A 226,306-nucleotide genomic window follows, 5' to 3' on the forward strand; every position below is an offset into this window, starting at 1 on the left:
ACGCCTCGCAGGCCGTGCTGATCTCGGCCAAGACCGGGCTTGGCATTCCCGACGTGCTCGAAGCGATCGTCCACCAGCTGCCGCCGCCGAAAAGCGAGCTCGGCGAAAAGGGCCCGCTCAAGGCGCTCTTGGTCGACAGCTGGTACGACACCTATCTCGGCGTCATGGTTCTGGTGCGCATCATCGATGGCGTGCTCGCCAAGGGCCAGACCATCCGCATGATGGGTACCGACGCCAAGTACCAGGTCGAGCGCGTCGGCGTGCTCACCCCGAAGATGCTGGCCGTCGATAGCCTCGGCCCCGGCGAGATCGGTTTCTTCACCGGTTCGATCAAGGAAGTGGCCGATACCCGCGTTGGTGATACGATTACCGAAGACAAGCGCCCGACCGCCAAGGCGCTGCCGGGCTTCAAGCCGGCCCAGCCGGTGGTGTTCTGCGGCCTCTTCCCCGTCGATGCGGCCGACTTCGAGGACCTGCGCGCCGCGATGGGCAAGCTGCGCCTCAACGACGCCTCCTTCTCGTTTGAAATGGAAAGCTCGGCGGCGCTTGGCTTCGGCTTCCGCTGCGGTTTCCTCGGCCTGCTGCATCTGGAAATCATCCAGGAACGCCTGGAGCGCGAATTCGACCTCGACCTCATCGCCACGGCGCCTTCGGTCGTCTACCAGCTGACGATGACCGACGGCACCGAGCGCGAACTGCATAATCCGGCCGACATGCCCGACGTGGTCAAGATCGAGGAAATCCGCGAGCCGTGGATCAAGGCGACGATCCTGACCCCGGACGACTATCTCGGCGGCATCCTGAAGCTTTGCCAGGATCGGCGCGGCATCCAGACCGAGCTGACCTATGTCGGCAAGCGCGCCATGCTCACCTACGAGCTGCCGCTCAACGAAGTGGTGTTCGATTTCTACGACCGCCTCAAGTCGATCTCCAAGGGCTATGCCTCGTTCGACTACCATCTGCACGGCTATCGCGAGGGCAACCTTGTGAAGATGTCGATCATGGTCAATGGCGAGCCGGTCGATGCGCTGTCCATGCTCGTCCATCGTTCTGCGGCGGAGAAGCGCGGCCGCGACATGTGCGAGAAGCTGAAGGACCTGATCCCGCGGCACATGTTCAAGATCCCCATCCAGGCGGCGATCGGCGGCAACGTGATTGCCCGCGAAACGATCTCGGCCATGCGCAAGGACGTGACCGCCAAATGCTACGGCGGCGACGCCACCCGCAAGCGCAAACTTCTGGACAAGCAGAAGGAAGGCAAGAAGCGCATGCGCCAGTTCGGCAAGGTCGACATCCCGCAGGAAGCGTTCATCGCGGCCTTGAAGATGAAGGACGATTGAGCTTTCTCTCCAGAGTTCATGCGCATATCATTTTCGCATCAACTCTGGAGAGAGCCACTCCCGTCCACTCGAAAATCAACTCGGCTTTTGGTGGACAGCGATCTTGTTTTAGAGGCTCGTGCGCTGAAGATAGATATGTCGCGCGAGCGACTTTGGCAGCCGAAGCAATCCGGTTTGGCAATGAATATGGCGAGAAACACGGCTTGCCGCTTGCGAAGTAACGCCAGTTCTGACGGCATGGTTTGGTCCTTATTGGTTGGGGGTGTGCCAGACCGCCAACCCCGCCGTCCCCACAAAAAATCCGCCAATCATTAAAACCTTAATAAATCCTGCAAATGCTTTGAAATCTCGCTCCTGCACAGTGATTGCAGGTGATGAGTTCGTGCGCCCACGCGGCGACGGCTCGAAGGCATGATGCCGATCTTCACTGCCTGAGCCCGTAACGTGTCCTTCCCACCTGCGAGACGCTTCATGAGCAGCATTTCTTATAATCCGTCGGCCGCCGCTGCCCTGCTGTTGCTGACCGGCTCCGCCAAGGCGCTGGAGCGCAACACTGTCCAGGTGGCAACCGGGCGCAACGTCAATACGGCGTCCGACAACGCCGCCTATTGGTCGATCGCCACCTCCATGCGTTCTACGGGCACGTCCCTCTCGGCAGTGGATGACGCCTCCGGTCTTGCCGCCGCGATGACGGACACGGCTTCGCTCAGCATCGAGGCCGCAACCGGCCTGGTCTCCGAGATCAAGGCGAAACTCATCCTGACACGGTCGCCGGGCGTGGACCGCGACGCCATCAACGCCGAAATCACCCAGCTCAAGGATCAGCTGGGCACGGTCGCCGAATCCTCGTCCTTCAACGGAGAAAACTGGCTGAGTTCCGCCGGGGCACCGGGCGTCAAGTCGCTGCTTGCGTCCGCGTCGACCAACCCCGACGGCAGCACGGCCCTTAACACGATCGATTTCGATACCGCTTCGACGACGCTGACCAGCAGCGGCGATGCCGCCAATGGCCTTCTGACCAAGGCTTATTCCGGCACCACCGCCAACGGCACTGCCTACGAATATTACCTGCTCGATACGGGATCCCAGGCCTCGGCAACCGCTGGCGAAATCAAGATCTCGAACGCGACGACCGAAGACGAACTGGACGGCATGATCTCCGCCACCGACAGCATGCTTTCGAGCCTCACCTCCGCCGGCGCCAAGCTCGGTTCGACGTCGAGCCGCATCAATGCCAATACGGAGTTCCTCTCCAAGCTGCATGATGCGATCGACCGTGGTGTCGGGCGTCTCGTCGATGCCAACATGGAAGAGAGCGCCGTCAGGCTCAATGCCGCGAAAGTGCAGCAGCAGCTCCAGACGATCGGTCTGAGCATCGTCAACGAGCAGTCGAAGCGCATTCTCGACCTTTTCCGCTGATACCTCCCGGCTTATCCGGCCCTTGAGCATGCTCGGGGGCCGGATACCGCCCTTTCCTCACGCTCCCCCGCGGCCGACAAGCGGCACGGATCCCGGTGCATGCCAGTCCTTTTTGCTCCGCAGTGCCGGGATTAGCTCAGCTAGTGCCGAGCAGGATGCTGGGGGCGCGGCATATCGGCAGGCGTGATCCAGACGCGGCCATCGAACGCCACGTCACCGACATCAAGCTTGCGGCTGGCGATCTCCTCGATGAGAGAGAGCTTCGAGCTCACATCGCCGATCTTGCCGTCGTTGAGGACGCAGACCGCCTGACAGATGGCGCCGTCTCGCATCACCAGAAGCGTATGATGGCTGTTTCTCAGAATCTTGTTTGGCAACGTCACGAGCGTCATGCTCTTCTCCCTGCTGTAACCGGCCTACACACGTGATGTGTGGGAAGCAAGGCTCGGAAAATATGGTCAACAAAAGGTTAACAGCGGGCGATTGCGATACACGGCATGTCCGGCGACGGAGTAGGAGAGGCCTCGATAGTGCCGGATTCCGGGAGGAAAAGACATGAAGGGGGAGACAAAATGCCCACCTATAAAAATTCCGGGCGGACGCTGAAAACGCTGTTCGCGGCGATCACCATATCCGCAATGACCACGGGAGCCGCCATGTCCGAGAACGGGGAAAGCCGGTTGATCGAAGCGGCGGAGCGCGGTGACGTGCGGACAATCGGTTCTCTGCTTTCCGGCGGCGTCAAGATCGATGCCCGCAACGCGCGCGGCGAGACGGCGCTTCTCGCGGCAACCCATGCCAATAATATCGAGGCGGCAAAGCGGCTCATCGAGGCCGGTGCCGACGTCAATGCCAGGGACAATATTCAGGACAGTCCCTATCTTTATGCCGGTGCCCGCGGCCAGCTGGAAATCCTGCGCCTGACGCTTGCGCATGGCGCGGATCTCAAGAGCACCAACCGCTATGGCGGAACGGCCCTGATCCCGGCCTCGGAGCGCGGCCATGTCGAGACGGTGAAAACCTTGATCGAGGCCGGTGTCGATGTGGACCACGTCAACAATCTCGGATGGACGGCCTTGCTCGAAGCGATCATCCTCGGCGACGGCGGAGCCCGCCATGTGCAGATCGTCCGGCTGCTCGTCGAAGCCGGCGCCGCTACCGGCATCCCCGACAAGGACGGCGTGACGGCGCTGCAGCATGCCAGATCACGCGGCTTTACCGAGATCGCAGCCATTTTGGAAACCGCAAAACGGCAGTGACAAGCGACCGCCGAAAGCGGGTTAGGTGGCCAGCTTCCCTTTAGCCGTATCCGACGTTTCGCGCAGTGGCGCCCGGCTCAGTTCATTGCCGGCGGCGATCGCCTTGCGCAGAAGCCGCAGAAGCTCATCCGCCTCCTCTGCCGTCAGGCCGCGCACCATCAGCTCCTGCGCCGCCTCCACCGCCGGCGCTATTCCGTCGAGGGTTTTTCGGCCCTCGTCAGTGATCTGCAACTCGCGGGCACGCCTGTCCTTGGTGCTGGCATTGCGCACCAGCAGGCCCTTCTGCACCAGCCGATCGACCACCCCGGTAATCGTGGTGCGGTCGTAGGCGATGAGCCCGGCCAGGGTGATCTGATCGACCCCGGGATTGGTGCTGATCGCGGCGAGCGCCGCGTATTGAACGGGTGTCAGATCGTAACCGGCTTCATCGACCTCGGCATGGAAGACCGCCACGGCGATCTGCTGGAACCGGCGGGCCAGATGCCCCGGCATGTCATTGTTGTCTTTCACCAAACTCTCCAAAGCCGTCGCAATCTTGACACGTATACTGATAATCAGCATACTGATCAATATTGGATCCGCCGAATCCGTTCCGCGGACGCCCTCAAGAAACATGCGGAGGAAACCGGTTCCATGCAATTCCATCTGAACGGGTTCGAGCCCGGCGACCCGGAAATCTTTCATCCGGAGGATCGATACACGGCCCCCGCCGACACGAAGGCGCTTCCCACGGAAGTCGATGTCCTGACCGTCGGCTGCGGCCCGGCGGGCCTGACGCTTGCCGCGCAGCTTTCCGCCTTTCCCGACATCAGGACCTGCATCGTCGACCAGAGACCCGGCCCGCTGCTGCGCGGCCAGGCCGACGGCATTGCCTGCCGCACGATGGAAATGTTCCACGCCTTCGGTTTCGCCGAGCGGGTGCTGAAGGAATCCTACTGGGTCAACGAGACCTCGTTCTGGAAACCTGAAGAGCCAGGGCGGGAAAACATTATCCGCAGCGGCAAGATCGACGATACCGAGGAGGGGCTTTCCGAATTCCCGCATGTCATCCTCAACCAGGCGCGGGTGCAGGATTTCTTCCTGGATGTGATGCGCAAATCACCGGCCCGGCTCGAACCGCATTATTCGCGGCGCCTGATCGATCTTGAGATCGACCCCTCGGCCACCGACTATCCGGTGACGGCAAGGCTTGAGCGCCTCGATCCCTCCCACGAAGGCGAGGTCGAGACCGTCAAGGCCCGCTATGTCGTCGGCTGCGACGGCGCACGCAGCACGGTGCGTAAGTCGATCGGCCGGGCACTGCACGGCGATTCCGCCAACCACGCCTGGGGCGTCATGGACGTGCTCGCGGTCACCGATTTTCCCGATATTCGCCTGAAGGCGCTGATCCAATCCGCCGAGGAGGGCAGTATCGTGCTGATCCCGCGCGAAGGCGGCTACATGGTCCGCATCTATGTGGAGATGGACAAGCTCAACGAAAACGAGCGGGTGGCAAGCCGGAACATCACCGTCGACAAGCTGATCGCGGCCGTGCAGCGGATCCTGCATCCCCACACATTCGAGGTGAAGGAGGTTGCCTGGTGGTCGGTCTACGAGATCGGCCAGCGCCTCACCGACAAGTTCGACGACGTGCCGGAAGACGCTCCGGAGGACCGCCTTCCGCATGTCTTCATCGCCGGCGACGCCTGCCATACGCATAGCCCGAAAGCCGGCCAGGGCATGAACGTCTCGATGCAGGACGGGTTCAACCTCGGCTGGAAGCTGGCGGCCGTTCTGCAGGGGCTGTGCAGGCCTGAGGTACTGCACAGCTATTCCGCCGAACGCCAGACCATCGCCAAGGAGTTGATCGACTTCGACCGCGAATGGTCGGCCATGCTGAGCGCGCCGCTGAAATCGCCGGATCATCCCGACGGTATCGAACCGGCGGAAGTCCAGAAATACTTCGTGCGGTCCGGACGTTATACAGCAGGCACGGCGACCCGTTACACGCCGTCGGTGCTGACCGGCGAGGCGACCCATCAGCATCTCGCCAAGGGGCTGACGATCGGTACGCGGTTCCATTCGGCGCCGGTAATCCGGCTGGCCGATGCCAGGCCGATGCAGCTTGGCCATGCCGCGAAGGCTGACGGCCGCTGGCGCATCTATGCCTTTGCCGGAGCGGAGGACCGCGCCCAGCCCTCCTCGCGGCTTCGGGCGCTTTGCGATTTTCTGGCGCATGACCCTCACTCGCCGGTGAAAAGACATACGCCCGCCGGTCAGGACATCGACTCGGTGATCGACTTCCGCGCCGTTTTCCAACAGGCCCACCGGACGCTCGCCGTCGACGCGATGCCTGCCCTCCTTCTGCCGAGCAAAGGCCGTTACGGGCTCCGCGACTACGAGAAAATGTTCTGCCCCGACTTCAAGAACGCCCAGGACATTTTCGACATGCGCGGTATCGACCGCGAACAGGGCTGCATGGTCATCGTCCGGCCCGACCAATATGTCGCGCATGTGCTGCCGCTCGATGGCCAAGCGGAGCTGTCGGCCTTTTTCGACGGGTTCATGGCGCGTCGGAACCAGCCGCTTCAGGCCGAGAGATCGGAGACCAAGCGCCAATTTTGACCGGGATCACCTTCATCTTTCGTGGCGCCGTTTTCTGTTGACGCCTAATTTGTACAACTGTACAAATTAGGCGGACAATTGACTATGGATTCTCATGCGCCCGAACCTGAGGGAAGCCTTGCTTCGAAACGCCGTGACCCTGTTTTCCCGCAGCGGCTACAATGCCGTTTCGCTGCGCGACATTGCCAAGGCATCCGGAGCCAATGTCGGCAGCCTCACCTACCATTTCGGCTCGAAGGCGAAATTGCTGCGGGAGGTCTATGAGCGCCACACGGTGCCGATGAACGCCCGCCGCCGCGAACTCTTGGGCGAAGCCCTTCGGATCAGCGATGCGGACCAGCGGCTGATGGCGATCCTGCGGGCCTATGTCGTTCCGGCCTTCGTCTCGTCCTCGGAAGGCGACGGCGGTGGCGCGGAATTCACCCGGATGCGCGCCGTCCTTTCGGCGGAAGGAAATCCCGACGCGCAGGCGATCATTGCGGACGCCTTCGACGAAACGAGCCGTGCCTTCATCAAGGCTCTTTCTGATTGCGTGCCGGGCGCGCCGCTCGCGGGGCTCGTCTGGCGCAGCCAGTTCCTGCTCGGCTCGCTCTACTACGCGCTGATCAATCCGGAGCGCGTGACGCGTCTTTCAGGCGGCACGGTCGATGGAAACGATCGGGAGGCCGCCGTGAACCAGATCGTCGAGGCGAGCTATGCCAGCTTTCGAAGCCTCGCCCTCGAAACCAGGCGATCGGAGCGTGCCTGACTTACATGAAGGAAGAGACATGAACGAACCTCGCCAGGAGAGCGGTCACGGGGCCGGCGGCGCACGGCGGAAACCGAACTTCCTGCTGCCTGCCGGCAGTTGCGACGCCCATTGCCACGTGTTCGGTCCGGGACACGTTTTCCCCTACGCGCCCAACCGCAGCTATACGCCGGAGGATGCACCGAAAGAGGCGCTGGCGAAACTCCACGACCGGCTTGGCATCGAGCGCGCCGTCATCGTTCAGGCGAGCTGCCATGGGACAGACAACCGCGCCATGCTCGACGCGATCGCCTGGCGTCCGGATCGTTACCGCGGCGTCGCCATCGTCGACGACAGTTTCGACGACCGGGCCTACCAGACGCTCGACGACGGCGGCGTGCGTGGCGTGCGGTTCAACTTCGTCCGCCATCTCGGCGGGGCGCCGGACATGGATGTCTTCAACCGGGTGATCGACCGCATCAAGGGCCGCGGCTGGCATGTGGTGCTGCATCTCGATGCCGCCGACATTGTTCCGCTTTCCGACATGATCGCCCGCCTGCCGGTCCCGTTCGTCATCGATCACATGGGCCGTGTCGACACCAGCCTCGGCACCGACCAGCCGGCGTTTCAGGCGCTGCTGGAACTGGTGGGCCAAGAAAACTGCTGGATCAAGGTCTGCGGGTCGGAGCGGATTTCGCGTTTTCCGTTCGATACGGCCGTGCCTTTTGCGAAGGCGCTGATCGAAGCGAGCCCCGAGCGAAGCCTGTGGGGCACCGATTTTCCGCACCCGAACCTCAAGGAGCCGGTCGACGAAGCCGATCTCGTGGATCTCGTGCCCAGGTTCGCACTGACGGAGGGCGATCGGCAACGGCTGCTCGTCGACAATCCAGCACGTTTATACGATTTCGCCGCCTGAGCGGCCTTATAAGGAGGAGGAAAGAATGGATTGCACAACTACGGGGAGCTCGGCGGGCCGGCTTCGACGGCCGTCGCGATGGATGAAGTCCCTGGCGGTCGCCCTGACCCTGATGCTGCCGACCGGCGCCATTGCGCAGGACGCCTATCCTTCGAGGGACATCACGCTGGTCCTGCCTTTCGGCCCCGGCGGGATCGCCGATATCACCGCACGCCTGGTTGCCGAGTCGCTCGGCAAGAAGCTCGGCCGGCAGATCGTGATCATGAACCAGCCGGGTGCCGGCGGCTCCGTTGCGGCGCGGGCGGCGCTGAACGCTCCGGCGGACGGTTACACGCTGGCGCTGCTCTCGAACGGAACCGCGATCAGCGTGCCGCTGTTCAAGAACCTGCAATTCGATCCGGTCGCCGATTTCGTGCCGGTCTCCAGCCTTGCCTATTTCGATTTCGTGTTCGTCACCAAGTCGGGTGGCAAATTCAAATCCCTCAAGGATGTTCTGGACGCCGCCAAGGCCAAGCCCGGGGCGCTGAACGTCGGAACCATCAATGTCGGCAGCAGCCAGAACCTTGCCGCGGAACTTTTCAAATCGACTTCCGGGATCGATTTCACCATCGTGCCCTACAAGGCCACGCCGGATCTTCAGGTTGCCCTGCTCGGCGGCGAGCTCGACGTCATCATCGACAGCCAGACCGCGCTGAAAGCCGCCCTGCAGCAGAACCAGGCGATCGCCATCGCTTCATCCGGCCCGACGCGCTCCACCCTCTCGCCGAATGTCCCGACCGCCGCTGAAGAAGGCGTCAAGGGTTTCGACGTCACCTCCTGGAATGCCATCTTCGCGCCCAAGGGCACGCCGCCGGAAGCGGTCAAGAAGCTGAACGCCACGCTGATCGAAGTGCTGGCCGATCCTGCTCTCCAGAAGCGGTTTGCGGATCTCGGTGTCGAAGCCCGATCCAGCACGCCGGAAGAGATCGGCGGCCGCCTGAAAGCCGACATCCAGAAATGGTCGGACGTGATCCAGAAGGCCGGAATCCCCAAACAGTAATATCCGGCTCAACACCCGACATGGCCCGGCTAATCCTTGCCTGCCTTGGGCGCCGCCCAAGGCATCGGCCGGCGGTTCAGGAAGGCATCGATGCCGGCATGGCCTTCGGCACTTTCCCAACGATCGGCAAGCAGACCGGTGCTATACGCGACCGGGTCTTCGATCGTCTGGCGGGCAAGGCTCTGAACAAGGCTCTTGGCGCTGGCGACGGCGCCCGGAGCGCAGTCGAGGAAAGCGGCAACTTCTTCCTCGACCGCCAAGTCGAGCTCGTCGGCCGGGCGGACGACTGAAACAAGGCCTATTTCGCGAGCCGCGCCAGCATCGAGGCGGCGGGCATTGAGGAACAGGCGGCGAGCATGGCCCTCGCCAATGCGTCGTACGACATAGGATCCGATCGTCGCGGGAATAAGCCCCAGCCGAGTTTCGGTAAGCGCGAACCGGGCACTTTCGACCGCGACGACGATGTCGCAGACGGACATCAGGCCGATGCCGCCGCCAAAGGCATTGCCCTGCACCCGGCCGATCAGCGGCTTCGGCAGATCGTCCAGCGCTTTCAGCATCAGGGCGAGCTCCGTGGCCCCCTCGATCTTGCCGGCCCGATCCCTCGCCGCCTGATCCCGCATCCACTGCAGGTCGCCGCCGGCGCAGAAGGTGGGGCCGGCAGATGCGAGAACCACGACACGGACAGCCTCGTCGGCCGCAAGCCTGCCGGCCGCGTCCGTCAGGTCGGCAATCATCTGCGCATTCATGGCATTATGCTTTTCGGGCCGAGCAAGCGACAGCGTCACTACCCCGCGAACGTCGCGTTCCAAGGTCAGCGTCTCGTAAGCGCCCATCAGCGCGCTCCTCTCAAACCTCGGGCGAAGGCCTCGGCCTCGTCCAGCCGGTCGCGATCGATACGGGTCTCGAAACCCAGCGCATGCAGATGATCGACGGTCTTGCCGGTTGCGACATTGCCCTCCGCGCCCGGCGCATAGGGGCAACCGCCGAGGCCGCCGGCGGCGGCATCGAACACACGTAGTCCCTTTTCGAGCGAGACCGTGATGTTGTCGAGCGCCCGGCCGTTGGTGTCGTGAAAATGCCCGGCGAGAGAGGCGGCCGACATACGCTCCAGCACCGCATCGAGCATGGCCGCGACCCGATCCGGCGTGCCGGTGCCGATCGTATCGGCCAGTGCGACCTCCCCGCATCCGAGCGCATGGAGTTGCGCCGCCACCCTTGCCACCTGGACCGGCGGCGTCGGACCGTCGAAGGGACAATCGATGGCACAAGAGACATAGGCGCGGACCGGAATGCCGTCGCGGCGGGCGCTATCGACCAGCGGCGCAAAACGCTCAAAGCTCTCCGCGATGCTGCAATTGATATTGCGATGGCTGAAACCTTCGGAGGCAGAGGCAAAGACGGCAACCTCATCCGCGCTCGCCGCGACGGCCGCCTCATAACCGCGCATGTTTGGGGTCAGCACCGTATAGAGCGTGCCTGGCCGGCGCGCGATGCCCGCCATGACCTCGGCACCGTCGGCCATCTGCGGCACCCAGTCGGCACGCACGAAGCTCGTCACCTCGATCTTTTCGAAACCGCAGGCGGAAAGCAGATCGACGAGCCGGATCTTGTCGACGGTCGGGATGATGCGTTTCTCGTTCTGCAGGCCGTCGCGAGGTCCCATTTCGTGGATGCGGACGAAGTCAGCCATCTTCCGGCTCCCCGTATTCCGGCTCCCCATCTTCCGGCTCCAGCGTCAGCAGCATGGCTCCCTCGACCACTTGTTCGCCTTGAGCAACCAGGACCTCGGCAATCGTCCCGTCGCGGGGGGCGGCAAGCGTCAGCTCCATCTTCATCGCCTCCATGATCGCCAGGGTCTCGCCTTTCGCAACCGCCGCTCCGGGCACCGCGCGCAGGAGTTTGACCAGGCCCGGCATCGGCGCGACTATGCGGTCGCCGCCGTCGGCGGCCTCATCCTCGCCGGCGAGCGGGTCGAGGAGGCCAAAGTGCCAGTTTTCGCCATCGCCGAAGATCGTCACGTCACGTTGGCCGGACACCAGATGAACGCGACGTTTGCTGCCCTCGACCTCCAGGAGACAGGCGCCGTCGCCTGATCGGGAAAGGCTGAAATCAACCCGCTTGCCGTCGACCGTGGCGGCATAGGCCCCCTCTCCGGTCGATGCGAACGAGACCGGCACATGGTGGCCGCGGTCATCCAGTTCGACGAAATCGGACGCTTGCGACCACAACCGGAACCCGGACAAGCCGCCCCAGGGATCGTTCGCGGTCTTCGGCTGGAGCGTGCCGGAAAGCTCCAGTGCGGCAAGCGCCATGGCCTCGCGAGACGGAGCCCTGTGAAATGTGAGTTCCGACAGATGCCGGTCGATGAGGCCGGTATCGGGCTTGCCCTCGACGAAGTCGGTCTGCATCGTTAGCCGGCGAAGGAATGTTGCATTGGTGGTGACGCCGGTGGCGCGAACCTCGGACAGCGCGGACGAAAGAAGCGAGAGCGCCGTCTGCCGATCCGGCCCGCGGGTGATGATCTTGGCAATCATCGGATCGTAGAAAGGTGAAATGCGGTCGCCGGCGCGCACGCCGCTGTCCACGCGGGCAAGCTCCTCCGGCAGATCGAGATGGACCAGCTGGCCGGTGGCCGGCAGAAACCCCCGCTCGGCATCCTCCGCATAAAGCCGGGCCTCGAAAGCCCAGCCGCTGATAAAAAGCTCGTCCTGCAGGCGCGGCAGAGGCTCGCCGGACGCGACGCGCAACTGCCATTCGACGAGATCGACGCCGGTGATCGCCTCGGTCACGGGATGCTCCACCTGCAGGCGGGTGTTCATCTCCATGAACCAGAAACGGTCGGGTTTCAGCCCTTCGGAAGCGTCGGCGATAAACTCGATCGTGCCGGCGCCGGAATAGGAAATCGCCATCGCCGCCTTGACGGCCGCTTCGCCCATCGCGCGGCGCATGTCCTCCGGCATGCCCGGGGCCGGCGCCTCCTCGATGACCTTCTGGTGGCGGCGCTGCAGCGAGCAGTCGCGTTCGAAGAGGTGCACGACATTGCCGTGATCGTCGCCAAACACCTGGATCTCGATATGGCGCGGGTGGGCGATGTACTTTTCGATCAGACATGACGCATCGCCGAATGCGGCCGAGGCTTCGCGTTGCGCAGAGGCGAGCGCTTCCCTGAAAGCCTCGGCATTCTCGACCCGCCGCATGCCCTTGCCGCCGCCGCCCGCACGCGCCTTGATAAGCACCGGGAAACCGATGCGCTCGGCCTCATCCAGCAGGAAATCCGGGTCTTGTTCGGCGCCGTGATAACCCGGGACGACGGGCACGCCGGCTTTTTCCATCAGCGCCTTGGCGGCGTCCTTGAGGCCCATGGCACGGATGGCATCGGAGGACGGGCCGATGAAGCGGAGACCGGCGGATGTTACCGCCCAGGCAAAATCCGGGTTTTCCGAGAGAAAACCGTAGCCGGGATGGATGGCATCGGCGCCTGCCCGCAATGCTGCGTCGATGATCGCGTCGCCGCGCAGGTAACTTTCGGCCGCGGGGGACGGGCCGACATGGACCGCCTCGCCGGCCAGCGACACATGCAGAGCGTCCCGATCGGCATCGGAATAGACGGCAACGGTGGCGACGCCCAGCCTGTGACAGGTGCGGATGATACGGCAGGCGATCTCGCCGCGATTGGCGATGAGGACTTTTCTTAGCATGGGGCAGCCCCGAGATACCAGGAAGAGTAGGCCCCTCCCCAACCCCTCCCCACAAGGGGGAGGGGCTCACCCCGCCGCACTGGTCGCGGATTGGAAGCGAGGCCGTGCCGCGAGTCTTCTCCCCCCTTGTGGGGGAGATGGCCGGCAGGCCAGAGGGGGCTTTTGGATGTGCTCGGCTGCATCATGCCAACCTCACATCCTGAACACGCCGAAGCGTGTGTCTTCAATCGGGGCGTTGAGGGCAGCGGAAAGGCTGAGGGCGAGGACCTGGCGGGTGCTGGCCGGGTGGATGACGCCGTCGTCCCACAGGCGGGCGGAGGCATAAAGCGGATGGCTCTGTTCCTCGAACTGATCGAGTATCGGCTGCTTGAAGGCCGCCTCCTCGGCGGTACCCCAAGTCTTGCCGCCGCGTTCGATCGCGTCGCGCCGGACGGTTGCAAGCACGCCGGCCGCCTGCGGGCCGCCCATCACCGAGATGCGGCTGTTCGGCCAGGTCCACAGGAAACGCGGTGAATAGGCGCGGCCGGCCATGCCGTAATTGCCGGCGCCGAAGGAACCGCCGACCAATATCGTAACCTTGGGCACCGAGGTGGTGGCAACCGCCGTCACCAGCTTGGCGCCGTGCTTGGCGATACCTTCCGCCTCGTATTTGCGGCCGACCATGAAGCCGGTGATGTTCTGCAGGAAGACCAGCGGGATCTTGCGCTGCGAGCAGAGTTCGATGAAATGCGCCCCCTTCTGGGCGCTTTCGGAAAACAGCACGCCGTTGTTGGCGATGATGCCGACGGGAATGCCGAAGACATGGGCGAAACCGCAGACCAGCGTCACCCCGAAGCGGGCCTTGAATTCGTCGAACCGCGAGCCATCGACCACGCGGGCGATCACTTCGCGGATATCGTAGGGCGTGCTGAGCGAGGAAGGGACGATCGCGGCGATCTCTTGCGGATCGTAAAGCGGCTCTTCGGGTGTCGCCAGCGTGACCGTTTCGGGCTTGCGGGTGTTCAAGCCGGCGACGGCGCGGCGAACCAGAGCCAGGGCATGGGCATCGTCGCGGGCAAGATGATCGGCGACGCCGGAAAGTCTTGTATGGACATCGCCGCCGCCGAGATCCTCGGCCGAGACTTCCTCGCCTGTCGCGGCCTTCACCAGCGGCGGCCCGGCGAGGAAAATGGTGCCCTGATCCTTGACGATGATAGCCTCGTCGGACATGGCCGGCACATAGGCGCCGCCCGCCGTGCAGGAGCCCATGACGGCGGCGATCTGGGCGATGCCCTTGGCGGACATGCGCGCCTGGTTGAAGAAGATGCGGCCGAAATGGTCGCGGTCGGGAAATACCTCGTCCTGGTTCGGCAGGTTGGCGCCGCCGGAATCGACCAGATAAACACAAGGCAGGCGGTTTTCCTCGGCGATCTCCTGGGCACGCAGGTGTTTCTTGACCGTCATCGGGTAATAGGTGCCGCCTTTGACGGTTGCATCATTGGCGACGATCATCACCTCGCGACCTTCGACCCGGCCGATGCCGGTGACGATGCCGGCAGACGGGCTCGCGCCGCCGTAAAGCCCGTGGGCAGCGGTGGCGCCGACTTCGAGAAAGGGCGAGCCGTGATCGAGCAGCCGGGCGATGCGCTCGCGCGGAAGCAGCTTGCCACGCTTCACATGCCGCGCCCGTGCCTCCTCTCCGCCGCCGGCCTCGGCCAGCGCCACGGCCGCCTCGACCTCGGCGATCTTCGCCTGCATGGCGGCCCGGTTGGCTTCGGCGGCTTCGCTTCGGAGATTGACCTGCGACCGGATGACAGCCATCAGGCGGTTTCCTTGAAGAGCTCGCGGCCGATCAGCATGCGGCGGATTTCCGAGGTTCCGGCGCCGATCTCCATCAGCTTGGCGTCGCGCAGCAGCCGGCCGGTCGGATTGTCGTTGATATAACCATTGCCGCCGAGGATCTGGATCGCCTGCAGCGCCTGCTGGGTCGCCTGTTCGGAGGCGTAGAGGCAGCAGGCGGCGGCATCCTGTCTTGTCACCGCGCCGCGATCACAGGCGGCGGCCACCGCATAGACATAGGCGCGGGCCGAATTCATCGCCGTGTACATGTCGGCGACCTTGGCCTGGATGAGCTGGAACTCGCCGATCGGCTGGCCGAACTGTTTTCGCTCATGGACATACGGCATGACCACATCGAGGCAGGCGTGCATGATTCCGATCCCGATCGCGGAAAGTACCACGCGCTCGTAATCAAGGCCGGACATCAGCACGCGCACGCCGCCACCCTCGGCACCCATGACGTTTTCGGCCGGCACCTCGCAATCTTCGAATACCAGTTCGCAGGTATTGGAGCCGCGCATGCCGAGCTTGTCGAGCTTTTGGGCGGTCGAGAAACCCTTGAAACCCTTTTCGATCAGGAAGGCGGTGATGCCTTTCGGGCCTGCTGTCGGATCGGTCTTGGCATATACTACCAGGACATCGGCATCCGGGCCGTTGGTGATCCACATCTTGTTGCCGTTAAGGATATAGCGATCTCCGCGCTTCTCTGCGCGGAGCTTCATCGACACGACGTCGGAACCCGCACCCGGCTCGGACATGGCGAGCGCGCCGACATGCTCGCCGGAGCAGAGTTTCGGCAGGTAGCGCGCCTTCTGCTCGGCGTTGCCGTTGCGGTTGATCTGGTTGACGCAGAGATTGGAATGCGCGCCGTAGCTGAGTGAGGTCGAGGCCGAAGCGCGGGCCAGTTCCTCGACGGCAACCACATGGGCGAGGTAACCGAGGCCGGAGCCGCCGAAATCCGGATCGGCGGTGATGCCGAGCAGGCCGAGCGCGCCCAGTTCCGGCCAGAGATCGCGGGCAAATTCGTTGCTGCGGTCGATCTCCTCGGCACGGGGGCCCAGTTTTTCCTGCGCGAAACGGTGGACCGTGTCGCGAACGGCTTCGACCTCCTCGCCGAGCGCGAAATTCATGCTTGCGTGGAACACCTTCTATCCTCCCGGTGCGCCAAGATTTGTATATCAGAAAGTAGTGGGGCAGCGGCGGCAGGTCGTCAATGGGCGGAAGCGCTCTTGCGCCACATCGCAAGATAAGGTCTTCGGGTGCGCCGCGTTTGTACGATGATTACCCTATTCGGGCAGGTGACGCGGGTTAAGGCCCGGCACCCATTCGTTGTTGGGCATGCGGGTGCCGGTATAGGTCACGCCGCTTTGCGTCTTGCAGCGATAGATCCGGGTCGGCATGACGTCGCCATAAAGAATGTCGAAGCCGCCCCGGGCTCGATAGACATTCTCGATATCGGTCGTGCAGTCATAGGCCTGTTTCTTCGCCTGTTCCTCCTGCGGCACGACGCCGGGCAGGTTACGGAAATAGGTCTGCGTATCCTGCGGGAAGGCCTGCCGCTCGGCAGCGAACACCTCGACCGGAACGAGCGCGGCGACAAGCAGCGCCACGAGCATAACGGCCGGCAGTATCCATGCACCTTTGAGCATCAATCGACTCCTCATCCACGACACCTGCGGACGGATAAAAGATATGGACGGCAGGGTTCCCGATCCATGGGGCAAGGACCACGTTTGCGTGATCATCGGCGGTTATCCAGGCGACGATAGCCGGTGGGCTGCTGGTAGAGCCAGCCGATCCGTTCGACGGCCGCCGCGAAATTTTCGCGGGCGACGCTCATCGTATGGCCGTTGGCGTGGAGAAGCGTCTCGGCATTCTCCATGATGCCGACATGTCCTTCCCAGAAAACGAGATCGCCGCGGCGAAGTTCCATGCGGGTGATCTCTTTGCCGAGCGAGGCCTGCATGTCGGAATCACGCGGCGCGGACTGCCCGGTCATCATCAGGGCCAGCTGCACCAGCGACGAGCAATCCAGGCCGAACCCGGAGCGGCCGCCCCAGAGATAGGGCGTCTCGATGAATTTTCCGGCGACCGCGACATAGTCGTCGCCGAGCGTCTCGGCGATGGGCAGGCAGTGGCGTGCGATCACTGCCCCGCCATTCGCCAGGATGAAATAGCGGGTGCCGCGGGTTTCCGCCTCGCCGACGACGGTGATGCGGCTGCCCATGGACAGGGCGGCGACCGGCGGCTTGCGGAGCTCGGCTTCCGGATAAAGGAAGGTACGCGGCACGGCGATGCGATGGGTCGGCTCGTCCGGGCCTGCGAGCATCGTTTCCGGCAGATAGCCGACATAGCCGTCCTGATCGGCCTGCACCCAGGCAAAACCATCGGCGCGGTCGAAAACCCGGACGGTTTCACCCCAAAGCAGTTCGGTATCGACGCCGCGGGCAAGATCCGGCGCCGGGCGCAGCTGAGCGACGGATACCGCAATGCGCGCCGGCTCGCCACGGACGAACTGGCCTGCCTCGACACTGCCCTTCAGCGTTTCGTCGGCGAGATCGGGGCGGAAAGCATGCAGGCGTCTGTCGAGCGGCTTGGTCATCAGTTAATCCCTTCAGGCGTCCTATCGCCAACCCATCACTGGCGGCCTTCCCGGATGATCAGGTCGCCCAGCTTTTCCAGATAGAGCGCGCCGGCCACCGTACGCTTGATCACCACGTTGCGGCGGTCGCGCTCGTCGCGCTCGCGGTCCACCAGACCCATCTCGCCCATCGTATCGAGCGCGCGGGTGATGACCGGCTTGGTGACGCCAAGCGTAGCGGCCAGCCCGCGCACCGTGTGCGGTGGCGGCACGAGGTAAATATGCAGCAGAATGGACATCTGGCGCAATGTCAGATCGCGGCCGTCGCGCCGGACCTGCTCAAGCGACACGCGGTGCCAGAGGCCCAGCGCTTCCGTGGCGGTCAGTTCAACCGGCATCACGACCCTCGGTTCAAAATCGGCCTTGGTTCAATACCGGGCGGATTTTAAGCCGAAGGTCTTACCGGTTTGTTTCGGAACCGTTTTATTTCTCAGTCCAGTTATTTCACCGCCATGTCGCGGATAGTGCGGTAGAGCGCGCGGATGGCGAAGGCCTCGCCCCCGACCGGCGCATGCGGCTTGTCGGCCGCGACCCAGGCATAGATATCGAAATGTACCCAGCTTTTGGTGGCGGTAACGAAACGCTTGAGGAAAAGCGCCGCGGTGATTGCGCCGGCCATGCCGCCCGAGGGCGAATTGGTGATGTCGGCTGCGCGGGAGCGGATGTCCTTGTCATAGCCCATCCAGAGCGGCAGGCGCCACATCGGATCGGCTTCCGCGCGGCCCGCTTCCATCAGCTTGCCGGCAAGCCCTTCGTCATCGGTGAAATAGGGGGCGAGTTCGGTGCCGAGCGCGACGCGGGCAGCCCCCGTCAGCGTCGACATATCGATCATCAGGTCCGGCGGGTTTTCGTCCGCATAGGCGAGCGCATCCGCAAGGACCAGCCGGCCTTCCGCATCGGTATTGTCAATCTGGACGGTGATGCCCTTGCGGCTCCTGTAAATGTCGCCCGGCCGGAAGGCATTGCCGGAAATCGAGTTCTCGACGGCCGGTACCAGAACCTGCAGGTCCACCTTGAGGCCCGCATCCATGATCATCAGGGCAAGGCCCATGACATTGGCGGCACCACCCATATCCTTCTTCATCAGCGCCATGTTGGCGGCGCCCTTGATGTCGAGGCCGCCGGTATCGAAGCAGACGCCCTTGCCGACCAGGGTGACGCGCGGATGGCCCTTCTCGCCCCAGCGCATTTCGAGCAGCCGCGGCGCCGAAACGCTGGCGCGGCCGACCGTGTGGACGAGCGGAAAGTTTTGGCGGAGCAGGTCCTCGCCGACGATCGACGTGACCGTCGCGCCGTAATGTTCGCCGAGCGCCCGGAAAGCCGCTTCGAGCTCGACCGGTCCCATCTCGTTGGTCGGGATGTTCACCAGGTCGCGCGCCAGGAAGACGCCGGCAAGCTGGCGCTCGACATCGGCGGCATCGGCCGCGCCCGGGAACGAAAGCCGGACATCCTTCGGCTTTTCGGACTTGTAGCGGCTGAAGCCATAGGTGCCGAGGCCGTAACCGAGGGCGAGATGCGCGTGGCCGAGCGCCGAGGTCTCGACATGCCAGTCGCCGGCGGGCAGGAGCTTCGAGAGCTTTCCGGCGATGAAGGGCGCTTCGGCGGGATCATTGCCGAGGCCGAACAGGGCGCTGCCCACCTCACCACCTGCCGCTGGCACCAGAAGCAGCGCGCCGGCTTCCGCCTTGAAGCCCGCCGCCTTCGCCCAGGCGAGCGCGGCCGCATCGAGCTTGCCCGCATCGAGGTCGGCAGGCGTCACGGCATGGACCGGCCTGGTCGCCGCCCCTTTCGCGCCGAATGGAGAGGGACGTTCGATATACTGATAGGGGGTCATGGGCGGGCCTTCGGAAGCTGCTGGAATCGTTCGTCTTAACGATCTGTTAGGGTTAACAGTTTATTGCTGGAGTGGAAATGCGCTATCTGCCCGCTCCCTATTCGCAAGGCGCGGCACCGGACCGAACGAGACCGCACCCCATGACCGCTTCCGCAGCCCTGACGCCTCGCAAGACCCGCCTCGCCCAGACCGCCGCCTTCGCGCTTCTTGCCGCACTCTCGGTCACCGGCTGCGCGACCAAGCGCGATGTCGCGACGACGGGCTCGATCCCGAGGACCTCGGCCGCCTCCATGGACGGCATGAACGCGGGCGACCTCGCGAGCACCGAGAAATCGGTCGGCGACAGCTATGCCCGCGATCCCAAGAACAAGGAAATCGGGCTGCGCTATGCAACCGTGCTCGGCATGACGGGCAAGAACGCGCAGGCACTTGCGGTGATGCAGCAGGTGGCGATCGCCCATCCCGCCGACCGCGACGTGCTGGCGGCCTATGGCAAGGCGCAGGCAGGCGCAGGCCAGCTCGAACAGGCGCTTGCCACGATCAACCGCGCCCAGACACCTGACCATCCCGACTGGCGGCTTTATTCCGCCGAAGGCGCCGTGCTCGATCAGCTCGGCCGTTCGGCCGAGGCCCGCCAGAAATATCGCATGGCGCTCGATGCCCAGCCGAACGAACCGAGCGTGATGTCCAATCTCGGAATGTCCTACGTGCTTTCCGGTGATCTGAAGACGGCGGAAACCTACATGCGCAATGCCGCCGGGCAGCCGGCCGCCGACAGCCGCGTCCGGCAGAACCTCGCTCTCGTGGTCGGCCTGCAGGGCCGTTTCGCGGAAGCCGAGCAGATCGCCCGCCGGGAACTCTCGCAGCAGCAGGCGGACGCCAACGTCACCTATCTTCGCTCGATGCTGTCCCAGCAGAACTCCTGGGCAAAGCTCGCCGACAAGGATGGCAAGGGCAAGCCCGGCAACACGAACTGATCGGCGCTCCCGTCATTCCAACAAAAAACCGGCCATGCGCCGGTTTTCCTGTTTCCGGGACTGTCCTTTCGATGCCTTTAAATCAGGCGCGAAACGACGGTGATGATGCCACCGATCAGGACGAGATTTATGCAAAGCCGTGTCAGCACCCTATGATCCTCCGAATATGTTTCGCTCGCCGGCCGGTTCGTCTTGAAAGGGCGGTCGTCCGAGCTGATGGAGAGGATATTGCGCAGGTCACGCTGAACCCCGTCTGAAACGGGAGTTCATGTCACGTTCAACAATCGGCACAGGTCCCGGTTCCATCCGAAGCCGGGCGTCGGCGAGACGTCGTCCTAGTGGAACTTGTCGGCGACCTGGATGCCGGCCGGGCCGAGAATGACGGCGATCAGCACCGGCAGAAAGAACAGGATCATCGGCACGGTCAGCTTCGGCGGCAGGGCGGCGGCTTTCTTCTCCGCCTCGTTCATCCGCTCGTCCCGGCCTTCCTGGGCGAGCACGCGCAAGGCCGAGGCGATCGGAGTACCGTAGCGCTCCGCCTGGATCAGCGCCTGGGTGACGGCCCGGACGATTTCGAGCTGGGTGCGGATGCCGAGATTTTCGAGTGCGGTGCGGCGGTCCTGCAGGAAGGAGAGCTCGGCCGTCGTCAGCACCATTTCTTCGGCGAGCGGCGGCGAGGCCTGCGCCATTTCCTCGGCAACGCGGCGCATCGCCGCTTCCATGGAAATCCCCGATTCGACGCAGATCAGCATCAGGTCGAGCGCATCGGGCCAGGCCCGCTTGATCGAAGCCTGGCGCTTTTTCACGAGGTTCGAAACGTAGATATTGGGCGCGTAGAAACCGATATAGGCGACGACGATCGCCGCCAGCATCCGGATCGGAAACGGCCGCGTGGCAAGGTTGCCGAGCACGAAGATCCAGACGATGGCGGCCGCGAGGAAAACGAAAGGCAGCAGGAAACGCGCCAGCAGGAACATGTTGAGGGCGTTCTGCGACCTCAAGCCCGCGGCCCGCAGCCTGTTGACGGTATTGTCGTCCACCAGGGCCTTGCGCAGATTGAACCGCTCGACGATCTGGCGGACCGACTGGTTGTTCTGCGCACGCAGCGACGTCTTCGACTGTTCGGAGTTCATGCGGGCACGTTCGCGGGCGCGGATCTGTTCGCGCTCGGTGGAGACGGCCTTCATTCGCTTGTCGAGATCCCCCTTTTCAAGGAAAGGGCTCGCCAGCGTGTAGAGGGTGGCAAAAACCGCCACTGCCACCAGGATGGCAAGAAGCGTGGTCGGATCGGTCAGCGTTGTTGCCAGTCCCATCGCTCTATCCCCTCAGATATCGAAATTGATCATGTTGCGCATGACGAAGATGCCGATCGACATCCAGACGCCGGAAATCAGAAGGATCAGATGTCCGCGCGGATCGGTGAAGATTATCGAGATATATTGGGGGGACGTGAGGTAGACGAGCAGCGAAACAATGAAGGGCAGCGCCCCGATGATCGCGGCCGAGGCTTTTGCTTCCATCGAGAGAGCGCTCACCTTGGCCTTCATCTTCTTGCGCTCGCGCAGCACTTTGGAAAGGTTGCCGATTGCCTCGGACAGATTGCCGCCGGCCTGGCCCTGAATGGTGATCACGATCGCGAAGAAATTCACTTCCGGCAGCGGCATGGTCATCATCATGCGCGTGCAGGCCTCCGGAATGCTCAGGCCGACCTGCTGCGATTCGATCACCCGGCGGAATTCGGTCTTTACCGGCTCCTGTCCGTCGGAAGCAATCAGGCGCATCGCATCGTTGAGCGGCAGACCGGATTTGATCGAGCGAACCATGACGTCGAGCGCGTTCGGAAATTCCTCCAGGAACTTCTTCTGCCGGCGCTTGACCAGGAAACCGACAATCCAGCGCGGCAGGCCGACCGCGCTGACGAAGGCGGCGCCAACGGCCGCCAAGAGCGGCAGACCGGCGATCAAGGTCACGAGGAAGACGAAGACACCGAAGAGGATGCTGAACATGGAGAAGCGGCTCATCGTCAGGGACAGGCCGGTCTGGGCAAGCTTGGACTTCAAGCTGCCGTCGCCCATCTTCCTGTTCTTCTCTTCCTGCTTCTTCTCCAGGTCCTTGATGGAGTCCTGCATGGACTTGCGGCGCTTGGAGAGCTCCTGCACGCGGTCGCGGGCCGCCTTGACCTTGTTCAGGTCGGTTTCGGCCGACTTGACCCGGCTCAGCCGACTATCGGCCTTCTTTTCGACTTCCATGCGGGAGAACAACAGCCCGTAGCAGACCGCAGCCGCGGCGACCGCCACGAGGGCGATGATCGCCACGACATTGATATCCAGCCCGAACATGGAACCCTGCTCCTCAGTCCTTGGTTTTTTCCATCGCGTCGAGGGCGGCGGAAAGGCGCTTTTCCTCGTTGTAATACCGGGCGCGATCCCAGAAATACGGCTTCACGATGCCGGTCGACATGTGCCTGCCGATCAGGCGGCCATTCGCATCCTCGCCGTCGATCTCGTAGCGCATCAGGTCCTGGGTGACGATCACGTCGCCTTCCATGCCGACGACTTCGGTGATCTGGGTGATGCGGCGCGAACCGTCGCGCAGGCGGGCCGCCTGGATGATGACGTCGATCGAGCCGGTGATGATCTCGCGCACCGTCTTGGCCGGTAGCGAATAACCGCCCATGGCGATCATCGATTCCATACGGCTCAGGCATTCGCGCGGCGTGTTGGCGTGGATCGTCCCCATCGAGCCGTCGTGGCCGGTGTTCATCGCCTGCAGAAGGTCGAAGACCTCAGGTCCGCGCACTTCGCCGACGATGATGCGTTCAGGGCGCATACGCAGGCAGTTCTTGACGAGATCGCGCATGGTGATCTCGCCTTCGCCTTCGATGTTGGGAGGGCGGGTTTCAAGGCGGACCACATGCGGCTGCTGCAGCTGCAGTTCGGCGGTATCCTCGCAGGTGATGACCCGCTCTTCCTTGTCGATATAGTTGGTCAGGCAGTTCAGAAGCGTCGTCTTGCCCGAGCCGGTACCGCCCGAGATGACGATGTTGCAACGGACGCGGCCGATGATCTGCAGGAGCGTCGCCCCTTCCGGGGTGATCGCACCGAACTTGACGAGCTGGTCGAGGTTCAGCTTGTCCTTCTTGAACTTACGAATGGTCAGTGCCGGCCCGTCGATCGCAAGCGGCGGCGCGATGACGTTGACACGCGAACCGTCGGGCAGGCGCGCGTCGCAGATCGGCGAGGATTCATCGACGCGGCGACCGACCTGGCTGACGATGCGCTGGCAGACCGACAGGAGCTGGGCATTGTCGCGGAAGCGGATATCGGATTCGATCGTCTTGCCGCCGACTTCGATGAAGGTTTGGCCGGCGCCGTTGACCATGATGTCGGCGATGTCGTCACGCGCGAGCAGCGGCTCCAGCGGACCGTAGCCCAGAACGTCGTTGCAGATATCCTCGAGCAGTTCCTCCTGCTCGGAGATCGACATCGCGAAGTTCTTGATGGTGATGATATCGTTGACGATATCGCGGATTTCCTCGCGCGCGCTCTCGGCATCGAGCTTGGCGAGCTGGGACAGGTCGATCGTGTCGATCAGCGCCGAGAAGACCTGGCTCTTGGTATCGTAATAGAGTTCCGTGCGCGCCGGCCGCTTGCGGGCCGGTGACTGCGGCGCGAGCGGCGGCGGCGAAGCGACCTGCTGGCGCTGGGTGGCGGGATCGCGCATCGGCTCGGCAAGGATTTCCGGAGCGGCCGGCCGCGCCACGACAGGCGCCGCCGAAGCGGACGCAGCAGCCGGCGGCGGCGAAGCCAAGCCGCCGCTCTTCCCAAATCCCTCGTTTCCGCGTTTTCCAAACATGCCGGTTTCCTGGTGTTATGCCTTCTTGCGCCCGAGCATGCCGAGCACCTTGCCGAGACCACCCTTCTTCACTTTCTTCATGGCGACGCGCCCGGTGACGACATGGGCGATCTGCGAGAAAGTTTCGGCGGCCGGCGACTTGGCATCGATTTCGGAAATCATCCGGCCGCTATTGGCGGCATTGCCGAACAGCTGCACGTCGAAGGGCAGGATGGCGATCGGCTCGATCTCCAACGGCTCGATGAAATCGTTCGGGGCGATCTCCGGACGCTTCGGCATCCCGACCTGGTTAAGGATCAGGTGTGGTGCGCGGTCGTTCGGCCGGAGCTTCTTCAACGCGTCGATGATGTTCTTGGTGTTGCGCAGGTTGGCTAGATCGGGGACCGCGCAGATCACCACCTCGTCGACCTCAGACAGAACCGCGCGCGTCCATTCCGTCCAGCCATGCGGGACATCGAGGACCGCCATCGGCGCGCTGCGCTGCAGGAGCTCGATGATCGGCGTGAATGCGCTGCGATCGAAGTCATAGGCGCGGTCAAGCAGCGAGGGAGCGGCCAGCAGCGACAGATGCTCGGAACACTTGGTCAGAAGGCGGTCGAGGAAGACCTCGTCCAGACGTTCCGGCGCAAAAACGGCTTCCGCGATGCCCTGGGCCGGATCCTGATCGAAATCGATATTGGCCGTGCCGAAGGGAAGATCGAGGTCGGCGAGGATGGTCTCGGTCGAGAACAGGCTGGAAATGCCGAATGCGCAGTTATGCGCAATGGTCGAGGAACCGACGCCGCCCTTGGCACCGATGAAGGCCACCGATTTGCCGAGCGGTTCCGCTTCGGGATCCACGAAGATCGACGAAATCGACGCCAGCATGTCCGGCATCTGCACGGGGCCGACGAGATATTCGGAAATACCGTTGCGGATCAGCTCGCGATAGAGCGAGATATCGTTATAGCGGCCGACGACGATGACCCTGGTCGAGGGATCGCAGACTTCCGCAAGCGGCGTGAGCTCATCGAGAAGGTTCTTCGGTTCGGCATCCGTTTCCAGGATGATCAGGTTCGGTGTCGGCGTGGAGGAGAACATGTTGGCGGCAGCGCTGGTGCCGCCGATCGTCACACGCAGGTTGACCTTGGCCATACGGCGATCGCGCGCCATGCGGTCCATCATGCGCTGCATCGCCTCGCTTTCGCAGAAAGCGTGGATCGAGATGCGCGGCAACGGGCGCAGCGCATCGAAATCGCCCGGACGATCGACGTCCTCGGCGAAACCTTCACCCTGGCCGGGAGTGCGGATTTCGTAGTTGATCGCGCTCATTGTCTGGCCCCGTTAATTGTTGTTGATCGTGATCGTCGTGCCGGTACCGCTGCTCTCGCCGCGGTAGTCGCTGATGACCTTGGCGCGCTGCGCCGCATCGATCGGCGTGACCGCGCGCGGTGCGATGAGATCGGTGGGATTGGCGACCTGGGCTGCAAGATTGTTCTGGCTGGCACAGCCGAAATTGTACCAGTTCTTGTTCCCGAACGTGTTGTCCGAGAGGTCTGCCGGCCATTCGCCGCACTGGCCGGTCATCGCCTTGGTCGTCACGTAGGAAAGCCGGATCGGCGCTGCGTCACCGTTCGGCGAGGCGGCGTAGCTGCTCATCAGGATCCGCTGCGGCCTGATGCCGGACCGGGTCAGTTCGCGGCGGATATCACCCGCCAGATGTTGGGCGGCACCGGAATTGTAGGAGCCGTAAGGCACCTGGATCTGTATCACGCCGGCCGGCGATGCCATGAAATTCTGGGCAAAACCCTTGACCGTATCCTTCATGCCCGTCGTCAGGCGGACATCACCCGAGGCGACCGGAATATCGAGCGTCGACTGACCTTCCGCGAGTACGATCGGATGACGGGTGCGATAGTCGTCGGGGATGGAGCCGGTCGTGAGCTGGCTGTTGCCGCAGGCCGACAGGAGCAGGCCGGGTGCCACGAGGGCCAAGGCCGCGACCATCCTGCTACGACGGGACCTGGTTTTTCCCTCGGTCATGGCATCCTGTCCTTCGGCGGTGGTTTTCTTGGTTTCAATGTCCATGACCGCTCACTTGTAGATAAAGCCGACGGCGCCGTGATACTGGCCCGCCGCGACGGGCTCCTTGCGGCCGTAGATCTTGTTGACGCGGTTCAGAAAGAAGGTTGCGGCATCGTTTTCCGGGTTGAAGTTGTCGTCCGGCCGCGCGATCTCGTTGCGAGCAACGGGACGGACCAGATAAGGCGTCGCGATGATCACCAGTTCGGTTTCGTTGCGGACGAAGTCCTTGCTGCGGAAAAGCGTCCCAAACACCGGTACCTTCGAAATTCCCGGAAGGCCGGACATCGCCTGACGGACATTGTCCTGTACCAGGCCGGCGATGACGATCGAGCCGCCGGAGGGCAATTCGACCGTGGTCGAGGCCTCACGCTTGCGGATCGCCATGTAGGTATTGCCGGGGATCCGCAACGACGCACCATTGCCGGTCGCGGCCGATCCCTCGTAGGTCGGCTCCGACACATTGGTTTCGATCACCAGGCTGATGCGCCCGGGAGACAAAACAACGGGCTTGAAATTCAGTTCGATGCCGTAATCGACCGTATCGATCGACTGCGTAACGGTGCCTTTCTCGCCATCCACTTCCTGCTGTCCCGGCAGGCGGAATGTGCCGCCGACATAAAATTTCGCCTGCTGGCCGGAAATGGCGGTCAGGCTGGGTTCGGCGAGCGTGCGCATGACGCCAGCCTGTTCCATGGCGTTCATATACGTCGAAAGACCGACATTGCCGATATTGCCGGACATGATGCCTTGGGCCGCCAGGCCGACGGCATTCCCCAGATTGGCGGGATTGGCAAAGGAGATCGAGCCTTTGGGACCGGCGACGGAGCCATTGAACCCGAGCTGCTTCAATACCTGCCTGCTGACTTCCGCAACAGTTACCTTCAGCGTGACCTGGTCCTCGCCCTCGATGGTCAGGAGATTGACGATCTGAGACTTCTGCCGGTTTTCGGCGAAGATGTCCGCATCGCCGTTATTGCCCTGGGCGGTAATATTGCGGGTGGTCGCCTCACCGCCCTTCAGGAAGGCCGTGGTGAGCTTTTCCGCCTGCGCCGAATCCTGCGGCGTCCGCACGCTGCCGGACAGTACGATGTTGTCGGAGATGATCTCGACCTTGATGTTCGAATCCGGCAGGAACCGACGAAGGTTCTGCTCGAGACCGGAAATATCACGCTCGATGGCCACGTCGAGGCTGACGATCTCCTCGCCGTTCGGTCCGAAGACGAAGATGTTGGTCTGGCCGACGGTCTTGCCGAAAAGATAGATGCGGCGGGAGGTGCGCGTCACCGCGTCAGCCATGCTCGGGTCGGCGACAAGAATGTCATGGGCGTCGGAAGGCAGGTCGACAACCAGAGCCTTGTTGAGGCCGAGCTGCAGCCGCTTGCGGACGCCGGGCCCCCCGTCGGTGATGCGCACCACGCTGTTGTCGGCCGCCAGGGCCTGTGCCGGCGTCAGGCTGATCGGGGCGATATTCAGGGAAACGCCGGAAAAGGCGAGGCAAAAAGCCATGCCTGCCGCTGCCGAGCTACGAATCTTGTGTTTCAGACTGCTCACTTGAACGCTCCGTTCATTTCGCCTGCACCGCCGCCGTGCTCTTGACGATCGCCCCCGATTTGATGACCTGGATATCCGTCTTGCCATCGCCCCCGTGCAGCAAATAGTCCGGGGCTACCGTGTCGGCCTCCTGAGAGTCCGCGACGGAGCGCAGCGCAAGCGTCAGCCGCTGGGCCATCTGCTGGGCGACGGCAATGACCTTCGCCTGGTCCGGCGTCAGTTCCAGCGTCGCCGTCGTGCCGACGACGGATTTCTTGCCGTCCTCGCTTTCCTGGACCTGCTGGTCGATTGCGAGGACGCGAACGTTGCTGAGGATGGTTTCGGTGATGTAGTTGCCGCTGTCCTTGTTCTCCCGCACCATGATGATGTCGACGCGATCGTTCGGCAGCACGAAGCCGCCAGCGCCCGTTGCAACGGAGATCTCGGTGGCAACCGCCCGTTTTCCTGACGGCAGCAGCGAGGACATGATCCGGCTGGAGGAGTCGGCGATCTTCTCGGCCCGCATCGGCTCGCCCTTGAACATCGGCATGCGGACCACGACACCCTGAAGCTCGGTGATGGCGTTCGGCCGCGTCGAATCGGTGATGAACCCATCGACGATGCCGCTCGACGGCCAGGACATCCACTGCATCGACTTGTCGTTCAGGCGGCTGCCCACGGGCAGGTTCTCGGCCGAAACCAGCACCTTGACCGTCGGCTCCTTCTGGATGACGGTTTCCACCAGTTCAGGCGCTTTCGTGCCGGAAAGGCGGACCGCGAGCATGCCGGCAAGGCCCGCCGCCACCACGGCAACCGCGAGAATAATGATACGGGTGGGCTTCATGGCCATTCCTTGAGGGAACACTAATTCCCCCGGAGAATGGCCTCCAATGGTGTAATTATAGTTAATGAGACGCTTACAATTCTGGTTAACGCGATCTTTCCATCGCGAGAACCCTTATTGAAACGCCTTCATGGCCAGGAGATGGATCGGTGCTTGCTCGAAGGTCAGGAAGCCGGCAATCGCAATGGCGATTCCATAAGGTATCTTCTTGGCATTGACGAGTGACGACGGGAGCGGAATGCCCATGGCCATGACCGAGTTCGCCTGCGACCGCAGAAGCAGGAAAACGAGCGTCACGGCACCGCCGACATAACCGACGGTAACCAGCAAAACGAGAAGCGAGTGATTGAAGCCGAACCAGATTGCCGCCACCGTCAGGAGCTTTGCATCGCCGCCGCCCATGACGTTCAAGGCAAAAAGAGCGAAGCAAACGCTAAATACGGCAAAACCCGCGACAAGGCTCATGCCGATCTCGGGCCAAGGTAGCCCGGCGAGCGGAGCCAGGGCCAGAAAAGCGAGGACTCCAACCGCAGAAATGCGATTGGGAATGGTCATCGTGAAAAGGTCGCTGACGGCGGCAAGGGCCAGAGCGAGCGGAAATACCGTTAGAATTAGTATGGCGATCGCCATATCAGCCATGGTTTATCCGATCTAGCAGCCAGTACAACCAACGAACTGCGAGAGCCGCCGATGGGCGACTCTCGCATAAATCATAGGGCTGAAGCGATACGACTAAGCTACAGCCGCCGCAGTATCAGCACGCGGTAGTGCCGTTGCCGCAGTTCAGCTTCTTCGAGATGTTGGTGAACTGGGTGTTCAGCGAATTGCCGAGCGTGGTAGCACCGGCGATCAGAGCCACGGAGATGAGAGCTGCGATAAGACCATACTCGATGGCGGTCGCACCAGACTCATCTTTCATAAAACGAGCGAAAATCTTCGACATGGAACTCTCCTACTCCAAATATTGTTGTTCAGCACTTCCCGACAACTGTTTCCGTTGTTCGGCTGACTGCAACCTACAGCCGGACGATTGCTATCGGCTTAAAGAACATCGTTACCGAGCTGTTAATGGAGGATTGCAGGTTGCGTGGTAAACGAATGGGTAAGAAAAATCGTGGCTTTCGACCGATCGCCATCTCCCTCTCATAATCCTCTAATCTACGTTTTTTTACAGCACGTTAATTTACGTGAGCCCATGTGCGAACTCATCCTGCCTCAGGCATTTCCGGTTGACCGGCAATGGTTAAGACGGGATCAAGAACGGCCTTTCGTGCCGCTTAACCCTTCGTTCACCAATCACATCCATCCTTGGTGGATAACAAACCGCACCTAAGGTCGCCCTCAATGCTGTTCCGTCGCGTCATGATCCGGCTCCTGGCCATCTGCGGTGTCGTCTTCACCGGCGCAGGACAGCTGGCCGCGCAGGATCGGCCGGATCTTCTGCGCGTATTCATGAATCACGCGCGCGTGCTGAAACTCGACAGGCCGGTCAGCAAGGTCATCGTGGGCAATTCGAGCGTGGCCGACGCAACTGTCGCGGATCCCACAACGATCGTCCTCACGGGCCGCAGTTTCGGCACGACCAATCTCGTGCTGCTGGACGCCCAGGGCAATGCGATTGCCGACGAACGGGTCCTCGTTTCCATTGACGAAGGGAACACGGTGCGCGTCTTCCGGCAAACGGAACGTTCCATTCTGTCCTGCACGCCAAATTGCGAACAGCACGCCGAGTTCAAGAACACTGGTACGGGTGCCGCAACGCCCTGATCGGGGACAGATGGTTAAACTGCAGGCGATCGCAGCAACGGAATCTCAATAATCGAACCCTAGGATCGGCCGCTCAAACCGGCTGTCGGACGGGAACCATGTGCCAGGATCATGACGAGACGAAAAGCGGTGCCCCTGTACCCGCGAGAGGTAAAGGGGCATGGCGACGGATCATCCGATCCAAGGACGGAGCAGCCGCGATCGAATTCGCGCTGCTGGCCATTCCCTACTTCATGATTGTCTTCGCCATCATCGAAACATTCATCGCCTATACCGGCGAGCAGCTTGTCGCCAACGCCGTCGATACCATGGCCCGCAAGCTGAGGACCGGCAACATTACCTATGGGCTCAATCGCAGCACCGACAAGACCCAGGCGGAATTTCGCCGCGCCTTCTGCGACGAAGTGTCGATCCTGATCACCTGCAGCGAGGACGAAATCGCGACACCGAACAAGCTTCTGCTCGACGTTCGCTCGTTTGCGACCTTCGCGCTGATCCCGACGACGATCCCGACCTCCGGCGGCGCTTTCGGGGAGCTCGATACGTCCTCATTCGCCTACGCGCCGGGTCCCGCAAAAAGCATCAACATGCTGCGCGCCTATTATCGCTGGGATATCGTCACCGATCTGATCCGGCCTTATATCAGCAACGTCCGGCCCGCGGACGGCGGGCGCCCGAGCTATTTCCTGATCGTCGAAACATCCGCCTTCCGAGCCGAGGACTATCCGTGATGGAAGAGCAAACACCCCAGCCGCAGAACCGGTCCGTCGGCCTGCTTAACCGCATCAAGCAATTCGTTACCGACACGCGCGGCGTCGGCGCTGTCGAATTCGCGCTGATCGCGCCGCTGCTTCTCAGCCTCTACATCACGTCGTTCGAAATCACCATCGGCCTCAGTGTCTCCAAGCGCGTGACGCGCAGCGCCAGCACGATCGCCGACCTCGTGACCCGGGAGACGAGCGTCGACAAGACATTGCTCGCGACGATGAAGGACGTGACCGCAAGTCTCTTTGCGCCCTACACGCCCAATACGCTCAGCATCAAGGTCACCGGAGTAACGCTCGATGCCACCGGCAGCCCGACCGTCGCCTGGTCGTGGGATCAGAACAACGGCAGGCCCTATGTTGTCGGTTCTTCCGTCCAGGTGCCGGCCGACATGCATACCGCCAATTCATTTCTTGTCCGGGCCGAAGTATCGGTGCATCACGAACTCCTGATGTTCATGCCCGGTCTTTTGCCGAGCAGCGTCCAAGACCTCACCATCGCGCGGGAATATTTCTACCGCCAGCGTCTCGGAAACAGCGTCAGCTGTACCAATTGCTGAAGCGCGCCGACCGTTATCCCCTTTGCTAATACATGCCCACGGCTATATGAATCTCGATTCGGGCCGGCTAAGAGAGCTGCCGGGCGGGCAATATTCAAATTTCCGGGTGACCGATGGCGCGTGCCTTCCTGTTCGTTCTTGATTCCTTCGGCGTGGGCGGTGCCCCGGATGCGGACGAGTATGGTGATCTGGGGGCCAACACGCTCGGGCATATCGCGGAATTCTGCGCCGCCGGCGTCGGCGACCGGGCTGGACTGAGGGAAGGTCCGTTGCATCTGCCGAACATGTCGTCGCTCGGGCTTCTGGAAATTGCCAAACTCGCCAGCGGCGACTATCCCGTCGGCATGCCGATGCCGGAGCGAATCTTCGGCCTGCACGGCGCAGCCAACGAGATTTCCCGCGGCAAGGATACTCCGTCCGGGCATTGGGAAATCGCCGGCACGCCGATCTTGTTCGATTGGGGTTATTTCCCGGCAGAAGGCGACGCGTTCCCTCCCGAGCTGGTGGAAGCGATCTGCCGCGAAGGCGGCGTCCCCGGCATTCTCGGCAATTGTCACGCATCCGGAACCGAGATCATCGCCCGGCTCGGGGAAGAGCATATCCGCACCGGAAAACCGATCTGCTATACATCCACCGACTCGGTCTTCCAGATCGCCGCCCACGAAACCTTTTTCGGCCTCGACCGGCTGCTCAGGCTCTGCGAAACCGTCCGGGTGCTGCTTGATCCGATGAATATCGGCCGGGTGATCGCAAGGCCCTTCGTGGGCGAAACCGCGGACACGTTCCAGCGCACCGGCAATCGCCGCGACTTCTCCGTGCCGCCCCCCGAGGCGACATTGCTCGACCGGCTGATCCGGGGCGGCAGGTCGGTGCATGCGATCGGCAAGATCGGCGACATCTTCGCGCATCAGGGCGTCTCGCGCGTCATCAAGGCGAACGGCAATGCGGCGCTGATGGAAGCGACGCTCGCGGCCATGGATGAGGCGACCGTCGGCGATCTCGTCTTCACCAATTTCGTCGATTTCGACATGCTTTATGGCCATCGCCGCGACGTGCCGGGTTATGCGGCGGCGCTCGAAGCCTTCGACCGCGCCCTGCCGGACGTCCACCGGCGGCTGCAGCCCGGCGACCTCGTCATCCTGACCGCCGACCACGGCTGCGATCCGACCTGGCGCGGCACCGACCACACGCGTGAGCGGGTGCCGGTCATGGCGTTCGGACCGGGCATCCGCTCCCGTTCGATCGGGATCAGATCGACCTATTCGGACATTGCCGAAACCATTGCCGCGCATCTGTCGATCCCGCCCGGCCCCAACGGATGGAGCTTCCTTTGACCAGACACCTCCTCAAGGCGGAGATCCACTGCCATATCGAAGGTGCCACGCCGCCGGCGCTGGCGGCAATTCAGGCGGAAAAATACGGTATCGATACGGGAAAGGTGCTGCGCGACGGCGCCTATGTCTGGTCCGACTTTTCCGAATTCATCGTCTGCTACGATGCGGTCGCCTCGCTGTTCAAAACCGCCGGCGACTATGCGCTGCTGACTGAAACCTACCTTCTGGAACTTGCGGCCGCCAACACGATCTACAGCGAGATCATCGTCTCGCCGGATCATGGTGACCGGATCGGGCTCGGGGCCGATGCCTATCTCGCCGGCATCTGCGACGGCATTCACGCGGCGCGCGAAAAGACCGGTATCGAAGCGCGCATCATCGTGACCGGCGAACGGCATTTCGGGCCGGACCGGGTGGTCTCGGTCGCCGAATATGCGGCGCGGGCGAAAAATCCGCTGGTGACCGGCTTCAACATGGCCGGCGAGGAACGCATGGGCCGGGTCGCCGACTATGCCCGTGCCTTCGATATCGCCCGCGACGCGGGGCTGGGCCTTACAATCCACGCCGGCGAGGTCTGCGGCGCTTTCAGCGTTTCCGACGCGCTCGATCTGGTGAAGCCGTCCCGGATCGGCCACGGCGTGCGTGCGATCGAGGATCCGGCCCTCGTCGAGCGGCTTGCCGAACTCGGCACCGTGCTGGAGGTCTGCCCGGGTTCGAACATCGCGCTGAACGTGTTTCCGGATTTCGACAGCCATCCGCTGAAACGCCTCAAGGCCGCCGGCGTGCGCGTCTGCATCAATTCCGACGACCCGCCGTTCTTCCACACTTCGCTTGCGCGCGAATACGACATCGCGTCGGTGATCATGGGGATGCCCGACGACGCGATCGACGCGATGACGCGCACGGCGATCGAGGCGGCCTTCGTGGACGAAGCAACGCGCGCAAGGCTCATCGCCCGGCTTGACGCGCAGAGCATCCAGCCAAGCCGATCAGAGACTGGGGATGAGGCGGCAAGCCGCGCCTGACGGGTTGCGGAACCAGCCTTTTTCCTGAAAGAAGAGACAGGCAAACAACAAGGGGAAGCTCCATGGACGGCGTCACTGTCATCGATCATCCGCTGGTGCAGCACAAGCTGACGATCATGCGCAAGAAGGAAACCTCAACGGCCGGCTTCCGGCGGCTGCTGCGGGAAATCTCGATGCTGCTCTGCTACGAGGTGACCCGCGACCTCGAACTGACCATGGAAACGATCGAGACGCCGCTTGTCGAAATGCAGGCGCCGGTCGTCGAAGGCAAAAAGCTGGTCTTCGCCTCGATCCTGCGGGCCGGCAACGGGCTGCTCGAAGGCATGCTGGAACTGGTGCCTTCGGCCCGCGTCTCGCATATCGGCGTCTACCGCGACCACGAGACGCTGCAGCCGGTCGAATATTACTTCAAGGCGCCGGACGACATCGCCGAACGGCTGATCATCGTCGTCGACCCGATGCTGGCGACCGGCAACTCCTCGATCGCCGCCGTGGACAAGCTCAAGGAACGGGGCGCCCACAATATCCGCTTCCTCTGCCTGCTTGCGGCCCCCGAGGGCATCGCAAACTTCCGCGCGGCGCATCCGGACGTGAAGATCTACACGGCCTCGATCGACAGCCATCTCAACGAGAAGGGTTATATCGTGCCCGGTCTCGGCGATGCCGGCGACCGCATGTACGGCACCAAGTAAGTAATTTAGAATTCGCTTACCAATCTTTGAAATGAACGGCCTGCGGAGATTTCACAGGCCGTTTTCTTATGATTTCTCCGCTATGCAGGAAGCGGATATCCGGTTCATGCCGAGAGGGTTTTGCATGCTCCTGCGCACCGTCATTTTTGCTGCAGTTACGGCGCTCGTGGCGACACAGATCCCCGCGCTGATCCAGCGTGCCGATCATCCGTCTGCGGCGGCGGTGGCGGTCGAGGCGCCGGCCAAGGCGACGCCCGTTTCGGTGGCGTCGGGCAGCGTGACGCTGGAAGCCGATGGGCGCGGACACTTCAACGGCACGTTCCGGATGAACGGCAAACCCGTCGACGGCCTCGTCGATACGGGTGCGTCGCTGGTGGCGATCAACGAGAGCACGGCCCGCAAGCTGGGCTACAGCGCCAACAGCCTGGATTTCCGCTACACGGTCAATACCGCCAATGGCGGCACCGAGGCTGCCCACGTGGTTCTGGACCGCATCGAGATCGGCGGCGTGCGGGTAAAGGACGTCGATGCCTTCGTGTTGCGCGACAAGGCGCTGGCCGGCACGCTGGTCGGCATGAGTTTCCTGAAGAAACTGAAATCCTTCCAGGTGGAAGGCGGCAACCTGAAACTCGTGCAGTGAGCGGCCAGTCTGACCGATCAGCCGATGCGCTTCAGCACGACCGGAGGAAGTTTCGGCGCTTCGTCGGCGATCGTGTAGAAACCCGCGATATCGTGGGCCATGCGTTCGGCTGCGCCGTAAGTTGCGGCATTTACAATGGCGATAGGCTCACCTTCTTCGACGAAGGTGCCGAGTGGCAGAAGCCCTTCGATGCCGACACGATGATCTATGGCATCCGAAGCCCGTTTGCGGCCGCCGCCGAGTTCGACGACGGCAAGGCCGATGGCGCGGGTCTCGCAGGCTGCAAGGTAGCCGGCTCTCGGCGCATGTGCTCGCACCCGCTCCGGCGCTTTTGCCAGGTAAACATTTGGCCGCTCGCAAAAGTCCACAGGTCCGCCCAACTCATGAACCATGCGGGCAAATCGCTCCATTGCCTCGCCAGAATACAAGGCTAGTGAAGCACGGTCCTGAGCTTCAACAATATCCTGCTCGATGCCGGCCAATACAAGCATCTCGGCCGCTTCGGCAAGAACTGCGGTCTCCAATCTCGTCCACCTCTTTGCCCCAGCCAGAAAATCGAGGCAGTTGACGATTTCGAGCGCATTGCCGGCTGCGGCCGCAAGCGGCTGGTTCATGTCGGTGAGAAGTGCCGCGGTCCTGACGCCCGCCCCATTCGCCACCTCTACCAGCGAGCGGGCCAGCGTCTCGGCTTCATCGAGGCTTTCCATGAAGGCGCCGTTGCCGACCTTCACGTCGAGCACGAGGCTTCCGAGCCCGGCCGCAAGCTTCTTCGAAAGGATCGAGGCAGTGATCAACGGCACGGATTCGACGGTGGCCGTCACGTCGCGGACGCCGTAGAGGCGGCGGTCGGCCGGGGCGAGATCGCTCGTCTGTCCGATAATGGCACAACCGACCTCGTCGACCACTTTCCGGAACAGTGCCTCATCCGGCATCACGTTGTAGCCGGGGATCGACTGCAGCTTGTCCAGCGTGCCGCCGGTATGGCCGAGGCCGCGGCCGGAAATCATCGGGACCGCAAGCCCGCAGGCTGCCACGATGGGTGCCAACATCAGCGAGACATTATCGCCGACGCCGCCGGTCGAGTGCTTGTCGGCAATCGGCCGGGCAAGGCTGTCCCAATTCAGCACAGTCCCAGAATCGCGCATCGCAAGGGTGAGCGCCACCGTCTCATCGCGGGACATGCCCCGAAAAAAGACAGCCATCGCGAAGGCAGCCACCTGTCCCTCGGAGATTTCCTCTTTTGCCAGGGCCGCAATGAAGGTTGCGATCTCTTCGCCGGCGAGAACCTTTCCGTCGCGTTTGCGGCGGATGATTTCCTGCGGGATCATCGTATCAATAGCCGCTCGACGCGCGGACAGCGGTGCTGCCGCTCAACACGCCGAGGATATCGTCGAGCAGGCCCGAGGCGCCGAAACGGAAGGTGGAGGGCATGATCCAGTTGGGAGCCATGATCGTTTCCGCGAGCCGGAAGTAAAGATCGGCATCCGCAACGGTCGAGATCCCGCCGGCAGGCTTGAAGCCGACCCGCTTCTTCGAATCCCGGATCGCCTGAAGCATGATGTCGGCAGCTTCGAGCGTCGCATTCACGGCGACCTTGCCGGTCGAGGTCTTGATGAAATCGGCGCCGGCGACGATCGCCAGCTCGGAGGCGCGGCGGATCAGTGCGCTGTCCTTGAGTTCGCCCGTCTCCAGGATCACCTTCAGACAGGCATCCGGGCAGGCGGCGCGGACCGCCTCGACCATTTCGGTCACGGATGCCTCGTCGCCGGCAAGCAGCTTGCGATAGGGAATGACCATGTCGATCTCGTCGGCACCGTCCTCAATCGCTTTACGCGTCTCCTCGATCACCGTGGCAACGGCCAGATCTCCGGATGGGAAATTCACGACGGTGGCGATGCGAACCGGATGCTCGGAGCCCAAGATCTGGCGGGCATGGGCGACGAAACGCGGCCAGATGCAGATCGCCGCCGTATTGCCATAGGGCGTCTGCGCCCGCAGGCACAGTTTCTCGATAGCGGCATCGTCGCAGTCGTCACGCAGGTTCGTCAGGTCGAGAAGCGATAGCGCGAAGGCTGCCGCCTCACGCGGGTTCAGGAGTTCCATATCGAGTGCCTCCCCGGCTTGCTTACCGCACCGTGCGCCAGTGGCGCGCCGGGGACGCGGTAAATTCAAAGGCGACGCAGGTCCGGTCGAAATCTGTTCGATTTCTGGGTCATGCGCACGCCCATATTTATCGTTCAAACGATTAGATGCAAGCCACACCGGGGCGGCGCATGCGCCAACGGGACTTATCCGGTTGAAATATATCGTGTAATCAGGCCAACATTTCTTTCAGGATAGCCGCCAAGCGCTGCCCGCCTATCGGAGCCATGTCCTTGGTTTCCGCGTGGCTGAGCTCCGCACCGGTCATGCCCGCGCCAAAATTGGTGATCACCGAGGCCGCCGCGACCTTGAGCCCGAAATAGCGCGCGAGGATGACTTCGGGCACGGTCGACATGCCGACCGCATCGGCGCCCAGGGTTCGCGCCATGCGGATCTCCGCCGGCGTCTCGAAGCTCGGGCCGGAGAACCACATATAGACGCCCGAGAACAGCGGGACGCCGCAACGGATTGCCGCGTTGCGCATGTCGAGCGCGAGGTCCGCATCATAGGCGGTGGTCATGCCGACGAAACGCCGGTCACCCTCCTCGCCGATCAGCGGGTTCATGCCGGAATAGTTGATGTGGTCGGAAATCTGCATCACCGAGCCCGGCGGCATGTCTTCCCTGAGCGATCCGGCGGAATTCGTCAGGATCAGCGACTGGACGCCAAGGCCCTTCATCACCTCGATCGGAAAGCGCATCACCTTGGCATCGCCGTGCTCGTAATAGTGCGCGCGGCCGGAAAGCATGATGACCGGCTCCGCTCCAAGATAACCGGCGACGATCTCGCCCGCATGGCCGGTGACGCCGCTTACCGGAAAGCCCTCCAGCGCGCCATAAGGGATACGGACAGCCTCCGTCACCTCGTTCACCAGCGAACCAAGGCCGGAGCCGAGCACGATCGCGTGGCGCGGCACAAGGCCATCAAGGCGGTTGACGAGCAGATCGATGACTTGCCTCATGTCCGTCACCTCAGCCGATCACATCCGTTTCGAAAGCGTATGGAAGAAGCTCCGCCATGGTGACGGTCTTCTGCACCCCTGTTTCGTCGCAGAGATAGACGCGCGTATCGGCGGAGGCGAATTCCGCGATCTTCTGCCGGCAGCCGCCGCAGGGCGAGCAGAGCGCCAGTTTTTCGGCGATGACGGCCAGTTCAACGATCTTCCTGCCCCCGCCCATCACCATCGCGCCGATCGCCGTCGGCTCGGCGCACCAGCCCTGGGGGAAGGAGATGTTCTCGATATTGGCGCCGAGATAGACCTTGCCGTCATCGGCGCGGATCGCCACGCCCACCGGAAACTTGGAGTAAGGGGCATGTGCCCTGGCCATCGCGTCGCGGGCGGCTTCGAAAAGGTCGTGAGACATCGGTCAGCGCTCCTTTGTATAGGGCACGCCGCCGGCCTTGGGCGGACGGGCGATGCCGATGAAGCCGGCGAGCAATACGCAGGTGAGGATATAGGGCAGCGCCTGGAAGATCTGTACCGGCACTTCGCCGATCAGCGGCAATGATTTGCCCTGCATGAAGTTCGCGAATGCATCGAGGAAACCGAAGAGCAGGCAGGCCAGCATGACCGGCACCGGCTTCCACTTGGCGAAGATCAGTGCCGCCAGCGCGATATATCCCTTGCCGGCCGACATGTTGTTGATGAAGGCGGCAGACTGGGCGATCGAGAGATAGGTGCCTGCAAAACCGCAGAGGAAACCGGCGACGATCAGCGCGCGATAACGCATCCAGGCGACCGAAATGCCGGCCGTGTCGACCGCACCCGGATTTTCGCCGACGGCGCGCAGGCGCAGGCCGAAACGGGTGCGATAAAGAACCCACCAGGAGATCGGCACCATCAGGAAGGCGATATAGGTGAGGATGTTATTGCCGGAGATGACATTGGCATAAAGCGGACCGATGATCGGCACATCGCGCATCATGTCGGCGCCCGGCAGGGTGATGGAGGAGAACCGGCCCTCAGGCGGCACCTGGCCGGTGCGCCCACCCTGCCGGAACCAGGCCTGGCCGAGCACGATCGTCAGGCCGGCGGCGACGAAATTGAGCGCCACGCCGGACACGATCTGGTTGCCGCGATTGGTGATCGAGGCAAAGCCGTGCACGAAGGAAAAGGCGATCGACACGCCGATGCCGCCGATGAGGCCGAACCAGGCATTGCCGGTCCAGTAAGCGACGCAGGCTGCGGCAAAGGCGGATGCCAGCATCTTGCCTTCCAGCCCGATATCGAAAATGCCGGCGCGCTCCGAAAACAATCCGGCAAGCGCGGTGAACAGCAGCGGGATCGAAAGGCGGATCGCCGAGCCGAGAATGCTGATGAGAATATCGAAATAATCCATGAGCCTATTTCCCGGTGAGCTGCTGGTAAAGCCGGACGACAGCCGGGCGGAGCATGTATTCCAGGGCACCCGCAAACAGGATGACCATGCCCTGGATAACAACGATCATGTCGCGGGTGATGCTCGGCATGTCGAAGGAGAGTTCCGCCCCTCCCTGATAGAGAATACCGAAAAGCAGCGCCGCCAGAACGATGCCGGCCGGATGGTTGCGGCCCATCAGCGAGACGGCGATACCGACGAAGCCGGCGCCGCCGACGAATTCGATCTGCAGGCGGGCGGAAGCCCCCATGACGGGGTTCAGCGCCATCATGCCGGCGAGGCCGCCCGAGATCAGCATGGTTATCATGACGATCTTCGAATAGCGGATGCCGGCGTAGCTCGCAGCCGTCGGGCTGATGCCGAGCGTGCGCATCTCGTATCCGAGCTTGGTGCGCCAGATCAGCACCCAGACCAGGAAACACATGATCAGCGCGATCAGGAAGGAGAAGTTGAGCGGAGCGGCCCCGATCTTGCCGCCGAACATGGCGATCAGCCAGTCAAGCTTGGGGAGCTGCCCGCCGGGCAGGAAGGTGCGGGTTTCGGGCGCCATCTTGCCGGGCACGATCAGCACGCGCACCAGCACGTAATTCATCAGCGACGAGACGATGAAGTTGAACATGATGGTGGTGATGACGATATGGCTGCCGCGCTTGGCCTGCAGCCAGGCGGGAATGGCGGCACAGGCCGCGCCGAACAGGGCCGCGCCGATGACCGCAAACGGCATGGTGACGTACCAGGGCACGTAACTGTCCATCGCCAATGCAACAAGCGCGGCACCAAGGCCGCCAAGATAAGCCTGGCCTTCCGAGCCGATGTTGAACAGGCCGGCATGGATGGCGACCGCCACTGACAGGCCGGTGAAGATGAAGCTCGTCGTGTAGAACAGCGTGAAGCCGATGCCTTCGCCCCGGCCGAGCGCGCCGATCAGCAGCAGTTGCAGCGCCTCGAACGGGTTCTCGCCGATCCCCCAGACGACAAGGCCGGAAAAGAAGAAGGCCAGGATGAGGTTGAGCAGCGGGATGAGGCCGTAATTGATCCAGGCCGGAAGCGGTACGGATACGGTGCTCATGCCCCTGCCCTCGTCCGCCCTGCCGCCGCAGCAAGCTTAATCATTCCATGCTCCAGATGGGTCATTGCTTCAAGCATCGTTGCTGTCAGCGTCATGCGGCGATCCCGGCCATCATCAGGCCCAGCGTCTGTTCGCCCGCCTCGCCCGATTTCTCGCCGACGACCTTGCCGGCGAACATCACCAGAATACGGTCGGAGAGCGAGCGGATCTCATCCAGTTCCACCGAGACCAGTAGCACCGCCTTGCCGGCATCGCGCATCTCTATGATCCGCTTGTGGATGAATTCGATCGCGCCGATATCGACGCCGCGGGTCGGCTGGCCGATGATCAGCATTTTGGGGTCACGCTCGATCTCGCGCGCCACGACGATCTTCTGCTGGTTGCCGCCGGAGAAATTGGCGGTGCGCAGCCGCGGGTTCGGCGGGCGGATATCGTATTTGGCGATCTTCTCCTCGGCATCCTTGCGCATCGCGTCGAGATCCAGAAACGGACCGCGGCCGTATTTCGCATCGTGGTGATAACCGAGGATCGAGTTCTCGTATTCCTCGAACTTCAGGACCAGCCCCATGTGGTGGCGGTCTTCCGGGATATGTGCAAGCCCGAGATCACGCAGGCCAGCCGGATCGAGGCCCGCGACCGGCTTGCCGTCTATGAGGATCTCGCCGGACGAAGGCTTGCGGATGCCAGCGATCGCCTCGAGAAGCTCCGACTGGCCGTTGCCCGCGACGCCCGCGATGCCGACGATCTCGCCGGCGCGCACGTCGAAGGAGACATTGTCGACCATGGTGACGCCGCGGCTGTCCTTGACCGTCAGGTTGCGGACCGACATCAGCACGGCGCCCGGATTGGCGGCACCCTTTTCGACGCGCAGCAGGACGCGGCGGCCGACCATGAGTTCGGCCAGCTCTTCGACGGTGGTTTCGGCGGTCTTGCGGGTCGCGACCATTTCGCCGCGGCGCATGACCGAGACCGTATCGGTGATCGCCATGATCTCGCGCAGCTTGTGGGTGATGAGGATAATGGTCTTGCCCTGATCGCGCAGGACGCGCAGGACCTTGAAAAGATGGTCGGCTTCCGCCGGCGTCAGCACCCCGGTCGGCTCGTCGAGGATGAGGATTTCGGCGCCGCGATAGAGCGCCTTCAGGATTTCGACGCGCTGCTGATTGCCGACCGGCAGTTCCTCGATGACCGCGTCCGGATCGACCTCGAGGCCGTAATCGTCCTCCAGCCGCTTCAGTTCCTTGCGGGCGCTCGCGACGCCCTTGGCGAGAAGCTGGCCGCCCTCCGCGCCAAGCATGACGTTTTCCAGAACGGTGAAATTCTCGACCAGCATGAAGTGCTGGTGCACCATGCCGATGCCCGCGGCGATCGCCGTCTGGCTGTCGCGGATCGTCACCGGCTTACCCGAAATGCGGATCTCGCCGTGGTCGGCCTGGTAGAAGCCGTAGAGGATCGACATCAGTGTCGATTTGCCGGCGCCGTTTTCCCCGATGATACCGTGGATCGAGCCTTTGGCGACCGTCAGATTGATGTTCTTGTTCGCGTGTACCGTGCCGAACTTCTTGTCGATGCCGACAAGCTCGATCGCGGGCTCCTTCGGAGAATCGAGGCTCAATGGTCCGCCCTTCCGCCTGATATGCAAAAAGGGCGCATGGCGATCATCGTCGCCCTGCGCCCCCTCAAAACCCGCCTTACTTGTTGCAGGCGTTGTCCGACATGTAGTCGTGCACCTTGACGGTGCCGGCGATGATGTCGGCCTTGGCCTTTTCGACGGCAGTCTTCATTTCAGGCGTGATCAGCGCCTTGTTGTTGTCGTCGAGCGCATAGGCAACGCCGTCTTCCTTGACGCCGAGGGCAAGGATGCCGGCCGTGAACTTGTCTTCCTTGGTGTCCTTGAAGGCGTTGTAGACGGCCAGATCGACGCGCTTGACCATGGAGGTCAGCACCGAGCCCGGATGCAGGTGGTTCTGGTTGGAATCGACGCCGATCGACAGTTTCTTGTTGTCGGCGGCGGTCTGCAACACGCCGAGACCGGTCGCGCCGGCAGCCGCGTAAACGACGTCGGCGCCCTGGTCGATCTGGTTCTTGGTGAGCTCGCCGCCGCGAACCGGGTCGTTCCAGGCAGCACCGGTCGTGCCGGTCATGTTCTGGAAGACCTGCGCATCAGCCTTGGCCGCCTTGACGCCCTGCACATATCCGCAGGCGAACTTGCGGATCAGCGGGATGTCCATGCCGCCGACGAAGCCGACCTTGCCGGTCTTCGACGCCATGCCGGCGAGAACACCGACGAGGTAGGAACCTTCCTCTTCCTTGTAGAGGACGGAGCGGACGTTCTTCAGCTTGACGACCGAATCGACGATCACGAACTTGGTGTCGGGGAATTCAGCCGCGACCTTTTCCATGGCCGAGGTCCAGGCAAACGATACTGCGACAACCGGGTTGAAACCGCGGCTCGCGAAGTTGCGGATGGCCTGCTCGCCCTGGGTGTCGTTGGTGGGCTCGAAATCCCGGAATTCGATCCCCGTTTCCTTCTTGAACTTTTCGGCGCCGTTGGCGGCGGCCTCATTGAAGGATTTGTCGAACTTGCCGCCCGTGCCATAGACCAGCGCCGGCTTGATGTCCGCGGCAAGCGCGGTTGCCGACATGGCAGCCATGGCAATGAGGCTCAAAAGGGTTTTCTTCATCGTTCAGCCCTGTTTTTAGCTGTTAGGTCCTCCCGCAATCCCCGTTCCCCGGGCATGTCTGCGGCCACCTGCCCTTTTTCTTCAAGGGTCTGGCTTCGGGCACTCTTGCACGGGTTTCGGAAAAATTCACGAGATTTTTTTCAACTGGTAAAAAACATCCAGGCTGCCGAAAACTTCGACAATGCTGTGGAAAAGCTGCTTAAAAGGAGAGCTTGGAACACGATTCTGCCCGCAAGCTGAGCAGGTGTGGAGCGCCTGCGTCGTGCAATCCGCGATGGCGGCGAAGTTGCCCGACGATACGACCGGCAGTGGTCTTCAGGGCAAAACCCCAAGCCCGAAAGATTCGGCTGGCTCAGGCTGAAAACCGCCCGGCGAAATGCGGCCTGCTATATCCAGCCATCCAGAAGATCAGGGCAATCGCCAGAAACACCGCGAATGCAGGCTGTGCCAGCACCGGGGCCACGAAAGGCCGCCAGATCTCCTGGCTGACATAGGTGCTGACGGCGAATTCCGCGAGCGTCAGGCTTTCGGGATCGAGATTGAGCCAGGCATTGCCCAGGCTGGTCAGCACTACCGACGAGGCGGAGACGGACTGGATCGAATCCAGAGTGCCGGCAATGATCGCAGCAACCAGCGCAAGCCCGCTGAGCAGATGGAAAACGAACCGTATGACTGCCATTCCGAACAAGCCCCGCGTCGTTGATCGCGGCCGCGCCGCCTCCAGCACGACGGCCTTTGTGGCGGAAGAAATAGCCCTGGCGCCAGGGCTTGGCAACGCGCCCGTGGAGGTTTTCCCGCCCACTGTCAAAAAACGTTCAGATTCGGGTTGATCCCGGCGAGTTGATCGGTATATATCGCGGCCGTTCCAACGTTTTGCTTCTCAGACGACGCAAAGCAACCAAGGACAGGTGGCCGAGTGGTTTAAGGCGCACGCCTGGAACGCGTGTGTACGTGAAAGCGTACCGTGGGTTCGAATCCCACCTTGTCCGCCATTCCCAGGCTTCGGTCAGACAATCAGCAATGGTGCCGTGTAAACTGGGCTACGGGGTTCGTGCCGATTCGGATCAGCCCTGCTTCGTTAACCATGTACCTTAGCACACACTTAAGCTTTGAGCGGTGTACTCCGTGCCGGGGGCAAAGGAGGAAACGCCAATGCCATACGGATTGCTGTTGATTGCCGGTCTCGTGGCATGCGTTCTGAGCATTGCTGTCATGGATGACGATGCCACGGACGAGCCGCTCGTCAGAGATACCCATGTCGACGCGCCTTCCGTTCCGTGAACGCAAGCCTGCTCGCGAACACCGTCCGTCAGGCCCTGTTCATTGCCGGATATGAACACAGCTGTCAGCGTTCGTTCATTTTCCATCGCCTAACCTCGCAGAAACCGCCAATCCAGCGGCCAATCTGAAGGAGGATAAGATGAAGAAGTTCATTGCCGCCTGCATCATCGGGCTTGGATGTCTCACCACGACCGCGGCACCGACCCTTGCTGACAGTTTCAGCGTGACCATCGGCGATCGAGGTTATCGTCCGTCCGGACATTATTATCGGCCGGGTTACCATCGTTACCATCGCCCCTACTACCGGCAATATTCCAGACACCACTACCGCCCTCACTGCAGGGTCAGAAGCGTCCAGTACCGCCATCACGGGCGGTGGGTCACCAGGACCACGCGCGTCTGCCGATAACCGATCTCAAGGCGACCAGACCCCGACATCGCTGACGGGGTCGATTGGTCCGCGGCGCGTACCATAGGTCATTGCGAGGTGGAAAAGCTGACCTGCTGCCAGCGGTGCAGCTGCGGATCGAACGCGACCACAAGTTCGAAATCCCTGCGATCAAGGCCTTTGCCGGTGTTGACGTCGGCATAACCGCCCATGGAAAACCGGCAATCGGCGATCCAGCGGAAGTCGCTCCAGGCGACATCGACGATATCGGGGCGCCCTTCGACGAGCTGGCGGGATTTTTCGAAGGCGAGGCTTCCCGGGCATGTTTCATCCTCGGTCGGCTCGCCCATGGCCATAAGGAGCGCCAGACCGGCGATGGGCACCACGAAGGCGATGCTCTTGACGATATTCGCTCCCATGACGGCTCTCCCAAACTTCGAACCCGAAGCAGCCGATAACCTATCGACATCAGAATACCCGGCCATTTCGGACGAGGGCTGACTGTCAAAGAGGATACCATCAATCCGCCCGAATGGCCAAGCTTTGCGACAAGCGGGACCTTGCCACCACCAAAGACCATACCAGCGGAGAACGAACGACCGCCGATTTGGGGTATTGCCAGTTTCAGCTTTATTTTCATAGGAAATGAACTAGGACGATCAGGGCTGGAATCTCCTGGTGGGTATCGCATGAAATTCGGAACGAGCGGTCTTCGGGGCCTTGTGACAGACCTGGAGGGGCGGGCTTCGTCGCTCTACACCCGGGCCTTTGCCCGACACCTCCTGGAAACGGGCGCAGCCAAGCCCGGCGATGCGGTGCTCGTCGGCCGCGATTTCCGTCCGTCGAGCCCCGGCATTGCCGCGACCTGCATCGGTGCGCTCAGGCAAGCCGGCCTTTCCCCCGTCGATTGCGGCGCGCTGCCGACACCGGCGCTCGCGCTCTACGGGCTTCAGCTCAAGGCCGCATCGCTGATGATCACCGGCTCGCATATCCCGGCGGACCGCAACGGCATCAAGTTCTACCGGCCCGACGGCGAGATCGACAAGCAGGACGAAACGCGGATCACGGCGATCGCCGCCGAACTCGACCGAGGCGAGATCGATGCGACGCCCGGCGAGGCGCCGGATCATTCCACAACAACCGAAGCGCTGTTCCTCGCCCGCAATGCGGCAATGCTGCCTGAGGGGGCTCTCGCCGGCCTCAAGGTCGGCGTCTACCAGCATTCGACGGTCGCCCGCGATCTGATGGTGCGGGTTCTGGAGGGTTATGGCGCAGATGTCGTGCCGCTCGGCCGCTCCGGCGATTTCATTCCGGTCGATACCGAAGCGGTCTCGACAGAGACGATCCGCCTTCTCAAGGGCTGGGCGCGAGAACACAGGCTCGACGCCATCGTCTCCGCCGATGGCGACGGCGACCGGCCGCTGGTTTCCGACGAGACCGGGGAGCCGTTGCGCGGCGACCTTCTGGGCCTGATCGCGGCAAAGTTTCTGGAAGCGCAGGTCGTCGTGACGCCGGTCACCTCCAATTCGGGCATCGAGACGGCCGGGGATTTCGAAGTCGTCCGCACCAAGGTCGGGTCGCCTTTCGTGATCGCCGGCATGCTCGCGGCACTCGAAGCCGGCAAGACGGGCGTCGTCGGCTTCGAGGCGAATGGCGGTTTTCTGACCGCTTCGCCTTTCGACACCGGGACAGGCGTCCTCTTGCCACTTCCGACCCGCGACAGCTTCCTGCCAGTGCTGGCGACGCTGGTGCTCGCTGCCCGGGAAAAGAAGTCCCTGTCCCAGGTCGCCGCCGGCTTCCGCCTGCCGTTTGCGGCGGCCGACCGGCTGGAGAATTTCCCGGTCGAAACCAGCGCCGCGCTGATGGCGCATCTCAGGCAATCCGACGCCAATCTTGCAGCCTTCCTCGCGCCGATTTCGACAGTTGCCGCCAAAAGCGATATCGATGGCCTGCGGGTGACGCTTGAAGACCGGCGAATCGTGCATTTCCGGCCATCGGGCAACGCACCGGAAATGCGCTGTTACGTCGAGGCCGGGACGGAAGACGAGGCGACGGCCCTGCTGCAAGCGGGGCTCGGCCTCATTCGCGCCTGGGCGGCAAAGCCTGAATGATTAAACTGGACGAGAAATGCCGGAGATATTGGAATGAATAGCAGGATCATCCCCGTCATCATGGCCGGCGGCAAGGGAACGCGGCTGTGGCCGCTGTCGCGCGCCAGCGCGCCAAAACAGTTCATCCAGTTCATCGGCGACAAGACGCTGTTCCAGGCGACGCTGTCACGCGTTTCCGACGCCAAGCTCTACGAGGCTCCGGTCGTCATCACCAACGAGGATTTCCGGTTCCTGGTGGCCGAGCAGGCCCGCGAGCTCGGCATCAAGCTTTCCGGCATCCTGCTCGAGCCCGTCGCCCGCAACACCGCCCCGGCGGTTGCCGCGGCGGCCGCCTTCGTGGAAGGCCGTTTCGGCGAGGACGCCATCCTGCAGGTGCTCGCCTCGGATCATGAGATCACCGCCGATGCCGGTTATTTCGATGCGATCCGCATCGCCAGGGAGACCGCCCTGTCCGGCAAGCTGGTCACCTTCGGCATCGCGCCGACCGAGCCCGCCACCGGTTATGGTTATATCGAGATCGGCGATGCGCTGCCTTCCGGCGCCTGCAAGGTCAAGCGTTTCGTCGAGAAGCCGGTCCTGGCCGAGGCAGAGAAGATGCTTGTCGCCGGCGGCTTTGCCTGGAACTCCGGCATCTTCATGTTCAAGGCCGGCCAGGTGCTGAGCGAACTCGGCACCTTCGCGCCCGAGGTCGAGGCGGCTGCCCGCGCGGCGCTTGCCAAGGCGTCGAGCGATCTCGACTTCACCCGCCTCGATGCACAGGAATTTGCCGCAAGCCCGGATATCTCGGTCGACTACGCGCTGATGGAGAAGACCTCCAACGCGGCGGTCGTGCCCTCCTCGTTCACCTGGTCCGATCTCGGAAGCTGGGATGCCGTCTGGAAGCTCGGCACACGCGACGAGGCCGGCAATGTCGCTTCGGGCAATGCGACGCTGATCAACACGAAAAATTCGCTCGTCATGTCGCGCACCAGCCACCTCGCCGTGCAGGGGCTGGATGGCGTCGCCGTCATCGCCAGCGAGGATGCGGTCTATATCGGCCGGCTGGAAGACAGCCAGGATGTCGGCAAGATCGTCAAGCAGCTGGCCGCCGCCAAGGCGACCGCGGCGCTGACCGAAACCCATCCGACCTCATACCGGCCCTGGGGCGGCTATACGTCGGTGCTCAACGGCGACCGTTTCCAGGTCAAGCGGCTGTTCGTGACGCCCGGCAAGAAGCTTTCGCTGCAGAAACATCACCACCGTTCGGAGCACTGGATCTGCGTCAAGGGCACCGCAGAAGTGACGGTCGGCGAGGAAACCCGGGTCGTCAGGGAAAACGAGTCCGTCTATATCCCGCAGGGCGAGGTGCATCGGCTCGCCAATCCCGGCAAGATCATGCTCGAGATGATCGAGGTGCAGACCGGATCCTATCTCGGTGAGGACGATATCATCCGCATCGTCGACGAGTTCGGGCGCGGCTGAGGCGCCAGGCGCACTCAGTCGATCTCGTGGCGGTGGTCGAGATACCATTGGACGAAGGCCTTGACGCCTTCCTCCAGGCCGATCTCCGGCTTGCGGCCGGTCAGCGCCACGAGAAGATCGGGGCTGGCGAAGGTGCGCGGCACATCGCCCTTCTGCATCGGCAGCATCTTGCGCCTGGCCGGTTTTCCCATGATCCGTTCGATGGTCTCCACGAAATCGATGAGCCCCGACGGCTGGCCGCCGCCGATATTGACGACGCGGAACGGTGCCTGGTGGGAGAGCGTATCGATGCCGGCGACGCGGTTGTCCTCGCCGGGATAGACCTTGGAGAGGTCGATGATCGAGTTCACCAGGTCGTCGATATAGGTGAAGTCGCGGCTCATCTTACCTTCGCCGTAGATCTCGATCTCGCGATCCTCGATCATCGCCTTGACGAACTTGAAAAGCGCCATGTCCGGCCGGCCCCAGGGGCCGTAAACCGTGAAGAAGCGGAAGCCGGTGATCGGCAGCTTGTAGAGATGCGAATAGCTGTGCGCCATCAGTTCCATGGCCTTCTTGCTCGCGGCATAAAAGGTCAGCGGCTCGTCGGCCCGGTCGGTTTCCCGGAAGGGGATATCCGGGTTGGCGCCGTAGACCGACGATGTCGACGCGAGCATCAGATGGCCGACGCCGTAGTTACGGGCGATCTCGAGGATATTCCAGGAGCCGATGAGATTGGAGTCCAGATAGGCCTTGGGATTCTCGAGACTGTAGCGGACGCCTGCCTGGGCGGCGAGGTGGATCATGACATCAGGCTTGAAGTCCTCGACGGACTTGTCGAGCAGAGACTTATCCTCCAGCATGCCGATGACGGGACGGAAGGCCGGGAACTGCGCAAGCGCGGCGTTGCGAGCCTCCTTGAGGCGCAGGCTGTAATAGGGCGTCATCCCGTCGAAGCCGAGAACCTCCTGGCCATCCTCCAACAGGCGCCGTGCCAGGTGGAAACCAATGAAGCCTGCCGTTCCGGTGATGAAATAACGCATGTATGACCCGCTGTCGCTCTGGGGCCGATCCCATAGCGCGGATATCCGGCCCTGTCATCCAAGGTCGGAAGTTATTTCAGCGGTGAGATGCGGACCGCTTCAATGGAAGAGCCGCAACCGTGCCGGCGGCGTGCCCGGCCGGCCATTCTTGCGGTCGACGGCAAATTGGATGAGGTCCATCGATGCCTGGTCGGTCATCGGCTTGGCCATCACACCCAAGACGCCAGAGACGCCGGCTGCCACCAGCCCCGGATTGCCGGTGATCATGATCACCACGATGCCGTATTCCGCCAGGGTCTTGGCGATTTCGGGGCCGGTCTCGCCATCGGCAAGGCGCACGTCCACAAAGGCGATATCCGTATCGCGCGTATAATTCAGCGCCACCGTCATGTCCGGCGCTATACCGACGACGTCGTGGCCGCTCCGATGGATGGCGTCCTCGATATCCATCGCGACCAGCAGGCTGTCTTCGACGATCAGGAAACGATATTCCAAAGGTAGATCCTCCCAGACTGAAGAAGGCAAATAGACTCCGATCGCGACTTGGCAATAGGATCCGAGGCCGGTTATCGATTTTTTGATCTAGACCGGCCATCGCTCGAAGCCGCGAGGCGCAGGATCGGACCGGACACGTGCTCCGGTGAGCCTCGAACGTCGCGACCGGTTGCCCCGTTTTCTCCCCGATACTTCCTCGCCCAAGATTTCAGCCGCTTACGAAAGGTGACTGGCAGCCAGGAACCAGTCGGAAATTGAAAGGTTGTCCGTCGGGAAGTCCAACGAAAAGGAGAAGACCCATGAAGAAGATCATCCTGGCGTCCTGCGCCATTCTCGCCGCTTCCTTCGCAACCCAGGCCGGCGCACAGCAAGGCACCGTCAACGGCGCTGCCGGCGGCGCGGTGACCGGCGCGATCGTCGGCGGCCCGGTCGGCGCTGCAGTGGGTGGTGTCGTCGGCGCCGTTGCCGGCACCGCCATCGATCCGCCGCCGCGCGAGGTCGTCACCTATGTTCAGGAACAGCCTGCCCCGACCACATCCGTGGTGGTCGAACAGCCGATCGCGGTCGGCAAGCCGATCCCGCAGGGTGTTGTCGTGACCCCTGTTCCGAGCAATCCGAAATACGCCTATACGGTGGTCAACAATCAGCGCGTGATCGTCGATCCGCAGACCCATACCGTGGTCCAGGTCATCCGATAAGCCACGGATCAGCGGCCAGCCAACCAACAACAGCAGGTTCCGCCGGATTCCGGCGGGGCCTGTTGCCGTTAGAGCGTTTCAATCAGACCAGGACGACCTGATCGACGCGGTCTTCCTGACCGAAAAATTTCAGGTAACGTTCGACCTCGGCCGGCTCGCCGGTCGCCTTGCGCGGATTGTCCGAGAGTTTCACCGCCGGACGGCCGTTCGCCTCGCTCACCTTGCAGACGATCGAGATCGGCATCAGCCCGGCAATCTCATGCGGCGCACAGCCGGCGAAATCGTTGGTGAGGTTGGTGCCCCAGCCGAAGCTCATCCGCACGCGGCCTTCGAAATGCCGGTAGGTATCGATGATCGCATCGACATCGAGCCCGTCTGAAAAGATCAGCAGCTTTTCCCTGGGGTTGCGGCCCATCTTCTTCCACCAGGCAATGATCTTTTCACCGCCTTCGATCGGCGGGGCGCTGTCGGGACGGAAACCGGTCCAGTCGGCCACCCAGTCCGGCGCATCGCGCAGGAAGGCCGCAGTACCGAAGGCGTCCGGCAGGACGATCAGCAGGTTGCCGCCGTAGAGCCGGTTCCAGTCCTTCAGGACCTGATAGGGCGAAGCGCGCAGCTGCTCGTCGGTTTCGGCGAGCGCGGCCGCCACCATCGGCAGTTCGTGGGCATTGGTCCCCACGGCTTCGAGATCGGAGTCCATCGCCAGCAGAACGTTGCTGGTACCGGTGAAGGCCGGGCCGATGCCCTCCTTCAGCGCCTCGACGCACCAGCGCTGCCACAGGAAACTATGACGGCGCCGCGTTCCGAAATCGGAGATACGCAGGCCCGGCAAGGCCTGCAGGCGCTCGACCTTTTCCCACATCTTGGCCTTGGCCCGCGCATAAAGAACGTCCAGCGTGAAGAAGCCGAGCGAGCGCATGGCGGAACGGGAGCGCAGTTCGTTGATGATCGCGAGTGCCGGAATTTCCCAAAGCGTCGTTTCCATCCACTTGCCGTGGAAGGTCAGCTCGTACTGGCCGTCACGCTTCGAAAGCTCGTATTCCGGCAGTTTGTAGGTGGACAGCCAGTTCAAAAATTCCGGCTCGAAGATCTGCTTGCGGCCATAGAACGTATTACCCGCGAGCCAGATCATCTCCTTCTTGGAGAGACCGACGGTGCGGGCATGATCGAGCTGTTCCCGAAGCGCACCCTCGTCGATCTCCTCCGCCAGCTTGACGCTGGTCGTGCGGTTGATCAGCGAGAAGGTGGCGTCGACATCCGGATAAAGCTTCCAGATCATCTGCAGCATCAGGAGCTTGTAGAAATCCGTATCGATCAGACTGCGGATGATCGGGTCGAGCTTCCAGGTGTGGTTATAAACCCTGCTGGCGATATCGGTCTTTGTCATGCCTGCCCCTGCCCGGCCCTCCCGGGTCGGCTCCGCCGATTCGATGCATATGGAGGCAGCGGCTGATCAACCTCCGGGCATTTTTATCGAAAAAAATGCAGAACAAGTCCAGACGCAATTCGGCCGCGAAAGGTCGCGGCCGAAGAAATCAGGGATGCCGGTTAGTTGCCGGTCTGGGAATTGGTTGCCGGCGGAGTGGCAGCAGGCGGTGTGGAGGGATTGGCGGTCGGCGGCGCATTCGGGTTCTGGGGCGCCGTGCTGCCGGCCGGCGGTGTCGCCGTCCGCTCCGCCGGAGGTGCGGTGCTTTCACCCCACCACTCGGCGCCGGCCCAGGCGATCATCGCAAGGATGAGACCTGCGACCAGCACCTTCAGCACCGGCGCTCCCCAGCTTCCCTGACGGGCTTCCGTGGCGGTCTCCACCACGGGCGGCGGCCCGACCGGGTCCGGCTGACGGGGTTCGGCTCCCTTGGGATCGAAATGGGTGTTCATTGATTTCGCTCCTTGTTCGGGCCGGAATACCCCGGCGCATGGACAAGAAACCGTCAGCAGATATGAATGTTCCCGCTGCGATCAATAGCCGGCCTTGCGGTCCACGACATGCTGCAGAGGCGCACCGGCTTCGTAACGGTCCATCTGAGCTTCCGCGTTGCGAAACAGCGCCCGGACATCGGACGCCGAAGCCGCATGCGGCGTGATGATGACGTTGTCCATCGCCCAAAGCGGACTATCCGCGGCCAGTGGCTCCTTCTCGAAGACATCCAGCGAGGCCCCGCCGAGAATGCCTTTATCGAGCGCGGCAACGAGATCGGCCTCCACCTGGCTGCCGCCACGTCCGGCATTGATGAAGATCGGCTTGCCCAGGGCACCGCCCCGGCGAAGTTTGGCAAACAGCGAGGCATCGAAGATACCGCGCGTATCCGGCGTCAGCGGCAGGAGGCCGACCAGAATGTCCGTGCGGGCGAGGAAAGCACCGAGCTCGCCGCCATCGAAGGTTTCGACGCCTTCGATCGTCTTTTTGCTGCGCGACCAGCCGATCACATCGAAGCCCATGATCTTTAGCTTCCTGACCGAATCCAGGCCGAGCACGCCAAGGCCCATGACGCCGACCGTCAGGTCCTTTGCTTCCGGCTGGGAGAGTTCGCGCCACTGGCGTTCGCGCTGCTGCTTCAGATAGGCGGGCGCCTGCCGCAGATGGCTCAAGGCCTGCAGCACCACCCATTCGCTCATCCGCGTGGTCAGGCTTTCGTCGACGAAACGGACAATCGGAATGTCAGGCACGCCGGACATGGTGAGGATGTAATCGACGCCTGCGCCGCCGGAAAACAGGACCTCCAGCTTCGGCGCCCGCTGGAACAGGTTCGGATCCGGCTTCCAGATCACCGCGTATCGGGCTTGTGAAAGATCGACACCCGGATCGGACGCATGCAGCACCTTTCGACCGGCAAAAGCATTGGCGAGCGCGGCATCGACCTCGCGGCGTTCGAACTTGAGGTCGATGACGACCGGATGTTTGGCGGGCATGGACTGACGAACCTTGATTGTCGGGACTACTGATTGAGGGCTTCGGTTTCGACCGTTTCTAGATGGAAGGCCGCCGCCATCAGCGCGCGGGTATAATCCTCTCTCGGCGCCTGGAAGATCTGGTCGGCGGGACCTTCTTCCACCACCTTGCCGAGCCGCATGACGATGACATGGTTGGCGAGCGCCTTCACGACCTTCAGATCGTGGCTGATGAAGAGATAGGCGAGATCGTGCTTCTTCTGCAGGTCGCGCAGGAGATCGACGACCTGCGCCTGCACCGTCATGTCGAGCGCCGAGGTCGGCTCGTCGAGCATCACGAAACGCGGTTTCAGCACCATGGCGCGGGCGATGGCTATGCGCTGCCGCTGGCCGCCGGAGAATTCGTGCGGATAACGCCAGCGCGTCGCCGGGTCGAGGCCAACTTCCTCCAGCGCCCAGGCGACGCGCTCGTCGCGCCCGTCGGCGGAGAGCGACCGCTCATGCACCCTCAACCCCTCGGCGACGATATCGCCGACCGACATGCGGGGGCTGAGCGATCCGTAGGGATCCTGGAAGACGACCTGAAGACGGTCGCGGAACGGGCGCATCTCCTTGAAGGAAAACTTGTCTATGTCCTTGCCGATGAAGGCGATGCGGCCCTGGGAGGAAATGAGCCGGGCAAGCGCCAGACCGAGCGTCGTCTTGCCGGAGCCGGATTCGCCGACGACGCCAAGCGTCTCGCCGGCCCGCAGCTTGAGATCGACGCCATCGACCGCTTTTACGTGATCGACCACCTTGCGCAGAAAACCCGCCTTGATCGGGAACCAGACGCGGATGTCCCTGCCCTCCATGACCACCGGCTTGGAGGGATCGGCGAGCGGCGGCTCCCCTCGCGGCTCGGAGGCGAGCAGGTGGCGCGTATAGGCATGCTGCGGATTGGTGAAGACGTCTTCCACCGTGCCGGTCTCGACGATCTTGCCCTTGGTCATGACGCAGACGCGATCGGCGAATTTGCGGACGATGCCGAGGTCATGAGTGATGAACAGCATGGACATGCCGTGCTCGCCCTTGAGGCTGCGCAGGAGATCCAGAATCTGCGCCTGCACCGTGACGTCGAGCGCCGTGGTCGGCTCGTCGGCGATCAGCAGCTTCGGGCGGTTGGCGAGTGCCATGGCGATCATCACGCGCTGGCGCTGGCCGCCGGAAAGCTCGTGCGGATAGGCCTTCAGCCGCTTTTCCGGCTCGCGGATGCCGACCTGGTTCAGGAGTTCGAGCGTGCGGGTTCGCACGGCCTGACCGTTTATTCCGTGATGAAGCTCGAGGATCTCGCCGATCTGCGTTTCGATCGAATGAAGCGGATTGAGCGAGGTCATCGGCTCCTGGAAGATCATCGTGACATCGTTGCCGCGCACATGGCGCAGCTCCGGCTCCGACGCCTTCAACATGTCCTTGCCGTCGAACAGGATCTGGCCCGACGGATGGCTGGCGGAGGGATAGGGCAACAGCTTGAGGATGGAATTGGCCGTCACCGACTTGCCGGAACCGGATTCCCCCACCAGCGCCATCACCTCGCCTGGCATGATGTCGAAAGAAACCCTGTCGACGGCGATCGAGGTGTCGCGGCCCTGGTGGAAGGCGACGGAGAGATCGCGGACGGAAAGAAGCGGCTCTGTCATCGGCTCACCCGAACGTCTTTCTGGGATCGAAGGCATCGCGCACCGCTTCGCCGATGAAGATCAGCAGCGACAGCATGATCGACATGGTGAAGAAGGCGGTGAAGCCCAGCCATGGCGCCTGCAGGTTGTTCTTGCCCTGCGAGATCATCTCGCCGAGCGACGGCGAGCCCGGCGGCAGGCCGAAGCCGAGGAAGTCCAGCGAGGTCAGCGTCGCGATCGAGCCCGACAGGATGAAGGGCAGGAAGGTCAGCGTCGCGACCATGGCGTTCGGCAGGAGGTGCCGGGACATGATCGTCCAGTTGCCGACACCGAGGGCGCGGGCGGCCCGGACATATTCGAAATTGCGGGCCCGCAGGAATTCGGCGCGCACCACGCCGACGAAGCCGACCCAGGAGAACAGCAGGAGGATTCCGAGGAGGACGAAGAAGCCCGGAGGCAGGATCGAGGCGATGATCAGGAGGATGTAGAGAACCGGCATGGACGACCAGATCTCGATGAAACGCTGCATCAGCAGATCCGTCCAGCCGCCGAAATAACCCTGCACCGCGCCGGCCGTCACGCCGATCACCGCCGAACAGATCGTCAGCACCAGGCCGAACAGGACCGAGATGCGGAAGCCGTAGATCATACGGGCGACGACGTCGCGCGCCTGATCGTCGGTGCCGAGCCAGTTGAGGTTGCCGAGGATGCAATTGGGGTCCTGGTCCTTCTGCGGATAGGCGGCGCAGCGATCGGCCTTTTCCATCAGCCAGAAGGGCTCGGTCGGGGCCGAATGCGGGATGTTGGAATTGACCGTCTGGTAGGAATAGCGGATCGGCGGCCAGATCATCCAGCCGTTCGCCTCGATTTCCTGCTGGATGTAGTCGGAGCGATAATCTGTCGTCGCCAGGAAGCCGCCGAACTTTTCCTCCGGGTAATCGACCAGGACCGGGTAGAGGATCTCCCCCTTGTAGGAGGCGACGATCGGACGGTCGTTCGCGATGAATTCGGCAAACAGGCTGAGCACGAACAGAACCATGAACAGCCAGAAGGACCAGTAACCGCGCCGGTTGGCACGGAAATTGGCGAGCCTGCGACGGTTGGTCGGCGAGATCCACGGCCGCTTCCGCGCCGGCGCCGGCTGCACGGCAGTCTTTGCGGCGGTCGCCTCCATCAGACATCCCTCCGCTCGAAATCGATGCGCGGATCGATCCAGGTATAGATCAGGTCGGAAATCAGGCTGACGAACAGCCCCATCAGCGAGAAGATGTAGAGCGTGCCGAAAACGATCGGATAGTCGCGGTTGACGATCGAGAGGTAACCGAGGCGTCCCAGCCCATCCAGCGAGAAGATGTTCTCGATCAGCAGCGAGCCGGTGAAGAAGGCGGAGATGAAGGCGCCCGGGAAACCGGCGATGACGATCAGCATGGCGTTGCGGAAGACGTGGCCATAGAGAACCTGCCGCTCATTGAGGCCCTTGGCGCGCGCCGTCGTCACATACTGCTTCTTGATCTCGTCGATGAACGAGTTCTTGGTCAAAAGCGTGGTGGTGGCGAAGGCGGAAAGCGACATGGCGATCAGCGGTAATGTCAGGTGCCAGAAATAATCGACGATCTTCTGCCACCAGGGGAGCTCGGAGAAATTGTCGGAGACGAGGCCGCGCAGCGGGAACCAGTCGAAAAATGAGCCGCCTGCAAAAAGCACGATCAGCAGGATGCCGAACAGGAAGCTCGGCACCGCATAACCGATGACGATCGCCCCCGACGTCCAGACGTCGAAGGTCGATCCGTCCTTGACCGCCTTGCGGATGCCCAGTGGAATCGAGATCAGGTAGGAGACGATCAGGATCCAGAAGCCGAGCGAGATCGACACCGGCATCTTGTCGATGATGAGGTCCAGAACCGGCGTATTGCGAAAGAAGCTCTCGCCGAAATCGAAGCGGATGTAATTCCACATCATGTCGAGGAAGCGGGTCAGCGGCGGCTTGTCGAAACCGAACTGCTTCTCAAGCTTCTTGATGAATTCCGGATCCAGCCCCTGGGCACCGCGATAGCGGCTTTCCTCGCCGCCCCCCCGCTGCAACGTGTCGCCGCCCCCGCCGGAAAGCCGGTCGCCGGTATCCTGACCCTGGATCTGGGCGATCACCTGCTCGACAGGGCCGCCCGGCGCGAACTGTACCACGAGGAATGAAATCGCCATGATGCCGACGATCGTCGGTATCATCAGCAGGAGACGGCGGAGAATATAGGCGCCCATCAGAGCTTCCTGCCTGCCGGGCCGGCGTTTGTCTCAGCGCATATCCCGATGCCGATCAAATGGCTCTTTCCTCTTTTCCGGTGCGAATCATGTGGGTCCATTTGGAACAGCTGCCGGTCGGCGGCGCAAGTCCGCGCTCGATGCTTCACTTCGCGGGGCTTTTGGCCGACCAGGTGTCGGGGAAACCGAGGCTGTATTCCGGCAGTCTCTGCGGATGCGTGATGCGGTTCCAGTAGGCGATCCTCGCTTCGCCGGAATAAAACATCGGAACGACGTAATGATTGGCGAGCAGCACGCGGTCCATCGCCTTGATGGCCGCCACCTGATCCTCCCGGTTCGAGGCGAAGGTGATCATGTTGATCAGCTGATCCACGGCCGGATCCGCGATGCCGGCATAGTTGCGCGATCCGGGCCGGTTGACGGAGGCCGATCCCCAATAGTCCCCCTGCTCATTGCCGGGGTTCATCGTCTGCGCCCAGACCCCATACATCATGTCGTAGTCGAAGCTGCGGATGCGATTGATATATTGCGATGCGTCGACGATCCGGAGCCTGGCATCGATGCCGATTTTCTTGAGGCTCGTCACATAGGGCATCACGGTGCGCTCCTGCGACTGGCTGTTCAGGAGAATTTCGAAGCTCAAGGGCTGCCCGGTCTTGGCATTGACCATCCGGTTACCCTTCAGCTCCCAGCCTGCGTCCTTCAGCAGGCTGACGGCCGTGCGCAAGTTGTCACGCACCTTGTTCGGGTCGCCGCCGACAGGGTTGGTGTAGGGGGTGGTAAAGACCCGCGCCGGCACCTTGTCCTTCAATCCGTTGAGGATTTCCAATTCCTTTCCCTGCGGCAGGCCGGACGAAGCAAGTTCGGTGCCCCAGAAGAAGCTGTCGACCCGCTTGAGGCCACCATAGGCAAGGTTCTTGTTGAGATCCTCGAAGTCGTAAGCGTAGTTCAGGGCTTCGCGGACCCGTGCATCCTTGAACATGTCGCGTCGCATGTTCGGCACGAAAGCCTGCATGATGCCGGTTGCCTTGAACGGATTGGTCAGCGCTTCCTTGGTTACCCGCCCATCCTTCACCGCGTCGAAATCGTACCGCGTAATCCAGCGGCTCGAGCTGTTCTCCTGGCGGTAATCGATCGTACCGGCCCGGAACGCTTCGAATTCGACGTCGGCATCCGCGAAATAGGTATAGCTGATCGTCCGGAAGTTATACTGGCCGAGATTGATCGGCAGGGCCTTGCCCCAATAATCGTCACGCAATTCGTAACGGATCGTGGAGCCGGGCTGAACGGCGCCGATCTTATAGGGACCGGACCCCATCGGCGGCTCCAGCGTGGTGCGGGAAATGTCCCGCTGCTTGCCCTGCGCATCCTTGCCTTCCCACCAGTGCTTCGGCAGGACCGGAAAATCGCCGACGATCGAGGGCAGTTCGCGATTGTTCTTCTCGTCGAAGCGGAAGGTCACGTCGCGATCGCCGGTCTTTTCGGCACCCGTGACGTGGCGGTAATAGCCGGAATAGAGGGCACTGTGTTCCTTGAGCTTTTCCAGACTGAAGATCACGTCCTCCGGGGTGACCGGCTGACCGTCCGCCCATCTCGCCTCCGGCCTCAACCGGAAGGTCACCGAAGACATGTCGTCGGGATAAGATACGGCTTCGGCCAAGAGGCCGTAGGTGCCGAAAACCTCGTCCTCAGACCGCTTCATGAGCGTGTCATAGATAATACCGGCACCCGCGGCTACGGTGCCCCTGTCGATCACCGGATTGAGATTGTCAAACGTGCCCTCCTCGCCGAGACGCAGCTCGCCGGCCTTCGGCGCGTTCACATCGACATAAGGGAGCTGCTTGAAATCCTCCGGCAGCTTCAGGTCACCGACGACGGCCATGCCGTGCCGCCATTTCGGCTCCTGGGCGGTCGCCGTCGATACCGCCAGGGACGTTCCAGTGAGCGCGATCACGAAGGCTATCTTCAGCCGGGCCAAGAGCATGCATTACCCCATTTCGAGTTTCTTTGTTGCAATGAAGCATAAGGCAAAAGGCGGCGAAAAACAGGAGTTCCCCGCTCACATCCGTTTTATCCGGCGTTATCTTCCGGAAATCGGCCAGCCTCCCACCATCTCCATTTCACCAAAATCCTGTTTCACGGTAGTTTGGAAGCGATCAGGTGATTTGCGGCGGATAGGCATGAGATCGATTTCGGCTACAATTCTGCGACTGACGATGGCCGCGGTCCTATGCGGCAGCTTCACTGCCTCGGCGGCGGCCCAGGAAGGCACGCCGGCGAAACAGCTTTTCGGGGGCATGAAGCTCCCGAGCAAGGCGGAGGCGGAACCGCTCGGTTTCTATGCCAAGGGCTGCATGTCGGGTGCCGTGGCGCTGCCGACCGACGGGCCGACCTGGCAGGCGATGCGCCTTTCGCGCAACCGCCGCTGGGGCAATCCGGAGATGATCGCGCTGCTCGAACGGTTCTCCGGCGATGCCGCAAGGCTCGGCTGGGGTTCCGGCATTCTCGTCGGCGACATCTCGCAGCCGCGCGGCGGCCCGATGATCAACGGCCATTCCTCGCACCAGATCGGCCTCGATGCGGATGTCTGGTTCACCCCGAAGCCCGCCCAGCCGTTGACGGTGCAGCAGCGCGAAAGCCTGCCGTTCACCTCCATGCTCGACAAGAGCAAGTTCCTCACCGTCGATTCAAGCCGCTGGACCAGCACCCACGCCAAGCTGATCATGCAGGCGGCGAGCTATCCGCAGGTGGAGCGCGTCTTCGTCAACCCGGCCATCAAGAAGAAGCTCTGCGAGACCTGGACCGGCGACCGCAACCTGCTCGGCAAGGTACGACCGATCTATGGCCATGACGAACATTTCCATATCCGCATCTCCTGCCCGCCGGGTTCCACGACCTGCCAGAAACAGGCCGCGGTGCCGGCCGGGGACGACTGCAACAGCAAGGGGTTTGCCTGGTGGTTCACCAAGGAACCGTGGGCGCCACCGCCCAAGCCTGATCCGAACAAGAAGCCGGTCAAGCCGCGCCAGGTGATGCTCTCCGACCTGCCGAAAGCCTGCGCGGCCGTGATCGCCGCGCCCGCACGCTCCGAAGAAGACGCGACTTACGGGGGCAGCGCGATGGCCTACACGGCGCAGCCGGCGGCATCGGCGCCGGCCAGGAATATCGACGCGATCATCAACGATCCGCCGCCCGCATCCGACGACGTGCCGGTTCCGACGCCCCGCCCGCTGCAATAGTTTCGAATAAGGCCGGCAATCGAAATGACCGGCCGCCTCGCGACCTTCCCAAGACCGAAGCGGCACGCTAGAACGCATCACAAATCGATTGAAAAACGTTCTGGCGAGGACAACCCCATCATGTCGGCCAAGCCCTGCATCGCGTTGATCGCGCACGACCAGAAGAAGAATGACATGGCGGATTTCGCCCGCCATCACCAGGCTGCGCTATCGCGCTTCCGGATCGTCGCCACGGGTACGACCGGCGGCCGCGTCCAGGATGCCTGTCCGGGCCTTGAGGTGACGCGGCTGAAAAGCGGGCCGCTCGGCGGTGACCAGCAGATCGGCGCGATGATCGCCACCGGCGAGGTCCATATGCTGGTTTTCTTCATCGACCCGTTGAGCGCGCTTCCCCATGACGTCGACGTCAAGGCGCTGACCCGTCTCGCGACCGTCTACGACATTCCGATGGCGCTCAACCGCGCCACAGCCGAAAAACTCATCGACTTTCAGAAGGACTAAGCTTCCCGATGGCCGATACCATGAAGACCGACAAGCTGCCCTTTCCGATCCTGATCGGCGATATCGGGGGCACCAATGCCCGCTTCTCCATTCTTCTCGACGCCTATGCGGAACCGAAACCGTTCCCGAACGTGCGTACCGCGGACTATCCGACCATCGACGATGCGATCCAGAAGATCGTGCTCGATACGAGTTCGGTACAGCCGCGCTCGGCTATCCTCGCCATCGCCGGGCCGATCGACGGCGACGAGATCGACCTCACCAATTGCGACTGGGTGGTGCGCCCCAAAGGCATGATCGCCGATCTCGGCTTCGAGGACGTGCTGGTCGTCAACGATTTCGAAGCGCAGGCGCTGGCGGTGGCGGCTCTCTCGGACGAATACCGCGAGGCGCTCGGCACCAGTAACGAACCGCATATGGCGTCACGCGTCGTGCTCGGCCCTGGAACCGGGCTCGGCGTCGCCGGCCTCGTCTATGCGCGGCACATGTGGTTTCCGGTTCCCGGCGAAGGCGGACATGTGGATGTCGGCCCGCGCTCGGAGCGGGATTTCCAGATTTTTCCGCATCTCAAGCGCATCGAGGGACGCGTTTCCGCAGAAGAGATCCTGAGCGGGCGCGGCGTCGTCAATATCTACCAGGCCGTCTGCACGGCCGACGGCGTTCAGCCTGCGTTTTCCGATCCGGCGGATATCACCGCCCACGGGCTGAACGGCACGAATTCCCAGGCCGTCGAAACGCTTTCGCTGTTTGCTACCTATCTCGGCCGGGTCGCCGGCGACATGGCACTGATCTTCATGGCGCGCGGCGGCGTCTATCTCGCCGGCGGCATTTCGCAGAAGATCATTCCGGCGCTGAAAGGCCCCGAGTTCCGCGCAGCCTTCGAGGACAAGGCACCGCATACGGAACTGATGGGCACGATCCCCACCTTCGTGGTGACCCATCCGCAGGCGGCGCTGGCCGGACTGGCGAGCTTTGCCCGCACCCCTTCGGCCTATGGAATTTCAACCGACGGCCGCCGCTGGCGCGGTTAGGCTCTTGCGCTTTTTCAATTCCTGATGGAAATAGGGCCCTCATTGAGTGAGGGGCATATTTTCATGTTTTCTAATATTTTCCGTGGCTTAGCGATTTCCGCGCTCTGCGTTGGCCTGACAGGCTGCCTGACGGAGGACAATTATGAAGCGGCAGCCGAAGCATTGAAGGGAAGTGCGTCTCTCCGCGAGAAGTTTGTCGTGAAATGCGTCGGATAAGGCCACGACTGGAACGCCCGATCGCGTGAAGCCTTCTCTTGGTATGTCAGCACAGCAGACGCCAAAAATCCTCGCCTGCTTTGCCAGCGCATCGTCAATTCAATCGCTTCCGGCAAGCTGAAGTACAAGGATTGGCAGTCTTTCAATGAAGACGAACTCACCAAGGGTGCCATCGCAGCCTTGCGAGGTAAGTAAACTTGGCCCGCCGCATATCAATCGGAATCGAACCATGCTGATCCTTTCTTATCGGATGCTGGCGGTCGCCATCGTCGCGTCGGCGCTTGCAAGCTGTGCGACGCAGGCGACGCCTGAGAGATACAAGGCCGCCTCCACCGCACTCGAAGGTAGCGCCGCCTTGCGTGCCAAGACTATAGCCCATTGCGTCCAGCATAAGTGGCGCAAGGAGACGATCGAAAACCTGGCGCTTCTGCTGGACGTTTCCGAAAGCAAGGCCCCGGCTCTTGGCTGCCAGCGCGTGATCAATGGAGTGGCGTCAGGCAGATTGACCTATGAGGACTTCGAAAAGACGCGACGGGGCGATATTACCGCGAAAGTCGTCAAGGTTCTGCAGGGGCGCTGATACGACACCGGGAAGCGTCTTCCTGCATCACGCGGCAAGCCGGGAAGGCGTGGCTCCGCATTGGAGGCCATATTCCGGCTAGCGGTTCGGCAAAAATACGTCCCATTCTCGGTACTTGCACTGGATCGTGACGGGCTCTAGGTTCGTCGCGAAATTCGCAACCGCCGACAGACATTCCAAACAGCCAAGGACTGCGCCGCCCATGACCACAAATGACATGAAACTCGTGGTGGTCGGCGCAGCGGGTCGCATGGGTCAGGCCCTGATCCGGGTCATCCACGAAACCGAAGGCGTGACGCTGCACGCGGCCGTCCAGCGCGAGGGTTCGCCGTTCATTGGCAAGGATGCGGGCGAACTCGCGGGTGTCGGAACGCTCGGCATTCCAGTAACCGCCGATCCGCTGCAGGCCTTTCTCGATGCCGAGGGCGTGCTCGATTTCACGACGCCGGCGACGAGCGTCACCTTCTCGGTGCTCGCCGCGCAGGCACGGATCGTCCATGTGATCGGCACCACGGGATGCTCGGTCGAGGACGAGGAGAAGTTCAAGGCAGCCGGCCGGCATGCGCGCGTCGTCAAATCCGGCAATATGAGCCTTGGCGTCAACCTGCTCGGCGTGCTCGTCGCGCAGGCTGCGAAGGCGCTTCCCGCAGCGGGCTGGGATATCGAGGTTGTCGAAATGCATCACAAGCACAAGGTCGATGCGCCTTCGGGCACGGCGCTGCTGCTCGGTGAAGCGGCCGCGCAAGGCCGCGGCATCGATCTCGCAAGCCAGTCCGTCCGTGTGCGCGATGGCCATACGGGAGCGCGACCGACCGGCACGATCGGGTTCGCGACGCTGCGCGGCGGTTCGGTCGTCGGCGACCATTCGGTCATCCTTGCCGGCGAAGGCGAACTCGTGACGCTCTCGCACAGCGCGCGCGACCGCTCGATCTTCGCGCGCGGCGCGGTTGCCGCAGCGCTCTGGGCGCGCGACAAGAAGCCCGGCCACTATTCCATGCTCGACGTGCTCGGGCTTTCCTGAAAATCTCCCCGGAAGGAAATCATCTCATGAGCGGTACTCTCGTCCTCGTTCGCCACGGTCAGAGCGAATGGAACCTCAAGAACCTGTTCACCGGCTGGCGCGATCCCGACCTCACCCCGCTCGGCATCCAGGAAGCCGAGACCGGCGGCGTGGCGCTGGCCGAGACCGGCATCAAGTTCGACATCGCCTTCACCTCGGACCTGAAGCGCGCCCAGAACACGCTGAAGATCGTCCTCGACAAGGTCGGTCAGCCGGATCTGGAAACGATCCGCAACCTTGCGCTCAACGAGCGCGATTACGGCGACCTCTCCGGCCTCAACAAGGACGATGCCCGTGCCAAGTGGGGCGAGGAGCAGGTGCATATCTGGCGCCGTTCCTATGACGTGCCGCCGCCGGGCGGTGAATCGCTGCGCGACACCGGCGCCCGCGTCTGGCCCTATTACATGACGGAAATCCTGCCCCGCGTGCTGCGCGGCGAAAAGGTGCTGGTCGCCGCCCACGGCAATTCGCTGCGTGCGCTGGTGATGGTGCTCGACCGGCTGAGCCAGGAAGAGATCCTCAAGCTCAACCTCGCGACCGGCGTGCCGATGGTCTACACGCTGAAGGCAGACTCGACCGTGGCATCCAAGGACATCCTCGGCGACATGTCCGGCGCGCACTGAGCGCCGAGCACAATCAGGTCCGTTTCTGGGATTTCAGCGACGCCAGCATTTCGCGACGTAGAATGGCGTTCATGCGGGCCTGATACCCTTTGCCTTGAGACTTGAGCCAGTCAACTACATCGGCATCCACTCTGGCCGTGATCTGCTGTTTCAAGGGGCGATAAAATCGCCCCCTTCCTGCATTCTGAAGCTGCTCTTCGCTCAGGCCCGGAATGTCGCTGAAATCTATCTGCTCGTCCGGAAGCTCCGACAGAGCCGCCAGCTCGGCTTTCTGCTTGTCGGTCAGAGGCGGCAGACTATCCTTGTCGACCTCGTATCGAACGATATCAGCGCTCTTCTTCATAACGTCGTCTTTCCTTCGGATCGGCCTTTCGTGCGGAAATGATGCGGATCACTTCGGAGGTCTGACCGTCATCCTCCTCGTCATCATAGACGGTGTGAGCCACGAGCAGGATGGCGAGACCATCAACAGAACCCAGTGCCTGCCAACGCTGCTCTCCACCTTCGATGCGATCCTGCTCAATCAGGACGAAAGGGTCGGCAAAAACACGAGCAGCGGTCTCGAAGCTGATGCCGTGCTTCTTGACGTTCGTCGCCGCCTTTGCGCGATCCCATTCAAAACGCATCAGGTTCATTGCAAAAATATAATTATATTTTCGCAACTACACAAGTAGATCTCGATACTCAATTCTCGATCGTGAACTGCACCATGTCGGCTGGAAACCGGCTGATTGCATATTGCACCGGCACGCCGTCCGGATCGGTGTTGAGCGCGCGGGCGACGAGGATGATGGCTCCGGGCGATAGCTGCAGGTCGGCGAGATCCGCCCCGTCCGCATGGATCGCCGTCACTTCCGTGGAAACGCGCAGATAGTCCGCAAGCCCAAGCGTCCGGAACGCCGCCGTGATCGAGCCGGTCTTTTCGTAAGCTTCCTCGATGCCGCCGAAACGCTCGGCCGGAAACCAGGTGGTCGAACGGGAGACCGGGCGACGGTCGGCCTTCCTCAGCGTTTCCAGCCGGATTACCGGCGCACCTTCAGCAATGTGGAGGCGGGCCGAAAGATCGGCTGACGCCGGCTCCCGCGCCGAATGGAGCAGCAGGCCTTCCTTTTCGCGGGCCTGATCGCCGATGCCTTCGCTGAACCGGGTGCGCCGGCTGATCGGGAAGTTCAGCCGCTCCTTGCGCTCGATCAGCGTGCCGCGCCCCTGCACCGAACGGACGATTCCTTCCTGGGCGAGCGCCGCAAGCGCGCTTCTGACCGTATGGCGATTGACGCCGAACTGCGCGGCGAGCGTGAATTCCGGGGGCACCTTGCCGCTCGCGTCATAATCGCCGTTGGCGATCGAAGCGCGGATCCGGTCGGCGATCTGCCGCCAGAGCGCCACGCCGTTTTGCCGGTGAACGTTTGCCTGCCCCGTATCCATGTCACACGCTTGTTATATCGAGAAGTTAGGAGTACATATGATTTGTATGGTTGTCTATATTAATAGACATTTAGGAACTTGGCAATGGACCCGGCAAAACAAATCGCACCGAATGCAGAACTCGCTACGCGCCGCCGTGCTGCCGGCCTGCTCGCGCGGGCGACGGCGAACGAACTGCGTGTCGCCTGGGACGGGCTTCCAGAAAAACCCGAGGTAAAGCCCGTGCGCGGGCCGGAGACCGGGCTGGTGATGGTCCGCGGCCGCATCGGCGGCGGCGGCGCGCCCTTCAATCTCGGCGAGGCGACCGTGACGCGGGCGACCGTGCTCTTGGCCTCGGGCACTGCCGGCCATGCGCAGGCGCTCGGCACGTCCAAGGACAATGTCCGGATTGCGGCCATTTTCGACGCACTGTGGCAGGAGGCGGCCACGCGCGATTTCGTGGAGACCACGTTGCTTGGGCCGATCGAGGCCCGCATCGCGGCGGAGGACAGACAAAAGGCGGAGGAGACGGCAGCGACCCGCGTCGATTTCTTCACCATGGTTCGGGGAGAGGACTGATGAACATCAAGGCGCAAGCGCTTTCCGGCGGGTTCGGCGAGCCGGTTTTCGAATCCCAGGGCGTGTTCCGCATGCTCATGGACGGCATGGCCCGTCCGGGAACGATCGGCACCGTCGGACCGGATGTCGGTCAGCCCGAGCCGCTTGGGGGAGCGGCGGGTGCGATCGCCATCACCCTGTGCGACCATGAAACGCCCGTCTGGCTGAGCGCCGGCCTTTTCAAATCGGCCACCGGTGAATGGATCGGCTTCTATACCGGAGCGCCGATCACCCGCGAAAAGGCAGAGGCCCGTTTCGCCTTCGTGGAGGCCGGCGCGACGCTTGCCTCGTTCGGCCTGTTTTCGGCCGGCACCCAGGAATATCCGGACCGTTCGACGACGCTGGTGATCGAGGTCGCGGCGCTTGGCGAAGGCCAGCCGCTGACGCTGACCGGCCCCGGCATTCCGCATGCGACGACCGTGATGGTGAAGGGGCTGCCGGAAGTCTTCCCGCGGCTCTGGGCCGACAATCGGGCGCTCTTTCCGCGCGGCGTCGATGTCATCCTGACGGCGGGCAAGAACCTGTTGTGCCTGCCGCGGACGGCGCGGATCGCAACGCAATGAACCGATGCCTGACTTTTACCCTTTGGGCAGAGTGACCAACCCTTCCCGCATCTTCGATGGGATGCCGGTGATGGCCAGGAGAATGAACCATGTATGTTGCCGTCAAGGGTGGCGAGGCCGCCATCAACAACGCCCACAGGCTGCTGGCCGACCGGCGTCGGGGTGATCGTTCGCTTCCTTCCGTTACCATCGAGCAGATCGTCGAGCAGCTCGGCCTTGCCGTCGATCGCGTGATGGCCGAGGCCTCGCTCTATGACCGGGCGCTGGCGGCACTCGCCGTCCGCCAGGCGCGCGGCGACATGATCGAAGCGATCTTCCTGCTTCGCGCCTATCGCACCACGCTGCCGCGCTTCGGCTCTTCCGTCCCGGTCGATACGGCGGCGATGAAGGTCGAGCGGCGGGTTTCGGCGACCTACAAGGACCTGCCGGGCGGCCAGCTTCTCGGCCCGACCTTCGACTATACCCACCGCCTGCTGGACCCTTCGCTGCTGACCGACGAACCGGTCGATGAACCGGAACGCCGCGACACGCCGCAAGAGCACATCATGCAGGTCTCCGACATTCTCGCTCATGAGGGCCTGATCGAGGCGGACGGCGAATTTTCGGAGGATCATCAGGCCGGAGACCTGACCCGCGAGCCGATGGAATTCCCGATGAGCCGCGATTTGCGCCTGCAGGCGCTTGCCCGCGGCGACGAGGGTTTCCTCCTGGCACTCGGGTATTCCACCCAGCGCGGTTACGGCCGCAACCATCCCTTCGTCGGCGAGGTCCGGATCGGCGAGGTGGAGGTCGAGCTGGAGGTGCCTGAGCTCGGCTTCGCCGTCTCGCTCGGCCGCATCCGCGTCACCGAATGCCAGATGGTCAACCAGTTCAAGGGTTCGTCCAAGGCGCCGCCGCAGTTTACCCGCGGTTACGGCCTGGTGTTCGGCCAGAGCGAACGCAAGGCGATGTCGATGTCGCTGGTCGACAGGGCGCTGCGCGCCGAAGAACTTGGCGAGGACATTACCGCGCCGGCGCAGGACGAGGAATTCGTGATCTCGCATTCGGACAACGTGCAGGCGACCGGTTTCGTCGAGCATCTGAAGCTGCCGCATTACGTCGATTTCCAGGCCGAGCTTGCGCTGGTGCGCAGGATGCGTTCGGATATCGAGACGGCGCGCAATGGCGTCAAGGGCGGCCTGCAGGAGGCCGCCGAATGACTGCGATGCCGGCCCGGCCGCAGTTCAGGGGCGGATCAATCGCCCCCGCCGCCTCCCCCGTCACCACCACCGCCGCCATCGCAGGCGCCGCCCGCGCTGCCGCTGTCGCAGCTGCCTACCGAGCCGCCGGTCCAGCCGCCGTCGCCGCTGCCATTGGCAACCCTGGCATCCTTTGGCGGCTTGATGAGATAAAAGGGAATGATGATCCCGCAGGCGATAAAGGCCGCGAAGACGGCCACGCCCAGCAATCCGTTCGAAGTGATGGCGTCCATGACAGCCTTTCCTTCTAGTTGGTTCATGCAGTCACAGGATACTCCAAGATGACGGACCTCGCCACCTACAACTTCGGCTATCTCGACGAGCAGACGAAGCGGATGATCCGCCGCGCGATCCTGAAAGCGATCGCCATCCCCGGCTACCAGGTGCCGTTCGCCTCCCGCGAAATGCCGATGCCCTATGGCTGGGGCACCGGCGGCGTGCAGGTGACGGCGGCGATCATCGGCCCGCAGGACGTATTGAAGGTGATCGACCAGGGCGCCGATGACACCACCAATGCGGTCTCGATCCGCGCCTTCTTCCAGAAGGTCGCCAATGTCGCCGTCACCACCCATACCAAGGACGCGACGATCATCCAGACCCGCCACCGCATTCCCGAGCACAAGCTCGCCGAGGGCCAGATCCTCGTCTACCAGGTGCCGATCCCGGAACCGCTGCGCTTCCTCGAACCGCGCGAGACCGAGACCCGCAAGATGCATGCGCTGGAAGAATACGGCCTGATGCATGTGAAGCTCTACGAGGACATCGCCCATAACGGCCGCATCTCGAAGACCTATGCCTATCCGGTGAAGGTCGCCGGCCGTTACGTGATGGACCCGTCGCCGACGCCGAAATTCGACAATCCGAAAATGCACCGGTCCGAAGCGCTGCAGCTATTCGGTGCCGGCCGCGAAAAGCGCATCTATGCGGTGCCGCCCTATACGGATGTCGTCAGCCTCGATTTCGAGGACTACCCGTTCGAGATCCAGACCTTCGACAAGCCCTGCGCGCTCTGCGGCGCCGAGAATGTCTATCTCGACGAGGTGGTGCTCGACGACAGGGGCGGCCGCATGTTCGTCTGCTCCGACACCGACAATTGCGAGGACCGCCGCGAACACGGCCATGCCGGCGAAATGCTGGCGCCGACCAAGGAAGCTGCGGAATGAACCGAGAGGTCGCATACCCCCCTCTGTCCTGCCGGACATCTCCCCCTCAAGGGGGGAGATCGGATGGGCGCACCCGCTCGATCCATCTCAAAGACACCGCTTGCCGAACTTTCCGATTCCATTTGGGGCGAAGGCCTCTCGGCTTGCCGATCTCCCCCCTTGAGGGGGAGATGTCCGGCAGGACAGAGGGGGGTGACCCACGCGCACTGACATCCAAGGACATTACGCCATGACCGACACCCCTCTTCTCAAAGTCAGCGGCGTCTCGAAATTCTACGGCAGCCGGATCGGCTGCAAGGACGTGTCCTTCGAGCTGTGGCCGGGCGAGGTGCTCGCCATCGTCGGCGAATCCGGCTCCGGCAAGACGACGCTGCTCAACTGCCTCTCGACCCGGCTGATGCCGACGACCGGCAGCGTCGAATACCGGATGCGCGACGGCAATTTCCGCGACCTCTACCATATGAGCGAGGCCGAGCGGCGCTTCCTGATGCGCACCGACTGGGGCTTCGTGCACCAGAATCCCGCCGACGGGCTGCGCATGACGGTTTCTGCCGGCGCCAATGTCGGCGAACGGCTGATGGCCGTCGGCGACCGGCATTACGGCAAGATCCGCGAGACGGCGAGCGACTGGCTGACCCGCGTCGAGATCGGTACCGACCGTATCGACGACCAGCCGCGTGCCTTTTCCGGCGGCATGCGCCAGCGCCTGCAGATCGCCCGCAACCTAGTCACCGGCCCGCGCCTCGTCTTCATGGACGAGCCGACCGGCGGTCTCGACGTCTCGGTCCAGGCCCGCCTGCTCGACCTGGTGCGCGGGCTCGTCAACGATCTCGGCCTGTCAGCGATCGTCGTCACCCACGACCTCGCGGTCGCCCGCCTCCTGTCCCACCGGATGATGGTGATGAAGGACGGCCATGTGATCGAACACGGGCTGACCGACCGGGTGCTCGACGACCCTCGCGAGCCCTATACCCAGTTGCTCGTCTCATCCATTCTTCAGGTCTGAGGAGATACCGATGGCCACTCCCCTCGTCGTTTCCGAAGTCTTCAAGAGCTTCACCATGCACCTGCGCGACGGCATCAAGCTGCCGGTCGTCAACGATGTGAATTTCTCGGTCGCCAGCGGCGAATGCGTCGTGCTCGGCGGCCCGTCGGGCATCGGCAAGAGCTCGATCCTCAAGATGCTCTACGGCAACTACGCCGTCGATGCCGGGCAGATCCTCATCGATCACAAGGACCGGCTCGTCGATATCGCCCGCGCCGATCCGCGCACGGTGCTCGATGTGCGCCGCCATACGCTCGGTTACGTCAGCCAGTTCCTGCGCACCGTGCCACGTGTCTCCGCGCTCGACGTGGTCGCCGAACCGCTTGTCGCACGCGGCATCGCGGCCCCGGAAGCGCGTGAGAAGGCGGCCGAACTGCTGACCAAGCTCAATCTGCCGCAGGAACTCTGGACCCTGCCGCCCGCCACGTTTTCGGGTGGCGAACAGCAGCGCGTCAACATCGCCCGCGGTTTCATCACCAGCCACCGCATCCTGCTCCTCGACGAGCCGACCGCCTCGCTCGACGCGACCAACCGGCGCGTCGTGGTGGATATGATCGCGGACAAGAAACGAGAGGGCGTCGCGCTTCTCGGCATCTTCCACGATGAGGAAGTGCGCGAGGCGGTTGCCGACCGCATTCTCGACGTATCGCAGTTTTCCCCCCGAAAGGCAGTTGCAGCATGAGCGTCAAGGTCGGGCTCGAGCCCGCAATCCACGAAACGGCGAACGTCAGCAATTCGACGCTCGGGCCCTATACGGAAGTCTCCGAGCGCTGCCGCATCAGCGAGGCCGAGATCGGCGCCTATTCCTATATCATGCAGGACGGCTCGATCTGGTGTGCGACGATCGGCAAGTTCGTCAACATGGCGGCCTCGGTGCGCATCAACGCCACCAACCACCCTACCTGGCGGGCGACGCTGCACCACTTCACCTATCGGGCGGCCAACTACTGGGACGATGCCGAAGATGAGCAAAGCTTCTTCGAATGGCGCCGCGACAATCGCGTCACGATCGGCCACGACGTGTGGATCGGCCATGGTGCTACCGTTTTGCCGGGCGTCACCGTCGGCAACGGCGCGGTGATCGGCGCGGGCGCGGTCGTCTCCAAGGACGTGGCACCCTATACGATCGTCGGCGGCGTGCCGGCCAAGCTCATCCGCGAGCGTTTCACGAAAGAGGTCGGCGAAGCGATGGACCGGCTTGCCTGGTGGGACTGGGACCACCTGAAACTGAGGGCTGCCCTCGATGATTTCAGGGCGCTTTCGGCGGAGGAATTCGTGTCGCGTTATGCCGTGTAACGAAAGCGTGACAGGCGCTTTCCGAATGTAATGAAACCTACACAAAAGCGACATTCAGACTTCATCAACCATCGCTATCGAGCTCTCAGAAAAAAGCTGCATTGGCGAGAGAGCATGAAGTTCGAGTTGAGGGACATCACCCGCCGTTTCGGCGACCGTATCGCGGTGAACGCCGTGAACGTCGAGATTCCCCAAGGCCAGATGGTCGGCATCATCGGGCGCTCCGGCGCCGGCAAGTCGACCCTGCTGCGGATGATCAACCGCCTGCAGGAGCCGAGCTCCGGCTCCATCCATTTCAACGGCGCGGAAGTCTCGTCCCTGAAGGGCCGGGCGTTGCGCAACTGGCAGCGCGACTGCGCGATGATCTTCCAGCAGTTCAACCTGGTGCCACGCCTCGACGTGATGACCAACGTGCTGCTCGGCCGTCTCAACCATCGTTCGACGACGATGAGCCTCCTGAAAATCTTCAGCCGCGACGAGCGCGTTTTGGCGATGGCGGCCCTTGAGCGGCTCGGCATCGAACAGACGGCGCTGCAGCCGGCCGGAACGCTGTCGGGTGGCCAGCAGCAACGCGTCGCGATCGCCCGCGCCCTGGTGCAGGCTCCGAAAATGATGCTCGCCGACGAGCCGATCGCCTCGCTCGATCCGCTCAACGCCAAGATCGTCATGGATGCGCTGCGCGACATCAACGAGCGCGAAGGCATCACGGTCATCACCAATCTGCACACGCTCGATACCGCCCGCAGCTATTGCGAGCGGATCATCGGCATGGCGGGCGGCCGTGTCGTTTTCGACGGCCCGCCGCAGGAGCTCAATGCCAATGCTGTGCGCGAAATCTACGGCTCGGACAAGGACGGCGCCGGGATCGATGAGTCCATGACATCGACCAGCCTTGCCTCCACCCGCCGCAACGAGGCGCCGGTCGCCATCGACATATCCGGCATGACGGCCGAAGCCGCCGCCATGCGCTGAACCATTTCCGGCAGCCGCGATGCGGCCGGAAGACTGACGCCCTTTTCCGGGTTGACCATCCCATCACCAAAGGAGACTTCCATGTCTGCATTCCGCAAGATCCTGATGGCGACGATCGCCATTGCAGCCGTCGCCGGCCAGGCCCACGCCCAGAGCGCACCCGTTCTGCGCATCGGCCTCGATGGTGGCGAAAACGAAGCCGACCAGGTTCGCCGTACCGAATGCGTCAAGCCGGGCCTGATCGCCGCGACCGGCGCTTCGGACGTCAAGCTCTTCCCGTCGCCGAACTATAACGGCGTCATCCAGGGCCTGCTCGGCGGCACGATCGACCTCGCCGTCATGGGTGCTGCTTCCTACGCCGCGATCTACATCAAGGACCCGAACGCCGTTACCCCGGTTCTGACCACCAAGCAGGCCGACGGTTCGACCGGCTATTACTCGATCATGGTTGCCCGCAAGGATTCGGGCATCAAGACGCTCGCCGACGCCAAGGGCAAGAAGATCGGCTTCGCCGATCCGGACTCGACCTCGGGCTATCTCGTTCCGAACGTCGCCCTGCCGAAGGACGTCGGCATGCCGGTGAAGCAGTACTTCTCCGAAACCGGCTTCGGCGGCGGCCATGAGAACCTCGTTCTCGGCGTTCTCGACAAGAAGTTCGACGTCGGCACCACCTTCGGTTCGGCTCAGGGCGACTGGGCCCAGGGGTATACCTCGGGCAACCTGCATCAGATGGTCGCCAAGGGTCTGCTCGACATGGACGACGTCGTTCAGGTCTGGAAATCGCCGCTCATCCCGAACGGCCCGCTGATGGTTTCCAACAAGCTCTCCGACGACATGAAGAAGAAGGTGACCGCCTACTTCGCCGAGCTGCCGAAGAAGGACAAGGCCTGCTTCGACTCGTTCACGGGCGGCGGTTACGTCGACTGGTCGCCGGTCGACCAGTCCTTCTACCAGACCATCATCGATGCCCGTAAGGCCGTCATCGGCGGCTGATACTGCCCGAACATTCTTCCTGCGGCGGCGCCATGACGGTGCCGCCGTTTGCTCAAAAAGGATGCCCTGAATGGCGCACGTGGCCGGTCCCCCTCAGTTCAATGGGCTGCAGGATAGCTCCCGCACCATCCTCGACCATTACCAGAGCCAGGTGCGGACGCGGCGGATCTATACCGTCGCCTCGATCGTCGTTTTCCTGGTCGTCCTGGCGGCATCGCTCGATTTCGCCAACAACGCCAATTCCGGCAAGTTCTTCGAACGCCTTCCCTATTTCTTCGATTTCATCAAAAGCTTCGTGCCGAACAGCCCGCTGGAGATTTTTCGCGCGATGTTCGATCTGCCGTCGCCCTATGCGGACGGGTCGATCAAGTTCGATTACACCAGCGACCGCGTCTGGATCACCGACAGCTTCTACATCCCGAATTTCTTCTACCAGCTGGCGATCACCCTCAATATCGCGATCGTCTCGACCATTCTCGGTTCGACCGGCGCCTTCCTCCTCTGCTTCTTCGCCTCCACCAATCTCGTCGGCGCGGGCATCGTGCGCTGGGTGGTACGGCGGATCATGGAGATCCTGCGTGCCTTTCCGGAAATCGTCATCGCCGGCCTGCTCGCCGCGATCCTGTCGATCGGGCCGATCGCGGCAATCATCGCGGTTTCGGTGCATACGATCGGGGCGCTCGGAAAGCTGTTTTTCGAAGTGGTCGAGAATGCCGACATGAAGCCGGACGAGGGCCTGCGCGCCTCCGGCGCCAACTGGCTGGAGCGCGTTCGTTTCGCGATCCTGCCGCAGGTCCTGCCGAATTTCGTTTCCTACACGCTGCTGCGCACGGAGATCAACGTACGCGCCTCGACCATCATCGGTGCGGTCGGCGGCGGCGGCATCGGCGAGGTGTTCAGCCTGTCGATCGGCCGCGACCATGCCGCCAAGACCTATGCGATCATCATCCTGCTCTTGATCACCGTCATCTGCGTCGACCAGTTTTCCGCCTGGCTGCGCCGCCGGCTGATCGGCAAGCAATCCTTCGAATTCGGCCGGGGAGCAGCCTGATGTCCTCTGTTCTGACCGTCAACGCCGCCGACCGCGAACGCCTGCTCGCCGCCTATCCGGAAGTTTTTCACCGCAGTTTCATGCAGCGCTGGGGCCTGGCGGTCGCCGCCGTCGCAGTCACCGTCTATCTCGCCTTCTGCTTTTCCTTCTTCAACGTCATTCCGACCTTCGTGAACGGCAACTGGGACCGCGCGGCGATCTATATCCAGGACTGGTATTCCTGGCGCGCCCAACCGCGCCTGCGCTTCCAGAACGGCCAGGTCGTGCCGCAATGGACGAGCCGCCGGCAATATCCCGAGGGTGCCACGATCGACTGGCTGAAGCCGACTTCAAACGGCGGCTACACGGTGCTCTTCGGCGGCGACAACCGTCTCGAGGTGACCCCGAGCCAGGTCGACGTCTATATCGACGGCAAACTCTATCCGGTGGCGATCACCGGTGACCGGGCATCTCTGCCGGCCGGTGCGCCGGCGCGGATGGTGCAGGACGACAACAAGGTCAATGTCCGGTTCGGTTTCGCCGGCCAGGCGGAAATCCGCACGGGGCAAGTCTATATCCAGCGGCGCTTCCTCGGCTGGGCGAATTTCTTCTTCGATACCCAGTCACCGTTCTGGGGCCGCAGCCTCACCAATGTCCTCGGCCTGATGGTGTCGGGCGAGCGGCTCGACCCGGCTCAGTCCAATGCCTCGCTGGCGCTCGACAATTTCCTGAACAACGCGAGCTGGCAGCACGGCGATATTCTCTCAAAGCTGATGCAGACGCTGGTCATGGCCTTCGTCGGCACGCTGTTTGCCACCCTCGTCGCCTTCCCGCTCGCCTTCATCGCTGCCCGCAACATCACCACCAGCCGGCCGGTCAACTGGGGCATGAAGCGCTTTTTCGACTTCCTGCGCTCGATCGACATGCTGATCTGGGCCCTGTTCTTCACCCGCGCCTTCGGCCCGGGACCGCTGCCCGGCATCGCCGCGATTTTCTTCACGGATACCGGCGCGCTCGGCAAGGTCTATTCGGAAGCCCTGGAGAATGTCGACGACAAGCAGCGCGAGGGCGTCAAGTCGGTGGGTGCCGCACCGGTCATCGTGCAGCGCTACGGCGTCGTGCCGCAGGTCCTGCCGATCTTCATCTCGCAATCGCTGTATTTCTGGGAATCCAACACCCGTTCGGCGACCGTGATCGGCGCCGTCGGCGCGGGCGGCATCGGCCTCAAGCTGCTCGAATCCATGAAGACCAATGCCGACTGGGACAAGGTCGCCTACATGGTGCTGCTCATCCTTCTGGTGGTCTTCGTCTTCGACAACCTCTCGAACGCGCTGCGTTCGCGCGTCATGGGCAAAAAGGGTCACTGACAGGCGGAATTATCATCATTCTGTCATGGAAATCTTTTAGCCGGGGGTCCTGTTTCGCAGGCCGGCGGGCAGCTAAAGTCGGCCGGCCTTCTCCTGATTCCGGATATCCGTCTTGCGCTACGCTCTCTATTTTTCGCCCGCCGAAAACCATCCGCTGACGAAGGCCGCAGCCCGTTGGCTCGGCCGTGACGCATTTACGGCCGAGACGTTTCCGACGCCCGATGTCGAAGGCCTGTCTCGCGACACCGTCCACGAACTGACCGCCGATCCGCGCCGCTACGCTTTTCACGCGACGCTCAAGGCGCCGTTCGAACTGCATCCCGACCGGACGGAAGCCCAGCTGATCCATGCCGCCGAACGGTTTGCGGAAGAGACACCGGTCTTCGACATCCCGAACGTGATCGTCGGCCAGCTGGGGCGGTTCTTCGCTCTCGTCCCCGACACGATCTACCCCGAGCTCCAGCATTTCGCCGGACGCGTCGTCGAAGAGTTCGAACATTTTCGCGCACCTCTGTCGGAGGCCGATATCGCCCGGCGCAAGCCCGACACGCTGAGTTCGGCCCAGCGTGCCAATCTCGAGCGCTGGGGTTATCCTTATGTCATGGACGAATTCCGCTTCCACATGACGCTGACGGGGCAGGTCCCGAGCGAAGAGGCACCGGTCATGCGCCGCGAGCTGGACCGCCGTTTCGCCGAGTTCGCCAATACGCCGCTGACGATCGATGGTCTCGCCATCTTCGTCGAGCCCGAGCGCGGCGCCCCTTTCATTGCCCATCGCTGGCTTCCGCTGGCCTCCGCCTTCGAAAACAGAAAGACCGCATCATGACCGCCGAACTCGTGCTCACCAATGCCCGCATCGTGCTCGAGGACAGCGTGATCTCCGGTTCCGTCCAGATCCGGAACGGCAAGATCACCGATATCTCGGAAGGCAATGTCCATGCCGGCGAGGATTTCGAGGGCGACTATCTGATCCCCGGCCTGGTCGAGCTTCACACCGACCATCTGGAGCAGCATTATTCGCCGCGTCCGGGCGTGCGCTGGAACACCACGGCGGCGATCCAGGCCCACGATGCGCAGATCGCCACGTCCGGCATCACCACCGTGTTCGACTGCCTGCGCATGGGTGCCGACGAGGATGGCGGCTTTGCGCATGGCGAGATGCGCGCCATGGCCGATGCGATCGCCGCCGCCGGCGCCTATGGCCGCCTGCGCGCCGAACATTTCCTCCACCTGCGCTGCGAAGTCTCAGCAGACAATTGCATGGAGCATTTCGTCGATTTCGAGAACGATCCGCATGTCCGGCTTGTTTCGCTGATGGACCATGCACCGGGCCAGCGGCAGTTCCAGACGATGGACCAGTACACGCTCTATTATCAGAAGAAGCGCGGCCTCAGCGACGAGGCCTTTGCCGCTTTCGTGGCCAAGCGCCAGGGAGAATCGGCACGCAACGCGACGCCTCATCGCACGGCGATCTCGAAGGTCTGCGCCGAGCGCGGCATCACCGTCGCAAGTCATGACGATGCGACGCTCTCCCATGTGGACGAGGCGATCGACAACGGCGTCCGGCTGGCGGAATTCCCGACCAGTTTCGACGCGGCGAAGGCCTCGCATGAAGCCGGCATGAGCGTGCTGATGGGTGCGCCGAACATCGTTCGCGGCAAGTCCCATTCCGGCAATATCGCCGCCCGCGATCTTGCCGAACGCGGCGTGCTCGACGTTCTATCTTCCGACTACGTACCCCTCAGCCTGCTGCATGCGCCCTTCGTGCTTGCCGCCGAGGTCGAAGGCATATCGCTGCCGAAGGCGCTCGCCATGGTAACCTCGACGCCTGCCCGCACCGTCAGCCTCGACGATCGCGGCCGGATCGCCACGGGCCTTCGCGCCGATATCGTCCGTGTCCATCATGAAGAAGGTGTTCCGGTATCCCGCGCCGTCTGGCGGGAAGGCCGGCGGGTCGCCTGATGGACGTCACGCCGACAGCAGCGGAACAGGACCGAAACGGCTGCATGGTCGCAGTCGTCGGCCCCAGCGGTGCCGGCAAGGACACGCTGATGGCCTATGCCGCCAAGCTCTTCGAGAGCTGCGAAGACATCATCTTCGCAAGGCGGGTGATCACCCGCGACGCTGCAGCCGGCGGTGAGGACCATGACGGCGTTTCCGAAGCCGAATTCGAGGCCCTGGAACGGGCGGGCCGTTTTGCGGTCTCCTGGAATGCGCATGGCCTGCGATACGGCATTCCGATCGAGACCAGACAAGCGGTGGCGCAGGGGAAACTGGTCATCGCCAACGGCTCGCGTTCCGCGCTGGCCCGTTTCAGGCAAGCCTATCCGTCGCTGGTGGTCGTCAACATCACGGCCAGCCTGGACGTGCTCGCGGCACGCCTCGAAGCACGCGGACGGGAGACGCGCGAAGAAATCCTCGGCCGGCTCGAACGCAGTTCGCTTGCCGTCACCGGCGACTATCACGTGGTGACGATCGACAACAGCGGATCGCTTGAGGATTCCGGCAGGGCCCTGGTCGAGGCGCTCAACAGCTGTCTTGCCGGCTGAAGACAATTTTATCGAAAAACTTGCGATCGACGCTTTAAAGTCCCCGATCAGGCTCTATGTGCTTTCCTTATATTAGAAAAGGAAAAACTATGGGTCAGAGCAAACCGCGCGAAGGGCAACGTCCCGAGGGGGCAGCCGCCATCGATCTGGAAGCGCGCGTCGTCGTTCTGGAAATCGTCTCTATGACGGCGCTCGCGCTCGCCATGGACACGTCCGAAAACGCGGATGTCGAACATGCCCGCGGGATCAGCAACCTGATCATCGAAACCGTGCGTCAGCGCTGCCACGAGATGAATATGCATGAGGATGCGCGACTTACCGCCTGCACCTATGCCGACGAACTGCTTTCGACCGCGCTTCTGTCTCTTTACCCGCAGGAGCACTGAGCCTTAATGGGCTTCGTCCCAATTGCTGGCGGCGCGTGCATCCACCTTCAGTGGCACCCGCATCGAGATCGCAGGCATGGAAGCGTGCTCCATGGTCGAGATGATTACCGGCAGGGTCCTGTCGATTTCCTCGTCTTCAACCTCGAAGATCAGTTCGTCATGCACCTGAAGCAGCATGCGGGCGCTTCCGTTCAGCCCAGCCGCTTCGAGCGCCGGCTCCATCTTCGCCATCGCGCGGCGGATGATGTCGGCTGCCGAACCCTGGATCGGCGCGTTGATCGAGGCCCGTTCGTTGAAGGCGCGCACCGACGGATTTGAGGACTTGATATCCGGATAATGCGCCCGCCGGCCGAAGATCGTTTCAACATAGCCGTTCTCGCGGGCAAACGTCTTGGTGCTTTCCATATAGTCGCGGATGCCCGGGAAACGCTCGAAGTACTTCTTGATGTAGTCGCCCGCTTCCGAGCGCTCGATCGACAGCTGGTTGGCAAGCCCGAAGGCGGAAATGCCGTAGATGATGCCGAAGTTGATCGCCTTGGCGCGGCGGCGCACCTCGCTCGGCATGCCCTCGACCGGCACGCCGAACATCTCCGACGCCGTCATCGCATGAATATCGATCCCGTCGGCAAAAGCCTGCCGCAGCTGCGGAATATCGGCCACATGGGCGAGCACGCGCAGTTCGATCTGGCTGTAGTCGGCGGAAACCAGCTTGTGGCCGGGCGTCGAGATGAAGGCGGTGCGGATCTTGCGGCCTTCCGCCGTGCGCACCGGAATGTTCTGCAGGTTCGGCTCGGAGGAGGACAGGCGCCCGGTCGTCGTCGAGGCGAGCGAATAGGAGGTATGAACCCGCTTCGTCTCGGGATGGACGTAACCCGGCAGGGCATCCGTATAGGTGGATTTCAGCTTGGTGAGCTGGCGCCAGTCGACGATCTTGCGCGGCAGGGGATGACCTTCCGCCGCCAGATCTTCCAACACGCTGGCCGAGGTCGACCACTGGCCGGTCTTGGTCTTGGCGCCGCCCGGCAGGCCCATCTTGCCGAACAGGATATCGCCGAGCTGCTTCGGCGAGCCGATGGTGAACTTCTCGCCGGCCAGTTCGTAGATCTCGTCCTCGAAGGCGGCCGCCCGCTGGGCGAGCTCGCCGGAAAGCCTGGAAAGGATCTGGCGGTCGATGGTGACGCCGCGCTCTTCCATGCGGGCGAGCACGGAAACCAGCGGCCGCTCCAGCCGCTCGTAGATGCGTGTCAGGCCGGCTGCGGCCAGCTGCGGCTTCAGCACCATCCACAGGCGCAGCGTGACGTCGGCGTCTTCCGCGGCATAGGCGGTCGCCTTGTCGATATCGACGAAGTCGAAGGTCACGCCGGCCTTGCCGCTGCCGGCGACTTCCTTGAAGGTGATCGGCTTGTGGTTCAGCCAGCGCTCCGACAACGCATCCATGCCGTGGCCCGCCTTGCCGGCCTCCAGCACGTAGGACATCAACATCGTATCGTCGTACCCCTCGACGGTGATGCCGTGGCGCCGCATCACGAGATAGTCGTATTTCAAGTTCTGCGCCACTTTCAGGACCGACGGGTCCTCCAGCAGCGGCTTCAGGCGCGCCAGCGCCTCGCGTGTCGGGATCTGGTTTTCCGCCATCCCGCCGCCGAGCAGATCGCCGACGCCGGTCTTGTGGATGAGCGGCACATAGGCAGCGCGGACTTCGAGACCCGAAGGATCGGCCGTATTGTCGGCAAGCGCCAGCGAAAAGCCAACCAGTTCCGCCTGCATCGGATCGAGCGAGGTGGTTTCCGTATCGAAGGCGACGAGGCCGGTCTCCTGCGCCGCCCGGATCCAGTCGTCCAGAACCGTCAGGTCGCGAATGGTCACGTAGCAGCCCGGATCGAGCTTGGCCTTGCCAAAGGCTTCGATGCGGGCCTCGGCGAATGCCGCAGGCGTTGCCCCCTCCGTGCCCTTGGCGACCGGCGCCTTGGCCGGATTGGCGGGCGCTTCGGCCGCCGCCTCGCCCGTATCGACCGCCGCCGCGCCGCCGGCATCGAGGTCCGGGCCGCGGGCGGCCTGACCCCATTCGACAGTCACGACGGCAGGTTCAACGGCATCGGCATCGCAATTGCAGGCTGCCGCGACGCGGCGCGTCAGCGTGCCGAATTCCATGGTCTTCAGGAAACCGACCAGTTTCGGGCCGTCCTGCGGCTCCAGCACCAGGGCGTCAAGATCGAGGTCCAGAGGCACGTCGAGCCGAAGCGAGACGAGCCGGCGCGAAAGCCGCGCCAGATCGGCATTGGCGACGATGTTCTCGCGGCGCTTCACCTGCTTAATTTCGCCGGCGCGGGCAAGCAGCGTGTCGAGATCGCCGAACTCTTCAAGAAGCTGGGCTGCCGTCTTCGGGCCGATGCCCGGAATGCCCGGCACATTGTCGACCGAATCGCCGACCATCGCCTGCAGGTCGATCATCTTTTCCGGCGGCACGCCCCATTTCTCGATGACATCGGGAATGCCGATCTGCTTGTCCTTCATGCTGTCGTACATGTGGACACTAGGCGTCACGAGCTGCATCAGGTCCTTGTCGGACGAGACGATCGTGACATCGGCGCCGGTCGCTTCCGCCTGGCGGGCGTAGGTGGCGATGATGTCGTCGGCCTCGAAACCTTCGGTCTCGATGCAGGGCAGGTTGAAGGCGCGGGTCGCCTGGCGGATCAGGCCGAATTGCGGGACCAGCTCTTCCGGCGGTGCCGAACGGTTGGCCTTGTAGGCGTCGTAGAGATCCTTGCGGAAGGTCTTTGCCGAATAGTCGAAGATGACCGCGAAATGGCTGGGCGTCACGCCGACCGAAGTGTCGCGCGCATCGGTCAGCAGCTTCCACAGCATATTGCAGAAGCCGGAGACGGCGCCGACCGGCAGGCCGTCGGATTTGCGGGTGAGCGGCGGCAGCGCGTGGAAGGCGCGAAAAATGAAGCCGGAACCGTCGATAAGGAAAAGATGATCGCCTTTTTTCATGGCGCAAGGAATAGCGTGGGGCACTTGATCCGTCCACGAAAACTTCGCCGCCGCAGCGCCTCCCGCCTCTCACCGGAACGTTACCGATTTGTAATATGCATCTCCCTTGAAAAGCCCGGTTCGCCCCCACATTTCATAATCACCGGCGATTGATCACGCCGCAGTCTGGCAGCCGGCCTGTCCCCCGCCGAACCAGACCGGACAAAGGCCTATCCCCCTCTCCGGGCCTTTGTCCTTCCATCAGAACCGCCACGGCCGTCCCCTCCCTGCCGTGGCGGTTTTTTATTGCCCTTCCGCAGGAAAGACTTGTCATTTTCCCCATCTTCGCACAGGCTTGGCAAAAGCATGGCGTGCGATATATCCAGCGGATAACGCTCGCAAACGGGCTCGTTCAGGGAGGGATGAAGACCAAGCCATGGGATTCGACCGCTCGCATTCGGCGACATACCTAGCGGGCCAGCTCGCCAAGGGCTTTGCGCGCTCCTTGCAGAAGCGAGCCACGGTGCTTGGTTTTTCTCCCGGTCAGTTTCCTGTCCTGCTCGAACTCTGGCAGGAAGACGGCCTGACGCAGAAGCAGCTCCTCGACAAGCTGGAAGTCGAACAGGCGACGCTCGCCAACACGCTCGCCCGCATGGAGCGCGACGGGCTGATCCAGCGCACGCCCCACCCGAACGACCGTCGCGCGCAGATCATCACGCTCACTCCGCTCGGCCGCGAGCTGGAAATCCAGGCGGTCGAAGCGGCCGCCGAAGCGGATGCCGCGCTTTTTTCGGGCTTCCGCCGCTTCGAGCGGGAGCTGATGATCGAATACATGCGGATGATCGTCGAGAACGCGCGCAAGATCTAAACGCGCATTCCCGCCGACCTTGAATCATCACGGGCAGCAGGCACCGGCTGCGGCGGACGGTCCGCAGCAGGAAGCCGTCTTGCGGTTTTCCTCCGCCAGCCAGCGATCGCGCGGCTTGCAGCTTGCCGGGCGGGCGGCGAGTTCCACATGCAATGCGCCGTTGCGAAGGACAGGCGTCGACGCGCAATAGAGCTGCATCGGCCGGATCCCGTCGCTGACTTCGAACGTCAGTTTTGCCGAACCGTCGATATTCACATGCTCGGACACCTTGCGGATGATCGCCGAGAATTTGCCCGCCGTCATATGGTTGCGGTCGACCTCCTCGATATCCCAGAGCTGCACGAAAATCTCCGACCAGGCTTCGGGATTGGCGCCGCAATCCAGAGCGGAAAACTGGCCCGCCTTGACTTCGGTGACATGATAACCCGGCCTTACCGGTCGCCCGTCGTAGTAGAATACCAGGGGCTGATCGCTGGCACCCGCCAAAGTATCGAGCAGGAAGCCCAGGCTGATATCGTCCTGCAGAACCGGCTTGTCTATCGCGTTCATTTGGGTTACTCCATATTTCAATGATTCAAGGATTGTTGAAATATGGATGAACGTCAAGCCCTCGCGTCATTCGGCGCACTCTCGCAGGAAACCCGCCTGCAGATCGTCCGGATGCTGGTCGTGGCCGGACCGGCCGGCATGGCGGCGGGGACGATCGCCGAGAAGCTGGACGTATCGCCCTCGAACGTGTCCTTTCACCTCAAGGAGCTGGACCGGGCCGGCCTCATCTCCCAGCAGCGGGAATCCCGCTCGATCATCTATTCCGCCAATTTCGAAGCGCTCGGCGGCCTCGTCCGCTTCCTGATGGAAGACTGCTGCGCCGGGCATCCGGAGATCTGCGCGCCGGCCGCCGAGGTGGCCGCCTGCTGCGCCCCTGCACCCAAGGAGAACCTGCAATGACCGCCGATCGCGTTTACAATGTTCTTTTTCTCTGCACCGGCAACTCCGCCCGCTCAATCATCGCCGAAGCGATCCTCAACCGGCTCGGCACGGGCAAATTCAAGGCCTATTCGGCCGGCTCCCAGCCGAAGGGCGAAGTGCATCCCTATACGATCGACCTGCTGAAGGGTCTGAACTACCGGACGGAGTTTGCCCGCTCGAAGAACTGGGATGAGTTTGCCGCGCCGGGCGCGCCGCAGATGGATTTCGTCTTCACCGTCTGCGACAACGCCGCCAGCGAGTCTTGCCCGGTCTGGCCGGGCCAGCCGATGACGGGCATTGGGGCGTACCGGATCCGGCCGCTGCCGAGGGGGAAGAAGCCGAGCGACGGTTTGCATTCGCGGAAACATACCGCATGCTGCACAACCGCATTTCCATATTCACCAGCCTGCCCATGACCACGCTCGACAAGCTCGCGCTGCAGAAACATCTCGACGAAATCGGCCGCGATTTGCCGAAGGCAGGTTGATCCCCATGTTCGACCTGTCCCGCCGACTGACGACCGAAGCCCTCGGCACCGCCATGCTGGTCGCGACCGTGGTCGGCTCCGGCATCATGGCCGACCGGCTGTCGGCGGATGTGGCGATTTCGCTGCTCGGCAACACCATCCCCACCGGCGCCATGCTCGTCGTGCTGATCACGCTGCTCGGTCCGATTTCAGGAGCGCATTTCAATCCGGCGGTCACGATGGTGTTTGCGCTGAGGCGGGAGATACCCGTCCGCGTGGCATGTTTCTACATTGCCGTGCAATTTGCAGGCGGTGTCGCCGGGACTATTCTGGCGCATGCGATGTTCGATCTGCCGCTCTGGCAGGTATCCGCCACGATCCGGACCGGACCGGGCCAGTGGCTCGCCGAGGTGGTTGCCACTTTCGGCCTCGTCCTCACGATCCTCGCCGGCCTGCGCTTCCGCTCCGACGCTATTCCGTGGCTGGTCGGCCTCTATATCACCGCCGCCTACTGGTTCACCGCCTCGACCTCGTTTGCCAATCCGGCCGTCGCCATGGCACGGTCGCTCACCGATACCTTTGCCGGCATCCGGCCCGGCGACCTTCCGGGCTTCATCCTTGCCGAGATCGCAGGCGCTTCGGTGGCGTTGCTGCTCACCGGCTGGTTGCTGGCGGAGAGCAAACCCCTTACCCAACCGCTCGCACATATGAAGGGCGCAGAATGACCATGGACGTCACCATCTACCACAATCCCGATTGCGGCACTTCGCGCAACACGCTTTCCATGATCCGCAATGCCGGCATCGAGCCGACCGTGATCGAATATCTGAAGACACCGCCGACGCGCGGTGAGCTCATCCAGATGATCGCGGATGCGGGGCTCACCGTGCGGCAGGCGATCCGCGAGAAGGGCACGCCCTATGCGGAGCTTGGCCTCGACGACCAGGCGCTTTCCGATGATCAATTGCTCGACGCGATGCTGAAGGATCCGATCCTGATCAACCGCCCATTCGTCATTACGCCGCTCGGCACCCGCCTGGCGCGGCCGTCCGAGGCGGTCCTGGACATTCTGCCGGATACCCACAAGGGTCCCTTCGCCAAGGAGGACGGCGAGCAGGTGCTCGACGCCGAAGGCAAACGCATTGTCTGAACGCATGCCCGTTGCCGCCGTTTTGGCGCTCGGCGTCACGCAGATCATCGGGTATGGCACCCTCTATTACAGTTTCAGCATCCTTGCGCCGGACATGGCGGCATATTTCTCGTGGTCCGGCGAGTGGATATTTGGGGCGTTTTCAGTCGCGCTTCTGATCGGCGGGCTCGCCGCACCGTGGCTCGGGGCGCTGTCCGACCGGATCGGCGCCGGCCGGGTGATGACCATCGGCTCGGCCACTGCCGCCGCGGCATTGGTCGCCTGCGCCATGGCCCCCGGCAAGGCCACGTTCGTCATGGCGCTGATTGCGATCGAGGTCGCCGCCAATCTCGTCCAATATGGCGCTGCTTTCGCCCTTCTGGTGCAGCTTCGGCCGCAGGTTGCGCTGCGCAGCATCACCTATCTCACCCTGATCGCCGGTTTCGCCTCGACGATCTTCTGGCCGATTACCGCCACCCTGCACGCCTATCTTTCCTGGCAGGATGTCTACCTCGTGTTCGCGGCGCTCAACCTGCTGGTCTGCCTGCCGCTGCATGCCTGGCTGTCGCGCGGTGAGGCGCTGCGAAAGGCCGCGTCCCCGGACGCACCCGTCCGAACCGAGGGCATTCTGTCGCCTGAGCTTCGGTTCATGGGCTTTATGCTGATGGTCGCCGGCTTTTCGCTGCAGTCGCTGGTGAGCTCCGCCGTGCTCGTCCACATGGTACCGCTGCTTTCGGGCCTCGGTCTCGGCACGAGTGCGGCTCTTGTCGGCACATTGTTCGGCCCTTCCCAAGTGATTAGCCGGCTTATCAATATGACTTTCGGCCGAAACTTGCAGCCGCTTCGCCTCGCGCTGATCGGGGCAACGCTGCTTCCGGTCGGCGTTCTGGTCCTGGTCCTGACGGCGCCGTCGGTGCCCGGAGCGATGCTGTTTTCCGTCATCTTCGGCATGGGTAACGGGCTTTTGAGCATCGTCACCGGAACCCTTCCGCTGACGCTGTTCGGCAGCGAAGGTTACGGCAAATTGCAGGGCAAGATGATGTCGGCCCGATTGATCGCCTCGGCCATCGCCCCGTTCGTCCTGGCATTCTCCATGCAATGGCTGGGTTTCATCTGGTCGCTTTCGATCACGGCGGCGCTTGGCGCTCTTGCTGTCCTCGCCTTCCACGCCATCGACGGGCTCGGCTGCGGGGCGAGGCGTTTGGGCTAGGACGCTCGCCCCTCACGCGCTTTACCATTGTCTCTTGCGCCCCGGACTTGCTAACAAGGTCGGGCATTCGAAACGTTGGACCGCTTCCGGCCTCCTGGGCTCGGGGTCTCGCACTTCAAAGACAGGATTCCGCATGACCGATCTTTCCTCCGTCCTCGACCGCGCCGACCAGAACCTTCCTGCAAGTCTCGAGCGCCTGTTCGGCCTCGTCCGCATCAAGTCGATCTCCACCGACCCGGCCTTCGAGGCCGATTGCCGGAAGGCGGCCGAATGGCTGGCGGCTGAACTGAAGGATCTCGGCTTCGAGGCGTCGGTTCGGGATACGACCGGCCATCCGATGGTCGTCGGCCATCACCCGGGCGCCAGCGAGGATGCGCCTCATGTGCTGTTTTACGGCCATTACGACGTTCAGCCGATCGACCCTATCGAACTCTGGGAAGACGATCCCTTCGATCCCAAGGTCAAGGAGCTGGGCCCCGGCCGCAAGGTGCTGACCGGCCGCGGCGTTGCCGACGACAAGGGCCAGTTGATGACCTTCGTCGAGGCCTGCCGTGCCTATAAGGATGTGCATGGCTCGCTGCCGGTGCGCGTCACCATTCTCTTCGAAGGCGAAGAAGAATCCGGCTCGCCGTCGCTGACGCCCTTCCTGGAAGCCAACGCCGCCGAACTGAAGGCCGATTACGCGCTGGTCTGCGATACCGGCATGTGGGACACGGATACGCCGGCGATCACCGCATCGCTGCGCGGTCTGGTCGGCGAGGAAGTCATCGTCACCGCCGCCAATCGCGACCTTCATTCCGGCATGTATGGCGGGGCGGCCGCAAACCCGATCCAGATCCTGTCGAAAATCCTCGCCGGCCTGCATGACGATACCGGCCGTGTGACGCTCGAAGGTTTTTACGACGGCGTCGAGGAGACCCCGTCCAACATCAAGGCGGCCTGGGAGAGCCTGGTCAGCGGACGCGGCGATTTCCTCGGCGAGGTGGGCCTGTCGGAACTGGCCGGCGAAAAGGGCCGCTCGCTGCTCGAACTGCTCTGGGCGCGGCCGACCTGCGAATTCAACGGCATCAGCGGCGGATACGAGGGGCAGGGTTTCAAGACCGTGATCGCCTCGAAGGCTTCGGCAAAAGTGTCCTGCCGTCTCGTCGGCGGCCAGGACCCGGAAAAGATCCGCGAGAGTTTTCGCGCCTATGTGCGCTCGAAGATCCCTGCCGATTGTTCGGTGGAGTTCCTGAAGCATGGCGGTTCGCCGGCGATCCAGCTCGGTTATGATTCCCCGCTGCTCACCAAGGCGAAAACTGCGCTTTCGGAGGAATGGCCGAAGCCTGCTCTGGTCGTCGGCGTCGGCGGTTCGATCCCGATCGTCGGCGATTTCCAGAAGATGCTCGGCATGGAATCGCTGCTGGTCGGATTCGGCCTCAGCGACGACCGCATCCATTCGCCGAACGAAAAATACGACCTGCGCTCCTTCCACAAGGGCATCCGCTCCTGGGCGCGCATCATCGCAGCACTCGCTGCCTGAGCTTGAAACGCAAAAGGGCTGACGTGTCTCCACGCCAGCCCAAAAAACAAAAAGGCCGGGCAAGCCCGACCTTTCCACTCCCACTCATTGGTGCCAGTACATCCGTGGTCACTCTAGATGGGACAAGCATTTCCGGCGCGGCCACTTTCGACCTTTTCAGATCACCGCGGCTCTAGCGGTCATCGTCTCTCTGCGAGGTAAACATTCCGTTAACGCGGATATGGAAACTGCTTCGAGACGGCACGGTCGCCCGTATTTGCCCTGACACGCATGATCGCTGAAGCTTTGTGAAGCCCGACCACGCGGTGCGCCGGAAACGCTATTGATCCCCAGATGGGAACGGTGCTCTGCCTTTACAAGAGGTTAAACTTAGAATTTCTCTAAACAATGGAATGCGGCATTTCCAAAACGCAGAAAGGCCGGACGAGCCGGCCTTTCCAATCTCAAGACCTTGGTCTTCAGCAGATCATGCGCCCTGGAGGCGGTCTGCAGAAACCTTGCCCGAACGCTTGTCGCTGACGAGTTCGTAGGAGATCTTCTGACCGTCCTTGAGCTGGCCGAGGCCGGCGCGCTCAACGGCTGAGATGTGAACGAAGACGTCCTGCGAACCGTCGTCAGGCTGGATGAAGCCGTAGCCCTTGGTTGCGTTGAACCACTTTACAGTACCGGTAGCCATAACGATGCCTTTCCCTTGCAAATATGACCGACTATTCCACGCTCGCGCCTGGAACGTTGAAGTTTCGTATTTGAAGAGAGATCGTCGCAAACGCCGCAAGGCGCTTAGTGCTGGCTATCAAACAAATATCGATGGCGAACCAAATAGGGTCTTCGCGCAAAAAGGTCAAGATCGGGAAATTTAAGCGCTGCTTTCAAAAGCGAAATCGTCAACGTTTTCAAGGCGCATAAAACAGAAAACCCGGCGCGGGAGGAGGTGCGCCGGGTTTCCGATACTGACCAACAACTGGGAGGAGGAGGTGTTGTCGGTCCCATCGGAGGCGCTGGGAGGAGGAGTGCGCCCGCCGATGATTTGAATATAGAGAATCCAAGCTTAAAAAACAGTCACGATATCGCAGTGCAGCATTGCAATTCTCGCATGGCTTCACTGGCCACTTGCCGCGGGCGGCAACCTGCGCCAATTTCGCAAGCATGAGCCTCGAATCCGTCCGCGCCTTTTTCGCCGTCCACGCCCCCGACATCGACGTCATCATCACCGAGCAAAGTTCGGCGACGGTGCCGCTGGCCGCAGCCGCCCATGGGGTGGCACCCGAGCAGATTGCCAAGACCATCTGCGTGCGGGCCGGTGACGTGACAGCGCTTGTTGTGATGTCCGGAACCAGCCGTTTGGACAATCGTAAGTTCCGGGATCATTTCGGCGCCAAGCCGCGCATGCTGGGCGGCGATGACGTGGCTGAGATCACCAGCCATCCGGTCGGCGGCGTGTGCCCCTTCGGGCTGCCTTCGCCGATCCCCATCTATTGCGATGTGTCGCTGAGGAAGTTTTCGGAAGTGGTTCCCGCGGCCGGCGCCATCAATGCCGCGGTGCGCATCAGCCCTGAACGCATGGCGGACCTGACCGCAGCGACCTGGGTCGATGTCGGTCAGGATCCTGTTTCGGACGGTGATGGGGTCTCCTAGAAACGACCGTTCAGATAGCGATCGTACCAGGCGTGCTTGCTTTCCGCCGAAGCCGTCGCAACCACATAACCGATGGCAAAGCCTATGGCGCCGATCAGGGTGAACAGCGTCGTCGTGGCGGCTGGATGTTCGCGGATCGTGCCGGCAACCGAACTCGCTTCACTCTGGACATAGCTCGCGGCGCTGCCTGCACGCTCGGCGACCTTGTCATATGCGGCGCCGGTCTTTTCAGCCAGCATCTCACGCAGGCTGGCGATCTCCGAGCGAAGTGTCGCAATTTCCGTCTTGAAGTTTTCGCTGGGTTCGTGATCGAAGGAGGGCGTCTCCGACTTCACGGTTGTATTCAGGTTTCTGATTGGCTCTGCCATACCGGCCTCCTTGGTTGAGCGAGAGATCGGTCAACTGTCGAAGGCCCGATAGGTTCCTCCTCCGGGCAATAAGCCTAACGGCTTTTGGCAAGCGCCTCCGCAAGCGCTGCGAGCTTTTCCTTGTCGTCCGAACCCTTTTGAAGGGAGTTCACGAGGATCAGCGCCAGCGCCTCCGCATCGGGGCTCGCCTTATCGATTTCATGTTCGGCGCAGGCCTGATCAAAGACCTGCTGCAGCAGACTGAGCTGCTCGGGATTGACAGGATTTCGGACCATTTGCGTAGGCATCTAACCCTCCCGATCATAAAGCCCCCACCGGCGGCCCCTCCCGCCGCGCCCTGTTCTGCAACGGGGCCGGAGGAAATTACCAGCGGCCTTCTATTGCGACGGCCTTGCGCCGGCCTTATCGGCAGCGGGGACCAAAGGTCTACAAGCCACAGGAGCCCGGATTTTGAGCCTTGGCTAATAAATTGACAATAACAATAATCGACGGGTGCAATATAAGGGTGGACCCGTAGGGAATACTACCTATCCGGGTCCATTGAGGGTATCCGCGGTCGCGGCGACGAAGCTGAAGGGTGGGTTATGCCATGCCGGCGGGATCGCCAATCGGCAGAAGGGCTGGATCGAGCGTCGGATCCTGGGGGTTCCTGCTGTCGCCCGGATCCTGCGCCGGGGTCAGCGGTGGTTTTTCCTGGACGCGGTCCGGAACCCCGTCTGTCGGCGTCGGGCCGCGCGGGGTTTCAGGGCTGGGCGTCGGGATAGGGTTTCGGTTCGGCATGATGGCCTCCTTTTCCTGTCGAAGAGCCAACGGCTGAACTGCCACACGGTTCCGAGGCGTCAGTTCCGTGGCCAGAAAAACCAATCACCCTAACGATACCAGCGCCGGTCGCGGGAAGCCGACGACACGCCGAGCATATAGCCGACCGCCAGACCGAGCAGGCCGACGACTGCGACTGCCGAGCCTGTGGCTGCAGGATGATCGACGGCATGAGCCGCCACCATGCCCGCTTCGTCCCTGACATGGTCAACGGCGGATTTCGTGCGGGCGGTTACGCCGGTCTCTTTAGCGACATCACCGGTAAAGCCGGCGGTGAGGTTCTTCTTGGCCATGGACGTCTCCTTTTCCGGAAACAACACACAAGCAGAACAGGAGGTTCCGTCTTCGGCGTCCGTTCCGAAAAGGAGGGATCTCGCCCGACGAGAAACGAAGCCCGCGCCAAGGGAGACCGGCGCGGGCAAAACGACTATTCGGTGACTTTAGCCTGCCCTTCGGACTGCTTCAGCACGGCGGCTTCCTCGCGGGGGTCCATTTTCGGAGCCGCGATGCTTGCCGTGGTGACTTCCTTGTCCACCTTGGCGGACGCCGTGACGTCGTGGCCGGCGCATTCCGCAAGGGCTGCGGTGGACGACAGGCCGAGCACGGCGGCGATGACGAGAACTGTCTTCATGCCATTCTCCTTTCGCTGTGGTTGCAAAAACAAAGGTAACCCGCAACGCAATGAACCCGAAATCACGAATTCGCGTTTCGGGCTGCCATCCTATTATCTGTTTGTCGTCGCCCGGAGGCGATCACATCAGCTTTGAAAGGGTCTCGCGGTTGACGAAAATATCCGTCTTTCCAGCTTCATAAGCGGGATGGCTGAATTCCAGCATCCCCTTTTCAGGTATTTCCAGCGCCTGCTTGACGGTGACCAGCCCGACCGGAACACGCTGGTCGCCGTTGCGGACAACGGCCTCAACGATTTTGTGCATATCCTCCCCTCCTCCAAGGCGGAATCCGTCATAACGCGGATCTTGCCTCCTTGTTCCATCAGGAATCAGATTTTTTTAAGGTCGGATATGTTCTGGGTCAGCTTTTGTGACATAGACGAACACCCTGCATTGCAGGGCGTTGCGGCATTTCAATGAAGGTCCAGCGGCAGCTGGATGCCTTTGGGAATATTCGGGCGTCGCTGGTTGGCGATCTGGATCTTCTGGAACGTCTCGCGCCGGCGCTGGGCTTCAGCCTCACGCAGGGCCTTCGATGCCGCGACTGCGGCCATTGCGCGTTCGATCACCTGTTCGGTTCTGCTCATCAGCACCCTCCAAATGTTCTCTATTTGTTCTCATAAATAGAAATGGAAGTCAAGCGATTCAAGAAGTACCGGGCGATAAACCATTCCTTTACGCCTCCTTAAATCGCCGCATTTAGAGTCCAGCGAAAGCTTGGGCGATCAGACATTCGAGTAACAGCCTGTTTTGACAGGCGCGTAACGGGGGTATGCCGGCTCACCATGGCAGCCAGAGGCAGATCAGACAAACGCGTTGAGCCATCCTTCGAAGGTTCGCGGCCGAGCGACGATTTCCGTCTCGACGCTGACGAACGGGTCGTGGGCAACGGCCGGCCCGGCAGGCGCCCATCGAGAGCCGAAAGCGAGGATCGCGACGAGCGCCCGGAACGCAACCGCCCCTCCCGCAACAAAAAAGCTCCACCTCGTCGCCAGGGCGGCGGCTTTTTCGCGCCGTTGCGCAGACTGGTCTACTGGTGTTTCGTGCTCGGCATCTGGGCCGGCATCGGCGTCGGAGGGCTTGTGCTTTATTACGGCGCCAGAATGCCGGCCGCCAGCACCTGGTCTATTCCGGACCGTCCGCCGAACATGAAGATCACCGCCGTCGACGGCTCGGTCGTCGCCAATCGCGGCTCGACCGGCGGCGAAGCCCTGGCGCTCGAGGAAATGTCGCCCTACCTGCCGCAGGCGGTCATCGCCATCGAGGACCGCCGCTTCTATTCCCATTTCGGCGTCGATCCGCTGGGCCTGGCGCGCGCCTTCGTCAACAACCTGACCGGCCAGCCGATCCAGGGCGGTTCGACCATCACCCAGCAGCTCGCCAAGAACCTGTTCCTCTCGCCCGACCGCACGTTCGAACGCAAGATCCAGGAAGTACTCCTGTCCTTCTGGCTGGAGCACAAGTTCACCAAGGACCAGATTCTGGCCATGTATCTGAACCGGGTGTTCTTCGGTTCGAACGCCTATGGCGTGGAGGCGGCCTCCCGGCGCTATTTCAACAAGTCCGCCCGCGACGTGAATCTCGGCGAGGCGGCGACGCTTGCCGGCCTGCTGAAGGCCCCCTCCCGCCTGTCACCCGCCCGCGATCCGAAGGCGGCCGAAGCCCGCGCCCAGGTCGTGCTGGGCACCATGCGCGAGGAAGGCTACGTTACCGACAGCGACCTCAAGACCGCCATGTCGCAGCCGCCGACCAAGGCCAAGAGCTACTGGACCGGCGCCCAGCATTATGCCGCCGACATGGTTGTCGACGAGGTGAAAAGCCTGATCGGCGAGCCGAAGGTCGATGTGACCGTCGAAACGACGCTCGACATGCGCCTTGAGGCCGCCGCCGAAAAGTCGCTGAACGACGTGCTCAAGAAGGAGGGCGGCAAGCTCAACGCCTCGCAGGCGGCCCTCGTCTCAGTCGATGCGACCGGCGCGATCCGGGCGCTGGTCGGCGGCCGCGATTATGCGACGAGCCAGTTCAACCGCGCCGTCAAGGCAAAACGGCAGCCGGGTTCCGCCTTCAAGCCCTTCGTTTATGCCGCCGCGCTCGAAGCCGGCGCCCGGCCGGACTCGATCGTCAACGACGCGCCGGTGAAGATCGGTAACTGGTCTCCGGAGAATTTTGACGAGAAATACCGCGGTCCGGTGACTTTGGCCTCCGCCTTCGCGCAGTCGCTCAATACGATCGCGGCGCAGCTCGTCATGCAGGTCGGGCCGGACAAGGTGGTGAGCCTCGCCCACCGGCTCGGCGTCGATTCCGACATCCAGTCGAATGCCTCGATCGCGCTCGGCACCTCGGAAGTCTCGCTGGTCGAGCTGACTTCGGCCTACGCGTCGTTCATGAACGGCGGCTACAAGGCGACGCCGCATATCGTCAAGCGCATCACCGACCCGGATGGCAAGGTGCTTTACGAGGCCGACTACGCCAATCCGCCGCGCGTCTTGAGCGAACCGGTCGCCGCGACGATGAATGGCATGATGAACCGCGTCATCAACGAGGGCACCGGCAAGGCCGCGAGGATCGACGGCTGGCAGGCGGCCGGCAAGTCGGGCACGACCCAGTCGTTCCGGGATGCGCTTTTTGTCGGTTACACCAGCATCATGACGACCGGCATCTGGTTCGGCAACGACGACGGCGCCTTCATGAAAAAGGTGACGGGCGGCGGCCTGCCGGCAAAGGCCTGGAAGGAATATATGACGGCAGCGATGAAGGGTTACACGCCGACGCCGCTGTTCGGCACCGGCCGCGGCCTCGATCTGCCCCCTGCCGCACCCCAGCCGGATTCGCCCTCGACCACGATCGGCGACATCATTTCCGGCATCCTGCCCGGCAGCCGCCGCACCCAGGAGGAATTGCCCACAGATTATCCGCCGGCGCCGCGCCCTCCTGCCCAGGATTCCGCCTCGATCGAACGGGAGCCGGCCCGCGTGCGGCCCGTCTATGGCGACAATCAGGGTTATGACAACCGGGACGGCCGGCAAATCTACGACAACCGGCCGGTCTATGGCGACCGCGGCCGCCATAGTGACGTGATACCGCCCGGCGAAGTCCCGGTCCGCGACTATCGGCAGTATCGCGGCCCCTACGATTCGCCCGCTCCAATGCCGCCGGGCGCGATCGGCGGCGGCCCCGTTCCGCCCGGCGAGGTCGGTGTTGCGGGCCCCAGGGGCCAGCCGAGGCAGACCACGCTTTTCGACGTGATCATGGGCCAGTGAAGCGTATTCCCAGTATTGCTCGGCAAACTGTTCTTTTTGCTCGGATCCGGGCGATTTCTCGCCTTGCAGTCCTAAAAACCCGTCCTTATATACGCCGCATGACCGCAGCCGATGCTGCGAAACCATCCCAGTCGAGGAATCGTCAGTGGAATGCCTTAAAGGGGTTCCGACGGTTCGCTTAAAGGAGAGAGAAGAAATGGCAAAAGTAATTGGCATCGACCTCGGAACCACCAACTCCTGCGTCGCCATCATGGACGGCAAAGATGCTAAGGTGATCGAGAACGCCGAAGGCGCGCGTACCACGCCCTCCATGGTCGCATTTTCCGATGACGGCGAACGCCTCGTCGGCCAGCCGGCCAAGCGCCAGGCGGTGACCAACCCCACCAACACCCTCTTCGCCGTCAAGCGCCTGATCGGCCGCCGCTACGAAGATCCGACCGTTGAAAAGGACAAGGGCCTCGTTCCCTTCGACATCACCAAGGGTGACAACGGTGACGCCTGGGTCAAGGCACAGGGCAAGGCTTATTCTCCCGCCCAGATTTCCGCGATGATCCTTCAGAAGATGAAGGAAACCGCCGAATCCTATCTCGGTGAAAAGGTCGAGAAGGCCGTCATCACCGTTCCGGCATACTTCAACGACGCGCAGCGCCAGGCCACCAAGGACGCGGGCCGCATCGCAGGTCTTGAAGTTCTCCGCATCATCAACGAGCCGACCGCTGCCGCTCTCGCCTATGGCCTCGACAAGAAGGACGGCAAGACGATCGCCGTCTACGACCTTGGCGGCGGCACGTTCGACATCTCGGTTCTCGAAATCGGCGACGGCGTCTTCGAAGTGAAGTCCACCAACGGCGATACCTTCCTCGGCGGTGAAGACTTCGACATGCGCCTCGTCGAATATCTCGCAGCCGAGTTCAAGAAGGACAACGGCATCGACCTGAAGAACGACAAGCTCGCCCTTCAGCGCCTCAAGGAAGCTGCCGAAAAGGCCAAGATCGAACTCTCCTCCTCGCAGCAGACCGAAATCAACCTGCCGTTCATCACGGCAGACGCTTCCGGCCCGAAGCACCTGACGCTGAAGCTGACCCGCGCCAAGTTCGAAAGCCTGGTCGACGATCTCGTCCAGCGCACCATCGCACCGTGCAAGGCAGCCCTCAAGGATGCCGGCGTCACCGCGGCTGAAATCGATGAAGTGGTTCTCGTCGGCGGCATGAGCCGCATGCCGAAGGTCCAGGAAGTCGTCAAGCAGCTGTTCGGCAAGGAGCCGCACAAGGGCGTCAACCCGGATGAAGTGGTCGCGCTCGGCGCTGCCATCCAGGCCGGCGTTCTGCAGGGCGACGTCAAGGACGTTCTGCTGCTCGACGTGACCCCGCTGTCGCTCGGCATCGAAACGCTCGGTGGCGTCTTCACCCGCCTGATCGACCGCAACACGACGATCCCGACCAAGAAGAGCCAGACCTTCTCGACCGCCGAGGACAACCAGCAGGCCGTGACGATCCGCGTCAGCCAGGGCGAACGCGAAATGGCCGCCGACAACAAGCTGCTCGGCCAGTTCGACCTGGTCGGCCTGCCGCCGTCGCCGCGCGGCATGCCGCAGATCGAAGTCACCTTCGACATCGACGCCAACGGCATCGTCCAGGTTTCGGCCAAGGACAAGGGCACCGGCAAGGAACAGCAGATCCGCATCCAGGCCTCCGGTGGCCTCTCCGACGCCGAGATCGAGAAGATGGTCAAGGACGCCGAGGCCAATGCCGAAGCCGACAAGAAGCGCCGTGCCGGCGTCGAAGCCAAGAACCAGGCCGAAAGCCTCGTTCACTCGACCGAAAAGTCGGTGAAGGAATATGGCGACAAGGTTTCCGAGACCGACCGCAAGGCGATCGATGATGCCATCGCTTCGCTGAAGACCGCCATCGAAGCCTCCGAGCCGGATGCCGATGACATCCAGGCGAAGACGCAGACCCTGATGGAAGTGTCGATGAAGCTTGGTCAGGCCATCTACGAGGCCCAGCAGGCCGAAGGCGGCGCAGGTTCCGAAGGTGGCAAGGACGATATCGTCGATGCCGACTACGAAGAAGTCAAGGACGACAAGAAGTCCGCCTGATCCGCCGGTTGCCTGATGATCAGACCTCGACCATAGTTGCCTTCTAGTATCCGGCTGCCTTCGTGCAGCCGGAATCCTTTCCGGAGCCGGTTACCTCCATGGCAAAAGCAGACTTTTACGAAACGCTGGGTGTCGGCAAGACCGCCGACGAGAAGGAGCTGAAAAGCGCCTTCCGCAAGCTCGCGATGAAATATCATCCCGACAAGAATCCGGGCGACGCAGAAGCCGAAAAGAAGTTCAAGGAGATCGGCGAGGCCTACGAGACCTTGAAGGATCCCCAGAAGCGCGCGGCCTATGACCGCTTCGGCCATGCCGCCTTCGAACACGGCGGAATGGGCGGCGGTGGCGGCGGCTTCTCCGGCGCAGGCGCCGGTGGCTTCTCCGACATCTTCGAAGACATCTTTGGCGAGATGATGGGCGGCGGACGCGCTCGGCGTTCGTCCGGCGGCCGCGAACGCGGCGCCGATCTTCGCTACAATATGGAAATCACGCTGGAAGAAGCGTTTGCCGGCAAGACGGCGCAGATCCGGGTTCCGACCTCGATCACCTGCGACGTCTGTTCCGGCTCGGGCGCCAAGCCCGGCACCCAGCCGAAGACCTGCGGCACCTGCCAGGGCTCCGGCCGCGTGCGCGCAAGCCAGGGCTTCTTCTCGGTGGAACGCACCTGCCCGACCTGCCACGGCCGCGGCCAGACGATCACCGACCCCTGTGGCAAGTGCCACGGCCAGGGCCGCGTCACCGAAGAACGTTCGCTGTCGGTCAACATCCCGGCCGGCATCGAGGACGGCACCCGCATCCGCCTGCAGGGCGAAGGCGAGGCCGGCACGCGCGGCGGACCTGCAGGAGACCTCTACATCTTCCTGTCGGTAAAACCGCACCAGTTCTTCCAGCGCGACGGCGCCGACCTCTATTGCGCCGTGCCGATCTCCATGACGACGGCTGCACTTGGCGGTACGTTCGACGTGGCGACCCTCGACGGAACCAAATCCCGCGTGACGGTGCCCGAAGGCACCCAGCCGGGTAAACAGTTCCGCCTGAAGGCCAAGGGCATGCCGGTGTTGAGATCCAGCCAGACGGGCGATCTCTACATCCAGATCCAGATCGAGACGCCGCAGAAGCTCACCAAGCGGCAGCGCGAGCTGCTGCAGGAATTCGAGGAACTGTCCTCGAAGGAGAACAATCCGGAATCGACGGGCTTCTTCGCCCGTATGAAGGAATTCTTCGAAGGCTGAGGTTTCGCGAAACCAATTTTGAAGCCGCCCGCGACAGGCCGTTGCGGGCGGCTTTTTCATGGGGCGCGTTCTGGCTTGCGGGCCTTTCGGACTGCTGAAGGTGGCTCTGGCTGGCGACCGGTCCAGGGTGACGCTTTATCGTGCCGAGCGGGGACGGATGGACCTCGAACAGGCGGCGTCCGTCCTCGTATTGCGCTCAGCCGAGTTCCTGCGCGAGCCCGATGAGCAACCCTTCGGGCCCGCGGATGTAGCAAAGCCGGTACGCGTCTTCATACCGGACGACCTCGCCGACGAGCTGCGCGCCGCGCCTGCGCAGCCTTTCAAGCGTGTCGTCGATATCATCCACGGCGAACATCACGCGGAGGTAGCCCAGAGCGTTGACCGGGGCGTTCCGGTGGTCTGCGACCACTGCGGGCCTGAGGAAGCGGGAGAGCTCGATCCGGCTGTGGCCGTCCGGCGTGCGCATCATGGCAATCTCCACGTGCTGGTCGCCGAGTCCAGTGATACGTCCCGCCCATTCTCCTTCGATCATGGCCCGTCCTTCGAACTCGAGGCCGAGTTCGCGAAAGAAATCGATCGCCCCTTCGAGGTCTTCGACGACGATTCCAACGTTATCCATCCGCTTGAGCGCCATGTTTCGTTCTCCGGTTTGTCTGTCCGATCGATAAGGCGTTGGCCTCTTCCAACAAAGGACGGCCGAGGCGCCCCGACGCCGACAACCCTCAACGCCCAAAATTCGCGTCTGTTCAGATCATCCCGGAGTCGGCGATTTCGGCCGGCCTGTTTTCAGGCCGGCGACTGGATCGACGCGCCGGCGAGGATCATGGCGAAGAGGAAGAGGCAGGCGGCGGCGGTGCGGCGCACGATGATCGGTCTGACCTCGAAACGTTCGGTCCTCCGCATCAGGCTGCCGAAGGCGATCCAGCCATTGGCGGCCAACAGCACCAGCATGGCAAACAGCCCGAGCCAGGGCAGCAGGGCCGAAAGGCCGCCATGCGGCATGATGACGAGCGCGATGATCAGCGCCTTGGGATTCAAAACCGTGGTGACGAAAACCTGCCGGAGGGACACTTCCACCGTTTCCTTCGCCTGCTTTCCGGACGCCCACAGGCGAAAACCGAGGTAAAGCACCCAGGCGCCGGCCGTAAGCTTCACCCAGACCGAAGCCTGGGGGTAGGCATCGAAGAAAGGGGTGGCAAGCGCCGCGACCGGCACGATCACCAGCAGATAACCGCCGATTTCACCGGCGATCAGCGGCAGGCTCTTCGTCCAGCCCTGCGCATATCCCCCAAGCGCCATCAGCGTATTGGTCGGCCCCGGCGTGCAGAGAAGCAGGAAGATGGCGAGGGTAAATTCCGTGGGGGTCATTGCGCTGCCTGTTGACGTGCCGGCATGGCCCGGCGGCTTCCCTCTAGCAGGATTTTCGGCGCGCCGGTTGACACCCGTCAAATCATCTTACTTTACCCGGGGGCGGCATGCGGGCCACAAACCAGCCGAAATATTTCTGGATCGCCGGCGCCACGACAAATACGATCGACAGAACCATGATCGGGGCGATCAGGATCGTTCGATGCCATACCGCCCAGCCCTCGGTGAGCGGCGCAAGGATATAGAGAAGCGTCGTGATCAGCGGATAGACGGCGAGGATCATGACGAGCGAAAGGCGCGCCTTCGAGGGATTGACGCGGGTGGGCGTGGGTTGCAATTGGGCCTCCTCAGGCTTGGTGCGTGCAAGGGATTGAGGGCGAACGTTATTGTGGTTATCGTGACCTTGATAGAAACGATCCGTTTCGATTGCGCTCATATAACGAAACGGTCCGTTTCGTTCAAGAGGATTTGTGCCATGGCGATTGAAATTTTTCCCGGAAGATCTTCATGACGGGAAAAAAGGCGCCGCCGGCCCGCCGCACCTCGATCGGTGCGCAACGCAACCCCGACAGCCAGGATGCTATTCTTCGCGCTGCGGAGGACATCCTCGTCGAGGGGGGGCTCGGAGCGTTTTCGATCGAAGCCGTCGCCCGGCGGGCCCATGCGGGAAAGCCGACCATCTACCGATGGTGGCCCACGCGCGCGACCCTGCTCCTGGATGTCTACCACCGCCAGAAATACGTCGACATCGCGCCGGATACCGGCACGATCGAGACCGATATCTTCCAGCTCCTGAACGGTTTGCTCGAGTTTTGGAACACCGGTCACGGGGGGGCGGTTTTCCGTTCCGTCATCGCCGAAGCCCAGACCGACCCGGCGGCCAGCAAGGCGCTCGCCGCCTACATGGCCGACCGATACCAGCAGGGGGGCGAGATATTCCGCCGGGCAAAGGCCCGAGGCGAAGTGGCCGACTGGGTGGTGCCCGAGCTCGCCATGGAGATCATTACGAGCTTTGTGTGGAAGAGACTGCTCACCGACCGGCTGGATATTACGCCTGACGAGCTGCGTCTCGTGGTCCGCCACCTCGTCCATGGCCTGAGGGCCCCGTAGGTCCCCGAACCTCGTCCGGTCAACCCCGACCCTTCGGGGAGATCGCGCGCTCCGGCGCGGCGCATGCGCGGCGCTGCCGAGCGGCGAGCATGATCAATAATGCGGCGGCCTGGTGATCGCCGGCGCTTCCAGCGAGGATTCCTCGAGCGTCAGAAACCGCTCGGTCAGCCGGTCGAGCTTGGCGCGCGTCTGCTCCATCACCTTCCACTGCTCGGCGAGCTGGTCGGACAATTCCTCGATCACCTTGGCCTGATGGGCGGCCAGCTCCTCAAGCTTGACCAGTCTTTCCTCGTCACTCACCGCCGCTTTCCTTTGCTGCTTTCTCGGCCTTCCAGGCCCTGACCCTGTCCGGCATGCCGTCATGCGGGCCCAGTGGCCGTTCCGGCGCGTCGTCCCACCAGTCCGGACGGCGCTGCTTCATGTCGAGATGTCTGGGATAATAAATACGATTGTCCGGCTTGTTCGGTTCGCCGACCACGAGCAGGCGGACCTCGGCATCCGTGTTGTTGATGAACGTATGCGCGAGCCCGGTGCCGGCGGGAAACCCGACGGAATCGCCGGGTTTCAGGCGATGGAGCGCGCCATCCAGCCAGACATCGGGCGTGCCTTCGATGACATGGACGAACTCTTCCTCGGCGCTTTCCGCATGCGGGAAGGACGTGCGGCGGCCGGGTGGCAATCGCTCGTGGTGGATGCCGAGCCGCGTCAGCCCGAAATGCCGGCCAAGCGCCGCGCCCACCGACATCAGCTCGTCGTCGCCACGATAGGTGCGCGTATCGGGCCTTTCGATATCGCTCCAGTGGGTAATGCAGGAAGGGCGGTCCTGGTCGGTCATAGGCTGCTCCTCTGAAAGCGGGGCAACACTAGCCGACCGGAACCGCCCGGTCCATGTTCCGGGTTGAAGATCAGGCGCGAAGGCGCTGGCGCTCGACGCGGGTCTCCCGCACGGCCCTCGTCTTGAAACGGTCGAGCAGCGAAGCCAGCCGGCCGCTGATGCCGACCAGGCTCTGGGTCGAGGCGTTGGTCTCTTCCATCAGCGCGGCGTTCTGCTGGGTGATCTGGTCCATGCTGCGGATCGCCGAATTGATCTCCTCGATGCCGGAAGCCTGTTCCTGCGCCGAGCGGGCGATCGAGCCGATATGGTCGTCGATCGACTTGACGCGATCGCCGATGCCGACCAGCGCCTGTCCCGTCTTGTTGACGAGTTCGACGCCGCGATGGACGTCCGTCGAAGACTGGTCGATCAGTTCCTTGATTTCCTTGGCGGCCGCAGCGGACCGCTGCGCCAGTTCACGGACTTCCTGCGCGACGACGGCGAAGCCTTTGCCCTGTTCGCCGGCGCGGGCCGCTTCCACGCCTGCATTCAGCGCCAGAAGATTGGTCTGGAAGGCGATTTCGTCGATCGCGCCGATGATCTGGGTCATCTTCTGGGAGGATTGCTCGATATCGCCCATCGCGGCGATCGCCTCTTCGACCACCTTGCCGGAGCGCACCGTTTCCGAGGCGGATTCGCGCACGATCACCTGCACTTCGCGGGTCCGCTGCGCGGCCTGGCCGGAAATCGTGGTGATCTCCTCGAGTGCCGCGGCCGTCTGCTCGAGCGCTGAGGCCTGCTGTTCCGTGCGCTTGGCCATGTTTTCGGCGGCCGACGAAATGCCGCCCGCCTCGGCGCGCACCTGCTCAACCGAGGTGCTGATCTCGCGCATCGCCGCGTCGAGAGCGCCGACGGAGGAATTGTAGTTCTTCTGCAGCTGGGCGAAATTCGGCGCCAATTCCTGCCAGAGTTCCGATGTCAGATCACCGCCGGACAGGCTCTTCAGCGCCCCATCGAGCGCGCCGAGCGCCGCGTCCTGCTCGGTCTTGGCCTTCTCCCGTTCGGCTTCGGCGCGCTGGCGCTCGTCGCTCAGCACCTGAAGATAGACGGAGATGGCGTAATCCATGTCCAGCAGCGCTGCCTTGACCACCGCCGAGAGATGCTCGGACAGCACCTTGGCCTTCTTGTCCTGGAAAAAGCCGGTAATCTCACGAGCCACCACGGCACGGATGATGCCATCGAGGATCAGCGCGTAGCCACCGATATACCAGCGCGGTTCGAGACCGAGACGGGCATGCGTGCGGCCGATCGTGGAAACCCCTTCCACATATTCGGCCTCGTATTTGCCGGATGCTATGCCCTCCCAATGGGCCGCCTGGCGGCTCTTGGCATGGGCGATATGCGCATCGCTGGAGAAAAATTTCGCGGTCTGAGGATTGCTCTTGGCCTTGCGGTAGAAGGCGTCGAGCGCGGCGCCGATCGTATCCTTGATGATCGGCTGTATCTCGGCCAGAGACCGCCGCTGCTCCTGGCCGAGGCCCACAAATTCGAGGCGTTCGGCAAGATCGGCTTGATGGTTCTGGTTTTTCATGGAGGTCTCCGGAGATTGAAAGCGCCTACGCTGCCATTCGGATAAGGGATGCGTATGCGTGCTGGCTATTTCTAGGGACGAAGTTTTAACGTGTTGTTAGCCATACCCCCTAGTTTATCAGCACTCACAAATTAGAGTTGCCTTGATAAAGAAGGTTCCAGAAAGTGCGCTCGGTCATGGTCCAGTGCAGTCGGCCATCCTGTTGGAAGAGCTTCGGTGAGCGGGACCACAATCTTCCCCGAAGCAAAGCTTGCCATCCGGGCCCGGAGTCCTTAGCTCCTGTTCGATGACAACCCAAGATTCCCGATGGCGCAGAAGACCTCCCTTTCCCGGCTGAAGCTCACCGATTTCCGCAATTATGCGGAAGCGGCGCTGGCGCTCGACGGACGGCATGTGGTGCTGACGGGCGAGAACGGCGCAGGCAAGACCAATCTGCTGGAAGCCGTCTCCTTCCTGTCGCCGGGCCGAGGACTGCGCCGGGCCGTGCTCTCCGACGTAACCCGCGTCGCCGCCGCCGGCGGGTTCACGATCTTTGCGGATGTCGATGGCATGGACGGCGAGGTCTCGATCGGCACCGGCATCGAGCCGGGCGAAAGCGAAAGCGTCACCCGCAAGCTCAGGATCAACGGCACGCCGGCGAAATCGACCGAGGAGCTCACCGACCACCTGAGCGTCCTGTGGCTGACGCCGGCGATGGACGGGCTGTTCACCGGCGGATCCTCCGACCGCCGCCGTTTCCTCGATCGGCTCGTCCTGTCGCTCGATCCTGCCCACGGCCGCCGGGCGAGCGATTTCGAGCGCGCCATGAGGAGCCGCAACCGGCTGCTGTCGGAAGGCCGCTTCGACCCTTCCTGGCTGTCCGCCATCGAGGCGCAGATGGCGGGCCTCGGCATCGCCATGGCCGCCGCACGACAAGAAATGCTGGGGCTTTTGAGGAGGCTGTCGGCCAATTCCGGCGAGACGCCGTTCCCGACACCGGTCCTGACGCTCGAAGGCTTCATGGACGCCGCGATGGACCGCCCGGCCGCCGATCTCGAGGAGGACTATCTCGACATGCTGCGCAACGGCCGCGGCCGCGACGCCGCCGCCGGCCGGACGCTCGACGGCCCGCACCGTTCCGACCTTCTGGTGCGCCACCGCGAGAAGGATATGGAAGCGGCGCGCTGTTCGACCGGCGAACAGAAGGCGCTGCTGATCGGCCTCGTGCTTGCCCATGCACGGCTGACCGCCGACATGACCGGCTACGCGCCGATCCTGCTGCTCGACGAGATCGCCGCCCATCTCGACGAAGGAAGGCGGGCGGCTCTCTTCGATCTCGTCCACGGCCTCGGCGGCCAGTCCTTCATGACCGGCACCGACCGGAGCATGTTTTCCGCGCTTGCCGACCGCGCGCAGTTCTTTGACGTCGCGCATGGCGGTATCGGCGGATGAAATCCATCTTACGCGGTCCGGCAACCGGTGGTACGATCCCACCATGGAAAACCCGACCCCGGAAAAACTGAGCCAAGACGAGATCGAGCGGTATCGCCGCCATATCCTGCTGCCGGAAATCGGCGGCGCAGGGCAGCAGAAGATGAAGAACGCCCGCGTGCTGGTGATCGGCGCCGGCGGGCTCGGCGCGCCCATCCTCGAATATCTGGCGGCGGCGGGCATCGGCACGCTCGGGATCATCGACGACGACGTGGTTTCCCTCTCCAACCTGCAGCGGCAGGTCATCCACGATACCGGCACGATCGGCGAGCTGAAGACGCGGAGCGCCCGCGCGGCGATCGCCCGCCTCAACCCGCATGTCCGCGTCGTCGATTTCGAGGAACGCTTTTCCGCAGAATGGGCGGCGCGCAAGCTCGCCCTGTTCGACCTTCTGATCGACGGTTCGGACAATTTCGACACCCGCTACGCAGCCGCCGATGCCGCGGAACACACCCGGATACCGCTGGTGACAGGGGCGGTCGGCCGCTTCGACGGATCGGTCACGGTGATGAAACCCTATGAGGCTGGCCCGGACGGCGTGTTCAATCCCGGCTATCGCGACCTCTTTCCGGAAAAGCCGCCGGCGGGGTTGATCCCCTCCTGCGCGGAGACCGGGGTCATCGGCGCGCTGACCGGGGTGATCGGCACGCTGATGGCGATGGAGGCGATCAAGCTCGTCACCGGCATCGGCGAACCGCTGGTCGGACGGCTGATGCTCTACGATTCGCTGTCGGCCCGTTTCGACACGATCAAATACAAGCGCCGCACGACCAAGGCTGCCGCCGAGTGACCGAGCCGGCAGCTATCGAACTTCTCCGAATCGGTGAAAACTTCAGACGCTGGGACGAGCTGCTGGCGCTCATCCTCTCGTCCTTCGCCTATATGGACGGCACAATCGACCCGCCCTCCTCCGCCCATCGCCTGACGCTCGCCTCGCTCGCCCAGAAGGCCCGTGACGAGATCGCGTTCGCGGCGATCGAAAAAGGAAGGCTCATCGGCTGCGTTTTCCTGAAGCCGGAGCCAGGCTCCCTCTATATCGGCAAGCTCGCCATCGCCCCGGCCAGCCAGGGCAAGGGCATCGGCCGCCGGCTGCTGACGATCGCGGAAGAGATCGCGAGAGAGAAGGGCCTGCCCGCACTGCGGCTCGAAACCCGCATCGAACTCGCCGGCAACCACGCGACCTTCGCAGGATGGGGTTTTGTCAGGACGGCGGAGAACTCCCATCCCGGCTTTACCCGCATCACCTCCATCGAGATGCAGAAGCGCCTCGACTGATCAGTTGCGGCCCGGAAGCACCCGGTTCGGTGGACGGTGGCCGTCGAAGAAGGTGCGGATGTTGATGATCACCTTGTCGCCCATGTCGATCCGGCCCTCGATCGTCGCCGAGCCCATATGCGGCAAAAGCACGACCCGGCCCTGATGAGCGAGCTTGACGAGCTTCGGGTTCACCGCCGGCTCGTTCTGGTAGACATCGAGCCCGGCGCCGGCGATCTTGTTGTCGCGCAAAAGCTGGATCATCGCCGCCTCGTCGATGATGTCGCCGCGGGCGGTGTTGACGATGATCGAGCTCGGCTGCATCAGCGCCAGCCGCCGCGCCGAGAGAAGATGGAAGGTCGCCGGCGTCGAGGGGCAATTGACAGAGACGATATCCACGCGGGCGAGCATCTGGTCGAGGCTGTCCCAATAGGTCGCCTCCAGCTCCTCCTCGGTGGTCGGGCTGACGCGCTTGCGGTTGTGGTAATGGATCGACAGGCCAAAGGCCTTGGCGCGGCGGGCGACCGCGGTGCCGATGCGGCCCATGCCGACGATGCCGATGCGCTTGCCCCAGGTCCGCCGGCCGAGCATCCAGGTGGGGCTCCAGCCGCTCCACTCGCCGGGCTTGTCGGTGAGGATGCGCGACCCTTCCGCGAGCCGCCGGTTGACGGCGAGGATCAGCGCCACGGTCATGTCGGCCGTGTCCTCGGTCAGCACGTTCGGCGTGTTGGTGACGGTGATGCCCTTTTTGGCGGCGGCATCGACATCGATATGGTCGATGCCGTTGGAGAAGCTGGCGATCAGCTTCAGCTGCGGGCCGGCCTCTTCGATCAGCGCCTCGTCGATCCGGTCCGTCACGGTCGGCACCAGCACGTCGGCGGATTTCATCGCGGCGGCCAGCTCGTCGCGCGAACGGGGCGTGTCGTCGATATTGAGTTCGGCCTCGAAGAGCTCGCGCATGCGGGTTTCCACCGCGTCCGGCAGCTTACGGGTGATATAGACCTTGGGTTTCTTCTTCGCCGTCATGAAACTCTCTGCCTGACGCCTTCACGCACGAAAACCTGATCATATTCAGGCCCTCCGCTTCAAGCTTTTGTTCGACGCATGTCGCTATCCCGGAACCGGTATCCGATTTCGGGCGACACTGCTTTAGGAGGTCCTTAACCAAGTCGCGCGATATTCAGTTCATCCAGGGCGTTTTCTACCAGACCCGTCAGCGAAGACAAACAAAACCTCGCGAGGTTCCCGAAAGCCCGAGATCGCTCAGCCGGAACCAAACACATGCGTCGCGCCATTCTTTCCTCCTTCCTCGCTCTTTCCTTCGGGCTTGCCGCCTGCCTGTCCGCACCCGTCCCGAGCTATGCTCAGGGTGCCGCCAAGGGTCCGAGCGGCCTGCCGCTGCCGCGTTTCGTCAGCCTCAAGTCGAGGAAGGTCAATATCCGCATCGGCCCGAGCACGGATTATGCGGTGTCCTGGATGTACATGAAGTCCGGCACGCCGATGGAAATCATCCAGGAATACGAAAACTGGCGACGGGTTCGCGATGCCGAGGGCACCGAGGGCTGGGTGAACCAGGCCCTGCTCTCCGGTGAGCGGACCGCTATCGCCGCTCCGTGGATGCGCGGCAAGGGCAAGGACATATACGTCAACATGCGCCGCGATCCGCAGGGTACCGCTGCCATCCTTGCCAAGCTGGAACCGGGCGTCGTGCTTCAGATCAAGGAATGCAACGGCGACTGGTGCCGCGCGGAAACAAACGGGGCCGAGGGCTGGATCGCCCAGGCCGAAATCTGGGGCGCCTATCCCGGCGAGGCCTTCAAATAAGGCCTTCCGGGAGAGGCATCTTGCAAGCAGGCCTCAAAGAAGGCCTCCCGGCGAGGCCTCAGATGAGGCCTTCGCGCTTTGCGGCTTCAGTGAGCGACGCCATCGGGCGCGGGCCGATCTGCTGGATGGTGATCGCGGCCGCAAGGCAGCCGAGCTTGCCGCAATCCTCGAGCGAACGATCCTTTGTGTAACCGTACAGGAACCCGGCGGCGAACAGATCGCCGGCGCCGGTCGTATCGACCAGTTCCCCGATCGGATAGGCCGCGACCTTCACCCGCTCGTTGCCGCGCACGATGATCGCGCCTTCTTCGCTGAGCGTCACCGCCGCCAACTTGCAATCCTCGGAAATCCTGGTCAGCGCCAGCTCGAAATCTTCGGTCTCGTAGAGCGACAGCGCTTCCTGCTTGTTGGCGAACACGATGTCGACCGTGCCGGAGCGCATCAGGTCGAGGAACTCGGCGCGGTAGCGGCCGACGCAGAAGGGATCGGACAGCGTCATCGACACTTCGCGGCCATGCGCATGGGCGATGCGGGCCGATTCGCGGATCGCTTCCTTGGCGCGCGGCGGATCCCAGAGATAACCTTCGAAATAGGTGACCTTGGCCTCGGCGACGACATCCTCTTCGACATGTTCCGGGCCGAGATCGACGCAGGCGCCGAGATAGGTGTTCATCGAACGCTCGCCATCCGGCGTCACGAAGATCATCGAACGGGCGGTCGGCGGATTGTTTCCTTCCGGCCTGGTCCGGTAATGAACGCCCTGGGCGCGGATGTCGTGCTGGAAGATGTTGCCGAGCTGGTCTTCGGCGACCTTGCCGAAATAGGCTGCCTTGCCGCCGAAACCGGCAATGCCGGCCGCCGTGTTGCCGGCCGAACCGCCGGACGCTTCCACGGCGGGCCCCATCTTCGAATAGAGAAGTTCGGCACGCTCGGCATCGATCAGGTTCATCGCACCCTTGGTGATCGCATTGTCGGTGAGGAAATCGTCGTCACAGCGGGCGAGAATATCCACGATGGCATTGCCGATGGTGAGCACGTCGAACTTGGGCATCCGGTCTTGATCCTCTCGGGAAACGGTTTGTCGCGAAAACCGGTATTCGGGTTTTCACCCGATTGGAAGGAAAAATAACCGCAATGCCGGTTATCGGAGGCGTTTTGCTCCGTCACTCTGTTGTCACGATCACAGGGTATACAATCGTCGATCCGGTTGTGTTGCCGACCACGGATGAACTGGCGGCCGACCACCGGATGTCCTGGACGAGACCAGGAGGGAAAGCGGGGAATTGCCCCGCTTTTTTGTTGTGCGCCTGCCGCCACGCGCCCTTTGAACGACCTCCCTGCATCAAACGCATTTGTCGCAGGAAGCGATATGCGCTAGACGCATAAAAACGCCTCCACAGAAAGCCTTCCCCTTGTCCTCCGTGTTTTTGAATGTCGTGCCGCTTTTCATCCTGATCCTGATCGGCTGGATGACCGCGAAAACCGGAATTTTGAAGGAGGAGACCGGCGACGCCCTCGGAGAGTTCGTCTTCAAGATCGCCGTGCCGATGCTGATCTTCAGGACGCTGGCGGATGCACATTTCGAGGGGGCCTCGCCCTTCCGGCTGTGGACCGCCTATTTCCTCGGCGTCGCCATGACCTGGACGATCGGCCATATCCTGACCACCCGCATTTTCGGCCGGGACGCAAAGGTCGGCGTGATCGCCGGCATGTCGGGTTCCTTCGCCAACAATGTCTTCATCGGCTTGCCGCTGGTGGCGCATGTGGTCGGCAAGGAGGGTCTGGTGGCGATTTCCATCCTGCTTGCCATTCACCTGCCGCTGATGATGGTGATCGGCACGATCCTGATGGAAGGCGCGGCCGCCAAGGTGGATGGCGGAGCAAAACGCGGCGTTGCCGACGTCCTGAAACAGGTGGGATCCAACCTCGCCCGCAACCCGCTGGTGATCGCGCTTATCATCGGCGTCACCTTCAATTTCCTCGGCCTTCACCTGCCGGCGGCGGTCGCCATCGTCGTCGACCAGATTTCCGCCGCCGCAAGCCCGGTCGCCCTGATCTCGATCGGCATGGCGCTGACGAAATATCCGATCCGCGGCGATATCGGCCTTTCGGGCACCGCGGCGGCGCTGAAGCTGCTGGTCCTGCCGGCATCCGTCTTCCTGATGAGCCACCTGCTTGCCCTGCCCAAGGACTGGTCGACGGCGCTGGTGCTGACCGCGTCGGTGCCGACCGGCATCAACGCCTGGCTGATCGCCCAGCGCTTCCGCTCCGGCCACAGCCTTGCGGCCTCGGTGATCAGCATGACCACGGCGTTCGGGGTCTTCACCGTCGGCTTCTGGGCGTGGCTGCTCGGCTGAAGCAAATCCATCCGGCCGGGTGCCGGAAACGAAAATGCCCGGCCGAAGCCGGGCATTTGATCTGGATTCCGACGTCCGTCGATCAGTTGGTGGCGGGTGCCGGAGCGGCCGCGTTCGGGTCCGGAAGCGCAACCGGCGAATCAGACAGGGTGCGCAGGTAAGCGATCAGATTGGCGCGCTCGCCATCGTTCTTGAGGCCCGCGAAGCCCATCGCCGTACCCTTCACGAAAGCCTTCGGAGCAGTCAGGAAGTGGTTGAGGTTGTCGAAGGTCCAGTGCTCGGCGCCGGCCTTCGAGAAGTCCTTCATGCCGGCCGAATAGGAGAAGCCTTCATGTCCGGCGATCGGGCGGTCTACGATGCCCCAGAGATCGGGGCCGACCTTGTTCGGTCCGCCCTTCTCCCCGGAATGACAGCTCTGACACTTCTTGAACACCGCTTCACCGGCCTTGGCATCGGCCTTGACCAGGAGCTGGGCGATCGGAACTGCGGAGGCAGCCGGGGCTGCGGCTTCGCCGGCTGCGGGCTCTTCGGCGGCAACGATGGCAAAACCCGGCTTTTCGGGAACCTCCGAATGGAAAATGCCTTCCGAGGCAATGGACACCGACATCATGACGAAGACCGTAGCAAGCAGGGCGCCTGCCGCCATGTTGACATAGGAATTCATCCGCATCCGCTCCTTCGCAACCGCCTGTCACGAGGCGGGCCATCTTGAAATTGCGCGGAACCTATGTCTTTTGCATTGCTGTTGCAACACGATAATCGTTCCGCGCGTGAGACTTTTTGACACTGTTCGCGCGGGATTAGAAGGGGTCTTTCCATGAAGAATTCGGCTTTTGACCGGACGCTGGTGCTGATCCCGGCACGAATGGCCTCGACGCGCCTGCCGGGAAAACCCCTGGCTGATATTGCCGGCCTGCCGATGATCGTCCAGGTAGCAAAGCGGGCCGAGGAAGCGCAGGCCGGGCGAATCATCGTCGCCGTCGATCACCAGGATGTCTACGACGCCGTTGCCGCAGCCGGCTTCGACGTGGTGATGACCCGGCAGGACCATCAATCCGGTTCCGACCGCATCTTCGAAGCGGTGCAGAAGGCCGATCCCGACTCGAAAATGGATTTCGTGATCAACGTTCAGGGCGACCTGCCGACAATCGAGCCGGAGGCGGTGCGCGCCTCGCTTCGGCCGCTCGACAATCCCTCGACCGACATCGCCACGCTCACCGTCGAGATCACCGACGAGCACGAAAAGACCAATCCGAACGTCGTGAAGATCGTCGGTTCGCCGCTTTCCGCCACCCGTCTGAAGGCGCTCTATTTCACCCGTGCCACCGCCCCCTATGGCAACGGGCCGCTCTATCATCATATCGGCCTCTATGCCTATCGCCGCGCCGCACTCGAAAAATTCGTGTCGCTCGGGCCGTCCGTGCTCGAAAAGCGCGAATCGCTGGAACAGCTGAGGGCGCTCGAAGCCGGCATGCGCATCGATGCCGAGATCGTTGACTCGGTTCCATTGGGCGTCGATACTCCCGCCGACCTTGAAAAGGCCCGTGCGATCCTTTCCGGCCGCCTGGCCGCGCGTGCCTCCTCGTAACGGATAACCCCATGAACGCACTTACCAATCGCATCGCCTTCCAGGGTGATTTCGGCGCCAATTCCGACATGGCCTGCCGCGACATGTTCCCGACCATGGAGCCGCTCCCCTGCCCGACATTCGAGGACGCGTTCCAGGCGCTCGAAAACGGCGATGCGGATCTGGCGATGATCCCGATCGAGAACACGATTGCCGGCCGCGTGGCCGACATCCATCACCTCCTGCCGGAATCGCGGCTGCACATCATCGGCGAATATTTCATGCCGATCCGCTTCCAGCTGATGGTGCTGCCCGGCGTGACCCGCGAGGAGATCCGCACCGTCCATAGCCATATCCATGCGCTCGGACAATGCCGCAAGATCATCCGCTCGAACGGCTGGAAGGCCGTGGTCGCCGGCGACACGGCGGGTTCCGCCAAGATGGTGGCCGAAAAGGGCGACCGCACGATGGCGGCGCTCGCGCCGCGGCTGGCGGCCGATCTCTACGGGCTTGAGATCCTTGCCGAAAATGTCGAGGACCGGGACGACAACGTCACCCGCTTCGTGGTGCTCTCGCGCGACGAAAAATGGGTGCAGCGGAACAATGCCGACGAGGTGCTGGTCACCACTTTCGTGTTCAACGTCCGCAACATTCCGGCCGCTCTCTACAAGGCGATGGGCGGTTTCGCGACCAACGGCATCAACATGACCAAGCTCGAAAGCTACCAGCTCGGCGGCAAGTTCGTGGCGACGCAGTTCTATGCGGATATCGAAGGCCATCCGGACGACGCGCCCGTGCGCCGGGCTCTGGAAGAGCTGCGGTTCTTCTCGGAGAAGGTCAGGGTTCTGGGGACGTATAGGGGCCACCCGATGCGCGGGGCGCTGCAGAAGAACTGACGGATAACCTCGATAACGATCGCCGGAACGGGACACACTACCCCCTTGGTGCTACGCGCGGCTTTTTGAGTTTCGGCCGGGACACGTCGTGTGCCTCGATTGAAATTTTAATGGTGACACGCGACGTGTCCCGTTCGGTGTATTTATCCGCGCAACTCCGGTCCCTCTGCGGCGGTATGGAATTTAACTCCGTGGAAATGAGCACGGATGCCATACCGGGTTGTGTGCGACACACGCACGCCCCGCCCGAAGGCGAGAGGGGGACCATTTTCTGCGCAGCCCCTGACGACCCGCCTGCATGAAGGCAGACCACCAGGGCACCGGTCCCGCCTCGCCGGTCATGCGGGCCGGTGTAGCCGAAGCGGGACGGGTGGATTGTAGGCACGGGGTTGAGGGGCGGGGATGAAAGGGGGTGTATTTTTATGCTTTTGTTTCCCAAGTTACTGTTTTGCCTAAGCAAGCCCCCCTCTGCCCTGCCGGGCATCTCCCCCTCAGGTGGGGAGATCACAAGTGGCGCGACCGTCGCTTCGCGATAAGCGTCGTGCGGCCAGACAGCGCAGAACCAGACAGCGCAGAAGCAGACGTGGGATAGGAGGCGGTGAGCGGGCTCCCAACCGATCTCCCCCCCTTGAGGGGGAGATGCCCGGCAGGGCAGAGGGGGGCACGCCCGCCGCCGCCGAACGCCTTCGCGCCTACGCGGCATTCATCGCATAGACCCGCAGTCTATGCCCGTCCGGATCGGTGACGACGAACGTGTAGCCGAAATCCATTTCCACCGGGGTCTGCAGCACGCGCAGGCCGCGGCTCGTCCATTCGGCATAGGTCTTGTCCACACCGGCGGCATTATCATGCTTGATGCAGATCTCCGAAGCGCCGCTGCCGGCCGTTACCGCGGGCTCGGCGGTGTGGCGCGACCAGAGGCCAAGCTTCATGCCGGTGCTCAGCACGAAGAGGGCAAAGGTCGGGGACCTTTCCACTGGTTCGGCGCCGAAGAGCGACTTGTAGAAATCCGCGCTGGCAAGCGGATTATCGACGAAGAGGATGGTGAAATCGGGGTGGATCATGTCAGTTCTCCTTGTGATGCAATTGCCTTCGCGGAATTGCTCTTGGTTGGGACTGACTGGAGATTATCGCATCCTACTGTCAGATAATGGCAGCAGCGATCACGGCTGGGCGGGAATTCCTTCCTTTTCCCGCCACGCCTTCAGGAGCACGGGACGGCGGCGCGGATACCGTTTTTCCGTCCAGACCGCGGAGGCGATACGGTCGGTGCGGAAATGCCGGAAGTCCTTTCTGAGTTCGCACCAGGCAATCATGACCCTGACGCTGTCGAAGAAGCCGAGTGCGAACGGCCAGACGTTGCGATGGGTCAGGGCTGCCTTTTCGTCCTCGTAAGCGAGTTCGAGGATGTGTTCGGCGCGGATCGCCCTGCGGATCAGGGCAAGATCGACTCCGCCGTCGTTTCGCCGCGGCGTGCCGACGAGCAGTGTCGAATTGTCGAGTTCCTCTTTCAGATCCGGCGGCAGGACGGCGGCGATCTTGGCGAGCGCATCGACGGCGCCGGCGGCAAGGCGTGGATCCGCGGTCCTCGCCACCCAGCGGGAGCCGAGCACCAGCGCCTCGATCTCTTCTTCCGAAAACATCATCGGCGGCAGCATGAAGCCGGGTCGCAGCACATAACCAAGACCCGCCTCGCCTTCGATGAAGGCACCCTGCGCCTGAAGGCTGGCGATATCGCGGTAAAGCGTGCGCAGGCTGACGCCTGTCTCGGCGGCGAGTTTGGCGCCGCTGACCGGCTGACGATAGCGCCGGAGCGTCTGGAGAAGCGCCAGCAGGCGCTCGGAGCGGGCAACGGTCATGAAATTGTGCCCCTTGTCTTTGTCATTCGGCGGCCTGAGGCATTGCGGCTCTGCCTTTGCTTGCGCCCTGGCGTTTGTCCTGAGGGGTAATTACCGGGTCATTGCGTCGAGCTTGCCTGACCGCCAGGCCCTCCGCTTGCACTCCGGGCGTTGCTCACTGCAATCGATTCGCTGGATCGATTGCTCAAGCTTTGCTTGACCGTTCGTCACCCCACTCGATCCAGTCGCGGAGCAGGCGGTGGGCGATTGCGCCCTTGACCGGGGCGAAAAGCGGGGCGTCCGGCCCGGCATCGAGCATGGCGGCGACTTCGGCCCGCTCGAACCAGCGCACATCGGCCATTTCCTGCGGGTCGATCCTGATCTCGGTGGATTTCGACTCGGCATAACAGCCGATCATCAGCGAATGCGGCATCGGCCAGGGCTGCGAGGCGTGGTAGCGCACCCGCCCGGTCTCGATGCCGGATTCCTCGAAGGTCTCGCGGCGCACCGCATCCTCGATCGTCTCGCCCGGCTCCACGAAACCGGCAAGGCAGGAATACATGCCCTCCTGGAAATGGTGGCTGCGACCGAGCAGGCAGCGGTCGCGCTCGGTATCGATGGTGAGCATGATCACCACCGGGTCGGTGCGCGGAAAGGTCATGTGCTGGCACTGGGTGCAGACTCGCTTGTAACCGCCGATCCTGGTGTCGGTCGGCGAGCCGCATTTGCCGCAGAACCTATTGGCGGCATTCCAGTTGAGCAGTGCAACCGCCTGGGCGATCTCGCCCTGCAGTTCGCCTTCGATCAGCTGGTCGCGGAAAAGCGCCCGGGCTTCCGTCGGCTTGTAGTGGCCTGCCAGTTCCTCGGCCGGGATCAGCACCGGGACCGCGATACGCGGCTCGCCGGTCTCGTGATAACCGAGCAGCACGGCATTGTCGAAATCCGGCTTCAGTTCCGCAAGCTCGTAGGGCGAAAACAGCGGATCGAGGATCTGGCTGTCGTGCTTGAGGATGACCCGGCTGCCGGTGAAGGCGAGGATATGGGCGCCTTCCACCGCAAGCGCCTTTTCGACGCAGTCGTCCTCTCTGTATTCGGCCCGGCGATCCAGCTTGTTGCCGGAAAAAGCCGTCAGCGTGCTCGGTTCGGGATGGGGTGCGTCGGTGTCGAAAAGGGTCACGGTCATGAAAGGGCTTCAACCAGTTTGTTGAGGAAATCTTGTTTCTGCGATTCGGCATAGGGCGCCGCCTGGCCAAAACCCCAGATCGGGCCGGGCCAGTTCGAATCGCCCTCGAACCGGGCAATGACGTGCACATGCAGCTGGCGGACGATATTGCCGAGCGCGCCGACATTGATCTTGGTTGCGCCGGTCACGGTCTTCAGGGCGCCGGCCACCCTGTTGACCTCGGCGGAGAGCTGAACCTGTTCCCCCGGCGAAAGCTCGAAGATCTCGGTCATGCCCGGACGCTCAGGCACCATGACCAGCCAGGGCCAGCGGCTGTCGTTCTGGATGCGGAGCTGGCAGAGGCCGAGCACGCTCACAAGATCGGAATCGCGGGCTATCCTGCCGTCCAGTTCGAATTCGCTCAAACTTTCCTCCCTTGTTTTTCTGTTCGATAGCAGTTTTTTACAGGGTTGGCTTGCATTTGGAAGCGTTATTGACGATATGGACGGTGGGAGGTTGGTGGTGGACGAGCCACTCGCCAACCGGGTCAGGTCCGGAAGGAAGCAGCCCTAACGAGCCAGGCACGGGTCGCCGTGCCAGCCTCCCACCCTTTTACTTGTACTACCATCTTGGTCAGCTTCCGGCCCGGTCAAGACCGTGCTCAGGATTGGCCCGCGCAGGCTGGCAGGACTGAATGAGCGATACCGGGCCTACATCTCCAAGCACTCCCGCGGCGAATGCCACGACCGGCAGCGGATACCGGGTGCTCGCCCGCAAATACCGCCCCAAGGATTTCTCCGACCTGATGGTCGGCCAGGAACCGATGGTCAGAACCCTGACCAATGCGTTCGAGACCGGCCGCATCGCCCAGGCCTATATGCTGACCGGCGTTCGCGGGGTCGGCAAGACGACGACCGCCCGCATTCTCGCCCGTGCGCTGAACTACAAGACGCCCGAGATCGACAAACCGACCATCGACCTGCGTATCCCCGGCGAACATTGCCAGGCGATCATGGAAGGCCGGCATGTCGACGTGATCGAGATGGACGCCGCCTCGCATACCGGCATCGACGATATCAGAGAGATCATCGAGCAGGTGCGCTACCGGCCGGTTTCGGCGCGCTACAAGGTCTATATCATCGACGAAGTGCACATGCTCTCGACGCAGGCCTTCAACGGCCTGTTGAAGACGCTCGAAGAGCCGCCGGAACATGTGAAGTTCATCTTCGCGACGACCGAAATCCGAAAAGTTCCGATCACCGTGCTGTCGCGCTGCCAGCGCTTCGACCTGCGCCGCATCAGCGCCGCCGATCTGGTCGGCCTGTTCACGACGATCCTCGAGAAGGAAGGCATTCCGGCCGAACCGGAGGCGCTTGCGATGGTCGCGCGCGCGGCGGAAGGTTCGGCCCGCGATGGCCTGTCGCTGCTCGACCAGGCAATCGCCCATGGCGGCGGCCAGGTGATCGCGGAGACCGTGCGCGGCATGCTGGGGCTCGCCGACCGGGCCCGTATCGTCGATCTGTTCGAGCATATCGTTCGCGGCGACGTGACGGCGGCGCTTTCGGAATTTGCGGCGCAATACGAGGCCGGCGCCAATCCGGTCGTGGTTTTGACCGACCTTGCCGATTTCACCCACCTGACCACCCGTTTCAAATACATCCCCGACGCCGCCAACGATCCTTCGCTGAGCGAGGTGGAGCGCCTGCGCGGCCGTGAATTTGCCGAGGGCGTCGCGGTCAGCACGCTGTCGCGGATCTGGCAGATGCTGCTCAAGGGCATTCCGGAAGTGGAAAATTCCTCGCGGTCTGCGGGGGCTGCCGAAATGGTGTTGATCCGGTTGACGCATGCGGCCCATCTGCCCTCCCCGGAAGATGCCGCCCGCCGTCTGGTGGATTTTTCCAATGGCGACGGCCAGCGGGCGCCGGTTTCGAACGGCAATAGCGCCAGTGGGGGTGGAAGCCGGCCGGTTTCACCGCCGCAATCGCCGGTCAATGCGCGCGGCACGGAAATGTCCGCTCCGCGCATTCCGGCCGGCGGGCCGACCGCCATGCTGCAGGCCGTGCCGAACACCATGCCGCGGGACATGCCCCTCGGCCGCACGCAGGAGCAGCCCGCCGAAAAGCCGGAGCCCAGAGTGCCGGTCAGGTCGCTTCAGGACATCGTCGAACTCTGCACCCAGAACCGCGATCCGAAGCTGAAGGCTCTCATCCGCAATTTCGTGCGGCTGGTGAAGCTCGAGCCCGGCCGGCTCGACATGCGGATGACCGATGGCGGACCGGGCACGCTGCCCGGCGAACTCGGCGTCAAGCTCAAGGAATGGACCGGCATCCACTGGGTCGTCAGCCTCAGCAAGGAAGAGGGCGAGCCGACGCTCGTGGAAGCCGACAACAATGCCCGCGAGGCGCGGCTGACAGATGCCCGCGCCGACCCGGACGTGGCGGCGATCCTCGCCCAGTTCCCCGGCGCCAGGATCACCGACGTGCGCATCCGGGTCACGGAAGAGGATGAAAACGAGACCGAGGACCTGCCGGCGCCGGCGACCGCCGAATCCGAAGAGGGCGACATCCTGCCCGGCGACGATATCGAACTATAAGAGAAGAGGACGAGAGAGATGCGCGACATCATGGGCATGATGGGCAAGGTCAAGGAAATGCAGGCCAAGATGGAAAAGATGCAGGCGGATATCGCCACTCTTGAAGTCGAAGGCACGTCCGGCGGCGGGCTGGTGACCGTGCGCCTCAACGGCAAGGGCGAGATGCTGGCCTTGAAGATCGATCCGTCGCTGTTCAAGGAAGACGATGTCGAGATCCTCGAGGACCTGATCGTTGCCGCCCACAAGGCCGCCAAGGAGCGCGCCGAGACGATCACCGCCGAAAAGACCAAGGAACTGACCGCCGGCCTGCCGATCCCGCCCGGCTTCAAGATGCCGTTCTGATCCGGCCGGATGCAGGGACAGAGATGATAGTCGGCTAGATTTGCCCCTCACCCTAACCCTCTCCCCGTTCTGACGGGGAGAGGGGACTTGCCCCGCTCGGCGTTGGCGATCGAGGCAGGCCGGTGCGCCATATCCCCTTCTCCCCGCGTGCGGGGAGAAGGTCCCGGCAGGGGGATGAGGGGCACGAACCAGCAGGGAGGTTTCGATGACATTCACATCCATGATCGTCTTTGCCGGCGCGCTGTTCATCGCGGCCGGCACGCCCGGGCCGAGCATCGCGGCGCTTGTCGCGCGGGTGATCTCGAAAGGCACGCGCGGCGTGTTTCCGTTCCTGTTCGGGATGTGGGTCGGGGATGCGGTGTGGCTGACGGTGGCAGTCGCGGGTCTTTCGGCGATCGCCGAGACGTTCAACCACGTCTTCATCGCCATCAAGTGGCTCGGCGTCGTCTATCTTCTTTACCTCGCCTGGAAAATGTGGACGGCCTCGCCGGATACGTCGGAAGCGCAGCTGCCGGAGGCGCGGTCCAGCCTGAAGCTGTTTCTCGCGGCGCTTTCGGTGGCGCTCGGCAATCCGAAGATCATGATGTTCTACATCGCGCTCCTGCCGTCGATCATCGACATCCATGCGATCACCACGCTCGGCTGGGTGGAGCTCGTCGCCTGCCAGTTCCTGGTGCTGATGACCGTCAATATTTCCTGGATGCTGCTTGCCGGAAAGGCGCGCGGCTTCCTGAAGAGCCGCCGTGCGGTCAGGATCGCCAACCGGGTCTCGGCCGGCGCGATGGCGAGTGCCGCGGCGGCGATCGCGACCCGTTAGTTCTCGAAGACCGGCCGCCAGCGGCTGCCGATGGGGGCCGCAAGGAAGCGGGCTCTTTCCGCGTCGGACAGGCTTTTGCCGACGGCGGCCAGCATTTCCGCGATCGTCACCCGCTCGCCCGCATAGTGTTCGTGACGGACGGGATCGCCGGGCGAGACCATGCCCGCCCTGACGACCCGGCAATAAATGCCGGGACGGCCGCCGTTCTTGTAGGTCTTCACGAATGTCGGGTCACCCATCTTCACCGCGAACGTGTTGCAGGGAGAGCGGGCACAGCTTGCTTCGAGGACGACCTCGCCAATGTAAAAACGATCGCCGGCGGCGACATCGCGGTTGTCGAGGCCTTCGACGATCAGGTTTTCGCCGAACGTGCCGGGCGGAAGGTCCCGGCCGAGCTTTCCGGCCCACCAGTCTAGCGTCAGCGACCCTTCGAGCAGGATCGCCTGGTCCTCGCCGCCATGGTGTTTCGTATTGCAGACCGCATCGCCGACGAGGCCGAGCCTGTCGATCATGACGGCGGCGTTGACCGACGACTTGTAGATGCCGGTCCTGAAACTCTTGCCCGGCAGCTTTTCCGGGCGGCCGAGGCAGATGGCGAGAAGTTTCATCGGCGGTCCTTCCGCGATTCCGTTTTTCAAGCATATGGGCTAAAGGGAGAACATGGCAAAACGAGTCACCGGCCCCGAAATCGAAAAACTCATCCAGCTTCTGGCAAAAGTCCCGGGGCTTGGGCCACGCTCGGCGCGCCGGGCGGCGCTGCACCTGATCAAGAAGAAGGAACAGCTGCTTGGGCCGCTTTCGAGCGCCATGGGCGAGGCCTATGACAAGGTGAAGATCTGCTCGCGCTGCGGCAATGTCGACACCGCCGATCCCTGCACCGTCTGCACCGACGTCCGCCGCGACCAGACGATGCTGATCGTCTGCGAGGACGTGTCCGACCTGTGGGCGCTGGAGCGCGCCGGCGCGATGAACGCCGCCTATCACGTGCTCGGCGGCACGCTGTCGCCGCTCGACGGCGTTGGGCCGGACGACCTCAACATCCGCGGGCTGATCGACCGGGTCAACGAGGGCGTCATCCGCGAGATCATCATCGCCGTCAATGCCACGGTCGAGGGGCAGACGACGGCCCATTACATTACCGACCAGCTTTCGGGGATCGACGTGAAGATCACGCGGCTGGCGCATGGGGTGCCGGTGGGCGGGGAACTCGATTATCTCGACGAAGGAACGCTGACGGCGGCGCTTCGGGCGCGGACGGCGATTTAGGCCCGGGAGGCTTGAGCATGTGGAAACTTATCCCTTCCGGTTTGTCTGCTGGAATGAGGAGGATGGCTTTGAGCCAGCTCACCCCCCTCTGCCCTGCCGGGCATCTCCCCCTCAAGGGGGGAGATCGGCCAGAGGCCGGCTCTTCGCTCCCTGTTGCACTCCCGGCGCCCACCTCCATCAAGAGACATGTTCTGCGTCGCTTCCAATCGCTTGCTTTGATTTGGGCAGGGAGCCCACCTCATCCGATCTCCCCCCTTGACGGGGAGATGTCCGGCAGGACAGAGGGGGGTGCCTCCAAGCGAGCGGTCGCGTTGGTTTTCGCTGCAATCACGGCCCTCCTCCCCCTCCCTGCGCTCGCCCAGAACCGGCCCGATGTCGAAAAGCAGTTCCAGCGATGGATCGCGAGCGATCTGGGCCCGGCGGCGAAAAAGGCCGGGATTTCGGAAAAGACGCTGAAGGCGGCCTTCCAGGGCGTGGTGCTCAACTGGGACCTGCCGGACCTGGTGCCGCCGGGATCGACGCCGCCGAAACAGCAGGACCAGAGCCAGGCGGAATTCTCCTCCCCCGGTGCCTATTTTTCGGAAAAGCGGTTGCAGGGGCTCGCCGAGACCGGCCGGGGGCTGACCTCCACCTATTCGGCGACCTTGAAGAAGATCGAGGCGGCCTATGGGGTGCCGGGCGAGATCGTCGTCGCCATCTGGGGCCGGGAATCCGGCTTCGGCAAGGCGCGGCTTCCCTATTCCGCCGTGCAGGTTCTGGCGACCAAGGCCTTCATGTCGACCCGCAAGGACATGTTCCGCGAGGAGCTGATCGCGGCCTTGAAGATGATCGAGCGGGGCGATGTGGATCCGGCGACGATGAAGGGGTCCTGGGCCGGCGCGCTCGGCCAGCCACAGTTCATGCCGTCGAGCTACCTCAAGTATGCCGTCGATTTCGATGGTGACGGCCGTCCCGACATCTGGAATTCGGTGCCGGACGCGCTCGCCTCGATTGCCCATTACCTGCAGAAGGAAGGCTGGCAGCGCGGCCGCGACTGGGGCTTCGAAGTGACGATCCCGGCAAAGGTCTCCTGCGCGCAGGAGGGCCCCGATCTCGCCAAGCCGATCTCGGCCTGGGCGGCGACCGGCATCACCCGCATTTCCGGCAAGGCCTTTCCCGCAGCCGACCTCAAGGCGGACGGGATGATGCTCGTGCCGGCGGGGCGCAGCGGGCCGGAATTCGTGGTGACCCCGAATTTCTACGTGATCAAGGAATATAACAACTCGGATCTCTATGCGCTGTTCATCGGCAATCTCGCCGACCGGATCGCTGCGGGCGCAGGCCCCTTCCAGGCAGCTTGGGGCGATGTCGGCAAGATGCTGCGCTCGGACGTGCTCGCCATGCAGAAGGCGCTTGTCGCCAAAGGCTACGATGTCGGCAATGTCGACGGGCTGCCGGGCTACAAGACCCGCCGTTCGCTCGGCGACTGGCAGTCGAAGAACGGCATAATCCCGACCTGTTTTCCCGATGCGTCGCTGAAAGGCAAGATCAGGTAATCAATGGTGCAGGTCGGGGGGCGACTTGTGGAAAATGTCGTCGCTCGGCGGGATCGCCTGGCGCTCGATCATCCGGTGGACGCGCGGGCCCTCCTCGCCCCGATGAAGATTGCGGATCGCATCCCAGGCCTCCGCATCGGCCTGGGTGCGGCGCTGGTTGTGGCGCACGTAATCCGCCCAGGTGGCGGTGTGATAGGTCTCGGTCCAGATTTCCGGATGTTCCAGGTCGCGCATCAGCGCCCATTGCCGGGCGCCGTCACGGATGCGGATGCGGCGCCGGTTCGACATCAGCGACAGGAACTCCGGAACGTCCTCGTCGGCGATGATGTAGTCGACCATGTTGACGATCGGTCCGCTGCGCGGCTGCAGGTCGAGGCCTAATAGCGGCACGTTGAACCGGTTGAGCGGATCGAGATTGGCGTCGCTGAACTGAGGCAGCGGCAGGCGCATGCCGATCACGGCGCCGAGCAGCATGACAAGGCTGGACAGCGTCAGAGCGATCGAAACGCCGAACGTATCGGACAGGACACCCCACACCCAGCTTCCGCCGGCAATGCCGCCGAACGTCGCCGTCTGATAGAAGGAAAGCGCCCGGGCGACCACCCAGCGCGGCGTCGAAAGCTGCACCGTCGTATTGAACAGCGACAGGGCCAGCACCCAGCAGGCACCGGGCACCAGGAGGACGAACGCGGTGAGCACCGTACTCGAACTCATGCCGATGACCGCCGCGCTTGCGGAGAAACCGAGGAAGGACAGCCGGACGATCGATTCGCTCGACAGCTTTTCGCGCAGCCGCGAATTGGCCATCGCGCCGCCGATCGCTCCGACCCCGAAGGCTCCGAGCATGACGCCGTAGGTCAACGGGCCGCCGGAGACGAGGTCGCGCGCGACGATCGGCAGAAGCGCCAGGACGGCGCTTGCCGAAAGGCCGAAGACAAGGCCACGGAACAGGACGTTGAGGATGTTCGGCGACATGAGGACGTAACCGAGACCGGCCGAAAGCGCCCGCAGAAGCGTCTCGCGCGGCAGCGCGCTGTCGCGGCTTTCCGGTTTCCATCGGATCAAGGCGTAGATCAGGGCGAAATAGCTTACCGAATTGGCGGCGAACGCGGCGGCGGCACCTGCCGCCGCAACGATCGCGCCGCCGATCGCGGGGCCGACGCTGCGGGTGATGTTGAAGCCGACGCTGTTGATCGTGACTGCCGCCGGCAGCACCTCGCGGGGCACCATATCGCCGACGGAAGCCTGCCAGGCCGGGTTGTTGAGCGCCACGCCGCAGCCGAGCAGGAAGGTGAAGGTCAGAAGCAGCCAGGGCGTCAGAAAATCGAGGTAGGCAAACAGCGTCAGGGTGATCGAGACGATCAGCATGAAGAACTGGGCCGTCAGCATCAGGCTCCGGCGGTTGACGTTGTCGGCAAGCGCGCCGGCAATCAGCGAAAAGAGCATGATCGGCAGCGCCGTCGAGGCCTGGACCAGTGCGACCATGTCTTCGGAATCGGTGATCGACGTCATCATCCAGGCCGCGCCGACGGCCTGGATGAGACTGCCGAAATTGGAGGCGAGGCTGGCGATCCAGATGGTTCTGAAGGTCGGGTGCCTGAAGGGAGCCAGGGTCGATATCCGATCGGGCACTTTGTCCTCGTTCTTTCGTGCGTCGTTCCAAACGGTTATAGACCCGGCAGAACCAAATTCCAGCCGCCAGGCCCCCAGAATATGCGACTCTTGCAATCGGGGGGCTGAAAGCGTATATGCAGCCCATATTCTTGATCGTCCGATGAAGAGTGGGCCCCACCGGACCCGCTCTTTTTTGTTAGGCGATCACTGTAACCCAGACATTGGGCCCAGCTATGGGGCAATGATTGCCGGAGAGCTTATGCCGCAAACCGAATACGAGCCGCGGCTCATCATCGAGACCGGGCTGGACCTGAGGGTCGCCGAAATCATCGAACCTGTCCTGACCGCCATGGACTATCGCCTGGTGCGCGTCCGGATGCTGAACCAGAACGGCGCGACGCTGCAGATCATGGCCGAGCGCAACGACGGGACCATGGATGTGGACGGCTGCGAAGCGGTGTCCGTGGCGATTTCGCCGGTTCTGGATGTGGAAGATCCGATCGATCGGGAGTATCATCTGGAAGTGTCCTCGCCGGGCATCGACCGCCCGATGGTGCGCAAGTCGGATTTTACCCGCTGGCTCAACCATCTGGTCAAATGCGAAACGTCGATCATGATCGACAATCGCAAGCGGTTCCGCGGCAAGATTACGGAAAGCGATACGGACGGTTTCACGATCGAGCGGGACCAGGTCGCCTATGGCGAGGAACCGCGGGTGACGATCCCGTTTTCGGCACTGGCCGAAGCAAAGCTCATCCTGACCGACGATCTGATCCGCGACGCGCTTCGGGCCGACAAGCTCGCCAAGGCACAGGCCGCGAACCAGAACGGCGAAGACGACGACGAAGAATAACCGAACCAACCCGGTGCCGAGAAGCACCCCCTCGCAAGCATGCGAATGACGGAGACCAACGACAATGGCAGTGAGCGCAAACCGGCTTGAACTTCTGCAGATCGCAGATGCTGTAGCCCGCGAAAAGGTCATCGACCGCGAGATCGTGCTGGCTGCGATGGCCGACGCCATCCAGAAGGCTGCCCGCTCCCGCTACGGTTCGGAAACCAACATCCGCGCCGACATCAATTCCAAGACCGGCGAAATCCGCCTCCAGCGCCTGCTTGAGGTCGTCGAGCACGCCGAGGATTACGGCACGCAGATCCCGCTGGCGCTGGCGCTCGACCGCAATGTCGACGCCAAGATCGGCGACTTCATCGCCGACCCGCTGCCGCCGATGGATTTCGGCCGTATCGCCGCCCAGTCGGCCAAGCAGGTCATCGTCCAGAAGGTGCGCGAAGCCGAGCGCGACCGCCAGTTCGACGAGTTCAAGGACCGCGTCGGCGAAATCGTCAACGGTACCGTCAAGCGCGTCGAATACGGCAACGTCATCGTCGACCTCGGCCGTGGCGAAGGCATCATCCGCCGCGACGAGATGATCCCGCGCGAAAACATGCGCTACGGCGATCGTGTCCGTGCCTATGTCTACGACGTCCGTCGCGAGCAGCGCGGCCCGCAGATCTTCCTGTCGCGTACCCATCCGCAGTTCATGGTGAAGCTGTTCACGATGGAAGTGCCGGAAATCTACGACGGCATCATCCAGATCAAGTCGGTCGCACGCGATCCGGGTTCGCGTGCCAAGATCGCCGTCATTTCGAACGATAGCTCGATCGATCCGGTCGGCGCCTGCGTCGGTATGCGCGGTTCCAGAGTCCAGGCCGTCGTCGGCGAATTGCAGGGCGAAAAGATCGACATCATTCCGTGGTCCCAGGATCCGGCATCGTTCATCGTCAACGCGCTGCAGCCGGCCGAAGTCGCCAAGGTGGTTCTCGACGAGGATGCCGAGCGGATCGAAGTGGTGGTTCCGGACGAGCAGCTGTCGCTCGCCATCGGCCGCCGCGGCCAGAACGTACGCCTCGCGTCGCAGCTGACCGGCTGGGACATCGACATCATGACGGAAGCCGAAGAGTCGGAGCGCCGCCAGAAGGAATTCAACGAGCGCACCAACCTCTTCATGGACGCGCTCGACGTCGACGAGATGGTCGGCCAGGTGCTGGCTTCGGAAGGTTTCGCGCAGGTCGAGGAACTGGCCTACGTCGATCTCGACGAAATCTCCTCGATCGACGGTTTCGACGAAGACACCGCGACCGAAATCCAGACACGCGCCCGCGAATATCTCGAGCGGATCGAAGCCGAGATGGACGCCAAGCGCAAGGAACTCGGCGTCGAGGACGAGTTGCGCCAGATCGACGGCCTGAACGGCCAGATGCTCGTCGCGCTCGGCGAGGACGGCATCAAGACGATCGAGGACTTTGCCGGCTGCGCCGCCGACGACCTCGTCGGCTGGAGCGAACGCAAGGACGGCGTCACGAAGAAGTTCGAAGGCCTGTTCTCGAAATTCGACGTTTCCCGCGTCGAGGCAGAAAACATGATCGTCCAGGCCCGCCTGGCTGCCGGCTGGATCACCGAGGAAGATCTCGCCAAGGATGCCGAGCCGGAAGCGGACGCGGAGGAGGCGGACGCCGCAGAGCAGGAATGATCCCGCTCGCCAATGAGCCGGATGCAACCGAAAACGGACCTGCCGATGATGACCTGGACGAGATCGTCGTGAACGACCGTACCTGCATCGTCACCCGCGAGACCGGATCGCCGGAAACGCTGATCCGCTTCGTGGCCGGGCCGAACGGCCAGGTCGTGCCCGATCTGAAGCGCCAGCTTCCGGGCCGCGGCTGCTGGATCAAGGCTGAACGGTCGCTCGTCGACCGTGCGGTCGCCAGGAAGCTTTTCGCCCGGGCTCTCAAGACCGAGGCGAAGGCGGATGCGGATCTCGGCGCGCTGGTGGACCGCCTGCTCGCCGCCGATCTCGTCGGCATGATGAACATGGCGCGCAAGGCGAGCCAGTTCGTCACCGGCGCCATGAAGGTGGATGCCGCCGTCCGCTCGGGCGCGGCGCTTGCAGTGTTCCATGCGACCGACGCGGCCGCCGATGGAGTGAGGAAAATAGACCAGGCCCGCAAGGCCTGGAAGCTCGGCTCGAATGCCGAGGAAGACATTCCGTCCTTTTCGCTCTTCACCGGAGCGGAATTGGACGAAGTGATGGGCCAGAATGCTTTTATCCATGCTTGCGCGCTTGCAGGGCAGGCGGGTGAGGGTGTAGTGAAGCGCGCAACCATGCTCGAAAGGTACCGAGATGTCGGTCAATCCGGAGCAGATGGCGGCGCTGGCCAGCGAAAACTATGACGCGGTCACCGGCGAATGCCGGCCGCCATTTTGGATGTACGGATTAAACGACAGGTTCTGATGGCTTCCATCCGTTCCTGTCCGAAGGAACAGGAACGGAATGACCGACAACAAAGACGACAAGACACTCGGCGTAAAGAAGACCCTTACACTGAAGCCATCGGGGATGAGCCAGGGTACCGTCCGTCAGGACATGGGTCGCGGTCGCACCAAGGCGGTCGTCGTCGAAACAGTGAAGCGGCGGCCGACCCGGCCGATCGACGAAAAGCCGGCAATCACGCCCGCAGCCGCGCCTGCGCCCGCGCCGCGGGTGGTAGAGGCCGTTGCGCAGCCGGTCGCGCCCCAGCGCCCGCCGCAGCCGCAGGCGGCTGCTCCCGCGCCGCGCATCCACCAGCCGGGTGCCCCGAACCAGCGGCCGCAACAGCCGCAGCATGGCCAGCGCCCGCCGCAATCCGGCCAGCCGCAGCGCCCGCAGCAGTCCGGCCAGCCGCAGCGTCCGCAATCCAGCCAGCCGCAGCGTCCGCAGCAGCGTCAGGGCGCCGTATTGCACGACCTCTCCGCAGGCGAGATGGAAGCCCGTCGCCGTGCGCTGATGGAAGCGCAGGCACGTGAAGTCATCGAAGCCAAGCAGCGGGCCGAGGACGAGGCACGCCGCAAGGTCGAGGAAGAACGCCGCAAGGCCGAGGAAGCAGCCGAGGCTGCCCGCCGTGCCGCCGAACCCAAGGTCGAGCCGGCCCCCGCCGAGGCGCAGGCGCCAGCCGCCGCCCCCGCGGTTGCCGAAAAGCCGGCCGAACGTGCCGCGGGGGCTCCCGCCGGGCGTCCGGCCGACGCACGTCCGCAGGCTCCGCGGCCAGCAGCACCCGGCGCCGCACCTGCGGCAGTGCCGGCCGTCGGCCGCCGCAAGGGCGCCGACGAAGAAGACGACGATCGCGGCCCGCCGCGTGGGGCGCCTGGCCGTGGCCGGGTCGCCGCTCCGGCGCCCGCCAAGGTTCCTGCCCGTCCGAAGACCGAGGACGAACGCCGTCGCGGCAAGCTGACGGTGACCACGGTCAGCACGGACGAGGACGGCAATGCCCGTGGCCGTTCGATGGCCGCGACCCGCCGCCGGCAGGAGAAGTTCCGCCGCAGCCAGATGCAGGAAACGCGCGAAAAGGTCATGCGCGAAGTCATCCTGCCGGAAACCATCACCATTCAGGAACTGTCGCAGCGCATGTCCGAACGCGCCGTCGACGTCATCAAGTACCTGATGAAGGAAGGCCAGATGATGAAGCCGGGCGACGTCATCGACGCCGACCTTGCCGAACTCATCGCCGGCGAATTCGGCCATACGGTCAAGCGCGTTTCGGAATCCGACGTTGAAGAAGGCATCTTCAACAAGACGGACGACGAAGGCGAGATGGTTGCCCGCCCGCCGGTCGTCACCATCATGGGCCATGTCGATCACGGCAAGACCTCGCTGCTCGACGCCATCCGCCATGCCAACGTGGTCTCCGGCGAAGCCGGCGGCATCACCCAGCATATCGGCGCCTACCAGGTCGAGCAGAACGGCCAGAAGATCACCTTCATCGACACCCCCGGCCACGCCGCCTTCACGGCCATGCGTGCCCGTGGTGCACAGGCGACGGATATCGCGATCCTGGTGGTCGCGGCCGACGACAGCGTGATGCCGCAGACGATCGAGTCCATCAACCACGCCAAGGCGGCCGGTGTTCCGATCATCGTGGCGATCAACAAGATCGACAAGCACGAAGCCAAGCCGGACAAGGTCCGCCAGCAGCTTCTGCAGCACGAAGTCTTCGTTGAATCGCTCGGCGGTGAAGTGCTCGACGTCGAGGTTTCGGCCAAGAACAAGACCAACCTCGACAAGCTGCTCGAAGCCGTGCTGCTGCAGGCCGAAATCCTCGACCTGAAGGCCGACCCGAGCCGTACGGCGGAAGGTACCGTCATCGAAGCCCAGCTCGACCGCGGCCGCGGTGCGGTTGCGACCGTTCTGGTCCAGAAGGGTACGTTGAAGCCGGGCCAGATCATCGTTGCCGGCGATCAGTGGGGCCGCGTGCGCGCGCTCGTCACCGACAAGGGCGACCACGTCAAGGAAGCTGGCCCGGCGATGCCGGTCGAAGTGCTCGGTCTTTCCGGCACGCCGGCTGCCGGCGACAAGTTCGCCGTCGTCGAAAACGAAAGCCGTGCTCGCGAGATTTCCGAATATCGCCAGCGTCTTGCCCGCGACAAGGCGGCTGCCCGCCAGTCCGGTCAGCGCGGTTCGCTCGAACAGATGATGAGCAAGCTGCAGGATACCGGCTTCAAGGAGTTCCCGCTGGTCATCAAGGGTGACGTGCAGGGTTCTATCGAAGCGATCATCGCCTCGCTCGACAAGCTCGGCACCGACGAAGTTCGTGCCCGCATCGTTCATTCGGGCGCCGGCGCCATCACGGAATCGGATATCTCGCTGGCCGAGGCTTCCAACGCCGCGATCATCGGCTTCAACGTCCGTGCCAACGCCCAGGCGCGCACGGCCGCAGAGCGCAACGGCATCGAGATCCGCTACTACAACATCATCTACGATCTGGTGGATGACGTGAAGTCGGCGATGTCGGGCCTGCTCTCGCCGGAACGCCGCGAAACCTTCATCGGCAATGCCGAGATCCTGGAAGTGTTCAACATTACCAAGGTCGGCAAGGTCGCAGGTTGCCGTGTCGTCGAAGGCAAGGTCGAGCGTGGAGCGGGCGTGCGCCTTATCCGCGACAACGTCGTCGTCCACGAAGGCAAGCTCAAGACGCTCAAGCGCTTCAAGGACGAAGTCAGCGAAGTGCCGATGGGCCAGGAGTGCGGTATGGCGTTCGAGAACTACGAGGACATGCGCGTCGGCGATACGATCGAATGCTTCCGCGTGGAGCATATCACGCGCACGCTGTGATCTCCGGCGAACAGCCACATCGATTTCAGGAGCCGTCCGTGACCTTCACGGGCGGCTCCTGGCATTTTGGGTATTCGGTTTCCCGGGAAGAACTGGCGGCGGGGACCGAACTCCTGGCCCAATACCGGGAAAGCCGACAGCGGCGGCCGCGGCGCCTCGCCAGGGCGCTCCTTACCTCGAGCCTGCTGTTCGTGCCGTTCCTCGTCTTCGTCGCGATGACCTATCTCGACGACTTCCTGAGATGGCTCTCGGACGAGTGGCGGGCGAGCCTGACGGACGGCGTCATGCCTTCGCTCGCCGCCATTGCCGGCCTCGTCCTCCTGATCCTGCTGATGACGAAACCCCGCGAAGCGGCGCTTCCGGTATCGACGATCCGGCACGAGGAGCGCGACGTCTATCATGTGCGGGCAACGGCCGACACAACGACGCTTAGCGCTCATGCCGACGGCATGGCCGTGGAGCTGGATGTAAGGGGCCTTCAGGAAATCGTCGAACTCGACGGCTGGCTTCTGCTTCTCCACGCCGACGGACCGGTCCTGCTGCCGCGACGCATCTTTCCCGACGACGAGACGGCGAACAGCTTCATTACGTTTGTCCGCGATCTGATCCGCCGTCCATGGCGCCTCCACCGGGGCGCCATGCGTCCGGGCGGGCGCACGAAGGATGCTGCGGATCCTTGAATCCAACCCTCGATCGGCGCCTGTCCGACCATGGCAAAAATTTTCAGCTTCTACCGGAGAGCTCGCAACGGTAAGCATCTATCCGCATTTCAGTTTCAGAGGAGGACAACATGGCTGTTTCATTCGACCTGACGGGCAAGACCGCGATCGTCACCGGCGCCAATACAGGCCTCGGCCAGGCGATATCGGTAGCGCTGGCGCAGGCCGGCGCGGATGTGGCGCTGGTCGGCCGCTCCTCCATGGCCGACACGGAAGCCGCGGTCAGCGCGGCCGGCGGACGCAGCCTGTCGATCCAGGCGGATCTTTCGACGCTCGAACCGGTCGATCGGATCATCAGCGAAACGGTCGCATGGACCGGACGTGCCGATATCCTCGTCAACAATGCCGGGATCATCCGCCGGGCGGACGCGATCGACTTCACCGAGGCCGACTGGGACGCGGTGATGGACGTGAACCTGAAGACCGTGTTCTTCCTCTCCCAGGCGTTTGCGCGCCGGCTGATCGGCGAGGGCAAGGGTGGCAAGATCGTCAACATCGCCTCGCTGCTTTCCTTCCAGGGCGGCATCCGCATTCCTTCCTATACCGCCTCGAAGAGCGGCCTCGCCGGCCTGACCCGGCTTCTCGCCTGCGAATGGGCAGCCAAGGGCATCAACGTCAACGCCATCGCGCCGGGCTATTTCTCGACCAACAACACCGAGGCGCTGCGCAACGATCCGGACCGCAACTCGGCAATCCTGGGGCGCATTCCGGCCGGGCACTGGGGCCAGCCGGAGGAGCTTGGCGGCGCCGCCGTATTCCTCGCCTCGCCGGCCGCGGACTATATCCACGGCATCGTGCTGCCGGTCGATGGTGGCTGGCTGGCGCGGTAAGCGCCCGCCGCCTCATTTTTCGGCAAAGGCCAGGCCATCCAGGCGCGAACCAAGTCGCGATCGCCGATCTGCGTGAATTTGATCGGCATCCTCAAGATTTATTAGTTGCCATTTCTACTCATGTTTATTATCCGGTAGCTGCAACATCGCGAACCCGGCGGCAATGCCGGCGGCGTTCCGATGTCCCGTTTCCGCCATTGCAGATCGGCGTTCAAGCGTCATCCGCCATGCCGAACTGTCCGGAGTATCGCCTGCCATGCCCGCTGCCCTGAAGCCCGCTTTTTCGATGCGCCAGCCGATCAGGAGCCGGTTACCGATCGCTCTCGCGGCGCTTGCAATGGCAGCTTCGACGGCGATGGCGCAGGCGCCGGACGCTTCAACGCAAGCCCCGCCGCAGCCTCAGGCGACGTCGCCTTCCGGGGCGCACGCAAACCCCGCCGCTCCTGCTACGCAGGCAGCGCCGACAACTTCCCGCACGACACCGAGCGAACCGGCGGCATCTCCGACTGCAATATCGCCCGCGGCTCCCGCCGCCGCACAGCCGACCAACCCCGTCGCCCCACAACCGAGCGCTTCCGCGCCGCAGCCGGCCGCACCGGCCGAAACACCGGCCAACAACACCGCCCAGCCCGCACCCGCCCAGGCCCCGGCTGCCCGCCAGCCGATCGACATGTTCACGCAGTTCCTGGAGCCGGGCCAGCGTTCGGACCTGCCGCACAACCTCTCCCCCTGGGGCATGTTCATGGCGGCAGACTGGGTGGTCAAAGGTGTGATGATCGGGCTTGCCTTCGCCTCGCTGATCACCTGGACGGTCTGGCTCGCGAAGACGCTGGAACTCGCGGGCGCCCGCGCCCGTGCCGCACGGACGCTGAAAATCATCCGCAGCTCCCGCACGCTTTCGGAAGCCGTCGGCGCCGCCGGTGGCCGAGGCGGCCCCGCCGCGCTGATGCTGCGGTCCGCGGCCGAAGAAATGCAGCTCTCCGAAGCAGCCCTCGACCATGCCCATGGCGACGGGCTGAAGGAGCGGGTCGGCTCGGCGCTTTCCCGCATCGAGGCTTATGCCGGCCGGCGGATGTCGCGCGGCACCGGCGTGCTCGCGACGATCGGTTCCACCGCACCGTTCGTCGGCCTGTTCGGCACCGTCTGGGGCATAATGAACGCCTTTATCGGCATTTCGGAATCGCAGACCACCAATCTCGCCGTCGTCGCGCCGGGCATCGCGGAAGCGCTGCTGGCCACCGCGATCGGCCTCGTTGCGGCCATTCCGGCAGTCGTCATCTACAACGTCTTTGCCCGCTCGATCACCGGCTATCGCCAGCTGCTGGCGGATGCGGCAGCCGGCGTGGAACGGCTGGTGAGCCGCGACCTCGATTTCCGCAAGGTGCCCCCGGGCAGCCGCAAGGCGCCGGTCTCGCTGGTGGCGGGAGGCTGATCGACCATGGCCGGCGGCATCCGCGAACAGCACGGCGACGAGCTTTCCGAAAACCACGAGATCAACGTGACGCCGTTCATCGACGTCATGCTGGTGCTGCTGATCATCTTCATGGTTGCGGCGCCGCTGGCGACCGTCGATATCAATGTCGACCTTCCCGCCTCGACCGCCAAGCCTGCCGAACGGCCGGACGAGCCGCTCTACCTGACGGTCAAGGAAGATCTGAGCCTCAATATCGGCAATGACGCCGTGGCACGCGATCAGCTCGCCGCGACCCTCGACCGCGTCACGGAGGGCAAGAAGGATACGCGCGTGTTCCTGCGGGCCGACAAGGCGGTCGGTTACGGCCAGTTCATGGAGGTCATGAACCTCCTGCGCGATTCCGGCTACCTCAAGATCGCGCTTGTCGGCCTCGAGACACTGCCCGCTCCGGCCGCGCCGGCGGCAGCACCGGCCGGTGCCGCTCCGGTCGTGCCGCCCGTCCCTCCGGCAGCCGGAGGCAACCCATGAGCCTTGTCGTCTCGCAGACAGGTCCGGGCGGACGCGTCGGCGAGCTGGCGCTGTGGGGCGCTGCCGGGCTGGTGATGCTGACCGTGCATTTCGGCGCGGCTGCTTATCTGATGCGCGAACAGCCAGAGGTGCTCGCCGACAACTCACCGCCGGCAGCGATCATGATCGAGCTGGCGCCGGAGCCGGAATCCGCCAATACCGAGGAAGAACAGATCTCTCCTGATATGCAGGAGCAGGAACAGGTGATGAGCGAGCAGGCCCAACCGGTCGAGGAACCGCAGCCGGAGCCCGTCGAGAAGCCGCAGCCCGAACCCGAGCCGATGCCGGAGCCCGTTGCCGAACCCGTCGAGCAGCCGGTCGAGCCGCCGCCGCAGGAAGTCGCCGAACCGGTGGAGCCCGAACCGGTGCAGCCGCCGGTCGCCGAACCATTGCCGGAACCCCAGGTCACCGAAACCATCCCCCAGCCGCTGCCGGAACCGATCGAGGAGATCAAGCCGGTCGACGAACAGATGACGGCGGCACTGGACAATGTCGAAGTTCCTCTGCCGGCAGTGCGGCCTGAGCCGCCCCCGGTCGCCGAAAAGCAACCGGAACGGCCGAAAAAGCCGGAACCCAAAAAGGAGCCGGTGAAGAAGGTCCAGAAGCCGAAGCAGCAACAGCAGCAGCAGGCCCAGCCGGATATGGCCGAGGCGAAGATCCAGGCCAAGCAATCGGACCGCACCGCGGCCAGCCAGAATTCCACGAGCCTCTTCTCTTCGTCGGTCTCGCCGCAGCAGTGGAAAAACCGCGTAAGTGCGAAGCTTGCCAGAAATGTTCGCAAGTGCCCTAGTAACGGCACCGGCACGGCGACCGTCCGCTTCAACTTCGACGGCGGTGGCAACGTGACCAATGTCTTGCTGGCGCGGTCATCGGGCGATCCGAAGATCGACGACTATATCGTCTCTGCAGTGCGGCGGGCCTCGCCCATCCCTACTCCTCCTTCCGGCGTTGCAAATTATCTCGACCAGCCGCTAAAGTGCGAGTGACCGTGAGGTCGCCTACGGGACTTATGTCCCTCAACTGATCCGGATATTTTTCATGCATATGACCCTTATCGAAGCCGAAACGCTCGTGGAGAGCGTTTTCGAAGCCAATGGCGTTCTGTCCGAAACCGCCCGATCCGTCGCCCGCGCGCTCGTGCATGCGGAAGCTGCCGGGCAATACGGCCACGGGCTCCGGCGGGTTCCCGCCTATATCGGCCAGGCGCGCTCCGGCAAGGTGGATGGCAGGGCCAAGGCCGTCGCCACCCGGCCGCGGCCGGCGGTGCTTCTCGTCGATGCGGCGTTCGGCTACGCCTATCCGGCCTTCGACATCGCGGTCGCCGAACTGCCGGCAATCGCACGGGAACAGGGTATCGCACTCGGCGCCGTCCATCGTTCGCACCATGCGGGCGTCATGGCGCTGACCGTGGAGCGGTTTGCCGAGCAGGGCCTGATGGCGCTGATGTTTGCCAATGCGCCGGCCTCCATGGCGGCCTGGGGCGGCAGGAAGCGGCTGTTCGGCACCAACCCGATCGCGTTCGCGACGCCGGTCGCCGGCGAGGATCCGCTGGTCATCGATCTGGCGCTATCGACCGTCGCGGCCGGCAAGATCATGGCCGCGCGCCAGAGGGGCGAGAGCATTCCCGAAGGCTGGGCCTTCGACGCCAATGGCAAGCCGACGACCGACCCGCACGAGGCCCACAGGGGCCTGATGGCACCCTCCGGCGGTGCCAAGGGTGCCGCGCTGGCGCTGATGGTGGAAGTCCTCTCGGCGGGCCTGACCGGCTCGAGTTTTTCCTATGAGGCGAGCTCGTTCATGGACGAGAAAGGCCCGCCGCCCTCGGTCGGCCAGACGCTTGTCGTCATCGATCCTTCCGCGAGCGCTGCCTCGGCTGCCGAACGGATCGCCGGACTGGCGACGGAAATGGCCTCGGAAGAAGGCGTACGCCTGCCCGGCCGGCGCGGCCAGAACGCGCGACGGGCGGCGATCGAGCAGGGGCTGGACGTCGAGGACGACGTGATCGCCGCGATCAGGGCGCTGGCCTAGGCCCGGATCAAGCCCGGAGCGCTGCGGCCGGCGACTGGCGGTAGGCGAGGACCGCCGGCACGGCGGACAGGGCTGCCGACGCGGAAAGCAGGATCAGCGCCATGCGCAGGTCCTCGCCGGTAAAACCGACCGGCAGGATGATGCCGCTCTTGACGGTAAACGCATTGGCGATCATCTGCGCGGCGGCAAGGCCGGTCATGAAACCGAGGCCGATGCCGAGCGCGACCAGCAGGAAAAGCTCGAGCCAGACGATCGCAAACACCGAGAGCCGGGGCGCGCCAAAAGCCCGCAGCGCGCCGATCTGGCGCCGCCGCTGGCCGATATGGGTGACGGTAACGAGAACCAGCGCGGCCGCCACCAGCCCTTGAGAGCCGGCCGCGACGGCGCTCAGAACCATCTTGGCATCGCCGAGCGTCGCATAGAGGCTGGTCAGCACCTCGCCCGGGAAAACCGCAAGCGTATTGCCTTTGCGATATTCCTGACGGAGCTTGTAGGCATCGGCAATCGTCTTCGGCTTCACCAGAACAGCGGGGAGACCCGGCGCATCGGCGGCGAAATCCTCGTCGATATCAGCATCGGCATCGATGGCGCCGTGATGGTCGTGATCCTCGTCGGCATGCGTGTCGCGAACGCCAGCAGCAGGCGCTTCACCTTCGTGCCGATGATCTCCGGCATGTTCTCGCGCCGCTTCCAGCGGCGAGTGGCCATGTTCATCAGTGACGGCCGCCGCCTGGGTTACCTGGAGAGCTTCGCCTTCGTGATGCTCGTCCTGCTCATGGTCATGATCGTGGCCGAGGCCATGGACGTGCCAGACGGCCTGGATCGGCACCAGAATGGCGCGGTCCCAGGGCGTGCCCGTCGGCGGCAGCTTGCCGGTCACCTGGTACACGACACCCGCATGGGTCTCGCCGCCCATCTGCGCCGTGCCGTGCATGGGCTTGATTTCGGCCCCTAGCGGCAGCTTCACGGCCGCGCCGACCACCGCTTCACCTTCTTTCTCGAACATGCGGCCTTCGGCGAAACCGGAAACCGTGCTCCCGATCAGCGCACGGGTCGTGCCGACCAGCGGGTAGCCGGCGAAGGAATCGCCGAAACCGACCGGCGCCACCCAGGCGACGCGCGGATCCTTCGAAAGCTTCGCCAGCACCTCGCCCGGCATCAGCGGCAAAGGTGCCGGCTGCAGGAAGATCGAGGAGAGCACGAGCTGGGTTTCGCTGCCCGCCGCGCCGATGACCAGATCGAACTTGTCGGCGGCTCGGGCACTGCCGAGACGCAAGGCGCGTTCCTGCAGCGTGACGGTGACGCCAAGCGCGGTCGCAAGCGCCACCAACAGCACGACCACGACGGCGCCCGCCCAGAGACGGCGCAGATCGGCGAGAATGAAACGGATCATGCGGCGGCCTCTTCGCGAAGGCTGTCGGCGACGATCCTGCCGGCGCCGAGCGTGATGCGGCGGTCGAGCCGGTCGATCAGGCGCTGATCGTGGGAAACGACGATCAGCGTGCTTCCCGTTTCGCCGGCCATATCGAGAAGCAGCCGCCCGACCGTTTCGCCGGCCTCCGCATCGAGGCTCGCGGTCGGTTCGTCGGCGACGATCACGCCCGGCTTGCGCAAAACGGCGCGGGCGATCGCGACGCGCTGCATCTCGCCGCGCGACATGGTCTCGATCCTCTGGTCCGGGCGGGAAAGGCCCACGCCCTTGAGGAGATCGTGCGCACGGGCGATCAGCGCCGCGTCGGCGACGCGCGCCAGCCGCGCCGGCAGAAGCACGTTCTCGACCGCCGAGAGACCGGGAAAAAGATGGAAATCCTGCATGACGAGGCCGACATGTTCTGCCCGCCAGCGATCCCGCGCCGTCTCGGAAAGCCGGGTGATGTCCTCGTCGCTCCAGGCAACCTTGCCGGACGTCGGGCGCTCGAGCCCGGTCACGATATTGATGAACGTGCTCTTGCCGGAGCCGGAGCCGCCGGTCACGGCAACGCGCTCGCCGGCTCCGATCGTCAGAAAATCGACCCGCAAGACCGGGCTGCCGAGGCCGGGGAACGATTTGGCCAGATTGTCCAAATGCAGGGAAAGCATGGTCACGCGGCCTGATATGCGGCGTCGCGGATCCTCAGAAGGCTGACAAATCCGGTATCGGGGTCCTTCCAGGAGCCGACGTCGAGCGTGCCGCGCACCTCGATGGTTTCGTTCGCCTGGGTGAAGGTCTGCTTGCGGTGCAGATAGATGACGACGATGTTGTCGGGCCAGTCGGCATCGGAGGAGCAGAAGGGGCAAAGCGCCATCGGCACTTCGGTCAGCACGAAGAAGGCGGCCTCGGCCTTCAGCGGCGGCGCCATGAAACCGCGGATCGCCACCTCCCGGCCGGCGAGCTTCTTGACCTTGTCGGAGAATTCAAGCCCGAGCACGCCGTACTTGGCGTAGAGCTCCCCGAAACCGAGATCATCGGCTGCGGCGGAGCGGGCCGACGCCAGGAGCGGTGCGGCGGCGAGGAGGCCCAGCACGGAACGCCGGTTGAACGCGGGTAAAAAGAGTTCTGTCATGAAACCCTCCTGAAACGGCATTCCCGGCCGAGTTCCGGCCGGGAGCATTGTTTTATCACGGGTACGGCCGTCGGCCAGACCTTAGTTGGTCTGCTTGCTGCCCAGAGCGAAGGTATCGGCGAGCACCTTGTAGATGTCGCTTTCTTCCATGTAGCCCTTGAAGCCTTCCGAACCGGGGCCGGCCGACTGCAGGACGACGTCGTCGACCGAATGCACACCGCTGTCGCCGTTCTTGGGGATGTTGCCCTGAACGAAGACTGCGCCGGGTACATTCTTGTACTGTTCGTTGGCGATATATTCCTTCTTCTCGTTCTGGATTGCCGGAACGAACGGGCCATCCATCTTCGGGCGGAAGGTTTCGTAGTGGTCCGGGCCGTTGTTGGCAGCGAGGAACAGGCGGCGGGAAACGTCGATCTTGTCCGGGTAACCGTCGCCGTTTTCGTCCTTGTAGTTCGGGAAGCCGGCTTCCGCATAGGTGCCGACCTTTTCGCGCATTTCGGTGCCCGGCTTGTCGTCATCGACCGTGCCGATGATCGAAACGCCATGGGTGTGGTCGCCGGTGACGACGATCAGCGTATCCGGATGGGTCTTCTGGAACTCACGGGCAACAGCGATGGCCTGGTCGAATTCGATGGTTTCGATGACGGCGCGATCCCAGTCGAGCGGATGGGACATCTTGTCGATCGAGGAGCCTTCGACCATCAGGAAGAAGCCGTCCTGATCCTTGGAAAGGCGATCAAGAGCAACCTTGGTCATGGCGACCAGACCAGGCTGGTTCGGATACTTTTCGACGGTGCCCTTCTTCAGGAACTCGCGGTCAAGCGTAACGTCCATGTTGCCCGGATGGAAGAGGCCGAGGAGCAGGCCGTTGGCATTGACGTTGGCGGCAAGCTCGTTCTTGTCGGTGGCGACGCTATAGCCCGCGTCCTTGAAGAGCTTGATATAATCCTTGTCGTCCTTGCGCTTCGAGCCGGCAGTCGCCTGCGGCAGGAAGTAGGCGGAACCGCCGCCGAGCAGGACGTCCGGCTTGACGTCGAGCAGCATGCCGACGACATCGGCCTTGTCGTTACGGTTGCGGGTATGGGCGACGACGGCAGCCGGAGTGGCGTCTTCGACTTCGGCAGTGACGACGATACCGATCGACTTGCCGGTCTGGCGGCGCACGGCTTCGGCAATGGTTTCGACCTTCGGGTCGTCCAGCGAGTCCGGCGTACGGTCGGCATAAACGCCGATCGCGTTCACGGCGGTCTTGTGACCGGTCATGTAGGCCGACATCGTGTTGGCCGAGTCGGTGTCGACGGCGTTGGTTGCCGAGGTGCCGACGAAAGCCATGCGATCGAGATCATCCATGGCGAGACGGCCGTTCGCCTTGCCTTCGGTCATGCCCTTGGACATGATGCGGGCAGCCGTGCGGTGCGCGACCGAGAGGCCATCGCCGAGCAGGAAGATGATGTTCTTGGCCTTCGGGGCAGAGCCCGTGCCGTAAACGTTCCAGGTGACGGTCTTGGTTTCAGAACCGGCGGACACTTCGACCTTGTAATCACCGGCAGTGGCGATGGTCAGGCCGCGCAGGATGACGGCAGAACCGAGGACCTTGTCCTTGTTCTTTTCTTCCGTGACGAACTGGGCTTCCTTGCCGAGAACGGTCTTGTAATCCTGGCCGTTGACGGTGATCTTGACGTCTTCCGGCTTCACGACCGAGTTGAATTCGACCTTGAAGTCGAAGGGCGAGCCGGAGAGAATCGTCGCGCGATCCAGCGGATATACGGTAGCAGCCTGGGCGGCGCCGGCGAGCACGGTCGAAACGACCAGGGCGGCAAAAATCTTGCGCATAGTAACCTCACGAAAAGTTCAAAGGGAAGGCGAGGTTTCGTATACTGGCGGTGCATGACACTTGCGTGACGCCAACCATGGATCGAGGTGCCTGGGCGAACGATGCCGCGAGGCGGAAAGAACAATGTTTTGAAGGGGAATCCTGCTCCGGAAACGGAAAAAGCCTGGCGCGGGAGGAGGGTGCGCCAGGCTTTAAACTTGATCGACAACTGGGAGGAGGAGGATGTTGCCGATCCGTATCGAGCAACACTGGGAGGAGGAGTGCGTCGCTCGATGACCAGAGATATAGGCTAATCGTTTAATCACGCCAACCCACCCTGTTGCAATGCAGCAATGCGTTGGGCGCACGGCTGAGCAAATGCCCAGAGATCATTCCGTCGCTCATCCCCACCCTTCCAAAGCGCCTGGGATCGAGCTTCCCAAGATCACCGTTTCCCCAGTGAAAAACGTGGTCTATAGCAACCCTTGCAGACAGGCAGACGGAGACGGACATGGCAGAGATCAGATACCACGAAGGCGATATTCCGGCAGCGGATGCGGCGCGCTACACCGGAGCGATCGCCATCGACACGGAAACGCTCGGCCTCGTGCCGCGCCGGGACCGGCTTTGCGTCGTGCAGCTTTCGCCGGGTGACGGTTCCGCCGACGTGATCCGGATCGCCGCCGGGCAGAACCAGGCGCCCAATCTCGTCGCCATGCTTGCCGACCCGACGCGCCAGAAGATCTTCCATTACGGCCGCTTCGACATTGCCGTTCTGTTCCATACGTTCGGCGTCACCACGACCCCGGTCTTCTGCACCAAGATCGCCTCGCGCCTGACCCGCACCTATACGGACCGGCACGGGCTCAAGGACAATCTCAAGGAAATGCTCGATGTCGACGTTTCCAAGGCGCAGCAGCAATCCGACTGGGCGGCCGACGTGCTTTCGCCGGCGCAGCTCGAATATGCGGCTTCCGACGTGCTCCACCTGCATGCGCTGCGCGACAAGCTGAACCACCGGCTCGTGCGCGACAGGCGCGCCGAACTGGCAGAGGCCTGTTTCGAATTCCTGCCGACCAGGGCGAAGCTGGATCTGCTCGGCTGGGAAGAGGCCGATATCTTCGCCCATAGCTGACGCCATCTAAGCGGAGGCCGGCTTCGGCACATGCGGATCGGCATGATATCGAGCGGCCTGCGCCCGAATATGATAAAGAGTGGCATTACTTCTAGTTGCCCGGTAATATCTCGTTAACCCTTCAAATCTAACTTTGCCCCCGGTGTAACTCTCGACGAGACCGGATTTCGGGCCATGTTGCTTCCTACCCAGCAGACCTATGGGCTTGCCGCGACCAACATGATGCAGTCGATGCTCGACAGCATCGAGGAGCAGCGCAAGAAGGACGAAGAGCAGCGGACCGGCAAAAAGAGCGATCCGGTCGTCGAAGCCCGCATCAGCGCCAGCGAAGACGCCAAGCGCGCCCGCGACAAGATCACCACCGCCCTTTTCGGCGTCAACAGCACCGATCCCAACGAGTTGAAGATCGAGCTCGTCGACCGCCTCGCTTCCAAGCTCGGCATCGATACCGACGAAGCACGCTCCTCCTACAAGCTCGGCAAGGCGCTGGAAGACGCGTTGAAGGACCTCGGAGAGGCCGGCTCGGCCAAGCTCGAGGAAGATCTCGGCCTCAAGGACATGGGCATCTCGATCGATACGCTGCTGGCGGCGATCAAGAACCCCTATGGCGACGACAACCAGCGCCTGATGGAGGGCCTCAACCGCAAGGCCAATGGCGGCAAGCTGGACACCGAAGTCGGGCGCGTGGTGCAGCGGCTCGAGGATGCCGCCGATCCGAAGACGCTGGAAGAACTGAAGCTCGGTCCGCAGGGCTACGATCCGACCCGCGTCGAAGACGCCGAAACCCGCGCCGAACGCCAGGACGACATCCTTGCGGCCGAAGCCGGCAAGAAGCTTGAAGACGTCCAGAAGGTTCAGGACGTCATCGAAAAGAAGAATGACGAGGCGGCAAAACCTGCCGCCGTTGGTGCGGCCGACAAGGCATCCGCCGACGATACCGAGCTGCTTGCCCTGTTTGCCGCAGCCGCCGAGCAGGTGGCCAGTTCCGACACGGGCAACGGAACCGACAGCCTCGTTTCCGACGACAGCTCCGCCGCGTCCCCGGACACCGGCGAGATGCTTGCAGACAATGAAGCGCCGACCAATGAAAGCGCCGCGAAAGCGATCGAGGAGCTTGCCGCCGACAACGCCGAGGAACCCCCGGCCGATATCATCCCCGTGCGCGTGGACGAGATCGGCATTTATGAACTGTTGAAGAAGAAGTTGGCTGCGTGATCCTGCAATAACCCCACTCTCCCCCCTCATTCGTCTCGCCATGGATCAATTCCGCTGACTTTTTAGCGGAAGGCGAAGACCGTTAGCGAATTGTTAACCTTTTTGCCGCACAGTCATATCTGTGTATCGGCACTGGCGACGCCATGAGGCGTTCCGGTCGCAACGCCGCTCGTTGCGAAAAGACAAGAACCGTTTGGCCGAGCTGTCCTGTCGTCTCTATCAGACATTGGAGCGGACGATGCTGCCCCCGGTTCGTACCAGTTCATTCGTCGACTATCAGACCCCTTCGCAGCAACCGATGCTGCGTCAGCGGATCGACGTGGCCAATACCGTGGCGAACAGCAGCTTGATCGGTTCCTCGCCGATGTCGGCGGGACGGCTGGACGTTCTTTCGCTTTCGGCCCAGCTCCAGCTCGCCCAGGGGTTTTCCGTCTTCGCCGAAACCATCGGCCGGCTGATCAAGGTCCCGCGCCGCGAAGGCGAGACGCTGGCGGATTATGCCCAACGCCTTTCGGAAGCGGTAAAGGCGATGAACCCCGCCGAAAAGGCAGCTCTCGAACGGACGCTCAACCAGCTGGTCAAGGGCATTTCGATCCGCCTGCTCACCGAGATCCTCAACAATCCGGCCGGTCCCGAAGCGGCGCGCGTCGCCATGCAGCTGGAAACCGCGCAGCTGCTCGACCGCGACCTCGCCGCCAAGGCCGTCGTCAGCTCCTATCGACAGAATGCCGGGGCAGAACAGGCGGCGCAACCGGCGAACACCGCGCCTTCCGCGTCCGGCCAGGTGGCCGCAACCGTACCCACGGCAGACGCCGAGGCTCAGACGGCGCAACCCGGCGAGGACGCGGCGATCGATGGAGCCCTGCCGGAGGAGATCGTCGCGGAAGCCACCGCGCAGGAGGCGGAAGCACCGCCCTCGACGACCGTTTCCGGCGCCCCTCAGGATACTGCCGCGCTTTCCGCGCAAACCGAGGCCTCGGTGGCCTTCGCCGACGAGGCTGCATTGCAGGCGAGCGCCGAGGCCGATCCGGCCGCATCGGCATCCGCACAGGAAGCGGCCGAGCTCACGGAAAGCGAGACGCCGGAGCTCGCCGGCGCGCGCACCGAGGATACCGCCGAAAGCCCATCCGCCACGCGTCCGGATGAAGGCCGGCAGGCCGCGAATGCGGCGGCTGGCGACCGGCGCACGTCTCAACCCGTCTTTTATGATGCTCCGGCGCTGGCCCGGCTTTCCCAGCGCGGCCTCGAACAGCAGGGCGGCGCACGCGCGCTCAATGCCGAGAAGCAGCCCGCTGGCGCGACGACCATATGGCTGGCGGAAGTGCTTGCCGAAGCGACCAGCGATCTTCTCGACGGTCTGCCGGTCGCGGCAAGACAACTGCCGGAACAGCAGGCGCTGCAGCAGTTGACCGACAGGGAGCTCATCGCAAAATCCGCCATGCAGGCGAGCGATGCAGCGGGCGTCGCCATGGCAAAACCCGCGCCGACTCCGACGGACGAACCGGCAAGCACCGGTTCAACGACCCGCGCCGCCGGTACTCCTGCGAACGCAAACGGTCATCCGGCAGGTGCGACGGAACTTGCCGAACAGCTCGCTCTCCCGATCGCCATGCCGCCGATGTTCCGCGACGGCGTTGCCCTTCCCTATGTCGCCTATCCGCCCGAAGAGCGCGAGCGGGACCCCGAGGAACGCAAGACCAAGGCGATCTCGGAGACCGATGAGGACGGCGAACAGCAGCATTCGGCCGGCGAACAGGCATTCGGCGAAGAGGGCCCGGCCGACGACCAGGATCAGGACGACGGCGACGAGGTTTCCCAGGAAGCCACCGAGAATGCGGAGCGCGCGAACGACCTCTACTGGCGCATGGCGGGCTGGGCCTGAATTCCGCTTCCAAAAACCGCGCATGAAAAAACCGCCGGACTTGCATCCGGCGGTTTTCGATTTTCTGCGAGGCGTCGATTACTCGTTGTTGCCGCGGTTCTTCAGGGCAGCACCGAGGATGTCGCCGAGCGACGCGCCAGAGTCGGACGAACCGAACTGAGCGACGGCTTCCTTCTCTTCCGCGATCTCGAGAGCCTTGATCGACAGCATGACCTTGCGGTCTTTCTTGGAGAAGTTGACGACGCGGGCATCGAAGACCTGGCCGACCGAGAAACGCTCCGGACGCTGATCGTCGCGATCGCGTGCCAGGTCGTTGCGGCGGATGAAGGAGGTGATGTCTTCGTGGTTGACGAGACGAACCTCTACACCACCGTCGTTGACGGCGATGACTTCGCACGACACGACGGCATTCTTGCGCAGGTCGCCGGAAGCGGCGGCTTCGCCGACCGAGTCCTTGCCGAGCTGCTTGATGCCGAGCGAGATGCGCTCCTTGTCGACGTCCACATCGAGAACGACAGCCTTGACGACGTCGCCCTTGTTGAACTCCTCGATGACCTGTTCGCCCGGACGGTTCCAGTCGAGGTCGGAGAGGTGGACCATGCCGTCAACGTCGCCTTCGAGGCCGATGAACAGGCCGAATTCGGTCTTGTTCTTGACTTCGCCTTCGACTTCGGTGCCGGCCGGATGCGAGTAGGCAAATGCCTGCCACGGATTTTCGAGCGTCTGCTTCAGGCCAAGCGAGATACGGCGCTTGGACGGATCGACCTCGAGAACGACCACGTCAACATCCTGCGTCGTGGACAGGATCTTGCCGGGATGGACGTTCTTCTTGGTCCAGGACATTTCGGAAATGTGGATGAGGCCTTCGATGCCCGGCTCCAGCTCGACGAACGCACCGTAGTCGGTGATGTTCGTGACGGTACCGGAAATCTTCTTGCCGACCGGATACTTGGCGGCAATGCCATCCCACGGATCCGACTCGAGCTGCTTCATGCCGAGCGAGATGCGGTGGGTTTCCTGGTTGATGCGGATGATCTGTACCTTGACCTGCTGGCCGATGGACAGGATTTCCGACGGATGGTTCACACGGCGCCATGCCATGTCGGTGACGTGCAGGAGGCCGTCGATGCCGCCGAGGTCAACGAACGCACCGTAATCGGTGATGTTCTTGACGACGCCGTCAACAACCTGGCCTTCTTCGAGGTTCTGAACGATTTCAGAACGCTGCTCGGCGCGGCTCTCTTCGAGAACCGTGCGGCGCGAAACCACGATGTTGCCGCGGCGCTTGTCCATCTTGAGGATTTCGAAGGGCTGCGGGTTGTGCATGAGCGGGGTGACGTCGCGGATCGGACGGATGTCGACCTGCGAACGCGGCAGGAAGGCGACGGCGCCGTCGAGATCGACGGTGAAGCCACCCTTGACCTGGTTGAAGATGACGCCTTCGACACGCTCGCCGGCTTCGAACTTGAGTTCGAGCTTGACCCAGCTCTCTTCGCGGCGAGCCTTCTCGCGCGACAGAACCGCTTCGCCCAGCGCGTTTTCGATGCGCTCGACGTAAACTTCGACTTCGTCGCCGACCTTCAGCGAACCGTCCTTGCCCTTGACGCCGAATTCCTTCAGCGCGATGCGGCCTTCGACCTTGAGGCCGACGTCCACAACCGCGACGTCCTTTTCGATCGCCGTGACGATACCCTTGGCGACATAGCCTTCGGCCAGATCGTTGGTAGCGTAGGACTCTTCGAGGAGGGCTGCGAAGTCCTCCCGCGTGGGGTTAGATACTGCCATGAAATCTCCTGAGGGACCCGATACGGGCCCATACAGCGCCGGTGGTTCGTGTTGCACATGCCCAAAGATCAGGTCCGCCTCTCTCATCGGGGTTTCCGTGGGAGGCAATCCGGCGCGGGGACCGAACTTCGGGCTATTCTATTCCGATTGTCTTTTCAGGGCCGCATCGATGATGGTCTTCGCGGCCCGAAACGCGGCCTCTATACTCATTTCCGAGGTATCAAGCAAGTGCGCATCGTCGGCGGGCTTCAAGGGACTGTCGGCCCGGCCCATGTCGCGCTCGTCGCGCTTCTTCACGTCGGAGAAGATGCCGTCGTAATCCGCCTCGCCACCCTTGCCGACGATCTCGTCGTAACGGCGCCTTGCCCTGACATCCGCCGATGCGGTGACATAAAGCTTCACCGGCGCATCGGGGCAGACGACGGTGCCGATGTCCCGGCCGTCGAGAACCGTGCCCGGCTGCCTCCGGGAAAAGGCGCGCTGCGCCTCCACCAGGGCCCTGCGGACGGAAGGCATGACGGCGATCTTCGAGGCCGCCTCGCCGATCGCATGGGCAGACAATATATCGCGGTCGAGGCCGGAGAGTTCAACCTCGCGCGCCATCTTCTCGGCGACCTTCTCGTCATCGAGCGGCAGGCCGGCATCAAGAAGCGCCTTGGCCGCGGCACGATAGGTCAGCCCCGTATCGAGATGGTGGAAACCGTAGGCCTCGGCGATCTGACGGGACAACGTGCCCTTGCCGGCTGCGGCCGGACCGTCGATGGCGATAATCATTGCAGGCATTAAATCCAAACTCATGCGTCGCGCATGGCTCCATAGTGGCGGACGAGATCCGCCATATCGCCCTGCCCCGGCATTTCATCAAGCCCCGCCGCGACACCTTCACGGTCGCCGACGGGACGGTTCTGGCTGACCTTCCACTTGCCCTCGATCTCGGCGATCTCGATTTCGATGCCGACGATGCCCTTCAATTGCGCGCGGATGAAATCGTCGGGCGCATCGCTGACGGCCCAGGGCATGGCGCGCGCGCCCTCGTGCTGGCTGGTGATGGCATTGATCTGGGCAAGCAGCCAGTCGGCGTCCTCGACGATGCGGGCCGCGCCTCTTGCCTGGACGATCGCATAGTTCCAGGTGGGCACGACCTTCCCGGTCTCGCGCTTGGTCTGGTACCAGGAGGGCGTGACATAGGAATCGGCTCCCTGGAAGACGGCGAGGACCGGCGCGCCGTCGCGAATGTCCTTCCATTGGCCGTTGGCCCGGGCAAGATGCAGGCGCAGCGTCCCTTTTTCCGAAGCTTGGGCATCGAGATGAAACGGCACCGGATTGGCGAGCAGGCCGGACGTGCCCGATGTGACCAGCAGACCCAGCGGATGGGCGCGGATCAGCGCGTGCTGCGTGCCAAGATCCTCTTCGCGAAAATGCGGCGGCTGATACATGCTCTTGACCTCTTGTCGCTTGGCCCGCGGCAGGCTGCGGACTTGGCCCGTCAGGACGGAATTTTCCCGTCATGACTAACATAGAGCCTGTGACCGGTCACCGCATTCAACCTTATGGGGTCCATGAAAAGTTTGTCTTTGACATCAAAGAGCACAAGCCTTATGGGGACCGGCTTAGATTTTCACCCTATAAAGCCGCGTCCAAGCGGCGCGCCGAACTATTCGGCCATCCCATGAGGCTCTGACTGTGGCAAAAGCGGAACTCGGAACCAAGCGAACCGACCCCGATACCGGCAAAAAATTCTACGACCTGAACCGTGATCCGGTCGTTTCCCCCTATACCAACAAGTCCTGGCCGCTTTCCTTCTTCGAGGAAAACAGCGTCGCCAAGAAGATGGAACAGGCCGAGGAAGAAGACGTCCAGGAAGTCGATACCGAAAATCCGGAAGTCGAACTCGTCTCGCTCGAAGAGGGCGACGAGGCGGCCGGCGGCGACGACATCCCGGACATGGGCGACGACGACGACGTCGATATCGGCGATGACGACGACGATACCTTCCTGGAAGCCGACGAAGACGAAGATGACGACGACATGTCGGGCATCATCGGCGTGACCGGCGACGACGACGAAGTCTGATCTGGTTTTCAAGTTAACGCCCGGCAATTCAATAAAAATTGCCGGGCAGACAAATTTCGGCTTGCACTCTCCGTAAACCGGAAGTAATAAGCCGCCACTCCGCCGGGCCCAAACGCCTCGGAGTTCCCAGGACCGGAAATACCGGACCACCCTGATGGGGCTATAGCTCAGCTGGGAGAGCGCTTGCATGGCATGCAAGAGGTCAGCGGTTCGATCCCGCTTAGCTCCACCAATCTCCTTCTGGATGATTTTTTCCTTTCAGGTACAAATACTTACGGGACCGCTCCGGTTCATTGCGTACCCCGCCTTGTACCCCAATTGCGTACCCCGCATTTCCCGCCGCATTCTACCTGCCTCGCCCCTCAGGACTAAGGAGCCCCCAGCAGGCACCCCGGGCGGCTTGGGCGCGATCAGCAGGTTTCCTGCGGTTTCATCTATCATCCCTTCCGAGATCCCTCCTGGAGGCTCCCGCTTCCACGTCTTCCAGACGGAAGGCGCAGCGCAAATCAGGGAACATCGCATCATGCGCAACATCATCACCGGCATTATCCAAACTGCTGACTGCATCGTCTCGGGGTTCCGGGATGCCATCTCGCGCCATTTCTCGCTCAACATCGGCGGCAGCATGCCGGGGCTTTTTGTGAGGGTGCCGTTCACCTCTCTCAGCACCTGGGTCGAGTGGGGCGCTCCTCATGCCGGTTACGGCACAGAGCGAGCAAGCACTACAAACCTTGAGTTTTTCCTTGGGACGATCAGGGGCGTTCTCTCGGTTGAGAAGAGGATTGAGCGGCACGAGGCATAACGCTGCAACGCCCCCATCGTATCGATTACCCCTCACCCCTAGAGCCTCGCCGAATTGCGACCGGCTCGATTTCCACCCACCATAGACATCTCATGATGCGGCCTCGTTCCGCATGAGATGTGTTGTTCAAGCTCTTGGGCCACCTTCGGCATTCTTCGTGGATGCTGTCGGTGGCCCTTTTCAATTTCATCGCCGTACCCGGCTCCCCCGTCCCAGTAATGCCCGCGATAAATGCGGCAAGGAATTACCATGAACAAACTACCGGGATTGACCCGACAAGACGACCGCCCATCCGTGGGTGGTGCGAACCGAGGCCGTGTCCAGGTTCGGAACCCCATCGGGGATGTAGCCTTGCAACCCCAGGCTCGCCCGGTGGATACCTATAGCCGTCCTCAGGCCCCACCATCGGGGCCGAATGGTCTCCAGCAGTTGGCCGGGGCGCTTGCTCAGATCAGCCCAGGGCTTTCGAACTTCCTCGACGTAACCGCTGCCAAGGCGCAGAAGGATGCCGAGGACCGGGCAAACCGACGCATCGGTGGCATGAGTTTCCAGGAAGCCCGCGATGCTGTGAACAGCGGTAAGATGGCCGAGATGGAGAACCCGTGGTTCAAAGCCGCGTTCATGAAGCAGTACGGCGAACGCCTTGCCTACGAGCGCGTCAATGAGCTTTCGACCGAATACGAAACGAACTTCGACAAGAACACGGGCAATCTCGACGGCCTCATCCGTGACCGCACCGGGGCCGACCTGGAGCAGTACGGGAACGACCCGCACTTCACCGGGGCCTATAATAAGGTCATGGATGGTTTCAGCGCTAGGGCGAACACCGCCCAAGCTCAGTACAAGACCGAGCAGGTGAAGCAGGACACCGTTAGCGGGGTCTATGACACCTTCCACGGTGAGGCCACGGCACTCCCCTCCGAGGGGAAGAAGACCCCCGAGGAGATCGTTGCAGCCCTCCGGGGAAAATACGAGGGCAACCGATCACTGCTCCATGTAGATTTCAAGGAGCAGGACCGGGAAATGGTCCGGTTGGCTGAGGCGTTTGCCGCGAAAGGCGATATCGAGATGGTCAACGCCATCCTGAACTCCGAGCGCAAGGGGGCTGATGGCACGGTCCTGGGCACCTTGGCTTCAAACCGGGAGTTCCAGGCGGACGCCACCCGCATCCAGAACGCGGCCAAGAGGCAGAACCACGAGCAAGCCGAAGAGACCACCCGTGATGCCCGAATGGAATTTTGGGACAAGGCTCGACAGGGCCAGCTCGACCGCGATGAGCTTCTTTCCTGGCACCGGTCGAACGAGGGTGCATTCTCGGAGGCCCAGGTTCTTTCTCTGATCAACCAGAACGACACCTACAATGAGCAACAGGCGAAGGAACTGGCAAAGGCCGCACATAAGATCGCGCTGGAGCGCGCGGCTACCCAGGCTGAGGAGGACGTGACCTCCCGTAACGTCGAAGCCGTCACCAAGGGCATGGGGGCTTATATCGAGGAAGTCACGGTTCCCACCAAGACCGGCGAGACAAAGACGCTCTCCGTCGAGGACCAGAAGAAAGCCGCTGCCAAGCGCCTCGTTGATCAGTCGGAATGGCTGGTGACGAAGGGCAAAGCCACTCCCGAGCAGGCGTTCGGGATGCAGGTGGAGACGTTCTCGGTGGGGAACCTGAAGAACCCGAAGTGGGAGCATGTTCTCAACGCAGGGCCGAAGGCGGCAACCCAGTTCACCTTATCGGGTGGCGAGGTACCGCCCGCGCTCCAGGACAGCGTTGACCTCTACATGAAGCTCCACGCTGCGAACCCCAAGCTTCTCGAAACCCATATCAAGGACACCTCGGACCGGGATTTCTTCGAGGCTTACCGAGTCGCCACCCAGTATCTCCAGCTCGCTCCCCAACAGGCGATGCAGATGGCTATGATGCAGACGTCCGACCCGGAAAAGGTTCAAAATCCAGGTATCCAGTCAAAGCTCAGCGAGATCGAGGCCCGCATCAACGATATCCGGTACGGCGGCGCGTGGTACAATCTTTTTCAGGGCTCCATATCACCGTCTAATCGGGGATACATCGCGTCCGAGGTAAGCCGCCTGGGCAAGTTCTATGTCCAGAACGGTATGGCGGCGGACGACGCCCTTGACGAAGCCAAGGAACGTTTCCTGAGGACGCACACCGAAGTCGGCGGAAACTTCGTATATACCGCAGGGAAAGATGTTCCGCCCAATTTCGGAAAATTAGCCGGGTATGCTCTGGAGAAATATGCCGAAGACTTCGGAGAAGCCGAGGGTGTCGAGGTAGGCGACCTTACCATCCGCCCTGCCACCAATGGGTACGGTTGGATAATTGTGCATCAGATGGGACAGTATCCAGTCGAGAACTCGGCCCGAGCCAACATCAATCTCCGGTCCTTATGGCAGCTCGACCAAGAGCGGCAGGCCAAAGCTAAACAAAAGATCATTGATGATCAGGCGCAGGCACAGAACGACCGGCAAAGTGGGAAGCTATGGATAGATGACATCTTGCCGCCCGTTAAATGGGGTGGCGAAAAGCCTGCGTCCGAAAGAACCACCCCGCCAAACGAAGTCGGCGGCTCGCGTTTGCTAAAGCTGCTACCTCCAGTGAATGGCGGGGTCTTTGGTAGTGATTGATACGAGGAGGAGCATACGCTCTTCCGATATAAGGCCCAGACATCGATATGGGCTATCAACCGCTACACCAAGCTGAAAAGCCCTTCCCTCGCCGCTAGAGCTACTCACCCTCGGCCCAATCGGGCCGGGGCTTTTTCTTTTCCAGCGCCAATGCGAAATCAACAACCGATAGGAAACTACAAGTGACAGAAAATACCAATCCTGACCTCCTTGAATTCCTCAAAGAAAGACTGCTCGCGAAGATGGAAAGCGCGAGGCGGGCGGCCACAATCGCAAAGCGCCGCGAAGTGGAGATGGCCGGGCTCCTGAGCGCGTTGTCGATGATGGTCGAACAGCAGGCCCGCATTAATGAGAAGCTTAGTCAGCTTGTTGCGAGGAATGTTTCCGAAGGCTGACACCTAAGGATGCGGAACTCCAAAATCTCCCTTTGACTAGTCAACAACCAATAGGAAATCGACGTGACCAGCATCAACTCGGCTGACCGGGCTACCATCGTGGCGGGGAGGCACTACCTAATCGCCACCGATGGCTCCTGCATTTCCAACCCCGGCCCAGGGGGGTGGGCGGTAGTGAAACAGCTCAGACATGGCGACCAACTTCTTCAGCAAGCGCCGAACGCGGGCCGCTCCCAAAGCCTTATGACTACAAATAACCAGATGGAAATGATGGCGGTCATAATGGCCGTAGAAGGCATCCGGGAGCCCGAGACACCTACCATCATCCAGGCCGATAGCGCCTACGTTTTGGATGGTTTCACTGTCTATCTCCCCAACTGGAAGACCAACGGCTGGAAAGTCTCAAAAGGTAAAGTTCAGAACCGCGACTTATGGGAACGCCTTGACGCCGCCTGCGCGGGGAAGACCATCTATTGGGAGAAGATCAAAGGACATTCCGGTCATGGAATGAATGAGATCACCGACGTCCTGGCCAAGAAAGCGGCCATCGGAAAGCTTCCGAAAGGGCAAGCGTCGATAAGGAAACAGCACCCCGAGCTGTTCTTTCGGAGACCATGACCCGGCGGAGCCGATACGAGACCAAGAGATTGCAGCCCACCATAGGAGGAGCTTAGGTTAACCTAGTATGTTTATTCATAAGATTATCATCAAAGATAAAACCTAAGGCTTTACATAAGTAGGCACGGACATTCTCTACCCTTCATCGCCACCCAGTCGTCTCCCTCCAGAACGGCAAGCCAATGGCCAACAGCCGAGACGTGGCCGCGCTGTTCAATAAGCGCCCCGATCACGTCCTTCATGCCATCCGGGATTTAGTCAATCAGCTTACTCCCGAAATCTCGGGAGTGTGGTTCACGCCCACAAAGGTTGACCAAAAGGTCGGGTTTGGTGTCCGCAAGGTTGATGCCTACAACATGACCCCTGATAGTTTCGCGCTTCTCGCCATGGGCTTCACCGGCTCGCTCGCCGCCCGCTTCAAGGAAGCCTAAATCAACACCCGATCATCCGTCAGTGCCGCTATCACTCTCGAATAGCGGCTCTCTGTATGCGACAACCGCAAGGATTTCCATGAACTCCGATCAATCCCCGCCGACCGCATCGGCTACCCTTACCGTCCGCCCCTCTGTCCCTGAGGACATCCCGAGCCTAGCCCCGAGGCTTCGCAAGGAAGACCTGGAAAGTGTTTTGGCGTCCGGCTCTCGGTCTGCCGAGGCCAGCCTCACCAACGGCATTACCTATTCCGATCTCTGCCTTACCGCCATTGATGAAGCGGGTAGCCCGGTTCTCATGTTCGGTACGGTCCCGCATCCGCATGATGCGACCGTCGCTCACCTTTGGTTCCTCGGAAGTAACGACCTGGATACCTACGGGTCTGCCCTGATCAGGGAGTGCCAACGATACCTGGGCATCTTCCATCGGAAGTACCCGCTCCTATCCTGCTTCGTTGACCATCGTGCTTCGGTTCGGGGACGGTGGCTGCATAGTTGCGGCTTTACGATCACCGGAACCATTACGGGTCCAGAGGGTCATCCTTTCCACGAAACAATCAGACTGAGGAGCGACCAATGTGCGAACCGTTTTCACTAATGGCGGCAACTCTCAGCGTTGCTCAAGCTGGTATGGAGTTCATCGGTGCCCAGCAGCAGGCGAAGCAGCAAAACGCGATGGTTCGTGAGAACCAAAGGGCTGCAAATGAAAATCTAGTCCGGGAATATGCGGACGTACAGACGCGGCAAATCCAGGAAGAAGATGCCGCCGCTGCTCAGAAGCAAGACCTCTCCCGTGAAGCCCGTGCCGCCCGTGCGACCACCATGGCCGCTGCTGGCGAGGGGGGTGTTTCCGGCCTCTCGGTCGATGCCCTGCTCGCAGACGTTTACGGTAAAGAGGCCACGGCCAAAGACCGCATATCGCAGAACACCGGCTTCACCACCGAGAACCTTACTCGCGAGATGGACGGTCTCAAGGCGAAAGCCAAAGACCGCATCAACTCCATGCCATGGGCTTCCGGCCCCAGCCCGTTTGCAGCCGCCCTCAAGATCGGCGGCATCGGCCTGGATGGCTACAGCAACTACAGGAAGCGAACCCAGCCTGCCTGAGTATCAGCCGGAAGTGAATGAGGGCCACAGCGCGCATCACCGTGACCCTCTTTCTCTGCCCTCTAGCGAAGTGGGCCGGGTGACAGCTAGGCGCTGCCGAAGGCAGGTTAGGCGACATTGCCTTGAATGCCAAGATATGGATGTAGTCGTTCCTAGAGTAGGGAACTGCGGCTAGTGATACTCCAGGCTCGATAGCGCCGAGGACGGCAACCTGCCGCGCGCGCACTTCGGCATATCAACAGGGCACTATCACGTCTGTTCAGAAAGCCGCCTCTACGGGCTGATCATTTGCTGGACAAGGTTAGGGCCACATCCCATAGTTGCTGAGCTGAATCGTATGCTATATGACGGCACGACGATGAGAAACCAACTTACCGGCAACGCTGGACTTTATCACGCTTCATGGCAGCTTTCACGGCGAGGCTGGCATGTTATGCCCACTGTGCGGAATGCGCGGGGCTCCGACCTCATCATCACCGATGCGGATGAAACTGTGTTTTTGGGCATTCAGTCCAAGGCACTCTCTAAACGGCACCCTGTACCGCTTGGGATGAGCCTGGACACTCTACGTTCCGACTGGTGGATAATCACAATACACGCGAACAGTGAGGCCCCCATCAGCTTCATTCTGACGTTGGGAGAGGTGAGGGCCGGAGCGGTCCAGGATAAAAGAGGCGGCGCACATTGGCTCCAGCCGCCGGCTTATGACCGCATGGAATTCCGGGGGGCGTGGCATCGGCTCGACAGTGCATCACCGGAGGTCGGCTGCTGACTGTGTCCAAACGGTCATGTTGAAACGGCGGATGTTACCCGACTGGTGGCTAAGGACGAGAAGCAACTGCTTCGCCGGACTACCCCGCACCTGATGCCGGGTACTGTGCAGGAACTATTTCGCGGTCGCCAGCCTCGCTCTCCGTTGTCTCTGAACGCGGCCTCCACAAGCTCATCATGCGCTTGGACAAACCTGAGGCCCGTAGGTTCCAGGACTGGGTGAGCCGTGGGGTTCTTTCGGCTATCCGTAAGACTGGCGGCTACGATACGCCTTCTCTCCGGAGGAGCGCATTATACGTCAACCATACGTACCATCGGGAACCCGCGTTGATTGTGAGCATATGCAGCTTTCGCCATCTTGGTTTCGCTCATGACAAATCCGTATTTTTTCCAGACCTCATAGAGCGGAGGATACGCGCACATCAGCGACAAACGCTTCGCATCGCGTTTGCGAGCGACATCTAGCAGCCGGTCGAGAAAGGTACCAAAGACATGCAAGCCTCGGTAATTTCGGTACTCACGGGTCGGGTCAGCATCGCGCAAGGGTTGGCTGTTGTCCGAAAACTCCACGTCTACGATGTGGATGTCTTCGGGATAGCATTGAACCAAAGTGACATCGGCGAAGGAGACCTTCGGATTCCGCTCATTGAAATATGATACCGAGATAGCAGCGGAGACAGGCTCGAACTTTAGTTCCGACCTGACGAAGGGATAGATCGCTTTCGGTTTTTTTGTGTAGGGGCCAATCTTGAACTCCTGCTTCACAAGGCCACGATGCACTGCTTCGTCCCAAATGAAGAGCGAGATACCCATCATCTTCTCGGGGCAATTTCGCGCCATTTGCCCCATGTTAGTGGCATATACCGTTTCGGAGATTTCCCGAAACCGAGAATGGAACTCATCAGTCGGAATCGCGTCTTTCAGGTCGGCCAATGGTCTATCTCCAATAATGATAAGAAGAAAATCAGACGCTTATTTTCACGAAAAAATCCGAGGCGGCAATCGATAGGAAGGCTCGGGCGCGTCCCCCCGTGCCCCTGGGGGCGCACAGAATAGCTCGGGCGAGCGCATGGGCGCGGCTACAGCCCTTCCCGCCAATGATCAAGTCTTGACGTTCCAGCGCCGCTTGGCATCTTTCCACTCACAAATAGGGGGCACCAATGGAAATGATGACGGAACACCGCAGGGTGACCAAGCGCATCCGTGGGCTACATGAACTGTTCGACCGACTTGAGGTCTTCCGCGAGCTTCGTTCCGAGATGCCAATGCAGACGGCCTCGGTCTTCCTCGCCATCGCCATGCGGCCAGGAGTGCTGCAACGAGACCTCCCCAACATGCTTGGCCTCAGCCAGTCGTCCATCTCCCGTAACGTTAACGCGCTGTCCAGCAGAGACCGCCATGGCAAACCAGGGCTGGGCCTCGTGACGCAGAGGGTAGGACCAATGGGCGCAAGGTCGCCGAAGCTTCACCTCACCACGGCAGGCAGGGAGTTGGCTAGACGTCTGACGATTGGCGATCAGTCATGAATGAAAAGAAGATGTTCGCGCTACCTTAGCCAATCCGGAACAATTTTATCCTGGATCGAAGCAATCGAGGCTTCCCAGAATTTCATCGCCGCATCACAGGTCATCTCAAATGACACATAGCCATCTTTGGTAAGCACCCGTTGCTTACCAACCACGTAATGGAAGCCGATTATCTCGTCCTCATCAATGATGGTTCGAATGGCCGTCACATGCTCCCTGAATGGCTCATGTTCCGGCAATGTGAACGTAGAGAAGAGGAATTCACGTGGAATGATAACCTGGCCCGACGACACCGTTAAGGCAGTAGAAACCGGCTTTCGGTCAAGCTTATAGTGCTTACTGGTGTTTGCGATGTCCGTCAAAATGGCGGTGTCTAGGCTGGCTTTGCGCGCCTTGCTGATGAAATTGTTTCGGCTGCCGGGATCGATCAACCGCCTATTGAGGGCGTCGTTAAAGCACCAGTCCGCGACTTGCGCTATGGTGATAGCGGTGTTGATGGCATGGTCTATTTTATCGATTCCATCTGCCGCTTGTAGACGCCGAAACTCTCGCCTTGCTTTCTCAAGCCAGTCAGCGGGCTTCTCCAAGCCGAACTTAAGATCACCAGTCCCTTCGTTACTCATGATGAACCTCCAAATTGGTTTTCCCACCCCCACATTAAATGCCGTCATGCAGCAGTGCTAGATGGGTGTGCCTCTAGCGAACCGACCAGATGATGGTTCGATAAATATCCATTGACAACCCAAATGGAACCGGAGATAAGCAAACCACCTAAATCGAACTGATGGGGTTCCCGATGCTTATCCGCGCCTACCTACGCGCCAGCACCAAAGAGCAAGACGCAAGCCGAGCCAGAAACGACCTACAGAGATTCGCTGACGAGCGTGGGTTGAAGATCGTCTCTTGGTATGTCGAGAACGAGAGCGGCGCTTCCTTGGCCCGCCCTGAGCTATTTCGGCTGCTTTCCGATTGCCATCCGGGGGACATTCTCTTGGTCGAGCAGGTGGACCGCCTTAGCCGCCTTAATGCCGAAGACTGGTCAAAGCTAAAAGCCGAGATCACAGCGAAGCGGGTTCGCGTCGTGGCGATGGACTTGCCGACCTCCTATCAATTGGCGAACGCTGGAGACGACTTCACAAGCCGGATGCTGGATGCCATCAACGGAATGATGCTGGATATGCTGGCCGCGATTGCTCGTAAAGATTACGAGGACCGCCGCAGGAGGCAAGCCCAGGGGATTGCAAGCGCAAAGGCCAAGGGCGTGTATGCGGGGCGTCCTGAGGACACCAAGCGGAACGCCGCTATCATCTCCATGCTTCGCTCGGGGCAAAGCTGGAATACCATTATTCAGGCCACGGGCTGCTCTCGGTCCACCCTCTCCAGGCTGGCAAGGAGGCTTGCGGAGGGGGAGACTGAAAAGGTGTCCGCAGCGTAAGCTGTGGATAACTTGGAGGGGTTCGTGGCTGTTACCAGCGTGTCCCTGTGTTGGGGCGTATCTGTATTTTTTTAGATAAAAGAGGAGCAGGTCGCCTTGGACAGCAATGCCTTAGCATATGCACCCACATTGAACCTCCAACAGCACCCAATTCTATACCACTACTGTTCCACCTCCACGCTCCTTTCGATTATTCAACGGAAATGCCTGTGGCTATCAGACGTGAACACGATGAACGACTTTGGGGAAGTCCACTGGGCCTACGATAGGTTTATAGAGGCAGCGAATACAGTCCTGGACCAAGTGGGTAGGGACTTCGTTGAGCTGGTGGACGAGATAATAAGCACCAGCCAACTCCGGCTCCTGCCGACGCTATGCGCCTTCTCCACTGATGGCGACGTCCTTAGCCAGTGGAGGGCCTACGCGGATGATGGTGCTGGGGTCGCTATCGGGTTCGATGCAAAGAAGATCGCGTCTCTATCCATCCGCATCGCCCCGATAGAATACTCAAGGGAAAAGCAGGTGGAGCATTTCTGCACATGGCTCCTTGCCGCGCATGAGGTTTACGGAACGCTGCCCGAAAAAGAGAAAAGGAAATTCCTATTCGAGATGGGCACCTACTTCTCAATGGACATGACGTTCTACAAGAACCCTGCATTCTCCGAAGAGAAGGAAGTCCGCATCATGAGGGCGTTGAATGTAAAGGTCAGCGAGAGCGGTCAGTGGACGCTAGAAGACGGCGGTGGGTCAGGTGAGAAGGTCAGCAAGAAAAAGCTCCCTGTGTTATTTAGGGCAGCACGGAACGGGGGCGTGGTTTCATACGTGGAACTTCCCTTGGGTGGTTTAGGAGCAGAGGTGATCACGGATATAGTTGTTGGACCGAAGAGCCCGAACGGGGGAAATGAAATCTCAATGGCCCTCAACGCCGCTGGCTTCAGGAACGTGGCAATTCGACCGTCCACCGCTACATATCGATAGGGTCATCGTCAGGTGAACGATTAGTGGCAAGAAAGCCAATCCCACAGGCGACGCAAGACGCAATCTTCGTGAAGTCGAGGAGACGATGCTGTGTCTGCTTCGGCTTGTCTCGTGACATGAGCCTCAAAGCTGGCCAAATCGCTCACCTAGACAGGAATGCTGCCAATCCTTCCGAGGACAACTTAGCCTTCATGTGTTTCGTCCATCATGATCAGTACGACAGTACGACCCGGCAAAGCAAAAATCTCACGGTTAGAGAGGTGAAATTCTATCGAGATGAGCTTTATTCGGATGTCGAGATATATTTCGGCTTGGGCGGCTTTATGGGAAGAATTTGGCTTTGGCTGATAGATAGAAGAGCAAGGCGTCTACGATGACCATAGCAGGACACTATATCCGAACCGGTCAGAGCGAAAGCGCAGAGCTGCGAATAACACCTTCAATGGCAGTAGATGGAAGATATCATATAGATGGGATGGCTTTATGGGGGGAAAGGCGTCCAGGCGGGCCAAACATTGGTATCCTTGACTTCTCTGCTGACCTTGAGGGGAGCACCATTCAGCACTCCGAGGACGAGGAACGGGGGCACAGCATCGTCCTCACTTTCTCTGATGATTTCCTGATGGTGACGGAGGAGAATTGGCTGGGTATTTACGGGATGAACGTTAACTTCATCGGCACGTACCGGAGAGCCGGCTTGGTCAGGGGCAAATTACGCGCCTTGCGACTAGCGTTTAGCCGTCTCCTACAGTAGTCGCTTGCTACGTAGCACTAGCTGCTCTCGGGTCGATTTTTCCAAACCTTGAGCATCGCCTGTATTCGCGGCTGGACACGCCTTCGGGCCTCCTCCCTGTCCATCCCATGGAGCAACAGGCTCTCATATTCCGTCATCTGGTGACGCAAGAGGCCATCCATGGTGATGCCTACGGCGCGACCCAGCTTCACACCGGGCGTCCATTCCTTGCGCGAGACCTCCTTTGCGAAGAACTCCACGGCGAACTCGGGGCATCCTGGGTGCTTCTTGCGGATATGCCGAGCGACCACATCGAAAGGGAAGATGGTCATCCGTTCTCGGCCACCAAGGATGGCAGGCGGACAGCCTCGACACATGCCCTGGCTTGTTCGATAGCAGGCCCAGCGGAATACACCCCGAGCGTCATACCTTGCCGCTTATGGCCCACTACAGCCGCAATGATGCTCTCCGGTTGGCCCGCTCTCTCTGCTTGGGTGATAAACCAGCGGCGGAACGAGTGGAAATTGATTAGGGACCGCCGCCGCCCATCTAGTTCTTCCCGGACACCTATTGAACGGGCATAGGCCGTGAACTGGTTTGAGGTTTTGAATGACCGCTCTCGCTTCGTTTCCACCTTCTGCGGTCCTGGCCACTCAGGGAAAAATGGATCATCCGGCTTTTTGTCCTTGGTCCGCCGCTCTACTATTTCCATCAAATCGGGATGGATGGGGCATAGCCGCTCCGCCTTCTCCTTCTTCTGAGGCTTGAAGACAAAAACACCATCCTCTCGACAATCTTTCACCCGCAAGCAGACAATGGGGTCCAGGCGGCAACCCGTGAGAGCCGCGATACGCATAAGGTCGTGCATGGCCTGGGTAGTGTCGCCCTTGAGCAGCTTCACCATCTCCTCGTCGGTAAATGGCCGTTCTTTCTCGTCGTGAGCCACAGGAGGAGGAACCAAGGCCAGACCACGCCATACGTCTATCGGAACCTCTTCCCGCTTCTCCAGCCATTGCCAGAAACGCGAGAGCCGATTGATATACTTGTTCAGCGTGACTGGGGAAAGTTTGGGCTCCAAGCCCTGGAGATCATCCACGAAGCGGACTGCCGCTTTCTTAGTCGGAAACGATTGAAGAAACGGCTCGACATTATTCTCATCGCACCACCGTTTCAATAGCTTGATCGCCCGCTCATCGTCAGCCTTTGTGCGCGGCTTCACCTGGAGCTGGCCCATGTACTGACTGTGAAGCTCATCGAATGCCGTAGCTTCCCCCGCGACCATCTTGGCGAACCGCTGAGCCTGCTTGACCTTCCTCGACTCGAACAACGGCTCCTCTTCGCCGGTGATTGGGTCCACGTCGATGCCGATGGGCTTCCCTAGAACCGCTTCGATGGCGACACCTATGCCCGCGTCGATAGCATCTAGCTCCCTATCGGTTGCTGCTCGCTGCCGCTGCCGATGGAACTCAACAGCGACGGACCGCAAATCACCCATGCCTTCTGCGGCTGCGGCCTCGACTATCCGTGCGCGCATCTCGTTGACGATTGGCCACTTGAGCTGGTTCGCGATTACGAGACTGTCGGTGTTGAGAGGATGCTTCAATCTCGAAGCACGGAGCCGAGCCTGGAGCACCCTAGGAACCGCAACGGAAACCCTCCATTTGCCCCTGTGCTGCTCCAGATATTGCCGGTCGTTTGCTGCTGATCTCGCCATTAAATGCCTGTTGCGTACCCCAGTACGTACCCCATTGACGTACCATCATGGCGTTGGTATATCGCAACAATCTTGATTTTCAACGGATAATTTGGATGGCAGGTTACTCCCCGCTTAGCTCCACCAAACCCTCTCGGAAACATGTAAACGTTGATCGCCCCGGCCGGAACGCCTGTTTGGCGTTGCCCTATCTCGCCAGCATGCCGGCGTGCGGGCGATGCTTCCTCGGGTTATGAGCGTGTTTGCGAGAAATCCGTACCGGCCGGTTGCGAAGTGCCTTCTGGCGCTCGGCCTTTCGCTCCAGTTCGGCCACGCTCGTGCATGCCAGGTTGTCGACGGCAAGCTCGTCCAGATATTGCTGGCGACGCGCGCCGGCCATCTGGCGGACGACGACGGCGAAAATGCCGGCCAGAACCGCAACGATTGCCAGAACGAACATTAGAGCGACCATGAGCGCCTCCTGTCACCGCGATAACGTGCGGAGCTGGATAAAGTTCGGCAATTGTAGTCCGAGGGCGTTCACATCGCATCACATCCCTTTGCCCGAGGGCCTTCGCTCAAAGGTGATCCTGCACAGGACTTCCTGCTCAAGCCATCCTGCCCGGGGCACGGGCATGGCGGCGATCGAGCCAGGCGGCACCCTGGAGCGCGGCCAGGATGATCGCCACGCCGATGACCACCCTCGCCTCGGGCACTTCGTCGAAGAAGACGTAGCCGGTGACCGTCACGAAGACGATCGAGAGGTAACCGACGGGGGCGAGCACGCTTGCATCGGCGACGCGATAGGCGCGCAGGAAACAATATTGGCCGAGCTGGGCGAGAAAGCCGATGCCGAGCAGCGGGATCCAGTCGAAGGGCAAAACGGGCTGCCAGGTGAAGACCGCGGGCACGGCGGTGATGACCGCGAGGCCGACGGTGTAGAAGACCATCATCACGGTGGTGTTCTCGTCCTTCAGCGCGCGGGTCTGGATGATCGCCAGCGAACCGAAGACGACGGAGACCAGCACCACAAGCACTTCGACATTAAAGCTCGACGTGCCGGGCGCCATGACGATCAATACACCGATAAAGGCGAAGCCGGCGCCGAGCCAGCGGATGCGGCTCACCGTCTCGCCGAGCATGGCGACCGCCATGGCCATGGTGATCAGCGGCCGGGAGAAACCGACCGCATTGACCATGGCGAGCGGCAGCATGGTGATGGCGAGAAAATTGCTGGTCAGCGCCACCGCATTGCAGGAAATGCGAAAGATGTTGCGCCACGGGTGCTTGACCCGGCGCATCTCAGCGCGGTGCCGCCAGATCAGCGGCAGGATGAACAATAGCCCGATCATCGCCCGGATGAAGACGAGCTGGAAGGCGGGATAGGCGGCGCCTTGTGCCTTGACCAGCGCCGTCATGCCGCCGGAGACCAGTGTCATGTCGAGGAGCAGCCAGCCGATGCCGATTCGGGCGTTCGAGGCCCGCTCGTTTTCCGGCCCTGGCGCTGCCTGCGTGTTCACGCCGGCTGCACGAGGTTCGCCATCAGCCGGAAGGCGCCGGGGACGAGCTTGTCGAGCTGGTGATGCAGCACGAGGCTGGTATGGGTATGGCGGCCGCGGCCGATGGCGGCGGAGATCAGCGCGCCCTTGAGCGGCTGTTCGTCGGCATCGTGCATGGCCAGAAGCGGCTCGTAGGCATCGTCCCAGCGGGAGACGAAATAGAGGCCGCGCTCCTTGTCCCATCCCTGCCAATCTTCCGGGCCGATGGCGTTCGGCCCCTTGAGCAGGACATGGTCGGGGGCGAGCACCGTGACTTCGGCCCTCGGATCGGTGACCCGCCAGCGCAGCGACGGCGAGCCGATCTCGATGCGGCGGGCTGGCGTCTCGTTCGGGTCCCAGCCATCCGTCGGGCGATGATAAAGGGTCACCAGGTGGCCGCCCTCTTCGACGAAGCGGTGCAGGCGCTGGGTGGCGGCGGCAAGGTCCTTGCGGATGCCGAAGGCGAAGATACCGACAACGATGGTGGTGAAGCGCGACAGATCGCCGGAGAGGGATTGCGCGTCGAGTTCCGTCACGTCGAGGCCCATGCGGGCGAGCCACTGGCCGACGCGATCGGCACCGCCGCCGACATAACCGATGCGGGCGCCTTCCGGCAGCTTCAAATCAATGGACAGGATTTTCAGCGTTGCAGGGGCACGGAAGGCGGTGCGACCGATATGGCGATAGGCGATCGGCGTGACCTGGAAGGCCGCGCGGCCGCCGATCTGCGGCTCGAGCTCGACGAGACCGGGCCTCACCGCATCGGTCGAGGAAGCGATCCAGCCGCTATCTGTTTTTTTCATCATCCAGCCGGCGGGCGTCTTGAACGAGACCGGCGCGTCGATGCCGGTGAGCTTGGCCTCGATCGGCCATTCCGTCTGCTTGGTGCCCAGGGGGACGAGCAGCGCATCCGGCAGCAGGGTCAGCGACTGAGCCGGCATCACCGCGAAAGGTTCTTCGAGATCGAAGGTGCCCGTGGCGATCCGTCCGCCGATCTCGGCCGAAACCTCCACATGCGCATGGCCATTGCCGCCGAGCGCCGACCATGCGGGCAGGTAGAGGCTGGAGAGCGGCGCGTCCGCAGCGGCGGTCAGGGAGAGTACGCCCTCGCCGGCAAGCGACTGGACAGAAGACGAGACACCCGACGGCAGGACCGAGAGGACACCGACCCATTGGTCAGACGCACCTTCACCGAACTCCACGGTGAGGGTGGCAGTCCCGCCGGGGGAAATGACAGGGGGATCGGCATAGGCGCGCTCGAAGATCGCCGCCGCCTCGAGAATCGCGGCATCGATTTCCCGCTGCTTGCGGACGATGCGATGGCCGTGCAGCTCCTTGAAGCCCTCGGGCGCCACGGTCCCGACCGCATCCAGCCAGCCGGCGGCCTCGGTGAGCGCATCGATGATCGCGTCGCGATCGGGAAAGGCTGCGAGGGCCACGGAAATGGCGGCGTCGGCGGAGCGCAGGGCTTCGGCGACATTGGTGGGCAGGTTGCGGATGTCTGCAAGCAGCGAAAGCGACGCCGGCAGGTTCTCCAGAATGGATCGTTCGCCATGTGAGCCGGCGACGGAGAGTTTCAGGTGGAGTTCCCAGGCGGTTTCCGGCCGCTTCGGCCAGCGCCCCATGCCCTGGGACGCATGAAAATACCGCGACCATTCGCCGATCCGGTCGTAGTCCGCGCCGGTGGCCGGATCTCGCCCATCGGCCACAACCGTTAGCGTCGTATCCGGCGGCGGCACCTCGTCGTCATAGGTATCGCCGCCGCCGGACCAGGCCGGCAGGTAATATTTGGCGACCATCCACGGCTTCAGGCCTTCGGCGAAATGTTCGGTATAGGCGTTGGGGTCGGCGGCGAGCGTTATCGCTGTTTCGGCGGCGCGGGTCATGGCGCGGTGGTGGCCATGCTGGCCGGGCACGTCGAGGAAGGTCGGGATGACGATATCCGGCCGTTCCATGCGGTAGGCGCGCACCAGGCGCTCGACGATGCGGGCCTCTCCCCAGCGGGTGAAGGTCGCGTCGCCATCCTTGGAGAAACCGAAATCATGCACCGGATCGGTGGGGCCGTGGCCGAGCCAGGAGACGTCGCTGTCGATCGCACGGGCGGCTTCTTCCAGCTCGCGGGAGCGGATGACGCCGAGCGGGCCGAGACGTTCGGGACCGAGCGCGTTCTGGCCACCCTCGCCGCGCGTCGAGCAGGCGATGATGACGCGCATGCCGAGCCCAAGGCGGAACCAGGCGAGCATGCCGTTCTGCTCGTCGTCCGGATGGGCGCCGGTATTCATCATCGTGACCGTCGACTTCAGCCGCGACAGCTTGCGGTGGAGCCGGACGAGCGAGGGATCGGCCATCTGCCGTTCGATGCGTTCGCGGGCGGTCAGCATGAAAGGTCCTCCAATAGGTCAGGCGGAAATATCGGCAAGTGCTGCAAGCGAGGTTTCGAGCTTGGGCGTCACCATGTCGAAAAGCGGAAGGGCGGCAGCGCCGAGTGCGGCAGTCAACTGCCCGGTCTGGCCGCGCAGCACGCGCGGCAGGTCGCGCTGTCTGCGGCTGGCGACCGAGGTCGGCAGATTGCCCATGCGCGCGACGATGTCCTCGATGATCGCATCCGGCAGCGCTCCACCGAGGATGACGGTCTGCGGATCGAGGATGTTTTCGAGCATGGCGACCATCGGACCGAGATAGGTGGCGGCCTCGTCGATCCATTCATCGACGACCGGGTGGCGGTCGGCATGGAGCTTTTCCAGATCGGAAAACTCGGTGTCGGAAATGCCGACGCAGCTCAGCTTTTCCTTGAGCACATAGGCGGACACATAACCTTCCAGGCAGCCGAGCTGGCCGCAGGACGGACACGGCCTGCCCTTCGGCACGACGGTAACGTGGCCGATCTCGCCGGCATTGCCGAAGGCACCGCGATAGGGCGCACCGTCCTGGATGATGCCGAGGCCGATACCGACGCCGAAATAGATCATGCAGAAATTGGAGATCGCCAGACCCGCGCCGAACAGCCGCTCGCCGACGGCCGCGGCCGTCGCGTCGTTTTCGACGATGACCGAATGACCGCAGGCTTCGCTGAGCGCCTGGGCGGCGTCGAGGCCTGCCCAGCCCGGCAGCGTCGTCGGGCCGACCGAGGTCATGCCGTCGATCTCGAACGGACCGGGCATGACGACGCCGGTGCCGAGCAGCCTGGTGCCGGCCAGTTTCGTGACAGCGGCCAGCTCCGCCGCGAAGGCCGACAGGATATGCCCGGGAGTGGTGTCCTTGAGCGGCGTGATGCGCTTTGCCCTCAGGCCGCCGGAGAGATCGAGCGCCACCGTCACCATGTGGTCGGCGGCGATTTCGACACCGATGGTGGCGCCGCCTTCCGGGTTGACCGCAAACTGGATCGGGGGCTGGCCGCGGCCGGATTTGAGCCGGCCCATTTCCATCAGCAGGCCCTCGCCGACCAGCTCGTCGACGATGTTGGCGACCGCCTGGGGCGTCAGCTGGGTCAGCTTGGCAATATGGGCACGGCCCAGCGAGCCATGGCGGCGCACCACATCCAGCACGACGCGGCGGTTGTGCTCGCGGCTCCGTTCGGGGTTCTTGCCGATAGCCACCGGGTGTGTGCCGATCGTGTGTATGGTCATTTCGCCACCTTCGGTTGGCGGAATTCATAACGCCGGAAAACCGTTTCCCGCAATAGAATAATTCAAGTAAATTATCTTATTGACAAACGGCAGCACTCAGGAAAGCGTAGGGAAGGCTGAGGCGAAGGGTGCCGCAGCGCGTCTGAGGGAGGATTGCCTCCCGAACCAATAAACGCACCGGACCGCAGGCCGCGACCGGATGCAGGGAACAATCAGACCCCAAGACCGGAGTACCCGGCGGGGCAAATGGAGGCTCACATGCGCAAGGCAACTTTGTTCGCCGGTCTCGTCGCCGGTTTCAGCACGTTCGCATTCAATGCCGCACAGGCGGTGGAAATCGAATACTGGCAGTATGTCTTCGATACGCGCGTGAAGGCGATGGACCAGCTCATCACCGAGTTCCAGAAGGCCAATCCCGGCATCACGGTCAAGCAGGTCACCTTCCCCTATGCCGACTACCAGACGCGCGTGATCGCCGCCAACATGGCCGGCAACGGTCCTGACGTCATGCAGCTCTTCTACGGCTGGCTCGACAAGTTCGTCGCCGGCGGCCTGCTCGCCCCGCTGCCGAAGGACGCCTTCCCGCATGCCAAGATCGAAAGCGACTTCTTCCCGATCGTCAAGGCGATGAAGCGTGGCGATGAGTATTACGGACTGCCGACCGCCGTGCGCTCGCTCGCCCTGTTCTACAACAAGAAGCTCTTCACCGAGGCCGGCCTCGACCCCAACAACCCGCCGAAGACGCTCGACGAATACGTCGCCGCCGCCCAGAAGATCGCCAAGCGCGACGCTTCCGGCAACCTCACCGTCGAAGGTTCGACGCTCGACATGGGCGGCCAGGACCACCAGTGGTGGCGCGAGGTGCTGATCCGCCAGTTCGGCGGCGTGCCCTATACCGACAACGACCAGAAGGTCGCCTATAACAGCGAAGCCGGCATCAAGGCGCTGAAATTCTACACCAGCCTGCAGATCGAGAAGAAGATCGGCGCGGCCGGCTTCATGGACGAAGGCCAGGCTGCCTTCCGTGGCGGCAAGGCCGGCATGACCATCGACGGCACCTTCCGCCTCGGCGCCTTCAAGAGCATCAAGGACTTCGAATGGGGCGTGACCGAACTGCCGGCCAATGCGCAGGGCGTGCGGTCCAACTATGCCAGCTATTTCGCCAACGGCATCAGCGCCAAGGCGAAGGGCGAGGAGCTCGAAGCCTCCAAGAAGTTCCTGGCCTACATCATCTCGCCGGCCGCCATGGACATCTGGCTGAAGACCGTCGGCGAGCTGCCGGCGCTCCGCTCCGCAGCGCTCACCGAGACCAACCTCAAGGACCCGATCTACGCACCGTTCCTGAAGGGCCTGGAATACGCTCACACCACACTGTTCATGGATGAGCAGGCCCAGCGCCAGAACGCCATCGACATGGCAAACCGCGTGCTGCTGCAGGGCCAGTCCGTCGAGGATTCGATCAAGCAGGCGGCCGCCGCCGAGCAGGAAATCATCGACGCGGCCAAGCCGTAAGCCACGGAGCCGGTCATGGCAGCGATTGAACAGCAGGGGGCGGCATCCGGCCGCCCCGGCGGATCCCCAGAGACATCCTTTGGCGACCGCTTTTCCATGCGGACGCGGCGCCTCGTCTGGGTCTGGAGTTTCCTTGCCCTGCCGATCCTCTTCTACGCGATCATCCGCTTCTATCCGACATTCCAGGCCTTCTACCTGTCGTTCACCAACTGGGACCTGCTGCGGCCGGCGAAACTGATCGGGTTCGCCAACTACATCAAGCTGTTCAAGGACCCGCAGTTCTGGAAGGTGTTCAAGAACACCTTCACCTACCTGATCATCGGCACGCCGATCAGCCTCGTCACCGCCTTCACGATCGCCTTCTTCCTCGATCGCGTCCGTTTCATGCACAACTTCATCCGGGCGCTGTATTTCCTGCCGTTCCTGACCACGGCCGCGGCGATGGCCTGGGTCTGGCGCTGGTTCTACCAGCCGCCGCCGATCGGCGTCATCAACGACGTGTTCAGCATGCTCGGCATTCCGCAGCAGCCGTTCATCCGCTCCACCGACCAGGCGCTGTTCTCGATCATGGTGACGGCGATCTGGGCCGGGTTAGGCTTCCAGATCATCATCTTCATGGCCGGCCTGCGCGCCATTCCGAGCACGTTCTACGAGGCGGCACGGATCGACGGGCTCGGCGAATGGGCGATCCTGCGCAAGATCACCCTGCCGCTCCTGAAACCCACCACCGTCTTCCTCGTGGTGTTCTCGTCGATCGGCTTCCTGCGCATCTTCGACCAGGTCTACAACATGACCACCAACGATCCCGGCGGACCGCTCGGATCGACCAAGCCTCTGGTGCTGATGATCTACCAGACCGCCTTCAACTCCTATGCGATGGGTTACGCGGCGGCGCAGACGGTGGTGCTGTTCACCATCCTGCTGATCGTCTCGCTGCTGCAGCTCTGGATCCTGAGGGAAAAGAAATGAGCGAAGCCACTCCCCTCAGCCACGGCAAGGTGCGCCCCGGCCTGATCGTCACCTGGACCATCCTGTTCATCGGCGGCCTGATCATGGTGTCGCCGATCGCCTTCATGTTCTCGACCTCGCTGAAGACGGCAGACCAGATCTACGACCTGCGGCTCATTCCGGCAGCGCCGACGCTTGCGAACTATATCTCGGTGCTGGCCGACGGTCGTTTCCTGCGCTGGTTCTTCAATTCGACGCTGATCGCGGTCCTCGTCACACTGTCGAACTGCTTCTTCGACAGCCTAGTCGGTTATACGCTCGCCAAGTTCGAGTTCCGCGGCCGTTACTTCATCTTCCTCGCCATCCTCTCGACGCTGATGATCCCGACCGAGATGCTGGTCATCCCTTGGTATCTGATGTCGAGCCAACTCGGCTGGCTGGACAGCTACTGGGGCATCATGTTCCCCGGCATGATGACCGCCTTCGGCACCTTCCTGATGAAGCAGTTCTTCGAGACAGTGCCGAACGACTTCATCGAGGCGGCGCGCGTCGACGGGCTCAACGAATTCCAGATCTGGTGGAAAGTGGCGCTGCCGCTGGTGACGCCGGCGCTTTCGGCGCTCGCGATCTTCACCTTCCTCGGCAACTGGACGGCGTTCTTCTGGCCGCTGATCGTCACCACCAGCAAGGAACTCTATACGCTGCCGGTCGGGCTTTCGAGCTTCGCGGTCGAGCAGTCCATCCAGTGGGAAATGATCATGACGGGTGCGGCGATCGCCACCCTTCCCACGCTTCTCGTCTTCCTCGTCCTGCAGCGCTACATCGTCCGCGGTGTGATGCTGGCAGGCCTGAAAGGATAAAACCATGGCGGACATCAACCCGCGCCTTTCCGACACCAGCAAGTTCCCCGATCCGGTCTACAAGGAAACGGTACTGCGCCCGCTCTTCGACGGCGCCAAGAGCCACCATGTGGACGGTTTTCGCCGGATCGACCGGGCGCATCTCGTGATGCTGGTCGAAACGGGCATCCTCGACAAAGAGCTGGCGGCCAAGATTGCCAACGCGCTTGTGGCGATCGACACGGAAATCGACCCGTCGAAACTCGTTTATACCGGCGAGGTGGAGGACTTCTTCTTCCTGATCGAAAAGGAGCTGAAGGCCCGTATCGGCGTCGATATCGCCGGGCGCCTGCATACCGCCCGGTCGCGCAACGACATCGACCACACGCTCTTCAAGCTCGGCCTCAAGGACAAGATCGATGCGCTGATGGGCAAGGCCCGCAAGCTGCTGGCCGCGATGATCGAGACCGCCGAGCGTGAGAAGGCGACGCTGATCGTTGCCTATACCCATGGCCAGCCGGCCCAGCCGACCACGTTCGGGCACTATCTCTCCGCCGCGATCGAAGTGCTGGTCCGCGATATCGAGCGGTTCGCCGAAGCCCGGAAAATCGTCGACCTGTCGCCGATGGGCGCTGCCGCGATCACCACGTCGGGCTTCCCGATCGACCGTGCCCGTGTCGCCGAACTGCTCGGCTTTTCCGCGCCGCTCAGAAATTCCTATTCCTGTATCGCGGCCGTGGACTATACGACCTCTACCTATTCGGCGATCGAGCTGATGTTCCTGCATCTCGGCCGCCTGATCCAGGATTTCCAGTTCTGGACGAGCTTCGAGGTCGGCCAGATCTACGTGCCGAACGCGCTGGTGCAGATCTCCTCGATCATGCCGCAGAAGCGCAATCCGGTGCCGATCGAGCATCTCCGCCACCTCGCCAGCCAGACGATGGGCCGGGCCCGCACCGTGCTCGACGTGATGCACAACACGCCCTTCACCGACATGAACGACAGTGAGGGCGAAACGCAGGGCATGGGCTACGAGGCCTTCGCCTCCGCCTCCCGCGTGCTCGACCTGCTCGCCGCGCTGATCAGCCAGATCAGCATCGATCCGGAACGGGTGGACCAGAATATCCGCCGGTCCTGCATCACCATCACAGAGCTTGCGGACTCGCTCGTTCGGATCGAGGGCCTTTCGTTCCGCGAGGCGCATGAGATTGCCGCGGCGACGGCCAAGAGCGTCGTCGTAGCCAAGGGCGACCTGCCGAATGACGGCTACGAGCCCTTCCTCAAGGCCTTCGAACATTCGGTCGGCCGCAAGCCTTCCGTCGATCTCCAGAAGTTCAGGCAAATCGTCTCGCCCGAACATTTCGTCGCCGTGCGCGCCCGTTTCGGCGGCCCCGCGCCAGAGCCGATGCAGGCCGCGATCGCTGCCTACCGCGAGAAGCTCGCGGCCTTCGAAGCCGAAGCCAAGAAGGCAGCCGATCATGAGGCCAAGGCGGCCGCCGAACTGAACCGGAAATTCACCGCCCTGACGGGAGCCCGCTGATGGCGACGATCGAACTTGAAAAATTGGTGAAGCGCTACGGCAAGGTCGAGGCCGTCAAGGGCATCGACCTGTCGATCGCCGACGGCGAATTCGTCGTCTTCGTCGGCCCGTCCGGCTGCGGCAAGTCGACGACGCTCAGGATGATTGCGGGACTTGAAGAAATTTCGGGCGGGACGCTGAAGATCGGCTCGGAAGTGGTCAACGAACGCGAGCCGAAGCAGCGCAACATCGCCATGGTGTTCCAGAACTATGCGATCTATCCGCATATGACGGTGCGCCAGAATATCGGTTTCGGCCTTTACACGTCAAAACTCGACAAGGCCGAGAAGGACAAGCGGATCGAGGCGGCCGGCAAGATCCTCGGCCTCGAAGCGCTGCTCGACCGCCGGCCGGCCGCACTTTCCGGCGGCCAGCGCCAGCGCGTCGCGATCGGCCGGGCCATGGTGCGCGACCCCTCCGCCTTCCTGTTCGACGAGCCGCTTTCCAACCTCGACGCCCAGCTCCGCGCCCAGATGCGCATCGAGATCAAGCGGCTGCACCAGCGGCTGAAGACCACCACCGTCTACGTGACCCACGACCAGATCGAGGCCATGACCATGGCCGACCGGATCGTGGTGATGAAGGATGGCGTGATCCTGCAGGTCGGGACGCCTTCGGAGCTATACGACGCGCCGGTCGACGTGTTCACCGCCCGCTTCATCGGCAGCCCTTCGATGAACCTCGTGCGCGGCCGTCGGAAGGGATCGAGCGCGGAAATGGCGCCTGTTGGCGACATCCTGATCGGCGTGCGGCCGCATGACCTGATCGCGCATGCGACGGTGACCGGCAGCAGTGGTTTCACGGTGACTGGGACGGTCTCCGCTGTCGAACCCCTGGGGCCGGAAACGCTTGTGCATCTGGACGTGGCCGACACCCCAATCATCGCCACCGTGCGCGAAAAATTCGTGCCGGCCGTCGGAAGTACGCTTACCTGCGAAGCCGCCCCCGGCGACCTCTACCTCTTCGATGCCAGCACAGAGAGATTTCTGGGCCGTTCATGATGACGCATGCAGAGACCAGATCCGCGGTGCTCAGCATCGGCCGGATCTATTGCGACCTGATTTTCACGGGTCTCGACCACCTGCCGGTGCTCGGGCGCGAGATCTATGCCGGCGGCATGGAGATCGCGGCCGGTGGCGGCGGCTTCATCGCGGCCGCGCATCTTGCCCATGCGGGCCGCAAGGTGGCGCTGGCCGCCCGGCTCGGCACGGATTCGTTGTCGGCCGGCGTCGAAGAGCAGATCAGGGACAGCGGCGTCGATCTGCGCTTCATCGAACATGCGGAAGATGCGGGGCCGCAGGTGACGGTCGCGGCCGTGGTCGGCCAGGACCGCGCCTTCCTCACCCGCCGTGCCGGGCCTGCACTGCCTGCGACGCTTGAGGCGGCGCTCGACTGGGACGAAGCGCGCCACCTGCACATCGCCGAATATGCGACGCTGCACGAAATCCCGGATCTCGTTTCCCGCGCCAAGGAAAAGGGCCTCACCGTCTCGCTCGATCCGAGCTGGGATGCGACCTTGATCTACGACCCCGATCTGCTGCGGGCCTGCGAGGGCGTCGATCTGTTCCTGCCCAATCTCGAAGAGGCGGAAGCGATCACCGGCTCGGCCTATCCGGAAGTTGCGATCCGCAAACTATCGCTCGCCTTTCCGATGGTCCTGCTGAAGGGGGGCGCGGAAGGCGCCTGGCTGATATCGAACGGCCGGATGCTGCATGCGCCGGCGGAAACCGTGCCGGTGATCGATACGACCGGCGCCGGCGACGCCTGCAATGCCGGCTTCATCGATGCCTGGCTGGACGGGGCGTCCGAAGAGACCTGCCTGAAGGCAGGCATCCGTTTCGGCAGCCGGGCCGTGCAGGCGGCCGGCGGCGCGAAGCTGCTGGCGAGCACCGATTAAAGCAATTCCAGGGAAAGCGCAGCGGTTTCCCTGGAATGCGAATGAAAAAGCCCTCAGACGATGGCGCGGTCGTTGGCGTCGAAGCGATGCAGGCTCGCCCTGTCCGGCGTCGCGAACACCACGTCGTCGGGCGCATAGGCGTGTTCGCCGAACAGGCGGACGGTCAGAAGGCCGGTCGCCTCGGTTTCCAGATAGACGATCGTGTCGGCGCCGAGATGTTCGACATGGATCACCTTGCCCTTCCAGTCGCCGCTTTCGCGCGACAGGGCAATATGTTCGGGGCGGACGCCGATCGTCTTTGCGCCTGACTGGCTAAGTTTTTCCGCCGGGATGAAATTCATCTGCGGCGAGCCGATGAAACCGGCGACGAAGACATTGGCGGGCTTGTTATAAAGTTCCATCGGCGAGCCGATCTGCTCGATCGCGCCGGCATTCAGCACGACGATCTTGTCGGCCAGCGTCATCGCCTCGACCTGGTCGTGGGTGACGTAGATCATCGTCGCCTTCAGCCGCCGGTGCAGGCCGGCGATCTCCAGGCGGGTCTGGACGCGCAGGGCCGCGTCGAGGTTCGACAGCGGTTCGTCGAACAGGAAGAGTTTCGGCTCGCGCACGATGGCGCGACCGATCGCGACGCGCTGGCGCTGGCCGCCGGAAAGCTCGGCCGGGCGGCGGGCAAGATAGGGATCGAGCGACAGCATGGTTGAAGCCTTGGCGACGCGGGTATCGATCTCCGCCTTTTCGGTCCCCGCCTGCTTGAGGCCGAGGCCCATATTGTCCTTGACCGTCAGGTGCGGATAAAGCGCATAGGACTGGAAGACCATGGCGATGCCGCGCTTGGCGGGCGGGGTCGTCGCCATTTCCTGGCCGTCGATGCGGATCGAGCCGGACGTTGCGTCCTCGAGGCCGGCGATGACCCGCAGCAGCGTGGACTTGCCGCAGCCGGACGGGCCGACGAAGATCACGAACTCGCCGTCCTTGACCTCCAGGTCGATGCCTTTCAGCACCTCGTTGCTGCCAAAGGCCTTGCGGATGGATTTCAGTTGAAGCGAACCCAAGGGCGTTTTCCTTACAAACCGGGCTGTCAGAGGCGGACGGGCGCGCCGGTGCGCACGCTTTCGTCCGCCGCGAGGCAGATGCGCAGCGACTGGACGGCGTCGTCCATGTGCCGGGTGAGATCGATATTCTCGCGGATCGCCTTCAGCACATAGGCCTGTTCGAGATCGCAGAGCTTCTGGTGATCCGGCTCGCCGGTCATGGCGAGATCCTCGTCGCGCCGGACGAACTGGCCGTCCGGGCCGGTTTCGGCGGAATGGACACGGATGACCGAGGTCTTGGTATGGGTGTCGATATCGTCGGATTTCGCCTTTGCGTCCACCAGGATCGAGACCGAGCCCCTGGGCGACATCACGTCCTTCACGAAGAAGGCCATTTCCGACATCATCGGCCCCCAGCCGGCCTCGTACCAGCCGACCGAGCCGTCCTCGAACAGGACCTGCATATGGCCGTAATTGTACATGTCCGGCGCGACTTCATCCGTCATCCTGAGGCCCATGCCGCGCACCTCGACGGCCCTGGCATCGGTGATCTGGCACCAGACGTCGATGTAGTGGACGCCGCAATCGACGATCGGCGAGGTGGTCTGCATCAGCGCCTTGTGCACATCCCATTTGGCGCCGGAGGACTGCTGGTTGAGGTTCATGCGGAAAACGTAGGGCGGACCCATCTTGCGGGCTTCCTCGATCAGCCGCATCCAGGACGGGTGGTGGCGGAGGATGTAACCGACCACCAGCTTGCGGCCGTGCTTCTTCGCGGCCGCGACGACGCGTTCGGCATCGGCGACGGTGGTCGCCAGCGGCTTTTCGACGAAGACGTCGCAGCCGGCCTCGAAGGCCATCACCGCATAGTCCGCATGGGTGTCGGAATAGGTGTTGATCGAGCAGAGATCCGGCTTGGTCTCGTTCAGCGCCTGCTCGAAATCGGTGAAGAGCGGGTAGGCTTCGAGCCCGGCCGGCAGGTCGCGCAGTGAGCGGTTGACGAGGCCGACGATCTCGAAACCCGGGTTGTCGTGATAGGCGAGCGCATGGCTCCTGCCCATGTTGCCGAGGCCGGCTACGAGGACGCGGATGGGGCGGGTGGACGATGTCACTTGACGGCTCCGGATGTGATGCCGCGGATCAGTTGCCGCGAGAAGATGACGTAGAGAACCATGACCGGCAGGATCGCCAGCGACAGGGCCGAGAGCACCGCGTTCCAGTTGGTGACGAACTGGCCGATGAACATCTGGGCGCCCAGGGTCACCGTCTTGGTCCCCTCGCCCGGCGCAAGGATCAGCGGGAACCAGAGGTCGTTCCAGATCGGGATCATGGTGAAGACCGCGACCGTCGCCATGGCGGGACGCACCAGCGGCAGGACGAGGCGGAAGAAGATCGCATATTCCGACAGCCCGTCGATGCGGCCGGCGCTCTTCAGATCGTCGGAGACGGTGCGCATGAATTCCGACAGGATGAAGATCGCCAGCGGCAGGCCCTGGGCCGTATAGACCAGGATCAGCGACGTCAGCGTGTTGACGAGGCCAGCCGCCACCATGCCCTGCAGGATCGCCACGGTGCCCAATCGGATCGGGATCATGATGCCGAGCGCGAGATAAAGGCCCATCAGCGTATTGCCGCGGAAACGGTATTCGGAGAGCGCGAAGGCGGCCATGGCGCCGAACAGCAGGACAAGCGCGATCGACGCGACTGTCACGATCAGGCTGTTCTGGAAATAACCGACGAAATTGCCCTGGCTCAGTACGGTCTGGTACCCGATCAGGCTGAAGGTCGAGGGGGTTGGCAGGGCCATCGGCTGGCTGAAGATCGCGCTGCGGCTCTTGAACGAGTTGACCAGCGTCAGGAACACCGGAAACAGCGCCACCAGCGTGTAGGCGATCAGCGCCAGGTGGATGAAGGCGGCACGGACGGGGGCGGAGCGGGCTTTCGACATGTCTTTCGCTCCTCTCAGAACTGGTAGCGGCGCATGCGCCGCTGGATGACGAAAAGATAAAGCGCGACGCCGGCGAGGATGATCAGGAACATCACCGCGGCGATGGTGGCGCCCATGGACCGGTCGCCCATCTGGTTCTGGAACCCGAAGAAGGTGCGGTAAAGCAGCGTGCCGAGAATGTCGGTCGAGCCGTTCGGGCCGGCAAGCGCCCCCTGCACCGTGTAGATCAGGTCGAAGGCGTTGAAATTGCCGACGAAGGTCAGCACCGAGACGATGCCGATCGAGGGCAGGATGAGCGGCAGCTTGATCTTCCAGAACTGGCTCCAGCCGGTAATGCCGTCGCATTCGGCCGCTTCCAGCACTTCGTCCGGGATGTTCAAGAGCGCCGCATAGATCAGCATCATCGGGATGCCGACATATTGCCAGACGGAGATCAGCGACACGGCGATCAGCGCGGTTTCGGCCTTGCCGAGCCAAGGCGCGAACGCCCATTTCAGGCCGACCAGATCCATCAGGCTCGGTGCGATGCCCCAGATCGGCGAAAGGATGAGCTTCCAGATGAAGCCGACGATGACGAAGGAGAGCAGCGTCGGCACGAAGATCGCCGAGCGGTAGAAGGCGGCGAACCGCAGGCCCGGCAGCGACAGCATCGCAGCGATCGCAATGCCGACCGGGTTCTGCACCAGCATATGGATGATGAAGAAAACGACGTTGTTGCTGAGCGCATTCCAGAAATCGGCGGAAAGGCGCGGGTCGCCGAACAGCGTCTTGAAATTGTTGAAACCGACGAAGGCGAGCTGGCCCTCGACCATGTTGAACAGCGACAGCCTGAGCGTCTCGATCAGCGGCAGGATCATCACCGCCGTATAGACGAGGAAGGCCGGCGCCAGGAAAACGGCGATATGCCAGCGGATCGGGCGTTTCACCGGAACCGTTTCGATATCGGTTATTTCGGTATCGCTCATGGATGTCGGGTCCGGGTTTGGATTTTAAACTGACTTGGTGGCGATGCCCCTCATCCGCCTGCCGGCACCTTCTCCCCGTTATCACGGGGAGAAGGGATATGCCGCACGGTTTCCGTGCCCTCAAAGGCATGGTGGGGCAAGTCCCCTCTCCCCGCAAGCGGGGAGAGGGGTAGGGTGAGGGGCCGTCTAGAACGGCTTTACTTCGCCGGCTTGTACCAGCTGTCGAGGCCCTTCTGGGTCTCGGCGGCGGCCTGTTCCGGGGTTTGCGTGCCGTTGATGACGTTGGCCGAGACGCGCCACATTTCGAGGTCGAGGTTCGGCTGGCCGCGGCCGACGATGGCCGCGCTCGGGCGGATCGTCTGCTTGCAGTTCTGACGCCAGGAGACGAATTCCTGGGCGAGCGCATCCTGCATCTTCACCGGCGTCGAGTTCAGGCTGAAGAAGCCCGGCGCGGCGTTGGCATAGAGATCGGCGAATTCCGGCGAAGCGACCCAGGAGAGGAATTTCTTGGCGGCTTCGAGGTTCTTGCCCTTGGCGTTGAGGCCGATGCCGATGTCGTTATGGTCGGAAATGTAGCAGGTATCGCCTGCCTTCTTCACCGGCGGCGGGAAGGCGCCCATTTCGAAATCGGCCTGCGCCTTGAACGGGGCGATTTCCCAGGAACCGGCCGGATAGATGGCGGCACGGCCGAGCGTGAACAGGTTCTGGCTGTCCGGATAGGTCTGGGCTTCGAAACCGTCGCCGAGATAGGGCTTCCACTTGGCGAGCGTCTTGTAGGGGTCTACCCAGTCGGCGTCGGTCAGCTTTTCCTTGCCCGCGATCAGCGCCTTGCGGCCGTCCTCGCCCTTCCAGTAGTTCGGGCCGATATTGTAATAGCCCATGGTCGCCGCTTCCCACTGGTCCTTGGTGCCCATGGCGAGCGGGATGTACTTGCCGTCCTTCTTGAACTTTTCGAGGACCGCGAAGAACTCGTCCTCGGTCTTCGGGATCTGGACGCCCGCATCCGCGAAGGCCTTCTTGTTGTAGATGAAGCCGTGGATGACGGAAGCCATCGGAACGCAGAACGTGGTCTTGCCGTCGTCGGTGGTCCAGGCGGACTTGCCGACGTCGGAGAAGTTGGAAATGCCCGGCAGGTCGTTCAGCGGGGCGAGCTGGCCCTTCTGGAACATGGCGAGCGACAGATCGAACGGACGGCAGGTGATGAGGTCGCCCGCGGTGCCGGCTTCGAGCTTGGCGTTGACGGCGGAATTGTATTCCGTCGGCGCCATCGGCGCGAAGGTCACCTTGATGCCGGGGTTCTTGGCCTCGAAGGCGGGAATGATCTTCTGCTGCCAGATCGGCAGGTCATCATTGCGCCAGCTCTCGATGGTGAGCGTCGCGGTCTGTGCCGACGCTCCGGTAGCGACGAAGCCCGCCGGTGCGAGTACGGTCGTGGCAAAAAGAATGCTTTTCAATATGCGTGTCATGATGTTCTCCCTTTTATATGCGCCTTTCAGGCGCGCTTCATGGAACTCTTGGACGCCTGCAATTCGGCAAGCGCTACGCGCAGCACATCTTGCGAACGGGAAAGCAGAGCCTTGGCCGCCTCGACATCCGTCGCTCCGGCTGCGAGCAGGACGGCGATCTTCACCGAACCTTCGGCGGTCTCGATCCAGGCCCTGGCTTCATCGAACCCGATTCCGGCAATATCCGCGACCATGCGGGCGGCGCGGATGCGCAGCTTGCCGTTGTCGGCGCGCAGATTGACCATATGGCCGTCATGGACGTGGCCGAGTTTCACGGCAGTCAGCGTCGACAGCATGTTGAAGGCGATCTTCTGGGCGGTCGCGGCCCCCATGCGGGTGGAGCCGGCGACGACTTCCGGCGGCGTTTCGAGCAGGATCGCCGCATCGGCGCCTTCGAACAGCCTTGCGCCGGCATTGTTGGCCATCGCCACCAGCCTTGCGCCGCGGCGTTTTGCGGTCTCGGCAACCGCCACCGTATAGGGCGTCGAACCGCTCGCGGAAACGCAGATGACGCAATCCGCCGCGTCGACGACATCGGCGTCGCGTTCGCCGAGCGACGCGTCGTCCTCGGGGCCGCCCGGCAGGTCGGCTATGCCCGGAAGGCCGCCGGCAAAAAGAATGGCGATCTGCTCGGGCGGGATGCCGTAGGTGCCGGGAAGTTCCATCGCATCGGCCATCGCGACAAGGCCGGCACTGCCGGCACCGGCATAGATCACCTTGCCGCCTGACTTCAAAGCCTCAGCGACGAGCTCGGCCGCCCTGGCTATCGCCGGGATGGCGGGATCGACGACCTCTGCCGCCGCCTGCTGACCGGATGCGAGAAGCGCAAGAATCTCGGCGGATGCGAGCGTATCAAGCCCCTCCGCTTTCCCATGTCTCGCTTCGGTGGCAGTTCTGCTCATCCGACGTCTCCCTCTACCAAAATGATGCCAAAAAAATACCAATTGTCCAGAAGGAAAATTAACTTTTATGAACGGATCGGTAATTTTGGCGGAAACATATGAAAATAATGCAGCATTTTCAATTCACTGAAAGCCGCAACCTGAGTTTTTTGAAATCACGCTTGGTTATTGGTACTTTTTTGGTATTATATGGGCGGAGGTATCCATGGCGGCCTATTTTATCGGAATCGATGGTGGTGGAACAAGTTGCCGTGCGGCGTTGGCTGACGGAAATGGCACCATCCTTGGCCGCGGCAAGAGCGGCGCCTCCAATATCCTGACCGACCCCGATACAGCCCTGAAGCATATTGCCGAGGCGTCCCGCCTCGCCTTTGCGGAAGCGGGACTGGAGCCCGACCTCTCCACCACGTCTGCCGTTCTCGGCCTTGCCGGCAACAATGTCGGCGATGCGGTGAGTTACGTGCAGGCACGGCTGCCTTTCAGACAATCGGATATCGTGTCCGACGGCGTCATCGCGCTGCAGGGCGCGATCGGCGACGAGGACGGGGCGATCGGCATCGTCGGCACCGGCACGGTTTATATCGCCCGGCATCAGGGCAGGCTGCATTCGGTTGCCGGCTGGGGTTTCCAGGTCAGCGATCTCGGCAGCGGCGCGCGGCTCGGCCAGCTCGCGCTGCAGGAAAGCCTGCTTGCCTATGACAACATCCATCCGATGACCGGCCTGTCCAAAGCCATTCTCGCCGAGTTCGACGGCAATCCGGAAAAGGTGGTCGATTTCGCCCGACTGGCGAAACCCGGCGATTTCGGACGGCATACCCCAAAGGTGTTCGAATTCGCGCGGCAGGGCGACGAGGCAGCGATCCGGATCCTCAAGACCGGCGCGGCCGGCATCGACGAGGCGCTTGATGCCGTGGACGGGATCACCCGGGGCCGGGGCCGGCTATGCCTGCTCGGCGGGCTTGCCCCTCTTTATCCCGAATACCTGGCCGAACGGCATCGTATCCGGCTTTCCAAACCGCTTGCCGACGCGTTGACGGGGGCGGTGGCACTTGCCGTCAAGACCTATGGGGCGCGGGCGGAGCTTCGCGCATGAACCAGACGCTCGCCGCCATCCTGCCGCTCGACGGCCTGCAATCGGCCGGCACCGGGCCGCTTTACCGGAAACTGCGCCAGAGCCTGGAAGACGCGATCCGCACCGGCAAGCTCGGCCATGGCGATGCCCTGCCCGCCGAACGCGATCTCGCCGACTATGCCAATGTCAGCCGCGTCACGGTGCGCAAGGCGGTCGACGATCTCGTCAAGGATGGGCTCCTGACCCGCAGGCACGGTTCCGGCACGTTCGTGGTCAAGCCGATGTCGCGCGTCGAGCAGCCGCTGACCCGGCTCACCTCGTTTACCGAGGACATGGCGCGGCGCGGCCTGGTGACTCGATCCGAATGGCTGGAGCGCGGGCTGTTCCACCCTTCGCCGGAAGAGATGATGATGCTCGGTCTTGCGCCCGGCGAGAAGGTCGCGCGGCTTGGCCGCCTGCGCCTCGGCAACGACATGCCGCTTGCGATCGAACGGGCCAGCATTTCCGCCGATTTTCTGCCCGATCCTTCGGCGGTGACCAACTCGCTCTATGCGGAGCTTGGGAAAATGGATGCAAGGCCGGTGCGCGCCATACAGCGGATATCGGCCTGCAATATGAAGAACCCGGATGCCGGGCTGCTGGCCGTGCCGGTCGGTTCCGCCGGCCTTTCGATCGAGCGGGTGTCCTATCTGGCATCCGGCCGGGTGGTGGAGCTCACCCGCTCGCTCTATCGCGGCGATGCCTATGATTTCGTGGCCGAGCTCTCGCTCGGCGAAAACTGACCTTCGAGGACGATGTTATGCTGACCAATATGACGAATATGCGCAAGGAGATCGACGAGATCCCCGAAGCGACGGCCCGACTGCTCGACGGCTCGGCGAGCGAGCTTGCCGCGGCCGGCCGTGCGCTGCGCGAAAAGGACCCGGCTTTCCTGATCACCATCGCGCGCGGTTCCTCCGACCATGCGGCGACCTTCATCAAATACGCAGTCGAACTGACCGCCGGCCGCCCTGTCGCCTCGCTCGGACCGTCACTCGCTTCGATCTACGGCGCCAGCCTGAAGCTCGACGGCGGTGCGGCCATCGCTATTTCGCAATCCGGCAAGAGCCCGGATATCGTCGCCATGGCCGAAGCCGCGACAAAGGCCGGCGCGGTCACCGTGGCGCTTACCAATACGCTGCCCTCGCCGATTGCCAGCGCTTCCGCTTACGCGGTCAACATCAATGCCGGGCCGGAACTCGCCGTCGCTGCCACCAAGTCGTTCGTGAACTCGATCGTCGCGGGTCTTGCGCTGCTGTCGGAATGGGTTGGCGACGAGGCACTCAAAGCCGCCATCCGCGCTCTGCCGGGCCATTTCGACAAGGCGGTCAAGCTCGACTGGAGCGAGCTTGCCAACGAACTTTCCAGCCCCTTGGGCGAGGCGGAATCGCTCTACATGCTCGGCCGCGGCCCGGCGCTGGCGATCGCCAGCGAGGCGGCGCTGAAGTTCAAGGAAACCTCCAACATGCATGCTGAAGCCTATTCGGCGGCGGAAGTGCTGCATGGGCCGGTGGCACTGGTGGAAAAGCGCTTCCCGGTCGTTACTTTCGCGGCCCGCGACGCGGCCGAAGCTTCCGCCGTCGAGATCGCCGACAGTCTGTCGGCCAAGGGCGCGCTCGTTTTCGCGACATCCGACAAGGTCAAGGATAGCCGCAGGCTGCCCTTCGTCGCGACCGGCCATCCGCTGACGGATGCGCTCACCCTGATCCTGCCCTTCTACGGTTTCGTCGAAGCCTGGTCCCGCGCCAAGGGTTTTAATCCGGATGCGCCTGTCGCACTGAAGAAGGTGACCGAGACGCTATGAGCATGACCAAGGCCATTACAGGCGCCCGCATCTTCGACGGCACCTCCTGGCATGAGGACGCCGCGCTCGTTTTCAAGGGCAGCAGGATCGAGGCGATCCGGCCCATGGCCGAACTGCCGGAAGGCATCGATCGGATCGATGCCGAAGGCGGGCTGATCGTGCCGGGTTTCATCGACCTGCAGGTGAATGGCGGCGGCGGCGTGCTGCTGAACGAGGAGCAGACGGTCGCGGGTCTCAGGCAGATCTGCGCCGCGCATGCCAAGTTCGGCACCACAGCCCTTTTGCCGACGCTGATCACCGATACCTACGAGATCACGTCCCGGACCGTCGAGGCCGGCAAGCAGGCGAAGACGGAGGGCGTGCCGGGTTTCCTCGGCCTGCATCTCGAAGGCCCGCATCTTTCGGTGGCACGCAAGGGGGCGCACGATCCCAATCTGATCCGGCCGATGGAGGAGAAGGACATCGAACTGATGCTCTCCTGCAGGGACGTCTTCGATGCGATGATGATCACCATCGCGCCGGAAAACGTCACCGCGGAACAGGCGGCACGGCTGGCACAGGCCGGCTTCATGGTGAGCCTTGGCCATACCGACACGACCTACGAGGTTGCAAAGACCTATGCGGAGGCGGGCGTTCGCACGGTCACCCATCTCTTCAACGCGATGAGCCCGCTCGGCCATCGCGAGCCGGGCGTCGTCGGCGCGGCGCTCGATATCGGTTCGCTCCATGTCGGGATCATCGCGGACGGCATCCATGTCCATCCGGCCGCGATGGGCGTGGCGCTGCGGGCGAAAAACGGGCCGGGCAGGATCTTCATCGTCACCGACGCGATGTCGACCATCGGCACCGACATGAAGAGCTTTACGCTGAACGGCCGTGAGATCCTGCGCCGGGACGGGCGGCTGACACTGGCCGACGGCACGCTCGCCGGCGCCGATATCGACATGATCTCGTCGGTCCGCTTCGCTCACGCGGCACTCGGCCTGCCAATCGAGGAGGCGTTGCGCATGGCATCCGCCTATCCGGCGGAAGCGGCTTACCTCGCCGACCGCAAGGGCGCGCTGAAACCCGGGTTCGATGCGGATTTCGTGCTGCTGACCGCCGAACTCGGCATGAAGAGCACCTGGATCGGCGGTGTGAAGGTTCATCAGGAGTAAGGATCTGCACCGGAGATCGCCCCTCATCCCCCTGCCGGGACCTTCTCCCCGCATGCGGGGAGAAGGAAGATGGAGCGCCGACAGTGCCACGAATCCCTTCTCCCCGTCAAAACGGGGAGAAGGTCCCGGCAGGGGGATGAGGGGTAATCGTTCCACGTTCCCGCACAAATTTAGCCGGCTATCGGAAACCTTATTTCGACCTTTAGCCCCCTGCCATCGCGCCCATCCCCGAGGGTCATCTCCGCTCCATGCAGGCGGGCGATCTCTTCGACGATCGGCAGGCCGAGGCCGGTACCGAGCTTGTCGGAACGGTCGCCGCGATCGAAACGCCTGAGAACGGAGGCCCGTTTTTCCGGGGGGATGCCGGGGCCGTCGTCCTCGACCTCCAGCACCGCAGCTTCACCTTCCGCCCTGACGCGTACCGTGACTTCCGCACCATGGCCGGCATAAAGCAACGCGTTGCCGATCAGGTTCTTCATCAGTTCGCCGATCAGCAGCGGTTCGGCGGAAACCATGATCTCCCCCTCCCCTTCAAAACCGAGATCGATCCCGGCATCGGCGGCAAGCGGGACGTTGTCGGCCGTCGCGCCGCGTGCCAGCGCCGTCAGGTCGACGCGCTGCATCGAGGCGGAGCGGGTGGCGGCGTCGATCTTCGCCATCAGCAGGAGCTGGGCGAGAATGCGCTCGGCATCCGCCACCGCCTCGTCCGCCTTGCGGGCGGCCTCCTTCACCTCGGCGAGTTCCGTGGCGCGGTCGGCGAGCGCCAGCTGGGTGCGGATGATGGTCAGCGGCGTGCGCAACTGATGGCTGGCATTGCCGGTGAAATGCCGGAGTGCCTCCAGCGCGCCTTCCAGCCGGACCATGAAGGAATTGACCGTATCGACGAGGCCCTGCACCTCGTTCGGCACCCGCTCGCCGATCGGGTGAAGATCGTCCGGGCTACGTTCGGCGATCGCCTCGCTGAACCGGTAGAGCGGCCGGAGCGACAGCGTGACCGCCACCCAGACGATGATCGCGGCGCCGACGATCATGAACAGCAGGCGCAGCGCCGAGCGGATCAGGATGGTCCGGGTCAGCTGCTGGCGGGCGATGGTGGTTTCGGCGACCGTGACGGTGAACGGCACGGAATTGATGCCGGTGGAGGCGGAGCGGGCGAGCGCGGCGACCCGGATCGGCTCGCCGCGAAAGATGGCGTTCTCGAAGGCGGCGGCCTGGCCCTCGCGGCGGGGGATCGACGGCAGCGTCTGGTAGCCGGTGATGAATTTTCCAGGCGGCCCGTCGACGCGGTAAAAGACGCGGTCCTGGGCCGCAGACGTCAGCATTTCCAGGGCGACATAGGGGATGTCCACTTCAAGCGAACCGTCTTCGGCGACGATCACCCGTTCGGCGATGGCGAGCGCCGAGCCGGCAAGGACGCGATCGGACACCTCGTTGGCCGTATCGACGGCCTCGCCCCAGGTATCGATCATGGCGATCGTGCCGATCACCGCCGTCGAGACGAGAAGCCAGGCGAGCAGCCGGCGGCGGAGCGAATAGGCTGCCGGCGGCGTAACAGGCTGGGCACCATGCTGGATCGCCGTCATGCGCCCGGCGCCGTGGTTTCGAGGTAATAACCGATGCCGCGGGCGGTCTTGACGGTCAGGCCATGCGGGGCAAGGCGCCGGCGCAGGCGGCTCACATATTGCTCGATCGCATTGGCCGACAGGTCGTCGTCGAAGCCGGTCAGCGACGCCATGATCGCATCCTTGGAGACGACCTTGCCGGCGCGCAGGAACAGCAGTTCCAGCAGCGCGACCTCGCGGGCGGGCAGATCGAGGGGCACGCCCTGGCTGGAAAAGCTGCGCGAATTCAGGTCGAAGGTGATGCCGCCATAGTTGACGATCGAGCTTCTGAGGCCCGCCTGCCGGCGCAGCAGCACGCGGATGCGCGCTTCGAATTCGGAAATGTCGAAGGGCTTGATCATGTAGTCGTCGGCGCCGAGATCGAGCCCCTTCACCCGCTCCTCCGGCGTGCCGCGGGCGGTCAGGATCATCACGGCTGCCTTGTTTGCCCGCGCCCGCATCGCGCGCAGCACGTCGAGCCCGTCCATTTCGGGCAGGTTCAGGTCAAGAATGACGAGGTCGTAGGTTTCGGCGGCGGCGACCGCCTCGGCGGAGGCACCATCGGCGACCGCATCCACCGCATAACCGCTGCCGCGCAGGATCGTCGACAGCCCCTCGGCCAGCGCCTGATTGTCCTCGACCAGAAGAATACGCACGAAATCTCCCCGCTTCCGCAGACGATTATAAACGCGGGAGCGGGGATGTCACGGATGTGGTGACGCCGTGGTTACTTCGACGGTTATTGCGAACGGCCGATGTAGTCCATCTTGCCGATCGGAACGCCCTTGTGACGCAGGATCGCGTAGGCCGTGGTGACGTGGAAGTAGAAATTCGGCAGCGCGAAGCCGAGGACGTAGTTGCGGCCGGTGAATTTCGTCTCGCCGCCGCGTGTCTTGATGATCACTTCGGCGTCTTCGCGGTCGGCCATGCTGGCCGGATCGACACCCTGCAGGAACGCCCCGGTCTTTTCGATACGGGCATGCAGGTCGGCGAAGGTGACTTCTTCGTCGGCCATCGGGATGTTTTCGATCTGGCCAACGCGGACCGGCACGAATTTCGCCGTATCGCTGGCACGCTGGATCTGGGAAGTCAGCGGATACATGTCATGGACCAGCCGGGTTTCCAGCAGTTCCTTGTGGGCGATGCCCTTCTCGTCGGCGAAGGCTTCGCCTTTCTTCAGGATTTCCGTGAGATTGCCGAAAGCGCGGATGAAAACCGGGACCGTGATATCGTAGAGGGTGAGCGACATGGCGAAACCTTTGCGTGATGGCAGGAAGCCGGGTCTTCCGGCGTGAAAAGACCGCCCACAGGTAATGACACCGCATCGGAAAACAAGCCGGTAAAATCTGCATTCCGGGCGCTGTGGCGAGAAGGTGACGCCTGTTCCGGTCGGCTTGCCGCAGCCATCGCGGTGGGGCATTGTGGCGCGATGAAAAGGCTGCTTTTCCCATTCCTCTGCCTTGCCCTTTCGCCCGGCCTCGGCATGGCGGACACGACCCTGTTCCGGGCGCTTTCCGGGCGGGACGACGCGCCGATGCTGACGGTCTATTCCTCGCTGGACGAACCGCTTGCCAAGCCGATGATCGCCGGCTTCCAGACGGCCAATCCGGATATCGCCGTTCGCTACGAGGACATGCTGACGGGCGAGATCTACGACCGGATCGTCAGGGAAACGGATGCCGGCAGCAAGACCGCCGACTTCGCCTTTTCCTCCGCCATGGACCTGCAGGTAAAACTTGCCAATGACGGCTATGCCCAGCGCAGCGACCTGCCGATGAGCGGGCAGTGGCCCGGCTGGGCCAACTGGCGCAATACCGCCTATGCGCTGACCTTCGAACCGGCCGTGTTCGTCTACCACAAGCCGAGTTTCAAGGACGCCGCCCCGCCATCGACCCGGGCCGAACTGGTCGAATTCCTGCAGAAGCGGGGCGATACGGTCTACGGCCGGATCGGCACCTACGACATCGAGCGATCCGGCGTCGGTTTCCTGTTCATGGCGCGCGACCAGGAGCAGTTCGGCGACATCTGGTCGGTGATCCGGGCCATGGGGGCCGCAGGCGTGAAACTTTACTCGACCAGCCAGGCAATCCTGGAGCGCGTCGCCGACGGGCGGTTCCTGCTCGGCTACAATATTCTCGGCTCCTATGCCGCCGACTGGGCCTCGCGCCATCCCGATGTCGGTATCGTGCTGCCGAAGGACTACACGGTTGTCATGTCGCGCATCGGCCTGGTGCCGCAGGCCGCCGCCGCTCCGGATCTCGGCAAGCGCTATCTCGAATTCTTCATGTCGAAGGAAGGCCAGACGATCATGGCCCGCGAGTTGCAGATCCCCGCCGTCAGCCCGGAGGTCGCCGGCAACAATACCGCCACCACGCTCCGGGAGATGCTCGGCGGGCAGCTGAAACCCGTGCCGGTCAGCCTCGGGCTGATGGTCTACCTCGACCAGGTGAAGCGCGCCCGGCTGATTTCCCGCTGGAACGAGGTCCTCCGGCTGCAATAGCCATAAAATTCCGCAGCCGCGGCGCGAAACCCCTTGCCAAATCGTCCGACTGGGAAAAATGTCAGGTACATGTCAGCTTCATGTGCTGGCTTAGGGCATTCGGCCCCCGTGGAGGCGGGGACCCGATTCACGATGGGAGGACATCGGACCGGCGCTCTTCGCCTGGCCTTCGCTTCTCCCTGGTTTCGTCAGAACAAACATTTCGCGTCGGATCAAGACGCCAACGGAGGATCGACCCTTGAAACACTTCTTCCTTGCTTCCCTTCTCGCGGGCGCAATCGCACTTCCGGCCGCTGCGGCCGATTATTCCATCATGGCTCCGGCAGCGCCGGGCGGCGGCTGGGACCAGACGGCCCGCACCATGCAGACGGCCCTGCAGACGGAGAAGATCTCCAGCAAGGTGCAGGTGATGAACGTTCCGGGCGCCGGCGGCACGATCGGCATCGCCCAGTTCGCCAGCCAGCAGAAGGGCAATCCGAACCAGCTGATGGTCGGCGGCTACGTCATGGTCGGCGCCATCCTGACCAACAAGTCGCCGGTGACCCTCAAGGACGTCACCCCGATCGCGCGCCTGACCGGCGAATATGAAGTGGTCGTCGTTCCGGCCTCTTCCGACATCAAGTCGGTTGCAGACCTGACTGCCAAGCTGAAGGCAAATCCGGGTTCGGTCTCCTGGGGCGGCGGCTCGGCCGGCGGCACGGACCACATCACGGCCGGCCTGATCGCAAAGGCTGCCGGCGTCGACCCGACGAAGGTCAACTACATCGCGTTTTCCGGCGGCGGTGAAGCGCTCGCCGCCATCCTCGGCGGCCAGGTAACGGCCGGCATCTCGTCCTATGGCGAATTCGAAGGCCAGATCAAGGCAGGCACGCTGCGCCTCCTCGCCATCTCCTCGGACAAGAAGATCGAAGGCATCAACGCCCCGACGCTGAAGGAGTCCGGCCTCGATGTCGTGATCCAGAACTGGCGCATGGTCGCCGCTGCTCCGGGCCTCTCCGACGACCAGAAGAAGGCTATCGCCGCGGACATCGAGAAGCTCGCAAAGTCCAAGACCTGGCAGGACAACCTGAAGACCAAGGGCTGGATCGACACCTATCTCTCCGGTCCGGCATTCGAAGCGCAGCTCGCCAAGGACATCGCTGCGACTGAAAGCATCCTGAAGGACATCGGTCTGGTCAAATGAGCCTCGACAACAACAAAACGACCACCGAGCAGCGCCGCCCCGACTGGGCGGCGCTTGTTATCGCCGCCGTTCTCGTCATCATGGCGGGCGTCATCTTCTTCGACGTCTCCCGGTTGCGCGAAATGGGCGGTTATTCCCAGGTCGGCCCGGCCACCGTTCCGGACTGGATCGCATTCGCCCTGATCGGTCTCGCAATCTGGACCGTGTTTGCTGCCTTCCGCCACGACTTTCCGGAGCGCGAAAAGCAGGAATTCAAGCCGGTCGTGTGGGTCGTTGCCGGCCTGGTCGCGCAGATGGCCCTCATCCGCATCGCCGGCTTCTCGATCGCGACGGGCTGTCTCTTCGGTCTTGCCGCTGCCGGCTTCGGAGCGCGCAGGATCTGGATCAGCATTCCGGTCGGCATCGTCATCTGTTTCGCCATCTACTGGCTCTTCGCCGTCATGCTGCAGCTTTCATTGCCAGCAGGTCCACTGGAACGACTGATCCATTGATCGGGCCCTTAAGAGTAAGATCATGAGCACTTTCGATTTCCTTCTGCAGGGTCTGGCCTCGGCGATGATGCCGATGAACCTGCTCTATGCGCTGATCGGCGTGACGCTCGGCACCTTGGTCGGCGTTCTGCCGGGCATCGGCCCGGCCACCACCGTCGCCCTTCTCCTGCCCGTCACCTACCAGCTCGACGCGACCGGTTCGCTGATCATGTTTGCCGGCATCTATTACGGCGGCATGTATGGCGGCTCGACGACCTCGATCCTTCTGAACACGCCGGGCGAAAGCGCCTCGATCGTGACGGCCCTCGAGGGCAACAAGATGGCCCGTGCAGGTCGCGGTGGCCCGGCGCTCGCAACGGCGGCGATCGGTTCGTTCGTTGCCGGCTTGATCGCGACGCTGGCGCTCGCTTTCGTCGCGCCGCTGGTCGTCAAGATTGCTCTGTCGTTCGGCCCGCGCGAAAACTTCGCGCTGATGGTGCTGGCCTTCATCACCGTGTCGTCAGCCTTCGGCAATTCCGCGCTTCGCGGCCTCACCTCGCTGTTCATCGGTCTGTCGCTGTCGCTCGTCGGCATCGACCAGCTGACGGGCCAGAACCGCCTTTCCTTCGGGGTTCCGGATCTGCTCGACGGTATCGAAGTCACGACGATGGCGGTCGCCATGTTCGCGATCGGGGAAACCCTGTTCATCGCGGCTCAGGGCGCGCAGGCACCGGACAAGATAGAAGCCATCAAGGGTTCTGTCTGGATGACGGCCAACGACTGGGCGCGCTCCTGGAAGGCCTGGCTGCGCGGCACCGTGATCGGCTTCCCCATTGGCGCGATGCCGGCCGGTGGTGCTGAAATCGGTACTTTCCTGTCCTATGCGACCGAAAAGAAGCTCTCCAAGCATCCGGAAGAGTTCGGCAATGGCGCGATCGAAGGCGTCGCCGGTCCGGAAGCGGCCAACAACGCATCGGCCGCCGGCACGCTGGTACCACTTCTCACGCTCGGCCTGCCCACCTCGGCGACCGCGGCGATCATGCTTGCCGGCTTCCAGCAATACGGCCTGCAGCCCGGCCCGCTGCTGTTTGCGACCAACCCGCAGCTCGTCTGGGGTCTGATCGCATCGCTGCTCATCGCCAACCTGATGCTGCTGGTGCTCAACCTGCCGCTCGTCGGCCTGTGGGTGAAGCTGCTGACAATTCCGAAGCCGTGGCTCTATGCGGGCATCCTGGTGTTTGCGACGCTCGGCACGATCGGCGCCAATCCGTCGGTCTTCGAACTCGGCATGCTGCTGGTTTTCGGTCTCGTCGCCTATGTCATGCGCGTGATGGATTATCCCATCGCGCCGGTCATCGTCGGCCTGATCCTAGGGCCGCTGGCGGAACAGCACCTGCGTCGCGCACTGGCGATCAGCCAGGGCGATATCACGACGCTCTTCCAATCGCCGATCGCCGCGGTGCTGCTGGTACTCGCGGCAGTCGCCCTCGTCCTGCCGCTGATCCTGCGCTTCCGCGGACGCGGCAACGTGCTCTCGCAAATGGCAGCCAGCGAGGATTGATCACAACGCTGCCACCAAACTCAAAAGCCCGGCTCCGGCCGGGTTTTTTTATTGCCCGAATACCGACCAGCCGGTTCTGGTGGCCAGCATTTCGAGCGCCAGCGAACCGATGAGCGAATTGCCGTTGTGATTGAGGCCTGGCGACCAGACGGCAACGGAGGCCTTGCCCGGAGCAACCGCCATGATGCCGCCACCGACGCCGCTTTTGCCGGGAAGGCCGACGCGGTAGGCGAAATCGCCCGAGCCGTCATAATGGCCGCAGGTGAGCATCAGCGCGTTGATGCGCCGCGCCCGCTGCTTCGACACAACGGTGTGCCCGGTCAGCGGATTGCGGCCCGACGCGGCAAGGAAGAGGGCCGACTTGGCAAGCTGGGTGCAGGTCATGGCCAGCGCGCAATGATGAAAATAGACACCGAGCACGTGTTCGACCGGATGGTCGAGCTTGTTGAACGACCGCATGAAATTGGCGAGCGCGAAATTGCGGAAACCGGTGGCCTGCTCGGACTTGGCCACTTCCGGATCGATGGCGATCGTATCGTCATCGGCAAGGTAACGGACGAAACGGACGATCTCGCCGATCGCCTCGCGCGGCGTATGTCCGGCCAGCACCAGATCGCTGACGGCGATGGCGCCGGCATTGATGAAGGGGTTGCGCGGCTTGCCTTCCTCGTGTTCCAGCTGGACGATCGAATTGAAGGCGGAGCCCGAAGGTTCGCGGCCGACGCGGTTCCAGGTGGTCTCGCCATGTTTGCCGAGCGCCAGCGTCAGGGTGAAGACTTTCGAGACGCTTTGGATCGAGAAGGGTTCGTCGCAATCGCCGACCTTGTGCACTTCGCCATCGACGGTGACGATGGTCATGCCGAACTTCTTCGGGTCGACATGGGCGAGCTGCGGGATATAGTCGGCCACCTTGCCTTCGCCGAGCCGCGGCGTCAGCTTTTCGTGGATCTCCTCGACGATCGCCTGCAGGTCTGCCATCTCTTCACCCCGAACTGTTGTGCCCTGAGAGGAGCCTTACTATTCGAAGGCGCTGCCGGAAAGATGGTTGCTGGCGGAAGCCTTCACGGCGCCGATCTCCGACCACAGGGAAGCGATCATCGCCGGGTCGACATCCGCCATGATGTCGCGCAGCCAGCCCTCGTGGGCGGCGGCCATGGCGACAAAAAGCTCGGTACCGGCGGGCGTCAGCTTGGCGACGGTGACGCGGCGATCGCCATCCGGCGTCACACGCTGCACGAACCCGTCCGCCTCCAGCCGCTCCACCAGACCCGTGACATTGCCGTTGGTGACCATGGTGCGCTTCGAAAGCTCGCCGAGCCTCAGTCCATCCGCCTCGCGATAGAGCTGCGCCATCAAATCGAACTGGGGAAGCGTCGCGCTGAATTCGGTGCGCAGGCGACGGCGGATTTCGGTGGTGATCAGCTTGGTGGTGGAGAGCATACGCAGCCACAGCCGCGTCTCGGGCTTGTTTTTCCCATGCGGGCCATGGGCGATCAGTTCCAGGTCGGCGCTCGCCGCTTCCGCTTCCATGCCTATACCCCGAGATATCGATCCTGCAATTCCGTCGTCAGGTCCGCGGACCTGCCGCTCCAGGCGCTTCTTCCGTTTTCAAGGATGACACACCGGTCCGCAACCGGCAAAAGCTCCGAAAGTGTCTTATCCACCACGAGGATCGACAAACCTTCGGCCTTCAGCCGCCGGATCGCCTTCCAGATGTCCTGGCGGATCACCGGAGCAAGGCCTTCGGTCGCTTCGTCGAGAATGAGCAGGCGCGGATTGGTCATCAGAGCGCGGCCGATCGCCAGCATCTGCTGCTCGCCGCCGGAGAGCGATCGCGCCATCTGCGCATGCCGTTCCGCCAGTCGCGGGAAAAGTTCGTTGACGCGTTCCAGCGTCCATTGGCCGGGCCGTGCGGCGGCGACCAGATTTTCATGGACCGTGAGGTTCGGGAAACAACGGCGGCCTTCCGGCACGAGGCCGATGCCGAGCCTGGCGACATGATGCGGCCGCCTGCCCTTGGTATCGGTGCCGCCGATCTTCACCGCGCCTGACCGGGGCGGATTGAGGTTGCAGATGGCGCGGATGGTGGTCGTCTTGCCCATGCCGTTGCGGCCCATCAGGGCGACGGCTTCGCCTTCCGCGACTGCAAGGTCGACGCCGAAAAGCGCCTGGCTTGCACCGTAGAAGGCTTCGATCCTGGTGACGTCGAGCAGCATCAGGCGTGGTCTCCGAGATAGGCGGTGCGCACGGTCGGGTCGCGGCGGATCTCCTCCACGGTTCCCGTGGCGATGACGCGGCCGTAGACGAGGACCGAGATGCGGTCGGCGAGTGCGAAGACGGCGTCCATGTCGTGCTCGACCAGCAGGATCGGCGCTTCCTGCCGCAGCGTATCGAGGAAGCGGGTCAGAGATTTCGAGCCTTCCGGCCCCATGCCCGCCATCGGCTCGTCGAGCAGGAAGGCCTTTGAGCCGAGGGCGAGCGCCATGGCGATTTCCAGCTGTCGGCGTTCACCATGGGAAAGCTCGGCGGCGGGGACGCGGGCGCGGGCCGTGAGGCCGACACGTTCGAGCATGGCCATGGCGGTGTCGATCAGCGTTTTGTCACGCATCACCGGCTTGAAGAAACGAAAGCTGGAGCCCTGCTTCGCCTGCACCGCCAGCATGACGTTGCGCAGACCGGAAAAATCAGGTGCGATCGACGAGACTTGGAAAGTGCGACCGAGACCGAGCCTTGCACGATCGGCCACGCCGAGCGCGCCGATATCCTGGCCGGCAAAACGCACCGTGCCGCTATCCTGCCGCAGCGTGCCGCAGATCTGATGGATCAGCGTCGATTTGCCGGCGCCGTTCGGACCGATCAGCGCGTGGATTTCGCCGGGGCGCAGGTCGAGGGTGACGCCATCCGTTGCCCGCAGCGCGCCAAAATTCTTGACGAGATTGGAGATCTGGAGAACCGGCTCAACCATGTTTGGCCTTTCCGGCAAGAAGCCCCAGGAGACCGCCGCGCGCAAACAGCACCACGACGAGGAGGATGAGGCCAAGGAAGAACTGCCAGCGTTCTGTAAGGCCGCCGAGCGCATATTCGAAGATCACGTAGAGCGCTGCGCCCGCGAGCGGTCCGAACAGGCGGCCGGTGCCGCCGAGGATGATCAGCACGATCAGTTCGCCGGACATGTGCCAGGACAGCATGGACGGGCTGACGAAGCGGTTGAGATCGGCAAACAGAGCGCCGGCAAGGCCGGTGACCGCGGCCGAGATCGCAAAGCCGGTCAGCCGGATGCGATAGGGCTGGATGCCGACGGTCGCGACGCGCACCTCGTTCTGCCTTGCGGCCTGCAGCGCCGTGCCGAAACGCGAGGCGCGGATCAGCGCGAAGAGACCGAGCGCCGCCAGCAGGACGACGTAGCAGATCAGGAAGAAGGTCAGCGGCCGCATCGTGTTGACGCCCGGGAACTGGTTGCGGACGAGGATCGACAACCCGTCCTCGCCGCCATAGGCGGGCCAGGAGATCGCGAAATAATAGACCATCTGCGCGAAGGCGAGCGTGATCATGATGAAATAGACGCCCGAGGTGCGAAGGCTGATCGCGCCGATCGCCAGACCGACAAGGCCGGAGAGGATGACCGCGACGATCCAGATCACCCACATCTGTTTCGTGCCGGAAAGGCCGAACAGCAGCGGGTCGCCGGAAAAGGCGTGGGCGGCGAGGATGCCGGCAACGTAGCCGCCGATGCCGAAGAAGGCCGCGTGGCCGAAGGAGACGAGACCGCCGAGGCCGAGCGCCAGATTGAGGCCGGTCGCCGCCAGCGCAAGAATGGCGATGCGGGTCGCGAGCGTGATGTAGAACGGCTGGCCGAGCGCGTCCGCCATGAAGGGGACGGCGAGCAGCAGCGCCGCCAGAACAAGGTTGATGAGGGTTTCGCGGGTCAGGATCATCGTCAAACCTTGGGCCTCACGCATGCGCCGCGGGGAAGAGGCCACGCGGCTTGACCGCAAGAATGACCGCCATGACGATATAGATCAGCATCGAGGCCGCCGCGCCGCCGATCATGCCGGCCTGTGCCGGGGCGACGAACAGCGCCAGGATTTTTGGCAAAAGGAAACGCCCCATCGTATCGGTGACCCCGACCAGCAATGCGCCGAGAAGCGCGCCCTTGATCGAGCCGATGCCGCCGATGACGATGACCACGAAGGCGAGGATCAGCACCGGCTCGCCCATGCCGACCTGCACCGACTGCAACGCCCCGACCATGGCGCCGGCGAGACCGGCAAGGGCCGCGCCAAGCGCGAAGACGACGGTATAGAGCGTGCGGATATCGACGCCGAGGGCACCGATCATTTCGCGGTCGCTTTCGCCGGCGCGGATGCGCATGCCGAGGCGGGTGCGGGAGATCAGCAGATAAAGCCCGAAGGCGACGACCGCGCCGGCGGCGATGATTGCGAGCCGGTAGACCGGATATTCCGTGCCGCCCGGCAGCGCGATGGCGCCCTGCAGAAGCGGGGGAATGTCGAGATAGAGCGGGAAGGAGCCGAACAGCCAGCGCGTGCCTTCGGAAAACATCAGGATCAGCGCGAAGGTGGCCAGCACCTGGTCGAGGTGATCGCGGTCGTAGAGCCTGCGGATGACCACGAGCTCGACGATCGCCCCGGCCGCCGCCGCCGTGGCGAGACTGGCGATCAGGCCGACCCAGAACGAGCCGGTCCAGGCCGCCACGGTGGCGCAGGCGAATGCGCCGACCATGTAGAGCGAGCCGTGAGCGAGGTTGATCAGGCCCATGACGCCGAAGATCAGCGTCAGCCCGGCTGCCATGAGAAACAACATGACGCCGAGCTGCAGGCCATTGAGCAACTGCTCGAGAGCAAGTGCCAAAGTCACGAGACGACCTTAGATCTTGCAGTCTTTGGCGTAGGCATCACCGTGGTCGGAGAAAATCTTCTCCACCGTCTTGTTGGTGATGACGCCGTTGTTCTTCACCACTTCCGTCAGGTAGATGTCCTGGATCGGATGCTGGTTGGTGTTGAACTTGAATTTTCCGCGCGGCGACTGGATGTCGGCCTTCTTCAGCTCGGCACCAAAGGCATCGGCGTTCTTGACGCTAGCCTTGGAGGCCGCGGCAACGATGAGCTGGGCTGCGTCATAGGCCTGGACGGCATAGATGGACGGCAGGCGGTTATATTCCTTCTGGAAGTCCGCCAGGAACTTCTTGCTCGCGGCATTGTCGAAATCCGGAGCCCACTGGCCGGAGGCCTTGGCGCCGATCGCCGCATCGCCGATCGCCGGCAGGACGTCCTGGCTGAAGGAGAAGCCCGGCCCCATGACCGGGATTTTTACGCCCGACTGGGCGAACTGCTTCATGAAGGCGATGCCCATGCCGCCGGGCAGGAAGACGAAGATGCCGTCGGCGCCGGATGCGCGCATCTGGGCGATTTCGGCAGCATAGTCGGTCTGACCGACCTGGGTGTAGACTTCGGCGGCGAGCTGGCCCTTGTAATAGCGCTTGAAGCCCGTCAGCGAATCCTTGCCGGCCGGATAGTTCGGGGCGAGGATGAACATCTTCTTGTAGCCCTTGTTGGCATATTCGCCCATGGCTTCATGAAGGTTGTCGTTCTGGTAGGCGGCGTTGAAATAGAGCTTGTTGCAGTTTGCGCCGGCAAGCGCTGCAGGCGCCGCATTGGTCGAGACGTAGAACTTGCCCTGGGCCACGGCGCTCGGGGCGACGGCCATCAAAAGGTTCGACCAGACGATGCCGGTCAGGATATCGACCTTGTCGCTCTGGATCATCTTGTCGGCGATCTGCACGGCCAGTTCCGGCTTCTGCGCATCGTCCTCGGTCACGACGGTGATGTCCTTGTTGCCGGCATTCTTGATCGCCAGCATGAAACCGTCGCGCGTATCGATGCCGAGGCCGGCGCCGCCGCCCGAAAGCGTGGTGATCATGCCGATCTTCAAAGGCTCGGCGAAAGCCATGCCGGCGGTGCTCATGCTCAGCGCCAGCGTGGCTGCAGCAAGCATTTTCTTCATGTGACGAACTCCCGTTTGTTTTTGTGTCGTTCCCGATGCCTTCGACGGACTTGAACATCCGCCGGGTCTTCTTTGTCTTCCACATTTGCGTGGAAACTTCCACTCTGGATATACGGTGGAATTCAACAGTTATTCACTATGGTTACGCCGGGGGCTTCTGCTTCAGGCGGAAGCGCTGGATCTTGCCGGACTCGGTCTTCGGCAGCGCATCGGTGAAGACGACCGAGCGCGGATATTTGTAAGGGGCGATCACCGCCTTGACGTGATCCTGCAGGATCTTGACGAGCAATTCGCTTGCCTCGAAGCCTTTCGCCAGAACCACATGCGCCTCGACGATCGTGCCCCGCGCCTCGTCCGACGCACCGATCACGGCGCATTCCAGCACGGCATCATGCTTCAGAAGCGCTGCTTCGACTTCGGGGCCGGCGATGTTGTAGCCGGCCGAGACGATCATGTCGTCGGAGCGGGCGGCGAAGTGGAAATAACCGTCCTCGTCCTCGATAAAACTGTCGCCCGTCAGGTTCCAGCCGTCCCTGACATAGTCCTTCTGGCGGTCGTCGGCGAGGTATCGGCAGCCGATCGGCCCCTTGACCGCCAGCTTGCCGATCGTGCCGCGCGGCACCTCGTTCATGTCGTCGTCGACGACGATTGCCTCGTAGCCGGTGAGCGGCTTGCCCGTGGAGGCGGGTTTGGAATCGCCGAGCCGGTTCGAAATGAAGATATGCAGCATCTCGGTCGCGCCGATACCGTCGAGGATCGGCTTGCCGGTCTTCCTCACCCATTCGTCGAAAACGGGGCCCGGCAGGGTCTCGCCGGCCGAAACGGCAATGCGCAGCGACGAAAGGTCGGCGCCGGCATCCATGGCGGCCAGCATGGCGCGATAGGCGGTCGGCGCGGTGAAGCTGATCGTCGCCTTGTAGGTCTCGATGATCTCGATCATCTTCGGCGGCGTCGCCTGCTCCAGAAGGGTCGCGGCCGCGCCGAAACGCAATGGGAAGACCGCGAGGCCGCCGAGGCCGAAGGTGAAGGCGAGCGGCGGGGAGCCGACGAACACGTCGTCCGGCGTGACGGCCAGCACTTCCTTCGCATAGGCATCGGCGATGATCAGGATATCGCGGTGGAAATGCATGGTCGCCTTCGGCACGCCCGTGGAGCCGGAGGTGAAGCCGAGCAGGGCCACGTCGTCGCGGCCGGTCTTCACCGCCTCGAAACGCACCGGCTTGTTGAGCGCCGCCCGATCGAGTTCGGCGTCATGGTTGGCGGTGCCGTCGAAGCCGATCACCTGTTTCAGGAACCGGCTTTCCTTGGCGCAGGCGACCAGTTCGTCCATCAACCGCGTATCGCAGAGCGCGAGCGAGATTTCCGCCTTGTCGATGATCTTGGCGAGCTCACCGGAGCGCAGCATCGGCATGGTATTGACGACGACGGCGCCGGCCTTGGTTGCCGCCAGCCAGCAGGCGACCATGGCCGGATTGTTGGCGGAGCGGATGAGCACCCGGTTGCCGGGCTTCAGGCCGTAATCCTCGGTCAAGGCGCGAGCGATGCGGTTCGTCCAGTCGGACAATTCCTTGTAGGTGCGGCGGCGGCCGTTGCCGATGAGGGCGGTATTGTCGCCGAAGCCGCGCTCGACCATACGGTCGGTGAGTTCGACGCCCGCATTCATCCAATCCGGATATTGGAAGCCTTCTAGCTTGATCTCCGGCCACTGTTCGAAGGGCGGAAGATTGTCGCGGGCAAACGTATCCTGATGGCCTGACGGTCCCAGCATATTTATGTTCCCAAAGTCATTTTTATCGTTGCGGCTTTTCGCCTTTCATTCAGAAAAGCACTGCTGGATTCAGGTTGCAAGAGAGAAATTTTAAGTTTGTAATAATTTTCCGGGGCGCCGTTTTTGCCGCCTACCGAATTGCCGTTGACAAAGGCATAGTGCAAAAATGCGCCTAAAAAGCACTGAAAAGGGAGAGAAAAACCAAATGCGCCATAAGATTAGCGACTGGGACAATGCCTATGCGAACGGCATCAATATTCCCCAGGGCGACCGCTGGCCGGCCGCCTGGGTGGAGCCTGCGCGACTTTATCGCGAGACGCTTGCCGCGGACGGCCGCGCCAGGCTCGGCCTTTCCTACGGGGAAAAACCGCGCAACCGCTTCGACCTTTTCCTGCCCGAAACCGAGCCGGCCGGCCTCGTGGTCTTCGTCCATGGCGGCTTCTGGATCGGGCTCGACAACAGCTATTGGTCGCATTACGCGAGAGGCGCGGTGGAGCGCGGATACGCGGTCGCCATGCCGATGTACACGCTCGCCCCGGAGAACCGCATTGCGGACATAACGGCGGAGATCGGCAAAGCGATCGAGGCGGCGGCAGGTATGGTTAGCGGACCAATCCGGCTGATCGGTCACTCGGCCGGCGGGCATCTGGTGACGCGGATGATCTCCGCTACTTCGCCGCTGCCGAAGGCGGTGCACGGCCGCATCGCCAACACGGTCTCCCTTTCCGGCGTGCACGACCTGCGGCCGATCATGAAGACGAAGATGAACGAGAAGCAGCGGATCGACGCCGAGGAGGCACGATCGGAAAGCCCAGCCCTGCTGGAACCGTTGCCGGGAGCGCGGGTGACCTGCTGGGTGGGCGCCGGCGAACGCGCCGAATTCATCCGCCAGAACGCGCTGCTCGCCAGCATCTGGAAGGGGCTCGGCGCCGAGACAGAGGCCGTCGAGGAGCCGGACAAGCATCACTTCAACGTCCTCGACGGAATGGAAGATCCGGTCCATCCGATGATGGACGCGCTGTTTTCCTGAAAAACCGTCCGACGCTGTTCCGCGAAATCGAGGCGCGGCGCGCGGGCCGTCTAGAGCGAAGCGGCTGCACGCGCCGCCTGGTCGTAGTGGCCGGAAAGCGCCCGCAGGCGCGAAGCCATGGCCGACAGCGTATCGCCCGACACTTCGGTCGCCAGTACCGATTTGACGAGCAATGCCTCGCGCACGGCTGCATATTTCGTGCAGGCGTCGGCACCGGCCGGGGTCACCATGACCAGCTTTTCCTTGCCCCGCCGGCCGGACTTGATGAGTTTCAGGCGTTCCAGCTTCTTCAGCGCATAGGTGACCACATGCGTGTCCTCGATGTTGAGGACGAGGGCGATATCGGCCAGCGTCTTCGGCTTGTTACGGCTGTTGATGTTGTGCAGCACCAGGATGTCGATCGCCGAAAGGTCCGGCACGCCGGCAGCCGCCATGCAGCGCACCATCCAGCGACTGAAGGCGTGGTTCAGCATGATGAGACCGAACTCGATCTCCGACAGGGCCGGAAGGGCACCCGTGGCCAGGTGGCCAGAGGACACGATCGGGCCGAATTCATTTTTCTCCGACGACATGATTTCTCCTCCCGGAACGCGTGCGCCGCGGCCGGCCGGCCGCGGCGCCTCTCAAATCACATCTTCTTGTATGCGTCCAGAATGACGGCGCCGTCAGCGCCCGCCTTCTTCGACCAGTCCTCGGTCAGCTTGGCGCCGACATCGGCCAGGCCCTTCTTGAGATCGGCGTTCGGTTCGAGAACCTTCATGCCGTTCTTCTTGAGGGTTTCCATGTAGGCGGCGGTCTTTTCCGCACCGAGTGCCCAGCCGCGGGTCTCCGCGGCAGCCGCTGCATCGGTGACCGCCTTCTGGACGGCCGGATCAAGGCCTGCGAAGGCTGCCTTGTTGACGAAGATGACGTTCTTGGGGATCCAGGCCTGGGTATCGTAGTAATGGGTCAGCGATTCCCAGATCTTGCTATCGACGCCGGTGGCGCTCGAGGTCATCAGGCCGTCGACGACGCCGGTTGCGAGCGCCTGCGGCAGTTCCGCCGCCTGGACCGTGACAGGTTGGGCGCCGACGAGATCGGCGATGCGCGACGTGCCGACGTTGTAGGCGCGCCATTTCAGGCCCTTCAAGTCGGCGGTGCTGTTGACGTCCTTCTTGGTGAAGATGCCCTGCGGCGGCCACGGTGTCGCATAGAGGAGCTTGAGGCCCTGCGCATCGAGCGCCTTCTCGATCGCCGGCCTGGAGGCGGCGTAGAGCTTCTTCGACGCGTCGAAGCTGGTTGCCAGGAAGGGCACGACATCGATCCCGAAGACCGGGTTTTCGTTCTCGTGCAGCGAGATCAGCACTTCACCGGCCTGGGCCTGTCCGGTCTGGACGGCGCGTTTGATATCCGGCGCCTTAAAGAGCGAGGCGCTCGGATGGACGGTGATCTTCAGCTTGCCGCCGGTCGCCGTTTCGACGTCCTTGGCGAACTGCATCAGGTTTTCGACATGGTAGTTCGCGGGCGGATAGGCCGACGGCAGGACCCAGGCAGTCTGGGCGAAGGCGGCGCCGGAAGCCGCCAGAAGCGCGGCACCGGCCAGGCCCGAGCGAACGAGAGTAGAGAGCATTTTCCTCATATCAGTTCCCTTTTCTTTCTCTGATTAACCCGGGAATGCCATTTTCGGCAAAACCATCACGATTTCCGGGAAGACCGTGATGATGGCGACGGTCGCCACGAGCAGGAAGAAGAACGGCAGCGAGGCGCGGGCGACGGTCAGACTGTCGCGGCCGCTCATCGTCTGCAGCACGAAGAGGTTGAAGCCGACAGGCGGCGAGACTTCCGCCATCTCGACGATCAGCACCAGGAAGATGCCGAACCAGACGAGGTCGAACCCGGCCTGCTGGATCATCGGCAGGACCACGACCGTGGTGAGCACGATCATCGACAGGCCGTCGAGTGCCGCGCCGAGCAGGATATACATGACCGTCAGCACCGCGATCAGCGCATAGGGGCTGAGGTTGAAGCTGTCGACCCAGGCGGCGAGCGCATTCGGAATGCCGGTATAGCCCATGGCGATCGACATGAAGCCGGCGCCGGTCAGGATCAGCATGATCATGCAGGTGAGCCGGGTCGCCCCCATGACGCTGTCCCAGAAGGCTTTCATCGTCAGTGTCCGCGACCAGGCGGCGATGGCAAGCGAACCGAGCACGCCCCAGGCCGCGCATTCCGTCGCCGTCGCCCAGCCGAGAATGAGGGTCGCGAAGACGAGCACGATGAGCAGCGTGACGGGAATGAGATTGGCCGATGCCTTGAGCTTCTCCCTGAAGCTCATCTTCGGCGGTGCGGGCGGCTGCTTGTCCGGGTTCAAAAGCGACCAGACGATGATGTAGCCGGAATAAAGCACCATGACGATGACGCTGGGCAGGAAGCCGGCGAGGAAGATCTGGATGATCGAGACGTTCGCCGCGACGGCATAAACGACCATGGTGATCGACGGCGGGATGAGGATGCCAAGCGTGCCGGCGCCCGCGAGAGAGCCCAGGCTGACCATTTCGTCGTAACCGCGCTTCTTCAATTCCGGCAGTGCGATCTTGGCAATCATGGCGGTGGTGGCGGCCGACGAGCCCGAGATCGAGCCAAACAAGCCGCAGCCGAGCACGTTGACATGCATGAGGCGGCCGGGCAGCCAGCCGAGCCAGGGGGACAGGCCGCGGAACATCTCTTCCGAAAGCCGCGTCCTGAACAGGATTTCACCCATCCAGACGAACAGAGGCAGGGCCGCGAGCGACCAGGATGCACCGCCGCTCCAGGAATTGGTGGCGAGCACCGCGCCGACCGGAATGCCGGGAACGAAGAGCATGGCGATAAAGCCGCAGATCAGCAGCGAAATGCCGATCCACACCCCGCCGGCCAGCAGCGCCAGAAGGGCCGCAAGAACGACGCCGGCGATTTCAACGAGTTCGATCGTGCTCATGGGTCACGCTCCACTCTGGATGGCGCGCTCGATGACTTCCTCGGCCGTTTGCGGCTCCGGTTTCTCATAGCGCGGCGAGCCGCCGAACAGGACATGGAGAAGTTCATCGACGAAGGCGATGGCGAGGATGATCAGGCCGCCGCAGAAGCCGAGCTGCGGGATCCACAAGGGCACTGCGACGACGCCCTGCGAAAGATCGTTGAACTGCCAGGAGGTCTTCGTCATGTCATAGGCGAACCACGCAAAATAAACCGCGGCGACCGTGCCTGTCGCCAAGGCGACAATTTCCACGACCTGCCGCAGACGGCCCTTCAAACGCTCGATCAACAGTCCGACGCGGATCATCTCGCCTGAGCGGAACGTATGGGCAAGGCCGAGGAAGGCGCTTGCGGCCATGCACCAGGAGGCGAAATCGTCGCCCGACGGTATGTCGATATCGAGCGGGCGCCCGGCCGAGAGCCCCAGCATGATCAGGAAAATGGCGATCAGAAAAAGCCCAGCGAGATAGCCGGAAAGCAGATAAAGTCCATCCAGCACCTTCCGGAGCCAATCCGGGAATATGCTGTGGCGGGGATCAGCGGAGGACATGAGTGGTCCTCCCGTGACAGGATCTGGAAAACGGCATGGTCGGCTCCCCTCGGTTGCCGGTTATACGGGTGGAGCTCTTGGCGGCTTCCTGCCCGTTCAGCGAGCATGATGCTTCAATGCGCATTTTCCTGTCAACTAAACATTGACGTTTTATCGACGAAATGTTTTCGTTAGGCATCAGTTTTGATTTGAAGGGCGGACAATGACCGAGGCAAAGTGGGATTTCTGGATCGATCGCGGCGGCACTTTCACCGATATCGTGGGCCGAAAGCCTGACGGAACGCTGGTCGCCCACAAGGTTCTGTCCGAAAATCCGGAAGCCTACCGCGATGCCGCCGTTCAGGGCATCCGCGAACTGCTCGGCGTGCCGGCCGGCGCTCCGATCCCGGCCGATGCGATCGGCGCGGTGAAGATGGGGACGACGGTCGCCACCAATGCGCTGCTGGAGCGCAAGGGCGAGCGCACGCTGCTCGTCACCACCCGCGGCTTCCGTGACGCGCTTGCAATCGGCTACCAGGCCCGTGCCGACATCTTCGCCAAGAAGATCGTCAAGCCGGAACTGCTCTACAAGCAGGTGGTCGAGGTGGACGAGCGTGTCCGTGCCGACGGTACGATCGAGGCGGCTCCGGATGGCGCGGCGATCCGCGAACAGTTGCAGGAGCAATTCGACGCCGGTTTCCGCGCCGTCGCCATCGTCTTCATGCATGCTTATCGTTATCCGGCTCACGAACAGCTGGTGGCGAAAATCGCTCGCGACGTCGGCTTCACGCAGGTTTCCGTCAGCCACGAGGTCTCCCCGCTGATCAAGCTGGTCGGCCGCGGCGACACGACTGTCGTCGACGCCTATCTGTCGCCGATCCTGCGCCGTTACGTGGAGCAGGTCGCCGGCGAGCTCGGCACCGGCCTCGACGCCGCGGGCGGCGAAGGCGCGCAGCTGATGTTCATGCAATCCTCCGGCGGGCTCACCGCCGCGCGGCTGTTCCAGGGCAAGGATGCGATCCTGTCGGGCCCTGCCGGCGGCGTGGTCGGCGCCGTCGAAACCTCGCGGCTTGCGGGCTTCGAGCGGATGATCGGCTTCGACATGGGCGGCACCTCGACCGACGTGTCGCATTATGACGGCGAGCTGGAGCGCTCGTTCGAAACCGAAGTCGCGGGCGTGCGCATGCGGGCGCCGATGATGTCGATCCATACGGTGGCCGCCGGCGGCGGCTCGATCCTGCATTTCGAGAACGGCCGCTTCCGGGTCGGCCCGGATTCGGCCGGCGCCAATCCCGGCCCGAAGGCGTACCGCCGCGGCGGGCCGCTGACAGTGACCGATGCGAACGTCATGCTCGGCAAGCTCTCGCCAAAACTCTTCCCGGCGATCTTTGGCCCAAACCGCGACCAGCCTCTGGATGCCGATGCCGTGCGCAACGCCTTCGAGGAGATGGCCAAGGTGATCGGCGACGGCCGCTCGCCGGAAGAAGTGGCAGACGGTTTCCTGGCGATCGCCGTCGAGAACATGGCGAATGCCGTCAAGAAGATCAGCGTCCAGCGCGGCTATGACGTTACTCATTATGTACTGACCTGCTTCGGCGGCGCCGGTGGCCAGCATGCCTGCCTGACGGCCGATGCGCTCGGCATCTCGACCGTGATGATCCATCCGTTCTCCGGCATCCTTTCCGCCTACGGCATGGGACTGGCGGACATCCGCGCCGCCCGCCAGCGCACGGTATCCCACGAGCTCGCGACCGCATTGGAGACGCTCGGGACCGTCCGCGACGAACTGACCGCCAGCGTGCTGGAGGAGATGGCCTCGCAGGGCGTGACCGCCTCCGAAACCGAGGTGCTTCACCGCGCCCACCTGCGCTATCAGGGCACGGATACGACTTTGCCCGTGACGCTCGCCAGCGCAGCGGAAATGACGGCCGCCTTCGAGACGGCACACAAGAAGCAGTTCGGCTTCATCTTCGAGAACCGCGAGATCATTTTCGAGGCCTACGAGGTCGAGGCGATCGGCGGCGGCGCCGATTCCGACGAACCGGAATTCGCGGCGGACGACCGGGCACCGGCCGCGGCCCAGCAGACGAAATTCTTCTCCGGCGGCGCCTGGCGGGAAGCTCCGGTCTATCGCCGCGCCGATATCAAGCCGGGCGCACGGGCCAACGGCCCCTGCCTGATCGTCGAGCCGCACCAGACGATTGTCGTCGAGGACGGCTGGGCCTTCGAGATCACCCGGCTGAACCATGTCGTGCTGAAGCGCGTCGCCGAACTTTCCCGCGCCAAGCCGATCGGCACGCAGGCGGACCCGGTTCTGCTCGAAGTGTTCAACAATCTCTTCATGTCGATCGCCGAACAGATGGGCGTGACGCTGCAGAACACGTCCTCGTCGGTCAACATCAAGGAACGGCTGGACTTCTCCTGCGCCGTCTTCGACGCGGACGGCGCGCTGGTGGCGAACGCCCCGCATATGCCGGTGCATCTCGGTTCGATGGACCGTTCGGTCGAAAGCGTCATCGCCCAGAACCAGGGCAGGATCCGCCCCGGGGACGTGTTTGCGCTCAACGCACCCTATAACGGCGGCACGCATCTGCCGGATATTACCGTCGTCACTCCGGTATTCGACACGGCAGGCAAGAATATCCTCTTCTACGTCGCATCGCGCGGGCACCATGCCGATATCGGCGGCACGGCGCCGGGTTCGATGACGCCGCTTGCGACGAGCGTCGACGAGGAGGGTGTGCTGTTCGACAACGTGCTGCTCGTCGATCGCGGCCGGTTCGACGAGGCCGGCATCACCGATCTCCTCTCCAACCACCCCTACCCGGCCCGCAACGTCGCCCAGAACGTCGCGGACCTGCGCGCCCAGATCGCCGCCAATGAAAAGGGCGTGCACGAAATGCGCAAGATGATCGCGCAGTTCGGGCTTGACGTGGTGCAGGCCTATATGGGCCACGTGCAGGACAATGCGGAAGAGAGCGTGCGTCGCGTCATCGAAAAGCTCGGCGATTCGGCATTCTCCTATCCGACCGACCAGGGCAGTGTGATCCAGGTGAAGATCACCGTCGACAAAGCCAAGCGCGAGGCGACCGTCGACTTCACCGGAACGAGCCCGCAGAAAAAGAATAATTTCAATGCGCCGGAACCGGTGACCCGGGCAGCGGTGCTCTATGTCTTCCGCGTCATGGTCGAAAGCTCCATTCCGATGAACGCGGGATGCCTGCGGCCGATCCGCATCATCGTGCCGGAAGGGTCGATGCTGAAGCCGCAATATCCGGCGGCCGTGGTGGCCGGCAATGTCGAGACCAGCCAGCACGTGACCAATGCGCTTTTCGGAGCGCTCGGCGCAATGGCCGCAAGCCAGGGCTCGATGAACAACCTCACCTTCGGCAACGAGACCTACCAGTATTACGAAACGCTGTGCTCCGGCTCGCCGGCCGGTGTGTTCAACGACGGGACCGGTTTCGAGGGAACGGATTCGGTGCATGTGCACATGACCAATTCCCGCCTTACCGACCCGGAAATCCTGGAAGCCCGCTATCCGGTGCTGCTGGAAGACTTTCACATCCGCGAAAATTCCGGCGGCAAGGGCAGGTTCTCGGCCGGCAACGGGACGAAACGGACGATCCGCTTCCTCGAAAAGATGGACTGCGCCATCCTTTCCTCCCATCGGACGATCAAGCCGCACGGGTTTGCCGGCGGCGAACCCGGCGAGCTCGGCCGGACCACGGTGCGGCGCCTCGACGGCACGTTCGAGGAGCTCGGCGGCTGCGCCCAGACGATCATCGAGGCGGGCGAAGCGGTGACCGTTCAGACGCCGACGGCCGGAGGCTATGGCAAAGCGGACTGATCTGCCTTAACCGGAGATCATGACGAAACAGATCGCGATCATCGGCGGCGGTCCGGCAGGGCTGATGGCGGCGGAGGTTCTCTCCGCTGCCGGCCATGCCGTGACGGTGTATGAGGCGATGCCGACCTTCGGGCGGAAATTCCTGCTCGCCGGCAAGTCCGGGCTGAATATCACCCATTCGGAAGATTTTTCGAGTTTCGCCGCGCGATTTGGAACGGCTTGCGCGCATCTGAGCCCTGCCCTTGACGCGTTCACCCCGGACGACGTGCGAGCCTGGGCGGCGGGCCTCGGCACGGAAACCTTCGTGGGGACCTCCGGCCGGGTGTTTCCGAACGTCATGAAGGCCTCGCCCCTGTTGCGCGCCTGGCTGCGGCGGTTGGAGGCGCAGGGCGTGGTGCTCAAGACACGGCATCGCTGGCTGGGGTTTGCCGAAAACGGCTATCGGTTCGAAACACCCGAAGGGCCGGTCATCGCGCGTCCAGACGCAGCTCTCTTGGCGCTCGGCGGAGCAAGCTGGCCGCGGCTTGGCTCGGATGCGGCATGGGTACCCTGGCTGAGAGACAAGGGTATCCTGGTCGCCGATCTCCGGCCGGCCAATTGCGGCTTCGACATCGCCTGGAGCGAGGCGTTTCGCGAGCGATTTGCCGGCGAACCGCTGAAATCGGTTTCGACAACCTCCGAAGCCGGCACATTCCAGGGCGAGTTCGTGATCTCGAAACACGGGATCGAGGGCAGCCTCGTCTATGCGCATTCCGCGGCACTTCGGGACCGGCTTCTCGAAAAAGGCCATGCGGCATTGGCCGTCGACCTCGCGCCCGGCCGCACCACGGAGCGCCTTTCGCGCGACCTCGGCCGGCAGGATGCCAAGGCGAGTTTCTCCAACCGGTTGCGCAAGGGTGCCGGGCTGGAGGGCGTGAAGGCCGCATTGCTTCGCGAACTCGTGCCGGATGCCAATCGCATGCCGCCCGGAGAACTGGCGCAGCTGATCAAGGCACTGCAGATTCCGGTTCTCCGGCCTCGCCCGATCGCCGAAGCGATCTCGTCCGCCGGAGGCATAGCGTGGAGCGAACTCGACGAACACTCCATGCTGAAGCCGTTTCCCGGCCTGTTTGCCGCCGGAGAAATGCTCGACTGGGAGGCGCCGACGGGCGGTTACCTGCTCACCGCCTGCCTGGCGACGGGCCGGGCCGCGGCACGAGGCGTCGAGGCGTGGCTGCGGCACCGATAAGGCGCGCTTCGTCACGCAATTTGCGATTTCTTTTCTACTTGTCCGGCATTGTCCTAGATCAACGCCTCGGTGCGCGATTCGCGCAGAGTTACGCGGAGGAAGGGGCCTCCATGACAAGAGAAAGACGAAGACGCATCATCCGCAGGCGGCGGACCGTGACCGGTCTCGCACTGGTTGCCGCCATTTCCTTCGTGGCGGGCATGACCGATGCGGTGGGCCTGCTTCTTTCGGGCGATTTCGTCTCCTTCATGACCGGCAACACGACCCGCGCGGCGATCGCCTTCGCCGACGGCGACTACAGTCACGCGATCATCCTCTTCATCGCGCTCTGGGTCTTCATTCTCGGCAACGCATTCGGCATCGTGCTTGCCCACACGGTCTCTGCGCGCCGCACCTTCGTGGTGCTCTCGGGCGTCTCCATCCTGCTTGCAGCCGCATCGACTGTTCCGGATGCGGGCTTTCCACGGCTTCAATTCTATCTGGTCGTGCTGTCGATGGGCATGATCAATGCGACGGTCGAGCATATCGAGGGGTTGCCGATCGGGCTGACCTATGTGACGGGCGCGCTTTCCCGCTTCGGCCGTGGCATCGGCCGCTGGCTGATCGGAGATCGCAACCCGACCGGCTGGCTGATCCAGACGGTTCCCTGGACCGGAATGGCATGCGGTGCCGTGACGGGCGCTTTTTTGACGAAATATGCTGGCAGCCATGCCCTCTGGATCGTTTCGGTTCTGGCCCTTGCGGTGGCACTGGGGACGGCGCTTCTGCCGCGCCCGCTGCACCTGCACTTCCAGCAGCCGATCGTTCCCGCCCGCCGCCGTGCCTGATCGTTCCGAAAGATATTGATGTTCCTGCTTTCCAAGCTCTTCTGGGTGTTTGCCCAGCCTCTTTCGATCGCCTTTCTGCTCGCCGCTCTCGCTACGCTCCTGGTCTTCCTCGGCTGGCGCAAGCTCGGCGGGTTCGCGGCGCTCCTCACCGCGCTGGTGCTGTTCGTGACGCTTTTCACCACGGCAGGCACGGTGGCGCTGCAGGTATTAGAAGACCGCATTGCAAAACCGGTAGAGGAGCCGCAATCCGTTTCCTGCATGATCGTGCTCGGCGGCGTGCTCGAAAACGAGGTGACGACCGCGCGCGGCGGCATCGAGCTCAACCAGGCGGCGGACCGGTTCGTGGAGGCGCTGCGGCTCACCCGCAACCATCCGCAGGCGCGGATCCTGATTTCCGGCGGCGACGGCTCGATCAGCGGTGCTTATGAAGGTGAAGCTCAGGCCTCGGAACGGTTCTTCTCCGCCTTCGGCATCCCGGCTGATCGGCTGGTAAAGGAGAACACGTCTCGCACCACCTATGAAAATACCCTGAACACGGCCGAACTTCTGAAAAATCAGGGGCTCGGAAACTGCCTGCTAATCACCTCCGCCTTCCATATGCCGCGATCGGTGGCGCTGTTCCGGGCCGCCGGGATCAAGGTCACGCCGTGGCCGGTCGATTACCGCACCAGCGGCATTGTCCGCCTGTCTCCGGATTTCACCCAGCCGGCGCTCAACGCACAGCTGACGACGACCGCCGCCCGGGAATGGATGAGCCTGATGGCCTATTACCTCACGGGACGCATCGATTCGTTCTTCCCGGGATAGGCCCCTCTCCTGGTCCGGTCTATTTTTTCGACAGGATATTGAAATCAAGGCCGCGCACCCGGACGCGCATTTCGCAGGGCGCGGCATCTTTTCGGCCGCAGAAGCGGGGATGCATCGTCAGTTCGAAGACCATGTTGCCGAAATACTGGACGAAATCGTAGTCATAAAGCTGGGCGGTGGCGACCATGACATAGCCGCCCTCCTTGATCTGGACATAGAAGTTGTAGGGGCAGCCTTCGCTGGTGCAGCGCGGTCCCTTGACCCCGTCGCAGGTCATGTCGGACTGGTTGGAGACGAGGTCCAGCATGCCGTCGTTGTTGATGTCGAATCGCTTGATAAAGGCCGGCCCGAAATCGACTGTCTTGCACTCCTTGCGGAAATAGTCCTTCTCGTAGATCTCCGGATCGCTGAAACGCTGCGGCTGCTGGGCGAAAGCAAGTGTCGGCACCAGGACCAGGACAAGCGCCTGTACGACAATGATCAAAAGCTTTTTCACCGGCGGCCCCCTGCAAATTCATCTGTTCACGGCTCGCGCCGACGGATGACGCGCGCAACGATCGGCGGCTATGCTAACGGCCTGCACTTGCGCGACGCTGGATCACAAGGCCTCATATGTCTCTGCTGACGATACTCGACTATGCCGGCATCGCGCTTTTTGCCGCGACGGGGGCGCTGGCAGCCTCGCGAAAGCAGCTCGATCTGGTCGGCTTCCTGTTTTTCGCGGCGGTCACCGGGCTCGGCGGCGGCACGCTCAGGGATATCATCCTCGGCCGCACGCCGGTCTTCTGGGTGCTCGACCCGACCTATATCCTGATCTGCGTCATCTCGGGCGCCTTCGTGTTCTGCACGGCGCATCGGGTGGAATGGCGCTTTCGCCTGCTGATCTGGCTCGATGCGATCGGGCTCGCTGCCTATAGCGTGATCGGCGCGGCAAAAGGGCTTGCCGCTACCGGGTCTCCGACGATCGCGATCGTCACCGGGGCTCTGACCGCAGCCTTCGGCGGCATCCTGCGCGATCTTCTCGCCAACGAACCCTCGGTGCTGCTGAGGCCGGAAATCTACATCACCGCAACGCTTGCAGGCGCCTGCGGGTTTACCGCGGCGAATGCGCTCGGCCTGCCGCTCTACGCGAGTTCGGGCCTGGGCGCGGCGCTTGCCTTCGGCCTGCGCGGCGGCGCGATCCATTACGGCTGGACATTGCCGCGCTACAAGCCGCGGCCGGGCCGGGACCAGGACGAAGCCATGAGGGGAAACAAGGGAAAAGAGTGAGGGGCGTCAGCTTTTCTTTTCGCGCAGTCGGATGATCACATCCACATGGGCGATTTCCATGCCTTCCGGGGCTTCCGGCAGGTTGTCGATCTGCAGATTGCTGACCGGGATGTCGAGCACCTCGTTACGACCCTCGACGAAGAAGTGGTGATGGTCGGAAATGTTGGTGTCGAAATAGGTCCTGGCGCTTTCGACCGCCAGGACGCGGATGAGACCGGCCTCGGTGAACTGGTGCAGCGTGTTGTAAACGGTCGCAAGCGACACCGGGACGCCCGCGAACGTGGCTTCCTCGTGCAATTCCTCGACGGTCAGGTGTCGGTCACCCTTGGCGAACAGCAGGTCGGCAAGCGCAACGCGCTGCCGCGTCGGACGCAGGCCGCAATGGCGCAGTCTCGTCTCGATGTCCGTAATGGCTTCAGCCATAGTTGCCCGTCAGCTCCCAGCGTTCACGCAAATATCAGGTATCTTGACTTTCGGATATAACTTTTACGGGGAACAGTTTCAATAGTTTCCGGAGGATACCCAGGCCCGCAGGGCCAAAAACGCGCAATTTCCGTCACAAGCCTCTGGTTTGCGCCGGTCGCTTCCTATATGCGGACCAGAACAAACGCATGTTCCAGCGGCTCGGCTGCCATCCCCAGGCGGAGCGCAAGTTCATCGTTACGCTTCAATTCCGACCGATCTTGCAATAAGCTGCTGAAACAAAAGGTCTAAGGTTCAACGGGGGGAACGGAAATTTATGGCACCTAAGCAGTCCAGCTTCTCTTACGAAGAACTTCTCTCTTGCGCCCATGGCGAGCTGTTCGGACCCGGCAATGCGCAGCTCCCGCTGCCGCCGATGCTGATGGTCCATCGCATCACCGACATTTCGGAGACAGGCGGAGCCTTCGATAAGGGTTATCTTCGCGCCGAATACGACGTCAGGCCCGACGACTGGTATTTCCCCTGCCATTTCGAAGGCAATCCCATCATGCCCGGCTGCCTTGGCCTCGACGGCATGTGGCAATTGACCGGCTTTTTCCTCGGCTGGCTCGGCGAACCCGGACGCGGCATGGCCTTGTCGACCGGCGAAGTGAAGTTCAAGGGCATGATCCGCCCGGACACGAAGCTGCTTGAATATGGCATCGACTTCAAGCGCGTCATGCGCGGCCGTCTGGTGCTTGGCACTGCCGACGGCTGGCTCAAGGCGGATGGAGAAACCATTTACCAGGCAACGGACCTTCGTGTAGGCCTGTCGAAGGAAAAGGCCGCCTGATCCCGCGTCGCGGCCCAAGAGAACGAGCAGAAAAGGTTTTGATGAGATGAGACGGGTAGTTGTAACGGGTCTCGGTATCGTATCCTCGATCGGGAGCGACGCCGCCGAAGTCACCGAATCCTTGCGTCAGGCAAAGTCCGGCATTTCCTTCTCTCCCGATTTCGCCGAGCACGGCTTCAAGTGCCAGGTCTGGGGCCGGCCGACACTCGACCCGACCGAACTGGTCGACCGCCGCGCCATGCGCTTCCTCAGCCAGGGCGGCGCCTGGAACCATGTCGCGATGAAACAGGCGATCGCCGATTCCGGTCTGGAAGACAAGGATATCGGCGAGAACGAACGCACCGGCATCATCATGGGCTCGGGCGGTCCTTCCACCCGCACCCTGATCGAAGCCGCCGAAATCACCCTCAAGAACAACAGCCCGAAGCGCATCGGCCCGTTCGCCGTGCCCAAGGCGATGTCTTCCACGGCATCGGCGACGCTGGCCACCTGGTTCAAGATCCACGGCGTCAACTATTCGATCTCGTCCGCCTGCTCGACCTCGGCGCATTGCATCGGCAACGCCGCCGAGATGATCCAGTGGGGCAAGCAGGACGTGATGTTCGCCGGCGGCCACGAAGACCTCGACTGGACGATGTCGAACCTGTTCGACGCCATGGGCGCGATGTCCACCAAGTACAACAACGATCCCGACAAGGCCTCGCGCGCCTATGACGTCGACCGCGACGGTTTTGTCATCGCCGGCGGCGCGGGCGTGCTCGTCCTCGAAGAACTCGAGCATGCCAAGGCCCGCGGCGCCAAGATTTATGCCGAGATCGTCGGTTACGGCGCGACCTCGGACGGTTACGACATGGTCGCCCCCTCCGGCGAGGGCGCTATCCGCTGCATGCGCCAGGCGCTGGCGACGGTGAAGGGCGATGTCGACTACATCAACACCCACGGCACCTCGACGCCGGTCGGGGACTCGAAGGAGATCGGCGCGATCCGCACCGTCTTCGGGGACAAGATCCCGCATATCCAGTCGACCAAGTCGCTCACCGGCCATTCGCTCGGCGGTGCCGGCGTGCAGGAATCCATCTACGGGCTTCTGATGATGCAGGAACGCTTCATCGGCGAAAGCGCCCATATCGAAAACCTCGACCCCGAATTCGCAGGTGTTCCGATCGTGCGCAAGCGCATCGACGACGCCAAGATCGACACGGTCCTTTCCAACTCCTTCGGGTTCGGCGGCACCAACGCCACGCTCGTCTTCCAGCGCTATAACGGATAATTCCATGACAGGAATCATGCAGGGGAAACGCGGCCTGATCATGGGGGTCGCCAACAATCACTCTATCGCCTGGGGGATCTCGAAAGCCATCGCCGCGCAGGGCGGAGAACTCGCCTTCACCTTCCAGGGCGAGGCGCTCGGCAAGCGCGTCAAGCCGCTCGCAGCGGAGCTCAATTCGGATTTCGTCGTGCCCTGCGATGTCGAGGACATCGCCTCGGTGGATGCGACCTTCGCGGCAATCAAGGAGCGCTGGGGCAAGCTCGATTTCGTCGTGCACGCCATCGGCTTTTCCGACAAGAACGAGCTGAAGGGGCTTTACGCCGACACGACGCGCGACAATTTCAGCCGCACGATGGTGATCTCCTGCTTCTCGTTTACGGAAATCTCCAAGCGGGCTGCGGACCTGATGACCGATGGCGGAGCAATCCTGACGCTGACCTATGGCGGCTCGATGCGGGTGATCCCGAACTACAACGTCATGGGCGTTGCCAAGGCGGCCCTGGAAAGCTCGGTGCGCTATCTCGCCGCCGATTACGGCCCGCGCGACATCCGCGTCAACGCGATCTCGGCCGGCCCGGTGCGCACGCTTGCGGGTGCGGGCATTTCCGACGCACGCGCAATCTATTCCTGGAACCAGAAGAACGCGCCGCTGCGCCGCACCGCGACCATCGAGGATATCGGCGGTTCGGCCCTCTACCTGCTCTCCGACCTCTCGCGCGGCGTGACCGGCGAGATCCACTATGTAGACGCCGGCTACAACATCACCTCGCTGCCGAGCCTCGACCGGCTCAGGAATGCGGATTCGGAATAAACCTATTTGGAAGAGATTTCTGACGGCCCGCTGTTCGCATCGATAACTGTGCGGATGGCGGGCTTCAGATTGTATGGAACGGCTTCCAGCGCCTGGACCGCATCGAGATTGTAGCCGCGTTCCTCGATTTCCCGGACAAAGGCACGTGTCGTCACCAGCGTCATCGGAACGGTTGCCGCGGCCATGAGATTTGGAACCGCGCCGTCCTCATAAAGAACAAGCGCCTCATCCGTGTCCTGCGGGTTCATGGTTTCGACGTATTCGCGGATGGCGCGTTCGCCGCTGTTCCTCAGTGCCCGCTTGAGCTTTTCCTGGGCTTCCGAGGTTGTCGCGCGTTCACGCAAAGTCGCGATCGCGATGCCCTCCAAGGTCTCCGCGTGTTCGATCGCCCCGTTCATGGACGTCATCCACGCCTGGATCTCTGGCGCAAAGGGCTTGGAGAGATCGCCGCAAACCTCTTCCTCGATACGATCGACGATGACGATCTTACGATTGGTAAGCCGCATGGAATCCAAAAGCCCCGCCGCTGCGAGGCGGATCAGAGGCCCTGCGTCAGCAATGACAATCGGATCCCGTTCGAGCATATCAGTCCTTGGAGGCTACTTCTTCGCCCATAGAACCTTAAAGCGGGCGTTGCGGCAAGTTTCGCCGCTCTCGCGGAAACCTTCGGCCAGCACCGGTTCATAGGTCAGGCCGCGATTGGCGACCAGCATCAGGCGGCCACCGTTCTTGAGCGCCGCGGCGGCGGTGCGGATCATCGTCCTGCCGAGCTCCGGATCAGCCGCCTGCGCTTCATGGAAGGGCGGGTTCATGATCACCAGGTCGTATTTTTCCTTCGGCGGCTCTGCGCCGAGATCCTGCCAGTAGAAGCGGGCGTTGAGATCCGGGCAGTTGCGGGCGATGTTGCGCTTGGCGAATTCCAGCGCCTGGTAGTCGGCCTCGAAGAGATCGATGCGATTCACCCGCTTCGACTTTTCCGCCAGCATGACCGACAGATAGCCCCAGCCGGCGCCGAAATCTGCGGCATTGCCGTCGAAGTCGCTCGGCAGGCGGCCGGCCAGCAGCTCAGAGCCGGCATCGACACGATCGTGGGAGAACATGCCGGGTGCCGCCTCGAACCGGGCTTCGATCACCACGGTCGACTTCTTCAGCGCCCTGATCGCCGCCTCGGCATTGGCGGGCCGCGCGAACCATATCGCGACCCCGTGGTATTTCGGGGTGTAGTCGAGTTCGATGCCGAGCTTCAGGAGCGTGTTGCGGAGCGGCTGGATGCCATCCTCCTTGCCGCCGGCAACGACGATCACGCCGCCCGTCCTGACGCGCTCCAGGGCCTCCGCCACGCGGTTCTCGTTCTCGCCGCGATGTTTGCCGCAGAGCACCAGTCCCACGTCGTAGCCATCACCCTCGGCCTCGGGAAAGGCGCCTTCACGCAAGGTCCGGAACAGCGGCCGGAACGGCTGCACGGCGGTGATCTCGGCTGCAAACCCCTCGGGCAAGGCGTTGCCTCCCTCGGCGCCCAGGAAAAGCACGCGCTCGCCTTCGCCGGGCGTCGGAACAGCCTCGGTGTCGAAGGGATGGAACAGGGTCTTGAGGGCGTCTCGGCTCATGGTTCGTCTCGTGGGTTCGTCTCGTGGTTCCGCATTGGGGCGGCGGATAAACAAAAGGCGCGGAAGAACTTCCGCGCCTCGATGTCTCGAAAGGAGGAAGGCCTTATTCGGCGGCTTCGCCTTCAGCCTTCTTGATTTCCTGGCCGGTGGCCTGGTCGACGACCTTCATCGACAGGCGGACCTTGCCGCGCTCGTCGAAGCCCATCAGCTTGACCCAGACCTTGTCGCCTTCCTTGACGACGTCCTGGGTCTTGGCAACGCGCTCGGAAGCAAGCTGCGAGATGTGCACGAGGCCGTCGCGGGCGCCGAAGAAGTTGACGAAAGCGCCGAAGTCGGCGGTCTTGACGACCGTGCCTTCGTAGATCGCGCCGACTTCCGGCTCGGCAACGATCGAGTGGATCCACTTGCGGGCCGCTTCGATTTCCTTGCCGGAGGAGGAGGCGATCTTGACGGTACCGTCGTCCTCGATGTTGATCTTGGCGCCGGTCTTTTCGACGATTTCGCGGATGACCTTGCCGCCCGAACCGATGACTTCGCGGATCTTGTCGACCGGGATGTTCATCACTTCGATGCGCGGTGCGAATTCGCCGAGCTGGCCGCGGCTCTCGGTGATGGCGTTCGCCATTTCGCCGAGGATGTGCTTGCGACCGCCCTGAGCCTGGCTCAGCGCAACCTTCATGATCTCTTCGGTGATGCCGGCGATCTTGATGTCCATCTGGAGCGAGGTGATGCCGTCTGCAGTGCCCGCAACCTTGAAGTCCATGTCGCCGAGGTGGTCTTCGTCACCGAGGATGTCGGAGAGAACCGCGAAACGCTCACCTTCGAGGATGAGGCCCATGGCGATGCCGGCAACCGGCTTGGCGAGCGGAACGCCCGCGTCCATCAGAGCGAGCGAGGTGCCGCAGACGGTCGCCATCGAAGACGAGCCGTTGGACTCGGTGATTTCGGAGACGACGCGCAGCGTGTAGGGGAACTGCTCGGCGGTCGGCAGCATCGGGCGGATAGCGCGCCATGCGAGCTTGCCGTGGCCGATTTCGCGGCGGCCCGGGGAACCCATGCGACCGGTTTCACCGACCGAGTAGGGCGGGAAGTTGTAGTGCAGCAGGAAACGTTCCTTGTACATGCCGGTCAGGCTGTCCACGTACTGCTCGTCTTCGCCGGTGCCGAGCGTGGCGACGACGATCGCCTGGGTCTCGCCGCGGGTGAAGAGGGCCGAACCGTGGGTGCGCGGCAGGAGGCCGACTTCCGAGACGATCGGACGAACGGTTTCCAGATCGCGGCCGTCGATGCGGCTCTTGGTGTCGAGGATGTTCCAGCGAACGATCTTCGCCTGCAGGTGCTTGAAGACGGCGCCGATGACTTCGGCATTGTACTTCGGCTCGACGCCTTCCGGGAAGAAGTGAGCCTTGACCTTCGCCTTGACGGCGTCGACGGCGGCGTAACGGTCGGCCTTCTGGGTGATCTTGTAGCCTTCGCGAAGCTCGGCTTCGAAATGCTGCAGCATTTCGGCTTCGAGTTCGGAATAGTCTTCCGGCTCGAATTCGCGGGGCTCCTTGGCGGCAACTTCGGCGAGCTTGATGATCGCGTCGAGAACCGGCTGGAAGCCGCGGTGGCCGAACATGACGGCGCCGAGCATGACTTCTTCGTTGAGTTCCTTGGCTTCGGATTCAACCATCAGAACGGCGTCGTGCGTGCCGGCGACGACCAGGTCGAGAACCGACTCGTCCATCTCGTCGAGATGCGGGTTCAGAACGTATTCGCCGTTGATGTAACCGACGCGGGCACCGCCGACCGGGCCCATGAACGGAACGCCGGAGAGCGTCAGGGCTGCCGAGGTGGCGACCATGGACAGGATGTCCGGGTTGTTCTCGAGGTCATGCTGGATGACGGTGACGACGACCTGGGTGTCGTTCTTGTAGCCTTCCGGGAAGAGCGGGCGGATCGGGCGGTCGATCAGGCGGGAAACGAGGGTTTCGTTTTCGCTCGGACGGCCTTCGCGCTTGAAATAGCCGCCCGGGATCTTGCCGGCGGCATAGGTCTTTTCCTGGTAGTTGACGGTGAGCGGGAAGAAGTCCTGGCCCGGCTTCGGCGCCTTGGCCGAGACGACGGTGGCGAGAACGACGGTTTCCCCGTAGGTGGCAAGGACGGCGCCGTCAGCCTGGCGGGCGATCTTGCCCGTTTCCAGCTTCAGCGGGCGGCCTGCCCATTCGATTTCGACGGAATGTGTATTGAACATGTCTTGTCCTTCAATGCGGGAGCACACGCATCGCCGATATGGGGCGTAGCGCACAGTCGACCGCAATCAATGTGACACATCATGGGCAAGACAACGGGAGGCTTTGTATCGTCGGCATCCTGAATGAGAAGCCGTGGCTAAAGCCTCGAGGGCTTCGGCCGAAAGCATCCGGCAATCCTGCCCCATGACAGGTCAACGGTTTGTTTGGCAGATCCGGCCCATCCGGGTCCGCCGGGATTTTTTACCGCGCAGGTCTTGAGAAGCACGGTTCCAGCGTTTCATCGGGCCCAGGCCCGAAAAGGCGTCCGGCGGGTACTGTTGCCAGTCCCGCCGGAAGATTTGTTAGCGGCGAATACCCAGGCTGTTGATCAGCTTGGTGTAGCGGCCTTCGTCCTTCTTCTTGAGATAGTCAAGAAGCGAGCGGCGGCTCGAAACCATCGTCAGCAGGCCACGACGGGAGTGGTTGTCCTTCTTGTGGCCCTTGAAATGTTCGGTCAGGTTGTTGATGCGCTCGGTCAGGATCGCAACCTGGACTTCCGGAGAACCGGTGTCGCCTTCGACGGTTGCATATTCCTTGATCAGCGCGCTCTTACGCTCGGCAGTGATCGACATCGGATGATCCTTTCTTTTGAGAGGAAACAGGGACGCCAAAGGCCGGGATGTCGTCCAGCATTGGCCGTGAATGCAAAATGAATGCCAGAGGCCGCCTTCTTGCTGGCGCTGCCTATAAACCATTCATGCCCGGATTGGAAGAGCGGATGTTTCGCTCAGCCGAACACCCGCTTGGGCCGGAATTCACCCTGGCCGATCTCGCCGATGGCGATCAGCTTGCCGCGGACCGTCGCATAGGCCTCTGCCTCGGCGAGCGGCGCATCGCGACCGCGCAGGATCACCGGGTTGCCCATCTTCAGCCGATGCGCCTGGTCGTCGGTGATCGGCAGATGCGGCAGGCTGGAGAGCGCTTCGGCAGTGTCGATCAGGTATTCGTCGAGCGCTGCAAGCCTCTCGTCGCGGTCCTCGATCTCCTCGAGCGCCACGAGATCGGCCAACGGCACCATCTTTTCCTCGGCAAACGGCGCGACGAAGGTGCGGCGCAGCTCGGAAATATGGCCGTAGCAGCCGAGATCGCGGCCGAAATCGCGGGCAAGGGCGCGCACATAGGTGCCCTTGCCGCATTCCACCTCGAAATGCGCCTTGTCGGGGGTCACGCCAAGCAGGGTCAGGCGGAAGATTTCCACTTCACGGGAGGGGATATCGACCGTTTCGCCGTCGCGAGCGAGGTCATAGGCGCGTTCGCCGGCGATCTTGATGGCCGAGAACTGCGGCGGGATCTGGCTGATCGTGCCGGTATATTTCGGCAGCAGATCGCGGATCGACTGTTCGTCGGGACGCGTGTCCGAGGAGGCCGTCACCTCGCCTTCGAGGTCGTCGGTCGAGCGCTCTTCGCCCCAGCTGACGGCGAATTCGTAGATCTTGCGGCCATCCATGACGTAAGGAACCGTCTTCGTCGCATCGCCGAGCGCGATCGGCAGCATGCCGGAGGCGAGCGGATCGAGCGTGCCGGCGTGACCGGCCTTCTGGGCGTTGAACAGCCACTTGATCTTGGAGACGGCCTCGGTCGAGCCAAAATCGACCGGCTTGTCGAGGATCAGCCAGCCGGAAACCGGGCGGCCCTTTGGTTTGCGGGGTTTGGACATGCGTTCTCTTGACTATTCTTCGTCTTCACTGTCGCCGTCGAGGTCCCGCTGGACCTCCGGCGAGCGCAGCAGCTGGTCGATCTTTTTGTAGTTGTCGAAGCTGGTATCGTCCCGGAAGCGGACTTCCGGCATGTATTTCATCTGCCGGAGCTGGCCGCCGAGCCGGCCGCGGATATATTTGGCGTTGCGGTTCAGCGCTTCGATGACCGCCGCGTGATCCGGCAGGCCAAGCGGCGTCACATAGGCCGTGGCGATCTTCAGGTCCGGCGACATGCGCACTTCGGACACGGAGATCACGGTCTTTTCGATCAGGTCGTCGCGCACTTCGCCGCGCTGCAGGACCTGGGTTATGGCGGCGCGGACCTGCTCGCCAACGCGAAGCATGCGCTGGGAGGGCGCCGAGGAGGTTGCCTTGGTCATTTTGTTTCTCTTCTAGAGCACTTGCGGGGTTCGTCCCGGAATCCAAGCGCTGCGTCAGCAAAGGCGGTCACATGACCCAGGCGCGCCCAAAGGTCAAGGCGCCGCCTTCGCTTTATCTTAACAGGATAAGCTGCCGGATACAGCAGCCAACCGGCTCCAGCCGCCGCCGGCCGATCAGAACAGGGCGTCGTCGATGTCGTCATCCGACATGACGGCCACGACCACCGCGGCTTCCACCGGCGGTTCGGTGCCAAGCACCGCGGCATGCAGCTCGCGTTCGGTCACCATGGTATAGAGACGGGCGATGCGGCCGCCGACCTCGGCAAGCGCTGCTCCCAAACCCGGCGCTTCGAAAACGTCCCCGTCCAGTTCCATCTCGTCGGCGCAGGAGCGAAGCACCTCGCCAAGTTCGGCGTTGAAGTTCAGCCTGGCAAGCGAGATATCCATCTCGCCGACGGCCGTCCTGCTCTGGTCGTTGAGCGCCAGCATCTGGGCATCCATCCGGTCGCCGACCGAGCGGATGTTTTCGAGTGCGTTCTCAAGGCGCTGATCGAGACTTTGTTCGCCTTCTTCGCCATGCACGCTGGTCAGCTTGTTGGCGGCGATTTCGAGCGTCTGGAGTTCGGCCAGGATCTTCTCGGCCGTTTCATCGAGGGCGGCTGCAAAGTTGCGCAGTTCGGCGGTCACGACATTGATGGCCTTGCCCTCTTCACCGATCTTGCTGCAGCGCAGGTTGGTGTTGAGCGCCATGTAATGGATGTCGGTGCGCACGACCTTGACCGTGCCGATGCCGTCGAGAAGTTCCCGGACGGTATCGCTGGTCGACCGGCTCAGTTCGCCGGCATGGTGGGCGACATCCTCGATTTCACGCACGGCGCCGCGGGCGGCGGCCACGCCGCTTTCAAGCTGCCGGATCGCATTGTCGTTGTCGCCGCCGTCGGTATCGGTCATCGCCGCACGCAGGGCCTCGATCTGCGCCAGATCGGACCGGAAGCTTGCGACGGTGACGACGATCTTTGCCGTATCGCGATCGAAATCGGCGATGGATTGATTGAGCTGCAACGACACGAGCTTGCGGATGATCAGCGAGAGGCTTTCGCGCTGCTCGCCGGTAAGCCCGGCGGCTGCGGGCGACTCCAGATATTCCGAAAGGATGCGCAGGCTCGACTGGCAATGTTCGATGCGCTGGCGGGTGATGTCGCCGACCTGCATGGCCGACAGGGTCGAGGCGAGCTTCGACTGGATGCCGCCCGCAACGGCGCGAACCCGTCCGGCGCGCTCCACGAGCAGCTTGCGGTGCTTGCCGATTTCCGAAGCACCGTTCGACAGACCGGTAACGATCTGTGGCACCGTCTGATCGTAACTTGCCAGGATCGCCTTTCCCTTGCTCATCACCGGCCCGAGGCCGTGACCAAGCGTGCTCAGCTTTCCAGCCAGATCGTTGACCTGGCGCGAACCTTCCTGGATTCTTGCCAGAATTTCCTCCGCGAAGCCGGCGAAATCGGCAATGCCGGCACCGGTGATCTTGGCGGTCACGGCGAAGGTGCGCAGATAGCGCAAGGTTTCCTGCATCTCCTCGATCTGCGGCCGGAGCTTGCGCTCGGCACAGGCAATTTCCTGGAAGCCGACCTGACGGCCGGATTCGAGCCTGGTCAGCTGCGACAGCCGCTCGACCGTGCTTTTCAGCTCCGCCATCGTGGCGTTTGCCGTTCCTTCATCCAGGGAACCGGTCAGCTGGTCGAGCGAGGCAATCAGCTTGTTCAGCACGTCGAGGATCGACAGGAGTGCGGCGCCGCCGTCCAGAAAGCGCTCCTCGATACGCGAACGCGCCGTTTCCATCCGGTCGACAAAGACCAGAACGCCTGTCGAATTGTCCGCGACGTCAAAAATGGGTGCCCTGACAGCCACTTCGCTTCACCTTTCAGGTCCCGCGGGACCTCCGCCTGCCGAAGATAATGACGATGAACTCGTCCGTATTGTTTTGAGACAGCTCCACACCAGCAAGTTCGTGGCATGGTTCCGTCCTGCGTGAGAGCTACTCTGAGCGGACAGGAGTTAATTCCCGCAGAACATGGCGTTCCCATTTGCGACTTGTGGTTAATTTTTACGCCGTTCAGGGTGGTAAAATACAACCTATCAGTATTGCTGCGCTAAAAGTCGCCATCGCGGATTAACTCGCGATTAACGATGCAAGTCCAAATTCGAGCAGCTATTTCAGCGTTTTCGGAAATATATTGAGGTAAGAATGCCTGCTTCCGATGTTAAAGAGGATTACTTTCGCCTGCCGCAGAACCTGACGGTTCGCGCAATCACCGTTGTCCAGCAGGAAATGCTGCAATTTCTCGCCAATACCGCGTCCGCAACCATCGACATCGACGATGACTGCCAGGTGGACATCAGCTTCATCCAACTCATGGAAGCGGCACGCATCTATGCCGGTACAGCCGGAAAACACGTCGCGTTAAGCCGTCCTGCCAGCGGCCCGACGCTCGATGTCCTGAAGCGCAGCGGCTTCCTTGAGGGAATGTCCGCCGAGGACCTGCAATTCTGGCTTCATCAAGGGGGAATTCAATGAGCGCCAGCATCCTTACAGTCGACGATTCCGCCAGCATACGGCTGACCACTCGCGTCGCCCTGAGCAATGCCGGATATCAGATCACCGAGGCAGTCGATGGCATGGACGGCATCGCCAAGCTCAGTGCCAGCCAGTTCGACCTGATCGTCACCGATCTCAACATGCCGAACATGGACGGCCTGACGATGATCCGTGAACTGCGCAAGATGCCGGCCCATATGGGTGTTCCGGTCATCTTCCTGACGACGGAATCCGACAACGATATCAAGCAGGAAGCCAAGGCCGCCGGCGCCACCGGCTGGCTCACCAAGCCGTTCGACCCGGAAAGCCTGGTCAAGATCGTCCGAAAGGTGCTCGGCAGATGAGCTTTCCCGATCCTATCGCGGTTTTCAGGACAGAAGCGGCCGAGCTTCTGGAACAGATCGAAGCAGGGCTTCTCGACCTGAACGTAAACCTCGGCGACAAGGATCAGGTGGACGCGGTCTTCCGCGGCCTCCACACATTGAAGGGCTCCGGCGCCATGTTCGGTTTCGACGCCCTTGCCGCCTTCACCCACCATTGCGAGACCGCCTTCGACCGCGTCCGCAAGGGCGAGGTTCCGGCGACCCAGGAACTGGTCACCGCGGTTCTGGAAGCCAAGGATCACATGCGTGCCCTGGTCGATACGCCGAATGGCGATCACGAGGCAACCGGCGAAGCGCTTCTCGCCACCCTGCGCGCCGCGGTCGACGGCGCCAACAGCCCGGGAGCGGGCAACCCCGCCAAGGCTGAACCGGGCCAGAACCATTTCAAGATCCGCTTCAGTCTCCCGCAGAACGCGATGGCGAACGGCACCAATCCGCTGCCGCTTCTCGACGAACTGCGCGAGCTCGGCGAGTGCACGATCGTAGCGGACCGGTCCGCCATCCCGTCACTTGATCTTCTCGCCCCGACCGATCTTTACGTCACCTGGGAGGTCGAGCTTCTGACAACCCAGCCGCGTTCGGCGATCGACGACGTGTTCATCTTCGTCATGGACGAGATGCAGCTCGAAGTCATCACCGTCGAGGCGCCGGTCGCCGCCGCAAAGACGCCGGCCAAGAGTGCAACGGCCCAGCCCGCCGCAACCGCGCAGGCCGCGGCCCCGCATGTGGCGGCATCCGCACCGGCCGCACCGGCTCCCATCGACGTAAAACAGAACAAGGCCTCCGAAAACGTCCGCGTGCCCGCCGAAAGGCTCGACGAGCTGATGGACCGGGTCGGCGAGCTCGTCATCGCCCAGTCGCGCCTCAGCCAGCTTGCCGGCGGCAGCGGCGACCTGCAGCTCAGGGCCGTCTCGGAAGACGTGGAACGCCTGTCGGGCGAGCTGCGCGACACGATGATGGTGCTGCGCATGGTGCCGGTCACCCAGCTCTTCGGCCGCTTTCGCAGGCTGGTGCACGATCTGGCTCACGAAACCGGCAAGACGATCGAGCTGGTGACGGAAGGCGAAAGCACGGAAGTCGACAAGAGCGTCATCGAACGCCTGGCCGATCCGCTGGTGCACCTGGTCCGCAATTCCTGCGACCACGGCCTGGAGACGCCCGAGGAACGGCTCGCTGCCGGCAAATCGGCTGCAGGCCATATCCTCCTGTCCGCCCGCCAGCAGGCCGGCGAAGTCATCATCACCATCAAGGACGACGGCCGCGGCATCAACAAGGAGCGGGTGCGCGCCAAGGCGGAGTCCTCCGGGCTCATTGCGCCGAATGCCAACCTCACCGATCAGGAGCTCTACCAGCTGATCTTCCAGCCGGGCTTCTCGACGGCCCAGACGGTCACCAACCTTTCCGGCCGCGGCGTCGGCATGGATGTGGTCAAGCGGACGATCGACGCGCTGCGCGGCACGATCAACGTCGCCAGCCATCCAGGCAAGGGGTCCGAGATTTCGCTGGCGATCCCGCTGACGCTGGCGATCATCGACGGACTGCTCGTCAGGGTCGGCGCCGGTCGCTACGTCATCCCGCTCTCGGCGGTCGAGGAATGCCTCGAGCTCTCGATCGAGGAAGACATGCGCTCGCGCGGCCGCAGCTTCATCTCGCTGCGCGACAGTCTCGTACCGTTCCTCAGGCTTCGCGACCTGTTCCGCACGGGCACCAAGCCGGATCCCTTCCAGAAGGTCGTCGTCATTTCCACCGGTGCCGAACGGGTGGGCCTGGTCGTCGACCAGATCATCGGCGACCACCAGACCGTCATCAAGGGCATGTCGAAACTGCACCATGACGTCGCGACCTTCTCCGGCGCGACCATCCTCGGCGACGGGGACGTGGCGCTGATCCTCGACGTCGGCCATCTCGTGGCGGCAGGACAACAACAGGAGGCGCATCTGCGCGCGGCCGGATGAACGAAGCAGTCAGAAAGATCTCCGAAAACCTCTGGGACGGCCGCCAGGAGCTGGAAGTCCTGACATTCGACATCGCCGGCGAGATGTTCGCGCTGGAAGCGGTTAGCGTCCAGGAAATCCTCGATCTCCTGCCGGAGACCATGGTGCCGGGCGCAAAAGCCTTCGTCGGCAGCGTCATCAACTTCCGCGGCAAGGTCATCCCGCTCGCCGACATCCGGCTTGCGTTCGGCATGGAGGCGACCAAGCCGACAATCGACAGCCGGATCATCGTGATCTCGATCAACATCGATGGCGAACCGGTTCTTGCAGGCATCCGTACAGATAAAGTGCATGAAGTTACCACCCTGCTCCGCGCCGCCGGCGAGCCGCCGCCGAGCGTGGGCATGCGCTGGCGACCGGA

At 62.7% G+C, this 226,306-nt stretch carries 225 protein-coding genes, 2 tRNA genes, 1 other RNA gene and 3 pseudogenes (2 of these 231 cut by a window edge); 118 read left to right on the plus strand and 113 right to left on the minus strand.

All coding sequences use genetic code 11. From position 1 onward, the window contains the following. Both lepA and J2X76_RS06340 read left to right on the plus strand, forming a co-directional pair. A protein-coding gene (lepA, locus tag J2X76_RS06335) for a translation elongation factor 4 (protein WP_113125437.1) crosses the window boundary here: on the plus strand, positions 1-1,340 show its 3' portion. Its footprint begins 487 nt before the window's first position; 1,340 of the gene's 1,827 nt are visible here — the last part of the coding sequence; its start codon lies beyond the left edge, outside the window; the stop codon is at positions 1,338-1,340. Positions 1,341-1,811: 471 nt separating this feature from the next. Beyond that, complete coding sequence (locus J2X76_RS06340; RefSeq protein ID WP_310214131.1) at positions 1,812-2,759, plus strand: flagellin; 948 nt, start codon at positions 1,812-1,814, stop codon at positions 2,757-2,759. 140 nt (positions 2,760-2,899) lie between these two features. Here the strand turns inward: J2X76_RS06340 and J2X76_RS06345 are convergent, their stop codons facing one another. Then, positions 2,900-3,151, minus strand: coding sequence for a hypothetical protein (locus tag J2X76_RS06345; RefSeq protein ID WP_113285005.1), 252 nt, complete (start codon positions 3,149-3,151; stop codon positions 2,900-2,902). A 180-nt stretch (positions 3,152-3,331) separates the two neighbouring features. Between J2X76_RS06345 and J2X76_RS06350 the strand changes: the two genes are divergently transcribed. Beyond that, complete coding sequence (locus J2X76_RS06350; protein WP_405029979.1) at positions 3,332-4,018, plus strand: ankyrin repeat domain-containing protein; 687 nt, start codon at positions 3,332-3,334, stop codon at positions 4,016-4,018. A 21-nt stretch (positions 4,019-4,039) separates the two neighbouring features. On the opposite strand, the gene J2X76_RS06355 is transcribed toward J2X76_RS06350, so the two are convergent. After that, the gene (locus J2X76_RS06355; RefSeq protein ID WP_310214134.1) at positions 4,040-4,528 is read right to left on the minus strand and encodes a MarR family transcriptional regulator; all 489 of its coding nucleotides are present in this window, start codon (positions 4,526-4,528) and stop codon (positions 4,040-4,042) included. A 123-nt stretch (positions 4,529-4,651) separates the two neighbouring features. On the opposite strand from J2X76_RS06355, the gene J2X76_RS06360 reads away from it, so the two are divergent. From J2X76_RS06360 to J2X76_RS06375, 4 genes are all read left to right on the plus strand, one after another. Next, on the plus strand, positions 4,652-6,622 hold the full coding sequence (locus J2X76_RS06360) for an FAD-binding monooxygenase (protein ID WP_310214135.1): 1,971 nt from the start codon (positions 4,652-4,654) through the stop codon (positions 6,620-6,622). Positions 6,623-6,716: 94 nt separating this feature from the next. After that, positions 6,717-7,370, plus strand: coding sequence for a TetR/AcrR family transcriptional regulator (locus J2X76_RS06365; protein WP_113125430.1), 654 nt, complete (start codon positions 6,717-6,719; stop codon positions 7,368-7,370). A gap of 19 nt (positions 7,371-7,389) precedes the next feature. Next, positions 7,390-8,265 (plus strand): amidohydrolase, encoded by an 876-nt coding sequence (locus J2X76_RS06370; protein WP_113125429.1) that lies wholly within the window; start codon positions 7,390-7,392, stop codon positions 8,263-8,265. Between the two features lie 25 nt (positions 8,266-8,290). Further along, positions 8,291-9,304, plus strand: a complete 1,014-nt coding sequence (locus J2X76_RS06375) for a tripartite tricarboxylate transporter substrate binding protein (RefSeq protein ID WP_113125428.1) — start codon at positions 8,291-8,293, stop codon at positions 9,302-9,304. A 29-nt stretch (positions 9,305-9,333) separates the two neighbouring features. On the opposite strand, the gene J2X76_RS06380 is transcribed toward J2X76_RS06375, so the two are convergent. From J2X76_RS06380 to J2X76_RS06420, 9 genes are all read right to left on the minus strand, one after another. Then, entirely contained in the window at positions 9,334-10,140 is an 807-nt protein-coding gene (locus J2X76_RS06380; RefSeq protein ID WP_310214141.1) for a crotonase/enoyl-CoA hydratase family protein, read from the minus strand. Continuing rightward, positions 10,140-10,997, minus strand: coding sequence for a hydroxymethylglutaryl-CoA lyase (locus J2X76_RS06385; protein WP_310214142.1), 858 nt, complete (start codon positions 10,995-10,997; stop codon positions 10,140-10,142). The genes J2X76_RS06380 and J2X76_RS06385 overlap by 1 nt, the downstream gene beginning before the upstream one ends. Next, the gene (locus J2X76_RS06390; RefSeq protein WP_310214143.1) at positions 10,990-13,005 is read right to left on the minus strand and encodes an acetyl/propionyl/methylcrotonyl-CoA carboxylase subunit alpha; all 2,016 of its coding nucleotides are present in this window, start codon (positions 13,003-13,005) and stop codon (positions 10,990-10,992) included. Before J2X76_RS06390 ends, J2X76_RS06385 begins: the two co-directional genes overlap by 8 nt. 192 nt (positions 13,006-13,197) lie before the next feature. After that, positions 13,198-14,805 (minus strand): carboxyl transferase domain-containing protein, encoded by a 1,608-nt coding sequence (locus tag J2X76_RS06395; protein WP_113125425.1) that lies wholly within the window; start codon positions 14,803-14,805, stop codon positions 13,198-13,200. Continuing rightward, positions 14,805-15,953, minus strand: coding sequence for an isovaleryl-CoA dehydrogenase (locus J2X76_RS06400; protein ID WP_310214746.1), 1,149 nt, complete (start codon positions 15,951-15,953; stop codon positions 14,805-14,807). Before J2X76_RS06400 ends, J2X76_RS06395 begins: the two co-directional genes overlap by 1 nt. 156 nt (positions 15,954-16,109) lie before the next feature. Then, a complete protein-coding gene (locus tag J2X76_RS06405; RefSeq protein WP_113125423.1) occupies positions 16,110-16,472 on the minus strand; it encodes a hypothetical protein in 363 nt (120 codons plus the stop codon). Positions 16,473-16,564: 92 nt separating this feature from the next. Next, complete coding sequence (locus J2X76_RS06410; protein ID WP_310214145.1) at positions 16,565-17,425, minus strand: NlpC/P60 family protein; 861 nt, start codon at positions 17,423-17,425, stop codon at positions 16,565-16,567. Between the two features lie 35 nt (positions 17,426-17,460). Continuing rightward, the gene (locus J2X76_RS06415; protein WP_113125421.1) at positions 17,461-17,802 is read right to left on the minus strand and encodes a helix-turn-helix domain-containing protein; all 342 of its coding nucleotides are present in this window, start codon (positions 17,800-17,802) and stop codon (positions 17,461-17,463) included. 101 nt (positions 17,803-17,903) lie between these two features. Continuing rightward, a complete protein-coding gene (locus tag J2X76_RS06420) occupies positions 17,904-19,298 on the minus strand; it encodes a leucyl aminopeptidase family protein (RefSeq protein WP_310214148.1) in 1,395 nt (464 codons plus the stop codon). Between the two features lie 140 nt (positions 19,299-19,438). On the opposite strand from J2X76_RS06420, the gene J2X76_RS06425 reads away from it, so the two are divergent. After that, positions 19,439-20,275, plus strand: coding sequence for a tetratricopeptide repeat protein (locus J2X76_RS06425; protein WP_113285018.1), 837 nt, complete (start codon positions 19,439-19,441; stop codon positions 20,273-20,275). A 335-nt stretch (positions 20,276-20,610) separates the two neighbouring features. Here the strand turns inward: J2X76_RS06425 and J2X76_RS06430 are convergent, their stop codons facing one another. From J2X76_RS06430 to J2X76_RS06470, 9 genes are all read right to left on the minus strand, one after another. Continuing rightward, entirely contained in the window at positions 20,611-21,588 is a 978-nt protein-coding gene (locus J2X76_RS06430) for a type II secretion system F family protein (RefSeq protein ID WP_113285019.1), read from the minus strand. A gap of 12 nt (positions 21,589-21,600) precedes the next feature. Continuing rightward, complete coding sequence (locus J2X76_RS06435; RefSeq protein WP_310214153.1) at positions 21,601-22,614, minus strand: type II secretion system F family protein; 1,014 nt, start codon at positions 22,612-22,614, stop codon at positions 21,601-21,603. Positions 22,615-22,627: 13 nt separating this feature from the next. Continuing rightward, complete coding sequence (locus J2X76_RS06440) at positions 22,628-24,130, minus strand: CpaF family protein (RefSeq protein ID WP_113125416.1); 1,503 nt, start codon at positions 24,128-24,130, stop codon at positions 22,628-22,630. Between the two features lie 15 nt (positions 24,131-24,145). After that, on the minus strand, positions 24,146-25,441 hold the full coding sequence (locus J2X76_RS06445; RefSeq protein ID WP_310214155.1) for a CtpF protein: 1,296 nt from the start codon (positions 25,439-25,441) through the stop codon (positions 24,146-24,148). A 12-nt stretch (positions 25,442-25,453) separates the two neighbouring features. Continuing rightward, entirely contained in the window at positions 25,454-26,197 is a 744-nt protein-coding gene (locus tag J2X76_RS06450) for a CpaD family pilus assembly protein (RefSeq protein WP_310214156.1), read from the minus strand. Positions 26,198-26,203: 6 nt separating this feature from the next. Continuing rightward, positions 26,204-27,745, minus strand: a complete 1,542-nt coding sequence (locus tag J2X76_RS06455) for a type II and III secretion system protein family protein (protein WP_405029980.1) — start codon at positions 27,743-27,745, stop codon at positions 26,204-26,206. Positions 27,746-27,758: 13 nt separating this feature from the next. Continuing rightward, positions 27,759-28,568 (minus strand): Flp pilus assembly protein CpaB, encoded by an 810-nt coding sequence (gene cpaB / locus J2X76_RS06460; RefSeq protein ID WP_113285084.1) that lies wholly within the window; start codon positions 28,566-28,568, stop codon positions 27,759-27,761. A gap of 114 nt (positions 28,569-28,682) precedes the next feature. Further along, positions 28,683-29,207 (minus strand): prepilin peptidase, encoded by a 525-nt coding sequence (locus tag J2X76_RS06465; protein WP_405029981.1) that lies wholly within the window; start codon positions 29,205-29,207, stop codon positions 28,683-28,685. 115 nt (positions 29,208-29,322) lie between these two features. Further along, complete coding sequence (locus J2X76_RS06470) at positions 29,323-29,511, minus strand: Flp family type IVb pilin (RefSeq protein WP_310214158.1); 189 nt, start codon at positions 29,509-29,511, stop codon at positions 29,323-29,325. Positions 29,512-29,930: 419 nt separating this feature from the next. On the opposite strand from J2X76_RS06470, the gene J2X76_RS06475 reads away from it, so the two are divergent. The 7 genes from J2X76_RS06475 to J2X76_RS06505 all read left to right on the plus strand — a co-directional run bounded on the left by J2X76_RS06475 (position 29,931) and on the right by J2X76_RS06505 (position 35,350). Further along, complete coding sequence (locus J2X76_RS06475) at positions 29,931-30,335, plus strand: pilus assembly protein N-terminal domain-containing protein (protein WP_405030001.1); 405 nt, start codon at positions 29,931-29,933, stop codon at positions 30,333-30,335. Between the two features lie 98 nt (positions 30,336-30,433). Beyond that, on the plus strand, positions 30,434-31,066 hold the full coding sequence (locus tag J2X76_RS06480; protein ID WP_310214160.1) for a pilus assembly protein: 633 nt from the start codon (positions 30,434-30,436) through the stop codon (positions 31,064-31,066). Beyond that, the gene (locus J2X76_RS06485) at positions 31,066-31,659 is read left to right on the plus strand and encodes a pilus assembly protein (protein WP_310214161.1); all 594 of its coding nucleotides are present in this window, start codon (positions 31,066-31,068) and stop codon (positions 31,657-31,659) included. The genes J2X76_RS06480 and J2X76_RS06485 overlap by 1 nt, the downstream gene beginning before the upstream one ends. A gap of 113 nt (positions 31,660-31,772) precedes the next feature. Further along, positions 31,773-32,993: a phosphopentomutase gene (locus tag J2X76_RS06490; RefSeq protein ID WP_310214163.1), complete on the plus strand. Its 1,221-nt coding sequence runs from the start codon at positions 31,773-31,775 to the stop codon at positions 32,991-32,993. Beyond that, entirely contained in the window at positions 32,990-34,018 is a 1,029-nt protein-coding gene (locus J2X76_RS06495) for an adenosine deaminase (RefSeq protein ID WP_310214165.1), read from the plus strand. The genes J2X76_RS06490 and J2X76_RS06495 overlap by 4 nt, the downstream gene beginning before the upstream one ends. Before the next feature lie 62 nt (positions 34,019-34,080). Next, positions 34,081-34,710 (plus strand): uracil phosphoribosyltransferase, encoded by a 630-nt coding sequence (upp, locus tag J2X76_RS06500; protein WP_113125406.1) that lies wholly within the window; start codon positions 34,081-34,083, stop codon positions 34,708-34,710. 124 nt (positions 34,711-34,834) lie between these two features. Further along, the gene (locus tag J2X76_RS06505; protein ID WP_310214166.1) at positions 34,835-35,350 is read left to right on the plus strand and encodes a TIGR02281 family clan AA aspartic protease; all 516 of its coding nucleotides are present in this window, start codon (positions 34,835-34,837) and stop codon (positions 35,348-35,350) included. Between the two features lie 17 nt (positions 35,351-35,367). Here J2X76_RS06505 and deoA read toward each other — a convergent pair whose 3' ends face one another. The 9 genes from deoA to J2X76_RS06550 form a co-directional block, all read right to left on the minus strand. Beyond that, positions 35,368-36,678, minus strand: a complete 1,311-nt coding sequence (gene deoA / locus J2X76_RS06510) for a thymidine phosphorylase (RefSeq protein WP_310214168.1) — start codon at positions 36,676-36,678, stop codon at positions 35,368-35,370. A gap of 4 nt (positions 36,679-36,682) precedes the next feature. Further along, positions 36,683-37,453 carry a deoxyribose-phosphate aldolase gene (deoC, locus tag J2X76_RS06515; protein WP_310214170.1) on the minus strand — a complete coding sequence of 257 codons (771 nt, stop codon included), beginning with the start codon at positions 37,451-37,453 and terminating at the stop codon, positions 36,683-36,685. A gap of 211 nt (positions 37,454-37,664) precedes the next feature. Next, positions 37,665-38,453 carry a purine-nucleoside phosphorylase gene (locus tag J2X76_RS06520; RefSeq protein ID WP_405029982.1) on the minus strand — a complete coding sequence of 263 codons (789 nt, stop codon included), beginning with the start codon at positions 38,451-38,453 and terminating at the stop codon, positions 37,665-37,667. 10 nt (positions 38,454-38,463) lie between these two features. Continuing rightward, entirely contained in the window at positions 38,464-38,856 is a 393-nt protein-coding gene (locus tag J2X76_RS06525) for a cytidine deaminase (RefSeq protein WP_310214173.1), read from the minus strand. A gap of 3 nt (positions 38,857-38,859) precedes the next feature. Further along, positions 38,860-39,831 (minus strand): ABC transporter permease, encoded by a 972-nt coding sequence (locus J2X76_RS06530; protein ID WP_310214175.1) that lies wholly within the window; start codon positions 39,829-39,831, stop codon positions 38,860-38,862. A 4-nt stretch (positions 39,832-39,835) separates the two neighbouring features. Further along, a complete protein-coding gene (locus J2X76_RS06535; protein WP_113125400.1) occupies positions 39,836-40,939 on the minus strand; it encodes an ABC transporter permease in 1,104 nt (367 codons plus the stop codon). A gap of 91 nt (positions 40,940-41,030) precedes the next feature. Beyond that, positions 41,031-42,554 carry an ABC transporter ATP-binding protein gene (locus J2X76_RS06540; RefSeq protein ID WP_113125399.1) on the minus strand — a complete coding sequence of 508 codons (1,524 nt, stop codon included), beginning with the start codon at positions 42,552-42,554 and terminating at the stop codon, positions 41,031-41,033. Positions 42,555-42,630: 76 nt separating this feature from the next. Further along, on the minus strand, positions 42,631-43,623 hold the full coding sequence (locus tag J2X76_RS06545) for a BMP family protein (protein ID WP_113125398.1): 993 nt from the start codon (positions 43,621-43,623) through the stop codon (positions 42,631-42,633). A 352-nt stretch (positions 43,624-43,975) separates the two neighbouring features. Further along, entirely contained in the window at positions 43,976-44,302 is a 327-nt protein-coding gene (locus tag J2X76_RS06550) for a hypothetical protein (RefSeq protein WP_310214180.1), read from the minus strand. A 223-nt stretch (positions 44,303-44,525) separates the two neighbouring features. On the opposite strand from J2X76_RS06550, the gene J2X76_RS06555 reads away from it, so the two are divergent. From J2X76_RS06555 to J2X76_RS06565, 3 genes are all read left to right on the plus strand, one after another. After that, a tRNA-Ser gene (locus tag J2X76_RS06555) sits at positions 44,526-44,615 on the plus strand. A gap of 160 nt (positions 44,616-44,775) precedes the next feature. Next, positions 44,776-44,904 (plus strand): hypothetical protein, encoded by a 129-nt coding sequence (locus J2X76_RS06560; protein ID WP_310214182.1) that lies wholly within the window; start codon positions 44,776-44,778, stop codon positions 44,902-44,904. Positions 44,905-45,043: 139 nt separating this feature from the next. Beyond that, on the plus strand, positions 45,044-45,313 hold the full coding sequence (locus tag J2X76_RS06565) for a hypothetical protein (RefSeq protein WP_113125397.1): 270 nt from the start codon (positions 45,044-45,046) through the stop codon (positions 45,311-45,313). A gap of 68 nt (positions 45,314-45,381) precedes the next feature. On the opposite strand, the gene J2X76_RS06570 is transcribed toward J2X76_RS06565, so the two are convergent. After that, entirely contained in the window at positions 45,382-45,711 is a 330-nt protein-coding gene (locus tag J2X76_RS06570) for a hypothetical protein (protein ID WP_310214185.1), read from the minus strand. 270 nt (positions 45,712-45,981) lie between these two features. Here J2X76_RS06570 and J2X76_RS06575 point away from each other — a divergent pair, with 270 nt between their 5' ends. Continuing rightward, a complete protein-coding gene (locus tag J2X76_RS06575) occupies positions 45,982-47,403 on the plus strand; it encodes a phosphomannomutase (protein ID WP_310214187.1) in 1,422 nt (473 codons plus the stop codon). A 33-nt stretch (positions 47,404-47,436) separates the two neighbouring features. Continuing rightward, entirely contained in the window at positions 47,437-48,864 is a 1,428-nt protein-coding gene (locus J2X76_RS06580) for a mannose-1-phosphate guanylyltransferase/mannose-6-phosphate isomerase (RefSeq protein ID WP_310214188.1), read from the plus strand. A 14-nt stretch (positions 48,865-48,878) separates the two neighbouring features. Here J2X76_RS06580 and J2X76_RS06585 read toward each other — a convergent pair whose 3' ends face one another. Together J2X76_RS06585 and J2X76_RS06590 are read right to left on the minus strand one after the other, a co-directional pair. Further along, the gene (locus J2X76_RS06585) at positions 48,879-49,886 is read right to left on the minus strand and encodes an NAD-dependent epimerase/dehydratase family protein (RefSeq protein ID WP_310214190.1); all 1,008 of its coding nucleotides are present in this window, start codon (positions 49,884-49,886) and stop codon (positions 48,879-48,881) included. A gap of 99 nt (positions 49,887-49,985) precedes the next feature. Continuing rightward, positions 49,986-50,381, minus strand: a complete 396-nt coding sequence (locus tag J2X76_RS06590) for a response regulator (RefSeq protein WP_113125394.1) — start codon at positions 50,379-50,381, stop codon at positions 49,986-49,988. 299 nt (positions 50,382-50,680) lie between these two features. Here J2X76_RS06590 and J2X76_RS06595 point away from each other — a divergent pair, with 299 nt between their 5' ends. After that, positions 50,681-51,079, plus strand: coding sequence for a DUF1236 domain-containing protein (locus J2X76_RS06595; protein ID WP_113125393.1), 399 nt, complete (start codon positions 50,681-50,683; stop codon positions 51,077-51,079). Between the two features lie 82 nt (positions 51,080-51,161). Here J2X76_RS06595 and pncB read toward each other — a convergent pair whose 3' ends face one another. The 7 genes from pncB to J2X76_RS06630 form a co-directional block, all read right to left on the minus strand. Next, positions 51,162-52,466 (minus strand): nicotinate phosphoribosyltransferase, encoded by a 1,305-nt coding sequence (gene pncB / locus J2X76_RS06600; protein ID WP_113125392.1) that lies wholly within the window; start codon positions 52,464-52,466, stop codon positions 51,162-51,164. 161 nt (positions 52,467-52,627) lie between these two features. Then, positions 52,628-52,957, minus strand: a complete 330-nt coding sequence (locus tag J2X76_RS06605; protein ID WP_310214194.1) for a hypothetical protein — start codon at positions 52,955-52,957, stop codon at positions 52,628-52,630. An 81-nt stretch (positions 52,958-53,038) separates the two neighbouring features. Then, a complete protein-coding gene (locus tag J2X76_RS06610; RefSeq protein WP_310214196.1) occupies positions 53,039-53,989 on the minus strand; it encodes a glyoxylate/hydroxypyruvate reductase A in 951 nt (316 codons plus the stop codon). Between the two features lie 26 nt (positions 53,990-54,015). Continuing rightward, positions 54,016-55,644 carry an ABC transporter ATP-binding protein gene (locus J2X76_RS06615; RefSeq protein WP_310214197.1) on the minus strand — a complete coding sequence of 543 codons (1,629 nt, stop codon included), beginning with the start codon at positions 55,642-55,644 and terminating at the stop codon, positions 54,016-54,018. A gap of 4 nt (positions 55,645-55,648) precedes the next feature. After that, positions 55,649-56,797 carry an ABC transporter permease gene (locus J2X76_RS06620; RefSeq protein WP_113125388.1) on the minus strand — a complete coding sequence of 383 codons (1,149 nt, stop codon included), beginning with the start codon at positions 56,795-56,797 and terminating at the stop codon, positions 55,649-55,651. Then, positions 56,797-57,879, minus strand: a complete 1,083-nt coding sequence (locus J2X76_RS06625; protein WP_310214199.1) for a microcin C ABC transporter permease YejB — start codon at positions 57,877-57,879, stop codon at positions 56,797-56,799. Before J2X76_RS06625 ends, J2X76_RS06620 begins: the two co-directional genes overlap by 1 nt. 145 nt (positions 57,880-58,024) lie before the next feature. Continuing rightward, positions 58,025-59,863 (minus strand): extracellular solute-binding protein, encoded by a 1,839-nt coding sequence (locus tag J2X76_RS06630; RefSeq protein WP_310214201.1) that lies wholly within the window; start codon positions 59,861-59,863, stop codon positions 58,025-58,027. Positions 59,864-60,059: 196 nt separating this feature from the next. Here J2X76_RS06630 and mepA point away from each other — a divergent pair, with 196 nt between their 5' ends. The 6 genes from mepA to J2X76_RS06660 all read left to right on the plus strand — a co-directional run bounded on the left by mepA (position 60,060) and on the right by J2X76_RS06660 (position 65,129). Beyond that, positions 60,060-61,118: a penicillin-insensitive murein endopeptidase gene (gene mepA / locus J2X76_RS06635; RefSeq protein WP_405029983.1), complete on the plus strand. Its 1,059-nt coding sequence runs from the start codon at positions 60,060-60,062 to the stop codon at positions 61,116-61,118. A gap of 120 nt (positions 61,119-61,238) precedes the next feature. Continuing rightward, a complete protein-coding gene (locus tag J2X76_RS06640; RefSeq protein ID WP_113125384.1) occupies positions 61,239-61,619 on the plus strand; it encodes a methylglyoxal synthase in 381 nt (126 codons plus the stop codon). An 8-nt stretch (positions 61,620-61,627) separates the two neighbouring features. Then, a complete protein-coding gene (locus tag J2X76_RS06645; RefSeq protein WP_310214203.1) occupies positions 61,628-62,650 on the plus strand; it encodes a glucokinase in 1,023 nt (340 codons plus the stop codon). A gap of 445 nt (positions 62,651-63,095) precedes the next feature. Then, positions 63,096-63,446 carry a hypothetical protein gene (locus tag J2X76_RS06650; protein ID WP_113285044.1) on the plus strand — a complete coding sequence of 117 codons (351 nt, stop codon included), beginning with the start codon at positions 63,096-63,098 and terminating at the stop codon, positions 63,444-63,446. Between the two features lie 202 nt (positions 63,447-63,648). Continuing rightward, the gene (gene dapB, locus J2X76_RS06655; protein ID WP_113125380.1) at positions 63,649-64,467 is read left to right on the plus strand and encodes a 4-hydroxy-tetrahydrodipicolinate reductase; all 819 of its coding nucleotides are present in this window, start codon (positions 63,649-63,651) and stop codon (positions 64,465-64,467) included. Between the two features lie 26 nt (positions 64,468-64,493). Further along, positions 64,494-65,129 (plus strand): 2,3-bisphosphoglycerate-dependent phosphoglycerate mutase, encoded by a 636-nt coding sequence (locus tag J2X76_RS06660; RefSeq protein ID WP_113125379.1) that lies wholly within the window; start codon positions 64,494-64,496, stop codon positions 65,127-65,129. Positions 65,130-65,142: 13 nt separating this feature from the next. On the opposite strand, the gene J2X76_RS06665 is transcribed toward J2X76_RS06660, so the two are convergent. From J2X76_RS06665 to phnF, 3 genes are read right to left on the minus strand one after another with little or no spacing between them, the layout of a single operon-like run. Beyond that, the gene (locus J2X76_RS06665; protein WP_113125378.1) at positions 65,143-65,472 is read right to left on the minus strand and encodes a BrnA antitoxin family protein; all 330 of its coding nucleotides are present in this window, start codon (positions 65,470-65,472) and stop codon (positions 65,143-65,145) included. After that, positions 65,456-65,764 (minus strand): BrnT family toxin, encoded by a 309-nt coding sequence (locus tag J2X76_RS06670; protein WP_113125377.1) that lies wholly within the window; start codon positions 65,762-65,764, stop codon positions 65,456-65,458. Before J2X76_RS06670 ends, J2X76_RS06665 begins: the two co-directional genes overlap by 17 nt. A gap of 49 nt (positions 65,765-65,813) precedes the next feature. Further along, positions 65,814-66,554, minus strand: a complete 741-nt coding sequence (gene phnF, locus J2X76_RS06675; RefSeq protein ID WP_310214206.1) for a phosphonate metabolism transcriptional regulator PhnF — start codon at positions 66,552-66,554, stop codon at positions 65,814-65,816. A gap of 84 nt (positions 66,555-66,638) precedes the next feature. On the opposite strand from phnF, the gene phnG reads away from it, so the two are divergent. The 3 genes from phnG (at position 66,639) to J2X76_RS06690 (ending at position 68,913) form a co-directional block, all read left to right on the plus strand. Next, on the plus strand, positions 66,639-67,112 hold the full coding sequence (phnG, locus tag J2X76_RS06680; RefSeq protein ID WP_310214208.1) for a phosphonate C-P lyase system protein PhnG: 474 nt from the start codon (positions 66,639-66,641) through the stop codon (positions 67,110-67,112). Beyond that, on the plus strand, positions 67,112-67,714 hold the full coding sequence (gene phnH, locus J2X76_RS06685; protein WP_310214210.1) for a phosphonate C-P lyase system protein PhnH: 603 nt from the start codon (positions 67,112-67,114) through the stop codon (positions 67,712-67,714). The genes phnG and phnH overlap by 1 nt, the downstream gene beginning before the upstream one ends. Positions 67,715-67,803: 89 nt before the next feature. Continuing rightward, positions 67,804-68,913, plus strand: coding sequence for a carbon-phosphorus lyase complex subunit PhnI (locus J2X76_RS06690; RefSeq protein ID WP_310214212.1), 1,110 nt, complete (start codon positions 67,804-67,806; stop codon positions 68,911-68,913). A 35-nt stretch (positions 68,914-68,948) separates the two neighbouring features. On the opposite strand, the gene J2X76_RS06695 is transcribed toward J2X76_RS06690, so the two are convergent. Continuing rightward, positions 68,949-69,185 carry a hypothetical protein gene (locus tag J2X76_RS06695; RefSeq protein WP_310214214.1) on the minus strand — a complete coding sequence of 79 codons (237 nt, stop codon included), beginning with the start codon at positions 69,183-69,185 and terminating at the stop codon, positions 68,949-68,951. Positions 69,186-69,233: 48 nt separating this feature from the next. On the opposite strand from J2X76_RS06695, the gene J2X76_RS06700 reads away from it, so the two are divergent. The 12 genes from J2X76_RS06700 to J2X76_RS06755 all read left to right on the plus strand — a co-directional run bounded on the left by J2X76_RS06700 (position 69,234) and on the right by J2X76_RS06755 (position 79,753). Next, the gene (locus tag J2X76_RS06700; RefSeq protein WP_310214216.1) at positions 69,234-70,115 is read left to right on the plus strand and encodes an alpha-D-ribose 1-methylphosphonate 5-phosphate C-P-lyase PhnJ; all 882 of its coding nucleotides are present in this window, start codon (positions 69,234-69,236) and stop codon (positions 70,113-70,115) included. A 229-nt stretch (positions 70,116-70,344) separates the two neighbouring features. Further along, on the plus strand, positions 70,345-71,121 hold the full coding sequence (gene phnK / locus J2X76_RS06705; protein WP_007758030.1) for a phosphonate C-P lyase system protein PhnK: 777 nt from the start codon (positions 70,345-70,347) through the stop codon (positions 71,119-71,121). A gap of 10 nt (positions 71,122-71,131) precedes the next feature. Continuing rightward, a complete protein-coding gene (phnL, locus tag J2X76_RS06710; protein WP_310214218.1) occupies positions 71,132-71,842 on the plus strand; it encodes a phosphonate C-P lyase system protein PhnL in 711 nt (236 codons plus the stop codon). Next, positions 71,839-72,456, plus strand: a complete 618-nt coding sequence (locus J2X76_RS06715; RefSeq protein WP_113130944.1) for a DapH/DapD/GlmU-related protein — start codon at positions 71,839-71,841, stop codon at positions 72,454-72,456. The genes phnL and J2X76_RS06715 overlap by 4 nt, the downstream gene beginning before the upstream one ends. Before the next feature lie 114 nt (positions 72,457-72,570). After that, entirely contained in the window at positions 72,571-73,428 is an 858-nt protein-coding gene (gene phnC, locus J2X76_RS06720) for a phosphonate ABC transporter ATP-binding protein (RefSeq protein ID WP_113285053.1), read from the plus strand. Positions 73,429-73,509: 81 nt separating this feature from the next. Then, on the plus strand, positions 73,510-74,421 hold the full coding sequence (gene phnD / locus J2X76_RS06725) for a phosphonate ABC transporter substrate-binding protein (protein WP_113130946.1): 912 nt from the start codon (positions 73,510-73,512) through the stop codon (positions 74,419-74,421). 70 nt (positions 74,422-74,491) lie between these two features. Continuing rightward, a complete protein-coding gene (phnE, locus tag J2X76_RS06730; RefSeq protein WP_113130947.1) occupies positions 74,492-75,472 on the plus strand; it encodes a phosphonate ABC transporter, permease protein PhnE in 981 nt (326 codons plus the stop codon). Continuing rightward, positions 75,472-76,818 carry a phosphonate ABC transporter, permease protein PhnE gene (gene phnE, locus J2X76_RS06735; RefSeq protein ID WP_310214222.1) on the plus strand — a complete coding sequence of 449 codons (1,347 nt, stop codon included), beginning with the start codon at positions 75,472-75,474 and terminating at the stop codon, positions 76,816-76,818. The genes phnE (J2X76_RS06730) and phnE (J2X76_RS06735) overlap by 1 nt, the downstream gene beginning before the upstream one ends. Positions 76,819-76,930: 112 nt before the next feature. Continuing rightward, positions 76,931-77,644 carry a DUF1045 domain-containing protein gene (locus tag J2X76_RS06740; protein WP_310214224.1) on the plus strand — a complete coding sequence of 238 codons (714 nt, stop codon included), beginning with the start codon at positions 76,931-76,933 and terminating at the stop codon, positions 77,642-77,644. Then, positions 77,641-78,780, plus strand: a complete 1,140-nt coding sequence (locus tag J2X76_RS06745; protein WP_310214226.1) for an alpha-D-ribose 1-methylphosphonate 5-triphosphate diphosphatase — start codon at positions 77,641-77,643, stop codon at positions 78,778-78,780. Before J2X76_RS06740 ends, J2X76_RS06745 begins: the two co-directional genes overlap by 4 nt. Next, positions 78,780-79,367 (plus strand): phosphonate metabolism protein/1,5-bisphosphokinase (PRPP-forming) PhnN, encoded by a 588-nt coding sequence (gene phnN / locus J2X76_RS06750; protein WP_310214228.1) that lies wholly within the window; start codon positions 78,780-78,782, stop codon positions 79,365-79,367. The genes J2X76_RS06745 and phnN overlap by 1 nt, the downstream gene beginning before the upstream one ends. An 89-nt stretch (positions 79,368-79,456) precedes the next feature. Next, a complete protein-coding gene (locus J2X76_RS06755; RefSeq protein WP_113130952.1) occupies positions 79,457-79,753 on the plus strand; it encodes a hypothetical protein in 297 nt (98 codons plus the stop codon). Between the two features lie 3 nt (positions 79,754-79,756). Here the strand turns inward: J2X76_RS06755 and polA are convergent, their stop codons facing one another. Then, the gene (polA, locus tag J2X76_RS06760; protein ID WP_310214232.1) at positions 79,757-82,747 is read right to left on the minus strand and encodes a DNA polymerase I; all 2,991 of its coding nucleotides are present in this window, start codon (positions 82,745-82,747) and stop codon (positions 79,757-79,759) included. 415 nt (positions 82,748-83,162) lie between these two features. Between polA and J2X76_RS06765 the strand changes: the two genes are divergently transcribed. Continuing rightward, a complete protein-coding gene (locus J2X76_RS06765) occupies positions 83,163-83,594 on the plus strand; it encodes a MarR family winged helix-turn-helix transcriptional regulator (protein ID WP_113130954.1) in 432 nt (143 codons plus the stop codon). A 27-nt stretch (positions 83,595-83,621) separates the two neighbouring features. On the opposite strand, the gene J2X76_RS06770 is transcribed toward J2X76_RS06765, so the two are convergent. Continuing rightward, positions 83,622-84,143: a DUF6428 family protein gene (locus J2X76_RS06770; protein WP_310214235.1), complete on the minus strand. Its 522-nt coding sequence runs from the start codon at positions 84,141-84,143 to the stop codon at positions 83,622-83,624. 42 nt (positions 84,144-84,185) lie between these two features. Between J2X76_RS06770 and J2X76_RS06775 the strand changes: the two genes are divergently transcribed. From J2X76_RS06775 to J2X76_RS06800, 6 genes and pseudogenes are all read left to right on the plus strand, one after another. Next, positions 84,186-84,542: a helix-turn-helix transcriptional regulator gene (locus J2X76_RS06775; protein ID WP_113130956.1), complete on the plus strand. Its 357-nt coding sequence runs from the start codon at positions 84,186-84,188 to the stop codon at positions 84,540-84,542. Next, positions 84,539-85,050: pseudogene (locus tag J2X76_RS06780) on the plus strand (arsenate reductase ArsC). The gene J2X76_RS06775 and the pseudogene J2X76_RS06780 overlap by 4 nt, the downstream one beginning before the upstream one ends. A 5-nt stretch (positions 85,051-85,055) precedes the next feature. Continuing rightward, the gene (locus J2X76_RS06785; RefSeq protein WP_113130958.1) at positions 85,056-85,754 is read left to right on the plus strand and encodes an MIP/aquaporin family protein; all 699 of its coding nucleotides are present in this window, start codon (positions 85,056-85,058) and stop codon (positions 85,752-85,754) included. Further along, the gene (gene arsC / locus J2X76_RS06790; RefSeq protein ID WP_113130959.1) at positions 85,751-86,179 is read left to right on the plus strand and encodes an arsenate reductase (glutaredoxin); all 429 of its coding nucleotides are present in this window, start codon (positions 85,751-85,753) and stop codon (positions 86,177-86,179) included. The genes J2X76_RS06785 and arsC overlap by 4 nt, the downstream gene beginning before the upstream one ends. 4 nt (positions 86,180-86,183) lie before the next feature. Next, on the plus strand, positions 86,184-87,368 hold the full coding sequence (gene arsK, locus J2X76_RS06795) for an arsenite efflux MFS transporter ArsK (protein ID WP_310214756.1): 1,185 nt from the start codon (positions 86,184-86,186) through the stop codon (positions 87,366-87,368). A 133-nt stretch (positions 87,369-87,501) separates the two neighbouring features. Then, complete coding sequence (locus J2X76_RS06800; RefSeq protein WP_113130961.1) at positions 87,502-88,890, plus strand: M20/M25/M40 family metallo-hydrolase; 1,389 nt, start codon at positions 87,502-87,504, stop codon at positions 88,888-88,890. Positions 88,891-89,356: 466 nt separating this feature from the next. Here the strand turns inward: J2X76_RS06800 and J2X76_RS06805 are convergent, their stop codons facing one another. Further along, the gene (locus J2X76_RS06805; protein ID WP_007754264.1) at positions 89,357-89,566 is read right to left on the minus strand and encodes a cold-shock protein; all 210 of its coding nucleotides are present in this window, start codon (positions 89,564-89,566) and stop codon (positions 89,357-89,359) included. 470 nt (positions 89,567-90,036) lie between these two features. Between J2X76_RS06805 and J2X76_RS06810 the strand changes: the two genes are divergently transcribed. After that, positions 90,037-90,525, plus strand: a complete 489-nt coding sequence (locus tag J2X76_RS06810) for a YbaK/EbsC family protein (protein ID WP_113285066.1) — start codon at positions 90,037-90,039, stop codon at positions 90,523-90,525. Here J2X76_RS06810 and J2X76_RS06815 read toward each other — a convergent pair. The 7 genes from J2X76_RS06815 to J2X76_RS06845 all read right to left on the minus strand — a co-directional run bounded on the left by J2X76_RS06815 (position 90,522) and on the right by J2X76_RS06845 (position 92,970). After that, a complete protein-coding gene (locus J2X76_RS06815; protein WP_113130962.1) occupies positions 90,522-90,893 on the minus strand; it encodes a hypothetical protein in 372 nt (123 codons plus the stop codon). The two genes, J2X76_RS06810 and J2X76_RS06815, sit on opposite strands and share 4 nt — an antisense overlap. Positions 90,894-90,967: 74 nt before the next feature. Beyond that, positions 90,968-91,180: a hypothetical protein gene (locus tag J2X76_RS06820; protein ID WP_007754286.1), complete on the minus strand. Its 213-nt coding sequence runs from the start codon at positions 91,178-91,180 to the stop codon at positions 90,968-90,970. Positions 91,181-91,475: 295 nt separating this feature from the next. Beyond that, a complete protein-coding gene (locus J2X76_RS06825) occupies positions 91,476-91,673 on the minus strand; it encodes a hypothetical protein (RefSeq protein ID WP_310214243.1) in 198 nt (65 codons plus the stop codon). An 89-nt stretch (positions 91,674-91,762) separates the two neighbouring features. After that, positions 91,763-92,005: a hypothetical protein gene (locus J2X76_RS06830; RefSeq protein WP_113130964.1), complete on the minus strand. Its 243-nt coding sequence runs from the start codon at positions 92,003-92,005 to the stop codon at positions 91,763-91,765. 134 nt (positions 92,006-92,139) lie between these two features. Continuing rightward, a complete protein-coding gene (locus J2X76_RS06835; RefSeq protein ID WP_113130965.1) occupies positions 92,140-92,343 on the minus strand; it encodes a hypothetical protein in 204 nt (67 codons plus the stop codon). A 121-nt stretch (positions 92,344-92,464) separates the two neighbouring features. Continuing rightward, positions 92,465-92,647 carry a hypothetical protein gene (locus J2X76_RS06840; protein ID WP_113130966.1) on the minus strand — a complete coding sequence of 61 codons (183 nt, stop codon included), beginning with the start codon at positions 92,645-92,647 and terminating at the stop codon, positions 92,465-92,467. A 149-nt stretch (positions 92,648-92,796) separates the two neighbouring features. Beyond that, a complete protein-coding gene (locus J2X76_RS06845) occupies positions 92,797-92,970 on the minus strand; it encodes a hypothetical protein (protein ID WP_172716916.1) in 174 nt (57 codons plus the stop codon). Positions 92,971-93,168: 198 nt separating this feature from the next. Here J2X76_RS06845 and J2X76_RS06850 point away from each other — a divergent pair, with 198 nt between their 5' ends. The 3 genes from J2X76_RS06850 (at position 93,169) to dnaJ (ending at position 98,973) form a co-directional block, all read left to right on the plus strand. Beyond that, entirely contained in the window at positions 93,169-95,643 is a 2,475-nt protein-coding gene (locus tag J2X76_RS06850) for a PBP1A family penicillin-binding protein (RefSeq protein ID WP_310214247.1), read from the plus strand. Between the two features lie 196 nt (positions 95,644-95,839). Then, on the plus strand, positions 95,840-97,741 hold the full coding sequence (gene dnaK / locus J2X76_RS06855; protein WP_310214248.1) for a molecular chaperone DnaK: 1,902 nt from the start codon (positions 95,840-95,842) through the stop codon (positions 97,739-97,741). Positions 97,742-97,839: 98 nt separating this feature from the next. Next, positions 97,840-98,973: a molecular chaperone DnaJ gene (gene dnaJ / locus J2X76_RS06860; protein WP_113130969.1), complete on the plus strand. Its 1,134-nt coding sequence runs from the start codon at positions 97,840-97,842 to the stop codon at positions 98,971-98,973. 196 nt (positions 98,974-99,169) lie between these two features. Here the strand turns inward: dnaJ and J2X76_RS06865 are convergent, their stop codons facing one another. The 3 genes from J2X76_RS06865 to J2X76_RS06875 form a co-directional block, all read right to left on the minus strand. Continuing rightward, positions 99,170-99,607, minus strand: a complete 438-nt coding sequence (locus tag J2X76_RS06865) for a VOC family protein (protein WP_113130970.1) — start codon at positions 99,605-99,607, stop codon at positions 99,170-99,172. Positions 99,608-99,759: 152 nt separating this feature from the next. Beyond that, positions 99,760-100,341, minus strand: coding sequence for a threonine transporter RhtB (locus J2X76_RS06870; protein ID WP_310214251.1), 582 nt, complete (start codon positions 100,339-100,341; stop codon positions 99,760-99,762). 82 nt (positions 100,342-100,423) lie between these two features. Then, positions 100,424-100,678 (minus strand): hypothetical protein, encoded by a 255-nt coding sequence (locus tag J2X76_RS06875; protein ID WP_310214255.1) that lies wholly within the window; start codon positions 100,676-100,678, stop codon positions 100,424-100,426. A 170-nt stretch (positions 100,679-100,848) separates the two neighbouring features. Between J2X76_RS06875 and J2X76_RS06880 the strand changes: the two genes are divergently transcribed. Continuing rightward, positions 100,849-101,451 carry a TetR/AcrR family transcriptional regulator gene (locus J2X76_RS06880; protein ID WP_113130973.1) on the plus strand — a complete coding sequence of 201 codons (603 nt, stop codon included), beginning with the start codon at positions 100,849-100,851 and terminating at the stop codon, positions 101,449-101,451. 93 nt (positions 101,452-101,544) lie between these two features. Here the strand turns inward: J2X76_RS06880 and J2X76_RS06885 are convergent, their stop codons facing one another. The 3 genes from J2X76_RS06885 to J2X76_RS06895 form a co-directional block, all read right to left on the minus strand. Next, entirely contained in the window at positions 101,545-101,751 is a 207-nt protein-coding gene (locus J2X76_RS06885) for a SlyX family protein (RefSeq protein WP_113130974.1), read from the minus strand. Beyond that, the gene (locus J2X76_RS06890) at positions 101,744-102,286 is read right to left on the minus strand and encodes a cupin domain-containing protein (protein WP_310214260.1); all 543 of its coding nucleotides are present in this window, start codon (positions 102,284-102,286) and stop codon (positions 101,744-101,746) included. The genes J2X76_RS06885 and J2X76_RS06890 overlap by 8 nt, the downstream gene beginning before the upstream one ends. 70 nt (positions 102,287-102,356) lie before the next feature. After that, positions 102,357-103,856 (minus strand): globin-coupled sensor protein, encoded by a 1,500-nt coding sequence (locus J2X76_RS06895; RefSeq protein WP_310214262.1) that lies wholly within the window; start codon positions 103,854-103,856, stop codon positions 102,357-102,359. A gap of 306 nt (positions 103,857-104,162) precedes the next feature. Between J2X76_RS06895 and recF the strand changes: the two genes are divergently transcribed. The 3 genes from recF to J2X76_RS06910 are packed head-to-tail and all read left to right on the plus strand — an operon-like array spanning position 104,163 to position 106,601. Continuing rightward, positions 104,163-105,287, plus strand: coding sequence for a DNA replication/repair protein RecF (recF, locus tag J2X76_RS06900; RefSeq protein ID WP_310214264.1), 1,125 nt, complete (start codon positions 104,163-104,165; stop codon positions 105,285-105,287). Positions 105,288-105,330: 43 nt separating this feature from the next. After that, positions 105,331-106,116: a molybdopterin-synthase adenylyltransferase MoeB gene (locus tag J2X76_RS06905; protein WP_113130985.1), complete on the plus strand. Its 786-nt coding sequence runs from the start codon at positions 105,331-105,333 to the stop codon at positions 106,114-106,116. A 14-nt stretch (positions 106,117-106,130) separates the two neighbouring features. After that, positions 106,131-106,601, plus strand: a complete 471-nt coding sequence (locus J2X76_RS06910; RefSeq protein ID WP_310214758.1) for a GNAT family N-acetyltransferase — start codon at positions 106,131-106,133, stop codon at positions 106,599-106,601. On the opposite strand, the gene J2X76_RS06915 is transcribed toward J2X76_RS06910, so the two are convergent. Then, positions 106,602-107,606: a D-glycerate dehydrogenase gene (locus J2X76_RS06915; RefSeq protein WP_113130978.1), complete on the minus strand. Its 1,005-nt coding sequence runs from the start codon at positions 107,604-107,606 to the stop codon at positions 106,602-106,604. Between the two features lie 255 nt (positions 107,607-107,861). Between J2X76_RS06915 and J2X76_RS06920 the strand changes: the two genes are divergently transcribed. Further along, positions 107,862-108,404, plus strand: a complete 543-nt coding sequence (locus J2X76_RS06920; protein ID WP_113130979.1) for an SH3 domain-containing protein — start codon at positions 107,862-107,864, stop codon at positions 108,402-108,404. A gap of 58 nt (positions 108,405-108,462) precedes the next feature. On the opposite strand, the gene J2X76_RS06925 is transcribed toward J2X76_RS06920, so the two are convergent. Further along, complete coding sequence (locus tag J2X76_RS06925; RefSeq protein ID WP_310214267.1) at positions 108,463-109,455, minus strand: adenosine kinase; 993 nt, start codon at positions 109,453-109,455, stop codon at positions 108,463-108,465. Between the two features lie 361 nt (positions 109,456-109,816). On the opposite strand from J2X76_RS06925, the gene J2X76_RS06930 reads away from it, so the two are divergent. Next, positions 109,817-110,761 (plus strand): AEC family transporter, encoded by a 945-nt coding sequence (locus J2X76_RS06930; RefSeq protein WP_310214268.1) that lies wholly within the window; start codon positions 109,817-109,819, stop codon positions 110,759-110,761. An 82-nt stretch (positions 110,762-110,843) separates the two neighbouring features. On the opposite strand, the gene J2X76_RS06935 is transcribed toward J2X76_RS06930, so the two are convergent. Next, complete coding sequence (locus J2X76_RS06935) at positions 110,844-111,425, minus strand: cytochrome c family protein (RefSeq protein ID WP_113130987.1); 582 nt, start codon at positions 111,423-111,425, stop codon at positions 110,844-110,846. Positions 111,426-111,578: 153 nt separating this feature from the next. Between J2X76_RS06935 and J2X76_RS06940 the strand changes: the two genes are divergently transcribed. Both J2X76_RS06940 and J2X76_RS06945 read left to right on the plus strand, forming a co-directional pair. Beyond that, positions 111,579-112,349 (plus strand): 3-deoxy-manno-octulosonate cytidylyltransferase, encoded by a 771-nt coding sequence (locus tag J2X76_RS06940; protein WP_113130982.1) that lies wholly within the window; start codon positions 111,579-111,581, stop codon positions 112,347-112,349. A gap of 11 nt (positions 112,350-112,360) precedes the next feature. Beyond that, a complete protein-coding gene (locus J2X76_RS06945; RefSeq protein WP_113130983.1) occupies positions 112,361-113,224 on the plus strand; it encodes a prephenate dehydratase in 864 nt (287 codons plus the stop codon). 692 nt (positions 113,225-113,916) lie between these two features. Here J2X76_RS06945 and J2X76_RS06950 read toward each other — a convergent pair. The 4 genes from J2X76_RS06950 to J2X76_RS06965 all read right to left on the minus strand — a co-directional run bounded on the left by J2X76_RS06950 (position 113,917) and on the right by J2X76_RS06965 (position 116,649). Next, the gene (locus J2X76_RS06950; protein WP_310214270.1) at positions 113,917-114,288 is read right to left on the minus strand and encodes a VOC family protein; all 372 of its coding nucleotides are present in this window, start codon (positions 114,286-114,288) and stop codon (positions 113,917-113,919) included. Between the two features lie 99 nt (positions 114,289-114,387). Next, positions 114,388-115,083 carry a YafY family protein gene (locus J2X76_RS06955; protein WP_310214272.1) on the minus strand — a complete coding sequence of 232 codons (696 nt, stop codon included), beginning with the start codon at positions 115,081-115,083 and terminating at the stop codon, positions 114,388-114,390. Between the two features lie 184 nt (positions 115,084-115,267). Beyond that, positions 115,268-116,245 carry an NAD(+) diphosphatase gene (nudC, locus tag J2X76_RS06960; protein ID WP_310214274.1) on the minus strand — a complete coding sequence of 326 codons (978 nt, stop codon included), beginning with the start codon at positions 116,243-116,245 and terminating at the stop codon, positions 115,268-115,270. Further along, positions 116,242-116,649 carry an HIT family protein gene (locus J2X76_RS06965; protein ID WP_310214278.1) on the minus strand — a complete coding sequence of 136 codons (408 nt, stop codon included), beginning with the start codon at positions 116,647-116,649 and terminating at the stop codon, positions 116,242-116,244. Before J2X76_RS06965 ends, nudC begins: the two co-directional genes overlap by 4 nt. A gap of 86 nt (positions 116,650-116,735) precedes the next feature. On the opposite strand from J2X76_RS06965, the gene ffs reads away from it, so the two are divergent. From ffs to J2X76_RS06985, 4 genes are all read left to right on the plus strand, one after another. After that, positions 116,736-116,832: signal recognition particle sRNA small type (gene ffs / locus J2X76_RS06970), an RNA gene on the plus strand. An 86-nt stretch (positions 116,833-116,918) separates the two neighbouring features. Continuing rightward, on the plus strand, positions 116,919-118,817 hold the full coding sequence (locus tag J2X76_RS06975) for a DNA polymerase III subunit gamma/tau (RefSeq protein WP_310214281.1): 1,899 nt from the start codon (positions 116,919-116,921) through the stop codon (positions 118,815-118,817). 18 nt (positions 118,818-118,835) lie between these two features. Continuing rightward, positions 118,836-119,159: a YbaB/EbfC family nucleoid-associated protein gene (locus J2X76_RS06980; RefSeq protein ID WP_113130086.1), complete on the plus strand. Its 324-nt coding sequence runs from the start codon at positions 118,836-118,838 to the stop codon at positions 119,157-119,159. A 205-nt stretch (positions 119,160-119,364) separates the two neighbouring features. Further along, positions 119,365-119,976 carry a LysE family translocator gene (locus J2X76_RS06985; RefSeq protein WP_310214284.1) on the plus strand — a complete coding sequence of 204 codons (612 nt, stop codon included), beginning with the start codon at positions 119,365-119,367 and terminating at the stop codon, positions 119,974-119,976. Here the strand turns inward: J2X76_RS06985 and J2X76_RS06990 are convergent. After that, positions 119,973-120,584: an MOSC domain-containing protein gene (locus J2X76_RS06990; protein ID WP_310214286.1), complete on the minus strand. Its 612-nt coding sequence runs from the start codon at positions 120,582-120,584 to the stop codon at positions 119,973-119,975. The two genes, J2X76_RS06985 and J2X76_RS06990, sit on opposite strands and share 4 nt — an antisense overlap. A gap of 52 nt (positions 120,585-120,636) precedes the next feature. Between J2X76_RS06990 and recR the strand changes: the two genes are divergently transcribed. Both recR and J2X76_RS07000 read left to right on the plus strand, forming a co-directional pair. Further along, positions 120,637-121,242: a recombination mediator RecR gene (gene recR, locus J2X76_RS06995; protein WP_113130089.1), complete on the plus strand. Its 606-nt coding sequence runs from the start codon at positions 120,637-120,639 to the stop codon at positions 121,240-121,242. A gap of 266 nt (positions 121,243-121,508) precedes the next feature. Beyond that, entirely contained in the window at positions 121,509-122,777 is a 1,269-nt protein-coding gene (locus tag J2X76_RS07000) for a lytic murein transglycosylase (protein WP_310214290.1), read from the plus strand. Here J2X76_RS07000 and J2X76_RS07005 read toward each other — a convergent pair whose 3' ends face one another. Continuing rightward, entirely contained in the window at positions 122,778-124,409 is a 1,632-nt protein-coding gene (locus tag J2X76_RS07005; RefSeq protein WP_310214292.1) for an MFS transporter, read from the minus strand. A gap of 241 nt (positions 124,410-124,650) precedes the next feature. On the opposite strand from J2X76_RS07005, the gene rimP reads away from it, so the two are divergent. The 10 genes from rimP (at position 124,651) to J2X76_RS07055 (ending at position 136,095) form a co-directional block, all read left to right on the plus strand. Then, complete coding sequence (gene rimP, locus J2X76_RS07010; protein ID WP_113130092.1) at positions 124,651-125,244, plus strand: ribosome maturation factor RimP; 594 nt, start codon at positions 124,651-124,653, stop codon at positions 125,242-125,244. 64 nt (positions 125,245-125,308) lie between these two features. After that, the gene (gene nusA, locus J2X76_RS07015) at positions 125,309-126,922 is read left to right on the plus strand and encodes a transcription termination factor NusA (protein WP_113130093.1); all 1,614 of its coding nucleotides are present in this window, start codon (positions 125,309-125,311) and stop codon (positions 126,920-126,922) included. Next, complete coding sequence (locus J2X76_RS07020) at positions 126,919-127,623, plus strand: RNA-binding protein (RefSeq protein ID WP_113130094.1); 705 nt, start codon at positions 126,919-126,921, stop codon at positions 127,621-127,623. Before nusA ends, J2X76_RS07020 begins: the two co-directional genes overlap by 4 nt. 100 nt (positions 127,624-127,723) lie before the next feature. Further along, positions 127,724-130,537 (plus strand): translation initiation factor IF-2, encoded by a 2,814-nt coding sequence (gene infB / locus J2X76_RS07025; RefSeq protein WP_310214295.1) that lies wholly within the window; start codon positions 127,724-127,726, stop codon positions 130,535-130,537. A 38-nt stretch (positions 130,538-130,575) separates the two neighbouring features. Continuing rightward, on the plus strand, positions 130,576-131,217 hold the full coding sequence (locus J2X76_RS07030) for a hypothetical protein (protein WP_310214297.1): 642 nt from the start codon (positions 130,576-130,578) through the stop codon (positions 131,215-131,217). 110 nt (positions 131,218-131,327) lie between these two features. Beyond that, complete coding sequence (gene kduD / locus J2X76_RS07035; RefSeq protein ID WP_310214298.1) at positions 131,328-132,086, plus strand: 2-dehydro-3-deoxy-D-gluconate 5-dehydrogenase KduD; 759 nt, start codon at positions 131,328-131,330, stop codon at positions 132,084-132,086. A 256-nt stretch (positions 132,087-132,342) separates the two neighbouring features. Further along, a complete protein-coding gene (exbB, locus tag J2X76_RS07040; protein ID WP_310214300.1) occupies positions 132,343-133,518 on the plus strand; it encodes a tonB-system energizer ExbB in 1,176 nt (391 codons plus the stop codon). Positions 133,519-133,524: 6 nt separating this feature from the next. Next, entirely contained in the window at positions 133,525-134,028 is a 504-nt protein-coding gene (exbD, locus tag J2X76_RS07045) for a TonB system transport protein ExbD (protein WP_113130098.1), read from the plus strand. Next, positions 134,025-135,053, plus strand: a complete 1,029-nt coding sequence (locus J2X76_RS07050; protein WP_310214304.1) for a TonB family protein — start codon at positions 134,025-134,027, stop codon at positions 135,051-135,053. Before exbD ends, J2X76_RS07050 begins: the two co-directional genes overlap by 4 nt. A gap of 52 nt (positions 135,054-135,105) precedes the next feature. Next, positions 135,106-136,095 (plus strand): Ldh family oxidoreductase, encoded by a 990-nt coding sequence (locus J2X76_RS07055; RefSeq protein ID WP_310214307.1) that lies wholly within the window; start codon positions 135,106-135,108, stop codon positions 136,093-136,095. A 7-nt stretch (positions 136,096-136,102) separates the two neighbouring features. Here J2X76_RS07055 and J2X76_RS07060 read toward each other — a convergent pair whose 3' ends face one another. From J2X76_RS07060 to J2X76_RS07075, 4 genes are all read right to left on the minus strand, one after another. After that, positions 136,103-137,488: an ABC transporter permease gene (locus tag J2X76_RS07060; protein ID WP_310214311.1), complete on the minus strand. Its 1,386-nt coding sequence runs from the start codon at positions 137,486-137,488 to the stop codon at positions 136,103-136,105. Beyond that, the gene (locus J2X76_RS07065; RefSeq protein WP_310214313.1) at positions 137,485-138,174 is read right to left on the minus strand and encodes an ABC transporter ATP-binding protein; all 690 of its coding nucleotides are present in this window, start codon (positions 138,172-138,174) and stop codon (positions 137,485-137,487) included. The genes J2X76_RS07060 and J2X76_RS07065 overlap by 4 nt, the downstream gene beginning before the upstream one ends. Positions 138,175-138,176: 2 nt before the next feature. Next, positions 138,177-138,638: a hypothetical protein gene (locus J2X76_RS07070; protein ID WP_113130241.1), complete on the minus strand. Its 462-nt coding sequence runs from the start codon at positions 138,636-138,638 to the stop codon at positions 138,177-138,179. Between the two features lie 81 nt (positions 138,639-138,719). Next, a complete protein-coding gene (locus J2X76_RS07075; protein WP_310214316.1) occupies positions 138,720-140,471 on the minus strand; it encodes an alkaline phosphatase in 1,752 nt (583 codons plus the stop codon). A 491-nt stretch (positions 140,472-140,962) separates the two neighbouring features. On the opposite strand from J2X76_RS07075, the gene J2X76_RS07080 reads away from it, so the two are divergent. From J2X76_RS07080 to J2X76_RS07090, 3 genes are all read left to right on the plus strand, one after another. Then, positions 140,963-141,586, plus strand: coding sequence for a ribonuclease D (locus J2X76_RS07080; RefSeq protein ID WP_310214318.1), 624 nt, complete (start codon positions 140,963-140,965; stop codon positions 141,584-141,586). Positions 141,587-141,760: 174 nt separating this feature from the next. Further along, a complete protein-coding gene (locus tag J2X76_RS07085) occupies positions 141,761-142,801 on the plus strand; it encodes a hypothetical protein (protein WP_310214320.1) in 1,041 nt (346 codons plus the stop codon). A 238-nt stretch (positions 142,802-143,039) separates the two neighbouring features. Continuing rightward, complete coding sequence (locus J2X76_RS07090) at positions 143,040-144,683, plus strand: hypothetical protein (RefSeq protein ID WP_310214321.1); 1,644 nt, start codon at positions 143,040-143,042, stop codon at positions 144,681-144,683. A gap of 78 nt (positions 144,684-144,761) precedes the next feature. Here J2X76_RS07090 and rpsA read toward each other — a convergent pair whose 3' ends face one another. From rpsA to J2X76_RS07105, 3 genes are all read right to left on the minus strand, one after another. Beyond that, a complete protein-coding gene (gene rpsA / locus J2X76_RS07095; RefSeq protein WP_113130107.1) occupies positions 144,762-146,468 on the minus strand; it encodes a 30S ribosomal protein S1 in 1,707 nt (568 codons plus the stop codon). Between the two features lie 138 nt (positions 146,469-146,606). Next, on the minus strand, positions 146,607-147,242 hold the full coding sequence (gene cmk, locus J2X76_RS07100) for a (d)CMP kinase (protein ID WP_310214762.1): 636 nt from the start codon (positions 147,240-147,242) through the stop codon (positions 146,607-146,609). Between the two features lie 20 nt (positions 147,243-147,262). Beyond that, positions 147,263-147,904, minus strand: a complete 642-nt coding sequence (locus J2X76_RS07105; RefSeq protein ID WP_310214324.1) for an FMN-binding negative transcriptional regulator — start codon at positions 147,902-147,904, stop codon at positions 147,263-147,265. 247 nt (positions 147,905-148,151) lie between these two features. Between J2X76_RS07105 and J2X76_RS07110 the strand changes: the two genes are divergently transcribed. The 9 genes and pseudogenes from J2X76_RS07110 to J2X76_RS07150 form a co-directional block, all read left to right on the plus strand. Further along, positions 148,152-148,541 carry a TIGR02300 family protein gene (locus J2X76_RS07110; protein ID WP_113130110.1) on the plus strand — a complete coding sequence of 130 codons (390 nt, stop codon included), beginning with the start codon at positions 148,152-148,154 and terminating at the stop codon, positions 148,539-148,541. A 156-nt stretch (positions 148,542-148,697) separates the two neighbouring features. Continuing rightward, positions 148,698-148,773: transfer RNA gene (locus J2X76_RS07115), tRNA-Ala, on the plus strand. Positions 148,774-149,064: 291 nt separating this feature from the next. After that, on the plus strand, positions 149,065-149,343 hold the full coding sequence (locus tag J2X76_RS07120; RefSeq protein ID WP_310214327.1) for a hypothetical protein: 279 nt from the start codon (positions 149,065-149,067) through the stop codon (positions 149,341-149,343). A 372-nt stretch (positions 149,344-149,715) separates the two neighbouring features. Then, positions 149,716-151,986 (plus strand): hypothetical protein, encoded by a 2,271-nt coding sequence (locus J2X76_RS07125; RefSeq protein WP_310214329.1) that lies wholly within the window; start codon positions 149,716-149,718, stop codon positions 151,984-151,986. 182 nt (positions 151,987-152,168) lie between these two features. Next, complete coding sequence (locus J2X76_RS07130) at positions 152,169-152,381, plus strand: hypothetical protein (protein WP_310214331.1); 213 nt, start codon at positions 152,169-152,171, stop codon at positions 152,379-152,381. 63 nt (positions 152,382-152,444) lie between these two features. Then, positions 152,445-152,999 carry a ribonuclease H gene (locus tag J2X76_RS07135; RefSeq protein WP_310214334.1) on the plus strand — a complete coding sequence of 185 codons (555 nt, stop codon included), beginning with the start codon at positions 152,445-152,447 and terminating at the stop codon, positions 152,997-152,999. Positions 153,000-153,163: 164 nt separating this feature from the next. Further along, positions 153,164-153,430 (plus strand): annotated as a pseudogene (locus J2X76_RS07140) (Rha family transcriptional regulator); the annotation flags it as partial. Between the two features lie 576 nt (positions 153,431-154,006). Beyond that, a complete protein-coding gene (locus J2X76_RS07145) occupies positions 154,007-154,537 on the plus strand; it encodes a hypothetical protein (protein ID WP_310214336.1) in 531 nt (176 codons plus the stop codon). Between the two features lie 829 nt (positions 154,538-155,366). Beyond that, positions 155,367-155,572: pseudogene (locus J2X76_RS07150) on the plus strand (Bro-N domain-containing protein); the annotation flags it as partial. A gap of 27 nt (positions 155,573-155,599) precedes the next feature. Here the strand turns inward: J2X76_RS07150 and J2X76_RS07155 are convergent. Further along, entirely contained in the window at positions 155,600-156,241 is a 642-nt protein-coding gene (locus J2X76_RS07155; RefSeq protein ID WP_310214338.1) for a hypothetical protein, read from the minus strand. A 613-nt stretch (positions 156,242-156,854) separates the two neighbouring features. Beyond that, complete coding sequence (locus J2X76_RS07160) at positions 156,855-157,457, minus strand: hypothetical protein (protein WP_310214341.1); 603 nt, start codon at positions 157,455-157,457, stop codon at positions 156,855-156,857. Between the two features lie 173 nt (positions 157,458-157,630). Here J2X76_RS07160 and J2X76_RS07165 point away from each other — a divergent pair, with 173 nt between their 5' ends. After that, on the plus strand, positions 157,631-158,269 hold the full coding sequence (locus J2X76_RS07165) for a recombinase family protein (RefSeq protein ID WP_310214343.1): 639 nt from the start codon (positions 157,631-157,633) through the stop codon (positions 158,267-158,269). Between the two features lie 96 nt (positions 158,270-158,365). After that, complete coding sequence (locus J2X76_RS07170; RefSeq protein WP_310214346.1) at positions 158,366-159,247, plus strand: DUF2971 domain-containing protein; 882 nt, start codon at positions 158,366-158,368, stop codon at positions 159,245-159,247. A gap of 771 nt (positions 159,248-160,018) precedes the next feature. Here the strand turns inward: J2X76_RS07170 and J2X76_RS07175 are convergent. The 6 genes from J2X76_RS07175 to J2X76_RS07200 all read right to left on the minus strand — a co-directional run bounded on the left by J2X76_RS07175 (position 160,019) and on the right by J2X76_RS07200 (position 166,837). Next, positions 160,019-160,312, minus strand: a complete 294-nt coding sequence (locus J2X76_RS07175; RefSeq protein WP_310214349.1) for a DUF2293 domain-containing protein — start codon at positions 160,310-160,312, stop codon at positions 160,019-160,021. Then, a complete protein-coding gene (locus J2X76_RS07180; RefSeq protein ID WP_310214351.1) occupies positions 160,309-161,583 on the minus strand; it encodes a tyrosine-type recombinase/integrase in 1,275 nt (424 codons plus the stop codon). The genes J2X76_RS07175 and J2X76_RS07180 overlap by 4 nt, the downstream gene beginning before the upstream one ends. Before the next feature lie 298 nt (positions 161,584-161,881). Continuing rightward, entirely contained in the window at positions 161,882-162,145 is a 264-nt protein-coding gene (locus J2X76_RS07185) for a hypothetical protein (protein WP_310214353.1), read from the minus strand. Between the two features lie 136 nt (positions 162,146-162,281). Continuing rightward, positions 162,282-163,112: a DMT family transporter gene (locus J2X76_RS07190; RefSeq protein WP_310214764.1), complete on the minus strand. Its 831-nt coding sequence runs from the start codon at positions 163,110-163,112 to the stop codon at positions 162,282-162,284. Positions 163,113-163,189: 77 nt separating this feature from the next. Next, entirely contained in the window at positions 163,190-165,592 is a 2,403-nt protein-coding gene (locus J2X76_RS07195; protein WP_310214355.1) for a PIG-L family deacetylase, read from the minus strand. Positions 165,593-165,610: 18 nt separating this feature from the next. Further along, positions 165,611-166,837, minus strand: coding sequence for an ROK family protein (locus J2X76_RS07200; RefSeq protein ID WP_310214357.1), 1,227 nt, complete (start codon positions 166,835-166,837; stop codon positions 165,611-165,613). 246 nt (positions 166,838-167,083) lie between these two features. On the opposite strand from J2X76_RS07200, the gene J2X76_RS07205 reads away from it, so the two are divergent. Genes J2X76_RS07205 through J2X76_RS07230 form a run of 6 tightly spaced genes read left to right on the plus strand, consistent with a single transcriptional unit; the run spans position 167,084 to position 173,612 of the window. After that, entirely contained in the window at positions 167,084-168,349 is a 1,266-nt protein-coding gene (locus J2X76_RS07205; protein WP_310214359.1) for an extracellular solute-binding protein, read from the plus strand. A gap of 15 nt (positions 168,350-168,364) precedes the next feature. Continuing rightward, positions 168,365-169,318 carry a sugar ABC transporter permease gene (locus J2X76_RS07210; protein ID WP_310214361.1) on the plus strand — a complete coding sequence of 318 codons (954 nt, stop codon included), beginning with the start codon at positions 168,365-168,367 and terminating at the stop codon, positions 169,316-169,318. Continuing rightward, entirely contained in the window at positions 169,315-170,157 is an 843-nt protein-coding gene (locus J2X76_RS07215) for a carbohydrate ABC transporter permease (RefSeq protein ID WP_310214363.1), read from the plus strand. Before J2X76_RS07210 ends, J2X76_RS07215 begins: the two co-directional genes overlap by 4 nt. 4 nt (positions 170,158-170,161) lie before the next feature. Beyond that, positions 170,162-171,676, plus strand: a complete 1,515-nt coding sequence (gene argH / locus J2X76_RS07220) for an argininosuccinate lyase (RefSeq protein ID WP_310214367.1) — start codon at positions 170,162-170,164, stop codon at positions 171,674-171,676. After that, positions 171,676-172,716 carry an ABC transporter ATP-binding protein gene (locus tag J2X76_RS07225; RefSeq protein ID WP_113130119.1) on the plus strand — a complete coding sequence of 347 codons (1,041 nt, stop codon included), beginning with the start codon at positions 171,676-171,678 and terminating at the stop codon, positions 172,714-172,716. The genes argH and J2X76_RS07225 overlap by 1 nt, the downstream gene beginning before the upstream one ends. Then, positions 172,713-173,612 carry a PfkB family carbohydrate kinase gene (locus tag J2X76_RS07230; RefSeq protein ID WP_310214372.1) on the plus strand — a complete coding sequence of 300 codons (900 nt, stop codon included), beginning with the start codon at positions 172,713-172,715 and terminating at the stop codon, positions 173,610-173,612. The genes J2X76_RS07225 and J2X76_RS07230 overlap by 4 nt, the downstream gene beginning before the upstream one ends. A gap of 53 nt (positions 173,613-173,665) precedes the next feature. On the opposite strand, the gene J2X76_RS07235 is transcribed toward J2X76_RS07230, so the two are convergent. From J2X76_RS07235 to J2X76_RS07260, 6 genes are all read right to left on the minus strand, one after another. Further along, a complete protein-coding gene (locus tag J2X76_RS07235) occupies positions 173,666-174,667 on the minus strand; it encodes an ABC transporter ATP-binding protein (RefSeq protein WP_310214375.1) in 1,002 nt (333 codons plus the stop codon). 26 nt (positions 174,668-174,693) lie between these two features. Beyond that, complete coding sequence (locus J2X76_RS07240; protein WP_310214377.1) at positions 174,694-175,758, minus strand: Gfo/Idh/MocA family oxidoreductase; 1,065 nt, start codon at positions 175,756-175,758, stop codon at positions 174,694-174,696. After that, positions 175,755-176,594, minus strand: coding sequence for a carbohydrate ABC transporter permease (locus tag J2X76_RS07245; RefSeq protein ID WP_113130123.1), 840 nt, complete (start codon positions 176,592-176,594; stop codon positions 175,755-175,757). Before J2X76_RS07245 ends, J2X76_RS07240 begins: the two co-directional genes overlap by 4 nt. A gap of 14 nt (positions 176,595-176,608) precedes the next feature. Then, positions 176,609-177,559, minus strand: a complete 951-nt coding sequence (locus J2X76_RS07250; RefSeq protein WP_310214380.1) for a sugar ABC transporter permease — start codon at positions 177,557-177,559, stop codon at positions 176,609-176,611. 197 nt (positions 177,560-177,756) lie between these two features. Beyond that, positions 177,757-179,025 carry an ABC transporter substrate-binding protein gene (locus tag J2X76_RS07255; protein ID WP_310214382.1) on the minus strand — a complete coding sequence of 423 codons (1,269 nt, stop codon included), beginning with the start codon at positions 179,023-179,025 and terminating at the stop codon, positions 177,757-177,759. A 26-nt stretch (positions 179,026-179,051) separates the two neighbouring features. Continuing rightward, entirely contained in the window at positions 179,052-179,966 is a 915-nt protein-coding gene (locus J2X76_RS07260; RefSeq protein ID WP_310214384.1) for an N-acetylmuramic acid 6-phosphate etherase, read from the minus strand. Between the two features lie 205 nt (positions 179,967-180,171). On the opposite strand from J2X76_RS07260, the gene J2X76_RS07265 reads away from it, so the two are divergent. The 4 genes from J2X76_RS07265 to nagA are packed head-to-tail and all read left to right on the plus strand — an operon-like array spanning position 180,172 to position 184,038. Beyond that, complete coding sequence (locus tag J2X76_RS07265) at positions 180,172-181,059, plus strand: N-acetylglucosamine kinase (RefSeq protein WP_310214386.1); 888 nt, start codon at positions 180,172-180,174, stop codon at positions 181,057-181,059. After that, on the plus strand, positions 181,056-181,820 hold the full coding sequence (locus J2X76_RS07270) for a GntR family transcriptional regulator (protein WP_113285407.1): 765 nt from the start codon (positions 181,056-181,058) through the stop codon (positions 181,818-181,820). Before J2X76_RS07265 ends, J2X76_RS07270 begins: the two co-directional genes overlap by 4 nt. 17 nt (positions 181,821-181,837) lie before the next feature. Continuing rightward, positions 181,838-182,881 (plus strand): SIS domain-containing protein, encoded by a 1,044-nt coding sequence (locus J2X76_RS07275; RefSeq protein WP_162732381.1) that lies wholly within the window; start codon positions 181,838-181,840, stop codon positions 182,879-182,881. Continuing rightward, entirely contained in the window at positions 182,878-184,038 is a 1,161-nt protein-coding gene (nagA, locus tag J2X76_RS07280; protein WP_310214391.1) for an N-acetylglucosamine-6-phosphate deacetylase, read from the plus strand. The genes J2X76_RS07275 and nagA overlap by 4 nt, the downstream gene beginning before the upstream one ends. 170 nt (positions 184,039-184,208) lie before the next feature. Here nagA and J2X76_RS07285 read toward each other — a convergent pair whose 3' ends face one another. The 3 genes from J2X76_RS07285 to J2X76_RS07295 form a co-directional block, all read right to left on the minus strand. Further along, positions 184,209-185,621 (minus strand): sensor histidine kinase, encoded by a 1,413-nt coding sequence (locus J2X76_RS07285; RefSeq protein ID WP_310214395.1) that lies wholly within the window; start codon positions 185,619-185,621, stop codon positions 184,209-184,211. After that, on the minus strand, positions 185,618-186,295 hold the full coding sequence (locus tag J2X76_RS07290) for a response regulator transcription factor (protein WP_310214398.1): 678 nt from the start codon (positions 186,293-186,295) through the stop codon (positions 185,618-185,620). The genes J2X76_RS07285 and J2X76_RS07290 overlap by 4 nt, the downstream gene beginning before the upstream one ends. Before the next feature lie 83 nt (positions 186,296-186,378). After that, the gene (locus J2X76_RS07295; protein ID WP_310214400.1) at positions 186,379-186,888 is read right to left on the minus strand and encodes a DUF1993 domain-containing protein; all 510 of its coding nucleotides are present in this window, start codon (positions 186,886-186,888) and stop codon (positions 186,379-186,381) included. 180 nt (positions 186,889-187,068) lie between these two features. Between J2X76_RS07295 and J2X76_RS07300 the strand changes: the two genes are divergently transcribed. The 4 genes from J2X76_RS07300 (at position 187,069) to J2X76_RS07315 (ending at position 191,353) form a co-directional block, all read left to right on the plus strand. Continuing rightward, the gene (locus tag J2X76_RS07300) at positions 187,069-188,139 is read left to right on the plus strand and encodes an ABC transporter substrate-binding protein (RefSeq protein ID WP_113130133.1); all 1,071 of its coding nucleotides are present in this window, start codon (positions 187,069-187,071) and stop codon (positions 188,137-188,139) included. A gap of 238 nt (positions 188,140-188,377) precedes the next feature. Further along, entirely contained in the window at positions 188,378-189,322 is a 945-nt protein-coding gene (locus J2X76_RS07305) for a tripartite tricarboxylate transporter substrate binding protein (protein ID WP_310214403.1), read from the plus strand. After that, positions 189,319-189,813 carry a tripartite tricarboxylate transporter TctB family protein gene (locus tag J2X76_RS07310; protein ID WP_310214405.1) on the plus strand — a complete coding sequence of 165 codons (495 nt, stop codon included), beginning with the start codon at positions 189,319-189,321 and terminating at the stop codon, positions 189,811-189,813. The genes J2X76_RS07305 and J2X76_RS07310 overlap by 4 nt, the downstream gene beginning before the upstream one ends. A gap of 22 nt (positions 189,814-189,835) precedes the next feature. Beyond that, the gene (locus tag J2X76_RS07315; protein WP_310214407.1) at positions 189,836-191,353 is read left to right on the plus strand and encodes a tripartite tricarboxylate transporter permease; all 1,518 of its coding nucleotides are present in this window, start codon (positions 189,836-189,838) and stop codon (positions 191,351-191,353) included. Between the two features lie 48 nt (positions 191,354-191,401). Here the strand turns inward: J2X76_RS07315 and J2X76_RS07320 are convergent, their stop codons facing one another. The 8 genes from J2X76_RS07320 to J2X76_RS07355 all read right to left on the minus strand — a co-directional run bounded on the left by J2X76_RS07320 (position 191,402) and on the right by J2X76_RS07355 (position 199,142). After that, on the minus strand, positions 191,402-192,331 hold the full coding sequence (locus J2X76_RS07320) for a glutaminase (RefSeq protein ID WP_113130137.1): 930 nt from the start codon (positions 192,329-192,331) through the stop codon (positions 191,402-191,404). Positions 192,332-192,370: 39 nt separating this feature from the next. Next, the gene (locus J2X76_RS07325; RefSeq protein ID WP_046633591.1) at positions 192,371-192,883 is read right to left on the minus strand and encodes a MarR family winged helix-turn-helix transcriptional regulator; all 513 of its coding nucleotides are present in this window, start codon (positions 192,881-192,883) and stop codon (positions 192,371-192,373) included. Between the two features lie 2 nt (positions 192,884-192,885). Further along, the gene (locus J2X76_RS07330) at positions 192,886-193,569 is read right to left on the minus strand and encodes an ABC transporter ATP-binding protein (protein ID WP_405029985.1); all 684 of its coding nucleotides are present in this window, start codon (positions 193,567-193,569) and stop codon (positions 192,886-192,888) included. After that, positions 193,569-194,318 carry an ABC transporter ATP-binding protein gene (locus J2X76_RS07335; protein ID WP_113282815.1) on the minus strand — a complete coding sequence of 250 codons (750 nt, stop codon included), beginning with the start codon at positions 194,316-194,318 and terminating at the stop codon, positions 193,569-193,571. Before J2X76_RS07335 ends, J2X76_RS07330 begins: the two co-directional genes overlap by 1 nt. Further along, a complete protein-coding gene (locus tag J2X76_RS07340; RefSeq protein ID WP_405029986.1) occupies positions 194,311-195,288 on the minus strand; it encodes a branched-chain amino acid ABC transporter permease in 978 nt (325 codons plus the stop codon). The genes J2X76_RS07335 and J2X76_RS07340 overlap by 8 nt, the downstream gene beginning before the upstream one ends. Positions 195,289-195,304: 16 nt before the next feature. Further along, entirely contained in the window at positions 195,305-196,228 is a 924-nt protein-coding gene (locus J2X76_RS07345) for a branched-chain amino acid ABC transporter permease (RefSeq protein ID WP_310214411.1), read from the minus strand. 9 nt (positions 196,229-196,237) lie between these two features. After that, complete coding sequence (locus J2X76_RS07350; RefSeq protein WP_310214414.1) at positions 196,238-197,374, minus strand: ABC transporter substrate-binding protein; 1,137 nt, start codon at positions 197,372-197,374, stop codon at positions 196,238-196,240. Positions 197,375-197,516: 142 nt separating this feature from the next. Next, positions 197,517-199,142 carry an AMP-binding protein gene (locus tag J2X76_RS07355; protein WP_310214416.1) on the minus strand — a complete coding sequence of 542 codons (1,626 nt, stop codon included), beginning with the start codon at positions 199,140-199,142 and terminating at the stop codon, positions 197,517-197,519. A gap of 205 nt (positions 199,143-199,347) precedes the next feature. Here J2X76_RS07355 and J2X76_RS07360 point away from each other — a divergent pair, with 205 nt between their 5' ends. Further along, positions 199,348-200,172, plus strand: coding sequence for an alpha/beta hydrolase (locus J2X76_RS07360; protein ID WP_310214418.1), 825 nt, complete (start codon positions 199,348-199,350; stop codon positions 200,170-200,172). A gap of 50 nt (positions 200,173-200,222) precedes the next feature. Here the strand turns inward: J2X76_RS07360 and J2X76_RS07365 are convergent, their stop codons facing one another. From J2X76_RS07365 to J2X76_RS07380, 4 genes are read right to left on the minus strand one after another with little or no spacing between them, the layout of a single operon-like run. Continuing rightward, positions 200,223-200,744 carry a winged helix DNA-binding protein gene (locus tag J2X76_RS07365; protein WP_113130145.1) on the minus strand — a complete coding sequence of 174 codons (522 nt, stop codon included), beginning with the start codon at positions 200,742-200,744 and terminating at the stop codon, positions 200,223-200,225. Between the two features lie 56 nt (positions 200,745-200,800). After that, positions 200,801-201,781, minus strand: a complete 981-nt coding sequence (locus J2X76_RS07370; protein ID WP_113130146.1) for a TRAP transporter substrate-binding protein — start codon at positions 201,779-201,781, stop codon at positions 200,801-200,803. A 33-nt stretch (positions 201,782-201,814) separates the two neighbouring features. Further along, on the minus strand, positions 201,815-203,128 hold the full coding sequence (locus tag J2X76_RS07375; RefSeq protein ID WP_113130147.1) for a TRAP transporter large permease: 1,314 nt from the start codon (positions 203,126-203,128) through the stop codon (positions 201,815-201,817). Between the two features lie 3 nt (positions 203,129-203,131). Then, complete coding sequence (locus tag J2X76_RS07380; RefSeq protein WP_113130148.1) at positions 203,132-203,716, minus strand: TRAP transporter small permease; 585 nt, start codon at positions 203,714-203,716, stop codon at positions 203,132-203,134. A 202-nt stretch (positions 203,717-203,918) separates the two neighbouring features. On the opposite strand from J2X76_RS07380, the gene J2X76_RS07385 reads away from it, so the two are divergent. The 4 genes from J2X76_RS07385 (at position 203,919) to J2X76_RS07400 (ending at position 210,407) form a co-directional block, all read left to right on the plus strand. Continuing rightward, the gene (locus tag J2X76_RS07385) at positions 203,919-207,545 is read left to right on the plus strand and encodes a hydantoinase B/oxoprolinase family protein (protein ID WP_310214423.1); all 3,627 of its coding nucleotides are present in this window, start codon (positions 203,919-203,921) and stop codon (positions 207,543-207,545) included. Between the two features lie 19 nt (positions 207,546-207,564). Then, complete coding sequence (locus J2X76_RS07390; RefSeq protein ID WP_405029987.1) at positions 207,565-208,773, plus strand: TIGR03862 family flavoprotein; 1,209 nt, start codon at positions 207,565-207,567, stop codon at positions 208,771-208,773. Between the two features lie 110 nt (positions 208,774-208,883). Continuing rightward, positions 208,884-209,600 (plus strand): YoaK family protein, encoded by a 717-nt coding sequence (locus J2X76_RS07395; protein WP_310214424.1) that lies wholly within the window; start codon positions 208,884-208,886, stop codon positions 209,598-209,600. A gap of 18 nt (positions 209,601-209,618) precedes the next feature. Next, a complete protein-coding gene (locus J2X76_RS07400) occupies positions 209,619-210,407 on the plus strand; it encodes a YdcF family protein (protein WP_310214426.1) in 789 nt (262 codons plus the stop codon). Between the two features lie 19 nt (positions 210,408-210,426). Here J2X76_RS07400 and J2X76_RS07405 read toward each other — a convergent pair whose 3' ends face one another. After that, a complete protein-coding gene (locus tag J2X76_RS07405; protein WP_310214427.1) occupies positions 210,427-210,903 on the minus strand; it encodes a hypothetical protein in 477 nt (158 codons plus the stop codon). A 116-nt stretch (positions 210,904-211,019) separates the two neighbouring features. On the opposite strand from J2X76_RS07405, the gene J2X76_RS07410 reads away from it, so the two are divergent. Continuing rightward, on the plus strand, positions 211,020-211,676 hold the full coding sequence (locus tag J2X76_RS07410; protein ID WP_113130154.1) for a trimeric intracellular cation channel family protein: 657 nt from the start codon (positions 211,020-211,022) through the stop codon (positions 211,674-211,676). Between the two features lie 6 nt (positions 211,677-211,682). On the opposite strand, the gene irrA is transcribed toward J2X76_RS07410, so the two are convergent. Further along, positions 211,683-212,099, minus strand: a complete 417-nt coding sequence (gene irrA, locus J2X76_RS07415; RefSeq protein WP_113130155.1) for an iron response transcriptional regulator IrrA — start codon at positions 212,097-212,099, stop codon at positions 211,683-211,685. Between the two features lie 316 nt (positions 212,100-212,415). Here irrA and fabA point away from each other — a divergent pair, with 316 nt between their 5' ends. The 3 genes from fabA to fabI are packed head-to-tail and all read left to right on the plus strand — an operon-like array spanning position 212,416 to position 215,012. Then, entirely contained in the window at positions 212,416-212,931 is a 516-nt protein-coding gene (gene fabA / locus J2X76_RS07420) for a 3-hydroxyacyl-[acyl-carrier-protein] dehydratase FabA (protein ID WP_113130156.1), read from the plus strand. A 46-nt stretch (positions 212,932-212,977) separates the two neighbouring features. After that, the gene (fabB, locus tag J2X76_RS07425; protein WP_310214430.1) at positions 212,978-214,201 is read left to right on the plus strand and encodes a beta-ketoacyl-ACP synthase I; all 1,224 of its coding nucleotides are present in this window, start codon (positions 212,978-212,980) and stop codon (positions 214,199-214,201) included. A 4-nt stretch (positions 214,202-214,205) separates the two neighbouring features. Further along, complete coding sequence (gene fabI, locus J2X76_RS07430; protein ID WP_113130158.1) at positions 214,206-215,012, plus strand: enoyl-ACP reductase FabI; 807 nt, start codon at positions 214,206-214,208, stop codon at positions 215,010-215,012. 2 nt (positions 215,013-215,014) lie between these two features. Here the strand turns inward: fabI and J2X76_RS07435 are convergent, their stop codons facing one another. The 7 genes from J2X76_RS07435 to J2X76_RS07465 form a co-directional block, all read right to left on the minus strand. Beyond that, the gene (locus J2X76_RS07435) at positions 215,015-215,518 is read right to left on the minus strand and encodes a hypothetical protein (RefSeq protein ID WP_162732382.1); all 504 of its coding nucleotides are present in this window, start codon (positions 215,516-215,518) and stop codon (positions 215,015-215,017) included. A 93-nt stretch (positions 215,519-215,611) separates the two neighbouring features. Further along, positions 215,612-216,619, minus strand: coding sequence for a class I SAM-dependent methyltransferase (locus J2X76_RS07440; RefSeq protein WP_310214433.1), 1,008 nt, complete (start codon positions 216,617-216,619; stop codon positions 215,612-215,614). A gap of 103 nt (positions 216,620-216,722) precedes the next feature. Further along, a complete protein-coding gene (pnp, locus tag J2X76_RS07445; RefSeq protein WP_113130161.1) occupies positions 216,723-218,855 on the minus strand; it encodes a polyribonucleotide nucleotidyltransferase in 2,133 nt (710 codons plus the stop codon). Between the two features lie 342 nt (positions 218,856-219,197). Further along, on the minus strand, positions 219,198-219,467 hold the full coding sequence (rpsO, locus tag J2X76_RS07450) for a 30S ribosomal protein S15 (RefSeq protein WP_113130162.1): 270 nt from the start codon (positions 219,465-219,467) through the stop codon (positions 219,198-219,200). Between the two features lie 155 nt (positions 219,468-219,622). Beyond that, positions 219,623-220,552, minus strand: a complete 930-nt coding sequence (gene truB, locus J2X76_RS07455; RefSeq protein ID WP_113130163.1) for a tRNA pseudouridine(55) synthase TruB — start codon at positions 220,550-220,552, stop codon at positions 219,623-219,625. Positions 220,553-220,564: 12 nt separating this feature from the next. Continuing rightward, complete coding sequence (rbfA, locus tag J2X76_RS07460) at positions 220,565-220,972, minus strand: 30S ribosome-binding factor RbfA (RefSeq protein WP_113130164.1); 408 nt, start codon at positions 220,970-220,972, stop codon at positions 220,565-220,567. Positions 220,973-221,146: 174 nt separating this feature from the next. Further along, a complete protein-coding gene (locus J2X76_RS07465) occupies positions 221,147-222,880 on the minus strand; it encodes a chemotaxis protein (RefSeq protein ID WP_310214439.1) in 1,734 nt (577 codons plus the stop codon). Between the two features lie 337 nt (positions 222,881-223,217). On the opposite strand from J2X76_RS07465, the gene J2X76_RS07470 reads away from it, so the two are divergent. The 4 genes in view from J2X76_RS07470 to J2X76_RS07485 are tightly spaced (each overlapping or abutting the next) and all read left to right on the plus strand, a layout consistent with a single transcriptional unit that may run on beyond the window. Beyond that, a complete protein-coding gene (locus tag J2X76_RS07470) occupies positions 223,218-223,547 on the plus strand; it encodes a hypothetical protein (RefSeq protein ID WP_113130166.1) in 330 nt (109 codons plus the stop codon). Further along, complete coding sequence (locus tag J2X76_RS07475; RefSeq protein WP_038547692.1) at positions 223,544-223,912, plus strand: response regulator; 369 nt, start codon at positions 223,544-223,546, stop codon at positions 223,910-223,912. The genes J2X76_RS07470 and J2X76_RS07475 overlap by 4 nt, the downstream gene beginning before the upstream one ends. Next, positions 223,909-225,906, plus strand: coding sequence for a chemotaxis protein CheA (locus tag J2X76_RS07480; RefSeq protein WP_310214442.1), 1,998 nt, complete (start codon positions 223,909-223,911; stop codon positions 225,904-225,906). Before J2X76_RS07475 ends, J2X76_RS07480 begins: the two co-directional genes overlap by 4 nt. Beyond that, a protein-coding gene (locus tag J2X76_RS07485; RefSeq protein WP_113130168.1) for a chemotaxis protein CheW crosses the window boundary here: on the plus strand, positions 225,903-226,306 show its 5' portion. It continues 112 nt past the right edge of the window; 404 of the gene's 516 nt are visible here — the first part of the coding sequence; the start codon lies at positions 225,903-225,905; its stop codon lies off the right edge, out of view. The genes J2X76_RS07480 and J2X76_RS07485 overlap by 4 nt, the downstream gene beginning before the upstream one ends.

It is taken from the genome of Neorhizobium sp. 2083 (assembly GCF_031455615.1).
Classification (GTDB): Bacteria; Pseudomonadota; Alphaproteobacteria; order Rhizobiales; family Rhizobiaceae; genus Neorhizobium.

Bases quoted from the DNA above. Each gene is read 5' to 3' on its own strand.
- nudC (WP_310214274.1), bottom strand. From the start codon at position 116,245: ATGACCGTGACCCTTTTCGACACCGACGCACCCCATCCCGAACCGAGC.
- J2X76_RS07400 (WP_310214426.1), top strand. From the start codon at position 209,619: ATGTTCCTGCTTTCCAAGCTCTTCTGGGTGTTTGCCCAGCCTCTTTCG.
- J2X76_RS07355 (WP_310214416.1), bottom strand. From the start codon at position 199,142: ATGCTGGGACCGTCAGGCCATCAGGATACGTTTGCCCGCGACAATCTT.
- J2X76_RS06945 (WP_113130983.1), top strand. From the start codon at position 112,361: ATGAACGCACTTACCAATCGCATCGCCTTCCAGGGTGATTTCGGCGCC.
- J2X76_RS07335 (WP_113282815.1), bottom strand. From the start codon at position 194,318: ATGGTTGAGCCGGTTCTCCAGATCTCCAATCTCGTCAAGAATTTTGGC.
- J2X76_RS06545 (WP_113125398.1), bottom strand. From the start codon at position 43,623: ATGAAGAAAACCCTTTTGAGCCTCATTGCCATGGCTGCCATGTCGGCA.
- J2X76_RS06520 (WP_405029982.1), bottom strand. From the start codon at position 38,453: ATGAGGCAAGTCATCGATCTGCTCGTCAACCGCCTTGATGGCCTTGTG.
- J2X76_RS06670 (WP_113125377.1), bottom strand. From the start codon at position 65,764: ATGAACCTGATGCGTTTTGAATGGGATCGCGCAAAGGCGGCGACGAAC.
- J2X76_RS06425 (WP_113285018.1), top strand. From the start codon at position 19,439: ATGACCGCTTCCGCAGCCCTGACGCCTCGCAAGACCCGCCTCGCCCAG.
- J2X76_RS07365 (WP_113130145.1), bottom strand. From the start codon at position 200,744: ATGTCGTCGGAGAAAAATGAATTCGGCCCGATCGTGTCCTCTGGCCAC.
- fabB (WP_310214430.1), top strand. From the start codon at position 212,978: ATGAGACGGGTAGTTGTAACGGGTCTCGGTATCGTATCCTCGATCGGG.
- J2X76_RS07000 (WP_310214290.1), top strand. From the start codon at position 121,509: ATGTCCGGCAGGACAGAGGGGGGTGCCTCCAAGCGAGCGGTCGCGTTG.
- deoC (WP_310214170.1), bottom strand. From the start codon at position 37,453: ATGGAACTCCTGAACCCGCGTGAGGCGGCAGCCTTCGCGCTATCGCTT.
- phnE (WP_113130947.1), top strand. From the start codon at position 74,492: ATGGCGCACGTGGCCGGTCCCCCTCAGTTCAATGGGCTGCAGGATAGC.
- J2X76_RS06870 (WP_310214251.1), bottom strand. From the start codon at position 100,341: ATGACCCCCACGGAATTTACCCTCGCCATCTTCCTGCTTCTCTGCACG.
- J2X76_RS07435 (WP_162732382.1), bottom strand. From the start codon at position 215,518: ATGCGGCTTACCAATCGTAAGATCGTCATCGTCGATCGTATCGAGGAA.
- J2X76_RS07315 (WP_310214407.1), top strand. From the start codon at position 189,836: ATGAGCACTTTCGATTTCCTTCTGCAGGGTCTGGCCTCGGCGATGATG.
- fabA (WP_113130156.1), top strand. From the start codon at position 212,416: ATGGCACCTAAGCAGTCCAGCTTCTCTTACGAAGAACTTCTCTCTTGC.
- J2X76_RS06695 (WP_310214214.1), bottom strand. From the start codon at position 69,185: ATGGACGCCATCACTTCGAACGGATTGCTGGGCGTGGCCGTCTTCGCG.
- phnH (WP_310214210.1), top strand. From the start codon at position 67,112: ATGAACATCAAGGCGCAAGCGCTTTCCGGCGGGTTCGGCGAGCCGGTT.
- J2X76_RS06955 (WP_310214272.1), bottom strand. From the start codon at position 115,083: ATGACCGTTGCCCGCTCCGAGCGCCTGCTGGCGCTTCTCCAGACGCTC.
- J2X76_RS06475 (WP_405030001.1), top strand. From the start codon at position 29,931: ATGATCCGGCTCCTGGCCATCTGCGGTGTCGTCTTCACCGGCGCAGGA.
- J2X76_RS06535 (WP_113125400.1), bottom strand. From the start codon at position 40,939: ATGAGCACCGTATCCGTACCGCTTCCGGCCTGGATCAATTACGGCCTC.
- J2X76_RS06465 (WP_405029981.1), bottom strand. From the start codon at position 29,207: ATGGCTGATATGGCGATCGCCATACTAATTCTAACGGTATTTCCGCTC.
- J2X76_RS06365 (WP_113125430.1), top strand. From the start codon at position 6,717: ATGCGCCCGAACCTGAGGGAAGCCTTGCTTCGAAACGCCGTGACCCTG.
- J2X76_RS06630 (WP_310214201.1), bottom strand. From the start codon at position 59,863: ATGCTCTTGGCCCGGCTGAAGATAGCCTTCGTGATCGCGCTCACTGGA.
- J2X76_RS07105 (WP_310214324.1), bottom strand. From the start codon at position 147,904: ATGTATCAGCCGCCGCATTTTCGCGAAGAGGATCTTGGCACGCAGCAC.
- J2X76_RS06340 (WP_310214131.1), top strand. From the start codon at position 1,812: ATGAGCAGCATTTCTTATAATCCGTCGGCCGCCGCTGCCCTGCTGTTG.
- J2X76_RS06895 (WP_310214262.1), bottom strand. From the start codon at position 103,856: ATGAAAAACCAGAACCATCAAGCCGATCTTGCCGAACGCCTCGAATTT.
- J2X76_RS06825 (WP_310214243.1), bottom strand. From the start codon at position 91,673: ATGCCGAACCGAAACCCTATCCCGACGCCCAGCCCTGAAACCCCGCGC.
- J2X76_RS06775 (WP_113130956.1), top strand. From the start codon at position 84,186: ATGGATGAACGTCAAGCCCTCGCGTCATTCGGCGCACTCTCGCAGGAA.
- J2X76_RS06815 (WP_113130962.1), bottom strand. From the start codon at position 90,893: ATGGCAGAGCCAATCAGAAACCTGAATACAACCGTGAAGTCGGAGACG.
- J2X76_RS07205 (WP_310214359.1), top strand. From the start codon at position 167,084: ATGGAGGCTCACATGCGCAAGGCAACTTTGTTCGCCGGTCTCGTCGCC.
- J2X76_RS06415 (WP_113125421.1), bottom strand. From the start codon at position 17,802: ATGCCGGTTGAACTGACCGCCACGGAAGCGCTGGGCCTCTGGCACCGC.
- J2X76_RS07065 (WP_310214313.1), bottom strand. From the start codon at position 138,174: ATGCTTTCCCTGCATTTGGACAATCTGGCCAAATCGTTCCCCGGCCTC.
- J2X76_RS07165 (WP_310214343.1), top strand. From the start codon at position 157,631: ATGCTTATCCGCGCCTACCTACGCGCCAGCACCAAAGAGCAAGACGCA.
- dapB (WP_113125380.1), top strand. From the start codon at position 63,649: ATGACCACAAATGACATGAAACTCGTGGTGGTCGGCGCAGCGGGTCGC.
- J2X76_RS06845 (WP_172716916.1), bottom strand. From the start codon at position 92,970: ATGAGCAGAACCGAACAGGTGATCGAACGCGCAATGGCCGCAGTCGCG.
- J2X76_RS06645 (WP_310214203.1), top strand. From the start codon at position 61,628: ATGGCCGATACCATGAAGACCGACAAGCTGCCCTTTCCGATCCTGATC.
- J2X76_RS06440 (WP_113125416.1), bottom strand. From the start codon at position 24,130: ATGTTTGGAAAACGCGGAAACGAGGGATTTGGGAAGAGCGGCGGCTTG.
- J2X76_RS06405 (WP_113125423.1), bottom strand. From the start codon at position 16,472: ATGCTCAAAGGTGCATGGATACTGCCGGCCGTTATGCTCGTGGCGCTG.
- J2X76_RS07250 (WP_310214380.1), bottom strand. From the start codon at position 177,559: ATGAGCGATACCGAAATAACCGATATCGAAACGGTTCCGGTGAAACGC.
- phnL (WP_310214218.1), top strand. From the start codon at position 71,132: ATGGCCACTCCCCTCGTCGTTTCCGAAGTCTTCAAGAGCTTCACCATG.
- J2X76_RS07385 (WP_310214423.1), top strand. From the start codon at position 203,919: ATGACCGAGGCAAAGTGGGATTTCTGGATCGATCGCGGCGGCACTTTC.
- J2X76_RS06390 (WP_310214143.1), bottom strand. From the start codon at position 13,005: ATGCTAAGAAAAGTCCTCATCGCCAATCGCGGCGAGATCGCCTGCCGT.
- J2X76_RS07260 (WP_310214384.1), bottom strand. From the start codon at position 179,966: ATGAGCAGAACTGCCACCGAAGCGAGACATGGGAAAGCGGAGGGGCTT.
- J2X76_RS06585 (WP_310214190.1), bottom strand. From the start codon at position 49,886: ATGCGTTATTTCATCACCGGAACGGCAGGCTTCATTGGTTTCCACCTG.
- J2X76_RS07285 (WP_310214395.1), bottom strand. From the start codon at position 185,621: ATGACGGCGATCCAGCATGGTGCCCAGCCTGTTACGCCGCCGGCAGCC.
- J2X76_RS06745 (WP_310214226.1), top strand. From the start codon at position 77,641: ATGACCGCCGAACTCGTGCTCACCAATGCCCGCATCGTGCTCGAGGAC.
- J2X76_RS07360 (WP_310214418.1), top strand. From the start codon at position 199,348: ATGCGCCATAAGATTAGCGACTGGGACAATGCCTATGCGAACGGCATC.
- J2X76_RS06480 (WP_310214160.1), top strand. From the start codon at position 30,434: ATGTGCCAGGATCATGACGAGACGAAAAGCGGTGCCCCTGTACCCGCG.
- J2X76_RS07480 (WP_310214442.1), top strand. From the start codon at position 223,909: ATGAGCTTTCCCGATCCTATCGCGGTTTTCAGGACAGAAGCGGCCGAG.
- cpaB (WP_113285084.1), bottom strand. From the start codon at position 28,568: ATGAAGCCCACCCGTATCATTATTCTCGCGGTTGCCGTGGTGGCGGCG.
- J2X76_RS06525 (WP_310214173.1), bottom strand. From the start codon at position 38,856: ATGTCTCACGACCTTTTCGAAGCCGCCCGCGACGCGATGGCCAGGGCA.
- phnC (WP_113285053.1), top strand. From the start codon at position 72,571: ATGAAGTTCGAGTTGAGGGACATCACCCGCCGTTTCGGCGACCGTATC.
- J2X76_RS07475 (WP_038547692.1), top strand. From the start codon at position 223,544: ATGAGCGCCAGCATCCTTACAGTCGACGATTCCGCCAGCATACGGCTG.
- J2X76_RS06395 (WP_113125425.1), bottom strand. From the start codon at position 14,805: ATGGCTGTCATCCGGTCGCAGGTCAATCTCCGAAGCGAAGCCGCCGAA.
- J2X76_RS07380 (WP_113130148.1), bottom strand. From the start codon at position 203,716: ATGTCCTCCGCTGATCCCCGCCACAGCATATTCCCGGATTGGCTCCGG.
- J2X76_RS06595 (WP_113125393.1), top strand. From the start codon at position 50,681: ATGAAGAAGATCATCCTGGCGTCCTGCGCCATTCTCGCCGCTTCCTTC.
- J2X76_RS06580 (WP_310214188.1), top strand. From the start codon at position 47,437: ATGAATAGCAGGATCATCCCCGTCATCATGGCCGGCGGCAAGGGAACG.
- rpsA (WP_113130107.1), bottom strand. From the start codon at position 146,468: ATGGCAGTATCTAACCCCACGCGGGAGGACTTCGCAGCCCTCCTCGAA.
- J2X76_RS06985 (WP_310214284.1), top strand. From the start codon at position 119,365: ATGACATTCACATCCATGATCGTCTTTGCCGGCGCGCTGTTCATCGCG.
- J2X76_RS06800 (WP_113130961.1), top strand. From the start codon at position 87,502: ATGACCGATCTTTCCTCCGTCCTCGACCGCGCCGACCAGAACCTTCCT.
- J2X76_RS07310 (WP_310214405.1), top strand. From the start codon at position 189,319: ATGAGCCTCGACAACAACAAAACGACCACCGAGCAGCGCCGCCCCGAC.
- J2X76_RS06765 (WP_113130954.1), top strand. From the start codon at position 83,163: ATGGGATTCGACCGCTCGCATTCGGCGACATACCTAGCGGGCCAGCTC.
- J2X76_RS07375 (WP_113130147.1), bottom strand. From the start codon at position 203,128: ATGAGCACGATCGAACTCGTTGAAATCGCCGGCGTCGTTCTTGCGGCC.
- J2X76_RS07195 (WP_310214355.1), bottom strand. From the start codon at position 165,592: ATGCTGACCGCCCGCGAACGCATCGAACGGCAGATGGCCGATCCCTCG.
- J2X76_RS07275 (WP_162732381.1), top strand. From the start codon at position 181,838: ATGCTGACCAATATGACGAATATGCGCAAGGAGATCGACGAGATCCCC.
- J2X76_RS07210 (WP_310214361.1), top strand. From the start codon at position 168,365: ATGGCAGCGATTGAACAGCAGGGGGCGGCATCCGGCCGCCCCGGCGGA.
- J2X76_RS06830 (WP_113130964.1), bottom strand. From the start codon at position 92,005: ATGGCCAAGAAGAACCTCACCGCCGGCTTTACCGGTGATGTCGCTAAA.
- J2X76_RS07090 (WP_310214321.1), top strand. From the start codon at position 143,040: ATGCTGCCCCCGGTTCGTACCAGTTCATTCGTCGACTATCAGACCCCT.
- J2X76_RS06980 (WP_113130086.1), top strand. From the start codon at position 118,836: ATGCGCGACATCATGGGCATGATGGGCAAGGTCAAGGAAATGCAGGCC.
- phnD (WP_113130946.1), top strand. From the start codon at position 73,510: ATGTCTGCATTCCGCAAGATCCTGATGGCGACGATCGCCATTGCAGCC.
- phnF (WP_310214206.1), bottom strand. From the start codon at position 66,554: ATGGATACGGGGCAGGCAAACGTTCACCGGCAAAACGGCGTGGCGCTC.
- phnK (WP_007758030.1), top strand. From the start codon at position 70,345: ATGACCGACACCCCTCTTCTCAAAGTCAGCGGCGTCTCGAAATTCTAC.
- J2X76_RS07265 (WP_310214386.1), top strand. From the start codon at position 180,172: ATGGCGGCCTATTTTATCGGAATCGATGGTGGTGGAACAAGTTGCCGT.
- J2X76_RS06770 (WP_310214235.1), bottom strand. From the start codon at position 84,143: ATGAACGCGATAGACAAGCCGGTTCTGCAGGACGATATCAGCCTGGGC.
- J2X76_RS06880 (WP_113130973.1), top strand. From the start codon at position 100,849: ATGACGGGAAAAAAGGCGCCGCCGGCCCGCCGCACCTCGATCGGTGCG.
- phnG (WP_310214208.1), top strand. From the start codon at position 66,639: ATGGACCCGGCAAAACAAATCGCACCGAATGCAGAACTCGCTACGCGC.
- phnE (WP_310214222.1), top strand. From the start codon at position 75,472: ATGTCCTCTGTTCTGACCGTCAACGCCGCCGACCGCGAACGCCTGCTC.
- J2X76_RS07245 (WP_113130123.1), bottom strand. From the start codon at position 176,594: ATGTCGAAAGCCCGCTCCGCCCCCGTCCGTGCCGCCTTCATCCACCTG.
- J2X76_RS07055 (WP_310214307.1), top strand. From the start codon at position 135,106: ATGCATATGACCCTTATCGAAGCCGAAACGCTCGTGGAGAGCGTTTTC.
- exbB (WP_310214300.1), top strand. From the start codon at position 132,343: ATGCCCGCTGCCCTGAAGCCCGCTTTTTCGATGCGCCAGCCGATCAGG.
- J2X76_RS06570 (WP_310214185.1), bottom strand. From the start codon at position 45,711: ATGGGAGCGAATATCGTCAAGAGCATCGCCTTCGTGGTGCCCATCGCC.
- truB (WP_113130163.1), bottom strand. From the start codon at position 220,552: ATGTCCAAACCCCGCAAACCAAAGGGCCGCCCGGTTTCCGGCTGGCTG.
- J2X76_RS06835 (WP_113130965.1), bottom strand. From the start codon at position 92,343: ATGAAGACAGTTCTCGTCATCGCCGCCGTGCTCGGCCTGTCGTCCACC.
- kduD (WP_310214298.1), top strand. From the start codon at position 131,328: ATGGCTGTTTCATTCGACCTGACGGGCAAGACCGCGATCGTCACCGGC.
- phnN (WP_310214228.1), top strand. From the start codon at position 78,780: ATGGACGTCACGCCGACAGCAGCGGAACAGGACCGAAACGGCTGCATG.
- J2X76_RS06850 (WP_310214247.1), top strand. From the start codon at position 93,169: ATGGCAGCCAGAGGCAGATCAGACAAACGCGTTGAGCCATCCTTCGAA.
- J2X76_RS06470 (WP_310214158.1), bottom strand. From the start codon at position 29,511: ATGTCGAAGATTTTCGCTCGTTTTATGAAAGATGAGTCTGGTGCGACC.
- J2X76_RS07225 (WP_113130119.1), top strand. From the start codon at position 171,676: ATGGCGACGATCGAACTTGAAAAATTGGTGAAGCGCTACGGCAAGGTC.
- J2X76_RS07330 (WP_405029985.1), bottom strand. From the start codon at position 193,569: ATGCTGCTCGACGTCACCAGGATCGAAGCCTTCTACGGTGCAAGCCAG.
- J2X76_RS07085 (WP_310214320.1), top strand. From the start codon at position 141,761: ATGTTGCTTCCTACCCAGCAGACCTATGGGCTTGCCGCGACCAACATG.
- J2X76_RS06575 (WP_310214187.1), top strand. From the start codon at position 45,982: ATGAAATTCGGAACGAGCGGTCTTCGGGGCCTTGTGACAGACCTGGAG.
- mepA (WP_405029983.1), top strand. From the start codon at position 60,060: ATGAGATCGATTTCGGCTACAATTCTGCGACTGACGATGGCCGCGGTC.
- recF (WP_310214264.1), top strand. From the start codon at position 104,163: ATGGCGCAGAAGACCTCCCTTTCCCGGCTGAAGCTCACCGATTTCCGC.
- J2X76_RS06755 (WP_113130952.1), top strand. From the start codon at position 79,457: ATGGGTCAGAGCAAACCGCGCGAAGGGCAACGTCCCGAGGGGGCAGCC.
- J2X76_RS07145 (WP_310214336.1), top strand. From the start codon at position 154,007: ATGTGCGAACCGTTTTCACTAATGGCGGCAACTCTCAGCGTTGCTCAA.
- J2X76_RS07300 (WP_113130133.1), top strand. From the start codon at position 187,069: ATGAAAAGGCTGCTTTTCCCATTCCTCTGCCTTGCCCTTTCGCCCGGC.
- J2X76_RS07075 (WP_310214316.1), bottom strand. From the start codon at position 140,471: ATGCGCAAGATTTTTGCCGCCCTGGTCGTTTCGACCGTGCTCGCCGGC.
- J2X76_RS07060 (WP_310214311.1), bottom strand. From the start codon at position 137,488: ATGATCCGTTTCATTCTCGCCGATCTGCGCCGTCTCTGGGCGGGCGCC.
- J2X76_RS06690 (WP_310214212.1), top strand. From the start codon at position 67,804: ATGTATGTTGCCGTCAAGGGTGGCGAGGCCGCCATCAACAACGCCCAC.
- cmk (WP_310214762.1), bottom strand. From the start codon at position 147,242: ATGATTATCGCCATCGACGGTCCGGCCGCAGCCGGCAAGGGCACGTTG.
- J2X76_RS07175 (WP_310214349.1), bottom strand. From the start codon at position 160,312: ATGACCATCTTCCCTTTCGATGTGGTCGCTCGGCATATCCGCAAGAAG.
- J2X76_RS07410 (WP_113130154.1), top strand. From the start codon at position 211,020: ATGTCTCTGCTGACGATACTCGACTATGCCGGCATCGCGCTTTTTGCC.
- J2X76_RS06905 (WP_113130985.1), top strand. From the start codon at position 105,331: ATGGAAAACCCGACCCCGGAAAAACTGAGCCAAGACGAGATCGAGCGG.
- J2X76_RS06530 (WP_310214175.1), bottom strand. From the start codon at position 39,831: ATGGATTATTTCGATATTCTCATCAGCATTCTCGGCTCGGCGATCCGC.
- rpsO (WP_113130162.1), bottom strand. From the start codon at position 219,467: ATGTCGATCACTGCCGAGCGTAAGAGCGCGCTGATCAAGGAATATGCA.
- J2X76_RS07350 (WP_310214414.1), bottom strand. From the start codon at position 197,374: ATGAAGAAAATGCTTGCTGCAGCCACGCTGGCGCTGAGCATGAGCACC.
- pnp (WP_113130161.1), bottom strand. From the start codon at position 218,855: ATGTTCAATACACATTCCGTCGAAATCGAATGGGCAGGCCGCCCGCTG.
- J2X76_RS07215 (WP_310214363.1), top strand. From the start codon at position 169,315: ATGAGCGAAGCCACTCCCCTCAGCCACGGCAAGGTGCGCCCCGGCCTG.
- J2X76_RS07325 (WP_046633591.1), bottom strand. From the start codon at position 192,883: ATGGAAGCGGAAGCGGCGAGCGCCGACCTGGAACTGATCGCCCATGGC.
- J2X76_RS06450 (WP_310214156.1), bottom strand. From the start codon at position 26,197: ATGGACATTGAAACCAAGAAAACCACCGCCGAAGGACAGGATGCCATG.
- J2X76_RS06715 (WP_113130944.1), top strand. From the start codon at position 71,839: ATGAGCGTCAAGGTCGGGCTCGAGCCCGCAATCCACGAAACGGCGAAC.
- exbD (WP_113130098.1), top strand. From the start codon at position 133,525: ATGGCCGGCGGCATCCGCGAACAGCACGGCGACGAGCTTTCCGAAAAC.
- J2X76_RS06485 (WP_310214161.1), top strand. From the start codon at position 31,066: ATGGAAGAGCAAACACCCCAGCCGCAGAACCGGTCCGTCGGCCTGCTT.
- J2X76_RS06360 (WP_310214135.1), top strand. From the start codon at position 4,652: ATGCAATTCCATCTGAACGGGTTCGAGCCCGGCGACCCGGAAATCTTT.
- J2X76_RS06345 (WP_113285005.1), bottom strand. From the start codon at position 3,151: ATGACGCTCGTGACGTTGCCAAACAAGATTCTGAGAAACAGCCATCAT.
- J2X76_RS07050 (WP_310214304.1), top strand. From the start codon at position 134,025: ATGAGCCTTGTCGTCTCGCAGACAGGTCCGGGCGGACGCGTCGGCGAG.
- J2X76_RS06625 (WP_310214199.1), bottom strand. From the start codon at position 57,879: ATGGGCGCCTATATTCTCCGCCGTCTCCTGCTGATGATACCGACGATC.
- J2X76_RS06805 (WP_007754264.1), bottom strand. From the start codon at position 89,566: ATGGCTACCGGTACTGTAAAGTGGTTCAACGCAACCAAGGGCTACGGC.
- J2X76_RS06990 (WP_310214286.1), bottom strand. From the start codon at position 120,584: ATGAAACTTCTCGCCATCTGCCTCGGCCGCCCGGAAAAGCTGCCGGGC.
- J2X76_RS07470 (WP_113130166.1), top strand. From the start codon at position 223,218: ATGCCTGCTTCCGATGTTAAAGAGGATTACTTTCGCCTGCCGCAGAAC.
- J2X76_RS06490 (WP_310214163.1), top strand. From the start codon at position 31,773: ATGGCGCGTGCCTTCCTGTTCGTTCTTGATTCCTTCGGCGTGGGCGGT.
- J2X76_RS07160 (WP_310214341.1), bottom strand. From the start codon at position 157,457: ATGAGTAACGAAGGGACTGGTGATCTTAAGTTCGGCTTGGAGAAGCCC.
- J2X76_RS06605 (WP_310214194.1), bottom strand. From the start codon at position 52,957: ATGAACACCCATTTCGATCCCAAGGGAGCCGAACCCCGTCAGCCGGAC.
- J2X76_RS07255 (WP_310214382.1), bottom strand. From the start codon at position 179,025: ATGACACGCATATTGAAAAGCATTCTTTTTGCCACGACCGTACTCGCA.
- J2X76_RS06620 (WP_113125388.1), bottom strand. From the start codon at position 56,797: ATGGAGGCGACCGCCGCAAAGACTGCCGTGCAGCCGGCGCCGGCGCGG.
- arsC (WP_113130959.1), top strand. From the start codon at position 85,751: ATGACCATGGACGTCACCATCTACCACAATCCCGATTGCGGCACTTCG.
- J2X76_RS06925 (WP_310214267.1), bottom strand. From the start codon at position 109,455: ATGCCCAAGTTCGACGTGCTCACCATCGGCAATGCCATCGTGGATATT.
- nusA (WP_113130093.1), top strand. From the start codon at position 125,309: ATGGCAGTGAGCGCAAACCGGCTTGAACTTCTGCAGATCGCAGATGCT.
- J2X76_RS06890 (WP_310214260.1), bottom strand. From the start codon at position 102,286: ATGACCGACCAGGACCGCCCTTCCTGCATTACCCACTGGAGCGATATC.
- J2X76_RS06370 (WP_113125429.1), top strand. From the start codon at position 7,390: ATGAACGAACCTCGCCAGGAGAGCGGTCACGGGGCCGGCGGCGCACGG.
- J2X76_RS07120 (WP_310214327.1), top strand. From the start codon at position 149,065: ATGCGCAACATCATCACCGGCATTATCCAAACTGCTGACTGCATCGTC.
- J2X76_RS06565 (WP_113125397.1), top strand. From the start codon at position 45,044: ATGAAGAAGTTCATTGCCGCCTGCATCATCGGGCTTGGATGTCTCACC.
- J2X76_RS06660 (WP_113125379.1), top strand. From the start codon at position 64,494: ATGAGCGGTACTCTCGTCCTCGTTCGCCACGGTCAGAGCGAATGGAAC.
- J2X76_RS07340 (WP_405029986.1), bottom strand. From the start codon at position 195,288: ATGATCCTGACCCGCGAAACCCTCATCAACCTTGTTCTGGCGGCGCTG.
- J2X76_RS07440 (WP_310214433.1), bottom strand. From the start codon at position 216,619: ATGAGCCGAGACGCCCTCAAGACCCTGTTCCATCCCTTCGACACCGAG.
- J2X76_RS06915 (WP_113130978.1), bottom strand. From the start codon at position 107,606: ATGACGGCGAAGAAGAAACCCAAGGTCTATATCACCCGTAAGCTGCCG.
- J2X76_RS07320 (WP_113130137.1), bottom strand. From the start codon at position 192,331: ATGGCAGACCTGCAGGCGATCGTCGAGGAGATCCACGAAAAGCTGACG.
- J2X76_RS07370 (WP_113130146.1), bottom strand. From the start codon at position 201,781: ATGCTCTCTACTCTCGTTCGCTCGGGCCTGGCCGGTGCCGCGCTTCTG.
- J2X76_RS06940 (WP_113130982.1), top strand. From the start codon at position 111,579: ATGAAGAATTCGGCTTTTGACCGGACGCTGGTGCTGATCCCGGCACGA.
- J2X76_RS06700 (WP_310214216.1), top strand. From the start codon at position 69,234: ATGACGGACCTCGCCACCTACAACTTCGGCTATCTCGACGAGCAGACG.
- J2X76_RS06650 (WP_113285044.1), top strand. From the start codon at position 63,096: ATGCTGATCCTTTCTTATCGGATGCTGGCGGTCGCCATCGTCGCGTCG.
- J2X76_RS06410 (WP_310214145.1), bottom strand. From the start codon at position 17,425: ATGACCAAGCCGCTCGACAGACGCCTGCATGCTTTCCGCCCCGATCTC.
- J2X76_RS07185 (WP_310214353.1), bottom strand. From the start codon at position 162,145: ATGGTCGCTCTAATGTTCGTTCTGGCAATCGTTGCGGTTCTGGCCGGC.
- J2X76_RS06445 (WP_310214155.1), bottom strand. From the start codon at position 25,441: ATGAGCGCGATCAACTACGAAATCCGCACTCCCGGCCAGGGTGAAGGT.
- J2X76_RS06865 (WP_113130970.1), bottom strand. From the start codon at position 99,607: ATGGCGCTCAAGCGGATGGATAACGTTGGAATCGTCGTCGAAGACCTC.
- polA (WP_310214232.1), bottom strand. From the start codon at position 82,747: ATGAAAAAAGGCGATCATCTTTTCCTTATCGACGGTTCCGGCTTCATT.
- J2X76_RS07070 (WP_113130241.1), bottom strand. From the start codon at position 138,638: ATGACAGAACTCTTTTTACCCGCGTTCAACCGGCGTTCCGTGCTGGGC.
- J2X76_RS07395 (WP_310214424.1), top strand. From the start codon at position 208,884: ATGACAAGAGAAAGACGAAGACGCATCATCCGCAGGCGGCGGACCGTG.
- J2X76_RS07190 (WP_310214764.1), bottom strand. From the start codon at position 163,112: ATGACACTGGTCTCCGGCGGCATGACGGCGCTGGTCAAGGCACAAGGC.
- J2X76_RS06430 (WP_113285019.1), bottom strand. From the start codon at position 21,588: ATGGGACTGGCAACAACGCTGACCGATCCGACCACGCTTCTTGCCATC.
- J2X76_RS06615 (WP_310214197.1), bottom strand. From the start codon at position 55,644: ATGACAGAGCCGCTTCTTTCCGTCCGCGATCTCTCCGTCGCCTTCCAC.
- J2X76_RS07020 (WP_113130094.1), top strand. From the start codon at position 126,919: ATGATCCCGCTCGCCAATGAGCCGGATGCAACCGAAAACGGACCTGCC.
- J2X76_RS07230 (WP_310214372.1), top strand. From the start codon at position 172,713: ATGATGACGCATGCAGAGACCAGATCCGCGGTGCTCAGCATCGGCCGG.
- dnaJ (WP_113130969.1), top strand. From the start codon at position 97,840: ATGGCAAAAGCAGACTTTTACGAAACGCTGGGTGTCGGCAAGACCGCC.
- J2X76_RS06975 (WP_310214281.1), top strand. From the start codon at position 116,919: ATGAGCGATACCGGGCCTACATCTCCAAGCACTCCCGCGGCGAATGCC.
- J2X76_RS06560 (WP_310214182.1), top strand. From the start codon at position 44,776: ATGCCATACGGATTGCTGTTGATTGCCGGTCTCGTGGCATGCGTTCTG.
- fabI (WP_113130158.1), top strand. From the start codon at position 214,206: ATGACAGGAATCATGCAGGGGAAACGCGGCCTGATCATGGGGGTCGCC.
- J2X76_RS07200 (WP_310214357.1), bottom strand. From the start codon at position 166,837: ATGACCATACACACGATCGGCACACACCCGGTGGCTATCGGCAAGAAC.
- J2X76_RS06665 (WP_113125378.1), bottom strand. From the start codon at position 65,472: ATGAAGAAGAGCGCTGATATCGTTCGATACGAGGTCGACAAGGATAGT.
- rbfA (WP_113130164.1), bottom strand. From the start codon at position 220,972: ATGACCAAGGCAACCTCCTCGGCGCCCTCCCAGCGCATGCTTCGCGTT.
- J2X76_RS07390 (WP_405029987.1), top strand. From the start codon at position 207,565: ATGACGAAACAGATCGCGATCATCGGCGGCGGTCCGGCAGGGCTGATG.
- J2X76_RS06810 (WP_113285066.1), top strand. From the start codon at position 90,037: ATGAGCCTCGAATCCGTCCGCGCCTTTTTCGCCGTCCACGCCCCCGAC.
- J2X76_RS07270 (WP_113285407.1), top strand. From the start codon at position 181,056: ATGAACCAGACGCTCGCCGCCATCCTGCCGCTCGACGGCCTGCAATCG.
- J2X76_RS07295 (WP_310214400.1), bottom strand. From the start codon at position 186,888: ATGTCGCTCACCCTCTACGATATCACGGTCCCGGTTTTCATCCGCGCT.
- J2X76_RS06820 (WP_007754286.1), bottom strand. From the start codon at position 91,180: ATGCCTACGCAAATGGTCCGAAATCCTGTCAATCCCGAGCAGCTCAGT.
- J2X76_RS06920 (WP_113130979.1), top strand. From the start codon at position 107,862: ATGCGTCGCGCCATTCTTTCCTCCTTCCTCGCTCTTTCCTTCGGGCTT.
- J2X76_RS06935 (WP_113130987.1), bottom strand. From the start codon at position 111,425: ATGAATTCCTATGTCAACATGGCGGCAGGCGCCCTGCTTGCTACGGTC.
- J2X76_RS06400 (WP_310214746.1), bottom strand. From the start codon at position 15,953: ATGAATTTCGCGCTCGGCGAGGAGGTCGAAGCCGTTCGCGACACGGTC.
- recR (WP_113130089.1), top strand. From the start codon at position 120,637: ATGGCAAAACGAGTCACCGGCCCCGAAATCGAAAAACTCATCCAGCTT.
- J2X76_RS06505 (WP_310214166.1), top strand. From the start codon at position 34,835: ATGCTCCTGCGCACCGTCATTTTTGCTGCAGTTACGGCGCTCGTGGCG.
- J2X76_RS06785 (WP_113130958.1), top strand. From the start codon at position 85,056: ATGTTCGACCTGTCCCGCCGACTGACGACCGAAGCCCTCGGCACCGCC.
- argH (WP_310214367.1), top strand. From the start codon at position 170,162: ATGGCGGACATCAACCCGCGCCTTTCCGACACCAGCAAGTTCCCCGAT.
- rimP (WP_113130092.1), top strand. From the start codon at position 124,651: ATGCCGCAAACCGAATACGAGCCGCGGCTCATCATCGAGACCGGGCTG.
- J2X76_RS06610 (WP_310214196.1), bottom strand. From the start codon at position 53,989: ATGCCCGCCAAACATCCGGTCGTCATCGACCTCAAGTTCGAACGCCGC.
- pncB (WP_113125392.1), bottom strand. From the start codon at position 52,466: ATGACAAAGACCGATATCGCCAGCAGGGTTTATAACCACACCTGGAAG.
- J2X76_RS06950 (WP_310214270.1), bottom strand. From the start codon at position 114,288: ATGATCCACCCCGATTTCACCATCCTCTTCGTCGATAATCCGCTTGCC.
- infB (WP_310214295.1), top strand. From the start codon at position 127,724: ATGACCGACAACAAAGACGACAAGACACTCGGCGTAAAGAAGACCCTT.
- J2X76_RS06380 (WP_310214141.1), bottom strand. From the start codon at position 10,140: ATGGGCGCTTACGAGACGCTGACCTTGGAACGCGACGTTCGCGGGGTA.
- nagA (WP_310214391.1), top strand. From the start codon at position 182,878: ATGAGCATGACCAAGGCCATTACAGGCGCCCGCATCTTCGACGGCACC.
- dnaK (WP_310214248.1), top strand. From the start codon at position 95,840: ATGGCAAAAGTAATTGGCATCGACCTCGGAACCACCAACTCCTGCGTC.
- J2X76_RS06375 (WP_113125428.1), top strand. From the start codon at position 8,291: ATGGATTGCACAACTACGGGGAGCTCGGCGGGCCGGCTTCGACGGCCG.
- J2X76_RS06840 (WP_113130966.1), bottom strand. From the start codon at position 92,647: ATGCACAAAATCGTTGAGGCCGTTGTCCGCAACGGCGACCAGCGTGTT.
- arsK (WP_310214756.1), top strand. From the start codon at position 86,184: ATGCCCGTTGCCGCCGTTTTGGCGCTCGGCGTCACGCAGATCATCGGG.
- irrA (WP_113130155.1), bottom strand. From the start codon at position 212,099: ATGGCTGAAGCCATTACGGACATCGAGACGAGACTGCGCCATTGCGGC.
- J2X76_RS07080 (WP_310214318.1), top strand. From the start codon at position 140,963: ATGGCAGAGATCAGATACCACGAAGGCGATATTCCGGCAGCGGATGCG.
- J2X76_RS06640 (WP_113125384.1), top strand. From the start codon at position 61,239: ATGTCGGCCAAGCCCTGCATCGCGTTGATCGCGCACGACCAGAAGAAG.
- deoA (WP_310214168.1), bottom strand. From the start codon at position 36,678: ATGATCCCGCAGGAAATCATCCGCCGCAAACGCGACGGAAAGGTTCTC.
- J2X76_RS06420 (WP_310214148.1), bottom strand. From the start codon at position 19,298: ATGACCCCCTATCAGTATATCGAACGTCCCTCTCCATTCGGCGCGAAA.
- J2X76_RS06350 (WP_405029979.1), top strand. From the start codon at position 3,332: ATGCCCACCTATAAAAATTCCGGGCGGACGCTGAAAACGCTGTTCGCG.
- J2X76_RS06435 (WP_310214153.1), bottom strand. From the start codon at position 22,614: ATGTTCGGGCTGGATATCAATGTCGTGGCGATCATCGCCCTCGTGGCG.
- J2X76_RS06550 (WP_310214180.1), bottom strand. From the start codon at position 44,302: ATGGCAGTCATACGGTTCGTTTTCCATCTGCTCAGCGGGCTTGCGCTG.
- J2X76_RS06385 (WP_310214142.1), bottom strand. From the start codon at position 10,997: ATGGCTGACTTCGTCCGCATCCACGAAATGGGACCTCGCGACGGCCTG.
- upp (WP_113125406.1), top strand. From the start codon at position 34,081: ATGGACGGCGTCACTGTCATCGATCATCCGCTGGTGCAGCACAAGCTG.